Source organism: Mycobacterium sp. MS1601, from assembly GCF_001984215.1.
In the GTDB taxonomy this organism is placed as follows: Bacteria; Actinomycetota; Actinomycetes; order Mycobacteriales; family Mycobacteriaceae; genus Mycobacterium.
Map to the genome: position 1 here is coordinate 4,440,758 of NZ_CP019420.1, position 226,667 is coordinate 4,667,424.

Genomic DNA, 226,667 nt, shown 5'->3' on the forward strand with positions numbered 1-226,667 from the left:
GTCTCCGAAGAGGAACTGATCAGCGTCGCCCGCTTCGCCATCGGCAGGATGAACGTCAATCCCGGTGCCGAGCTGTCGATGGTGCTGCTGGACACCGCCGCCATGGCCGATCTTCACATGCGATGGATGGACCTGCCCGGGCCCACCGACGTGATGAGCTTCCCCATGGACGAGCTCGAACCGGGGGGCCGTCCGGATGCAGCAGAGCCGGGGCCGTCAATGCTCGGAGACATCGTGTTGTGCCCGCAGTTCGCCGCCGATCAGGCCAAGAAGGCCGGCCACGATCTCGAACACGAACTCGCTCTGCTCACCGTCCACGGTGTGCTGCACCTGTTGGGCTTCGACCATGCCGAGCCCGACGAGGAGAAGGAGATGTTCGCGTTGCAGCGCCAGCTGCTCGAGGACTGGTACGCCGAGCAGGAGGAGCTCTACCTCCGCAATGTGCAGGCGGAGAAAGACCGCAGGCTGCTGGACAAGTCGAGGGCCTACGACCAACCGTGAGTGGTGTAGCTCCATTACTGATCGCTATCGCACTGATCCTGCTCGGCGGTCTCTTCGCGGCCATCGACGCCGCCATCAGCACTGTGTCTTTGGCTCGCGTCGAAGAGTTGGTCCGTGACGAGCGTCCCGGCGCGGTCCGGCTGAACAAGCTCATCGCCGAGCGGCCCAAGTACATCAACCTGATCGTCTTGCTGCGCATTGCGTGCGAGGTCACCGCCACCGCATTGCTGGTGGCGTTTCTCGAGGACTTCTGGGGATTGGACTGGGGCCTACTGGCGGCCGCCGCGATCATGATAGTGGTCAGCTTCGTCGCCATCGGGGTAGGCCCGCGCACGGTGGGCAGGCAGAACGCCTACTCGATTGCGCTGGGCGCAGCCGTTCCGCTGCAAGCCATTTCCGTTCTGCTGGCCCCGTTGAGCCGACTGCTTGTCCTGCTGGGCAATGCCCTGACGCCGGGCCGCGGATTCCGCAATGGTCCCTTCGCCTCCGAGATCGAACTGCGTGAAGTCGTCGACATGGCTCAGCAAAGTGGTGTGGTGGCCGACGACGAGCGCCGGATGATCCAATCGGTGTTCGAACTCGGCGACACCCCCGCGCGCGAGGTCATGGTGCCGCGCACCGAGATGGTGTGGATCGAATCGGACAAAACGGCCGGTCAAGCCACCTCTTTGGCCGTGCGCAGCGGGCACTCCCGTATCCCGGTGATCGGCGAGAACGTCGACGACCTGGTGGGCGTGGTGTACCTCAAGGATCTGATCGAGCGCACCTACTACTCGAGCAACGGCGGCCGCGACACCAAGGTCTCCGATGTCATGCGGACCCCGGTGTTCGTCCCGGACTCCAAGCCGCTGGACGAACTGCTGCGGGAGATGCAACGCGACCGCAAGCACATGGCGCTGCTGGTCGACGAGTACGGCGCCATCGCCGGTCTGGTCACCATCGAGGACGTGCTGGAGGAGATCGTCGGTGAGATCGCCGACGAGTACGACACCGACGAGGTTGCTCCCATCGAGGACCTGGGGGACAAGAACTACCGCTTGTCGACGCGGTTGCCCATCGAGGATCTCGGTGAGCTCTACGATGTCGAATTCGACGACGACCTGGACGTCGACACTGTGGGTGGCCTACTGGCGCTCGAGCTGGGCCGCGTACCGTTGCCCGGCGCCGAGGTGGTGTCGCACGGACTGCGCCTGCAGGCCGAAGGTGGGCATGACCATCGAGGCCGGGTACGGGTCGGTACGGTGCTCGTCAGCCCTGTCGAGCCCGAACCTGAATCCGAGGAGTCCCGAGAAGATGACTGAGTTGGGCGCCGAAGACGCGAAACTGGTGACGCTGGCCCGCGGTGCGATGGGCCGGGCCGAAGCCGGCTCCGGTGCTGCGGTGCGTGATCTCGACGGGCGCACCTACGCCGGGGCGCCGGTTGTCTTGGCGGCGCTGGAGTTGACGGCTCTGCAAGCGGCGGTCGCTGCTGCCGTGTCCAGCGGTGCGGCGGGTTTCGAAGCGGCGGTGCTGCTGGCGGGTTCTCGAGATGACCCCGGTGTCGCTGCGGTCGAAGAACTTTCACCCGAGGCGGCCATCATCGTCACCGACCGGGCCGGAACACCGCAATGAGTGAATTCCGTTCCGGCTTCGTGTGTTTTGTCGGCCGCCCCAACACCGGCAAGTCGACGCTGACCAACGCGCTCGTCGGCGCCAAGGTGGCCATCACCTCCAACCGGCCACAGACCACCCGCCACACCATCCGCGGCATCGTGCACCGCGAGAACTTCCAGATCGTCCTGGTGGACACCCCAGGCCTGCATCGGCCCCGGACGCTGCTGGGGCAACGGCTCAACGAGCTGGTGAAGGACACCTACGCGCAAGTCGACGTCATCGGTTTCTGCATCCCCGCCGACGAGGGCATCGGCCCCGGCGACCGCTGGATCTTCGACCAGATCTGCGCGGTCGCACCCAGGACCAAGCTGATCGTCGTCGTCACCAAGATCGACAAGGTCTCGAAGGAGAAGGTGGCCACCCAGCTGCTCGCGGTTCAGCAAGCCTTCGGCGAGAAGGCCGCCGAGATCGTCCCCGTCTCGGCCACCAAGGGTGAGCAGGTCGACGTCCTGACCGACGTGCTCGTGTCGCATCTCGACGAGGGCCCGGCGTTCTACCCCGACGGTGAGCTCACCGACGAGCCCGAGGAAGTGCTGATGGCCGAACTCATCCGGGAAGCCGCCCTCGAAGGCGTGCGCGACGAGTTGCCTCATTCACTGGCCGTTGTCATCGACGAAGTCGAACAGCGCGAGGGACGTGACGATCTGATCGACGTACGCGCCATCCTCTACGTCGAACGCGACAGCCAGAAAGGCATCGTGATCGGCAAAGGCGGTGCCAGACTCCGCGAAGTCGGGACCGCCGCCCGCACCCAGATCGAGAAGCTGCTTGGCACCAAGGTGTTCCTCGACCTACGGGTCAAGGTCGCCAAGAACTGGCAGCGCGACCCCAAACAGCTTGGCCGGTTGGGCTTTTAGCGCGCATAGATGCAGTGGCCGCTGCCGCCCGGCGGCTGAGATGCGACGGTCACGCCGTCCACCTGGATCTGGCAACTGACGTTGTCTCCGCCGACGGCTACGATCTGGAGCAGGTCGGGAACCGTGTCCAGTCGCAGCGTCTGAGTGAACGGCAGATCGACGTCGTACAGACGTTCAGATGCCGGATCGGTGTCGATGGTCATGACCTTGCCGGTTCCGGCCAACGACAACACCACCTCGTGTTTCTCCGCCGGTGCTGCCGGCGCCTGGTTGCGCTGATAATTGGATTGCGCAGCGGCATTGGCGTCCCACATCTGCTGCCGGAACGCCGATGGAACACATATGGTGTCGCCGTCGAAGGCCTCGCGCCAGACGAAGCCCTGTGAGCAGGACAGGGGACCGGACCCGGCCAGCGGATCCTTGTTGGATCCCGGGTTTGCGTTCTGCGTGGCCACCTGGTCGCGGACGGCGGGGGTGACGCACACGGTGTCGCCGGGGCGCGCTTCTCGCCAGACCAGTCCCTGGATGCACGTGTCGGGTCCGTAGGGCAGTGGTTCGGCCGACGCCGGGCTGATGCTCGAGACCACGGCCAGTGCCGTCATGGCAAGTGCCGGGACGGCGAATGCGAGCGGTTGGTGTCTTCTCCTCGACGCGGTGCGCTGTGGGCTGGCCGCCGGCGCCGTCCTGGGTGTCGAGAAATCGGGTGTCGCGCTGCGATTTTGTCGATCGGCTGCGGCCATGGTGTCCTCCAGTTGCTGTTGCCGCGACATCCGCGGCCTGCACAGCAAACTAAGAAGGATTCAATGGCCGAACCAGCGTAGTGGGCTACCTGTGCTGAATTCAGGGGGTCCAACCCGGCACGTTGCCGAACTCGCGGCCGGGGGCTGGGGCCGGCGCGCCGCCATCACCCTTGCCGTACACCGCCACCACCACGGTGCGGTCGATCAGGTTCTCCGACCACACACCGATGTCGACATTGGAACAGTCGTGCATGATCGCGTGATAGTCCGGGCGGTACCACCACTGGTTGAGGATCTCGACACCCGTGATGCTCAGTGCGGGGTTGATCGCGACGGTCTCGGCGACCTCACCGGCGTAGCCGGCGTTGCGGGCACGGTCGGCCACCGTCGACCCGTCAGAGCCGATGTCGCCGCCGAGGCCGCGGTTGTGCAGTACGTCGTTGGTGTGCCACTGTGCGGCCAGCCGCAGCTTCGGGTTGATCTTGATGTTGGTGCTGCAGCCCGCCTGATGCTGAGCTGTGTAGACGTTGGCCACCACACCGTCGTTGAGGCGACGGTTGTCGGCCTGCGCGCTGGGAGCTGTCACGAACCCGAACGTCGTCGCAGCCAACACGGCCGGGACGAGGGCAGCACGCACCACGGTCATGGCAGCTGACCTTACGTGACAGCGCTGCCGCTCAGGTGGGATTGCACCACGACCCGACGGCGCGCATCCACGATTCGTCTCACCCGGATGCGAAACTGGCCCGATGCGGTTGTATCGGGATCGAGCGGTGGTGCTGCGCCAGCACAAGCTCGGCGAAGCTGACCGCATCGTCACTCTGCTCACCTGTGATCACGGTCTGGTTCGCGCCGTGGCCAAGGGCGTGCGGCGCACCCGCAGCAAGTTCGGCGCCAAGCTGGAACCGTTCTCCCACATCGACGTGCAGTTGCACCCCGGCCGCAACCTCGACATCGTCACCCAGGTTGTCGCTCTCGATGCTTTCGCCACCGACATCGTGGGCGACTACGGCCGCTACACCACCGCCTGCGCCATCCTCGAGACCGCCGAACGCCTGGCCGGCGAGGAACGAGCCCCGATGCCGTCGCTGCAGAAGCTGACGGTCGGTGCGCTGCGTGCGGTGGCCGACGGCACGCGCTCACGGGAGTTGCTGCTCGACGCCTATCTGTTGCGGGCCATGGGCATCGCCGGGTGGGCGCCCGCGCTCACCGAATGCGCCCGCTGCGCGGCTCCGGGGCCACACCGCGCCTTCCACGTCGCCGCCGGAGGCAGCGTGTGTCTGCACTGCCGGCCCGCCGGGTCCAGCACCCCACCGCAGGGTGTGGTGGACCTCATGATCGCGTTGCACGACGGCGACTGGGGCCACGCCGAGTTGTCCTCGGCGTCACACCGCAGCCAGGTCAGCGGCCTGGTGGCGGCACATCTTCAGTGGCATCTGGAGCGTCAGCTGCGCACACTGCCGCTGGTGGAACGTGCCTACCGGCCTGATCGCACACTCGCCGACAGCCGGGTTCTGCTGGTCGGGCAGGATATCCCCCATGGCTTTGAAACGGGAGAAGACCAGCTACCCCCAGCTGCCTCCGGCTCCTGACGACTATCCGATGTTCCCGGACACCTCGACGTGGCCGGTGATCTTCCCTGAGCTCCCGCCGAAGACCAACGGCAAGTTCTCGCGCCCGCCTCAGCACACGTCCAAGGCGTCGGCGCCGCAGATTCCCGCCGACCAGGTACCCAACCACGTTGCCGTGGTGATGGACGGCAACGGTCGGTGGGCCAAGCAGCGCGGGTTGGGGCGCACCGAGGGCCACAAGATGGGCGAGGCGGTGCTGATCGACATCACCTGCGGCGCCATCGAAATGGGGATCAAGCACCTCACGGTGTACGCGTTCTCCACCGAGAACTGGAAGCGCAGCACCGAAGAGGTGCGATTCCTGATGGGCTTCAACCGTGAGGTGGTGCGCCGGCGTCGGGAGAACCTGGATGCCATGGGCGTCAACATGCGCTGGGTCGGTTCGCGGCCGCGGATGTGGAGCAGTGTCATCAAGGAGTTCGACATCGCCGAGCAGATGACGGTCGACAACGACGTCATCACCGTCAACTACTGCGTGAACTACGGCGGCCGCACCGAGATCGTGGAGGCTGCGCGACAACTCGCGCAGGAGGCCGTCGAGGGCAAGATCAATCCGGCGCGCATCAGCGAGGCGGCCTTCGCCAAGCACCTGCACCGTGCCGACATCCCCGATGTGGACCTGTTCATCCGGACCTCCGGAGAGCAGCGGGCCTCGAACTTCCTGCTGTGGCAGGCCGCCTACGCCGAGTACGTCTTCCAGGACAAGTTGTGGCCGGACTATGACCGCCGCGATCTGTGGGCGGCGTGTGAGGAATACGTGTCGCGCAACCGGCGGTTCGGTAGGGCCTGATGCCCACATTGCTGCAGCGGCTCTCGAGTGCTCTGTCGGAGGTTCTCACCGTCGTCGAGGAGTCCGACGGTGCTCTGACCGTCAGCCAGCCGGGGGTGGTGGCGTCGCTGCGGGTAGTCACCATCGCCGAGGGCCTGGACATGGTGTCGCTGACGCAGCCGCTGGCGTGGGATCTGCCGCTGAACGCCAAGGTGCGGGAGAAGGTGGCGCGCCAAGCTGCCAAGACGCTGCTGGGGACCGTCGCTCTGGTGGAGAAGACGCCCGACCCGGCGGCCAATGGCTCGTCGTCGAAGAAGTCCGCAGATGTGTTGCTGCGCTACAACTTTCCGGGCGCAGGATTGACCGACGACGCGTTGCGGACCCTGATCCTGATGGTGCTGGCGGCGGGGGCGGACGTGCGCGCGGCGCTCAGTTAGCGCAGCCGCTGCAGGTACCGAAGATCTCGACGGTGTGGCTGACCTCGGTGAAGCCGTGCTTGGCGGCCACCGCGGCGGCCCAGGTCTCCACCTCCGGGCCCTCCACTTCGACGGTGGCGCCGCAGTGGCGGCACACCAGGTGATGGTGGTGGTGGGTCGAACAGCGGCGATACACCGACTCTCCGGTGTCGGTGCGCAGAGTGTCCACCTGGTTGGCGGTCGACATGGCCTGCAGGGTGCGGTAGACGGTGGTCAGCCCGATGTTCTCGCCGCGTCGGCGCAGTTCGTCATGCAGTTCCTGGGCGGACTTGAACTCCTCGAGGGTGTCCAGCAGTTCGGTGATGGCTGCGCGCTGCTTGGTGGCGCGGGTGCGCACTTCGGTTCCGGTCATCGATCGCCCTCCCCGGCGTGTGTCACCGCGTCCAGCACGATGTGGGCCAGATGGTGATCGACGAGGCGGTACATCACCTCGCGGCCGGCTCGTTCACCCGCGACCACGCCCGCGGCCTTGAGGATGCGTAGATGCTGACTGACCAGCGGCTGCGGCACCCCGAGAGCGTCGACGAGTTCGTGGACGCAGCGCTGCGACTCGTTGAGCTGCAGGACGATCGCGATGCGGACGGGGGCGGCGAGGGCGCGCAGGATCTCACCGGCCCCGTCGAGGATCTCCCGCGGTGGCAGCGCGACGGTGCCGCTGCCGTGCTGGTGTTCCAGCTCGTCGTGTGTCTCGTCGTGTGTTGCGGTGGACACGGCTGCAGCACCTCCCATAATGGAAATCGTTTCCACTACCACTCTTACATGCATGATCGTGCATGTCAAAGCCTTCGTGGGTGTTCGTGGCTCCGAGGTCCTCGACTACTCTGGTCGGGTTGCTTCCCCACCAACTCAGGAGTACTCGAGCATCGTGGCGTCCGTCATCGACACCATCGCCAACCTGGCCAAGCGTCGTGGGCTGGTCTACCAGTCCGGCGAGATCTATGGCGGCACCAAGTCCGCCTGGGATTACGGTCCGCTGGGCGTCGAGCTCAAGGAGAACATCAAGAAGCAGTGGTGGCGTTCGGTGGTCACCAGCCGCGATGACGTCGTGGGCCTGGACAGTGCGATCATCCTGCCGCGCCAGGTGTGGGTGGCCTCCGGCCACGTCGCCGTCTTCAACGACCCCCTGGTGGAGTGCCTGAACTGCCACAAGCGGCACCGGCAGGACCACATGCAGGAGGCCTACGCGTTGAAGAAGGGGCTCGACGACCCCGACGCGGTGTCGATGGACGAGATTGTCTGCCCGGACTGCGGCACCAAGGGCCAGTGGACCGAGCCCCGCGACTTCAACATGATGCTCAAGACCTACCTGGGGCCCATCGAGTCCGAGGAAGGTCTGCACTACCTGAGGCCGGAGACCGCCCAGGGCATCTTCGTCAACTTCGCCAACGTGGTGACCACCTCGCGCAAGAAGCCGCCGTTCGGCATCGGCCAGATCGGCAAGAGCTTCCGCAACGAGATCACCCCAGGCAACTTCATCTTCCGCACCCGCGAGTTCGAACAGATGGAGATGGAGTTCTTCGTCGAGCCGTCCACCGCGGGGGAGTGGCACAAGTACTGGATCGAGACGCGCCTGCAGTGGTACGTCGACCTCGGCATCAACCGCGACAATCTGCGGCTCTACGAGCACCCCAAGGAAAAGTTGTCGCATTACAGCGACGGCACCACCGACATCGAGTACAAGTTCGGTTTCGCCGGCAACCCGTGGGGTGAGCTGGAAGGCATCGCCAACCGCACCAATTTCGACTTGTCCACGCACTCCGAGCATTCCGGCGTCGACCTGTCGTTCTACGACCAGGCAGCAGACACCCGGTTCGTGCCCTACGTCATCGAGCCCGCAGCCGGTCTCACCAGGTCACTGATGGCGTTCCTGGTGGACTCGTACACCGAGGACGAGGCGCCGAACGCCAAGGGTGGCGTGGACAAGCGGGTGGTGCTGAAGCTGGATCCGCGGCTGGCGCCGGTCAAAGCTGCCGTGTTGCCGCTGTCGCGCCACGCCGACCTCTCGCCCAAGGCCCGAGACCTGGCTGCCGAGCTGCGGCAGTCCTGGAACATCGAGTTCGACGACGCCGGCGCCATCGGCCGCCGGTACCGCCGTCAGGACGAGATCGGTACTCCGTTCTGCGTGACGCTGGACTTCGACTCGCTCGAGGATCAGGCCGTCACCATCCGTGAGCGCGACGCCATGACCCAGGAGCGGGTGGCCATCGACAAGGTCGGTGACTACCTGGCGGTGCGGCTCAAGGGCTGCTGAGCCAGCAGCCCTTCCATCACCGCATCGGAGATGCCCGCGGACTGACCGCAGTCCACGGTGAGTTGTTGTCCGTTGATGCCCTTGCCCGCATCAGAGGCCAGGAACTCGATCACCGAGGCCACCTCGTCGGGCAGCGCCATGCGGCCCAGCGGCGACATGAGCAGGGTCAGGGTGATCTCCTCGTCGGCGTTGTCCTGCGCGCGCAGCATCGGAGTGTCCACACTGCTGGGCGCCACCTCGTTGATGCGGATCCCGCGCGAGCCGAGCTCCAGAGCAGCCGTGCGCACCAACGCCGACGTGGCCGCCTTCGACGCCGCGTACGCGGCGTAGCCGGCGATCGTCATGCGCGCCGCCAGCGAGGTGACGACGACGAACGACCCGCCCGACGGCATGTGGGGGACAGCGTGTTTGATCGCGTACATCACCGCCAGGGTGTTGACGTGATAGCACTGCAGCATCGCCTCGGTAGTGAGTTCTGTTGTGTGCGTGGGGGAGACGAAGGTGCCCGCGCTACACACCACCGCGTCGATGCGGCCGTACTCGGCGACCACTTCTGCCATGCAGTTGGCCACGTCGGCTTCCCGGCTGACGTCGGTCTGGATCGAGCGGGCGCCGATCGTCGCGGCAGTGGCCGAACTGTCGCGCCTGCTGGCGATCACGACGCGGGCGCCGGCGGCGGCGAAGCGTTGGGCGGTAGCCAGGCCGATCCCACTGGATCCGCCGGTGACGATGACGACCTTGCCGGACATCGATGACATGCAGTGATGGTCGTAGAAAGTTGTTTCCAGCACGTTTCAGTCGAATGATATGCAGGAAATTGCTGTGAAGATGGATAATCTGCAGACTCCACGATGGGAGAACAATATGCAGCTCGATGACCTGGACGAACAGATTCTGTGGGAACTCGCCCGCGACGCGCGAATACCGAACAACGAACTGGCCAAGAAGCTGCACGTCTCGCCGTCCACCACCATCAATCGGGTGCGGGCCTTGAAGGAGAAGGGGGTGCTGCAGTCCGCTCACGCCACCTTCGACCTCACGGCTGTTGGCCTGCCGGTACAGGCGGTGGTGTCGGTGCGCATCCACCCGCAGGCCCGCCGCGCGCTGAAAGAGTATGCGCAGCGGGTGATTCTGCTGCCCCCGGTGATGAACCTCTTCTGGATGGGCGGCCCCGACGACTTCCTGATCCATGTGCACTGCGCGTCGACGGCGCACCTGCGCGACTTCGTCGCCACCGACCTCAGCGCCGATCCCGCGGTGGCGTCCGCGCAAACCAACGTCGTGTTCGAGCATCTCCTCGGGGTGCAACACATGGACCACGTGTCGGGATTCGACGAGATCCGGGCCGGTTATCGGGACTGAACAAAATGTGTCCTCGATGCCGATTGTGCGTCTGATGCGAAATATTCTGCACGGATTAGTCAAAACTGGTGCATGTGATGCAGCCGAAACAACGCTGAAATCCAGGCTGTGCAATCTTCGTCGGTGCGGACGTCGCCGTCTCGCAGCACGTTCCCTCTGCACTCCTGAGGACGCCACACATGACCATCAAGTCCCCTTCGCCGTTCGAGCCGGTTGACGCAGGCCCGCACACTGCGCTCGAAGCCACCCACTCGCCGCTGCACCGCAACCTGGGCGTCGGCTCCATCGCGTTCATGGCACTGGCCGGCGCCGCCCCGCTCGGAGCGGTGATCGCCGCCTTCCCGATTGTGGTCGGGGTCAGCCAAAGCCCGGCCATCCCACTGTTTTTCGTGCTCGCCACGGCGATTCTTGCGATCTTCACCGCGGGATTCGTCCGGATGGCCAAGTACGTCACCAACGCCGGCGCTTTCTACTCCTACATCCAGGCGGGGCTGGGTCGCATCCCGGGCACCGGCGCGGCCACCTTCGCCGTGGGCACCTACGTCATGCTCGCTGTGGCACTGGCCGCCTACATCGGTGTCGCCACCAGCGACGCCATCGCCCACTTCGGTGGGCCTGTCACCCCCTGGTTCCTGTGGACGGTTGTGTGGGTGCTCATCACCGGCGTTCTGGGCTACCGCGACATCGAACTCAGTGCCAAGGTCCTCGGCGTTGTGCTGGTGATCGAGATCCTGGTGGTGGTCGTCATCGACGTCGCGATCCTGGCCCGCGGCGGCGAGGCGGGCGTCACCGCAACCGCACTCAATCCCGTTCTGCTGACCGAGGGTTTCCCGTCGCTGGGCCTGATGTTCGCGTTTTTCAGCTTCGTCGGATTCGAGGCGACGGCGGTGTTTCGCACCGAGGCACGCGACCCGGAACGGACCATCCCGCGCGCCACCTACCTCGCCGTGGTGGGCGTCGGATCGTTCTACGCCTTCTCCGCCTGGGCGATGGCTGTCGGTGTGGGAACCGACGCCCTGGTGGCAGCCGCCACCGCTGACCCCACCGGCATGGTGCTGGGTCTGGCACAGACCTACGTCTCACCGATCATGGCCGACGTGGTGCAGGTGCTGCTGCTCACCAGCATCTTCGCCTGCATGCTGACCTTCCACAACGTACTGACCCGATACACATTCACCATGGGCGGCAAGGGAATTTTGCCTGCACCACTGGGCGCGGTGAACGCCAAGCACCGCGCCCCGTCACGCGCCTCGCTGGTCGTTTCGGCCGTAACCGGTGCGCTGCTTGTCGGTGTCTTCGCCGCCGGACTGGATCCCATCGCCGAGATCTACACCTGGCTCTCCGGCGCGGCCACCCTCGGTGTCATCGTGCTGATGGCGCTGACCTCGCTCGCGGTGCTGGTGTTCTTCCGGACCCGTCCCGAAGCCCGCGCCGGAATATGGTCCTCGACGATAGCCCCGGCCGTCGCTCTGATGTGCCTGGGTGCGGTGACGTACCTGGTGATCAAGAACTTCTCGGTCCTGGTGCCGACACCCGTGGTGGCCGATGTGCTGCTGGTGGTGCTGGCGGCCACCTTCGCCGTCGGCGTGACAGTGGCCCTGATCTTCCGTTCCCGACGCCCCCAGTCCTACGCCGCACTCGACGCCTGACAGGAGAGACGATGATATCCACACCCGCTTACCAGAAGACCTCGGATCTGAACAACTGGCGGCATTTCGCCGAAATGGGCGCTGCGGCAGACACGCCGCCCAAGGTGATCGTCAAAGGTGAAGGCTGCTATCTGATCGACTCCGACGGCAACCGCTACCTCGACGGGCTGTCCAACCTGTTCTGCGTCAACCTCGGCTATTCCTACGGTGAGGAACTCGGCGAGGCTGCACTGGCCCAGTACAAAGAGCTCGGCTACCACAGCAACTGGGGCAGCACGCACCCCCGTGCCATCGAATTGGCCGCCGCCGTAGCCGAATTGGCGCCCGGCGACCTCAGCCACGTCTACTTCACCCCGTCCGGCGGCGAGTCGGTGGAGGCCGCGTGGAAGATCGCCCGGCAGTATTACCGGCTGCGCGGTGAGAATCGCTGGAAGGCGATCTCGCGTCAAACCGCCTATCACGGAACCACTCTCGGTGCGCTGTCGCTGATCGGCATCCCGGAGTTCCGCTCCGACTTCGAGCCGTTGGTGCCCACCGCAGGCAAAATCCGCAACACCCGGCGGGTGGGCCGCCCCGCCGGCGAGACCGAGGAGCAGTTCACCGCGTTCCTGCTCGACGAACTCGAGTTCCGCATCCAGGCCGAGGGCCCGGACACTGTGGCGATGATCCTGATGGAACCCGTGCAGAACCATGGCGGCATGCTGGTGCCGCCCGCCGGCTATTCCCGAGGCGTCCGCGAGATCGCCGACAGATACGGCATCCTGCTGGTGGCCGACGAGACCATCACCGCCTTCGGCCGCGTCGGTGCGTGGTTCGCCTCCGAACGTTACGAGGTGCAGCCGGACATCATCACCTGCGCCAAGGGACTGTCGTCGGCGCACGCGGTGATCGGCGCGGTGATCGTGGGGGAGAAAGTGTATGAACCGTTCACCGGTGCCGGTACCTCGCTGTTGCACGGCAACACCTTCGGCGGACATCCGGTGATGGCCGCGGTGGCGCTGAAGAACATCGAGATCATGAAACGCCTCGACATTCCGAACACCGTCTTGGCCAACGAGGAAACCCTGCGCGCCAAACTGGACACGCTTGCGCAGCTGCCCGTGGTGATCGACGTCCGCGGCGCAGGGCATTTCTACGCCGTCGAGCTCACCCAGAACACCCCGTCGGGCCGCGCGATGACCGTCGAGGAGAAGAAGTTCCTCTACGGCGACGCACTACTGGCACATGCTCTCGAGGAGCGGGGGGTGATGCTGCGGATCTCGCTGGACGCCGGCGACCCGGTGGTGTGCGTGGCGCCGCCGCTGGTGGCGGGTGACGCTGAATTCAGCCAGCTCACCGACGCTCTGCGGGCGGTACTTGGCCACATCAGCACCGTCCACGCCGACATGTAGAGCTCACCTGTCCGCGGTGTCCTCGGCACTTCTCAGAACCGGCCGCCACCGGAGTAGCGGCGGCTCGACGAACGTGACGAGCCGCCGAACGACGACGGCCTGCCGGCCTGGCGGCCACCGCTGTAACCGCCGCCCCAGCTGCTGCCGCGGCGCGAGCCGTAGCCGCCGGAGAAGCCACCGTTGAACACGCTGCCGATGAGGATGCCGCCGAGCACCGCGCCCAGATCGTTGCTGTTGTTGCCGTACTGCCCGGAGTAATGCGACTGGGCGCTCTGCACGTCGTTATTGGCCAGCGACTGCGCTTGTGCGGCAAGGGTTGCCGCACCATTGGCGTGTGCGATGGCCTCGGCCGGCGCCGAGCTCTGCTTGGCTTCGGCGGCCTCGAGTTGGCGGCTGGCCTCCGACAGCCGGGTCCTGGCCTCAGGGCCCACGCTGCCGCGACGCGTGTCGATGAAATCGGACACCGCCTTGACCCGCGACCGCGCGGTGAACAACGACTGCTCCAGCAGTCTGGCCTGATGCTCGGCCTCCTGACGTTGCTCCACGACGGCCGCCAGGATGGCATCGAGGTCGGCATCGGCTCGTGTCACCGCGGTGAACACCCCCAGCGGGTCGTCGACGCCGTCGGTGCCGGCCCTCTCCACGGCTTTGACAGCGGCATCACGGGCAGCGGCCAACTCTGCTGCCCGTGGGGTGTCGTCGCGCCCCAGCTGGGCGGCGGCCTGGTCGATCCCGGACTGGATGTCGGCGACGGCGGCGGGTAGCCCGCTGATAGCCCGGTTGATGTCATTGCCCGCGGTGTCGATGGCATCCAGCAGCGTCTGCGCCTGCGCCAAGGCCGACTCGGCGCCGTGGATGTCGTCGATCAGCCCGTCCTGATTGCCGGCCGGTCGCGCGACCAAGCCCCGGGCACTGGTGATGTGGTCGTCGGCGAAGCCCAGGCGCTGTCGTGCCCCGTCGACATTTCCCGCCACCGATGCCAGCGCCGGCGCCGAGAATTTCTGGCCCAACCGCGTCAACGTCGCGGCGGCGGGTTCCAGTCGAGCGGTCAGCGCCACCATCTGCTGAGTCAGGGCATCCAGCCGGGTCGGGGCGTTGATCACCAGATCACGCAGCTTCTCGAACGCGTCGCTCTGTGTCTCGAGCTCGCGGTCGGCCTTCGCAGCTGCCACCACCACCCGGGTCAGCAGGTCGCGACGTTGCAGCGGTGACTCGGGAATTGCGTCATCGAGCGTCTGGCGGACATTGAACGCCTGCGCCAGAGTGGTTTTCGCGTTCTCCAAGGCCTTGCGGAACGGCTCGGTCTCCTCCGCGCCGAATTCCTCGACGGCCAACGCCAATTCGCCCTCGCTGGTGCGCACCGCATTGTCGACGTCCACCACAATCGCTTTGGACAATTCATCGAGCGCGTCGATCGGCACCGACGCCAGGGCATTCGGATCGGTGGGGTCCACCTGTTGGGCGGCGGCGAACTCGGCTTCCAGGCGCTTGCTCTTACGTCGTCGACTCCACACCCACAGCGCCAGCCCCAGTGCCACGATCACGCCGAACACCACAGCGAAGCCCAGCCAGGACGTCCCGCCGCTGCTGCCGCCCGGTGACGCCGGCGCGGCCTGCCCACCGAGGCCCTCGGCTGCACCGATCGCAGCCTGCGCCCAGTCACTGTCTCGCAGAGCCGGTTCGATCAGGTTGCGCTGAACGTCGGCTGCTCGGGACTGGGCCGCGCCGTCCACGTCGAACGAGAACTCGCGGTCCACGGTGGCCACCGCCAGTAGTGCGTCGTCGTCGCCGAGGCCGCTGAGTCGCCACGTGTTGTCCGCCCAGGTGCGGCTGTTCTGCCCGTCGAAGGACTCGACGAACACCACGAACAGTTGAACCCGCTTCTCGTCGTAGAGGGTGTCCAACGCCTCCTGCACGTCAGCTCGTTCCGAATCCGTCAGCGCCGCGGCGTTGTCGGTGATCTGGGAGGGCACCCGCAACGGCGGCTCGGCCGCCGACACCGGGGCGCTGAGCAGGCCGGCGACCACTGTCATCAGGACCACGCTGAGCAGACGGACAATGCGCATGCCCGCCAATCTAGTGCGACGGCGAGTGGCTGTCCGTCACCGCGACCTCGGGCTGGCAGACTATGCCCTGGTGAGTACGTCAGAGCAGGACCATTACAGCGAGTTCGACCGGGAACGGCGGGTGCCCGAGGCACCCAAGAGTGCCGCGATGCCGGGCACCAACACCGAGCATCGCGGAGACTTCGCGCGTGACCGCGCCCGCGTGCTGCACTCTGTCGCCTTCCGCAGGCTTGCCGACAAGACCCAGGTGGTGGGGCCGCGGGAGAGCGAGACGCCGCGCACCCGTCTGACTCACTCGCTGGAGGTTGCCCAGATCGGCCGGGGGATGGCGATCGGGCTGGGCTGCGACCCGGACCTGGTGGACCTGGCCGGGCTGGCGCACGACATCGGCCATCCGCCCTACGGGCACAACGGCGAGCGGGCGCTCGACGAGATCGCCAAGATCTTCGGCGGGTTCGAAGGCAACGCCCAGAACTTCCGGATCCTCACCCGGCTGGAACCCAAAGTCCTTGATGCCGAAGGTCGTTCCGCTGGACTGAACCTGACTCGCGCCGCATTGGACGCGGTGGCCAAGTATCCGTGGCGGCGCGGTGACCGCAAGAAGTTCGGTTTCTACGACGACGACGGCGAGGGCGCGGACTGGGTGCGCAAGGGTGCCCCGGTCGACCGTCCCTGCCTGGAAGCTCAGGTGATGGACTGGGCCGACGACGTGGCCTACTCCGTCCATGACGTCGAAGACGGCGTGATCTCCGGCCGGATCGACCTGAGGGTGCTGGCTGATCCCGATGCCGCCGCATCGCTGGCGCGCCTGGGCGCCCAGTCGTTCCACGCCGTGCCCGAGGACCTGCTCGAAGCCGCTGCGCGTCTCTCGGAGCTGCCGGTGGTGGCCGACGTCGGCAAATACGACGGCACGCTGGCCGCGTCGGTGGCGCTGAAACGACTCACCAGCGAATTGGTGGGCCGATTCGCCAACGCGGCCATCACCGAGACCAGAGCCGTTGCCGGCGGCGGACCGCTGGGCCGCTTTCAGGCCGATCTACACGTCCCGGCGCTGGTGCGCGCCGAGGTGGCGGTGCTCAAGATCTTGGCGCTGCAGTTCATCATGTCCGACCACCGGCACCTGGGAATCCAGACCGAGCAGCGCAACCGCATCCACGAGGTGGCGCTGGCGCTGTGGGCACAGGCTCCAGGCAGCCTCGACCCCCAGTTCGCACCCGAGTTCGTTGCCGCCGCCGACGACGGGGCCCGGCTGCGGGTGGTGATCGACCAGATTGCGTCGTACACCGAGTCCCGGTTGGAACGAGTGCACGAGGCGCGCTCGCCCCGACCCCTAGACTGATCAGATGGCCGGCCGGATTTCTGATCGCGATATCGCGGCCATTCGTGAGAAAACCCGCATCGAGGACGTCGTCGGCGACTACGTGCAACTACGCCGGGCGGGAGCGGACTCCCTCAAAGGGCTGTGCCCGTTCCACGACGAGAAGTCACCGTCGTTTCACGTACGGCCCAACCACGGTCACTTCCACTGCTTCGGCTGCGGCGAGGGCGGTGACGTCTACGCCTTCCTGCAGAAGATGGAGCACATCAGTTTCGTCGAGGCCGTCGAACTGCTGGCCGACAAGATCAATTACACCGTCACCTACACCGGCGCCTCGACCACCAATGTGCAGCGCGACCGGGGCAGCCGCAGCCGGTTGATCGCCGCCAACGCCGCCGCCGCCGAGTTCTATGCCGAACAGTTGGAGAGCCCCGACGCCGCCACCGCCAGGCAGTACCTGACCGAGCGTAACTTCGACGCCGCCGCGGCCAGGATGTTCGGCTGCGGGTACGCGCCCGCGGGTTGGGACACCCTGACAAAACACCTGCTGCGCAAAGGTTTCGAGTTCAAGGAGCTCGAGGCTGCCGGCCTGTCGCGGGAGGGCAAACGCGGCCCCATGGATCGGTTCCACCGCAGGCTGCTGTGGCCCATCCGCGGGTCATCGGGTGAGGTCATCGGTTTTGGTGCCCGACGATTGTTCGACGACGACCAGAACCAGGCCAAGTACGTCAACACCCCCGAGACCACGCTGTACAAGAAGTCCAACGTGCTGTTCGGCATCGACCAGGCCAAGCGGGACATCGCCCGCGGTCACCAGGCTGTCGTCGTCGAGGGGTACACCGACGTCATGGCGATGCACCTGGCCGGCGTCACCACCGCGGTGGCCTCGTGCGGCACCGCGTTCGGCGACGAGCACCTGTCGATGCTGCGGCGACTCATGATGGACGACAAGTTCTTTCGCGGCGAGCTCATCTATGTGTTCGACGGTGACGCGGCCGGACGGGCCGCGGCGCTCAAGGCTTTCGAGGGGGAGCAGAACCTGGCCGGGCAGTCGTTCGTGGCCGTCGCCGCCGACGGAATGGACCCGTGCGATCTGCGCCTCAAGAGCGGCGACACCGCGCTGCGTGATCTGGTGGCCCGGCGAACCCCGTTGTTCGAGTTCGCGGTTCGCGCCACCCTGGCCGAGATCGACCTCGACACCGCCGAGGGGAGGGTGACGGCGTTGCGGCGCTGCGTCCCAACGGTGGCGAAGATCAAGGATCCGACGCTTCGCGACGAGTACGCCCGCCAGCTGGCCGGATGGGTTGGCTGGGATGACGTGGCTCAAGTGATCCGGCGGGTGCGTGAGGAAGCCAAGGACCCCAGGGCGAGGGCCGACGGGAAACGGGCGGCACCGGCACGGAAGGCGCCGGTGGTGGGCCGGCCCGACCCTCGTGACCCGACACTGCGGCCGCAACGCGAAGCACTCAAATCGGCGCTGCAGTACCCGGTGTTGGCAGGTCCGGTGTTCGACTCCCTGGCGCCCGAGAGCTTCACCCACCCCGCGTATGCGGCGGTGCGCGCCGCTCTCGACGCGGCCGGCGGCACCGCCTCCAGCGTCGGCGGCGCGCAGTGGATCGACCAGGTGCGCCAGCAGACCACCGCGCCTGCCGTCGCCGCACTGATCAACGAACTCAGCGTCGAAGCCGTCACCGCCACCACAGATGAAGAGAAGTTGCCGCGCTACATCTCCAGCGTGTTGGCCCGCCTGCAGGAAGTGTGGATCGGGCGCCAGATCGCCGAGGTGAAGTCCAAGTTGCAGCGCATGTCGCCGGTAGAGCAGGGCGATGAGTATCACGCTCTGTTCGGCGATCTGGTGGCCATGGAGGCCTACCGGCGCAGCTTGCTGCAACAGGCCAGCGGGGACGATCTCACCGCGTGAGAGGTTGTCGCGGCGGCAAAGGAGTTAGGCTCTCGGGTAGGCCGGGGGGCCGCAGGTCCGAGTGAAAGGCAGACTGATGGGATCCACGCGACGCATGGTGGCCGTCGGCGCATTTGCTGCTGCCGCAGTTGCAGCGCCTCTCTACGCTGCGCTGAGCACCCCCGAACCCGTCAGCACCCAGGCAGAGTGCCTGGCCTGGCTCGGCTCGAAGGCTGACGGCGTGTGCATCGGCAATTCGCTGGGCAGCCAGGGTCCCACCCTCAACGGCACCGGAGTCGGGCCAAGCAGCCCCGGACCCGGCATGGGTGGCATCGGCGTCGGCACCCCCGGTGTCGGTATCGGCAACGGTGGTTTTTACACCTCGCCGCTGATGCCCGGCACGTCGGTCAACATCCCGCTCGCCTAAATCCTGCGTTTTTCGGGTCCGATCACCGAGGTCTTGTTGTCGATGTCGGTGAGCTTGACCATGGCCGGATCCGGCGACACCTGGTCGGCGATCTTACGGCGACCCGCGTCCAGTACTGCCTTGGCTGCGGGGTGCCCGGTCACCGCCTTGTAGGTGCCGGCGATCTGTTCGTAGCGACGACGGCCGGCCTTTGCACCCAGCACATAGCCGACTCCCAGTACGACGACAAAGCGGATCACTGCGTGGCCTCCCAGACGTTGACGTTGCCGTCCATCCTGCCTCATTTCGATCGGTCTGGATCCGGGCACGCCTGCAGCTCGCATCGACGTGGTTGCAGGGGCCGTTCAGCGGGATCCGATAATGCCGCTGCCGTCCTGGTGAACGGTTCGAGGATGTCCCAGGGGACTGTTGCTGGATCTTCGGCCGATGTGGCCGGGAAAGAAAAGCTCCCCCGCTTGGACTCGAACCAAGAACCGTCCGATTAACAGTCGGAAGCTCTGCCAATTGAGCTACAGGGGAATGCGCTCGATGACTTTAGCGTACGAGGCACGTCCACTGAAAATCGCCAGCGTGCAGCCACCTGTGCCGTCCATCCAGCCCTGTTCGGGATCAGGTGTCGTGTCATCGGGCCGGCGCCGGTAGCAGGTGCCTTCATCCCGGCAAGAACAGGAACAGCCCCGACAGCACCGCCCACAGCGCCACGCAGTAGGCCTCGAAGAGCACGCGTAGCGGGATCGGTGCATGGCGCAGTTCCATGAAGTCCAGGCCCACCAGCCGGACCTTGGCGGCCGCGATGGCCAGCACCGCCACCGCGACCAGAGATCCGGCACCGTGGTCCGCGCCGACCAGCCAGGAAGCCACGGTCGCGGCCACCAAGATGAGCCAGCTGAGCCCGGCCCGGTTCTGCACGTAACGCAGCATCAGCTCACCAGATACAGCAGCGGGAACAAGACGATCCAGAGCAGGTCCACCAGATGCCAGAAGCATCCTCCGCCTTCGATCAGCGCCATCCGGGTGTCGCTGAGCTGGATCACTGTTGGGCCGGCCCGCTGTCGCCCTCGTGCCTCGGGCTCGGCGACCGGCCCGGTTGTTGTTGGGCCGGCCCGCTGTCGCCCTCGTGCCTCGGGGTCGGCGACCGGCCCGGGTTTGTTTGGGCCGGCCCGCTGTCGCCCTCGTGCCTCGGGCTCGGCGACCGGCCCGGTCAGTCGCGCCTGGGTCGCCAGCAGCACCAGAACCGCCATGCCCACACAGACGTGGAACAGATGCAGCCCGGTGAGGATGAAGTAGTACAGATAGAAGTCGCTGGCGCCGGGTCCGTGTCCGGCCCCGGCCAGCGAGGTGTACTCGTAGAGCTTCAGCCCCACGAACAGCGCGCCACAACCGATGGCCGCTACCACAGCCCGGAACGCAACCGCCGAGTCTCGAGCGCGCAGGGCCGCGAGGTACACCACCACGCACAGTGAACTGGACAACAAGACCAGGGTGTTGACCAGCCCGACATCCAGATGCAGGGTCCGCCGGCCGGCGTCGAAAACCTCAGGAGCGGAGGCTCTTTCGACCAGGAAGGTACTGAATATCACCGCGAACACCAGCATGTCACCGAATAGGAACACCCAGGTGCCCTGTTCGCCCGGCACTCGCCGGGTTGCCAGCGAAGTCACGCGGCGGCGGCCGACAACTGTTCTGCGCGTTGTTGCGCGGAAACCGCTCGCAGCAGCACGTATGTGGTGGTGAACATCCACAGCGTCAGCGCCACCCCTGGGATGTAGAACGCGAACACCCCGTGCCACGCCAGCGGCCCGTCGTTGAACACCACGACCACGCAGCCGGGCAGCGACAGCAGTGCCACCCAGAGGTTGAAGTAGCCGTACCAACGCGGGAAATCGCTGCCGGGCATGAAGGACGCGATGGCCAGCGTGACGTTCTGCACCACAATGGTCCCGACGATCCCGATGAACATCAGCCAGAACACATCGTTGAGGGCAAGAGTGATCTCGGCGGGCCGGGTCTCCGGACGGAACGCGGCCGCGGCCATGATGAGGAACGGAAACAGCAGCGCCGGAACAAAGATGGTGGCCGCGAACAACTGCGTCATCGACAGCATGCCCCACTGGCCCTCGATGCGGCGAATGCGCAGCACGATGGTTGCCAGGAACGGCAGCGCGAGCACCGCCGTGAGGATGCACCCGGCCACGCCGAGACGCACCAGGATCTTGTTGTCGACGTAGAACTCGGCGATCTCGTCGGCTGACGCCACCGGTGACAGCGGCGGGAACATGCCTGCCAGGCCGGAGAAGCAGGTGCCGTAGAGCACCAGCATGACGGTTCCGCACCATGCTCCGACGCGCTGCAGCCTCAGCTCCACGGCCCAAAGCTACTGCGCTGAACCTCTAGTTATGACAATTTTGTCAAAACTAGTGCAGCATCTCCGCGTCCCGCAGTTGAGCCGGAATGCCGAAACCGTCAACCAGCAATTCGGCATGTGGGCGCAGCTTGCGGCAGCGGTCGTTGATGGCACGGGTCACCGCCTTGGCCCGCTCGGTGGACAGGAATCGGTGCTCGACGAACCAGGCCTTGTCGCTGTTGATCACGTCGAGTGCGTACAGGTCACACACCAGGTTCAGGACCTCACGGGCGCCGTCGTCCTCGCAGGTGTTGATGCCCGCGACGAAGGCTTCCAGGATGATCCGGTCGATATGGGCTTGTGCGGCATGGAGCACGTGGTCCTGCACGGAGTTGAAGGCATCGAAGGCCGACATCTCCTTTGCCTTGGCCTGCAGGCGCCGAGCCACCGACGCCAGCATGTACTGCTCGCGGTCCTCGAACATCTTCACCTGGGTGCCGCGGTTGAAGAGGCTGCCCTCTTCCTCGTTGTCCTGACGGGTGTCCAGGATGGTCTGCATGATCGTCTCAGCCGCGGTGCGCTTGAGCACCCGCTCGCCTGCGAAGTTGGCCGCGAACCGCACCCACTCCACCGGGCTCATGGTCTTGATGTCGTCGGCGTAGGCCGTCAGCAGTTCCTTGGCCACCAGCTGGGTCAACACGTGGTTGTCGCCCTCGAACGTGGTGAACACGTCGGTGTCGGCCTTGAGGGCGATCAGCCGGTTGTCGGCCAGATAGCCTGCGCCGCCGCATGCTTCGCGCGCCTCCTGAATGGCTTTGGTGGCATGCCAGGTGTTGGCGGCTTTGAGCCCTGCGGCGCGTGATTCCAGTTCGCGCTGTTCCTCGGCATCGGGGTTGTCGGCCGTCTGCAGCTCGTGACATTTGGCCACCAGCTCGTTCTGCGCGAACTGCAGCGCATACGATTTCGCGATCAGCGGGAACAGCCTGCGCTGGTGCACCAGATAGTCCATGATCAGCACCTCGTTACCGTCGGGTGCTTCGAACTGCTTACGCTGCAACGCATAGCGGGTGGCGATATCGAGAGCCACCCGGGCCGCGGCACCTGCGCTGCCGCCGACGGTGACCCGCCCTCGAATCAGGGTGCCCAGCATGGTGAAGAAGCGGCGGTTCGGGTTGTCGATCGCCGAGGAGTAGGTACCGTCGGCGGCGACGTCGGCGTACTTGTTCAGCAGGTTCTCCCGCGGAACACGGACGTGATCGAACATGATGCGACCGTTGTCCACACCGGGCAGTCCGCCCTTGTAGTGGCAATCCGAGGTGGTGACGCCCGGCAGGTCGTTGCCGGCGTCATCGCGGATGGGGACCACGAGGCAGTGCACGCCGTGGTTGGTGCCGCCGGTGATCAACTGCGCGAAAACCGCTGCCACCCTGGCTGTCTGAGCGGCACCGCCGATGTAGTCCTTGCGTGACGACGGAGTGGGGGAGTTGATCACGAACTCCTCGGTCCCAGGGTCGTAGCTGGCGGTGGTCTCGATGGACTGCACGTCGCTGCCGTGTCCGGTTTCTGTCATCGCGAAGCATCCCAGTACTTCGAGGTCGATGAGCTTGCGGACGTAGGCTTTGTGGTGCCGTTCGGTGCCCAGGTTCTCGATGGCCCCGCCGAACAGCCCCCACTGAACTCCGGCCTTCACCATCAGTGACAGGTCGCTCATCGCCAGCATCTCGATCCGGGTGACGGCCGCACCGACGTCGCCGGTGCCGCCGTGCTCCTTCTTGAACCCGTCTTCGGCGGCACCGTGCGCCGCCATGATCCGCATCTGTTCGCCCACCTTGGTCCGGGCGATCACCGTGTTGGGCGTGTAATGCGGCTTGAAGACTTCGCCCGACAGCTCCTTGCGCATGGCGTTCTTGCAGTCACGCCAGCGGCCGTCGAGGGCATTCCGGAGATGCTCCGCAGTGGTGGTCATACTCGACGGTAACCCGTCGCGGTCCCGAGAAAACTGTGATGTCGCAAACCACCGGGCAAATGGCGTTAGATGACCTCATGTCCGAGCAGATCAGGCTCCCTCACGAGCACGACCACAAGCACTCCGATGTCAGCGGCGGTTGGTTGCGGGCAGCGACGTTCGGAGCGATGGATGGTCTGGTGTCCAACACCGCGCTGATCGCAGGTGTGGCCGCTGCGGCTGCTGCGGATGCCGTTGTGCTGGCCGGCGTTGCCGGGCTGTTGGCGGGGTCGTTCTCGATGGCGCTCGGCGAGTACACGTCCGTGACGACGGCCAATGAGCAGATCGATTCCGAAGTGAAGGTGGAACGCCGGGCTATTCAGGCAAACCCGCACGGCGAGAAGGCCGAGTTGGTGCAGATGCTCATGCAGATGGGGCTGAGCGAGCCGACCGCCGCCCAGGCCACCGAGGAACTGCATCGCGACGAGAACAAGGCCACCAACTTCCATCTGGTGCAGGAACTCGGCGTCGATCCCACCGAGAAACCGTCGCCATGGGTGGCTGCGGGGTCGTCGTTCGTGATGTTCGCAATCGGCGCCATCATTCCGCTGATCCCGTTCCTGCTCGGCTTCGAATCCCTGTGGGCGGGGCTGGCGTGCGGCGGGCTGGGCTTGCTCGTAGCAGGAGGTCTGGCGGCCCGCTTCACTGGCAAACCGTGGTACTTCGCCAGCCTGCGGCAGCTGGCTTTCGGCGGATTGGCCATCGCGGCCACCTATGTCGTCGGCCATCTGATCGGTGCTGTCGTCGCCTGATGTTCACCTGCCGCATCTAAGTTGCCCCCATGCATCGCCGAATCGTGCTGGTCGCTTCCGCCGTCGCTCTGTTGAGCCCGCCTGTCGCCCATGCCGAGGAGCCGGTGCTGACCTATCTGGGCAAGGTCGAGTTCCCCGCGGACACGAGGTATGACGGCACCCTGGTGGGCGGGCTGTCCGGGATCAGCTACAACCCGGTCGACCAGCTGTATTACATCGTCAGCGACGATCGCTCCGAGCACAATCCGGCCCGTTTTTACACTGCGCGGATCACGCTGTCCGACAACCGGATCAGTGACGTCCAGTTCGTCGGCACCACTGCCTTCCAAGGTTTGGCCGCCGACGCTCCACCGGACGCCGAAGGCATCGCCGTCGACCCCGGCCGGCACCGGCTGTACTGGTCCAGCGAAGGTGCCCGTGATGTCGACGGCGGACTGCTGCTACACCCGCGGGTCCGGATTGCCGGCTTCGACGGCGCCCCGCTCGGGGAGTTCGACTTACTGCCCGGTCTGCGTGTCTCGCCGGATGAGCAGGGCCCCCGCGAGAACCGCGCGCTGGAGGGTTTGACGCTGACTCCTGGTGGTGCCTCGGTGTTCGCCGCGATGGAGGGGCCGGTTTACGCCGACGGCCCGCTCCCCGACGAGAATGCGGGCGCCCTGACCCGAGTGACCCGGTACGACGCTCAGACCGGCATGGCGACAGGGCAATTCGCCTATCCACTGGATGCGGTGACAGCCGGGCCCGGTGGCGACAACGGCCTCAGTGACCTGCTGGCTCTCGACGACGGGACCTTCCTGGTGCTGGAGCGCGGCTTCGGCACCCACTCGGAGGTACGGATCTACCGTGCGAGCATCGCCGACGCCGAGGATGTGCTGCACCGGCCGAGCCTGATCGGGGCACCGGTGGGTGCCATGACCAAGACGCTGCTGGCCGATTTGGCGACCATTCCGGGGCTGGATCCCGATAACGTCGAAGGCTTGACGCTCGGGCCGCTGCTTCCGGACGGTCGTCAGTCGATGGTGCTGGTCAGCGACGACAACTTCAGCGACAGTCAGGTCACCCAGTTCCTGTTGTTCGCCATGTGACGTGCAGTTTCTGCCACCTCGCGATCAATCACTGCCAACGGAAATCATCGGTCTCCTGGTCTGGTTGTGAGAAGTAGAACCGCGACTCACCGAGAGCCACGATTCCCAGGCACTCGAAGAGAGAAGCAGGATCATGAAGAAATTCACCGTCGCCACAATCGTCGGAACAGCCCTCACCGCAGCTACTTTGGGCTTGGCCGCCCCGGCGCTGGCCGCCCCCACGGGAGTGGGCAACGCCCAGGACACCATTTCCTCGCTGGAGGCGCAGGGGTACAAGGTGATCGTCAACCGGCTGGGCAACGCCCCGCTGAACGAGGCCAACGTCGTTTCGGTGGGGGAGGGCCCCAGCTTCAACCATCCGGCATCGGGTCTGCGGTTGCGCGACAACTACACCGGTCATGACCGCAACTTCGGTACACAGCAAGTGCAGTCGGTGTATGTCACCATTCGCTAGACATCACAGCCGACACGGCACCCCACATGGGGTGCCGTGTCGGTGTCTAACTCGTTGACGCCAGAGTCTCGTCTTCGGCGAACTCCACTTCCGTCTCGGGTTCGTCGATCCCGGTCAGCCAGCGTCGCGTGACGAACAGCACCGCCGCGCCGATCAGCACAGCACCCGCACCCACCCAGTACGGCAGGTGTGCGCTGACCTGCTCGCCCAGCGCACCGGCCAGCCACGGCGCCAACGCCGCGCCGGCGAAGCGCACGAAACTATATGCCGCAGAGGCAACTCCGCGCTCCACCGGAGCGGCCTTCATCACCGTTTCGGTGATCAGCGTGTTGTTCACACCGATCCACAGACCGGCGATGATCACGCACACCGCCAGTACGGCCTTGGAGTCGGTGAGCACCGCCATCACTGCCAGGGTGGCCGTCATCAGCAGCAGGTTCGCCACCAAGGTGGGCACGGTGCCGAATTGGCGTTGCAATCGCGGTGCCACCACAACCGAGGTGAACGCCAGTGCCAGACCCCAGCCGAAGAAGATCAGCCCGATGCCATGGGCGTCCATGTCCAGTGGGAAGGGCGTGAACGCCAGCAGGGTGAAGAAGCCGAAGTTGTACAGCAGCGCGGTGATGGCCACACCCAGCAGTCCGCGGTGTCGCAGCGCGCGGAACGGGTCAAGCAGCGACGTCGAACGGGCGGCGGGGGGAGTGGCGGGTAGCAGCAGCGCCGTCACCAGCACCGCCACCGCCATCAGCGCCGACACCCCGAAGAACGGCCCGCGCCAGGAGATCGACCCCAGCACGCCACCCACCAGCGGGCCGACCGCGATGCCCAGCCCCAACGCCGCCTCGTAGAGAATGACCGCCTGAGCCACCGATCCGCGGGCAGAGTTGACGATGGTGGCCAGTGCGGTCGCCACGAACAGCGCGTTGCCCAGCCCCCACAGGGCGCGCCAGCCGACGATTTCGAGCACTGTGTCCGACAGTCCGGCCAGTCCGGCGCCGGCGATGATGATCACCAGACCCAGAATCAGGGTGCGCTTCGGCCCGATGCGTGAGGACACCACTCCGGTGATGAGCATCGCCACTCCCATCACGGCCATGTAGCTGGTGAACAGAAGTGAGACCTGTGACGGCGTGGCGTCGAGGTTGTCGGCAATCGGTTTGAGGATGGGATCGACGAGTCCGATGCCCATGAATGCCACGACGGAGGCGAACGCCACCGCCCACACCGCCTTTGGTTGGCGCCACATATAGTTTTCCTATCTATTTGGGCAAAAAAAGGGCTCAGCGGGGAGGCCCGCTGAGCCCGGCCTGTCTAACTGTTCTGTGCTGTCCGCAGCATCTGCCGCATCACGTCGACCGCGGTGCTCAGGGCGGATCGCTCGGCGTCGGTCAACTGCTCCAGCAGGGGATCGATGACGGCTGCGCGATCCACCCGCGCCCGGGCCAGTACCTCGATTCCGGTCTCGGTGATCCTGATCAGGACGGCGCGCGCATCACCGGGGTCGGGGGTGCGTGTCACCAGGCCGGCGTCCTCGAGGCGGCGCACCTGGGTGGTCATGGTCGGCTGGGAGCAGTGGTCCAGCTCGGCGAGATCGGAGATCCGGGCTTCGCCCCGGTCTTCGATGGTCGAGAGCAGCCGCGCCTGCGCCCAGGGCAGGGGGAGTTGGGTGCGCTGTGTCGCGAATCGGTTGAGTCGAGCCACAACGCTGAGTAAGTCGGCGCCCAGGCCGGTAGTGTCTGGGGCGCTGGCAGTCGTCATGAATCATAGGTTACATAGAAACCCTATGCATTTCAATCTGTGGAGTCACTGGCAGAATCGAAGAATGACCTCGAGCCCCGCGGCCGCTGTGCCCAGATCGGCCAGGTCACTCCGTCCGGCAGAAATCGCGCAGGCCGCCGTCATGGCCGCGTTGTGCGCCGCCACCGCCATCATCGCCGTCGTCGTTCCCTTCGCCGCCGCACTCTCGCTGTTGGGCACTGTTCCCATGGCGCTGCTGGCGTACCGATATCGGGTCCGGGTGCTGCTCTCCGCCGCCGTCGCAGCCGGGATCATCGCTTTTTTGATCGCGGGGCTGGGTGGCTTCATGACGGTCGCGAACTGCGCCTACATCGGCGGCCTCGCCGGCGTGGTGCGTCGCCGCGGTCGCGGGACCCCGACCGTGGTGGCTGCCTCGTTCGTGGCGGGCGTGCTGTTCGGTCTCTTTGTCGTCGGTGCCCTGGCAGTGCTCTCCCGCCTGCGAAATCTGATCTTTGCCTCCATGACGGCCAACGTCGACGGCACCGCCGCGATACTGGCGCGCATTCCTGCGCTCGAGCAGACCTCGCAGGATCTCAAGGACTTCTTCCAAGTCGCGCTGAGCTACTGGCCGTGGCTGATGATGGGCTACGCCATCTTCGCGATCATGAGCGTCACGCTGATGGGGTGGTGGGCGCTGTCGAAGGTGCTGCACCGGCTGCGCGGACTTCCCGACGTCCACAAACTGGACCTGGTCGACGTCGCCGAAACTCCCGCGCCGGTTCCGGTACGACTGCGCGACGTGTCGTTCCGCTACCCGAACGCCGACCACGACGCTCTGGCGCCGGTCAGCCTGGATATCGGCACGGGCGAGCATGTCGCGATCACCGGCGCCAACGGTTCCGGAAAGACCACGCTCATGTTGTTGCTCGCCGGGCGTCAACCAAGCTCGGGCGTCATCGAGCGCGACGGCGGGGTCGGACTGGGTGCCCTCGGTGGTACCGCGGTGATCATGCAACACCCCGAGAGCCAGGTGCTGGGCACTCGGGTCGCCGACGACGTGGTGTGGGGTCTGCCGCCCGGGACACACACCGACGTCGAGGCGTTGTTGTCCGAGGTGGGGCTGGCCGGGATGGGTGAGCGTGACACCGGCGGGCTCTCCGGCGGCGAATTGCAGCGGCTGGCAGTGGCCGCGGCGCTGGCCCGCCGGCCGGCCATGCTGATCGCCGACGAGGTGACCTCGATGGTCGACCAGGCCGGACGCGACGCACTGCTCGATGTGCTCTCGGGACTGTCCCAGCGCCACGACATGTCGCTGGTGCACATCACCCACTACAACAACGAGGCTGACAGCGCCGACCGCGCCGTAAACCTCAGCGCCTCGGCTGACAACACCTCCATGGTCGCCACCGCCGCGGCCCCGGCCGCCACCGTCGCCAACGGCAGCCAGCCGAAGGGCACGCCCGTCCTCGAACTCGACCGCGTGAGCCACGAGTACGGCACCGGCACCCCGTGGGCCAAGCCCGCACTGCAGAACATCAGCTTTGCCGTGCACGAAGGAGACGGCGTGCTGATCCACGGCGGAAACGGGTCGGGCAAATCAACGCTGGCTTGGATCATGGCCGGCCTGGCCGTGCCCACCTTCGGTACCGCACTGGTGGATGGCCAACCCGCTCACGAGCGGGTGGGATCGGTGGCACTGGCCTTCCAAGCGGCGCGGCTGCAGCTGATGCGTGCCCGCGTCGACCTCGAGGTGGCCTCGGCTGCGGGGTTCGAGCCTGGTGACAAGAAACGGGTGTACGCGGCGCTCAATTCCGTCGGCCTGGACTCGTCGCTGGCGCGGCGGCGCACCGACCAGCTCTCCGGCGGCCAGATGCGTCGCGTGGTGCTGGCCGGACTGCTGGCTCGTGAACCCAAGGCGCTCATCCTCGACGAACCGCTGGCCGGTCTGGACGCCGAGAGCCAGGCCGGGTTGCTGCGCCTGCTGGAAGACCTGCGCAAGAACAGAGGCCTGACCGTCGTGGTGATCTCGCACGATTTCGTGGGGCTCGAAGAGCTGTGCCCACGGATCCTGCATCTGCGCGACGGCGTGATGGAGCCGGTGTCGACGACGTCGGCGGGAGGCATGTCATGACCACTTCTGAGTCCGCGCCGCCGCGGAACCCGACACCGCGTTCGGTGGTGTTGCTGCGGCCGGTGCCCGGCGACTCCGTGATCCACCGGTTGTGGGCGGGCACCAAATTGCTCGTGGTGTTCGTCCTCGGGGTGCTGATGACGTTCTATCCGGGCTGGGTGCCCATCGGGCTGGTCGCGGTGTTGGTCGCCGTGGCGGCTTACCTGGCTCGCATCCCGCGTGGGGTGTTGCCGTCGATTCCGTTGTGGCTGTGGATCTTCCTGTTCATCGGCGGGTTGACGGCCTCGTTTGCCGGCGGGGCCCCGGAGTTCGTGGTGGGTTCGGTCACGGTGGGATTGGGTGGCCTGCTGAACTTCCTGCGCATCACCGCGCTGTCCATCGTGCTGCTGGCGCTGGGCGCCATGGTGTCGTGGACGACGAACGTCTCCGACGTGGCACCTGCCGTGGCCACACTTGGCCGACCCTTCCGGCGGCTGGGGATCCCCGTCGACGATTGGGCTGTGACACTGGCGCTGGCGCTGCGGTCCTTCCCGATGCTGATCGACGAATTCCGCGTGTTGTTCGCCGCCCGCAAACTGCGTCCGCGGCCGCCGCTGACCACGCGGAAGGACAAGCGCCGCCGCTGGGGTATCGAGCTGGTCGATCTGCTGGCCGCCGCCATCACCGTCTCGCTGCGTCGCGGCGACGAGATGGGTGACGCCATCACCGCCCGCGGCGGCACCGGGCAGATCTCCGCGGCCGAATCCAAACCGGCGCGCCGAGACTGGATCACCATGGCCATCGTCGTCGTGGTCTGCGCGCTGGCGCTGGTGGCAGAGCTGACCGTCCTGGGCACCAGCTCGGCCCGCTGAACAATCGCACGACAGCGCTCTCGCGCGCTTGTTGGCTCCTTGCTCCGGCAGTCGTACCGGCCGGGCGCCTGACCTGGGGCGCCACCGATGTCGGCGCCCGCGTTGACGTTCGGGGCAATAACCGACGTCGGCGACAGGCTGACTAATCCGACTCACGGTGGGAGGGTGGGCTGATGGCGATTCACCAACAAGACACGTCGCGGACACTGTTCGGCCATCCCATCGGGTTGACCAACCTCTTCGGCGTCGAGCTGTGGGAGCGCTTCTCCTTCTACGGCATGCTCACCATCCTGGGCTATTACCTGTACTACTCAGCCACCGACGGCGGGCTGGGGTTGCCGCAGGCCACGGCGACGGGCATCGTCGGCGCCTACGGCGGATTGGTCTATCTGGCAACCATTCTCGGCGGTTGGATCGCCGACCGGGTGCTCGGCATGGAACGAACCGTGTTCTACGGCGGCATCGTGGTGATGGCGGGGCACATCGCACTGGCGGTCCTGCCCGGTATGGCCGGTGTCGGGGTGGGGTTGGTGCTGGTGGCGCTGGGTTCCGGAGCCTTGAAGGCCAACGCGTCCTCGCTGCTGGGCACCCTGTACGCCAAGGGCGATCCCCGCGCCGACGGCGGGTTCACCCTCTTCTACCTGGGCATCAACCTGGGCGCCTTCGTGGGCCCGCTGCTCACCGGGCTGCTGCAGACCAGAATCGGCTTCCACGTCGGGTTCGGCGCCGCAGCTGTCGGCATGGCTCTCGGTCTGGCGCAGTACGTGGTGTTCCGCCGCAACCTCGGCGCCCACGGTCGCGATGTGCCGAACCCGCTGCCGCGCAGTGCCATCGGCAAGGCCGTCGGGACCTTCGCAGCCGCGGTGGTGATGGTCGCTGTGGTGATCGTCGTGGGCTGGGTGACGCTGGACAACCTGTCGCAATTCACCACCGGCGTCATCATCGTCGCCGCAGTCGCCTACTTCGTGATCATGCTCCGTAGTCAGCGGGTGACCGCCCCGGAGCGCACGCGGGTGCGCGCGTTCATCCCGCTGTTCATCGCCAACGCGGTGTTCTGGTCGCTGTTCCAGCAGATCTTCACGGTGTTGGCGGTGTACTCCGATGAGCGGATGGACTGGTCGATCTTCGGCTGGACGGCGCCCTCGAGCTGGATCGGTTCCATCGAACCGGTGTGGGTCATCGCACTCTCGCCACTGTTGGCCGTGCTGTGGACCCGCTGGGGTGAGCGCGCCCCCACCACACCCCGCAAGTTCGCCTACGGTGTCATCGGGATGGGTCTGGCGTTTCTGTGCTTCGTGCCGCTGGCCGGTGTGGCCAAAGTGCCCGGCCTGATTGTTTTTGTCATCCTCGGCGTGTTCGCGGTCTCCGAACTGCTGCTGTCGCCGATCGGATTGTCCGTCACCACAAAGCTTGCGCCAGAGGCGTTCCGGGCCCAGATGATGGCACTGTACTTCCTGTCGGTGGGACTGGGCACGTCGATGTCCGGGGTGCTCTCCGGGTACTACGATCCGGACCACGAGGTGGCCTACTTCGGCATCCTCGGCGTCATCACCGTCGTCGTCGGCGTCATCACCTTCACCATCGCTCCGTGGATCAGCAGGCACATGGAAGGAGTGCACTGATCAGTCAGGACCGGCACCGGCAGCACGCGTCGAGCAGCGGGTCCGATTGGCGCTCAGTCACTTCAGCGGTCGCGAAGTACGTCGTGATGTCGTCACGCAGCTTCGGTTCCTTCCAGTACTCACCGTGACCCAGCGTTTGGCTGTCCATCTTCTCGGTGACATCGACGTTGTTGCTCTCTGGTTCCAGCGGTAGCGGCGGCGTGCACGTGAACTACCTGTGTTGAGAGCTACTGCATGATGACGGTGTTGTGGTCCAACTCCGCCGTCGCCGACACCAGCGCCTGTGCGTCGTCCGCGGGCCCGGTGGCACGCACCTTCAACACATAGGTGCCGCCGGCGCTCTTGAGTAGCAACGTCTTCTGTGCGATGAGGGTGGTCACGCCGTTGTTGTCGAACTGTCCGCCGATCTGGTAGGCCTCCACGCCGCCGAGCTGGCCTCGGCCGCCCTGGCCCAGCGCCTGGTAGCCGGGAAGGTTCTGCAATTCGCCTGCGGCGTAGGTGAACATGGTGTCGACGGAGATGTCCTGGCTGAGCTTGCTCAGCACCGCCTGGATGATGCCGGGGTTGTTCGGGTCGCGCGGCGTGGTCGAGATGATGGCCCAGAACGAGTCGCCGGGAACGTCGATGGCCTGTTCCCAGCCGGCGGGCATCGGCAGTTCGATCTGCGGCGCACCGTCCTCGCCGGGGCGTGCGGGTGTCTCGGTGATGCCGACGGTCTGCAGGTAGCCGCTCAGCGTCATCGAGCCACCCGTGGCGGGGGGTGCGCTGGGCTGCGGTGTGGGGATCGTCGAACCGGGGGAGCCAGGTGCTGCCGATGACGCGCTCGAGGCGGCGGTCGATTCTTCACCTGCGCTGTCCGACCCGCAACCGGCGAGCCCCACGGCAGCGGCGGCGGCCGCGGCCACGGCGATCGTCTTCAGTTTCACGGGCCCCAGCTTAGGCGGCGGTGGTCACCGGCCGACGCCGATGGCCCGCTTGGCAGGCGTGAACCGGCGCGTCGGTGGCAGCTCGCAGGGTCCCTCACCGGCGCGTTTCACCGGCTCCATGTACTCAACCGGTGTGGTGGCCGGCGAAGACATCGACCTCAGGATGTTCGGTGTGCGGGCGGTAGGTGCGCCAAATCGGGTTGTGCGCGAACGTCTTCGGACGGTGGCAGGCCCAGGGTGGGCGGGGGTAGAGGTGGGTGAGCTCCCAGCCCGGCCGCGAAGTCACGTCCTGGTGGTCCGCGCTGCTGCGCCCGGTGTCCTCCAGCACCGGGCCCGCATCGGAGTTCCAGCAGCACGTGGCACACCAGCTGCTGCCCGGGTGGTGAGATGCGCGCACCGCCGCCGGTTACGACAGCGGACTGGCCACCGTGGTTCAGTAGCAGTCACCGGCGTGCACGGTGAAACACTGTGGGCACATCTTGTCCCGCGTCGGCTCCGGAACAGCAGTGCGCGTGGGTTTGGTCGTCGACTTCGGCTTGGTGACGCGAGCGCGCACCGGTGCGGCCGCCACCCGGGTGGCGTCGGGGTTGATGGCCAGCAGTCGTTGCAGTCGCTCCTCGGCGTAACTGCGCAACTCCAGGGAAAGCTCGCGGGCCAGCAACTCCCGGTACGCAGCCGCATTGGTGCGTGCCGCAGATCGACTGGCAGGGATGGTGCCCACCAGCAGATGCTGCAGGCTCTTCATGTACGCCTCGACGTCGGCGGCGGTCCTGCGGTGCTTGGCCGCGATCTGCTCGACTGTCGCGCCTGCTTCGATGTTGCGCAGCACCTCGCCGTGGTTGAAAGCGGGATCGCTGGTGTGCAGCAGTCGGTCGATTTCCTCGCGCAGGGCAGGTGTCAGCGCGCTCATCACGGGTGCCCGGTCTTTTTCCATCGTGGTCCAGTATCCGCGTCGATGGGGTGCGGAGGCTAACGTGGGGACCCGTGAGCGCCCGTCCGGTCGACCCCGATTTCCTGGCCCTGCCCCGCCGCGTATTGGCCGACGCCGCGTTGACGGCGGCTGTCGAAGCCGGCGCCAGTTACGCCGACCTGCGGATTCACCGGATCACCAGCGAGAACATCCAGATGCGCGACGGCGAACTCGAAAGTGCGGTGGAATCCCGTGAGATCGGGCTGGCGGTGCGGGTGATCGTCAACGGCACCTGGGGTTTCGCCTCACACGCCGAACTGTCCGCAGATGTCGCCGCTGAGACGGCGCGCCGGGCCGTGGCGGTGGCGACAGCCCTGGAACCGCTGAATGCCGAGCACATCGAGTTGGCCGCCGAGCCGGTCTACCGCGACGCCACGTGGGTGTCGAACTACGAGATCGACCCGTTCGACGTGCCGACACCGGACAAGATCGCACTGCTCGGCGAGTACGCCGGACGCCTGCTCGCTGCCGACGGCATCGACCATGTATCGGCCGGGATGAACGCCGTCAAAGAGCAGACCTTCTACGCCGATACCTTCGGTTCGTCGATCACCCAGCAGCGGGTGCGGGTGATGCCGATGCTCGACGCGGTGGCGGTGGACGCTGCCGCCGGCTCGTTCGAGTCGATGAGCACCCTGGCCCCGCCGTACGGGCGTGGCTGGGAAGTGCTCGCCGGCGACGAGGTGTGGAACTGGTCCGACGAGCTGGCCCAGCTGCCGAGCTTGTTGGCCGAGAAGGTCAAGGCGCCATCGGTGACGGCCGGGCCGACGGATCTGGTGATCGACCCATCCAACCTGTGGCTCACCATCCATGAATCCATAGGCCATGCAACCGAATACGACCGCGCCATCGGCTATGAAGCAGCCTACGCCGGGACGTCGTTCGCCACCCCCGACAAGCTGGGCACCATGCGCTACGGCTCACCGGTGATGAACGTGACGGCCGATCGCACCGTCGAACACGGTCTGGCCTCCATCGGATACGACGACGAAGGAGTGCAGTCACAGAGCTGGGATTTGGTGCGTGACGGGATCTTCGTCGGTTACCAGCTTGACCGTGTGTTCGCCCCGAGACTGGGCCAGTCGCGTTCCAACGGCTGCTCCTATGCTGATTCGCCGCACCACGTACCGATCCAGCGGATGGCCAATGTGTCGTTGCAACCGGCGGCCGAGGATGTCTCGACCGAGGACTTGATCTCCCGGGTGTCCGACGGCATCTACGTTGTCGGCGACAAGAGCTGGTCAATCGACATGCAGCGCTACAACTTCCAGTTCACCGGGCAGCGGTTCTACCGGATCCGTGACGGCCGGCTGGACGGCCAGTTGCGTGACGTCGCCTATCAGGCCACCACCACAGATTTCTGGAATTCGATGGAGGCCGTCGGCGGACCGAAGACCTGGGTGCTCGGTGGTGCGTTCAACTGCGGCAAAGCCCAACCCGGTCAGGTGGCCGCCGTCAGCCACGGGTGCCCGTCGGCCTTGTTCCGCGGCGTCAACGTGCTCAACACCCGCATCGAAGGAGGCCGCGGATGAAGGTCGAGGCGCGCGAAGTGGACGTCCGAAGGATCGCGCCGCGTAGCGCGAGAAGTCCTGAGTCCCTCGAGAGGTGTCGTTCATGATTCCCGCGCCATTGGTTGTCGAGATCGCCTTGGCCGCGGCCAGTCAGGGCAGCGGGTCGGACGAGACCATCGTCCTGGTCACCGACACCACCGACGCGTCACTGCGCTGGGCGGGCAACTCCATGACCACCAACGGTGTGTCGGTCAGCCGTAACACGACCATCATTTCGATTGTGCGCCAAGGTGATACCGCACACGTCGGATCTGTGCAGTCCTCCGACGTTGACCCTGACGCCATCCCGGTTCTGGTCACGGCGGCACAGCTGGCGGCACGCTCGGCCCCAGAAGCCGGCGATGGTTTCCCACTGCTGGTGGACAGCGCCATCCCGGACGACTGGGACAGCCCCAACCCCGGCACGGGTGCCGAGGTGTTCGGCTCGGTGGCAGGTTCGCTGGCCCGTGGATTCGCCGGCGCCGACCAGCTGTACGGATTCGCCCACCACGTCGTGGAAACCACCTGGCTGGCCACCTCCACCGGTGTGCGGCGGCGGTTCACCCAGCCCACCGGCACCGTGGAGATCAACGCCAAGCGCAACGGGGCCAGCGCCTGGGCCGGCGTCAGCACGCCGTGGTTCATCGATGTCCCCACCGAAGTGTTGCTCGAAGATCTCAACCTCCGGCTCGGGTGGGCTGCTCGCACAGTCGAGTTGCCCGCCGGCCGGTATGAGACCCTGATGCCGCCGTCCACAGTGGCCGACATGATGATCTACCTGGGCTGGACGATGGACGGCCGCGGCGCCCAGGAAGGCCGCAGCGCACTGTCGGCGCCCGGTGGCGGCACCAGGGTGGGGGAGCGACTCACCGACCTGCCGTTGACCCTGTACTCCGATCCGGTGGAACCTGGCCAGGAGTGCGCGCCGTTCGTGCATGTCGGCAGTTCCACCGAACGGCTGTCGGTCTTCGACAACGGCCTGGTGATCCCACGGGTGGACTGGATCCGCGACGGCGTGATCAACTCACTGGCCTACCCGAGGGCCGCGGCTGCCGAATTCGACGCTCCTGTGGCTGTGGGTGCCTCCAACATGTTGATGACCGGTGGCACCGCCGACCTCGCCGACATGGTGGCAGGCACCGAGCGTGGGCTGTTACTGACCACGCTCTGGTACATCCGCGAGGTGGACCCCACCACGCTGCTGCTCACCGGCCTCACCCGCGACGGGGTGTACCTCATCGAGGACGGCGAGGTCACCGCAGCGGTGAACAACTTCCGCTTCAACGAGAGCCCCCTGGATCTGCTGCGCCGCGCCACCGAGGCCGGGGTGGCCGAACCCACGCTGCCGCGCGAGTGGGGCGACTGGGCCACCCGCGCCACCATGCCGACGCTGCGCATTCCCGACTTCCACATGTCCTCGGTCAGCAAAGCGCAGTAGCGCCACGTTTCTTCGCCGCGGTGTCGGGTATTCGCGGACGATGAGCACATCAGCACGTACGGTATTCGCCCTGTTCACCGGTGCGGCAGCGATGACGCTGCTGGTTGGCTGTGGAGGCAGCAACAGTACCGAGGAAACGTCCACCACCTCGGAGACCACGACCGAAACCACCGAAACCACCATGACGACCACCACCACCCCGGCACCCGCCGAGACCACCGCCGAGGCTCCCGGGGGCACCGGCGGTACCGAAGGTGGCGGTGGTTCCATCCCGGGTGGACCCACGGGTGGCGGCGGTCCTGAAGGCGGTGGCGGCGGAGTGCCCGGCGGACCGACCGGCGGTGGTGGACCCGAGGGCGGCGGTGGTTCCATTCCAGGCGTCGGCGGCGGCAGCGGTGGCCCGGAAGGCGGCGGAGGCTGTGTCGGCGGCGTCTGCGTGACGGTCCCGGCTCCCTGACCACAACACCAACACGACGAGTCTGCCGGCGGCAGTCTGCGAGGCGTGATCTCCAGCTCACCAACCTCGCGGATTGTCGTCGGCACGGTCTGGACGCCTAGAAATCAAGCTCTCGATAGACCAGTCGCAACACCGACGGCAGCAGCGCGTTTGCCGTCGTCCTACCGTCAGGCGAGAGAGTCAGATTGGTCCAGATCACCAGCGACACATCATTGTCCGGGTCGTAGCCCATGAACGAATTGAATCCAGGTAGCTCGCCGCCGTGGTAGTACATCGCCGCCTGTGGACCGAACCGCTGGTGGCTGATGCCATATCCGTACTTCTGCCCGTCCGGAGCCGCGGGATCTTCGGGTACCAGACTGTTGCGCCAGCGCTGTTGCCACTCGGCGTTGAACACTCTGCCGGACACCAGCTCTCGGATCCAGACTCCCAGATCGGCTGCGGTGGAGACGGCGCCGCCAGCCGCGCTGGCATAGGACGGGTTCTGGAAGCTGTAGTCGTCAGGCAGCAGTGTTCCGGCGTGGGCCGCGTTCTGCATGTCCACGGGATATTCCGAATCGACCAGTGCGTACGACGTCCCGCCATACATGTATCCGTGTGAAAACGGTGTCGGCATGTCGGTACCCGCGGGCAGCAGTGTCTGCGTCAACCCCAACGGGCCGTACAACCGCTCCCGGAACAGCACCGCGAGAGGTTGACCCCCGACCTTTTCGGACACCAGCCCCAGCAGTGCGTAATTGGTATTGCTGTAGTCGTATTCGGCTCCGGGATCGAACAACGGCGCACGCGCGAAAGCCAACGCCAGCACCTCCGCGGGCGTCCAGGTGCGGTCCGGGTCGGCATCCAGCGCCGACGAGAGTTCGGGGGCGTCGGTGTAGCCGTACAGTCCGCTGCGCATCGTCAGCAGTTGGGCGAGCGTGATGTTCTCGCCGTTGGGTACATCTGGCACATACGCCGACACCGGATCATCCAGTGCCAGTGCGCCGTCCTGCGCCAGCAGCACTATCAGCGCTGCTGTCATGGTTTTGGTGTTCGACGCGATGCGGAAATGGGTCTCGGGCCGGGGCAGAATCGACGTTCCCAGTTCTGTGGAGCCGGCGGCGGCCGTGTAGGTCCCCTCGGGCGTCTGCACCGACACGAAGACGCCGGGAATCAGCATCTCCTGCGAAGCTGTGTCGACGACAGCCTGTAATCGGCCGGGCTCAATCGCCCGTAACGCGGACGGCTGTGCCTCTGCTACTGGTGCACACACAAGGACCGCGGTGCACACAGCCGCCGCCACCGTAGTGAGCTGGGATTGCGGCATCGTTGCGCCTTCCCCGTAGGCGGAGCAGTTGCCGAAGTGTATCGCCGGGTGGCTCTCGGTAACGCCGAATCGGCAGTCGACGATAGGAAGTTTGCTGAAAGTTCAGCACGATCCTGTCGTCGGTGTCATCCTGATGCCACTCTCTTCGGCAAGCCCGGGGTGTTCGTCCGAGAGTCTTACGGTCGGGGCGTTCCTTGGAGGGGGAGTCATGCGCGCAGCGGAACATATCGGTGGAGTGGGCGGTCTTGCGGTTGCCCTCGGGGTGGGATTCGCTGTGGTGGCGGGCGCGGGGGCAGCTGCTGCCGACACCGCCGACACCGGCACGGGCACCTCGGAACAGTCGAAAAAGAAGTCCGAGACCGCCAAGGTCGACAACTCCACGGCAGACAAAGACGACAAGCCAGACAAAGACGACACTGCCACGGCAGACAAAGACGACACTGCCAAGGCAGACAAAAACGACAGCAAACCCACCCGCCGTTCAGCGTTGCGCTCCGAGAAGAAGGACAGCTCCGAGAAGAAGGACAGCGCCAAGGCGGACGCGGCAGCCGACGACGAACCCGACGACGAACCCGACGACAAACCCGCCAAGACGCCGAAGGCGGTCCAGCAGATCCGCACGGTCGCAGCCGAAACCCTCTCAGCACCAACACGTCTGGTGACTCAGGCGCTGGACGGCGTCAGACTCGAGGCGCCGAAGGACCTCCGCCCGTCGGCCCCGCAGCAGTCGTCGCTGCTGGTCTCACTGCTGACCTTGGGCACGCGCCGAGAAACTGAGACCCAGGCCCGCACGCTCAGCACTGCCTCAGCTCCGATCGCCCAGGCTGCTGTCACCACCCCGGTGACCACTCGCATCGGTTGGCTCACCGGAGCCAACAGCATCAACGACACGGTCAAGCGCTTCGGTATCGCCGGCACCGACGTCGGCGTCATGTGGGACAACGGCATCACCAAGGACAACCCGGCCACCGCGATCGTGGAGCAACGCCAAGTGCTCATCGCCTTCGGCGACACCTTCTCCAAGCCCGGGATGACGGGCGACTGGCGCAACAACGTCCTGCTGCGCAGCGCCGACAACGTGCTGTCCAACGGCCTGTACGTGCCCAATGGCATCATCCATGACCCTGGTGCCTACAGCGGTTCACCGATGACCAACCCGAACTTCTCCCGGGAGATCATCGGTAAGTACGGCTACGCCGTGGGCTCCGAGGTGACCATCATCCCGACCGCGGCGATCTCCGTCCCGGGTGCGGGCGCCAACGGGGCGACGCGGCAATACGTCAACTTCATGTCGGTGCGGTCCTGGGATACACCGGGCCGGTGGACCACGAACTATTCGGGCATCATCTGGTCCGACGACAACGGCCAGAACTGGACGGTGGTGCCGGCGTCGAGCATCAGGGCCGCTGCCGCGGGACGGTCCACAAAGCCCTTCGTCAACGGCAACCAGAACTTCCAGCAGGGCGCCTATGTCAAAGCGGCGGACGGTTCGGCCTGGGTGTACTCCTATGGCACCCCGGCGGGCCGCGGCGGCACGATCTACCTTTCGCGGGTCAACGACCAGCAGATCCTGGACCAGACCAAGTACGAGTACTGGAACGGCACCAGCTGGGTCAAGAACAACCCGGCGGCGGCCAAACCGATCCTGCCGGGCAAGACGACCACCAGTTTTTTCGGCCTGGTCAAGAACACCACGTACCCCTCGGCGGGCGAGATGTCGGTGCAGTACAACCCGTATCTGAAGAAGTACGTGATGCTCTACACCGACAGCGGCAACAACGTGGTGATGCGGACGTCGTCGACGCCGCAGGGCACCTGGTCGACACCGACAACGCTGGCGACGTCCTCGCAGTACCCGGGCCTGTACGCGCCGATGATCCACCCGTGGTCGGGGTCGACGCTGTTGAAGAAAGCGGACGGTTCAGCCGAGGATCCGCAGATGCTGTACTGGAACCTGTCGCAGTGGAACGAGTACAACGTGGCGTTGATGCGCACCGACCTGAGTCGCGTGTAGCACCCGGCCGCTTGGTGGCGATAGGACCGTTATGAAGTACGTGGTGGCAGCGGTGGTCGCAGCGGTGACGCTGGCTCCGGTGGCGTCAGCGTCACCGCAGCTCGGTGGTCAGTGCCCGGCGGGTGCGTTGACAAAACAGGCGGACGCCACGGTGCTCACCTGTTCGGGTGGCACCTGGGCGCCGTTCGACGACCCCTACCCGAACAGCGGCATCTGGGTCAGCGATTCCGCCGGGATCACGCTGCACGGCCAGGGTTTGCGCAACCCGGAGATCATGTCGGGCCCGTGGACTGCCACGCCCCTGGATCCATCGGCGGTGTGCAGTGCCGAGCAGGCTGCGGTGGTGTCCGCCGGTGAGGTGGGCCCCGCCCAGACCACAACCGGCCAGCCTGGCCAGCCGCTCGATCTCGAGGTGCTGCCAGTGGTCTTCAACATCACCCTCAGCGGTGACTGTCTGTGGCAGAAGCATTGAGGGTCACGGTCACCTCATCGGCGACGCGAAGTGAGCCCATCATCATCGAGTAAGGCTTGATGCCGAAGTCGGATTGCCGGACTCCGCTGCGCGCCGTCACGGTGGCGCCGGCGACCGTCACGTCGGCGACATGCTCGCGCCGTTGTCCTCGGATCTCCAGTTGGCCTGTGAGTCGATACCCGTTGTCGATGGACTCGATGGTCGACGATTCGAAGGTGATGTGTGGAAACCGTTTTGAGGACATCGTTTTCAGTGCGTTCGTTCGTGCCACCACCCGCTCGGGCGGGGACAGCGGCGTGACGCCGCCCTCGCCGCCTTCGACCGAGAACGAGTTGACGTCCGCAGTCAGGGTGAGTGTGGCCGGTTCGTCGCCGTCCCAGGTCAATTCGGCACTCCAGGACTGCACCAGAATGGTCAGTCGATGACCCATCCGGGCGGCCACCCCGTCGACGCCGGTCAGCACTTCAAGTCTGCCCGTCGACGCGTCGAACTTCACCGGGTGACTATCCCACGCCGGTCGCCAGATCACGCAGCCCCCAGGGCGCGGTGTCGCCGTCATCGTGGCCGGGATCACCGGCCGGGGATGTACTCCAGCGCTACCTCGCCGTGATATCCCAAGTTGCTCAACAGCGTCAGATAGCCGTCGATGTCCAGGGTTCCGGTACCCAATTCGTGGCGGCCGGGGAAGTCCGCAACCTGCACATGCACGATCTTCTGAATGTGCGTCCGGAGCACGGCGTCGATGTCTTCACCGTTGGCAGCGAAGTGGTACAGATCGGCCAGCAATCCCACCGGGACGCCCACCTGCTCTATGACGGCTACGGCCTGCGCCGCGGTGGTCAGGGGAAAATCGGGGATGCCGCTCATCGGCTCCAGCATCGGCATCGCACCCAGGGGTTGCAGATGTGACGACGCCAGGACCAGGTTCGCCAGCGCGGTGTCGGCGTCGCTACCGTCACGCAGTCCGTAGGGAGCGTTGCAAAACCGGATGCCCAGGGTGTTGACGATCCCGGCCACCACGTCACAGTGCTCGCCGAACTCCGCAGCGCGTGCCGGGTGCGAGAGGATGCCACGCTCGCCGTCGTCGCCCAAGGTGAAGTTCATCGCGTGCAGTCGCACGCCGGACTGCTGCACAGCTTCGACCCAGCGGGCCACCTGCGCGTCTGCGGGCACCGAAACCGGGAAAGGCCACCAGGTTTCGATGGTCTGGTAGCCGTCGGCCGCCGCAGCTGCTGGACGCTCCAGCACCGGCTGGTCGCCGTACAGCATCGACACATTCGCGACGAACACGTGTGTCCTTCCTGACTGTCGAGCGTCACCGCCAGTGTGAAGCGAAGAAGTTACCCGCGTCCACCGAGGCGTCGAAGGCGTGGGTGGTGGGCCCGACCTGTTGCACTGACAGCACAGTGGGGGCGCCGGGCCAGGTATGGCCGCCGCCGTCGACCCGGGTGAAGACCACCGCGGTCTCGTCGGCACAGTCCGAGCTGGAGCGGAAGGATCGCATGCCGTCGCCGGTGTCGGGCAGCGGCACCTCGGTGGGCGGGGCGCAGCCATTGAGATTGCGCCACACGTCGGCCATCGCGGGGGCGGGCACGATGGTGCTGCCGCCGCCACGGCCCAGCATCGGGCCGCCGTTGAACGGCACCACAGGATCAGCGGTGCCGTGGGTGGCCATCACCGCAACAGGCTCCGACGGTGCGCACGCATAGTTCGTGCCCAGCGTGCCGTCGACGGGTGCGATGGCCGCGAACAGATCGGCCCGCTCACACGCCAGCCGGTTGGCCATGAAAGCGCCCGCTGACAGTCCGGTGGCGTACACCCGGTCGGGGTCGATGCCGAACTGGGCAACCAGCTGGTTCACCAGGGCCGAGATGAAGCCCACGTCGTCGACGCCCTGGCGGTCGGGGATCGAGGCGCCGCGGCCGTCGGCCCAGCTGAAGTCGATGCCGTCGGGGTAGGCAACCACGAACCCGTGTGCATCGGCGATGGCGTCGAAATGTGTCAGCGCCTGGTGTGATGCTCCGGTGTTGCCGCCGGAATGCAGGTTGATCACCAAGCCGTCGATCGCTCCAGGCGGCACGTGCAGCACGTAGGTACGAGGCAGGCCGCCGAAGTCGATGTGCGCCCCGGGGAAGGGTTCGGCGACCGCCGGCGCGGCAAAGATGCAGAGCGCAGCGGCCAACGCGCTTGCACTGCTGGTGAATGAGAAGAATCCCAAAGCGTTCCCTCACGCTGCGCTGGCCTGCGTCCCGTGACGCTAGTTGCTGATGCCGCCCTCGGGAGGGGTTTCGGACGAACTGGTGGCGGTGTTACCCGAGCAGGTCGAGCAGGGCGTCGACCTCGGCGGTTGTGGTCGCCCAGGAGCAGACGAACCGGTACACCGGCCGTGCAGGGTCGGGTGCGTGGACGGCGAACCGGGCCGACAGCTTGGTGTGTAGATCGGGGTCGAGGACGACGAACACCTCGTTGGCTTCGGTCAGTGAGTCCAGGGTCAGGCCGTGTTTGCGGAAACCGGTGCTCAACCGCGCCGCCATGGTGTTGGCGTGGGTGGCCAGGTCCAACCAGCGATGGTCGGTGAACAGGGCTTCGAACTGCGCCGAGACGAAGCGATGCTTGCTCGGCAGATGGCCGATCTGCTTCTGCACGAAGCGGATTCCGTCGAACAGTTCGGGTCTGCGCACCAGGATGGCGTCACCGAACAGCAGTCCGTTCTTGGTGCCGCCAACCGTCACGATGTCAGCGTCGCCTACCGCTTCTAGCGGTGATACATCCAGTGCGGCAACAGCATTGGCTATGCGCGCACCGTCGACGTGGACAAGCAGGCCCTGTGCGTGCGCCTGGTCGACGAATTGCTTGATGGCCTGCGGTGTCCACAGTCGTCCGTTCTCGGTGGACTGGGTGATGGTGACGATGCTGGGCTGCGAGTGGTGTACCGAACCTCGGCGAGTGCCGTGCGCGGCCAGCGATGCCGGATCGATCAATCCGTCGTCGCTGGGCAGCACCGTCAGCATGGCCCCGGACAGCCGGGTCGGGCCGCCTGCCTCATCCAGCAGCGAGTGGGCGACATCGCTGCACAAAATGGCGTGCCAGGGCCGGGTGGCTGCTGCCAATGCGATGACGTTGGCGCCGGTGCCGGTGAGAGCGAACAGCACGTCGGCGTCCGGGGAGTCGAAGGTCTCTCGGATGAGCCCTGCGGCGCGGGCGGTGACGGCGTCGTCGCCGTAGGACATCGCGGCGTTCTGATTGGCCGCGACCACCGCGTCCAGGACCGCCGGGTGGGCGGGAGCGGCGTTGTCGGAGGCGAAGGCGGCGGAGACACTCACCTCCGCCATGATGTCAGTCGCCCTTCTTGCCTTGACCGTGCCCCTGTTTGCCGTTGTTGCCGTTGCCGGGCTTTTTGCCGCCGGCGGGCCCCTCGACGACGGGCAGCGGGGCCGGTTCGCTGACGGGTGTCACCGTGGCCGGGGGAACCACGGCCGCGGGAGCGGGCAACGTAGTGCTGGTACTCACCGGTTCGGGAGCGGGAGTGCTGTCGCCGGTGTCCAGCGCGAAGGCCAGGGCGGAGACCACTGCCGCGGTCGTGATACCAGCTGCGGCAAGTGTTTTGCGGGTCCTCGAGGTCAACCGCGGGCGCGGTTGTTGTACCAGTTGGGTGGCCATGTCAGGTAACGGTTGGTCGAGCACTCGGGTGGCGGGCCGTGCACCGGCCAGGGCGGCCTGCATCTGCGCGGCCGAGGTGAAGTTGCCGGCGATCGCGCCGTCGATCACCGCGGCCAGCCCCGGGTCAGCGCCCAGCGACATGGCCGACGGCAACCGGTCGTCCATGATGGCGCGGGCCAGCGCGGCCGGATTGTCGTGTGGGAACGCAGACCGGCCGGCCAGCGCCTCGAACCCCATGAGGCCCACGGCGTACAGGTCGTCGGCCACCGACGCCGGCGCGCCGGAGATCCTGGCCGGACTCATGTAGGCCATGGTGCCGATGATCTGTCCAGTCATGGTGTGTGCGGCACCGCCGGTCTTGGCGATGCCGAAGTCGGCGACTTTGAGGCTGCCGCCGTCGCGGGACAGCAGAATGTTGGCAGGTTTGATGTCGCGATGCAGGATGCCCGCCGTATGCGCGGTGCCCAACGCTGACAGCACCTCATCGAGCATTCGTCGCACCAGGTCAGGCGGCATCGAACCGCGGTCCATGACGTCGGCAAGCGTCTGACCGGGCAGGCGCTCCATCACGATGAAGGGTGCTCCGTCATGCTCGCCGTAGTCGTAGATCGCCACGATGTTCGGATGTGCCAGCGGGGCAGCCGCCCGGGCCTCGCTCTCGAAGCGCGCGCGGACATCGGACTGGGCAGCCATCCCGGGGCGCAGCAGCTTGACCGCCACAGCCCGGCCCAACCGGTTGTCCCAGCCGTCATAGACCTCAGCCATGCCGCCGCAACCCAGCAGACCATGCAGCTGGTAGCGGTCGGCGAGCAGTTCCTGCTCTTTCACAGGGCTGTGATTGCCAACTCGGCGACCGTGTAAACGCAGGTCATCCTCAACTCAGCCATTTCCAGGGCTTGTCCCAATGACCAGGCGGGACGCCCACCACCTGGCCGATGTGCCCTGGAGGTACGCCTATCCGTGTGGCGACCTCACCCGGTGCGGGCGGCTGGGGGATCCAGGGGTTGGGGTGCGCCTGCGCGGAGCCGGCAAATCCCATGCCTCCCAGTGCCAGTGCGCCGACGAGAGCGGTCGTGGCGGCTGTCTTCTCCAGCATCAGGGTCTCCTCCTGTTGGCAAACCGGCCTCGTGGGCCAGTCACACACATGTTGACCTGTCTAGTGGTTCATCGGTCCGCACGCGGCGGGTGTTAGCGCTGTGGGTTTCGGCGCACCCGCACCGCACATCCGTGAAGATCAATCTGGCCGACGCCAAACGCAGACGGTTCCTACAGCGCTGACGTCAGTTCGGTGAGGATGGTCGCGGTTGGCGCGTTGCGGGCCTGCCGGTAGCCGGTGCCTGCCCACAGGTGTACGTCATCGGCCACCCCGGCGGCGGCTGCGGCTTTGCGCAGCGGGCTGGTCAGGTAGTGAATCGCCGGATACCCCAGCGGCGCTTGGCTTTCGAAGGTGTTGATGAAGTTGTTGCGTAGCCCGCGGGCGGGCCGGCCAGTGAAGGACTTGGTCAGAACGGTCTCGGTGAAAGCCGGATCCTGCAGTGCTGCTTGGTGAGTGGCTGAGATGCCGCTCTCGTCGGCCAACAGCAGCAGCGTGCCCACTGCGGCGGCCGACGCCCCGGCCTGTAGCACGGCTGCGACGGCGTCCGACGTCACGAGCCCACCTGCCGCGATCACCGGGAGGTTCACCGCGTGGGTGATCTGGGTGATCAGATCGACGATCGGGACGTCGGCGATGGGTTGGGATGGAGTCAGTGTGCCGGAATGCCCGCCCGCGACGCTGGCCTGCACGGCCAGCCAGTCGACGCCCGCCGCCGCGGCCAGTCGGGCTTCCTCGGCGTTGGTGACGGTCTGTATGACGACCGTGCCCTGCTTCTGCAGCTTGGCGATGACATCACGACCGGGCAGGCCGAAGGTGAAGCTGACCGCCGGCACCGGGTCGGCCACCAGCAGGTCGATCTTGGCGGCCCAGGCATCGTCGTCGTCTTTGGGTTCGACGGGCAGGGTGAGGCCGAAGCGGTCGGCCTCCTTTTGCACCTGCGCGGCATAGGCCTGGTAGTCGGCGAGACTGATGGGTATCGGATTAGGCGCAAAGACGTTGACGCCGAAAGGAACTGACGCCTGCCGCACGGTGGCGATGTCGGACTGCAGTGCCTCGGCTGATTTGTAGCCGGCGGGCACAAAGCCGACGCTGCCCGCGCCGGCGGCGGCGATCACCATGGCCGGGGTGGTGGCCCCACCTGCCATCGGGGCGGCGATCACGGGGATATCCAACCCGAGGTTGGCCAGAAGTGAGATCACGGGTCGACGGTACCGCTCGGTCGCCGAGCCGCGTCGGGTTCTCTGGCGATGCGCTCACCGATCTGCATGACGCTTGGTCCGGCTGTTGCTCGAAAGAATGTCGCAAAGTTGTGCGCCGGTGTCGAGAGCGAGGGACACTTGGGCCGAGGGTTGCACGAGGGGGGCTCGCATGACATCCGATTCGGGGGACGGCGTCGATCCGGCGCATGCGCCGGCGCATCGCAACTCAGATATCCCATCTGTGTCATGCCCGAACGGGCATCCGAACGCGTGGGATTACAAATTCTGTGGTCGCTGTGGTGCTCCGATCGGCGTAGTCGCTTGGCCGGCCGAACATGAGGAAGAACCCGAGGCGTAGGCTTCATCAACCCCAGGTAGAGCTTGCCTCCGTCGGTGCGGTGCTCGGTGATGTCGGCCAGCCAGATCTGGCCGGCAGCCTGGGTGCTGAACTGGTGTTGGACGAGTCGCGAACCTAGTTTGGCGGAAAGCGGTTGTCAGCTAACGAATACGGACGGTTGGCGAGTATTCCGCCGTGGCGCAACCAGTCGCATCGAGCCCAGCGCAACTCACCGCTGTCTGGCCTCTTCACTGCTGGAACGAATGACTTCTGTAGTGCGCTCCAGGTGCAGATCTTGGCGTTTCTCCGCGCAGGGGTTGGTCACCCGCGGAAAGTTGGCCGCTGATGTTCGTCTCGGAATACGTCATATGCTGCAGCGATCATCTCGGTGGATACGTCGGGATGGCTCTTTGCCACTTGCGCGATCGCCTCTTTCGTGTTCGAGCCGATGCTTGAGGTAGCTAGAGGCGCATCGGCCCCCACTAGTGCCGCGTTGAGCAGAGTCCGAAACTGCTCCAGGACGGAACCCTCAGCCCGTTCTTTACTCATAGATCCCTCCCATGGGTCGTTTGTGCTCGCCTGTGAGTGAAGACGGCCCGCTCCGCCGCGGTTGACGGCGGTGCGGTTGCCTTGGCGGATGGCCAGTCCGCGCCGTCACTTGGTGAGGTTGACGCCGTGTTCGATCACGCTGCGCATCCTGGATTTCGCCAAGCAACGTCGATGGTGGACGTGCTCGTGGTCCGCGATGCTTTCGGCTGACAGCGTGGTGGCAGGGTTTGGCAGTAGTCACCTCCAGTACGCCGGCGGGACCGCACCAAGTTCGACATTCGGGCGTTTTTAACTTGGTAGCTCGAAGGGTGGCAGAGCGTTGCAGTTGGGTGTGGTGGGCACACCGTTGAATCTGTCGGTGATCCACTGGATTCCGCGCTCGCCGTCGACGTAGTAGGTGAGCAGATTGTTGATGTGGGTTTTGTTGAGGAACGGGGGTTGTTCGTTGGTCCAGAATTGGACGTCGGCGCCTTGGCCGCACCAGTCGGCGGCGAGTTGGCGGGCTCCGACCCAGGGAACAGCGGGATCAAACCTGTTGATATCTATGAAGACTGGAGCGTTGGGTTTCAGAGAGCCCAGCTTTTCCGCGGCGAACGCCGATTTGATGGGTTCAGATCCGAACAGCTGCAGTAGATCCTGGTTGAAGTAGGGTTGTAGGTGACGGAACATGAACTTCATGAGCACCTCATCTGTGCAGCTGTAGCGGGTCTTTGCCAGGAAGTCGGCGCCGCGGGGCGTGAGTGTGGCCCTGAGCCCCTGGTCGGCTTCAGGAAAGGCTGCGATGAAGGCATTCAGTGCAAAACCCATGGTTCCGACGAACATTGATCCATCCAAGTGTGGTCCCGACAGAGCTGGGTTGGCGATGGGGGCTCCTACAAACGATCCGACGACTTTCAATTCGGGGGCGTAGCTAGCCACCATTTCTGCAGCAGCGCCGGATGCTGCGCCACCAGGGCTGTAGCCCCAGAAGGCCACGGGGCCGTTCGGATCCAGCGAGGTGTTCGGCAGTCGCTGGGCAGCTCGGGCTGAGTCGATCACCGCTCGTGCGGTGGGTATGCGGATGCCAGCGGTCGGGGGTCCGTAGGTTCCCACGCCCTGGTAGTCGGAGAGGACCACGGCGAATCCACGGTCCAGCATGGTTGCCCAGAAGCCTTGTTCGAACAGTACGTTGAAGTCGAGGTAGCCGCCGTAGTGCATGCCTCCCTCCCCGATCAAGCGAGACAGAGCACACTGGTCTCCCAAGCCGGCCGCCCACGGTGCGAAGGCGATCAGTGGTCGCGGACCCTGTCCCGGCCAGGGCCGTTCCGGTTCGAAGTAGGTCCCGGTGACTGCAACCGGCTCACCTCTCAAGTTGGTGCTTTGGTACATGATGCGGGTGGCGGTCGCCGAGTAGTTGCCGTGTCCGGCGGGGTCGAGTACGGCGCGCATCGGTTCGGTGCGGATGATGTCTCCGGGAACACCCGGGGGAGTGGCGCCGGTGGGGTGTAGAACGGTCGGTACTGACACTCGGGCTGATAGCCGATGTTTGGCGGGCAATCATCGGCATTCGCGGTTTGCGTGTGTGAGACCGCGACCATCGCGAGCGCAAGAATCGCGGTCGTGGCCATCACTGCGACGCTGCGGGTCAAGGTGCGCAGGGCGCCCCAGCTGGCAGCGAACCTTCTCGGGTTGGTGCAACGCGGGGAGGCATTCTTGTCGCACTTGGGCTTAGGCGCTGGGCTCATCTGCGTCCTCTGGGTCGGGAACGATCGGGAAAGCGCGAAGAGGGTTGGTTCTCAATGCGCGTCTCGGACTGGCGGCCAAACGTGCTAGCCGACACATCACGGCGGTTCTGCGGTGAAAATCACGTCCGTTGAACGTATCGATTGGGGCATTTCGGTTGACTCGTCGAGGGTTCTTCGGTAAAGCCGCCGCGCTCATCTAAAGTGCGCGTTGGGGGAAGAAAACGCGGCGAACCCGAATCGTTGTAGGCGGTTACAACCGACACCGGAATGACCGAGCCCAACCCCGGTCCAGTTCATAGCGTCAACGCTGAGCGAGACCGTCCATGGTCGTCGCAGTGAGGAGACAAGGGGCGATGGGCCGAGTCGGCGGCACGTGTCAGGACGCTTTTAGCGGTGTTCAGACCGTTTTTGAAGAGTTGTTCGATGCCGGCGAGGTCGGAGCCTCGGTTGCCGTGTTCGTCGATGGGACACCGGTTGTCGATTTATGGGGCGGCCTGGCGGACCGCGATGCAGGGACACCGTGGACGGCGGACACCATAGTCTCCACCATGTCTACGACCAAGACGATGACGGCGCTGTGCGCATTGGTGTTGGCTGATGACAAAGAGCTGGATTTGGATGCCCCGGTGGCGCGCTACTGGCCGGAGTTCGCAGCCGCTGGTAAGGATGCGATCGCGGTGCGGCACTTGCTCAGTCATACCTCAGGCTTGGCTGGATGGGACTTACCGATGAGTGAGGACGATCTGTACAACTGGGATCTCGCGTGCTCGCGGCTCGCGGCGCAGGAGCCGTGGTGGAAGCCGGGTACCGCATCGGGCTACCACGGGCTCACCTTCGGGTATCTGGTCGGCGAGGTGATTCGGCGGATCACGGGAACTTCAGTTGGGCGCTTCTTTGACGCCCGCATCGCGAAGCCGTTGCAGGCTGACTTTCAGATCGGAATTGACTCTTCAGACGATGTGCGCGTTGCGCGACTGGTTGCACCTGAGCCCGTCGAGTACGAGCTCGATCCGAATTCCATTATGTTCCGAACTACAACCAATCCGGCGCCGACCGTCGAGTGGATGACACACGATGGGTGGCTGCACTCCGAAGTTCCTGGAGCTAATGGGCACGGTAATGCTCGGTCTGTAGCCAAGATTCAATCGGTGATGTCGCTGGGGGGCGAGGTCAACGGCGTCCGAATCTTGTCGGAGGAAGGTTGCCGCCAAGCTTGGCGGCAACTGTCTTCGGGGGTCGATCACGTGCTCGGGATTCCGGTTCAGTTTGGGCTCGGATACGCAGTAAGCACGGAGGGGATGCCTTTCACGGCGGGACACCGGGCGATCTTCTGGGGCGGTTGGGGCGGATCTCTGGTGGTCAACGACCCCGAAGCTCGGATGACCTTCGCGTACGCGATGAACCGCCTCGGGCAGGGAACTGTTGGCGACGGGCGGACGGCCAAGCTCTTGGCCGAGGTGTACCGCAGCCTCGGAAGGGCGTAGGTCCATCGGTCGCAGTTCGCGCCGGCGGGGCTGTGCTTGTCATGTCCGGTGTACGCGTGGGGGCGATTGTCGATGGTGCGGCTGGGTAGCGGCTTCTGCCCGGTCCACACCAACCGTTGTCGGTAGTTGTTGACTGTGACCTCGGGTGGGTTCTGGCTATGGCGAGAGGGCAACGTTGCCAGTCACCGTGCTGCGGATACGGCCAGGGACCGCACCACTTGATCATTTGGTATACGGCTGCCGCTCCGGCGTCCGTCGGGTTGCGCCGCTTGGGGTTTGGGCCGAGGCCTCCGAGCGCTGATGCAGTCTTGAACACGAAACCCCTTGCTACCCAGTGCCTGTGTTGATTGAGGCAGGTGTCAGTGCTGTGCACTGGTCGCATCGTCGGCACGGCGCGGGCGTTCGATAGCCTGAGGAGGCGACAGTATGCAGGCTGTGGTGATGGGCGAGTACGGGAGGGCAGATGTCCTTCGCCTCGGCCAGTTTCCGGATCCAGATCCGCGTCCTGGTTGGGTTGAGGTCGACCTGGCGGCGAGTGCGTTGAATTGGCATGACGTCTTGGTTCGTCAGGGGGTGTACAGCTCGCCGCTGCCGCACGTGCCTGGTGCCGATGGATGCGGGTACCGGCGCGACACCAACGAGCGGGTAATGATCGTTCCGTCGCTGTTCTGGGGATCCAGCCAGAGTGCGCCAGCCCGGGACTGGGAGATTCTCGGTGACTGCCGTCCTGGTACCTACGCAGAGCGCGTCAGCGTGCCGGAGAACTGCGTGGTTCCGGCCCCGGCCAAGTGGAGCGTCGAGCAGTGCGCGGCACTGCCGCTGGTGGGTATCACGACGTATCGAGCGCTGTTCGACCGCGCACGCTTGCGGGCGGGTGAGTCGCTGCTGGTCCTTGGCGCCAGCGGGGGCGTGGCAACAATGGCTGTCAGTCTCGCCACTGCTATCGGGGCCAGGGTGGTGGTCACGTCCGACAGCCCCGGCAAGATCGCTTCGGCACTCGAAATCGGTGCGAAAGAAGGGATCTCACACACTGGGGCAGACTGGGTGGCCAATGCCCGAGACCTGACCGACGGCCAGCAAGGCTTCGACGTGGTGCTCGACCCGGTGGGACGGTGGTCGGAATCGGTTGCGTGCCTTCGGCCGGGCGGTCGTTGCGTCGTGCTGGGATCGTCTGCGGCGCTGAACGCCACCTTGGAGATCCGCCCCTTTTACTTCGGCCAGTATCAGCTGATCGGGACGACGATGGGAAGCACCGCGGATATGCGCGGGTTACTGGATCTGATCAGCGGACATGGTGTGAGGCCGCCGGTCATCGACAGAACGTTCCCACTTGGGGAGGCCGCCGAGGCCCATCGCTACCTGGAAACAGGGATGGCCTTCGGCAAGGTTGTCCTCAAGCACGGCTGACGGCCATCGGGGATGCGTTGGGAGATCGGCATGACTTGGGTGTTCCTCGGTCGGTGTGGTCGAGGCAAACAGTAGCGAGTAGGTCGCTACTGTGTTCCTCGACCACAGCTCAGGCTTTCGGCCCTACCAGCCGTTCCAATGCAGGACATCCTGCACCGGCCCGCGGCGTGCGGGCTTGAAGCTGGTGCCTTTTGTGTAGGCGACGGGGAAAAGCCCGACCTGGGTGTTGTCGGGGGCAGACCGAGAAGGTCGGTCATGTCTTTGTCGCACCACAGGTGGCCGGTGGTCCAGGTACTACCCAAGCCGCGTGACCGCAGTGCGAGCATGAAGTTCCACGCGGCGGGAAGCACCGAGCCCCAGGCCGACGCAGCTTCGAACAGCCTGAACGTGTCGAAGCGCGCTTTCAGGAGGGGTACTACCAGAACCGGGGCCTCTTGGATGTGGTGATAGAGGTGCAACGAGGATTCCCACACCTTGCTTGTCCCAGCGGCATCGGTGACTTCCATACCCATACGCGCGACGGGTCCTTCATCTTTGGCCTGGGACTGATCGTAACTCTCGACCAGGTCCTTGACGTCGATATCGTCGGCTGCTTGCGTGGATTCCTTGACGAAGGTGTCCACGCCGGCGCGGTAGATATCGCCCATCTGGGCGCGGATTTTGGGGTCGTCGACGGCTACCCAGCCCCAGGCTTGCAGGTTCTCTCCGCTCGGGGCTTGGAAACCGATTTGCAGACACCTTTCGATGGTTTGTCGGCTGACCGGACGGTCGAAGTCGAGCCGCTTGCGCACCGCGCGGGTGGTGGTGAGCAGCTCATCGAGTGAGAGGTCGAGAACATCGTCCATGATGTATTCCTTACGGTTGTCGGTCGTCGTTAGTCGCCGGTGCTGTGTGATCCTGGGCAGTGATGGGCTGCACGCGGATCCCTTGCGCCCGCCGTCAGGCGGTCACGAAGGCGTTGAGGCCGGTCTGCGCTTCGAGAGCGAGGGTCCGGTAGTTGGCGAATCCGCCGCTGTAGGCCAAGCCCTGGCGGGGCTTGCCAGGAATGTTGGAGCCTAGCCACCAGCTGTCGGTCTTCCAGATCAACGTGCCCGCGTACAGAGCGGTAACGTGCTCCGTCCACTCGACCTCAGCCTCCTCGCGCGCCTCGATCTCGGTCAGCCCCTTGTCGGCCATGGTCTGGAGCACCTCGTCCACGTAGGTGCTCTGGAAGTCGGCCAGTGTCGGCGGGGAGAAATGGAAGGCTGGCGACTGAGGGCCGAGCAGCATGAAGAGATTCGGGAATTTCGAGGTCATCATGCCCAGCACGGTGCGAACGCCGTCCTTCCAGTGCTCGCGCAGCTGAACGCCGTCGCGGCCGCGGATGTCGATACGCAGCGCCGCTCCCGAGCCGCCGTCGAATCCGGTGGCGAAGATGAGGACGTCCAGTTGGTGCAAGGCCCCTCTCTGCAGCCGCACACCTTCAGCCACGATCTCGGCGATGGGGTCGTCAGCAATATCGACGAGTTCCACGTCTGCTCGGTTGAAGGCCTCGTAATAGCCTCCCTCACCAGGGGGGCGACGCGACAGAGGCGGGTGCTTGGGTATGAGTTTCTCGGCGATCTCTTGGTCGTGAACCATTTCTCGAATTTTCCTCTCGAGGAATGCTCGCAGTTCGTTGTTGGCAGCTTCGTCACGAACGAGATCAACGAAGCTGCGCCCGAGATGGACGCCGCCTGCCTGCCATCTCCACTCAAAGTCCGAGATACGTTCACCGCGACCGATATCCATGGCATTGCGCGTCTCGGGGCGCGCTATCCGGCCATCCATCAGTACCATTCCGGGACCGCGGCACTCCTGCTCGAGGGCACGGATCTCGGCGTAGTTGTCCTTGACGAACCGTTCATAATCAGGGTCCATAGGTTTGTTACGCAGTGGGAAGCACCAATTGGCTGACCGCTGGAAGACTGCCAGGTGTCGGGCTTTGCCGGCACAGGACTGGACAACCTGGACTCCGCTGGCGCCGGTGCCGACGACACCTACTCGTTGACCATCGATCTGAGGTCCGGGCTCCGGCCACTGGCCGGTGTGGACGAGAGTACCCCCGAAGCTGTCGAGGCCCGGGATGGTGGGGAAGGTCGGAACCGAGAGGAAACCGGTCGCCAACACGACGTTCGGCGATTCGTACACTTCTGTGCCGCCGCCGCTAACCTCGGCCACAGACCGCCACAGCTTGGTGGTCTCGTCGTACTCCATCGATGTAACGCGTCGCCCGAAACGGATGTCCGGCCGAAGATCGAGCCTATCGGCGATCCAGTTCAGGTAACGCTCAACCTCCGGTTGGCCGGCGTACTTCTCCGACCAGCTCCAGTCCTGCTGCAAGTCATCTCGGAACGAGTACGAGTACTCCAGGGACTCGACATCGACGCGAGCTCCGGGGTATCGGTTCCAATACCACGTTCCACCAACGCCTTCTCCCGCCTCGAGGAGAACGCTCGAACGTCCGCGTTGCCGCATGACATCCAGCGCCCGGAGGCCCCCGAAGCCGGCGCCGACGATCAGGACCTGAACTGCTGTAGGTGTTTCGCTAGAACTCATGAAATCTCCTGTTTGGCGCACGAACTGGCGAGCTAGACGACATTTCAAGGCCGGGTGCGCAACCGGCGGACCAGCGGGCAAGTATCTCGACGGCCGTCAGACGGCTACGGTAGCCAGCTCAGGCGAGCGACCAGCGGCGTATTTTGGGCGGCTTGTGCGGATCTCCATTCCGCGTACGGGTGAGAGGGCAGTGCGGGTCCGGAAATCTGTTCCAGAGCCTGGGCGCCACCGATGACGAATGCACATGCGGGGATGAGGGGAAGCATTGGACGTGTCCGCCGTGCAGGGCGTGCGGCCTCTACTGTCGCGGGCTGGCCCGCCACGGGCAGAGTCAAGCTTTGTGCAAGGCCACAACGTCCAGCCGCCGGCTGGTGCGGCATTTCAATCACCTGCGGCATCGGCTGCGCCGTACGAGGCCGCGAAGCCGGATCGGTCGCAAGCATCAACCGGAGGTCAGTGTCCCGGGGACGGATCGGCCGGTATTCCGAGTCGGGAGGGCGAGATGGTCAGCGGGCGTTGGTAGCTCACATCCTGAAGATCTCTACGACTGAGTTCTTTTGTACGGGCGAGAGCCTGTTGGCGGGGCGGCAGGCTGTCGATGTTCGGGGAACCGCTTGCTCGAACGCGTCGCCGGCCAGCGGTAGCTGCCAGTCCGTGAGTACCACCCGTTTGGTGATCGCCCATCCACCGTTGTGACGAATGAGCTGGTCGATGTAACGGCCACCCGTCATCCCGAACGGCTTTCCCTGTTTGTTCACGCTGCTGTTGATGAAGTAAGTCTCCACATGTGCGATGTCGCCATCGATGTCCACGTTGTGATTGGCCAGCAGGTGCTGTGTGCTGTGCCGCTGCTCGATGAGCATTTTCTGCATCCATTCGTAGAACTCGTCACGCCCGCCGAGGAAGAACCCGTAGTCGAGTACAACATCGGGATGACAGGCGGACTCGTACAGTTCGCGGTCGAGTCGGTCAGCGCCGCGCGCGAAGGAGTTGATGGTGTCGTAAATTTGTTGGCGGTCGCTGAAACGCCGAATTTCTTTCTGCAACGAATCAGACATCGGGTCGCTCCTTCTTCGGCAGCCTCCGGCAGGCCGCAGTATGGGTTACAGGTGAATCCGCTGAGCCTAGGAACCGCGACTCTGTTTTGGCGCCCCCGCTGCGAACAGATTGTGACGATGTACAGCGAGGCTGGGATCAACCAGTTCGAGGTGTCGGCAGCCGGCTTGTCGATCCGAGGCGGAGGCTTCGACCCTGGTGGTGTAAGTGCATGAGTCTGGAACGATTGCCACCGCACGGGCGACGCTTCGACCTCGCCTCGAAACCTGTTGTTCGTTCCTGGCCCGGAGCTGGCAGACCCGGCGGTATGCTCTGCGAGGTCGGGCCCACGTTCGGGTGTTCGCACTGAGTCCACGGGGTTGAGCGAGTAGCGCTTGGACTGTTGGTTTGTCCGGCCGCGTTGCCGGTAAGCATCGATTCTCACAGCGGAGGGATATGGCACAGCCCGCGTTGCGCTCGCCGGTTCTCGATCCGGCACGAGTTTCTGCACATGAAATGGCTGACTACATAGATACGGTGTTAGTCAACCGTGACCCAGATCTCGACAGCGACGCACTGAGGTTATCGACCAATCTGAAGCGGGCTTTGACATTGCTCGGACATCGGGAATCTGAGGCGGTGCACCAACAGATCGACTGTCCGACCGCTGGGTTCCGTGTCTTGGCCATGCTGTGGATTTTTGGTGACATGTCCACCCGAGATATCTGCAAGCTCTCCGGGGTATCCCGCCAGGCTCTCGCCGGTGTGTTGAAGACTCTGGAGAAGCGGCGTCTTATCGAGCGCGACAGGTCCACCGGTTCTGATCGCCGACAGTACGAAGTCGGTATCACTGCTGATGGAGCGAGGTTGATAGAACCGGGCCTGCAGATGCAAAACGATGTGCACAGTCGGTTCTTCGCCGTGCTTGAACCTGAGGAGCAGCGACAGCTGTCCTCGCTGCTGACCAAGCTGGTGGCTGAACAGAGCCACCCCGTTGCGGGCCTCTAACGGGGGTTGAACCGCCCCAGCGACGGGGTTCAAGAGTCGACGTGACTGCGGTCGAGCCGGTAACCCAGTAGCGCTCTAAAGCACGCGACTGTTGTCTCAGCTGCCCTTCGAAGTAATGCGCCGTTGTAGCGGGCCACAACTCGCCGCGGACGCGGGCTAGGGCCGGCTGCGCGAGCGAAATAGCGTCGCTTGCACACGCCGCGGCTGTGCCGCACCAGTGCTGCTGTGAAGGAGCGTCTTCTGATGATCACCAAACTTCCCGTTTCCGGCCTCCCCATTGAGGTCGACTTCGACCCGGATCTGGTCCGCCAGAAGTACGCAGAGGAACGGGCCAAGCGGCTACGTCCGGATGGCGCAAACCAGTGGCTGGGACTCGGCGACACCGTGGAGATCGACTCGTCTGACCCGTGGTCAGAGCCGATCGACCGGGAACCGCAACATTTGCATCTCGACGCTGTGGTTCTGGGGGGAGGTTTTGGCGGTCTGCTGGCAGCAGCCGAGCTCACCAAGCTCGGGGTGACCAGTTTCCGAATTGTGGAGCAGGGCGGTGACTTCGGCGGAACCTGGTACTGGAACCGGTATCCGGGCTTGCAATGCGACATCGAGTCCTACCTCTACCTGCCGCTGTTGGAGGAGACGGGCTACATACCGACATCACGTTGGGTGTTCGGCCCCGAGATCCTCGAGCACGCCCGTCGCATCGGCCGGCACTTCGAGCTCTACGAACGGGCACTCTTCCAAACCACCGTCAGTGGAGCCGAGTGGAACGGTGCCGACAGTGTGTGGGTCGTGCGTACCAATCGTGGGGACGTCATCGAGGCACGCCACTTGCTGCGCGCCAACGGACCGCTCAACAAGCCGCAAATACCGCGTGTGCCCGGCATCGCCGACTTCGCCGGCAAGATCATGCACACCGCTCGCTGGGATTACGAGTACACCGGAGGTAATCCCGATGGTGGCCTCGACAAGTTGGCCGACAAGCGGGTTGCCATCGTCGGTACGGGTGCCACAGGCATTCAGGCGGTGGCCCCGGTTGCCACCTCCGCGGACAAGCTCTATGTGGTGCAGCGCACGCCCACCAATGTCGGCCCGCGGCACAATGAGCCGACCGATCCTCAATGGGCGGCGTCGCTGCGGCCGAACTGGCGCGCTGAGCGGATGCACAACCACATCCAGATCCTCAATGGCTATCCGCAGGAGGAAAATCTCGTCGCAGATGCCTGGACCTGGATCTTCGGTGAGGCCAACGGCCAACACCTCGTTGACGTTCCAGTCTCCACACTGGCTTTGGAAGATCAGATCGCCGTTGCCGAGCTGGCCGACATGATTCGAGTGCAGCAGGCGCACAGGCGGATCGAGGAAGAGATCGACGACCCGCAGCTGGCTGAACTCCTCAAGCCGTGGTACGGCGTCATGTGCAAGCGGCCGTGTTTCAATGACGACTTCTATCCGGCGCTCAACCGCGACAATGTGGAGCTGGTGGCTTCCCCGCAAGGGCTTGAGCGCATTACCGCGGACGGGTTCGTCGTCGATGGTGTTCATCACGAGGTGGACCTGATCATCTTCGCCACCGGCTTCGAAACCGGCACCTCGCACGCCAGCCGCTACGGCTACGACCTCATCGGTCGCGACGGGATCTCGCTTCGTGAGTACTACGCGGACGGGAACATAACTCTGCACGGTTTCTTGACTCCGAACTTTCCGAACTATCTCGAGCTGGGAGTCAGTCAGAACGGATTCACCGTCAACGTGGTGTACATGCTCGAGCAAAAGGCTCGTCACGCCGCCCGCCTGGTCGCTCACGCGGTGGAGCACGGCATCGCCCAGATGGAGGCAACAGAGGATGCAGCCCTGCAGTGGCGGTCGGTGTGCATGGAGGTCTACAACATTCGCTCGGGTTACTGGAGCATGTGCACCCCCGGTTACTACAACGGACAAGGAGACGCCGATCACGCGTTCTTCCTCAACATGTACTTGGGCAACGAGGCCGACTACTGGGTGATGATCGACAACTGGTGGGACCAAGGCACTTTCGCCGGTGTCACACTCACGGCAGCTCAGCAAGACACCGCGGCGGCCCGATCGTGAAACTCGAGGGCCAGATCGCACTCGTCACCGGGGGTGCCGCGGGACTCGGGCGGGCCGCTGCGCTGCAGCTAGCACAGGTTGCTGCACACGTTGTGGTGGTTGATCTGCCAGGACACAGTGGTGATGAGGTTGCAGCACAGGCGGACAACGTCACCTTCGTAGCGGGCGACGTCACCAGTGCCGAGGACATGAACAAAGCCTTCGGTGTGGCCGACGAGTTGGGAGCGTTGCGGGCTGTGGTCCACGGCGCCGGAGTGGCAATGCCCATCTCCGTGCACGGTGAGCAGCCAGTGGAGGCACTGGCGAGTTTTCGTCGGATTGTCGACATCAACATCACCGGAACGTTCAACGTGATGCAGTACGCCGCCCGATCGATGTCCAGGCTCGAACCTCGAGACGGCGATCGAGGCGTTATCGTCACAACCTCGTCGATTGCGGCGTATGACGGTACCAATCCGGCGTATGCGGCCACCAAGGGTGCGGTCGTATCCCTGACTTTGCCCGCGGCCCGCCGCCTGGCATCCTCGGCGATTCGGGTGGTCAGTGTGGCTCCCGGCGCCTTCGACACTGCCATGCTTCGCGGTGCCGGGGCCACGCAGGTGGTGGAGCAGGTGCCCCATCCACGCCGCCTCGGTGACCCGGTGGAGTTCGCCACCTTCGTGCACCACATCATCGAGAACCCCTATCTCAACGGTGTGACACTGCGCATCGACGGCGCTGCGCGACCGCATCCTTACTGAGCGCGCCTCCAGACGGGTGGGGCGCGTGTGCGCCGGTTCAATCGACCAACAAGCCAAGGAGAGCCACAAACCAGTGAGTGTGCATGGGGCTGACGAGCCGAGCTGGGAGCCTGATAAATCTGGGATCGACGACGCCGCGATCACCGATTTCGCAAAATGGGTCGGGTCGCGTACCGGCCGTGACGTTTCTGAGTACGCGGATCTGTGGGCGTGGTCGACGGAGGACGTCGCTGTCTTCTGGGCCGCGGTCTGGGACTACTTCCGTGTCGAAGCTTCGGTGCCGGCCCTCGCGGCCATGGGTTCTCGAGCCATGCCGGGTGCCGAATGGTTCCCGGGTGCGCAGTTGAGCTACGCCCGCCACGTCTTTCGCGACCGCGCTGACGACGCCATCGCGCTGCAACACGCCTCGGAGCTGCGGCCACTCGATGCCTGGACTTGGGGACGACTCAAAACCGAAACCGCTGGAATAGCGCACACGCTGACGTCATTGGGTGTCGGGCCCGGCGACGTCGTTGCGGCCTACCTGCCCAACCTCCCCGAGACCGTCGCCGCGTTCCTGGCATGCGCGTCTATCGGCGCGGTGTGGTCCAGTGCGGCACCAGAATTCGGTGTTCGCGCGGTGCTTGACCGCTTCACTCAAATCAGGCCCAAAGTTCTGCTCACCGTGGATGGCTACCGCTACGGGGGCAAGGACTTTGACAGACGAGATGCCCTGCGAGAGTTGATGGGTGGGCTGCCCACGGTGCAGGCGGTATTCGGACTGCCGTATCTCGATGACGCCCCCATCCCGGGGACGCGACCCTGGTCGACGCTGGTGGCGCCGGCCTCACCTGAACAGCTCGAGTTCGCCGAGTTGCCGTTCGAGCACCCGTTGTGGGTCCTGTACAGCAGTGGTACAACCGGATTGCCGAAAGCGATAGTGCACAGTCAAGGCGGCATTCTTCTCGAGCATCTCAAGATGATGAGCCTGCACGTCGACGCTCGCAGCGGAGACCGAATCCTGTGGTTCACGACCACGGGTTGGACCATGTGGAACTTCCTCGTGGGGTGCTTGCTGACTCCGGCGTCGATTGTGTTGTACGACGGTAGCCCAACCCACCCCGGACCCGACGTTCTCTGGGGCTTGGCCGAGCACGCCGGCGTCACCATCTTCGGTGCCAGTGCGAGCTTTCTGTCAGCATGTGCGAAAGCTGATCTGGCCCCCGCGAGCAATTCGACCTGTCCAGTGTCCGTGCCATCGGCTCCACCGGCTCGCCGTTGACACCCGAAGGTTTCGACTGGGTGTACCAGCGTGTAGGACAACATATTTGGCTGTTCTCCACCAGCGGTGGTACCGACGTCTGTACCTCCTTCCTGGGCGGGGTTCCCAGCCTTCCTGTGCGTCGCGGAGAGCTGCAAGCCCCCGCACTGGGCGCTGCGGTCGCGGCCTGGGACGTACGCGGGCTGCCGGTGCGGGGGGAGGTGGGCGAGTTGGTCATCACTGAACCGATGCCCTCGATGCCAATCCGGTTGTGGGGCGACGACTCGGGCGAGCGTCTGCGTGACGCGTACTTCGAGACCTACCCGGGAGTGTGGCGGCACGGAGATTGGGTCGAGATGACCCCAAGCGGCGGTGCGATCATTCACGGTCGCTCTGACTCCACAATCAACCGTGGCGGTGTCAGAATCGGCACGGCGGAGGTCTACCGGGCTGTTCTCGGCCTGGACGAGGTGGTCGATGCGCTGGTGGTGGATGTTCCGCGCGAAGGCACTCAAGGGTGGGTCATGCTGTTCGTGGTGCTGCGGGATGCCGTAGTGCTCGACGATTCGTTGACTGCGGCGATCCAAGCGCTGATCCGACGGGAATGTTCACCTCGGCATGTGCCCGATGAGGTACACGCTGTTGCTGATGTGCCGCGCACACTCTCCGGAAAACTACTCGAGGTTCCGGTCAAACGTATCCTCATGGGCGCACGAACCGACGCCGTGGTCAGCGCCGACGCCCTGGCTAACCCGGGCGCTCTGACCTACTTCGAGGAGCTCGCCCGTGCCACGATGGACGCCGGTGCACAGCGCGTAGCGGGCAATGCGCATGCCTAGCGCGGTGGAAGTGGGGCCGCTGCAGGGCCTGCGTGTAATCGAACTGGGGACAATCCTTGCAGCGTCCACGGCCACGCGGATGCTGGCTGATCTCGGCGCCGAGGTCATCAAAGTGGAGGCACCGGATCGGCCGGACCCGATGCGCTTCTGGGGGCGCGGCACCTACGAAGGTCGTGCGTTGTGGTGGGCGGTGCAGTCCCGCAACAAAAAGTTGGTGACAGCCAATCTACGCACCGCCGAGGGTGTCGACATCTTCACCCGACTGTGCGACACCTGCGACGTCGTCGTGGAGAATTTCCGGCCCGGCACGTTGGAAAAATGGGGGCTCGGCTATGGCCGCCTGTCCAGCTCGAATCCAGGACTGATTCTGGCCCGCATCTCTGGCTACGGTCAGACAGGTCCCTACGCTGCTCGGCCGGGATACGCTGCGGTGGGCGAGGCGATGGGTGGCATGCGCTACATCAACGGCTACCCCGACATGCCCCCACCGCGCACCGGTCTGTCATTGGGGGACACCCTGGCGGGAATGTTCGCGTCCCAAGGCGTGTTGGCGGCGCTGCACGAGCGGACTCATAGCGGCCGCGGTCAGGTCATCGACGTCTCCTTGGCCGAATCAGCCATGGCGATGATGGAGAGTGCCTTCGCCGAATTCGACAAGCTGGGTCAGATCCGGGGGCCGTCCGGCACCGGGTTACCCGGGGTCTCACCGTCGAACCTGTTCGCGTCGCGCGACGGCAAATGGATTGTGATCGCGGCGAATCAGGATCAGATCTTCACGCGATTGTGTGAGGCGATGGGCCGCCCCGACCTGGCGACCGACCCTCGCTACGACACCCACGTCGGCCGTGCAGCCCATCAGCAGGAACTGGAACAACTTGTTGCCGAATGGGTTGCCGCCCACGATGCAGCCGAGCTTGATCAGATCCTCACCCGACACGAAGTCGTTGCGGGTCCGGTCTACTCGGTCGCCGACATCGTGGCCGACCCGCACTTCCGCGATCGCGAGTCATTGGTCGTCCACCACGACGTACATTTCGGTGATTTCTTGTCCCAGAACGTAGTTCCGCGCTTAGACCGCACGCCGGGGCGGGTGCGGTGGACAGGTCCTTGGGAGTTGGGGGCGCACAACACCGAGATCTACGGCGCGCTCGGTATCGGCGACGAGGAGTTGAAGTCGTTGCGCGCGGGCGGTCATGTATGACCGCCGGGGTTCTGACCACCCAGCGGCTGCGACGTACGGGCCCGGCGCACCGGCAATCTGCAAAGGAGTGACAGTGGCAGGCAACCTCGAGGTGAGTCCAATGATGACGCCCACACAGGGACTTCTCGCGTACATGTCGGCATTTGAAGAGCTCGACCTCAACGGTCTGTTTGCGATGTTCGACGACCATCTGACAATGAGGTTTCCCTACATCGTCGACGGCTATCCCAAAGAGCTGCAGGGTCGTTCGCAATGCGAGGGGTTCTTGTCCTCCGTTGCAGCAATCTTCCGACAGGTTCGCTGGGTCAAACGCGACGTGTATTCCACGAGTGATCCCGAGCTCGCGATGGCGATCGCGGAGTCTTCTGTGATCTTGTCCGGCGGCGGCACATACACCAACGATTACGTGCTGCTGCTGCGGATGCGCGAAGGAAAAATCATCGAGTACACGGAGTACTTCGACCCGAACCGCGCGCACTCGGTGTTCAGCGCCGCAGCCGGCTGAGCGGATTTCACTGCAGACTCTCCGCAGACGCGAATCTGGCATCAACGTCGCGACAACGACGCCCGCTCAGCGGATGGCCAGCGGTGTGACGGGCGAGCCGACTGCTCCGGTGATGTTCAATGGCGGGGCCACAACCAGGAACTCGTAGGTGTTGTCTGCAGCGCAGTCCGCGGCCAAGGCTTCCATATCCCACATCTCGCCCAGATGTATCCCGGCATTGACCATCAGCAGGACGTGGACTGGATTGACCAATCCTCCTTCAGAGGGACGTACTTCCAAACCCCAGGTATCGGCGGCCACGGCTGCGACGTCGCGGGAGCACAGGAAGCGCGTGGCGTCGACGGATAATCCCGGGGCGTCTCCACCGGCGTAATCAGCCCACGATCCGCGGTCGCGCACCTGGGCGAGCTGCCCGGTACGGACAAGCAGGAAGTCGCCCGCGCCGACTTCGACGCCTTGTCGATCGGCGCAGCGTTGGAGGTCACCGCTGTCGATCCCTGTACCCGGCTCCAACCACTGCACACCCTCGTCGCGTGCTACATCGAGCAGCACGCCGCGCCCCACCGCCCGGTCAGCCAAGCCTGTCACGGCGTTGCGTGCGGCCCCGGCGCTGGTTACGTCGGTGGTGGGGCGGCCGTTGTACATCTGGTTGTCATAGAAGGCGTGCGCCAAGGCATCCCATTGAGTGCCGGCCTGTAGGTAGAGCTGCACCACATCGTCGGTGCCGTCGAAGCGTGGCTCCAGGCCGGCTGCGGCCGCGATGTCACCGCCGTCGCGCGCCATGTAGTGCTGGATGTTGGATCGGCCCGTCAAGCCTTGCCCAGTTTGAGGGCCGTTGCGGTCCAGAGGCAGTGCCAGCGGGTAGACCTGTCCGGTACGGACCAGGCTCGCGGCCCGCAGGACAGTGCCAGGCTCGATCAGGTTGGCGGTGCCGATCTCGTCGTCGGGCCCCCAGCGGCCCCAGTTACGGCAGTGCAGCTGTAGTTCGTGGTATTGCTCCGAGGTCAGGTCATGTCGCATCGTCGTCGCCGTTCGGGTGCTCGTCGCGGCTGATCTCGAAGGACGTTACCGTGATGCCACCCACTTGTTCGGGGCGCAGTATCACGGGTGCATCCATGGTCGGTTGCCGTCCGGTGAGCGTGCTGATGAGGCGAGGTCCTTCGTCGAGTTCGATGATCGCCACGGTGTACGGAACGCGTTCGCGGAAGAACTCGTGGGGCGCGTGGTGGTAGACCACCCAGCTGATCAGGCGGCCGGTGCCGGCGGAGGCTTCCCACTTCACGTTTGGCTCTCCGACCAAACACCGTGGGCATTCTTCCCGCGCGGGCAGCCAGGCATGCTCGCACTGTGAACAGCGCTGAAAAAGCAGGCGTCCCTCGGCCAGACCGGTCCAGTAGGGCTCGGTCAGGGGTGTGATCTCCGGAAGTGGTGCCTCGATCACCGGTCACCCAGAATGAGGGTCGAATGGGTCGTCATGATTCCTCCCTGATTACTGATGATGCAGGTCGAGGCGTCTGAGACCTGTGCGGTGGAGGTGGCCCTCAGCTGGCGGACGCCTTCGATGACAAGTTGCATTCCCGGCATTCCTGTTTCGGAAAGCAGGCCGCCGCTGGTGTTGATCGGTAGTGTCCCACCGCGCTCGATGGCGCCGTCGCGCACGAACTTGCCGCCCTCACCTTTGGCACAGAATCCGTAGTCCTCCAGGGTCATCAGCGGCGCGATCGTGAAACAGTCGTAGAGCTGGGCGACGTCGATGTCGGCGGGCGTCATACGTGCCATCTCGAACGCCGTGCGCGCTGATATGGCCGCAGCGGTTGTCGTCAGGTCGGGTCGCTGCGCGACATCCCATGACGTCTGACCTTGGCCGAATCCAAGGATGGGTACGCCGTGGGCGCCGAGTGCTGTTGCGCGTGTGCTGCTCATCAGCACGACCGCCGCGCCTCCGTCGGAAATGAGGCAACAATCGTCGCGGCGCAGCGGATCGACGACGAGTCGGGACTGCTCGTATTCCGCGAGTGAGAGCGGTTTACGCAATTGGGCATGCGGGTTGAGCGCCCCATGCGCACGGGATGCGACAGCGATGGCACCCAGATCCAAATCGCTTGTCCCGTACTGCTCCATATGCCTGCGTGCAATCATGGCGTAGCCGGCGGGCGTCCCGAACCAGCCGTACACGGCGTCGTCTCCCCAGCCTTTCTCATAGGCTTGGCGTGTCCCGGTGCGGGGATTGTCGGCGATGGTGACCAGCGCCACCTCGCATTGCCCGTGCTCAATAGCCATTGCGGCGTAAGAGATCATCGAAATGTTGGTGGCACCGCCCTGGTCCCACACACCACCGATGCGCGGGTGCAACCCGAGCGCCTCAGCGATTGTCTGTCCGTACATCATGCGGTACTGGGATGTCGGATACTTGACGAAAACAGCGTCCACGGCCTCCTTTTCGATACCCGCATCCGCCATGGCCTTTCTCGAGGCTTCGACGTTCAGCGACGTCGTTGAGCGGCCTGGAAGCTTGCCGTAGGCGGTGTGCCCGATACCGGCGATGACGATGTTGCCGCGCATGGAATCCTCAGCGACCGGTGAAGTTGGGGGAGCGCTTCTCGGCGAAGGCTCTCGGGCCTTCGAGCGCATCCTCGGTATAGCGGAGCAGTTTGAGCATGGCTTCTTCCATCCGCAGGCCGGTGGCCCGATCCACGTCGCGGGACCGCAGCGCCAGCTCTTTGGTGGCCTGAACCGCCAGGGGGGCATTGGTGCTGATTTGTTCGGCGATGGCGAGCGCTTCATCGAGGAGGTTGGGCGGATCGACAACTTTGTTGATCACGCCCCATCGCAACGCGGTATCGGCATCGAAGGTGTTCCCGGTGAGCAGCAACTCCATTGCCACCGCGTGGGGCATCTGCTCGATGAGGCGCTGCGTGCCACCGTTGGCAGCCAGCACGCCGCGCTTGACCTCGCCCAGACCGAACGACGCCGAATGGGTGGCGATACGAATATCGGTGGCCAGCATCAGAGTCAGCCCGCCGCCGAGGCAGTGACCGTTGACGGCGGCGATCACGGGCTTCCACATCTCGATGCCCCGGTTAAGCAGCTGCCCCTGCTGGGTGAGCCAGAAATCTGACAGGTCAGTGGTGGTGCCGAGGAAACTCTTCAGATCGGCACCGGTACTGAAGGCTCGGTCCCCGGCGCCGGTGACGATGGCAACCCGGATCTTCGGGTTGTCACGGATGTCCGCCCACGCGTCGGAGAGTCCTTGATAGTCGGCTGCATCCATGGCGTTGAGCCGATGCGGACTGTTGAGGGTGACCAGCGCGATGTGGTCAGTGACCTCGAGATCGATTGCCATATCCTCCAACTCCAGCTCGGTTGGCGCCGACGGTACGGAGAACTTCTCGCGAAGGCGCAGCGCGTCACTACGGGTGTTGTGGGAATCTCCACCCAGCTCCGTCAGAGTGACTAGCGGAAACCACCGGTGAGCGGCCCGCCGGATCACACGTCCACTGGTGTGTACGTCAACTCATTGACGCTTTAATGTGTCGTGGGTCATACTCTGGGCCTCGTACCGCTGTAGACCGAAGGATCTGTGTAGATGACTGTGGTCGTACCCGTGTACCGCACCAGCGAACGGGCCGATGTTCTCCCTTCTGTCATCGAAGGCGTGAACTCCATCGCCGAGGCCGCGCACGAGGCCGCTGATTTCGCTACGGTGCTCCGCAGGGTGGCGCAGGTATTTGCAGCGTCTACGGGTGTGAGCCGGTGCTCACTGCGGCTTCCGGATCCCTCGTCATCGGGCTATCGGCTTGCCCTCTCGCTGGGTAAGTCGGATTACACCGCGCAAGGGCAGCGAATGTTGGATGGCTCGGACCCCTTCTCTGCGGAGGTTCTCGCCCGCCGAGCCCCAGTTGTTGTGGAAGACACCCGCGGTGATCCACGGATGTCTCCTATCGCCCGCGCTTCCACGGCGCTCGGCGTCTACTCGATGATCGGCGTTCCGATCATGTTCGGCGAGAAAACCGTCGCTTTGGCCTTCCTCGACAATGAGTTCGAACAGGTGACCTATTCGCAGTGGCAGATAGAGGCCGCGCGCCAGCTGGGAGCGCTGTGCGGTTCGGCATTGGTGTCGGCATCGGTGCTGATCGAACGCAAGGACGCGCTGCAGTGCGCGCGTAAGGAGAACGAGGCACTGCGGCGGCTGGCTCGCCTGGAATCTCTTCTAGAGGGAGTGACGTCGGAGGGGTTGGCGCCGCCACTGTGTGCGCGTAATGCCGCTCGACTCCTCGGTCGCCCCGTCTCGTTGTACAACTGGGCGTGGAGGACGGTCGGGACAGCAGGCGTCAAGGGTGTGCCACTGGATCTCGGCAGCAAGGCTGTCCGTTCGCACCCAAAGATCGCCGCTGAGCTGGAGCACGTGCGCCGCGGTCAGACCCGCATCGTTGGTCCGCTACCCGCGATCGGCGTGCACTCAAAGAGCATCATCGCCCCAGTGGGCCTGGGCGCCGAGAACTGGGGCGTTCTGGTCGTTCATGAGGCCGGCAAGACGTTCCAGCCCTTCGAAACCGAGGTATCAGCACGCGTTGCGACGCGGTACGGCGGAAGCCTGGCAATCGCTGGCCACGGCGCAACCACGGTGGCGGCGCTGCGCTCAGCTGTCGCCCAGGACATCGTGGGCGGAGACACCGACGACGCCGGACTGGAGGGTCGCGCCCAGGCGGCGGGTTTCGATCCTGATACGGCGCGCATCCTGGTCCTGTTCGAACCGCTGTCGGCGGAGCTGCGACCGGCGGCGGTGGAATGCCTTACTGACTCAATGAGCACGGTGTTGGGTCCCGTTGTCGCCGTTCCGTGCGTGAACAGAGCTGGTCTGGCTGTCCTTGCCACGGCGCCGTCGGCGTCGCGCGACCTCGCCGCTGCCCTCAGCGACATCTTGGAGAGTCAGCCAATGCTTGCCGACGTGTCGGCAGTGATTTCGGGGCCCTTCACGGCACTGGGTGCGACTATGGAAGCCAATGCAGAGTGCCAACAGGCGATGCGTTGTGTTCATCGCTTCCGGCACCTTAAATTTCCCCGAGTAGCCAGGGTGTCCGACTTCGGGCCGGCTCTGCCCTTCATGGCGTCAGCAGACGTCCACGAAGTCCGCGCGTTTGCCCGTAAACAGATACAGGGCCTCGACGGAGCTGCGGGTGAAGACGACCTTCTGGTGACCCTGCAGGTATTCGTGGAGTCCTTCAACGTACGACGGTGCGCGCGCGCGTTGAGCGTGCACGAAAACACCGTGCGCTACAGGCTCGCCCGCATCGAAAAATTAACGGGACTCGATCTCCTCAACGACCCCGGGGGACAGCTGCGCGCCGAGCTCACCGTTTCGGCCATGCGTCTCGTAGGCGACCTGCCCTGGACGTCTCCCTGCGCGGGGTGAGACCGCGCCTGGCGCGAGGGAACGCGGTTTGGAGTTTTCCACAGCGCGTCTGGTAATCCGCGCCGGTTGTCGCGCCCGCTACGTAGCGTTGGCGGTGAGCACTCGCGCCGGGACTGTGAGGCGACGGTGCCGCTCACCTCCTTCGACCCGAAAGAACCGATGAGTGCAGCGTCCGAATTGCCCTCAGCAGCCATGGATCCTGACGCCGAAGCCGTTGTCGCCGCACGTGCGAAGATGCCTGCGGCGAATCTCGAACAGTTGAGGCTGAAGTACGCGACCGCCGGACGACTATTCGCACCACCGGTGCCAGCACGCATGACGACCGACGACATCCACATCGACATGCAGTCCCGCGGATTCGTGAGAGCTCGGCTCTACACGCCTGCAGACGTGAGCACAGCCGGTCTACTTGTGTGGGCGCACGGTGGAGGATGGATCTCCGGGTCCGTCGCGGGATTCGACGGAACGGCGGCAGCCCTTGCCACCGCCAGTCACACCAGAACACTGTCGATCGACTACTCACTGGCGCCGGAAGCCCCTTTCCCGCGTGCAGTCGACGAAGTTCGCGCCGTCATCGACTGGACGCAAACCACAGCGGGTACAACCGCTCTCGGGCATCGCCTTGACCGCGTCGTGGTCGGCGGCGACAGTGCCGGCGGCAACCTGGTCACCCTGGCGGCCGCATCCGCCAGCGGGCCCATGCCGCTGGCAGGACAGGTGCTGGCGTACCCGGTGACGAATCACTCGGTACCGGACGTCACGCCGAATGTCTACTCACCTACATTGACTGCCGAGGCGCTGTCCACCTGTTGGCGGCTTTACCTCGGGAATGCTGAAACGGCAGCGCCCCAGCTCTTCTCACCGCTGCACCAAGAGCTGAGCCGTCTGCCCCCCACGCTGATCGTGTTGGCCGGTCTGGACATACTCCACCGCGACGGAGTGTCGTACGGGAACGCGCTGAACGCTTCGGGCGTCAGTACCCGGCTCGCCACGTACCCGACCATGCCACACGGCTTCCTGGAATGGGCCGACAAGGTGCGTGCCAGCCGGCACGCTCTTGCGCATATTGGGAAGTTCGTACTCAGCCGCGCGACATGAGCCCGAGGTGGTCAGCTCACACCTCACAGCGCCAGTAACGCCGATCTGGTCATTGGAATGCCCCACAAGCGCGGCCGCGGTGGTGAGCGGGATCCGACGCGCAGCGCCCTAGCGTTGGTGGGGCACACCGACTTCTGGAGGAACCACTATGGCCGCGCTCGTCGCTGACAGGCCAACACCGAAGGTGTTGCACGGACGAAGGAACTCTGGAGTGATGGGATGACCGTTACGCCGGAAAGCCTGCCGCTGTACGAGTTGTTCATCGATGGAGAATTCACCGCGTCATCGACCGGAGCCATCTATGAGTCTGAGGATCCGTACGCGTGCCGCAGTTGGGCGCGAGTCGCCGATGCCAGCAGCGCGGATGTCGACCGTGCGGTGGCGGCGGCGCGCATGTCGCTGGCCGGGGAATGGGGACGGACACCGGGTCACGAGCGCGCCCGCCTGATGCTGCGTCTGGCCGATATCGTCGAGCGCGACGCTCACGACCTGGCCGAGATCGAAACCCGTGACAATGGCAAGCCCTACCGGGACGCGAACGCACAATCGGCCTACGTTGCCACCTGGCTGCGGTACTTCGCCGGCCATGCCGACAAGATCGAAGGTCGGTCCTTCCAGGAGGCGCATCCCAACTTTCACGTCTACTCCCTGCGACAACCGGTCGGAGTGGTCGCCGCAGTCCTGCCGTGGAACGCGCCCCTGATCCTGCTGGCTTTCAAGCTGGCGCCGGCGCTTGCGGCGGGGTGCACGTTCGTGGCCAAGCCGTCGGAGTTCACGCCCGCATCAACACTCGCTTTCGCCGCCCGAGTTCAGGAAGCGGGCTTTCCCCCGGGCGTATTCAACGTCCTGACCGGGCAGTCGCGGGACGTAGGTGCACGTCTTGTGTCCCATCCCGATGTCGACAAGGTGGCATTCACCGGCTCCACACGGACCGGCGTAGCCGTCGCGCAGGCCGCCTTGGGTCATCTGGCCGCAGTGACTCTCGAATTAGGTGGCAAGTCACCCCAGGTCGTCTTCGCCGACGCCGATCTGGACCAGGCCACCAACGGCGTGGTGGCGGGCGTGTTCGCAGCCTCTGGCCAGTTCTGCACTGCGGGATCACGAGTACTCGTACATCGCAGGATCTATGACGAGTTCGCTCACCGCCTGGCCGCCAGGGCCGCGACGATCACTATCGGCGATCCCAGCGATCCCGCCACCGATATCGGTCCCATATCCACCGCTCCCCAGTTCGCGCGGGTATCGCAGATCCTGTCTGCAGCCGTCGACGATGGTGCGCAGATCTCGCCCGGCGGGGGCCTGGACCCGACTGTGGGCAAGTACTTCGTCCGTCCGGCCGTCTTGACCGGAGTCACGCCGACGATGGCGGTGATGCAGGAAGAGGTCTTCGGTCCGGTGGTGGGCTTGCTTCCGTTCGACACCGAAGAAGAGGCGATCCGGCTTGCCAACGACACGCCTTACGGTTTGGCGGCCGGTGTATGGACCAGCGACGTTCGCCGGGCTCATCGGTGCGCCGCTGCACTCAAGGCCGGAACGGTGTGGGTAAATGCCTACCGCACCAACGCCCCCGGGGTGCCATTCGGTGGAATGAAGGCCAGTGGACTCGGACGCGAGAACGGGCAGGAGGCGCTCGATTCCTACCTCGAAACGAAATCGGTGTGGATCGAACTCGCCGGCGAAACCCGTGACCCCTTCCGTATCGGCTGATCTGCCCATCGAGCGAGGAGAAGACCTGTGGATTTAGGTATTTCGGATGCCGCGGGGCAGCTGCGCTCCGAGGTTCGCGCCTTCATCGGCGCCCATGTCGGTGCCGACTGGGCCGGCGAGGGCGCGCTCGACCCAGCGGCGGCGCAGGAGTTCAGGACCGCGTGGCGGGCGGCGCTGGTTGAGCACAACTTTCTGGCTCCGCACTGGCCCACCGCCTATGGCGGTCGGGGCTTGGGTCCTGTCGAGTATTCGATTGTGATCGAAGAGTTCGTCGGCGCTGGCGTGCCGCAGTACCCGGCCACCAACGACGGGATCGGGATCACCCTCCTCGGGCCCGCGGTGCTGGCCTGGGGGACCGAGGAGCAGAAGCAACGTTTCCTGCCGGCGACATTGAGCGGTGAGATTCGCTGGGCGCAGGGCTATTCCGAACCGGAGGCGGGATCTGATCTGTTCGGGCTCAGGACTCGTGCGGAGCCGACCGAGGGCGGTTTTACGCTCACCGGTCAGAAAATTTGGCAGACGGCTGGTTTGACCGCCAACTGGATCTTCCTTCTGGCCCGTACGAGCGTAGAAGAACGTAAGTCGCGTGGGCTGTCGTTCCTGGTGGCAGAGCTCGATCAGCCTGGGATTGAGGTGCGGGGCATCCGAAACCTCAATGGCGAGAGTGAATTTTGTGAGGTCTTCTTCAACGGTGCCTTCGCATCGGCCGATGACGTCATCGGCGGCGTGGGAAACGGTGCCAAAGTTGCCCTGACTCTGCTCGGGCATGAGCGGGGCGCCAATGGGCTGTCGCTGGCGCTGGCCAGCCGTATCGAGATCGAGAGGCTGGGCAAGCTCATCACTGCGTGCGGACTCGGCGGTGACGACGAGATTCGTCGCAGGCTGGGTAAGCTGGCGGCCGACGTCGAACTCCAGCGGGCATTCGGTCTGTGGTTGTTGGGTGAAACTGCCAGTAGCACTGAGGTCGGTCCCGTCTCGTCGATCGTGAAACTGCGTGTGTCGCAGCATCGTCAGCGCGTTCATGAACTGGCGATCGATGTGCTGGGCGCTACGGCCAACAATTTGACTGGCCACCCGGGACTGGAGAATCTGCGCGCGCAGCCTCTGGGGACAGATCCGCTGTCCACCACGACGTGGGCAAGAGATTTCCTGTTCACCCGCGCGGCAACGATCTACGGCGGTTCTGAACAAATCCAGAAGAACACAATCGGTGAGCAGCTGCTGGGGCTTCCCCGCGAGCCGGTCGCCGCGAAAGGCTGACCGAACGCGATGAACCTCGATCCGAACGATGAACAGCGGGCTCTCAGCGGTGCGCTCCGTCAGTTCCTCGATGCCGCAGACCCTCTCGCAACAGTCCGCGAAAGTGGCTCGACGGAGGGCCCGTTCGATGCCAAGATCTGGCGTCGCCTGGCTACGGAGATCGGCCTGCACGGAATGCTGCTACCCGATGCGGTCGGCGGTTCCGACGGCGACCTTCTCGACACGGTGGCCACTTTCGAAGAACTTGGCCGGTACCTTCTCGCGGGGCCCTACCTCGCATCTCTGGTGCAGGCGCCGATCTTGCTGGCAGCCTCCGCAGACGATGAAGGTGCGAACATTTCGGCCCGTCTCGCAAGCGGGGAGCTCGTTGTGTCGGTCTCGGCGAACAAGGCTGACGGTGTAGAGCTAGGTACGCACTCGCCGGGACCGACAACCGTGAGCGGAGCCGTAGGTCCCATTCCCTACGCTGAAGACGCTCAGCTCTTACTGCTGGTCACCGGCGCCGATGAACTTGTTGCGGTGCAACTGGGTTCGCAGTTGTCCCTGCACACTCACGAATCGATCGATCCGACCCAGAGGTTCGGTGACGTGATCTTCGACAGAGCCCCCGGATACCTACTGGCGCGTGGGTCTGCAGTGTCTGATGCATACGATCGCTGCGTGGCCTACGCTGCAACTGCTTTGGCCGCCGAGCAGATCGGTGCGGCCCAGAAATGCCTCGAAATGGCGGTGTCCTATGCAAACGGCCGCGTGCAATTCGGGCGGCCGATCGGATCTTTCCAAGCTATCAAGCACCTGCTGTCCGATGTGTTCGTTGAGGTGACGCTGGCTCGACGGGCCACGTGGCTTGCCGCGTGGGAACTCAGCGGCGGAACGGCGTCTCGCGCACCACGCGCTGCGTGGAGCCAGGCTGCCGCTGCGCTGCAGCTGGCCGCAACCACCAGTGTGCAGGTGCACGGCGGCATCGCGATCACCTGGGAGCACGACGCTCATTGGTACCTCAAGAGAGCGGTGGCGACCAAAGCACTGTTCGGGGCGCCGTCGGAGCATTACGACGCATTAGGAGCCGAGCTTGTCCAGTCCTGACCTTCACACCCCGGCGCGGAGGCATCACGCGCACGGCGGACAAGCGGCAGAGTTTCATTTCGCCGATGTGCTCGAAACGATCGCGTGCGACCGTCCGGCCCTGCCGGCATTGATTTCGGGGGAGGTCGTGCGCAGCTGGGGAGAGTTCGACGACCGTGCGTCACGCCTTGCCGGCGTTTTGCACCAGGCCCAGCTCTCGCGGCACGGTGCGGTAGGAATCTGTCTGCGCAACTGCAACGAGTACCTCGAAAGCTACTTCGCCACCTTAAAAGTCAGAGGTGTGCCGATCAGCATCAACTACCGGTACGCAGAGGAGGAGCTGGCGAGCCTCCTGCAAGGTAGCGACTGTGAAGTGCTGGTGTTCGGCGCAGCATTCGCAGAACGGATTCTCGCGATCATAGATCGCATCCCGAGTCTGTCGCTGCTACTGATGGTGCAGGACGGCACCGAGGGAGGGATATCGTCTTTGCCACCAGGGGTTCTCGACTACGAAGACGCCCTCGCGGCTGTGGCTCCGATGACGCCGGTCGAACGCTCCGGCGACGACCCCCTTGTCGTCTACACCGGGGGCACCACCGGGCTGCCCAAAGCGTTGACCTACCCGATGCGTTCCCGCGTGCAGGGAAGGGTCGGCGAGTTTGCCCGGCTGGTCGGGTTGGACGACCCCGGTGCTTCGAGTTTCGCCGCTGCCGCTGAGGCACTGGCCGTGCGAGGGGCAAGCCCGGTCGGGTTACCTGCCTCCCCGCTCATGCACAATGCGGCCCTGGTCACCTGTGCGCTGCCTACCCTGTTGCTCGGCGGCACGGTCGTCACGGTGCCGACCCCCGGATTTGAGGCTGCGGCCATATGGAACGCCGTGGTACATCGGAGCGCCACGTCGATGACCATCGTGGGTGACGCCATGGGCCGCCCACTGCTGCAGGCCCTCGAAGACCGAATCCGACGCGGCGAACAGTCACCGACAAGCTTAAAGACGATCACTTCGACTGGTATGGCCTGGAATTCCGCAACCAAGGCGGGCCTGCTCGCCCATTCCCCGCAGCTGCGGTTGGTGGAGGTGTTCGGGGCAACCGAGGGCCTCATGGGAATGAACATCTGTACCGCCCAGACCGCCAACCCATCAAGCCCCCGATTCACCCCCGTGGCCGGGCTCAGAACTCTGGACGACGACTTCACCGACACCGCACCGGGGGAGCCCGGGCGCATAGCCTTTCCGGTCGCCGATGACGTGTGCTACCGCGATGATCCTCAGAAGACAGCTGAAACTTTCCGCGTGATCGACGGCCGGCGCTATGCGGTGCTGGGTGACCTGGGCCGGCTGCTGACCGACGGGAGGTTGGAACCATTGGGGCGCGGTGGCCAAGTGGTCAATACCGGTGGGGAGAAAGTCTTTCCGGCAGAAGTCGAGGATGTCATACGGAGCCTGGATGCAATCACCGACTGTCTGGTGGTCGGGGTGCCGGACCCCCGCTGGGGTCAACGCCTGGTCGCCGTTGTGTCCCGCAAAGATGACACCCTCAGCGGTGACGACATTCGGACGGCGATCCGATCGCGGCTGGCCGGGTTCAAGGTACCCAAAGACGTGCTGTTCATCCCCGTGGTACCGCGGTTTCCGAACGGAAAGCCCGACCTGCTGCAGGCAACGCACATCGCACAGGCCGCCACCGTCAACGGCGGCCCGACAGACTCAGAATCCCTCCCGATCAGGAGAATTGACCATGAATGACCTGGTGCTCATCGACAACCCGAGGGCTCGCGTGCGGCGCCTCACGCTCAACCGACCGGCCAAGCGCAACGCGATGTCCAACTCCTTGCGCAGCCGAATACTCGAAGAGCTCAGGGCTGCCGACCTCGATGATGACGTTTCTGTCATCGTCATCCGAGGAGCGGGAAAGTGTTGGTCCGCAGGATACGACTTGGCTCAGGATCACTCCGAGCCGCTTTCGCGCCACTCGAATCGCCGTCATGGCCATTGGCCACGACACATCGTCGACGGTTGGATCGATGTGTGGGATTTCGACACTCCCGTCATCGGTCAAGTGCATGGCTACTGCCTTGCCGGCGGCACGGAACTGGCGATGGCGTGCGATCTGGTTTACGTCGCCGACGATGCCATCATCGGCTACCCGCCCGTGCGCGACATCAGCCCTCCCGATATGTGTTGGCAGCCCTGGATCTACGGGTTGCGAAGGGCTATGGAGGCTGTGCTGACCGGAGATTCGGTCTCCGGTACGGAAGCCGCTCAGATGGGGTTCGCCAATCGATCGTTTCCGATCGACGAACTCGAAGAAGCGGTACTGGCGGTGGCCGAGCGGATCAGTTCGGTACCACCGGAGGTCCTGGCGCTTAACAAGCGTGCAGTGCACCGCGCGATGGACGTCATGGGAATCAGAACGTCGCTGCGCGTCACCACGGACTCACAGACAATCGGCGGCATGCTGCCATCGTCGTCGTCGCGCAAGGAAGCCTACCGCGCGGGCGTGACGTCGGCGCTTACCGCCCGTGACGCAGGTTTCGGTGACTACCGTGTGAGTGGAAGTGCCGATAAGGCGCCCTGAACACATGAATCAATCGCAAGCAGGCCAACTGAACTCGGACGCTGCATCACTACGTCGTGCGTTGCGTAGAGCCCGCGACGGAGCAACGCTCGATGCTACCGAGGCTTCGGTTCTCATGGGTGCGCGGGGAAACCAGCTGGAGATGCTGCTCGAGGCCGCATCCGGTGTGCGAGATGCCGGCCTACTCGATGCAGGCCGACCCGGGGTGGTCACCTACTCGCGAAAGGTGTTCATCCCGCTGACCCGGTTGTGCCGCGACCGTTGTCATTACTGCACTTTCGCCACTGTCCCGCATCGCCTACCCGCACCGTTCTTGGAACGAGACGAAGTGCTCGAGATCGCGCGCGTCGGTGCGGCCCATGGCTGCAAAGAGGCGCTGTTCACACTCGGGGACAGGCCGGAAGAGCGATGGCCCGCTGCCCGGACCTGGTTGCGTGACAGGGGTTTCGATACGACACTCGATTACCTCCGGGCATGCGCGATCGCGGTTCTGGAAGGTACGGGGTTACTTCCACACCTCAATCCCGGTGTGTTGAGCTGGGAAGAGCTGTCCCGGCTGAAACCCGTTGCGCCGTCGATGGGGATGATGCTGGAGACGACCGCGACACGATTGTGGTCAACCAAGGGCGGGCCACACTATGGCAGCCCGGACAAGAATCCTGTGGTGCGGTTACGCACGCTCACAGACGCAGGACGGGTCGGAGTTCCCTTCACCACCGGCATTCTGATCGGCATTGGCGAGACTCGAACCGAGCGCGCCGAGTCGCTCTTTGCGATTCGCTCCGCGGCGCGCGCACACGGGCACATTCAAGAAGTGATTGTGCAGAACTTCCGGGCTAAGCCCGACACTGCGATGGCGAACGAACCGGACGCTGCCCTCGAGGAGCTCGCGGCAACGATCGCGGTCGCCAGACTGATACTCGGTCCGAAGATGCGCCTACAGGCACCGCCCAACCTGGTCGGCGACCAGTTTGCGTTGTTGCTGCGCGCAGGAATCGACGACTGGGGTGGTGTCTCGCCTGTCACGTCCGATCACGTAAATCCGGAGAGGCCTTGGCCGGCGATCGACGAACTAGGGGCGCGTTCAGCCGACATGGGCTTCTCGCTGCGGGAGAGGTTGGCCGCGTACCCAGCCTATGTTCTTCAAGGATCGCCATGGATCGATCCGCGCCTGCATCCCCACGTGCAGGCTCTGGCAGATCCCCAGACCGGGCTTGCAGATGAGGCTGCCGTGGTCGCCGGACGTCCCTGGCAGGAACCTGACAACCAGGTCGAATCCAGCGGCCGCATCGACCTGCACCTGAGCATCGACACCAGTGGCCGTAACTCGGATCGGCGAGCGGACTTCTCATCGGTCTATGGCGACTGGGGGAACTGCGCAAGGAGATCAACGCTGCGCAGCACCGAGGGGCACCGCAAACGGTGTCGCCGCAGCGCATGAGCCAGGACGTTCGCGCAGGACTTGCCGTGGCGGAATCCAATCCGGCTGCGCTGCTGGAGGACTCCAACCAGGCGGCAGCGCTGGCGCTGCTGACCGCCGAAGGCCCGGCTCTCGACGAACTCGCTCACCTGGCTGACCAACTTCGGCGCGACGTCGTTGGAGAGGACGTTACCTATGTCGTCAACCGAAACATCAACTTCTCGAATGTGTGTTACGTCGGTTGCCGGTTCTGCGCCTTCGCCCAGCGCGATCGCGACGCCGATGCCTACCGACTCTCACTGCCCGAGATTGCAGCGCGAGCGGTCGAGGCGGCTGCTGACGGGGCTACGGAGGTCTGTATCCAAGGCGGCATCGACCCCCAGTTGCCGGTCACTTTCTACGCGGACATCGTTCGCGCCGTGCGCAACGCGGCGCCAGGTATGCACGTGCATGCGTTCTCCCCGATGGAGATTGTCTCAGCGGCCTCAAAGGCCGCTGTGCCGGTCCGCGAGTGGCTCGCCGAACTCAAGGAGGCTGGCCTCGGGTCGATACCCGGAACGGCGGCCGAGATCCTCGACGACGAGATCCGCTGGATTCTAACGAAGGGGAAACTACCTGCCGCACAATGGATTGACGTGGTATCGACCGCGCACGAGCTAGGGATTCCATCCTCCTCAACGATGATGTACGGCCACGTCGACCGGCCGCAGCATTGGCTCGGGCACCTGCGTGTGCTGGCGCAGGTGCAAGACCGGTCCAGAGAAGCCGGGGCGGCATGGTTCACCGAATTCGTCCCGCTGCCTTTCGTGCATCACAACGCCCCGATCTATCTGGCGGGGATAGCACGTCCGGGACCTTCGGTGCGCGACAATCGTGCGATACATGCCTTCGCGCGACTCGCTCTGCATGGTCGCATCGACCACATTCAGTGCTCATGGGTCAAACTCGGCAACGAGCAGGCTGTCGACATCCTGCGCGGCGGGGCCGACGACATGGGTGGAACCCTGATGGAAGAGACGATCTCGCGGATGGCCGGTTCAGAACACGGTTCGTCGCGCTCTGTTGCCGATCTGACGGCGCTCGCCGCGGCGGCGGGTCGCCCGGTTCGGCAGCGCAACACAACGTATGCGATGGGCCACGAAGTCATCAGTCATGCCCACCACTCATAACGAACCGACGCCGGTGGTTCTCTTGATCCCCGCAAAACCCCTGCACCAAGCAAAGACTCGCCTTCGGACAAGCCTGCATCTACCCGTCGAGGTAGAGAGCCTAGTCGCCGCAATGTTCAACGACACGCTGACCGCGGCCCTCCAGTGTCCCACCGTGGAAAACGTTGTCGTCCTCACCACCGATCCGCGCCTACACGAGAACGCGCGCGACAGCGGCGCGCAAGTATGGGGTAAAGAGAATCCCCAGGCTGGCCTCAACGCCACACTCCGGCGCGCATCATCTGAGTTGCACCGCAGGGGTTCACGAATTGCCGTCATTCCTGCTGATCTACCGGCTCTGCGATCCAACGACCTCGAAGCTGCACTTGTCGCCGCAGGTTCGCACCGTTCTTTCTGTGCTGATCGCCGCCAGGAAGGCACCACGTTGCTGGTCACAGGTGGACGCCAGCTTCATCCGGAGTTCGGGCGGGGCTCCGCGCTCGCGCACGCGCTCTCAGGCGCCAGGGGGCTGGCAGTGGCCGGAGAGTCGTTGCGCACCGATGTCGACACTGCGGAGGACTTGTTAGCGGCCGGAGTGTTGGGACTGGGAGAGCACACCGCAGCGTTGCTCCGAAGTCGGCTTGCGCTCGCCAGCTTCGACCCTTCCGCTGCTCCCTGGCTGGCGCCGTAGCGGAGTCCCAGGGAGCCGCCGCCGAACGTCGATCCAGCCATCCATGTTGGATGCCGGTATCTGACGGTGTGGGCCAGCTAGGCGAGTGCGCCACGCTTCGAGGAGTGCACGTACTCCAGTGCGAGATCGAGCCGCGGGTGCATCGGCATCAACTCGTGTAACCCAACGAGTTTCATCGGACGGCTGGTGGTCGGTCCGTCTGCGACCACGGAGAACGGCAGACGCGGTGATACTCGGTCATGGGTGGCGATGAGGATGGCCATTCCGTGCGATGCGAGGAAGTCGATGTCGGTCAAGTCGACGATCACCGCCGCTGGGTTGTCAGCAAGGGTGTGGGCCAGATGGCGCTCAAGCACAGGTGCCGTCAGTATGTCGAGTACGCCTCGGCAATGGACCACCGCTGTGTTGTCGTACCAGCGGTCTTCGATGACGCAGTGCCTTGGTTCGGATGTGGATGTGATTTGCGAGAACATGAAACGACCTGCTTGCCGTTGTAGTCGACGCTGATCTCGCGGGGCTTGTGCTGAACCAGGCAAGCGATGCGCGTGTTGTACGGCAAGCCTACGCGTCGATGACGCCGCAAACCAGTTTCGGAGGACTTCTAGGCCGTGGCCGGCAATCGGGTGTCGGTGGACAGCTCGGCGTACTGACGCATCAAACGCAAGGCGTCGGCCCGGTTGATCTGCGGATCTCGGGCGACGATTCGGTAACCGAAGTAGTCCTCCATCGACATCAGCGTCATCGCGATGTCGCGTGCGGGCTGGCGCAGGGCGAACGCGCCGGCTTCGGCGCCGGCGGTCAGCAGGTTGGTGTAGAGATCGACCTGGCGGTGGTAGATGCCCTGCACGTCGCGACGCTGGTCCAGTTCGAAACCGGCAGCCAATACCGCTCGCCAGATGGCGCGCCACTCGGCGTCCTCCGGCCCGGTCGGGAGGCCGGCGGCGATGGTCAGTGCTAACTGGGTCGCCACGTCGTCGGTCTGGGTGCCCAGTTCCAGGCGCGCGTCGTAGAAGCGGACATCGGAGCGCAGTGCGAGCTCGGACAGCAGCTCGGCCATGTCTTTGAAGTAGTAGCGCAGTGCGTTGGTGGTCAGGCCCAGTTCGGTGGCGACGTCGGCGAGCTTGAGGGTGGCCAGGTCATGACGCTCGATCAGGGCGATGGCGGCATCGAGGATCTCGCCGCGTCGCTCCACCTGGCGGTTGGGCCGTGCCACGCCTGCTCCTCTCGCTTTCGCACTGATTTTGCCGTTCCTGTTGCGTCCCCGCTCACTCGGGCGCATAGTTCTTTTCCAATTAGGAAAATAACTCCTGAACGAGAAGAAACCAATGCGTGCCAGAGATCTCGGCGTGGTCATCGGGGAGCACCCCACCGGACCGCACAACGCCATCACCGACGTACCCGGCGTCCGCGTCGGCCATACCACCCTGCATGACGACGGCATCAACACCGGAGTCACCGTCGTGGTCCCGCACGACGACATCTGGACCGAGCCATTGTTCGCCGGTTCGCACGTCCTCAACGGCAGCGGTGAACTCACCGGCCTCGAATGGATCCGCGAATCCGGTGAACTCACCACCGCGATCGGCCTCACGAACACCCACAGCGTCGGCGTGGTACGTGATGCGCTGGTAGCCGAACAGGTCCGAGTGCGCGGCGACGGTGCGTACTGGTCGCTGCCGGTGGTAGGGGAGACCTACGACGGATTCCTCAACGACATCAACGGCTTTCACGTCCGTCCCGAACATGTCCGGGCTGCGCTGATGTCGGCTTCCGACGGGCCGGTAGCAGAAGGCAATGTCGGCGGCGGCACCGGGATGATCTGCCATCAGTTCAAAGGCGGCATCGGCACGGCATCGCGGGTGCTCGGTTACACCGTCGGCGTGCTGGTTCAGGCCAATCACGGTCGCCGCGAACGACTTCGGATCAACGGACAACCCGTCACCCAACCGGCTGTCCCGCTGCCGGCACATCCGCCGGGCTTCCAGCCGGGCTCGGGGTCAATCATCGTGGTGGTTGCGACCAACGCCCCACTGTTGCCGCACCAGTGCCAACGACTGGCGCAGCGCACGGCGCTGGCGGTGGGACGTCTGGGCGGCACCGGTGAGCAGTACAGCGGCGACCTGATGCTGGCCTTCTCCACGGGAAACCGCGGAATCCCACCCTACGGCATCGTTTCCGACGTCACCTCGATCCAACCCGAGATCCCGGTGCGCATGGTCGGCCCCGCGCTGATGGATCTGCTGTTCGACCTCACCATCGAGGCCACCGAAGAGGCGATCGTCAACGCCATGGTGGCCGCCAAAACCGTCACCGGCTACCGCGGCTACACCGTGCACGCCATCGACCACCACCAATTGACCGCTCAATTCCAGGAGAACGCATGACAACTCAGACCGAAGGGCGGCGCCTTACCGGGCAGCTGGGCCCCATCGGCATCGTCTTCATGGTGGTGGCCGCGGCCGCCCCGCTGACCGTGATCGGCGGCAACATGCCGCTGGCCATGGGACTGGGCAACGGCGCCGGTGCGCCGGTCGGATTCGTGATCGCCGCGCTGGTACTACTGGTCTTCAGTGTCGGCTTCGTGACGATGACGCCGTATGTGCCCGAGGCTGGGGCGTTCTTCTCCTACGTAACCCTTGGTCTGGGCGACCGGCTGGGCAAGGGCGTGGCGGTGGTGGCGCTGATCGCCTACACCGCCATCCAGATCGGCATCTACGGCTACATCGGCTGGGCCATCGACGACACCGTGCGCTTCTACGGTGGACCAGAATTGCCTTGGCCGCTCTACGCTTTCGCGATCTTGGCGATCGTCGCGGTACTCGGCTACCGACACATCGACCTCAGTGCCAAGGTGCTCGGCATCGCGCTGGCCCTGGAGATCGGCATCGTCGTCGTACTGGATCTGGTGATGGTGGCCAACCCCAGCCCGGCCGGCGTCACGTTCACCTCCTTCACCCCGTCCGTATTCACCCAGGGCACCATCGGCATCGCAATCCTGTTTGCGCTCACCGGATTCATCGGATTCGAAGCCACGGCGGTGTTCCGCGACGAAGCCCGCGATCCCGAGCGCACCATCCCCATCGCCACGTACGCCGCAGTGATCATCATCGGCGCCTTTTACGCCATCACGGTGTGGGCGTTCGTCGTTGCCATCGGTCCCGACAACGTCACGGCCGTGGCCAACCAAACTCTCGACGGTGAGGGCAACATGCTGCTGGACACCACCGAGTCCATGCTGGGCACCATCGGCCGCGACATCGTGAACGTGCTGCTGTTGACCAGCCTGTTCGCCTGCGTGCTGTCATTCCACAACGTGATCGCGCGGTATCAGTTCGTGTTGTCCCGCAAGGGGCTGCTGCCGGCTCGGCTGGGCGCTGTGCATGGCGGGCATCACTCGCCGGCGTTTTCCTCGGTGGCGCAGACGGTGACTGCCGCTCTGATTGTCGGTGTGCTCGCGGTACTCGGGATCGATCCGCTGGTCGGGGTGTTCGGCTCGATGGCCGGCGTAGCCACCGTAGGCATGGTCATCCTCATGCTCACGACGTCCATCGCCGTGCTGGTGTTCTTCCTGCGCAACCGGGACCGGGTGTCGGGTGTGTGGCAGACGAGGATCGCGCCCACCGTGGCCGTGCTGGGGCTGCTGGGCTGTCTGTGGCTGGTGCTGTCCAACTTCACGCTGGTCACCGGCGGTAGCGTCGGGTTGAGCGCGGTGCTGGCGGCCATCCCGTTCCTCGGGTTGGTGGTCGGTGCGCTGGCGTGGAAGCCTTCGACGTCGATCTCGTCCTGAGTGCTTTGGCGCGCGTGCGCGGTCGCATGCGAAGATAGCGGCCGCGCATACGCGCTTGGGGGCGGTAGCTCAGTTGGTTAGAGCCGGGGACTCATAATCCCTTGGTCGCGGGTTCGAGCCCCGCCCGCCCTACAACGCACTACCTGGATGACGGCGTATCGGAGCTTGTGCCGAGGGGTTCTAATTGAAATTTATCGGCGTGAACCCGTTCGCATCGGTGTAGATGGGTGGTAGCCATCCGGGCTCGCCTGGAACCACGGTCGTGGGTGTAACCGGGTATTTCACCTTCTCGAAAATCTGCTCGTCCTGCCAGTATCCGCCGCGGGTGGAACAGCTGTAACTGCCGCAGCTCGTGCTGACCGGCACCTGATGTGCAGGTATCCAGACCATGCGGAAACGCACCCAGCTGCCATCTGGTTGCATCGGTCCGTCGCAGATGCTGCGAGTTTGGGTGCCGAGGAAACCCCAGGGGACGCTTTCACAGCCCGGCTGCACATCTGCGTTTGCAGGCGGACTGCAAAAAGTACCCGCACCACTCAAGATTGCCACAGCGATAGCTAAGTTTCGTTTCACTGATTCGCCTCCCCATCTGGGAATATAAACCTGTGCAACGAGTTTGGCAACGATTTGAGAACAAATAATTGACGTTGGTGAAGAAGTTGCTAGTGGTACTGCTGTGGCGACGGAACCTACTCGCCACTGGACTTCCGGGTGACTTCGGACTGGTGGCGCGCAAGTCAGAACTCCGAGCTAATCATCGCTGGAGAGTGGGGTAGGCCAAGCATCTGGCCGAACTATCGAACTCTCAAAGATGGCACCGATCGACTACCTCCGCGCGGCGGCCGGCCGCCCGATGTATGCGCGTTGTCGAACTGACCCATGAGACGGCCAGTAGGTGGCAGTGGGGTGACCTTGCGCGACTTGTTCTGGTATGCCGCCGAATTGATCGTCGCCAGTTGGTGCGAATCGGATTTTGCCTCTCAGTCCAGGTGGGCCAGCGCCTGTTTGGCGGCGGCAAGTTCGGCCTCCAGCGCAGCAACCTTGGCGGCCTGCTGTGACCGGGCCTCGTCGATGATCTCGTCGATAGGGGTGGATAGATCCTCGTGCAGTTCCTTGGCAGCGCGGGAGACGGCGGCCGCGGCGACGGCGATGTTCCTGGCGAGATAGGTACTGCCCTGCTTGAGGTCGGCGTGCCACTCACCGTCGGCGGTACCGGTGACGGTGAGGGTGAGCTCCAGTGTCTTGGTCTTGCGGGTGGCCCGCTTCTTGGGTTTCTCCTCGGCGACAGATGTGTCCACCGTCGGCGAGGTGTTCTCGGGCTGGGCAGGTGCGACTGCGGTGGCCGGATTGTCGACGGTGATGGTCACAGCGGACTCCTTCTCTAAACTGCCGGTAGATGCCGGATCGATGAGCAGCCGTCATTAGAACAAATGTTCGACGCAGAGGAAAGCTGACGCGCCGACGCTCAGCCGGGTCGTGCTCATGGGCTGCGCGAGCTGCCGCGATCAACAAGCCCAGCGGCGCAGTTCTTCACCACATCGTGGCGTAGTGATATCCGAACATCGGCGCGCAGTGCGGTGCGGGACGGCCGTTGAGCTGATGTCACGGTCGACGTTCCCGGCTTCGAAGAGACCGGCATTCTGAAGTGACAAGTACTCCATCACAACACCATTGAAGTGAGCACGGAGTTGACCAGTGGCCCTACCGCGGGCTGGTCGGGGCGGGCGCCGACGCGGCTCCACCAGATGAATTCGTCTGGCTGATCGAGCGATTCAGCGTGATGGGGACTTTCTTCTCTAGTCCTGGCGGAGCCGTGATCCAAAGATGGTGTCTGACGTTGGAAAGGATGCTCGATGACGGTCAGTGCACGAACCATCGGTATGCCAGGTTGTCTCGAGGCCGCTGCCTGGAGGTTCCTCGAATCCGACTACATCGGTCCCGCGTACGCCGGCTGGCCGATCGAGCGGCGTGTCGAGGTGTTCCTGGCCCGGATGGGTCCGCGCGCGTTGCTCGACGACGGATCGGCCTACGAGGCACTCATCGACCGTGTCCTCGCCAATGTCGGGCGCGCTCGACGTAGGGCAGTTGTGGCTCCCGCCGGCACTGATGCTCCGGCGCCGGGGTGATCTAACCGAAGGCGCACAGCGGTGATAAACCAGCAGCTCCGACAGCGCGAATCGCCTGGCGCATCACCAGACAGGGCAATGGCTTTCGGCCGACGGCCGCAGCGGCACGCGCGACATTTTCCCCTGGCGGTGCGCTGCATCCGGGTTCACTATGGAAGTAGCTCATCGCGGAGGCGCAGCCATGGACACCGTCGATCTCAACGTCAAGAGCATCTGGTTGGTGCGCGCCCTCGGACACAATCAACTGGTACGCCGCAGCGACCGGATCGAGGCCACATGCAGAGTACTGGCGGCGCTCGTGCTGGTGTTGTTCATCCCCGTTGCCTGCGCGGTGGGCACTGCGGTACATGAGACGCAGACCCGGTACCTGGCCGAGGCCGTAGCCACCCGCCACCAGGTTGACGCCGAGGTTGTCGAGGACAGTGTGCATCTGCGGGACATGTACTCGTGGGGTGCTGTAACCCGAGTGCGGTGGACAGTAGACGGGCGCACCCGCTCCGATGTGGTGGTGTCGCGGGAATCGCGCAAAGCAGGAGAATCGCTGCCGATCTGGGTGGATCGCAGCGGCGCCAGAACCCAGGCCCCCGAAGGTTCGCTGCTTCCATCCGTCACCGCCGTGCTCGCGGCACTCACGGTGTGGGCGGCCACGGCGACGGTGGTGGGTGGTCTGTTGGCCGTGCAGCATGCGCGGCTCACCCGGCGGCGATATGCCGTGTGGGAGCGGGAATACCAGCTCTTGACTGGTAGCGGCAGCCAGCACTGAGTAGCATCTGGCGCCAACCTCCACTTCGATCGTTGGAACGCATTGACACTCGACGACCTCGCGCTGTTGCTGGAGACGGCCGGCGCGACGACAGTGCTGGTCGACGGGCGTTCTGGGGCAGGCAAGACGACGCTGGCAGACAGCTTGCAAAGACGTTGGACCGGCAGCGCCGTCGTGCGACTCGAGGATATCTACCCAGGTTGGGACGGATTGGCCGCGGCCGTCGACCACCTGCACGGCGAGCTCCTGCTCCCACGCTCGCAGAATCGGCCGGCGCGTTGGCGACGCTGGGACTGGGTCGCTGATCGCCCCGCTGAGTGGCACGCCGTTGATGCGGACCGTCTGATCGTCGAAGGTGTCGGCGCGCTCTGCGCAGGCAACCACGAGCTGGCTGATGTGGGCATCTGGATCGAGATGGACGACGAGATGCGCAAATATCGGGCACTGCAGCGTGACGGGGACACCTTCCGGCCGCACTGGGACCGCTGGGCCCGCCAGGAAGACGACCTCATCGCTCGCTTCGAGCCGCGAGATCAGGCCGACTTCATCGTGACCGAAGGCGCCGACGGACGGGTCTGGATCGACCCGGCGTAGCGAGCATGAACCGACCTGGGTTACGTTAGGGGACGGAAAACCACACGGGAGTGCACCGAAGTGCGCTGAGAGGACGGCTGGCCGGCCGTCGACCGTACGAACCTGACCGGGTAATGCCGGCGTAGGGAGATGAAGGAGTCCTCATGGACCAACAGATCACTCACCCATCACCGCTGCGGTGGCGCGTCGTCGACATCGTGGTGGCCAGCGTGCTTGCCGTCGCCTCCGGCCTGGTGTTCGTCTTCTGGAACGTCGCCTACAACCCGGTGTTCGAACCGCTGAGTGCGGTGCTTCCCGGGCTTCAAGGGTTGGCCGGGGGTGGCTGGCTGTTCGCCGGCGTGCTGACCGCACTGGTGATCCGCAAACCTGGCGCCGCACTGTACGGCGAACTGGTCGCGGCCACCGTTTCCGCCCTGGTCGGAAACCAGTGGGGTGTCATGACCATCGAATCGGGACTGGTGCAAGGGCTTGCCGCTGAGCTGGTGTTCGCAGTGTTCCTGTACAAACGTTGGAACCTGCCGATCGCCGTGTTGGCCGGTGCCGGTGCAGGTTTCGCGCTGGCCGTCAACGAGTTGATCATCTACTACCCCGGATCCACGATGGCGTTCTCGGCCATCTACACCGCTTCGGCGGTGGTGTCTGGCGCGCTGATCGCCGGTGTGCTGTCGTGGTTCGTGGTTCGCGGGCTCGCCAAAACCGGCGCACTCAGCCGATTTGCCTCCGGCCGGACTGTCGCCGCGCAGTGACGCAGGCTTCGGGCGGAGCCGAAGTCACAGCGCGACAGTGGGGTTGGCAACACGCCGGTCAACAACGTTGGGCCCTCAGCGATCTGGACCTGACCATCGAGGCCGGCCAGCGGGTACTGCTGCTGGGCCCGTCCGGCTCGGGTAAATCGACGCTGCTGCACGGTTTGGCTGGTGTGCTTGGCGGCGCTGAGGAAGGCCATGCTTCCGGCTCACTGTTGGTGGACGGTGCACCACCCGCGCAGCAGCGCTCCCGCATCGGAATGGTGCTGCAGGACCCGGATTCTCAGGTAATCCTGTCCCGCGTCGGTGACGATGTGGCGTTCGGGATGGAGAACTTCGGCGTTCCCCGTGACGAGATCTGGCCACGCGTCGAGATCGCTCTGAGTTCGGTCGGACTGAATCTGCCGCTGCAGCATGACACCGCCCAACTCTCCGGCGGACAGAAACAGCGCCTGGCCCTGGCTGGGGTACTGGCCATGCGGCCCGGCCTGATCCTTCTGGACGAGCCGACAGCCAACCTCGACCCCGCCGGAGTCCTGGAGGTTCGCGACGCGGTGACGGCCGCGGCCGAACTGACCGGCGCCACCGTCGTGGTAGTCGAGCACCGCACCGAGGTCTGGTTGCCGGTGGTGGACCGGGTGGTCGTTCTGGGCGCCGGGGGAGAGGTGATCGCCGACGGCTCCCCTGAGGAGACCATCCAACGGGAGCACACACATCTCGTGGAATCGGGGATCTGGGTGCCGGGAGCGCCCGCGCCTGCGGTGTCCAGGATTCGTGGTGGTGCCGAACCATTGCTGACGGCAACCGATCTGACGGTGGGATACCGCTCAGATCTGCTGACACTTGATCTGTCGATCACGGCGGGCCGGGTGCTGGCGGTGACGGGGCCCAACGGGTCCGGGAAGTCGACGCTGGCCCTGACACTGGGTGGCCTGCTGCCGGCGCGCGGCGGATCTCTTGAATCGGCTTCCGACTTCGCGCCCACACCCCAACGTCGCAACCCGATTCGCTGGAAGTCCAAGGAGTTGCTGACTCGGATCACCAGTGTGTTCCAGGATCCCGAGCATCAGTTCCTGGCGCCGACTGTGCGAGACGAGATCTCGCTGGGGCCGCGGGCACTGAAGATGCCCGAAGCGGAGATCGTCACGCGGGCTGATGCTCTGTTGGAGCGACTGCGCCTGACCGGAGTCGCGAACCGCAGCCCTTACACGCTCTCCGGCGGGGAGAAGCGACGGCTGTCGGTGGCGACGGTGTTGATGACGCGGCCCGCCATGGTGGTGCTCGACGAACCGACGTTTGGGCAGGACCGCCGCACGTGGGCCGAGTTGATTCTGTTGCTCGCCGAGATCGCCAATGAAGGAACGGCGGTCGTCACCGTCACCCACGACACCGAGTTCGTGGACCTGCTGGCCGACGAGCGTGTTGATGTCTAGGTCGGTGAATCCTGTCGCCAAGCTGTTGGCGGCGGCGGTGATCGCGGTGGCACTGGTGCTCAGCGTCGACTGGGTGTCGGCGCTGACGGCGTTGCTACTCGAGATCCCGCTGTTCCTAGCACTCGGTGTTCGGCTGCGTCCCTTTCTGATTCGCGCGGCGCTCATTGCGGTGGCCGCGGGGCTGACTGCGGTGACCAACCTGCTCTACGGCGAGCCCAGCGGCACTGTGTACTGGCAGTTTCTGCTGATCACCGTCAGCGACGGCTCGATCGAGCTGGCGGCGGCGATGTTCCTGCGCGTCCTGGCGATTGCATTGCCGTCGGTGTTTCTCTTTCTCGACGTACAACCGACGGAACTGGCTGACGGGCTGGGGCAGATCCTGAAGTTGCCTGCCCGCTTCGTGATTGGCGCATTGGCCGGGCTGCGGATGGTCGGGCTGTTGCGGCAGGATTGGCAGTACCTCGGTTATGCGCGGCGGGCCCGCGGCGTCGCCGACCACGCTCGGTTGAGGCGCTTCCTCGGCCAGGCATTCGCACTGTTGGTCTTCGCCCTGCGCCGCGGGTCTAAGTTGGCGACGGCGATGGAAGCGCGAGGGTTCGGTGCGTACCCGACGAGGACGTGGGCACGCCCGTCAACCTTCGGCTGGCCGGAGTGGCTTCTGATCGGCTACGGACTGGTGATCGCCGGCGGTGCCATCGCGGTGGCCGTGCTGGCTGGGACGTGGGACTTCGTGGGCAGCTGAATCAGGAATCGCAGCCGATGCCGTCGCCGTCACGATCGAGGCCGTAGATGTCGGAGCCGACCACTCTCACCGGTCCCTGCACGTACGACGGACCGTTACCGCTGCCGCCGGCGCAGTCGACGTCACTGTCGATCGGCACGCACGGCCCCGAGTAGTTCGGGTCGCACGGTTCGGCGTTCGCTACCGGACTGAGTATGAGACCCCCGGCGAACACAATTATCAAGGCTGTCAATTTACCCACGGGCGGAGATGCTAGGTCACGGAGTGACCTTTCGGGAGTGGATGAGCGAATTACGTCTGTCCGTTACTTCTGGGGGCGGGCGAGTTGTGTTGCCGTGACAGCGGCGTTGTCGAAGACGGCACTAAATTCACAAATTGACACACGTGCCAGTTCTGCTGGGTATCGTGAGCGCACCTGAGAGGTCATGTCTAGGGGACGAGGGTGGGGACAACTGCGGGTTGGTATGACGATCCATGGAATCAAGCGGATCTGCGTTGGTGGGATGGCCAGCAGTGGTCGGGCAGGACTGCGACCACACGACCTGAAGTCGATAGTCGGGATGCCGTGACCGCTATTGAGAGCGGCGGGATCGAGCACCTGATCGGACGCGATGGAAGGATCGCCGTCGTCGACCTCGAAACGACGGGCCTGTATCCCACCGATCGGGTAGTCGAGATCGCGGTCCTCACCCTTGATTGTGACGGTCGGGTGCACGACGAGTTTGAAACACTCATTCAGCCGATGCGGGACGTCGGACCGACCTGGATCCACGGTGTGGACGCCGCCATGGTGCGCGATGCACCCACCTTTGCTGATGTCGCGCACCATGTGGCGTCGCGACTCGATGGTGCGGTGGTGGTAGGGCACAACGTCTTGTTCGACATACGCATGCTTGGCAGCGAGCTGTCCCGTACCGGAATCGAGATCGATTGGGGTACAAGCCTCGATACGCTCCGCGCGACTCGATGCAAGCTGGGCCAAGCCTGCGAGGAGCTTGGCATCGCCCTGGATGATGCGCATCGTGCGATTGCCGACGCACGGGCTACCGCACGACTGCTGTTCGCGACGCGCCATTTCTACCGCGATCCGTGTGTGCCCGCGGCAGCTCGTCCGCTACAGGTGACGCCGTTGCGGGTGCGCGCGCGAGAAGGGCATGTCGATGTGCTGCCACCAGCGCCGTACTTGGCGCAACTCGCGCGCGGCATGCACACCAGCGTTGACGTTGCACCGTACGTCCAATTGCTCGACGTGGCCATGGCAGACCTCAAACTCACTCCAGATGAGCGAGGGCAACTTCGCAGTCTCGCCGCTGAACTCGGTCTTGATAGGCCAGCGGTGGCTCGTGCTCATCGTGAGTTTGTCAATGGCCTGATAGACGCCGCGCTCGAGGACGGTGTGGTGACGGATGAGGAGTTCGATCAACTCAGCAGGGCCGCTGCACTTCTCGAAGTGGACCGAGAGGCAGTGTTGAGCCGCATCGAACCTCTTCGCGCGTCCGTGGAGGGGATGGCTCTTTCTCCTGGATTGACTGTCTGTTTCACGGGGCAGGGACAATTGAACGGTTCACTTGTCGACCGGGCGGATCAAGAGGCGATGGCGCTGCGGCACGGACTGTTTGTAGCCAAGTCGGTAACCAAGAAGGGGCCCGACCTGGTGGTGGCCGCTGACGGTGAGTCGCGCTCGGCGAAGGCCCGTAGAGCTCGGCAGCAGGGTGTCGCGATCTGTTCGTTCACCGACTTTGCCGAGGCGCTCGAGACAGGTGGTTTGGTCACCGCCATGCGTGCGGCACCAGCGGATACCGCGATGGTATGTGTGACGTGTGGGACTTCGTGGATGGCACGGCGCCAGACTGCAGGATCAGTCTGTAGTGACTGTTCGCGGTCGACGTTGCTGCAGAAGACGCCGTCGATGTCGCTTACCGCCGGGGTGGAGCTCGTCTGCGGTCAATGTGGAAATTCTTGGGAGCGTGCGCAGGTCAGAGGTCGGCGGCCCAAGATCTGTCCGGACTGTGCATCGGGAGCTGGGGTTTGAGCGTGAAGTACCAGTCCGTTGCGGTCGTCGACAAGCATGGCAGCGACTCGGTCGTCTGGCATGTCGATGTAAGCCCGAATGATTCGGACCTGAGCCGGCTATCCGGGGCGTGGGTGATCTCCGGGCTGGACTCGGGGAGGCTGTCGTCGCTGGTGCAGAGCCGCAAGCTTGTTGTGACGCACGCAGCGGCGCAGCTTCGACTTGATGGTCACGCTGGAGTGCTCGACCTCGACGCGGTGGTCGACGGTATTGAAGGCGAGATCGCTCGACTCCAGAGTCACTTCGACACGAAGATGGCATCCGAGCCGAAGTCCACGCGAGTCGCCCCGACGTGGCCACATGTTCCCGAACGTGTCGATCTGGCCGATCCCCCTCGGGACAGTGACGCACCCGATCGGGTTTCCGTCGTGCTAGGGATCGCGCGGTGGCTCGAGTCGGCTGCACTGGCGTGGGTTGCGATTGAACGCCAACGGCTCGATCGTGACTTTCTGCGCCAGGAAGAACCCGATCTGCGTCGCTTTCCCGGTTGGGCGCGCTGAATGGTCACTACCGGTGCTTTCGGGCACCGTTAAATCTGGGGGGCACCATATCCCAGGTCTGGGCCGCTGTGTGGACGATAGATCCGTTGGACACGTTTTCCGAGAAACTTGTTGTGCCAAAGCATCCGGTCGACCTCCGAACCAATGATGGCCTCGATATCTATGTCGCCGATGCCGGGCGCCATCGCTTCACGTCCTATGCGGCTGGGAACTGAGCTTCGATAAGTTCGGCGATCGAGACGACGTATCGCAAGAGCATCGTGAAAAGCAGAGCCGCAGGCGAGGTAGGTGACCGCAATCCGCGCTTCACGCACAAGTACGAAGTCCCCAGCAGTTTCAATCCCAAGTGGGCAAAGAGGCTCGTGCTGACGAGTCGCTCGCCCGCCTACAACCGCTGAAACTGCAAGTACGCCCCGCCAACGACCACCACCACCGACACCAACAACGCGGCCACCGCCGCACCCCGCATCGCCACTGAGCTGTTCATCCGGCGTGCCCGCAGGTACAGCTCGGCGATCGCCAGGTTCGGCAGGTAGAAGAAGAAGTCCATGGTGTAGTCGAACCAGCCCCGGAAATCGCCTGTGCGGCCGTCGAATTCGACAAGTGTCGACAGCCCGTACTGCATCCGGTAGAGCCAGGAGGCGATCACCAACGCGAACAGCCGCACCGCCCAGGCGCGGTGGCGGTCGAAGTCTCGGGCGCGGGCATACCGGATGGCCTGCACCGCCGAGAGAATCATCAACAACCCGTACAGGCCGAAGCCGATGTCCATCACGATGCCGCCCACCGTGCGCTGCAACACGATGAAGCCCAGACCCCCGACCGCCGTCAGAACCGCGGTGGCCACGTACAGCCGTCCGATCCACCGGTGCACCACCGGCCAGCGGGTGCGGATCACCGGGATCAGCTGCACACAGCCCAGCACCATCACCACCGCGCCGGTCACGAAGTGCAGTCCGATCGACCCGCTGGCACCGGGGTTCTCCGGCGAGTACAGCCCGGGCAGAAAGCCACCGTTCCACCGCTGCAGGTCGCCGTCGAACAGGCGGGCGATGTAGGTCAATGCGATGTAGAGGACGAACTGTAGGCCACTGACACACAGCAGTGTCACCAGCACGACGCCCAACCACCGGTTGGCCGCACCGAGAGCACCGCCGCCGCGCGCGACAGCGGACTCGTCTGAAGTCCTAAGCGTTGTCAACACAACACCTTTCAGAGCAGCAGATCTTCGGGATGGATAGGCAGATCATGGATGCGGATGCCGGTGGCATTGAACACCGCGTTGCCGATGGCAGCCGCGGAGCCGACGGTGCCCAGCTCGCCGACGCCGCGGGCGCCGACCTCGCTGAAGTCGGGATCATCGCCGTCGAGACACACCGCGTCGATGAACGGCACGTCCGCATTGACCGGAACCACGTAGTCGGCCAGGTTGGCCGCCGCCATACGTCCATCCGGTTCGATCGGATTGGCTTCCAGCAGCGCATGGCCGATCCCGAAGATCACCCCGCCCACCACCTGACTGCGGGCCGTTTTTGCGTTGATCACCCGGCCGATGTCCACCACGCTGGTGAACCGGCTGACCCGGGTCTCACCGGTGAACGTGTTGACCCGCACTTCGCAGAAGTGCGCGCCGAAGCCATGGGCGGCATAAGGGATCATGATGTTCTCGTCGGCATGGGTGGCCTCGATCTCCGTGCGGCCCAACCCGCGCAGCAGATCGGCGAACGGGAGTTCGGCAGTGGCGGAGCGCAACACGCCGGCCTCATAGGTCACCGGCGTGCCTGATTCGGCCAGTGGCGAATTGGGGTCGGTGCCGGCCGCCTCGACCAACTGGGCGGCGGCCGCGCGGGCCGCGGTGCGAGCGGTCGGAGCAAGGCTGCCGGTGGCGCGTGAACCGACGGCGCCGGCCCCCGGCGGCAGGGCGGTGTCACCCACTTCCACCACCACACGGTCCATGGGCAGGCCCAGCGCATCGGCGACGACGATGGCCAGCGCGGTGGCCGACCCGGTGCCGATGTCCATGGTGCCCGACTGCACCAGCACGGTGCCGTCATCGCGGAACCGGACTCGCACCGCGTTCTCGGCACGACCGGCGGCCGGGTAAATCGCGGTGGCCATGCCCATGCCGACCAACCACTGGCCGTCCCGGTTGGTCGCGGGCGCGGCGGAGCGACGATTCCAACCGAATCGGGCGGCGCCCACGCGGTAACACTCGTCGAGCCTCTTGCTGGTCCACCGACGGTCGGTGCCGGGCACCACCGTCGCATAGTTGCGCAGCCGCAGTTCCACCGGATCCACACCGGTGGCGACGGCCAGTTCGTCCATCGCCGTTTCGATGGCGAACGCGCCTGGCGCCTCGTTGGGTGCGCGCATCGCCCAGGTGGGCGGGATGTCCAAGGTGACCTGACGTTGGTCGACGTGAAGATTGGGTGTGCGGTACAGCACGGCGCTGGTCTCGGAAGCCGTGCGCATGGGCCAACCACCCACCGCTGGATGTGCGGAGTCCGACTCGTGGCTGACAGCGTTGAGCGTGCCGTCGGCATTGGCGCCCAACCGTATGCGTTGACGGACGGCCGACCGGTGCCCGACAACGCTGAACACCTGAGTTCGACTGAGCAGCAACCTGACCGGGCGGTTGAGTTCACGCGCGGCCGCGGCGGCCAGCGTGGCGTCCGACCACGGCAGCACGCGGCTACCGAATCCGCCTCCGACATAGGTGGAGATCACTCGCAGCTGATCCGGTTGGATCCCGAGTGCGCCCGTCAGGCCGACCACCGCGCGGCCGGGGAACTGGGTGCCGGTGTAGATGGTCAGCTGATCACCGTCCCAGAACGCCAGCGAGGCATGGGGTTCCATGGCTGCCGCGTGCTGGGCCTGCTGGCTGACGGTGATGTCGATGGTCACGGCACTGTCCTGCAGCGCGGTGTCGATGGTCCCGACTCCTGGGGCCAGCACCGTGGTTGTGCCGGAGACCTCGGCCGGCATGGTGACACCGGGACCGGCATCGGCCAGTGACGTTCTGGGCGTGCGTTCCTCGTAGGAAGTGGTGATCATGGCTGCCGCGTCCCGGGCATGTTCGAAGGTGTCTGCCACCACCACGCCGATGGCCTGGCCGCGGAAGCGAACCTCCTGATCCTGCAGCGGGCGGTAGTTCTCACCCAGCCCGCTCGGGTCGGCGGGTTCCAACCGCAGGGGCGCGAAGGGGGTGTACACCGCCACGACACCGGGCGCCGCAGCGGCGGCGTCGGTGTCCATGGCGGTGATGCGACCCAGACCGATGGTGGAGGTCACCAGAACCGCGTGTGCCATGCCAGGTTCTTGGTAGTCCGCGGGGTAGCGGGCCACGCCGGTGGTCTTGACCCGGCCGTCAACCCGGGAGATGTTGGCGCCCAACGGGGTCGTCATGAGGTCTCCGTGATATCGGTGAGGGCGCGGGCGATGGCGCGGCGCAGCAGAGCTGGTTTGAACGCGTTGTTGGTCAACGGCCGGGCATCGGTGGCGGCTGCAGCGGCAGCCGCGGTGAAGGTGTCCAGTGTCGCGGGCCGATTCACCAACAGGTTTTCCACCTCGGGAAGTCGCCACGGCACCGTGGCCACCCCGCCGGCCGCCACCCGTGCCCGCGTGATCGTGCGTCCGCGCAGGGTGACCGCGGCGGCCACCGAAGTCAGTGCGAACTCGTAGGACTGCCGGTCGCGGACCTTGAGATAGCCGCTGCGGGTGCCTGCGGGCAGCGGGGGAACGGTGATGGCGGTGATGAGTTCTCCAGGGGCCAGGTCGTTCTCGACGTCCGGGGTGCTCTGCGGCTGCCGGTAGAACTGCTCGAGGGCCACGGTGCGTTCACCCTCGGCGTTGCTCACCTGCACCGAGGCCTCCGCAGCGACCAACGCCACGGCCACATCACTGGCGTGGGTGGCCACGCAGGCATCGCTGGTGCCCAGCACCGCGTGCATGCGGTTGTACCCGGTGATCGCCGAGCAGCCGGTGCCGGGATTGCGCTTGTTGCACGGCATCGACAGGTCGCGAAAGTAACTGCATCGAGTGCGCTGCAACAGGTTTCCACCCATGGAGGCCATGTTGCGCAGCTGCGGTGAGGCGCTCAGCTCCAAGGCCCGGCTGATCAGGGTGTAGTCGCTGCGTACCGCGGGGTGCTCGGCCACGTCGGTCATCCGCTCGAGCGCGCCGATACGCAGGCCGGTGCCGTCGACGGTGATGCCGGTCAACGGCAGGCCGTTGATGTCGACCACCTGCTCAGGCGTAAGCACTTCGAGCTTCATCAGATCCACCAGGGTGGTGCCGCCGGCGAGGAAGCTGGCGCCGGTGAGGGCGGTGGCTGCGGACACCGAGTCGGCTACGGCGTAGGTGTAGGGGCGCATGTCAGGCCATCCGATCGCGTGCGGTTTTGACGGCTTCGACGATGAACGGGTAGGCGCTGCAGCGACAGATGTTGCCTGACATGTGTTCCCGGATCTGTTCGTCGGACTCGGTGCGTCCGTCCTCGATCACCGCTACGGCGGACATGATCTGGCCTGGGGTGCAGAACCCGCATTGCATGGCGTCGTTGTCGATGAATGCTTGCTGGACGGGGTGCAGGTCGTCGCCATCAGCGAGGCCCTCGATGGTGGTGACCGCGCGGGTGTGCACGGTGGGCGCCAGCGTCAGACAGGACAGCACCCGGCGTCCGTCGACGTGCACGGTGCAGGCGCCGCACTGACCGTGGTCACAGCCCTTCTTGGTGCCGGTCAGCCCGATCTGGTCGCGAAGCGCGTCGAGCAGCGTGGCGCGGGGATCGAGGGCGAGGGTGTGCTCGGTGCCGTTGACCACCAGCACGGTCGAGATGAGGTCGGGGTCGACATCGGTGCCTGCGGCGTCGTCACCCAGGCGGGAGACCACCACGGCGACGCCGGCCGTCGCCGCGACAGCGGTGCCGGAGTAGGCGATGAAGCGGCGGCGTGATACCCCGAAGGGCAGCACCGACATTCGAGGTGGTGGGTCGGCCTCGGTGGTGGTGTCAGAGCCGTCGTCTGGCATCGTTTCTCCGTCGTCCTCGCAAGTCGGTAGGGGGTTGACACCACAGTGGCAGTGCATTTCGGGGCTATTCAGGGATTGGTTATCCGGGTATCGGCAGTCCCGCCCTGAGCCGCCGGGAGAATCGGTGACGGGTCGATCTGCACAGTAGGGCCCGAGAACGTCTGGAGACAATGACCGAAAAGCCTTGGTGCTCGGTGCCGATAAACTGACCACACCGATAGGGAGGTACATCGATGGCCACCGCGTACTGGATTGCGATCTACAGATCGATCTCCGACCCGCAGCGGCACAAGAAGTACGCTGAGATCGCCGGTCCCGCGATTGCCGCCGCCGGTGGCGAATTCCTGGCTCGCAGTGGTGAATTCACGTCGCTCTATCCCGATTCCGCGGTCCGGATCGTGCTCATCCAGTTCCCGAGCCATGAGGCCGCGTTGGACTGCTACAACAGCGACGAGTATCAGCGGGCCTGTGCGGTGCTCGGGGACGCAGTAGAGCGGGAAGTGCGCATCGTCGACGCCTTGGGCTGAGGGCGGCTACCTGCGGGACGCCGTGTCATCCTCCGGCTCGTCGTCGTCCCAGTCGACCCATTCGGGCAGGGGAGTAGGTGGAACCACCGCCCACGTGGTGGATGGGCCCAGATCCGGATTCGAACGTAGGCGTTGCGCCTTGAACTTGCCTACGTTGCGCAGGTACACCACCACAAAGATGGTCACGCCGACGGCGAGGAAGGCCAGTAGCGCCCACTTGGCCAGAGTCAGCCACATACTGGGTCCCCGGTTCGGAGCGGCAGACTAACCATTGTTCTGAGAGTAGACCCGGGCGGGTACTTCTACAGAGTGACTGGCCGACTATGCCGCTTTGCTGCTATGCATGGATCCGGAGATCTGTGGCCAGCTGAGTTCCGATGGAACACGACCCGGGGAAGGCGGACGTATGGGCAAGAACCTGAACGCAGGAATTGAACAGCTATATGCCACTGCGGTCGAGGTCGACGGCCATGCCGAAGCCGTACTGACCGGCCATTCCCAGGCCGACGGGCGCATCGAATCCGCCGAAACAGGACTCAAAGGCGTTTCGGCGCGGGCACTGGGCCTCAAGACGGCGGCTTGGCGGCAGCGCACCGCGGTGCTCGGTGGAGCCGTTGCTGGGCACGCCGAGGCGCTGCGGGGCAGCGGGCAAGGTTTCGCCGACATGGAGGAGCGGCACGCAGCTGCCCTCGACCGGCTCCGGCCCCAGGGACCCACACCATGACTGTGACAGTTGCCGACATCGACGAATGGAGCGTGGAGTCCATCCGGGAGGTTCATCGCGCGGCGGTGGCACGGTCACGCGCATCCAGGGATGCGGCACAGGGCCTGAACGCCCTGTCGATCTTCGAGACATGGCAGGGCGAGACCGCGGACGCGGCCCGCGACGCAGTAGCGAGCACCGGCAAGAACCTCGAGATGGACGCCGTCGAGGCGCATGTTGTGGCAGTCGCTGCTGGTCAGGCCGCAGACGACCTGGCAGCGGTCAAGAACCGTCTGCAGGTGTTGCGTCAGAAGGCGGCGTCGATGGACATGCAGATCGATGCCACCACCAACACCATCGTGCCTGCAGCGGGAGTGTCCATGCCGCTGATGGAGGCCGAGCTGAAGGCGATGGAACTGCAGCCCGAGTTGACCTCGATCGTCGCCGCCGCGAACACCGTGGATGCCGCGTTCGCCAATGCCATCGAGATCGCCAGCGGTGACGGCCCACCGGTGCCGCCGATCCCGGGTACCGTCCCGCCCGAAACCGCCGACCTCAAGCCTCCGCCCGACTCGGCGCGGGGCGGTGGGTACTGGTCGGTGGACCGGTCGCAGGGCGGGTTCGACAAGCCCGTGCAGGGACCCGTCGCGCCCTGGCAACGGGCCATCGACCCGTCAGACATGAAGCAACTGACCGGGCCGTCGTCCGGCATGCAGGAGGTTGTCGAACCCAACTGGCCCGGAATGGAGGCCGAGCCGATAGCTCACCTCCAAGAGGCGTATCGGCTGCGGATCACCGGTCAGAGCTTCGACGGCTCTGCCGAGCACGTGCGCTGGATACACGAAGACGGCCGGTGGTATCAGGCGAAGTGGGTCGATTATCAGTTCGAAGCCGAGCACCTGACCAAGGTCGTCACCGAGCAAGACCTCGGCGGGCTCTCGATTCCGGCTGTCGGGCTCGGGGAATGGGAGCCGATCACCATTCAGGAGATTTACAACGCCGCCGCTCACAACCCGCGTCTGACGATGTACATCCCCGATATTTGTGGGCCCGTCATCGCCATCGGTGCCGATGAATCGCCCATCACCCCGGGACTCCCTACCGCCTCGGTGCCCAGATGACCTCTCGGACAACGGTGGTGTGGGTCGCAGCAGCGGTGACGGTCGTGGTGGTTGCCGTCGCCGCGGTACTGATCGTGATGCGGGGCGACGACTCCGAACCGACCACAGATTGCGGCGTCGTCAGCTCGTTGTTCGCTCAATGGAACGACACCGTGGGGACGGCGGAGGCGGCGATCGCCAGCGGCGAAGAAGGTCGGGAGGGCACTCTCGACCTCGCGGACGCCGAATCCTCGATGGCCACCGCCATCCGGGATTCACAAGGTGATGTCGACTCGACGGATATTACCGGCTACCTCGACCAATGGGCCTCCGGCGCAGAACAAATCGCGCAGAGCCGCCGAGATCAGGTGAATAACCCCGACCGGAGCGTCACCGATCCCGCGCCCCGTGGATACGTCGAAGGCTCGCTGTCGACGCAGACAGCGATCGCGGGCTTGGTGTCGGCCTGCCCGGAGGCCAGGCCGCCGAGCAACAACGCCTGACGGACGGTGTTGTGCCCGCCTCTGCGCGACTTTTGCGCGACTTTGATAATGCGTCGCTGAAAAGTCGCGTAAAGGCGGGCGCTTCGGGCCCGTATGCTGACGCCTGAAGGCCGTCTGATCGGCAAGGAGTCGAGATGACAGACGATGACCCCCGCGCCAAGTACCGGCAGCTACCTCCACCCATCGACCCCGAGGACATGGTCGAGACCGTCGACGCATCCGAGGACAACGAAACGCCTCGGGATCCGAACGAGGGCGCCGGCCCGTATCTACGGATCACATGGGGTCCGTCAGTCGGTTGACGGACCGGACTGCACCGCCCAGGGCTGCGCGGCCTGCGCACCGGCCTTGCGGATACTGACCTTCTCGAACCGATTGAGGTAGGGCCGGGACTCACCGGCGGTCACTGCGGCCAGCAGGTTGACGGCATCGCGCCCGAACGTCCAAGGCGCCAGATCCACCGCGGTGATCCGCTGATTGCTCAATTCCGTTGTGGGATCACTACTCAACGAGGCCAGGCCGAACTCGGGGCCGACGTGCCTGCCCATCGACTGCAGGATGCCGATGGACCGGCCGGCGAAACCCTGCGGCGCGCACACCAGGGCATCGACATCTGACGGGGCGGCGGCTGAGCGCACCGCCGCGCTCAGCTCCTCTAGCGTTGCACCCAGCGGGCAGTCGAAGGCGGACGGCTCCACCGACTGCGTTGCGCACCAGTCCAGATAGCTCTGTCGCACATCGTCGGCCCAGGACGAGTAGAACTGCCGGTCCGATCCGACGAAAGCCGGCCTGCCGTAACCGCTTTGGCGCAGGTGGTCGAGGACCAGCCGGGTTAGGTCGCTGTGCGGCGCTTCGATCACCGCGGACACCGCATCGGCCAGGGCCTCCGGTGGCCGGCCGGCCGTCACCATCGGGATTCCGGCGTCGACCAGACGCTCGAGCATGGGATCGCCCGGCAGGGGATCGACCGCCAGCACGCCGTCGACCTGGAAGTGCCGCGGACCCACGTCGGCGTCACGGGCGAAGAGCGTCAGATCGGCGTCGTGCTCGGCCGACCCGTGCGCCGCGCCGAACGCGAACTCCATGTAGAAGTTGAAGTTCCTCGCGATCGGCGGGATGTAGATCCCGAAGGCGCCGACGCTGCGGCCGCGCAACTGGCGGGCCGCCCGGTTGGTCACGTAGCCGAGTTCGCTGGCGGCGGCGGCCACCTTCGCCGCGGTGGCCGGCGACACCCGGCCGCCGCCGTGCAACGCGTCGGAGACCGTCGTCTTCGACAGCCCGACATGCTGGGCGATCTCCACGATCGTCACCCGTCGCGCTGCCATGCGGTCATCGTAACCAGCTCGTAAATTGCCGCTCACCCCTTGACAAGGCCCCGGGTGTGGCACGAGTCTCAGACGTGCCGGAACGTTCCGGCACGAGTGGAGACGCTGATGCCCGCCGAGGCCCCACGCCCAGCGAAACGCCGCAACGCGACCATCGTGGTTGCGCTCGCCGTGCTGAACTTCGTGATCCTGCTGTTCCCGCCGCTGACGTGGTACCTCGGTCAGAACGGGGTGTGGTTCTTCCTCATCACCGGCGTGATCGGCGTGGTCTCACTGCTGATCATGTACCGCGCCGACAGTTCGGTCGGGGAGGACTGACATGGAGATCCTCATCGGCTACGGCGGCGTCGCCGTCTTCCTCATCGTGCTGTTGGTCGTCCTGCAACGCACCAAAGGCAGCGCCGATTTCAGCGAATATGCCACGGCCGGGCGGTCTTTCGGCCCGATGTTCTCGGCGATGGCGTTTGTCAACACCTGGCTGCCCGGCACGATCTTCATCGCCTTCGCCGGCTACGCTGCCAGCGCCGGGGCCATCGGGTTCTATTTCGTGGCCTACTCGATCCTGGCGGTCGTGCTCATGTTCCTGCTGGCCAAACCCGTGCACGAGTGGGGCAGACGATTCGACCTACGCACCCAGGCCGACCTGCTGGGCCTGCGCTACGGCTCCACGGCGGTCCGGGTGATCGCCGCCCTCATCGGTGTCATCGCCTCGTTCCCGTGGATCGTGCTCGGCATGCAGTCGCTGACCCTGGTCTTCGAGTACCTGTCTTTCGGCGCCGTGCCCGCGGCGGGGGCGGCTTTCATCGGCATCGGAGTCCTGGTCGCGCGCCAGTGGTGGACGGTGCGCCTGGGCGCCCGCGGCCTGGTGATCAGCGATTTCGTGCAGGGCATCGTCGCGTATCTGGTCGGCACCGTGCTGATCCTCGGCCTGCTCACCTGGTTGCTGACCCACGGCCACGGTTTCGGCGAGGTCGACCCCACGTTCTTCACCCTGCCCGGGCCTGGCAGCGTCGACGGCCCGCTGTATCTGTTCTCGTTGATCGCCACCGGTGCGCTCGGCGGCTGGTGCTGGCCGGACATCTTCGTACGGCTGTTCGCCTCCAACAGCACCCACACCATCAAACGCGCTGCCGTGATGGCCTCACCGCTACTGCTGATCTTCGGCTCCTCGCTGTGCCTGCTGGCCCTGGCGGCCTCGACCTACCCCGGCGTGGCCGAGGCCCCCGACGAGGTGTGGTTCCTGACGGCCTCCATCGGCGGACCGGCGATCCTGACGCTGGCCGGGGTGTGCGTGCTGGCCGCCACCATGGGCAACGTCGGGGCCAACCTGCAGGCCCTGGGTGCGCAGATCGCCAACGACGTGGTGGGCGTGGCCCGCGGAACCCGCGTCGAAGATCCCCGCTGGGGCAAGATCTCGGTCGGCGTGCTGACGCTGCTGGCCGGTGCGGTCGCGGTGGCGACGACGGACGCGCTGTCCTCCGGCATGGTGACGCTGGCGCAGGTGTCCTATCAGGGCATCGTGCAGCTTGCGCCCACGGTGTTCCTCGGAATCTTCTGGCGCCGCGGCAATGCCACCGCCGCGGTGGCCGCGATGGTCCTCGGTTTCGGCACGGCCTGTGTGCTGCAGGTGCTCTACCCGATCGCCATCCCGGCGCTCGGCGGCCTGACCTCCGGGGTGGCCGCCCTGGCCGTCAACTTCGCCGTATACATCGTCGTGGCGTACGCCATGCCGTCGAACGCTGACGAAAAGCGGCGCGTGGACGAGCTTTTCGATTCCCTGCAGGCTCCCGAGAAGGTGGGTACCACATGAGCGCGCAACGACGCACCGGCTACATCTGGCACGAACGCTACGCCTGGCATGACACCGGCACCCACGTCGGCATCTTCCCGGCCGGCGGTTTCAACCAGCCGCACATGACCTTCGAGAGCGCCGAGTCGAAATCCCGCATGGCCGGGCTGGTCGAGGTCTCCGGGATGATCGACGAGCTGACCCGGATCGCACCACGGACGGCCACACGCGAGGACCTGCTGCGGGTGCACGACGCCGCGTACATCGATCGCATCGAACGCGAGAGCGCCGACCGCGGCGGCGACGGGGGAGACGGCTTCACCCCGTTCGGACCCGGGTCCTACGACATCGCCCGGCTGGCCGCCGGCGGCACCATCGCCGCCGCCGAGGCCGTCCTCACCGGCGCCGCCGACAACGCCTACGCGTTGGTGCGCCCACCCGGCCACCACGCCCGCCGCGACACGGGCATGGGCTTCTGCATCTTCTCCAACGTCTGTGTCGCCATCGAATACGCCCGTGCCCACCTCGGTGTACGGCGGGTCGCGATCGTCGACTACGACGTCCACCACGGCAACGGCGCCGAATCCATCTACTGGGACGACCCCGATGTGCTCACCATCTCCCTGCACCAGGACCGGCTCTTCCCTCAGGACACCGGCGCCGTCACCGACACCGGAGCCAGCGGCACCAACATCAACGTGCCCCTGCACGCCGGCTCGGGCAACGGGGCGTACCTCGCGGCGATCGAACGGGTCGCCGTCCCGGCCGTGACGGCGTTCCGGCCCGACATCATCTTCGTCTCCAGCGGATTCGATCCCAGTCCCGTCGACCCGCTCGGCTGCATGACCGTCACCTCGGGTGGCTTCAAGGACATGGCCGCCCTCCTGGTCACCCTGGCCGAGGACGTGTGCGGCGGCAAGATCGTCTTCTCCACGAAGGCGGCTATTCGCCGGTGCACGTACCGTTCTGCGGGCTGGCGGTGCTGGAAGCGTTGACCGGTCACGAAACCGGTGCGGTCGACCCGTTCGGGCAGAGCTTCGATGCCTCGCCGGCGCATCTGCTGCAACCGTGGCAGGACGCGGTGATCGCCCAGGCGGCGTTGATCGCCGAGGCGCTGCGGCTCTAGAGACTGGTCAGGGCATACCGCGACTGACGTTACCGGGCCGGGGGAGCCCCGGCGATGAGGTCGGTTGCCGGAGTCGCGCAAGCAGCGGCGCGAAGTCATCCTCGCGCCGGCAGACACGGCACCACACCTGCAGTTCGTCGAGAATCGAGGCTGAAAGCCCAACCTGGGCGCGCAGAGCCACATGCAGGAGGCGACGAATGGCCGCTGAATGGTGCGCGCTGCCCAGGTTCATGTACACCACGGCGCGGTCCTCGACGGTCAGATGCTGGTTCAGGGCGTCGGCGAGTTCCCACGCGATCTGATGTTCTGTTGTTGCGCTTATGCCGCACCACCTCTACGCATCATTGAACGCGCTTGCCCTGACCTTGCCAGGCGCGCTCGCGCAGCAGATACTTCTGCGTCTTGCCGGTAGACGTCTTCGGCAGCTCGCCGAAGATGACGTGCTTGGGCGCCTTGAAACGTGCAATCGTGGCTTTGACGTGATCGATGATCTCATCGGCGGTGGCTTCACAGCCGGGTTTGAGTGCGACGTGGGCAGCCGGAACTTCGCCCCACTGCGCATCAGGAAACGCGATCACCGCGACTTCGAGGACGGCGGGGTGCTCCATGATCGCCTGCTCGACTTCCACCGAGGCAATGTTCTCTCCGCCTGAGATGATGACGTCTTTACTGCGATCACGCAGTTCGATGTACCCGTCGGGATGGCGTACGCCCAGATCGCCGGTGCGGAACCAGCCGTCGGGGGCCGCCGCCTCGGTGGCGGCTGGGTCATGCAGATACCCGACCATCACGTTGTTGCCCCGCAACGCGATCTCGCCGGTGGTCGCGCCATCGGAGGGCACATCTGTGCCGTCGTCGGCGAGCACACGGATCTCGCAGGAGATCATGTTCGCCACACCCTGACGGGCTTTGATCTTTGCGCGCGCTTCCAGATCCAGTTCGTCCCACTCGGGTCTCCAATCGCAGATGGCCGCGGGCCCGTAGGTTTCGGTCAGTCCATACAGATGGGTGACGTCGAATCCGAGTGCCGACATCCGGCGCAGGATGGCCGGCGACGGCGGCGCACCGCCGGTGGCGATCCGCACCGGTGTGCCGTCGATGGTGTCTGCCTCGGGCGCGTGGGCGATCATGGACAGCACGGTGGGGGCGCCGTTGAGGTGAGTGACGCCCTGTCGCCTGATCAGTCGCCAGATCTCTGAGGGCTCGACCTTGCGCAAGCACACATGGGTGGCGGCCGCGGCGGTGACTGCCCACGGGAAACACCAGCCGTTGCAATGGAACATCGGCAGGGTCCACAGGTAGACCGCAGAGGGGGACAGACCCGTGTGTCCGACCATCGCCAATGCCTGAAGATAGGCGCCGCGGTGAGAGTACATCACTCCCTTCGGTTTTCCCGTGGTTCCCGAGGTGTAGTTGACAGACAGCAATGCCAGCTCGTCGACCGGGGCGCGTTGCAGCGGGGAAGCTGCCGACAACATCTGCTCGTAGTCACTTTGCTGATCATCACCGGCCTGTACCAGTAGCGGTGAAGCGCTCATCTGCCCTCGCACCTGCTCGACAACCTCAGCGAAGACCGGATCGTAGATCAGTACGGAGGCCTCGGAATGGCCCAACATGTACGCAATTTCGGGTGCCGAGAGCCGGGTGTTGAGCGCGATCAGGGGCGAACCGGACCACGGCACACCGAAATGCGCTTCGAGCAGAACATGCGAGTTGGGCGCCAGAACGGCGACCGGACGTCCAGTCGACAGCTGCGCCAGCCCGCCCGCCAGTTGCGCCGACCGCTGGTGCAGCTGTTCGTAGGTCCAGCTGAGTTCACCGTCCACCACGGCCACACGGTCCCCATGACAGGCGGCCGCGCGATCGAGGTATGCGGTGGGAGTCAGTGGTTCGTAACTCATCGACGTGTGTTGCGCTGATTGCTTGTTGGCGCTCATCGCGGCGTCCCTCCTCGGGGCTGAATCTTTCGAATCCTCGTCGTCCCCTGATGGCAGGTGCCCACACCAGGGAGAGGGGTGTAACCCAGTCAACACGGTTGTGGCCCTGTCGCACAATGGGTGTGGATGCCGTCGCGCATTCTGCCCAGTGCAAGCGCGCATTCCGGCGTGCCGGTGGGCAGATCGCTCAGCCCTGGGTACGGGGACACCGGCGTCCGGCACCCTGTCTTGTTGATCGTCGCTTCGAGCGCGTTGATGCGCCGTCCGTTGGTCACAATGCACAGTCTGATCGGCGTCGCGCGTTTGAAGATGAGCAGATTGCATTGACGGACGAGCATGCCTTGCGCATACGTGACGTCGGTGGTCCACTATCGATGGTCTTTTGCACACGCGGACCGTGACTCGGGTGGCGGTACACCACCACCGCGCTGGGCCTCTCTCACCCAGGGAACCCGCGCGACTACGCGGTCGCAGACTCATGACCTGAGTCCAGTGCAGCAACTCCTGTCACACCCCACGCTCACCGACGAGGACCCTTGATGCCCGGCAACACCGCAGTGCTGCGCACTGCACACCATGTTGACAGCCCCCATACCACGCTGCGCGAGATCGAACAGCGAGTGTTGTGGTTGTCCACCGCGATCATTCACCACGCCAACCGAATTCGCCCCAACACCAGCGGACTGAAGGTAGGTGGGCATCAGGCATCCAGTGCGTCGATGGCGACGATCATGACGTCGCTGTGGTTCGAGCAGCTGCAACCAGGCGACCGGGTGTCGGTCAAACCGCATGCCTCACCAGTGCTGCACGGAATCAACTACCTCCTGGGTGAACTCGATGTGTCGTATTTGCCGCGGCTTCGTGAGTTCGGCGGACTGCAGTCCTATCCGAGCCGCACCAAAGACCCGGACCCGGTCGACTACTCGACCGGCTCGGTGGGAATCGGTGCCACGGCGCCGATCTGGGGCGCGATCGCGCGCCGATACGTCGACTCCCAGATCGGCGCAGTTGGTAAGGGCAGGCAGTATTCGCTCGTCGGCGATGCCGAACTGGATGAAGGTGCGGTCTGGGAGGCCGTCCTCGACCCTACGGTGGCTGATCTCGGCGAGATTGTCTGGATCATCGACCTGAATCGTCAGTCGTTGGACCGGGTGGTGCCCAATATCGCTGCCGGGCGGCTGGAGACAATGTTCACCGCGGCGGGCTGGCAGGTGATCACGGTGAAGTTCGGTGCCTTGCTGGAGTCGCTGTTCACCCGTTCCGGCGGTTCCGCCCTGCGCACCCGAATCCTCGACATGCCCAATCCCGAGTATCAGCGCCTCTTGCGGTGTGCCGCAGAGGAACTCCGCCAGCGGCTACCGGGAACGGGCCCGGACGCGCCGGCCATCGCCGCACTGGTGGCCGAGCTCGAGGATGCGGAACTACTCGAGGCGATACGCAATCTCGGCGGCCACGATCTCGTTGCGCTGCGCGAAGCGTACGCGCGAATCGACGACACTCGGCCGACGGCCATCATTGCCTACACCATCAAAGGCCGTGGGCTTCCCACTCAGGGGCACCCGCAGAATCACTCCTCATTGCTCACGACGGAGCAGTATGAGCAGCTGGCCGTGGACTTGGGCATCGACGTCGGCAATCCCTGGCCTCGATTCGATCCCGAGACCGCCGCGGGTCGCCTCTGCATGCAAACGGCGCACCGTCTCAAACGTGAACCGGTGCAGCTGATGACGCCACCGCCCATACCGGGAGACTTGGGACGCACTCCGTCGGGGACGGCGACCACCCAGGCCGCGCTGGGCCGGGTGCTGCTCGACTTGAGCCGCCAGTCTCCGGAAGCTGCCAAACGGGTCGTGACCGTCAGCCCCGATGTCAGTTCGACGACCAACCTGGCCGGCTGGCTGAACAAGGTCGGTGTCTGGTCCCCGAGTGAGCGTCGCAACTGGTTCGACGATGACCCGGAGACGATCATGCACTGGCGGGAGAAACCGACCGGGCAACACATGGAACTCGGCATCGCCGAAACCAATCTCGTCGGACTCATGAGCGAACTCGGCGCAACGTGGAGCCGGTGGGGACAGCCGCTGCTGCCCATCGGCGTGCTTTACGACCCGTTTGTCGAGCGCGCGCTGGAACCCTGGTCGTACGGGATTTATGCAGGGGGGCAGTCCATTCTGGTTGGTACCCCGTCCGGCGTCACGTTGGCCGCCGAGGGCGGAGCCCACCAATCGATCAAGACGCCCTCCATCGGTCTGGAGCAACCGGGCTGTGTCAGTTATGAGCCGGCTTTCGCCATCGATGTCGAATGGACGCTGTTGTCGTGCATCGGACGCATCGGCCGTCCCGACGGCACATCGGCTTACATCCGGTTGTCCACCCGCCCGGTGGACCAGTTGCTGGCCGCAGTACCCGTCGACCCCGCCGGACGGCAGCGCCGACGCCGCCACGTGCTGGCCGGAGGTTACGTGCTGCGCAAGGCCGCCAGCCCCGGGTTGACGCTGGTCGGTATGGGCGCGGTGATGACCGAGACCTTGGCCGCCGCCGAGCGCCGGGCGCAGCACGGTGTTGATGCCGATGTCGTGTGTGTCACCAGCCCGGGCCTTCTGTACGAGGCGCTGCAGGCCCGGCAGGGGCGCGGCGACGGACCCACCTGGATTCTGGATCAGCTTTTCCCGGCTGGCCGAGCTGCACCGATGCTCAGCGTCCTCGACGGTCACCCACACACGTTGGCGTTCCTGCCCGCCATCAACGGTGTACCGGGAGTTCAGCTGGGCGTCAGTCGATTCGGTCAGGTCGGCTCCCTGCAAGAGGTGTACCGATATCACGGAATCGATACCGACAGCATTGTGGGCGCCGCATTCGATCTCGTCGGGACGGTCTGACATGACTGCAGCGGAAAATGCCATCGCCGTGCCACTGCCCAGCCTGGGTGAGGCTGTCACCGAGGCGACGATCACACGCTGGCTCAAAGCCGTGGGTGACTACGTGGAGGTCGACGAACCACTGCTCGAAGTGTCGACCGACAAGGTGGACACCGAGATCACGGCTCCGGCGGCCGGCGTCCTGATGGAGGTCATCGAACCCGAGGACGCTGTTGTGGCCGTGGGTGCCATCGTCGCCACTCTCGGGGTCTCCGCACCGTCGACTCCGAATCCGCAGACGACGACTCCTCCCGTCGCAACTCAGCCCCCGCCTGTGCCCGAAGCAGCGGACTCGGTGATGCCCGCGCCCACGGAGTCGTCGACATCGGAGATCGACGCCGGCGGTGAAGGCAACCGGGTGGAAAAGCTGCCGCGGATTCGCCGGACGATCGCACGTCGGATGGTCGAATCACTGCAGACCGCAGCCCAATTGACCACCGTTGTGGAGGCGGACCTGACGGTGATCGCGGCCCGCCGCGCGCAGATGAAACAGGAGTTCTTCGAACGCACCGGCTCCCGGCTGTCCTATCTGCCCTTCATCGTGGTGGCCGCGGTGGACGCTCTTGTCGAGCACCCCATCATCAATGCCACGGTCGACGCCGACTGTTCTGAGGTGACCTATCACGGCTCCGTGCACCTGGGGGTGGCAGTGGACAGCCCCAAGGGGCTGATGGTGCCGGTCATCTGCGATGCCCAGCACAAGGATGTCGTGGAGATGGGTGCAGCTATCGCGACTGCAGCCGCAGCCGTGCGCGACGGCTCCATACGGCCCGACGAGTTGAGCGGTGGCACCTTCACGATCACCAACACCGGCAGCCGCGGGGCACTGTTCGACACTCCCATCATCAACCAGCCCCAGTCGGCAATCCTCGGCATCGGTGCTGCCACTCAACGCCTGGTACCCGAGCATGACGCCGACGGTGCACTCCTGATCCGAGCTCGGACCATGGCGTATCTGTCACTGACATACGACCACCGGCTCATCGACGGTGCCGATGCGGCGCGGTATCTGACCGCGGTCCGGGCACGGCTGGAGCAATGACCGTGCGCCGGCCGCGCCGTGCTCACGTAGCTTCGGTTGGCCTCGGCGGCTGGTCGGACGCTGTGAGCGCGTTGTACGCCGCGGTGGACATCGTGGTGAGGATCGTGTTGTGGTCCAGGCCCTTGTGCAGTGTCGCAGCGGCATTGAGCATGGAGAAGACGCTCTGGGTCAGAAGTCGTACCGCTGGCTCGGACAAGTCCGGGCGAAGCCGTGTCACCACCGAGATCCATTCCTCGGCATAGAGATTCATGGAGCGGCGAATGCGACGACGGTCGGCTTCGGGAAACGAGTGCTCGTTCTTGAGGAAAATGAGCGGAGTCGGCGGTCCCTCCAAGACGCTGTGGATATGGAAGTCCACCATGGCCGTCAGGGTCGTATGCGGGTCGGTATCCGCCTCGGCGGCCTTTCGCGCGAACTCGTGAAGCGCACCGATCGGGTCTTCCACGACGGCGATGAGCAGAGCTTGTTTGTTCCGGAAGTGGCGATAGAGACCGGGTGCGGAGATTCCTGCTTTCGCACACAGCATTTCGACGGTGACCGAGTCGTAGGGGTGCTCGATGAATAGGTCCGCAGCCACCTTCAGCAACAGCTCTCGACGAGAACCGTTCGCGCGGGGCGACTTGGCTGGGGGGCGGTCTGCAGTCATGGCAATCACGATATCGAGTAATGGTTGTTAAATTCTGCGATCACGATCCGCAGCGGGAAAGAGGCGCCTGCGCGTGCGGTCACTGGGTCACGATTGCTGCCTGAGCAGCCCCTATTTTCTTCCAAACTTGCACTGATCCTGTTTCGAGACTGATGATTGACAAAGCGCATCCGGCCACTCTACGTTAATATGTGTTCACATCGCAGGCTTCTGCCCGCCGGAGTCCGCTGATGTCCGGCGATACCCGCCGCGAACAAGTCCGTGACCCCCGAAATTCGGAATGCCTGTGCGATGTGGCCGGCATTCTGGGCCCATCGGACGAAGATACGCAATGAAGCGAATGCCCTGAACCGTGAAAAGCCGGCGGATGACGACAGACGACTGTGCGGTTCTCCGGCGGTGAATTGAACAACTCTGACTGAGGAACTGGACTGATGGGTAATGATGTCACGGCCATGCCGTCGGATGCCGATATCAGTGACGGGAGGCCGGTGCTGTCGACCTTGGCCGGTTTCGAGGCCGTCGATCGGACTTTTCCGCAGATGCTGTGCGAACGCGCCAGATTCGAGCCGGAAACCGTCGCGTTCCAGAGCTGGTCGGCCGGCGTGGTTCGGCAGACCACCTGGGGCGACTATCTCAACGAAGTTCGCGAGGTGGCACTGGGCCTGCACCGGCGGGGCATCGCAGCGGGTGACCGTGTGGCGATCCTGTCCGGAACCCGCCGCGAATGGGTGATAGCGGCCCAAGCGATCCTCAGTGTTGGCGCCATCCCGGTCGGTGTGCACCAGACCAGTTCCCTCTCGGAAGTCCGGCACGTGCTGGAGAACAGCAAGGCCACGGCAATGATCGTCGAAACCACCGACGATGCCGAGAAGCTGGCGGCGTTGGCTCCTGAGCTTGCTCATCTGCGGGTGGCCATCGGGCTCGACGTGCGCCCAGCCGCCCTGGCAGGGGAGGGCACGGTGCAGACGTGGGAGGAACTACGGGCCGGTGGCCGCGAGCAGGCTGCCGCGGAACCGACGCTCTTCGACAACATGGTGAACGCCGGTGACATCGATCAACCCGCGGGCCTGTTCTACACCTCCGGCTCAACAGGTGCGCCGAAGGGTGTCACGCACACCCACCGCACCCTCCAGTACTCGGTCCTCGGCTTCGCCATGTCTTACCCCGACCTCGGACGCACCCGCCACGATCTCGTGGGCTTTCTCGGATTGTCGCATGTCGCACCGGCTCTCATCGCCATCCACGTACCCATCATGACGCGACTGGTCATCACCCACTGCAGCATCGACGAACGCCTCGACGCCCTCATCGGTGTGCGGCCGACGGCCGTGCTCTGGCCGCCGCGAATGCACGAGAAGCTCGCCGCTGAGGCGCTGCAGGCACTCTCCGAGTCGGGACGGACGTTCCAGCTGAGTTACCGCGCGGCCATGGGAGTAGCACGTGCGGTCAGTGTTCGGCGCTGGCAGGGGCGCACGCTACCGTGGTACCTGGCGGCAGCGAACGCGCTGGCCCGCAAGACCGTGTTCACCCCACTGCTGGCCAAGGTGGGCATGGATCGCATCCGGGTGACCTGGACCGCATCGGGGAGCATGACCCCGGACGTAGCCGCACTCTGGCACATGTGGGGGCTTGACCTCCGAGAGCTCTTCGGCACCACCGAAACCTGCGGTTCGGTTCTGGCGCAATGGGATCGGTCGTTTCCCGAACCGGGCACCATCGGCAAGTGCCTCCCGGATCCTCGTTGGGCACTGAGGGTGTCCGAGCAGGGCGAGCTGCAACTGCGCACCCCCTCGCTGTTCGTGGGGTACTGGGAGAATCCCGAGGCATCCTCGGCGGCCATGTCGGACGGCTGGTACTGCACCGGCGATTTGGTCGAGCTGGACCCCGACGGCGAGGTGAAGATCCTCGGCCGGCTCAAGGATGTCTTGAAGACCAGTGGGGGCAAGATGGTCAACCCACAGCCGATCGAGGTGCGACTCAAAGCCAGCCCGCTCGTCGACGAGGCCGTGGTGGTTGGCGACGGACGAAAATACCTCTCGGTACTGCTGGGTCTGAGCTCAGACGCCGCCCAGCTTTCGGCCGGGGACCGCGACGCCGCGCTGACCGCGTGGCTCGATGAAGTGAACGCCGAGTTCTCACGGCCCTATCAGCTGAAGAAGTATCGTGTTCTGCCGCGCGAGCTGTCGGTCACCGCCGGCGAGCTCACCGCCAAGGGCACCATACGGCGGGCGGCCATCCTCGAAGCGTTCCGCGAGCTCATCGACGAGATGTACGACGCGGGGGAGCTTGAAGCGATTGCTCGCGAGGCGCGCTACGCCGCCAAGCCGAACCGGAGGCGAAGTCGCCTCGGTGGTGCGGATTGAGCTGCCGGCCGGGCTGCGGGGGAGTCAGCCCGGCCCTCGTGGGGCCAGCGATCGGATGGCTACCGGAAAACACCGTAGGTGGTGGGAGCTTCGTCCAGGATTCGACTGTCCACCAGTGGGTTCAGCATTCCCAGTGAACCTCGCTTGAGATCGTTCAGGCATGTCACGACGTCCAGAAAACGCTGCTGCTCGCGCCTGTCGATGACCCCCTCGGCGAGTTCGGTGAACTTCGCCACGTAGTCCTTGCGTTCGAATGGATGCACACCCGCCGGGTGTGCATCCGCTACTGCGAGCTCATCAACGATCACCTCGCCACTGGCCATGGTGACTTCGGCCCGGACGCCGAAGGGCGTTTTCACGGAATCGGTCGACGGCAGGTCGGCCGTGGCGATCTTTTGCCACAGCTCGACGGTGTCGGGGCGCTGGGCACGCTCTGCCGCGTACGACCGCTCGTGATGCCAGACGCCGTCCTGCAGCGCGACGGCGAACAAGTACACCACCGATTGGCTCAACGCATTTCGTGATACATCGGGCTCGAACTTGTGTGGATCAGCCGAGCCGGTGCCGACCACGAGATGAGCGTGATGACCGATGCGCAGCACAATGGACTCGATGTCGCCGAGGCGGCTGATCCGATCCCGCATCCGAAGAGCCAGATCGATCGGAGCCTGCCCGAGGTAGCCGGCGGAATGCTGGCGCGGGTAACTATCCAAGATGGCCCGCTTGGGTTCTCCCATCGCCGGCAGGGACACGTGCTCCGCAGGCCACAATGTGGAGTCGAGCTCGTCTTGGGCATCGTCTGCAGACAGGGTTGACGAGCCACCACGCATCGCGCGGTCGACGGCTTCGATCGCCAGTTTGCCGGTGTGGGCGGGTGTGTGACGGTGCCAGCCGGACCGGGATCGGCCGGGCAGCGCAGTCAGATGCGCGGCGTGGCCGATGGCGGCACGGATTGTCGGCGCGGGTAACCGCAGCAGGGTGCCCAGACCTGCAGCCACGGAGACACCCAGGTGTGCGTCGTGATCGAAAGTGCTGTGACGCTGTGACAATCCCCTGGCCAGGCTGATGTGCACTTCGTACGCGGTGGCGATACCGCGAATCACATCCGTGCCACGAAGTCCGGTGTGCTGGGCCACGGCCACAAGGGCGGGGATGGTGCCACTGGGATGTGCGTGGTGGCCGGCCAGGAAGGCGTCGTGAAACTCGAGATCGTGAGCGGCCACACCGTTGGCGAAGGCCGCCCACTCGGGCGAGAAGGTTCCGTCGATGCCGAAAATCGCTGCCCCCGGGGTGTTCCGGTGTGCGCGGGCCTGAGCGCGCGCGACCCCCACAAGGCGCCGGCCCACGGAGACGGCCGACACCGCGGCGTTGTCGATGAGGCGGTTGATCACCATGGCCTGGGTTTCGGCCGGAACCGCGACGGGGTCGGCGGCCACTTCGGCGATCCTCCAGCCCAGGTCGAGCTGGGTCACGTCGGCGGCGTCGGTGCGAGCGCGCACGCTCCGGTCACTTGTGGTGGTCATCAGCGAGCATGGTTCGGAATCGGCTGTCGTGGAAGATCAGTGGCGAGACAGTGGCGTCATCGGCAGCGCTGATCACTTCCAGTAGCACTACCTCGTGATCACCTGCTGTGATCGATGAGCTGATCCGGCAGTCGAGCCAGGCCGCCGCATCCGCGAGGAACACTCCCGAGGACTCGCTGGCAAACCAGGTGAGCCCGGCGAAACGATCACCGGTCTTTGCCGCCAGCTGTCGCGACAACTCGGCATGTCCTTCGGCGAGCACGGAGATTCCGACATGACCCCCTCGGGACAGTTGCGGCCATGTTGTCGAGGTGTGTTGCACGCAGATCGACACCAGGGCTGGTTCCATCGAGACAGGGGTGAATGACGTGGCGACGATGCCCACTGGTTGTCCGTCGCGCAGCGCACAGATCGCGGCCACGCCTGTCGGGTAGCGACCGTAGAGCCTGCGCAGTCGTGACATGTCGTGGCTGAGGTCACCGGAACTGATCCGGTTGAGGGTGTTCATCTGGCTTGCTCCTGAGAATGAACGCAGGGTGGTTGGGTTTGTTGAGGTAACTCCGCGACAACGCTATGGGTGTCGGCTCCGGACGTAATCGACGATCAGATCGGTGACCAACTCGAGGCAGGTAGTGCCGATCGCGGTATTGGCTCCATGAGGGTCGCCGAGAATTCCGTTGGGGGACAGTGCTTTGAGACCTTCGTCGAACACGCGCGCCAGGAATGCATCGTCGGTGTCGACGGAGAGCCCGGAGGCCAGCCGGTCCGGCCGCACCCGGTCGGGATGCAGCACGAGCATGACCGACGTCTCTGCAATGTCCGCGTGGCCACCGACGTGGTCGCGCAGTCCAGACGCCCCTGCGGCGTCGCGCCACGCGTCGAGGATCGCTTCACTACTGGGAAAGACGATCACCGACAGCGGTGCCAATATGGTGCTCAGGCGGTCCTCGAACTCACGCATCACGGAGTAGTTGCCGATGTGACCGGAGAACAGGACGAGTGTGTCGAAGCCCGAATCCACCAGGTGGGCACCGTAGTCCTCGCACAGTGCTTCCAGGGTCGAGGGTCGTAATGACAGTGTGCCCGCGAAGCCGAGATGGTGAGGGGAGTATCCGACTCGGATCGTCGGTAGAACCAGAGCATCCCCGAGTGCGTGGGCGATGCGGACGGCCAGTGCGTCGGCATGATCGGCGTCCATCGACAGGGGCAGATGGGGGCCGTGTTGTTCGACGGCGCCCAGCGGCAGGATCGCGGTGCGGGAACCACCGGCGACGGCCGCCGCCACCTCGTCGCTGGTCATCCGCTCGATCCGGACCTCACCGGCTGAGGCGCCCGCCGTACCTGCCTCACTCACGGTGGTACCGGGGCAGACGAGCTTGGCTCGAGACCTGATTCTGTTCGCGACTTTCGTACATCTGATCAACGACTGTCATCGCCACCGTCGTCTGCTTTCGTCCTCAGCGTTATTGATGTTGCCGGCCATCTGCCGGTCAGTGGCCACCCGAGACCCTTTCCCGTTTCCAGCCGGCCCGCAGCGCGGCGGCGACGGGATCTTCGAAGTAGTCCTGCGCGGCGCTGATGGTGGTGGCCAGTGACCGCTCGTCTCGGCCGCTGTCGGAATCGTTGACGCTTCGTTTCAGTGCCCGGTAGAGCACGGGCGCCTTGGCGCCTGCGGATCGGGCGGTCTCGATGGCGGACTCGAGCAAGGAGGTGGGGTTCTCGAGTCGTTCCACCAACCCGATGCCGACGGCTTTCTCGGCGGAGAAGAGGTCGCCGGACAACACCATGGATCGCACGGCGGGTGCGCCGAGCAGGCGCACCGCACGTTGTAGTCCCTTGTCCGCGGGCAGCAGACCGTGGTTGATCTCCGGGAATCCGAATGTGGCGTGCGGGGTCGCCAAGACCGTGTCGGCGAACAGCGCCAGTTCGAGTCCGCCACCGACACAGTGCCCGTTCACCGCGGCGATCAACGGCCGGGGGAAACGATCCAGAGCCACCAGCAGTGCGTGGAAGTCACGCATCCGTCCCTCGATCTCGGCGGTGCCCGTGCCCTCGAGCTCCTTGATGTCGCCACCGGCGGTGAAGAAGCGGGCTCCTGCACCGGTGAGAACCACCGGTGCAGGAGCATCATGGGCTGCCAGTTCGGTGAAGAACCTGCACAGACCGACGATCAGGCCGCGGTTGAGTGCATTCGCCGGCGGCCGGTCCATCGTGAGGACGAGGACGCCGTCCCGGTCGACCCAATTCGCCCCGGGGACCTCCGACAGAGACACCTCGGTCATGGTTGGCCGGCGGGTTCCGGGGCCGGCGCCGAAAGGTGGCCGTGAGCCGACGGGAAGCGGGTCGGGCGCTTCTCCCGGAACGCCTGGCGCGCCTCGAGATAGTCTGCGCCGGCGAAATTCAGCGTCTCCAGCGCGGCCGAGAGTTCCTGCTGGGGAAGATTGTTGGTGAGCCACCCGGTGTTCAGCGACCGTTTGGTCCACTGGATCGCCCGCTGCGAGCCCATCGCCAGATCGTCGGCGATCGACAACGCGCGCTCGAGCACCTTCTCCCTGGGCTCCACGAGGCTCACCAGCCCGATGCGTTCGGCTTCGATCCCGGTCAACCGAGCCGAGGTGAGCTGGTAGTACTTGGCTTTGGCCATGCCGACCAGCAGCGGCCAGATCAACGACGAGTGGTCGCCGGCAACCACACCGACGCGGGTGTGCCCGTCCATGAGCACCGCGTCCTCGGCGGCGATGCTGATGTCGGCCAGCAGGCCCAGTGACAGACCCCACCCGACTGCGGGGCCGTTGATCGCCGAGATCAGTGGTTTGTCCATGCTCAGCGTGGCCATGATGCGCCGGCGTTCGGTCTCCATGAGGACAATGGCGTCCTCGAGTGACGGATCGGGTTGAGCGACATCCATACCCGTGCAGAAACCGCGGCCGGCGCCGGTGACCACCACGACGCGGGTCTGCGGGTCGCGGTCGGCGTCGATCAGCAGGTCGCCCATCTGCTCGAACATCGGCATGGTGAGTGCGTTGAGGTGCTCGGGCCGGTTGAGGGTGATCAGCAGGACCCCGTTGGGTTTGCGTTCGATCAGGAACTCCCGGGGATACCGCGCGAAGACGTCGTCGCCGTTGCGGGCGCTCACCGGCCCTCACCCGCTCCGACACCGCTGATGGCCGGCTGCTTCTGGTTCATGTTCTCCTCGAATGCCTCTCGTTCGGCGTAATGGGCGGGGCGCGCGGCGCGGATGTCGGCCAGGATGGCCTCGGGGTACGCGCTATGCCGCGCGGGTTCTTGAACTTGGGGATCACGTACTTGCCGAAGAGTTCGATCGACTTCATCAGCTCCTTGTGCGGCAGACCGTCGATTCGCATCACCAGGGAGTCGACGCCGAGATCGGCGAATCGCTGAACCTGGGCGATGCAGTCATCCGGGTCGCCGACGATGAACCCGGACGACTCCTCGAACATGTACTGCTCGTCGCTGAAGTCGAGATGCTTCACCGCGCCCATGTACTGGTAATCGCTGGACAGCTTCGACAGTCGCTCGTAGGCGTCGGTGGACAACCCGACCGTCTCTTTGAGGCCGCGCGCCCAGCTGCGGGCTTCCTCTCGGGTTTCTGCGCAGTGCATGCCTCCGCCGATCGCCACCAGACGTTCGGCTTGGAGTGGATAGGTGTGCGTCGCCGAAGCCAGCGCCTCGTCGTAGATACGGATCATGTTCTCGACGAAATCGAAGCCCAAGTAGAAGCCACCCACGATCGCACCGACGCCGAGTTCGGCTGCAGCCCTGACGGATTCGGGACTGCCCGTCGCCATGTGGATGGGTGGATAGGGCGTCTGGATGCTTCTGGGCACAAGGCTGCGGGGCGGGATCTTGTAGTGTTCGCCGACGAAGGAAAACACCTCGTTGTGCAGCGCTCGGCGGATCACTTCGATGCCTTCGAGCTGCTGCGACTTGTTCTCGGCGGGCGAGACCTCGAACGCGCGCAGGGAGAGCGTTGTGTTTCCGCGCCCCACTCCCAGCTCGACACGACCATGAGACAGCAGGTCCTCGGTGGCGAGCCGCTCGGCGACACGAATGGCGTGGTTGATCCGCGTGGGAAGCAGGGTCACCAGGTGCACGAACCGGATCCGGCTGGTCAGCGCCATCAGATACGGATACAGAACCTCGGGTGCCGAGGTGGTGGCGGTGCCGATGGCCAGGTGCTGTTCGGAGGTGCCGAATGCGTCGAAGCCCACCTCCTCTGCCAGCAGTACTTCGTCGATCAATTCGCGGTAACGGTGCTCGTACGAAGCCCCAGGCGCTGTCTCGCCCTCACTCATGAATATGAATCGCATGGTCTTTGACCTCTCCTCACGGTGTGAATGCTCATTAACGTATGTCTGCCCAGACGAGCTGTCAAGGCGAGTCCGGAGACGTGACATAAAGGGCACTTGAAGGGTATGAACTAGCTCGTGAAACGGATGTGCGCCGAGTTGTCTCGGCCTCGGCAATAGTTAATGAAATAGCGATATTATTACCTTCCGCGAAGCGGATTCGAGAGCAGCAGGCGGCACCCCCATCGCAGTCGACACCGGGCTTGACCGTCATCTGACATGGAGCGTCGGCCCTGGGCGTGATCCAGGGCCGACGCAGCGGAGCTGCTACCGGGTTGAGGGTCGCGGGGTTCGGACTGCCAGGACGAGGGCCAAGGCAATGACGGCGAGTACACCGGAAAGCCCCCACGCAATCGCAAACCCACTCCACGGTGGAGGGGTGCCGACGGCAGCGCCGTCGACGGTGAGGACTGCGCCGGATACCTGGGCACCCACCGTCCCGGCTACCGCCTGGATGGCGAAGTTGAGGCCGTTGAACTCGGTCACCTTATCGGCGGGGACACCGGTGACCACGAGGTTCAGTGACTGGGTCATCGACACAGAGATGCCGAAGTTGATGAGCAGGGAGACGACGACGATGATCACGATGCTGCCCCGGTTCCCGGCCACGAGCATCAGAGCAGCACCGGCCAGGATCGAGATGGGAGCCAGTGCTGACGCGATGCGCGAGCCGAGCCTCCGGTCGAGTACGGAGATCAAGGGGGCGGACAACCCGATCATCATCGCGGAGACCAGGATGACGGAGGTGACGGTCGCCGTCTGGCCCAGACCGTAACCGGTGGACGCGGGCAGCTGTATCTGGATGGGCACGCTGATCAGAAACGCATTGATGCAGTAGCCGGCCAGAAACATCAGACCCGTTGCGGCCACCACGGTGAAGCTGCGCATGAGCCGCAGATCGATCAGCGGATCGACGACGGTGAGTTCGGTACGGACGAAGAGTGCGAACGCTGCCAGTCCAGCGGCGAAGAGCAGCAGCAGTTTCGGTGACAGCCAGCCCCAGCTGGGGGCGAAGGTCAGTGCCAGGAGTACGCATGCCAGTCCGAGCGCCAGCAGGACGCTGCCGACGGCATCGATGCGGGGTCGTGGTCCACCGGATTTCAGCGAACGCGGAACGAAGTGCCACACCGCGACCATGCACGCGGTGAGCGCGATGAAGGGCACCCAGAACAGCCAGCGGTAGGAGAGGTGGTCGGCGATCGGTCCGGCAATCATGGTTCCGACTGCTGTGCTGCCGAAGATCGCCCCGACAAGAAGGCCGTTCGCGGACTTCGTACGTACCTCGTTCTGAGTATCGCGGATGATCCCGATGGCCAGCGGGACAGTACTGAGGCCGACACCCTGCAACAGTTGACCGACGATGAGCATCTCGATGGACATCGACAGGGCGGACATCAGCGTCCCGATCGACACGATGGCCAGCACTGCGAGTAGTGCCCGGCGTTTGTCCCAGACTTCGCCGAGTCGGCTCACTATCGGCGTCGCGATGGTCCCGGTCAACAGCACGCCGGTGATCACCCAGGAGATCGTCGATCCGGGGACTTGGAATTGTTCCTGCAGGATGGGCAATGCCGGCGGTGTCACCGACTCGTTGAGGCCCTTGAACGCGGCGACGCATCCGATTACCGCAGCGAGGATTGCGCCTGCGCGTGCGCGTTGGTCAGCCGAGGTTGAAGGCGAGTCATGGGAGTTGCGCAGTGACATGGTGCTGCTCCGTTCTCAATCATGGGCGGATTGGCCAGGTCCGGGCTGTCGAGACGACCTGGTATAGGTGGTTCTTGGCGAACTGTTGAGGGTTGTCGATCCTGCGGTTTCGGGCCGATCCCGCTGCGACACCAACAGGCGGATTCGTCACGTCGAAGTGGGTCGGCCGCTCGAGGTGTCTGCGTCCTTGGCCTCCTGTGTCCACGGATCCGTTGTTGGGCTTGGTTGTCCGCTCGTGTCGCCCGCACCGTGACTCCTGGCCAACGCAGAGGTGCGCGCTGCGAAGCCGCGGCACGTCACCAAGAGTGCTGATCGACCGATCGGCTGCCACGGCTGATCCGGTTTGGAGTGTGACTGAGCATTAACGTAAGACTCGGGTGTGATGTTGTCAACAGTATGGTCACGGCCAGCTGGCCGCCGGGGTCCAGATCGATATTTCTGCCTGTGCAACAGCTTGTTTTGGGTTTCTACGTACCTGCGCACGCCCAATATCTCAATCCAGCCGCAAGTCGTTCTCGTTCCTAGTGTGTTAATAGCTGTTAACGTTGACTATCAACGGTCTCCGCATCCACTGCTGAGTTGTCGAGCCGGGCTGCTCACGCGGCGGCGGTGGGGTTCTCGGAGTTGGTGACGGCGCTGAGCAGCAGTGTGGCCACACCCGTCGGGCAGATCGGTGTCACACGGATTGCCGTTGCGGCGTAACGATATTCGCGCTCGACCCGGCTTCTCGGGGTTGTATCAGTAGATGTTGGCGGCCACGTGCAGAGCGCGACCGGCCTTGCGGGTGGTGGGCTCTGGCCAACGGTCAGGCACGTGCAGGACCAGCGCGTACCGGGTGCCCGCCACCGAACAGGCCAGCTGGTGCCCCATCGGGGACGTGGACTCGTAGACGTTGCGCCGCCGCGGTGCTCGCAGCTCCAGACAGCGCTGGATGTCCTCGTCGGTCAGTCCGAGGTGACCGGCAGCGGCCGAAACCGCCTCCGATGCTTCATCGGCGGACATCGAGGACAGTATGGCGGCGGCGCCGGCGCACATGCCGGCGCCGAATCGCTGGCCGGGGCGCGGCGTGAGCGGCAGCGGCAGCCGACCCAGATGCACGTCGACAAAGATCACCTGATTGCCGAACAGTCGAACCAGCGAGATGGTGTGTCCGTCGAGATCCGGTGCGGCGCAGGCACGAAACAGGTTGTGCGCTACAGCATCAGGATCGGACAGCTGTGACCACCGCGCGCCCGTGAGCAGACCGCCGTCGGTTCCGCGGGTGAGGAAGCCGACGTCCTCCAGGGTGCCGAGAAGGTCGGACACCGAACTCTTGGGCAAGCCGAGCATGCCGATCAGCGCAGTGGGGGTGCGGGCGGTCCCAGCCGAGACCGCATCGAGGACGCGGGCACCGCGGTGCACGGCCGGGGTGCGTGGTCCGGTCACCCCCACGGTTCGTACTTCGCGGCGTTGTTGACGTCGATCAACTGTGGAGTGATGTACCGCGACGGCCTCGTGACGCGTGCACCGCTGTGCAAGGCGATGCCGATGTCGATGGCCGCCCGCACCAGCGCCGGTGGGTCCTGGGTTGCGGTGGCGATGATGGGTCCGCCGGTGCGGATCTGCTCGACGGCGTTTCTGGCGCCGTCGACGCCGACGATCGGGACGTGGAGCTCACGATCACGCAGGACCTGCGAAATGCCCATGGCGATCTGGTCATTGGCGGCGAAGAAGCCGTCGATGCCGGCGTCGGAAGCCAAGATCTCCTCGGCGGCGCGCTGCCCCGACGCGGCGTCCAGTTCGCCCCGACTGGTGGCGGCCACCTCGATGGCGGGGTGCGCGGCGATCGCCGCGAGACAGCCGGCGATGCGGTCGGAGTTCGCGGTGATGGGAATGCCGCCGACGACAGCGATGCGGCCCCGCCCGCCCAACGCGCCGGCCAGTGCGGAGCCGGCAAGGAAGCCGGCCTTGGTGTTGTCGGTCGCCACTACCGCGTTGGCGCCGCTGACAGCCGAACCGATGGCCACCACCGGAATGCGGGCTGCGCCGGCTCGGGCGCAGGCCTCCTCCAGGCCCTCGGAGGCCACCGGTTCGATCAGGATCAGATCCAATCCGGCGTCGACGAAGTCGAGGATCTGCCGGGATTGGCGTGTTCTGTCCTCCTTGGCGGTATGGACGTGCAGGCGGGCGTCGAGGCGGTCGGCCTCGGCGTGCAGCGCCCCGATCTCGGAGAGGAAGAAGCTCTCGTCGATGGGGTAGCTGAACCCGATGTCGTGGATCGGCCAGCTCTGGGCGCGTGCGGTCGAGGCCAGCTCGAACACGCGCGAGCCCAACACGTAGGTGCCGTCCACGCCGCGGGCGAGTAACAGCTCGTCAGCCAGTGCGTGGCAGATGCCCATCACGCTGCTCTTCGGAAAGCCGGTCAGCTCGGTCAGTTCGGCGAGCGTCATCGGTCGGCCGGCGTCGGTGACCGTTTGCAGGACGGCGGCGGCGCGCGTCAGTGCGGGAACGCGTCCACCGCCCGACGACCAGTCGTGTACCACCGCCATTCGAGGAAGCGTAGTGGATTTGTTGCGTTCGACCACTGCAACTTTGGCGGGCGAGAACGGCGACCGAGGTTGTTGACAAGCCGGTGACGGCGTGCCTAGTGTGTGTTTCATCACTCGACGCGGAGTTCGATATATGAAACGGCGCGTTGAGTGTTCGCCTGCCCGGGGAGGTCTCGGGCGAGGTGCACGTAGTCGGCGTCGATGCGGCGCGGACACGTGATTCTCACCCCGGGCCGAAGGAAGAATCGATGGCGATTTCCCAGCGTGTCGTCGGAGTGATCAGCGTGGCGTTGGCCGCAGCGATGATCACCGGCGGGTGTACAAAGAAGAACGAAGAGGCCGCTCCGGCCACCACGGGAGGCGGCAGCGCCGAGCAGAGCCAGGGTGCGTCCGGCGAGGCGATCAAGGTCGCGTTCGTGCCGAAGCTGCAGGGCTCGCCCTACTTCGAGGCCATGGACTCCGGCGCCAAGAAGGCCGCCGCCGATCTCGGCAACATCGAATGGCTTTACCAGGGACCCACGTCCGCCGATGCCGCCGCACAGGCGCAGATCGTGCGTTCCTTCATCCAGCAGAACGTCGACGTCCTCGTGGTCGCCCCCAACGATCCCGACTCCATGGCGCCGCTGATGAAAGAGGCGCAGGACGCCGGCATCAACGTGCTGACCGCCGACACCGACGCGCCGAACTCGGTGCGCGAGGCGTTTGTCAACCAGGCCACCGCTGAAGGTATCGGCACCACCACCGCCGAGACGCTGATGCAGGCGATGGGCGGAACGGGCAAGTGGGCCATTGTGTCCTGCGGTGAGACCGCCGAGAACCTGAACTCCTGGATCGAGGTCGAAAAGGCCTACGTCGCGGAAAAGTACCCCGAGGCTGAACTCGTGGACGTGGTGTACTCCGGTGAAGACCAAGCCCGCGGCACGCAGATGTCCACCGACCTGATGAGCGCACATCCCGACCTCAAGGGCCTGATCGGGCAGTGCACCACCTCGGCTGTCGGTGTCGCCCAGGCGGTCAAGGACGCCGGCAAGATCGGGCAGGTGTTCACCGTCGGCGTCGGTACCCCGAAGTCGATGGCGCCGTACCTGGAAGACGGGTCCTCCTCGGGCTCGATCCTGTGGAACGTGGAGAACCTTGGCTACCTGACTGTGTGGGCCGGCCAGCAGGTGGCCTCCGGCACCCCGTTCGAGGCCGACAACAAGGTCAGCGACGACCTGCCCGACGTGAAGTGGGACGAGGCCAGCAAGACGTTGATCCTCGGTGACCCCCTGCTGATCACCACCGAGAACGTCGGCGAGTTCGACTACTGATCCGCCTTCGGTTGGGCGGCGCGCGGAAACGCGCGTCGCCCAATTGATCTCAATCTTTGGAGAGTTCATGGCGCAGCAGCCTCGACTGACCCTCACCGGTGTCGTCAAGAGCTACGGCGCGGTCAAGGCCATCAGGCATGCCGACTTCGAGGTCCAGCCCGGGCAAGTGCACGCGCTGGTGGGGGAGAACGGTGCCGGCAAGTCCACGCTCATCAAGATCATCTCCGGTGCCACCACACCTGATGCCGGAGCGGTGACCTACAACGGTGAATCGGTGACCATCACCTCGACCGTCGACGCCATCAACCTCGGCATCGCCACGGTGTACCAGGAGCCCCAGCTGTTCAGCGAGCTCACCGTCGCCGAGAACATCTTCATGGGCCGCGAGATCGTCACCCGCGGTCGTGTCGATTGGGCTGCGCAGAACGAACAGGTGGTCACGCTCCTCGAATCCCTGGACCTGCCGGCCAAACTCGCCACTGCCGTCGTCGGCAGCCTGTCGGTGGCCACGCAGCAGCAGGTGTCGATCGCCAAGGCGCTGGCCGGGGACGCCGGGGTCCTGATCCTCGATGAGCCGTCGGCCATCCTGACCGACGCCGAGATCGAGGTGCTGTTCGGCATCATCGCCCGGCTGGCCAAGGACGGCGTGGCCATCATCTACATCTCCCACCGCCTCGACGAGGTGGTCAAGATCGCCGACCAGGTGACCGTCATGCGTGACGGCGCCACCATCGGCACCTATCCGATGGCCGACATGACGGTGCGTCGTATCGCCGAACTCATGGTAGGTGAAGCGCTTTCGGAGCAGGCCGGACCACGTACCACACCGAAAGGTGAGCCGGTGCTGGAACTGAAGTCACTGGCCCGCGCCGGATCTTTCCAGGATGTCTCGTTGGTGCTGCGCTCCGGTGAGATCCTGGGGCTCTACGGCCTGGTGGGTTCCGGCGTCGCCGAGATCGCCGAGTGCATCTACGGATTGGCGAAGACCAGCGGCGGCGAGATCGTGGTCGAAGGACGCCCGGTGGCTCCGCGCTCACCGCGGGAAGCCGCGCGAACGGGCATCGCGCTGTTGCCGGCGAACCGCAAAACCGAGGGCATGTTCTCCTTCCAGTCCATCGCGTTCAACGTCTCGATCGGCCACCTGCAAAGGCTCTCGCTAGGACGGGCATTCGTCGACCGGAGCAAGGAGCGCAGCGTGGTCAAGGATCTGATGAAACGGCTCGCCGTCCGCGCCTCCGACGAAAACCAAGCTGTCGGAACACTATCCGGCGGCAATGCGCAGAAGGTGATGCTGGCCCGCCAGCTTGTCGAGCGGCCCAAACTGCTGCTGCTGGCCGAGCCCACCCAGGGTGTGGACATCGGCGCCAAGGAAGAGATACACCGCATCATCACCGAACTCGCCGACAATGGCACCGCGGTCCTGGTGGTCACCTCCGACCTGCAGGAGGCACTGCGCATCGCCGATCGGCTGCTGGTGGTGCGGGCCGGCACCATCACCGCGGAGTTCGGCCCCGACGCCCGGCAGGCCGACGTGCTGGCGGCAGCCGCGGGGGACCGGGAAGGGTCGGCGACTGCATGAGCACCACACTCGACCCCAACGCCGCCCCCACCGCGGCGCCCGTCAAGACCCGAGGGCGGGTGCTGCCGTCACCGGTGACACCGGCCGAGATCGCGCTGATCGCCGTCCTGGTGGCGCTGTGGATTGCACTGGCCTTCGCGACGCCGGCCTTCCTGAGCGCAGGCTCGATCATCCCGCTGCTGGTCGAAGTCGCACCGGTCGCGTTGATCGGCATCGGCATGACGTTTGTGATCATCACCGGCGGCATCGACGTCTCCGTCGCCGGAGCCATCATGGTGTGCTCGGTGATCACCGCCAAACTGATGCGCGACGCGGCGCTACCGGTGTGGTGGTGTCTGGTCGTGGCGCTCGGGACCGGCGCGGTGCTGGGCCTGGTCAACGGCGCACTCATCGCCTACGGACGAGTGCACGCCATCATCATCACCTTCGGCACCGCCAACCTGTTCCTGTTCGTGGGGCTGCAGATCTTCGGCTCCACTCCCGTCGCCGGCATGCCGAACACGTTGGCGTGGTTCGGTCGTGGGATCGACGGCCGCACACTGGGAGTGCCCAACAGCTTCGCCATCACCGTGATCCTGACCGCCATTGCGTGGTGGTATCTGCGGCACACACCCGGCGGACGGCACTTCTTCGCCGTCGGCGGTGATCCGGTGGCCGCGCGGTTGGCCGGCATCAGAGTGCAGCGCCGTATCCTCATGGCCTACGTGATCACCGGTCTGCTCGTCGGCCTCGCGTCGATCTTCACCCTGGCCAAGGGCACCTCCAATCTGGATCAGTCGGTGGGATCGGGTCAGGAACTCGCGGTGATTGCTGCGGTGGTCATCGGCGGCACGTCGATCATGGGTGGACGTGGCTCGGTACTCGGTACCCTGCTGGGGGCACTGCTGGTACAGACCGTCAAATCCGGTGTCACACAGCTTGGTTGGCCTTCACAGCTGTCCGACCTGTTCGTCGGCATCTTCATCGTCATCGCCGTCGGAACCGACTTGCTCCGTCGACGTGCCAGGAGGGAATCGTGACCGCCGACACCGCGGCGCCGCCCGCTGCTGAAAAACCGGCCGGGCGCAGCCGGGCCGACCGGATTCTCGAGGCTGTCCTGACCCAGCGCATCGTGTTGTTGGGTATCCTCATCGTGATCGTCGTCGGCTGGCTGATGTATCTGAGCGCCAACGGTTATCTCAGCGGTGACTACGACTTCGACTACATGTCGGCGGTGTTGATCGACGCCGTACCTCTGGCGATGCTGGCCTTCGCACAGCTGGTGGTCATTGTGTCCGGCCGAGGCGGAATCGACCTGTCCGTCGGTGCCATGGTGTCTCTGGTGGGCATGATCTTCGGATTCGCCTACGGCCAGTGGGGATGGCCACTGCCGATCGCGGTGCTGCTCGCCATCGCCGTCGGTGCGCTGCTGGGTGCCGTCAACGGATTCCTGGTGGCCCGCATCGGTTTTCCCGCACTGATTGCGACACTGGCCACCTATTACGCGTACAAGTCCATCGCCATGGTGATCAACGGGCAGAAGCCGATAAACAGCCCGCAGATCCAGGATCTGTACTCCCTCACCAGTTCGGTCGAGGTCCCGGTGATCGGGGCGTACATCCCCGACGTGCCGTTGGGCGTGTTCACCTTCCTGATCCCGGTACTGCTGGTGCTGTGGCTGGCGCTGGGACGGGGGACCTACGGGCGGCGGCTCTACGCCGTTGGCACCAACGACGTCGCGGCGCGCTGGGCCGGGGTCGACGTGGCGGCCACGCGGATGCGGGCCTACGTGACATCCGGGGTGCTGTCCGGACTGGTCGCGGTATACATCACCGCGCAATTCGCCTCCGCGCGACCCGATGCCGGCACCGCGGGCAACGGGCTGGCACTGCCCGCAATCACCATCGCCGTGCTCGGCGGTGTCGCGATCACCGGCGGTATCGGGCGCATTGCCGGTGTGCTGCTGGCCACACTGCTGATCGTGTGGCTGAACGCGGGCATCATCTTGTACTTCTCGGGCAACACCGGAACCCAGTTCCAACTGCTCGCGCTGGGTGTGGTCCTGATCTTGGCCGCCCTGCTCAACGGATTGACCACTCGAAGGTTCCGCGGTGGCGACTGAGCCGCCTGTTCGAAACGGAGAAATAGTGACTGTTCTTGATGCCTTCTCGCTGGCCGGGAAGCGCGCCCTGGTGACCGGTGGTAACCGCGGCCTCGGATTTGCCTTCGTGCGGGGCCTGGCCGAGGCCGGCGCCGACGTCGTCTTCGTCTCCCGCGACGTCGACCGCAACGCCGCCGCCATCGCCGAGTTGGCCGACGAGGGGCTGAAAGTCCAAGCGTTCGAGGTGGACGTCACCGCCGACGAGGGGCCGGCCGCGGCCATCGAGGGTGCGGTGGAACGGCTCGGTGGGCTGGACCTGTTGCTCAACAACGCGGGTCTGGCCATCCACCAGCCCGCTCTTGACATCTCCGACGACGACTGGGACCTGGTGTTCAACGTCAACACCCGGTCGTTGTGGCGGCTCAGCAAGCGCGCCGGTGCCTACATGATGGAGCACGGCGGCGGCAACATCCTCAACATCGGATCGATCAGCTCGATCATCGTCAACCGCCCGCAGTGGCAAGCGTCCTACAACGCTTCCAAGGCGGCGGTGCACCAGCTGACGAAATCACTGGCTGCCGAGTGGGCGCCGTACAACATCCGCGTCAACGCGCTGGCCCCCGGCTACGTGAAAACCGAGATGGCCCCGGTGGACCGGCCGGAGTTCCGTCAGCACTGGATCGAGGACGCCCCGATGAAGCGCTACGCGATGCCCGACGAGATCGCACCGACGGTGGTGTACATGGCCTCCGACGCGTCGGCGTTCATGACGGGATCGGTCGTGGTGATCGACGGGGGTTACACCGTCTACTGAGACGCGGCAAGCGCTGTGTCGATGACGGAACGTTGCACGACGGCACGGGTGTGCCTGACCTGAGCAACGACCTGCCCGCCGGCGTCGACGACCTCGACGGTGAACGACGCTTTCCTGCCGCGGCGGTCCTCCAGTGTCGCGCGTGCGGTGAGCATGGCACCCACGGGTGATGGCCGGTCGTGGCTGAGCTCGACCCCGGCGCCCACGGTGATCTCGTCGCGGGCCAACTGCGGCGCCAGAACACTGTGGCAGACCAACTCGGCCATCGACAGGATGAACGGCGTGGAAGCTGCCGCCGGGAACTCGGGCCCCCACGCAGCGGCGGTATCCTGATGGCCGACTGTGCGGCTCAATTCCGCTGTCTTCTTGGACAAATCGTGTTCCTTTCGTGGGGTGTGTACACGTCAGCCGATCAGCTGAAGTGGGCCGGGTTCGGCGGCTGAGGGATCAACACCGTTGGCTTTGAGGATCTCGGCGATGGTGCCGTTGTCGCGCAGCGTGACAATGTTGTCCGAGACTGCGGTGAAGAGTTCCGGGTTGTCTTTCGACATCGGAAAGCACACCTGGCCCGGGGCCTCACTGGAAGCCACCCGTGGATCCGGCGCCGGTCGCTCGATGTCCCAGTCGGTGCTCTTCTGCTCCTTGGCGAAGGATGCAGTGCCGATGGAATCGATCGCGGAGTCCAGTCGTCCTGATTCGAGATCGTTGTACACCGCGGTGGGATTGGGATAGATCTTCAGATTCGGCCCGAAGACCCCTTGCAGTTCTTCATTCCACATGTAGCCGTCGACCGTGCCGACGGTTCGCCCCTGCAACTCGTCGAACGTGGTGGCCCCGTCGTTGGAGACGATGACGATCTGATCACTGAACACCGGACCCGCCAGGGACAGCACCTCCGCGCGCGCCGCGGTGCAGTACCAGTCGCCGGCAGAAATGTCGGTGCGCCCGTTCTGCGTTGCCGGAATGACCGATGCGGTGTCCAGTGGTTGCGATGACAGGCGCAGGCACTCCATGTCGGCGACGTTGTGCAGGATCTCACCCTCGATCCCGGAAATCGAGGTGCCTTCGACGACGAGGAAGGGAGGGAAATTGTAGGTGGCCACCGTGAGAGTTCCGGGGGTGACGGTGCGAATGCCGGGATGCGCCGGGGTGCATTCGGAAGCGGATCCGGTGTCATCGGTGGACGATCCGCACGCTGTGAGCGCTGCGAGTAGGGACACCGTTGCCGCCGTGATGAGAAGTTGGGAGCGCATGGACGGAATGCCTTTCGTGGTAGTGGGTCGATGGGTCAAGCGTGTTGGCGATGCAGCACCTTCTCGAGCCTTTCCGTGGCCAGGCTCGCCGAGATGGTGACCAAGGCGTAGAGCGCGCCGGCGATGATGAAGAGATTGAAGTAGTGGAAGGTGTTGTTGGCGATGGACTTTGCTTGAGACGTCAGCTCGGGCACGGCAATGACGAACGCCAGCGACGTGGCTTGGAACATCAGGATGCAGAAGCCGAGAAGCGGTGGCAGGGAGATCCGGATGCCTTGCGGGATCACGACGTCACGTAGGACGTGGACGCTGCTCATTCCCAGAGCCTGACCGGCCTCGACCTCCCCGCGCGGGACTGCCTGCAGGCCGGCACGCATGATCTCACTGGTGTATGCCGCGGTCGTGAGCGCCAACGCGATGGTGGCGCACACGAACGCTGTCAGAGTCACCGGAATGCCGTTGTAGACGATCTGCAGTAGTACCAGAACTGGAGTGCCGCGGCCGATTTCGATGACAGTGATCACCAGCGAGCGCACTGCCTTTCGTTGTGACGATGCGCCCACCGCCAGTGACAATCCTCCTGGCAGACCCAGAAGCAGAGCCATGAACGTCAAACGCAGACTGGTCCACAGACCGGCCAACAGCTGGTCGTGGTGGGTCACCCAGTCATTCCAGATGTCAGTCATCACGCCACCCTTTCCATCATGCGGGACTCGAGCCGGCGGGCCGCCCACGCCGAGGGGAAAGTCAGTGCTACGTAATAGACACCGGCCACGAAGAACGGTGTGACCGAGCTGGTGTTGCTGGAGACGGTGGTGGCGTAGTAGGTGATCTCGAAGACACCGATGGTGGACGCCAGGGAGGAGTCCTTCAACAGACCGATGGCGTACGACGCGGACGCCGGAATGGCGACGCGGACCATCTGTGGCGCGACGATCCGCGAGGCCGTGTCAACCTGGGACATGCCCAGCGCTCGGCTTGCTTCGAACTGACCGTGGTTCACCGCACGCAGAGCGCCCCGGTAGATCTCGGCCATGTAGGCCGCCGACACCAACCCGATGGCCAGCACGGCGGAGCGCCACGACGTGAACACCGAACCGAGTGCGGGATTGAACTGGGTCGGGCCGTTGTAGATCAGGAACAACCATATGATCAACGGGACGCCTCGGGCCAACTCGATGAAGACCCGCGCCGCGGAACGCAGGACCCAGAAGCGGGTGATGCGCAGCACCATCAGGGGTAGTCCGAGAATGGCGCCGATCGCAAAGCCCACCACCGTGAGCTGAAGCGTGGCCACCACGCCCTGCGCGACGATCAACCAGGTATCGATGTTCACCGTCGGTCCAGGACGGCCCGTAGGAACTCGCGGGTGCGAGGACGACTCGGTGATGCGAAGATGTCGTGCGGTGTGCCCTCTTCGAGGATTCCGCCCTCGGCCATCACCACCAGGTGGTCACTGACATCGCGGGCGAACTGCATCTCATGGGTCACCACCACCATCGTCATTCCGTCGGCGGCGAGTTCTCGCATGACGTGAAGCACCTCCAGACCTACCTCGGGGTCCAGCGCCGAGGTCGGCTCGTCGAACAACATGACCTTGGGATCCAGTGCCAACGCGCGGGCGATCGCGATCCGTTGTTGCTGTCCGCCGGAGCATCGTCCCGGATACTGAGTTGCCTTGTCGGCCAGTCCCACTCGCTTCAGCAGGACATTGGCCCGCTCCTCGGCTTCCTCGCGGCTGCGGCCGAGGACCCGCTGCTGGGGGAGTGTGACATTGCGCAACACGGTCATGTGGGGGAAGAGATTGAACGACTGGAACACCATCCCAACGCGGGATCGCAAGGCCGCCAACTCTTTTGCCCTGATAGTGTGGTCGACATGGATGGTGACCCCGTCCACCGTGACAGTGCCCGAGGAGGGACGCTCCAGGAGGTTGATGCAGCGCAGCAGGGTGCTCTTTCCCGCTCCACTCGGACCGATCAAGGCAACCACCTGGCCGGTGTCGACCGACAGCGAGACGTTGTTCAACACGATGTGGTCCCCGAATCGCTTCTCGACGGTGTCCAGGACGATCGCGGTTGGCGACTGCTCGCTGGCCATCTCACTCACCTTCGTAGCGCGGCGACCAGCGAAGCGGTGCGGGATGGACATCGCTACAGCCCGCGCACGGTGGCCGGCAGGGCGGCGAGGTCGGCGATGGTAGCCGTCACGCTGCTCTGTCCGCTGTTGCTCAGGTGGATCCACTCGTTGTCCTGGGGATCGGCGGAACGGTGCACGAAGATGGTGCGGAATCCGCGGCGGTGTGCGGGTTCGCAGTCGTGCCACACGCTGTTGCCGATGTGAATCCAGTCGGCGGGCGCGGGGTTGTGCCGGGTCAGGAATTCGTCGAACAGCCCGTCACCGGGTTTGTAGCTCTGCACTTCCTCGGCGGTGATGACTTCGTCGAAGACCACCGGAAGTGGCCCGGCGACGGTTTGCGCGAACATGTCCACATCGGTGTTGGTCAGGATGCCGAGCTTGTATCCGTCGTCCTGTAACTGCTGGAGCGCGGGAACTGAGTCCGCGAACGCCGGCCAGGTCGGTAGGGTATCGGCGAGGATGCTGAAACGATTGTTGGCCAACGCGATTCCGGTCTTCTCGCTGGCGCGGCGCAATCCCTCGGTCAGGATGGTGCGGTAGTTTCGAAACGGTGGTTCGGCTTCGATCTCCGGTTCGCACGCGTAGTACGCGTCGATCAGTTCGGCTGATCTGCCAGGTGCGACGCTCTCCAGCGCCGCGGTCATCCCGGTTCTCCAGTCGATGATGGTGCCATAGCAGTCGAATGTCAGCCAGCGGTCGGCCATGGTGGTGTTCCTTCCTGGTGGTGTGGGGCTGAGGTCATGCCGGTTCGGAGCCGGCGGAGCGATCCCTGAATGCGTTCATGAGGGCCACCGACTCGGGATGGAAGTGCGCGACTCGAACTTCCTCCAGTTCGGACTCCAGGGATTTGGTGAACGACTGGTCGAGTCCGCGCCGCAGCGCCTCCTTCACGGTGGCGATGGCATGTGGAGGACGGGAGGCCAGTTTGGCGGCGAGCTCTTGGACTGCGATGTCGAGCTGCTCGGGTTCGACGACGCGGCTGACCATCCCCATCGAATGTGCCTGGGAAGCCGAGATCTGCTCGCCGAGCAACACGAATTCCGAAGCTTTGATGCGACCGATGGTGCGTGCCAACAGAAACGAGGTGCCACCCCCCATGCCTGTACCGATCAGCACCTCGGGAAGGCTGAACCGGGCCTCACTGCTGGCCACGATGAAATCGCAGGCCAGCGCAATTTCGCAACCGGCGCCCACCGCGAGTCCATTGATGGCCGCAATCACAGGGATCGGTAGCGAGGTGAGGGTGGCGGCGAGGCGTTGCTGTGCCTGGATCTGACGTAGGCCACCGTCGTCGCGAACTTCCTTGAGGTCGAAACCGGCGCAGAACGCACGTCCGGTGCCGGTGAGGATCGCAGCTCGCCGACCGTCGGAGTGTGCACGCGTCAGCGCGGATATCAGTGCGTCCACCAGGGTTTCAGACAGTGCGTTGAGGCGGTGCGGCCGGTTGAGCCGCAGAATGGCGACGGTGTCTTGCACTGCGGTGGTGACGACCAGTTCCTCGTCGTTGTTCGGGTGGCTCATGGTTCTCCTAGAGGCTGGGTGCCGCGGCGATGTTCTTCAGGGCGCGTTTGTCCACCTTGCCGATGGCAAGCCGGGGGAGTTCCGAGCAGAGCTCGAACCGCTTCGGGATCTTGTAGTTGGCGAGGCGGCCGCGCAGGAAACTGCGGAGAGCGTCAACGTCGAGTTCGGACTTGTTGTGCGGGATCACAAAGGCGACACCGACTTCGGAGTACAGGTCGTCGGCGACGCTCACGACTGCCGCCGATGAGACCTGGGGATGCGCCTCGAGTGCGATCTCGATTTCGCGTGGGTAGACGTTGTACCCACCCGACTTGAACATATCGGTGAGTCTGCCGGCCAACCGGATGCGACCGTCGCGGTCCATGCGGCCGACATCGCCGGTGTGTAACCAGCCGTCGGCGTCGATGGCCTCTGCGGTGGCGTCAGGTCGATTCAGATAGCCCAACATGACGAACGGTCCACGAGTCTGGATCTCGCCCTCCTCGTCGACACCGCACTGCTCACCATCGGATCGCGCGATGCGCACCTCATATCGTGCGTCGGGCCGGCCGACCGTGTCGGCCAGTGCGTCGATGTCATCGTCGTCGTCGGTGTAGATGATCGATCCGACGGTCTCGGTCATGCCGTAGCTTGTGCACACCACGGGGACGCGCTTTTGCAACTCGAGGATGAGCTCACGAGATGCGGCGGCTCCACCCCAGATGACGCGCTTGAGGCTGGACAGATCTGCTGTTGCCCATTCGGGTGCTCCGATCACCAGAAGGAACATCGTGGGGATGGCCAACCAGTACTCGATGCGTTCGCGGGCGATGACGTCCAAGACCCCCGAACGATCGAATCTCTCCATGTAATGCACTGTGCCCCCGGCAACGACCACGGAACTGCTGATGTCCCCGAGACAGCCGATGTGATTGATGGGGAGGTCGCACAGCATCCGCGGCCGTTCCTGATACCAGCGCTCGGCCTGGATGACTGAACACTGCACCAGGCCACGGTGAGGCAGGAGCGCGCCTTTGGGGCGCCCTGATGTGCCGGACGTGTAGACGAGGACAGCGGGGTCTTCACTGGCCACGGCGGCTTCGGCACGCTGAAGCGCCTCAGCCTCCAGGGTCTGGCCCGCCTGAAGAAATGATGTCCAGCTGTGGCCCGGGGTGATGACCGGACTGGTCGAATGAACCCGCTCGCGTAGCGATTCCAGGGTTTGGCGATAGCCCTCGGTGAGCCCCATGAGAACTTTCGGCCGAGAGTCGCCCACCACGTGGTCCAACTCGGCGGGGGTGTACTTCGGGTTCAGCCCCTGCCACACAGCTCCTATCCTGGCCGCGGCCAGGAAGGTCACGTAGAACTCGGGCCGGGGGTTGCCCAGGACGGCGACTCGATCGCCACGCTGCACCCCTGCGGCGAGAAAGGCACGCGCCAGCGCCGCGGACTGTTCTTGAACCTGGATACGGGTGAGTCGGATCTCGGCGTGGGTCAGCATTTCGTGATCCGGATGCAGCTGCGCCCAGTAGTGGCAATAGTCGCTGATGCGCGCCAGATCAGGCATGCGCAGGGGCGTGGGTGACAAATCAGCTCGCGAGAATGTTGACACAATATCAATGTGACATGGAATACTGTGGCGGTCAAGCGGTGGCGGAAAGTTGTCCCGAGGCGGGCTTCATTACCAAGAGTGGGGAAGGGAAGGAGCGAAAGACTCTGGTAGAAAATATTTTTCGATGCGGGCCTCCTTGGGTTCAGGGACGGAATCTCGGGGCGGCGTTCCTCGGTGGCAGGGGGCGCCCTTGCCCGATGTTGATACAATTCTCGACGGTCTGTTGCCTGTGCAGATCGGCGATCGACTGAAGGAGTCGGCGAGTGTCAGATCCTTTGGGCCGTGTTTCGACGGTGGATGCGCTGGTGACATCGATCCGACAGCGTGTTCTCTCCGGAGACTTCGGTCCGGGTAGCAAGCTGCAAGAAGTGCCGCTGGCGCAGAGCTACGGCGTCGGGCGTTACTCGCTTCGGGGCGCGCTGCGGGTACTCACCGACGAAGGACTGCTGAGGTACGAGCAGAATCGCGGTGTCTTCGTGCCGTCACTGGCTCGCGATGACGTCGCAGATCTGTTCAAGTTCCGGGCCGCCCTGGAGATCGAGGCTGCGCGACTGGCCATCCGTGCCGGGGCGTCGTTGGCGGATGCGGAGAAGATGGTCGAGCAACTCGAAGCGATGACCGGTGACGAGTCATGGGCGGAGACCATCGCCGTCGACCTGGGTTTCCACCGCGAAGTTGTTCGCGCAGGGGGGAGTTCGCGACTGTTGAGGGCGTACGTAGCCATGTCCTCGGAGTTACAGCTGATCCTTGCCCGCAGCAGGCAGCACTACGAAGACCCCAAACGAATCGGCCGCGAACACCGCGAGATTCTCAATGCTTTGGCCAGTGGCGACCTCATGGTCGCCGAGAAGGCGCTGCGATACCATCTCGAGGTGGCAGTAGCCGAACTGTTGACACTGTTCGACTGACAGCCACCCATACTTCCTGTGGCTCTTGGCTATTCGGTCACGCGAGGAGGCGGGGTGGACCGTCCCCAGCCGGCGTCCTGGGTGAAATGGTCGAGTAGCGGCAGGATGCGGTAGGCCAGCGGTACGGTCAGCGACAGTGACGTGTTCGAGTGTGCCACACCAGAAATAGACACCACTCGCTCGATCAGTCGTTGGAGTTCGGAGTGTGTGCGCGTGGCGACGCGGATCAGCAGGTCCGCTTGGCCGGTGGTTGCGTGAATCTCCATCACCTCCGGTATGGCAGTCAAAGACCGTACCACCGACTGCAGTTCGCCCTGGACCAGCTCCAAGGTGATGAACGCCTGAACCGCGACTCCTGCCGCCGCGAGATCGACCTCCGGACGGAAACCGGCCACCAGTCCGCTCTCGCGAAGGCGCGTGAGGCGGGTCTGGACGGTGTTCCGCGCGACGCCCAGTTCGTTCGACAACTCCATCACACCCAGGCGCGCATCACGGCTCAGTAGCCGAATCAACTGGACGTCGAGCCGATCCAAGGTGAGCATGGTGTTGACCTCCGCCAATCTGTGCGACGCGCAGCTGACCACAGTGATCAGTTGTTGTCAGCTCTGTTGACTGATGTGACGAGCTTGGGCAGCGTGAGCCTTACACGAGGGTATCGCGATCAGCCTCGAGATGCTTTCAGCCTCCTGTGAATTCAGTGAAGGGACCACAACCACATGACAGGCACCAGCCAGTTGCGCGCGCCCCACGTAGCCCAGTCGACTTTGGCGCAACGGTATCGAACTGATTCTGGGCCGGTGTTGATGACCGGTGTGCAGGCCTTGGTCCGTCAGCTTGTCGAACAACATGACCGCGACCAGCGCGAGGGGAGTCGGACAGCCACCTTTGTATCGGGGTATCAAGGGAGCCCGTTGGCCGGCTTCGACCGGCTACTCGCGTCGTCCCCCGAGGTGCTGGCGCGGCATGAGGTCCGGCTGGTTCCGGGTATGAACGAGGAGTTGGCTGCCACCTCGGTGTGGGGCAGCCAACTCGAGCTTCCCAGCGCAGCACGACGGTACGACGGAGTGGTCGGCGTCTGGTACGGCAAGGGTCCGGGTTTGGATCGTGCCAGCGACGCCATGCGGCACGGGGCGATGTACGGGGCGCATCCCCGTGGTGGGGTACTGGTGCTGGTAGGAGACGATCCTGCGGCCAAATCATCGAGCGTTCCCTGTGCCAGTGAGCGATCCCTGGCTGCGCTGTCGATGCCAATCCTGTTCCCCCGCAACGCCGAAGAGATCGTGGCGTTCGGTCTTTACGGGGTGGCATTGTCCCGGGCGTCGGGATGCTGGGTGTCTATGAAGCTGATCGCAGACGTTGCCGATGGATTGTGGACTCTGGAGCGAGACTTCGCCGACCTCGAAATCAACGTGCCGGCCCTGGAATGGGACGGTCGACCGTGGGAGTATCGGCAGCGGGTGCTCGCAGCCCCTCCGGACAGCCTGCTTGCCGAGGCAGACCTGTACGGGCCCCGCTGGGCGATGGTGGAAGCGTTCGCCACCGCCAACAGTATTGATTGCATCGAGATCGATCCTGCTGCAGCATGGCTGGGAATCGTGGCAGTGGGCTCAGCCTACGACAGCGTCCGCGAAGCCCTTCACCTTCTGGGATTCGACGAAGAAGCACTGTTGTCCAATGGTATTCGAATACTCAGAGTGGGCATGCCCTACCCGCTGTGTGTGGACAGAGTTCGGACACTCGCGCGTGGGGTGCAGAAGGTGCTGGTGGTCGAAGACAAATCGTCATTTGTCGAAGGCCAGGTCAAAGAGGCATTGTTCGCCCTCGATGCCCGCCCAGAGGTTCTGGGTAAGCGGGATACGCATGGCCGCCGACTGGTTCCACCGGACGGCGAACTCACCGCCGCGCGTTTGGAGGCGTCACTCCGCACCGTTCTTGGTCATCGAGTTCCACCTGCCTCGGTGGTGCGCCAGTCGATTTCTCTGACGGCCCTGCCCACCAAGCGAACGGCCTACTTCTGTTCCGGCTGCCCCCACAACCGCTCGACCGCAGTCCCGGAGGGGTCGTTGGCAGCAGGTGGTATCGGATGCCACACGCTCGTCACGATGTCTGCGCGCACGGACAGTCAGGTCACCGGGCTGACCCAGATGGGCGGTGAAGGTGCCCAATGGATCGGACAGGCGCCGTTCACCGATGTCGACCACATTTTCCAGAACGTCGGAGACGGAACATATTTTCACTCCGGCCAGTTGGCGGTTCAGGCTTGTGTGGCTGCAGGCGTGAACATCACCTACAAGATCCTCTACAACGACGTGGTTGCGATGACCGGAGCGCAAGAAGCCGAGGCGGGTTTGAGTGTTCCCGCACTGACGCACAAACTGGCCGCGGAGGGGGTTGCCGAGATCATTGTGTGCGCGGACGAGCCGGATCGACACCGGCACAGCAGTTTTGCCAGTGGAGTCAAACTGTGGGATCGCAGTCGCCTCGACGAGGCGCAGCGCCGGCTGCGTTCGACCAAGGGGGTGACGGTCTTGATCTACGACCAGCACTGTGCCGCAGATGCCAGGCGTCAGCGTAAACGCGGCAGCCTGCCGCGACGCCCCACCCGGGTGTTCATCAATGAGGCGGTTTGCGAAGGGTGCGGTGATTGCGGCGTCAAGAGCAACTGTTTGTCGGTTCAACCCGTGGACACCGAGTTCGGTCGCAAGACCAGGATCGACCAAACTACCTGCAACACCGACTATTCGTGTCTCGACGGGCAGTGCCCGTCATTCGTCACCATCGACGAGCCCGCAGAGGCCCGATCATCGAAGACAACGTGGCCCGTGGCGCCCGAGGCGCCGTCGCCGCTGCTGCCGAGGATCGCTCGCTCACACGACATCTTTCTGGCGGGAATCGGCGGCACTGGCATCGTCACGGTCAACCAGATCCTCGGTATGGCGGCACTGCGGGCCGGACTGCAGGTCGAGGGCCTCGATCAGACGGGGTTGAGCCAGAAGGCCGGACCTGTGACGTCCCATCTGCGGATCAGTAGCGAACCATTAAAATCCACCAACAGGGTGACTCCCGGTACCGCCGATGTGGTGCTGGCCTTTGATCTGCTGACTGCTGCCGATTCGAAGTACGTGGGCGTTGGTGATCCGTCCACCACGGTGACCATCGCATCCGTCAGCAGAACCCCGACCGGGGACATGGTGTACGACCCGGCCGTTGCCTACCCGACAGATGAGTCTCTCCTCGAACGGTTGAGCCAGGGGTGCAGGTCGATGGTGACTCTCGACGCTCTCGCTGCCGCTCAGACATTGTTCGGGAACACCAGTTGCGCCAACCTTCTGGTCGTCGGCGCTGCTTTCCAGGCCGGCGCGCTCCCGATGTCCGCAGCGTCCATCGAAGAAGCCATCGAGATCAACGGCATCGCAGTCGAGGCCAACAAGGCGGCCTTCCGATGGGGCCGCGCCGCTGTCGCGGACCCACAGTCCTACCGCAGCGCCACCACGGTGCAACGTAGGCAATGGCGCAGCGACATCCATGTACCCGACGCAGTGCTGTCAGGAATCACCGTGAACGGAGAAACCGGAGACTTGTTACGCCGCCGCGCCGCTCAATTGACGGCGTACCAGAGTTCGGACCACGCCCGGGCTTACGCGATTGCCATCCAGAAAGTCTGGGACGCTGAACGGGCACTCGGATCGCGCACGGAGTTCAGCTCTGCCGCCGCGCGGGGCCTTCATCGGTTACTTGCCTACAAAGATGAGTACGAAGTCGCACGGATGCTGACGGATCCGGCGTTCATCGACGCGGTCCGCGCCGAAGTGCCCGGGGGTGCCAAGATGACCTATCGCCTACACCCGCCGCTGCTGCAAGCGCTGGGGCGACGCCGAAAGATCGGGTTCACACCCAGGACGCACTTCGTACTCCGTCTGCTGGCGCAGGGAAAGGCATTGCGGGGTACACGCCTCGACGTATTTGGTTACACCAAAATGCGTAAGCTGGAGCGTGCCCTGGCAGCGCACTACTCGGAATTGCTGGTAGAACTCACGGAGAATCTTTCGGAGCGTACCTACGGCCGAGCAGTCGACGTGGCCGGTGCCGCGGATCTGGTGCGCGGGTACGAAGAGGTCAAGCTGCGCACTGTGATGACCTACGTCAGCCGACTCGACGACTTGGGCGTGGATACCGCAGCCTTGCGGGCCTTCCTCCCGGAAACTGCAGGACAAGCACACGACTGATTGAAAAACGATTGTCGGTCAGCGAACCAGCTTCTGCCCCAGCTCCTTTCCCTTGGCGCTCAGGTACAGCTCGATGCATTCCTCCCAGCCGCCCCGTTCGGCGAACCTGTCGACGTAGACGGACGTGATCTCCGCGATGGCCTCATCGAGCGGCATCAGCCACTGGTGGTAGCCGAAGGATGCGGGGCTACCTATCTGAAACAGCTGCTGACCCACCAGAAACCGGATCATCTCCAGTGTGCGCTGTTGTGCCTCGTCGTTGTCCAGCAGATCGTATTCGAAGAACGCATGCAGATAGCCGAGGCTGACAGGCTGACGCAGACCCTCGACCACCAGCTCTTCGTGTTGGGTTCGGTACCTCATGCTTGGCGACGCTACGCTCGGACCCCGACAAATCCGCGGGGCTGATCAGGATGCCCGGACCACCACCACCGGCACCGACGCGCCGTTGACCACCGCGGCACTGACCGAGCCCAACAGCATGCCCGCGAACCCACCGCGGCCGTGGCTGCCGACCACCACCAGTTGTGCCTGTTCGGCCTGCTCCAGCAGTGCATGGGCAGGGCGGTCCCAGGCCACCACCCGCTCGACCTTCACATCGGGGTGGCGCTCTTGCCAACCCGCCAACCGTTCGGCCAGCACTTCGCGCGCCGCCTGTTGGTATTCGGCGTGATCGAAGGCCGGGAAGTCCAGCACGCCGGCATCGCTCCAGGCGTGCACGGCTACCAGCCCGACACCGCGCAGCGAGGCCTCATCGAAGGCCAGGGCCAACGCCTTCTCCGAGACCTCGGAACCGTCGACACCCACGACCACCTGAGCCGTTGCCGGCGTGACGGCGGTGATCTCCTCGTCGTGGATCACTACCACCGGGCAGTGCGCGTGATGCACCAGCGCAGCGCTCACCGAGCCCAGCAACGTGCGCCCCACCGCGCCCAATCCCGCGAACCCACTACCAGCATCCGCGCTTCCTTGGAACGATCCAGCAAGGCGGAAACGGCAGAACCGGTGAGCATTTCGGTGCTGATGTCGAGTTCGGGGGCGGCCTCGTCGGCGATGCGTACCGCGTCAAGAAGCACGTCCCGTCCGCGAGTTTCCATCCATTCCGACAGCCCGACGATCACCAGCGGCTCCACCACCGTCATCATCGTCGGCGGTTGGGCGATGTGCACCAACCGCAGTGGCAGCTTGTGCAGCGCCGCCTCGCGGGCAGCCCAATCGATCGCCACCTTCGATGCGGGCGATCCGTCGACTCCGACGATGACACCTTGATGCTGCTGGATGGCAGTCATCTCAATCCCTTCCCTGCGCTTGACCGGACTCCTTCAGGGTAGGAAGGGCGGGTGCCGGCCGGCAGGAGGCTTAAGTCCCTGCATCGTGGCCCTGGTGCCCTGATTTGAGCCGGGCATGACCTTGCGTAAATGAACAGTCTGTATATAGTGATAAATGGACGAACTGTTCACATCGGGTGTGCAATCACGCTTTCGAATGCCGGACCAGGTTGGACAGGCTGTGCCACAAGACTTTTCGCAGACAACGACGCGAGCGATCGATGAGACTGACAAGTCAGGACCCTTGACCATGACCTTCTCGACGGCCAAACCCGCGGTACGCCGCCTACACCCGTTCGTGCTGGGCGTTGGCTTCCTCAGTACCTACTACGTGGCCCTGCTGGGTCCGATACTCCCCGCAGTGGCCGGACCGATGGGAGGCGACGCGCTCGCCATCGGGCTGCTGTTCTCCAGTTACTCTCTGGCCCAGTTTCTCACCGCGCCGATCCTCGGTGCGCTGGGAGACCGTTACGGTCGCCGAATCGTGCTGGTCTGCAGCTTCATCGGCGCAATCACCGGGTTCGGTGTCTTCACCGTCGGGGCGGCAACAGGAGCCGGCTTGTGGATGTTGTTCCTCGGCTGGATCATTGTCGGCGCTTCCGACTGCTGGATTGCCACCGCATACTCCTATGTCGCGGACACCACCGCACCGGCCGTCCGTACCCGTTACTTTGCCTTTCTCACCGCAGCCATCGGGTCGGCCTTCATCATCGGACCTGCCACCAGTGGGCTGTTCTCGGCAACCAACCCCGTCACTCCACTGTTCGTTCTGCTGGCCCTGCTCTCGGTCGCCCTGGTGTGGGGCTGTCTGTCGATGCCGGAGAGTTTGCCCCGTGGGCGGAGGACGGCGAGTTTGCCTCTGGCGCAGATGAACCCGCTGGCGCAACTGCGTGACATTCTGGGATTCCCGCAGCTACGGCTGCTTTTGCTGAGCTATCTGTTGTTCTGGCCGGCAGTCATCGCCTTGACAGCCAACATGCCCACTCTGCTGACCGACCTGGGTGGCTGGAACACCGGGCGCATTGCTTCTGTGCTGATGATCTACGGCGTCCTGGTGGTGACGGTCCAGTTGATCTTCATACCGCTGTTGGTGCGTCGCTTCCATGAGATCCACCTGGCCATGGCCGGTGCGGCCCTGTCCGTGGTGGCCTTTGTGCTGGTCGCACTCTTTGCCGAGGCTGGATCCGCGTCGCTGATCTACCTCGCGGTGGCGCTGTTCGGTGTCGGCCAGCCGCTGGTTCAGACGAGTCTCACGTCGGCGATGTCGAAGTCGATGGACGCTCACATTCAGGGCCGAGTGCAGGGGGCAATTGCCGCGACCATGGCGATGGCTCAGGTATTGGGTCCGCTGGCGGTCGGTTGGCTGTACGGGGCCTTCGCTCCGGCAGCACCCTACTGGGTGGTCGCCTTCCAGATGGTGGTCGCGGTCGTCCTGATGATGTTGGCCAAGGCCAGGATTCCGTCGCTCACACAGGCTGCCACCGCAACCGCACCTCTGAGCACCAACCATCACGAGAGGAACTCATGATCACTGTCACCGCCCCCACCGGTACGATCGGCGCACAGGTCGTCGACCTCCTCCTCGACCGAGGCCGGCAGGTTCGTGTCGTGGTCCGCAACCCGGCGCGCCTGACGCCACGGGTGCGAGATAACGTCGACATCGTCGAGGGGTCACACAGCGACGCGGACGTCATCGCGGCGGCATTCGACGGCGCCGACACGTTGTTCTGGCTTGTTCCGCCTGATCCCCGTGCGCCCAGTGTCGAAGCTGCCTACGTCGACTTCGCCAAACCTGCGTGTGCGGCGCTGCCCGCGTCCGGCATCCAGCGGGTGGTTGGTGTCTCCGCGCTGGGACGCGGCACCCCGATGGCGGATCGTGCCGGCTACGTCACCGCCTCGCTGGCGACCGACAACCTGATCGCTTCCACCGGCGTGGCCTATCGTGCGCTGACGATGCCGTCGTTCATGGACAACCTGGTGCGGCAGGCTGAACTGATCAGCAACCGTGGAGTGTTCTTCTCGCCCATCGCCGGAGACCGCGCGATGCCCAGCTGCGCCAGCTGCGATATCGCCTCCACCGCAGTAACGTTGCTCACCGACGCTTCCTGGAACGGGGTGGCAGACGTGCCTGTGCTCGGGCCGGCTGATCTGTCCTTCGACGACATGGCTGCCGTGATGTCGCAGGTCCTGGGCCGGCCGGTGAGGTACCAGCAGATCGAGGGACCAGCATTCAAGGAGACGATGCTCGGCCACGGCATGTCCGACGCCATGGCCCAGGGAATGCTCGATATGGCCATGGCCAAGAATGCCGGCCTGGACAACGTCGAACCCCGCACTCCGGAGAACTCCACGCCGACTACCTTCCGGCAGTGGTGTATCGATGTTCTCAAACCCGCGGTGGCGCGGATCGAGGAGAATCGACCGTGAACCTCGGTATCCATCTGCCCATCTTCGAGATAGCAGGTGGCGTCGGAGCCATCGGAGGCGAGCTGGCCCGAGTGGGAACCGCCGCCGAAAGTTCCGGTATCACGTGGATATCGGTGATGGATCACTACTTTCAAATCGAGCCCATGGGCCTGCCGGCCGAATCCAACATGCTAGAGGCCTACACCACCCTCGGGTTCCTTGCGGCGCACACCACCACGGTGGAACTCGGTGCGCTGGTATCCGGAGTGACGTATCGCCACCCCGGCTTGCTGGCCAAGATCGTCTCGACACTGGATGTCCTTTCCAGCGGCAGGGCCGCGCTGGGATTGGGTGCGGCCTGGTTCGAGCGTGAACACCACGCGCTGGGCGTCCCGTTCCCGCCACTTGCGCAACGGTTCGAACAACTGGAGGAGACGCTGCACATCTGCGCCCAGATGTGGGACCCCGACAACGATGGCCCCTATGTCGGCCGGCACTACCGTCTGGCTGAGACGTTGTGCCGACCGCAACCGATCAAGCGCCCCCGGGTGCTCATCGGCGGCGGTGGTGAACGAAAAACGTTGAAACTGGTTGCGCAGTATGGCGACGCCTGCAATCTGTTCACCACCTCTGTCGATGACGTTGCGCACAAGATCGAGGTGCTGGGCAGGCACTGCGAGGAGGTGGGACGCGACTTCGCTGACATCGAAGTGACAGTGACAGCGGCGTTTCCGCGACCCGAGCCTTCAGGCAGAGACGAATTCGTCTCGCGGATGGCTGAGTACGCGAAGCTGGGCGTCGGGACGGTGATCGTCACACCCACCACCGGCAGGCCGGCGGCCTGGGTCGACGCCATGGCGCCCGCTGTGCGGCAGCTCGCCGAATTGGGTTGAGCCTCAAAACTCGCCAGGGAACAGATTGCCGATGAGCGCGTCGACGTAGGCGGTGTCCAGAGGCTCGCCGAACAGCATCACCTTGTGGTAGCACGCACCCCACAGCTGATCGGCCAGCCCTGGCAGGTCCATTTCCGGGGGTATCTGGCCGCGCTCGCGGGCCAGCCGGAACATGCGCTGCGTCAGTTCGCGTCGGGGACTTGTGTAGTTGTCGTGGAAGGCGGCGGCCAGAGACTCATCGCCATGCATCGCCCCGACGATCTCGGCGATCACCTGCCCGCGGGTGCGGGCGCCGGAACCAGGCCGCTCCATCAGTGTGTGCACGAAGGCATGCAACTGAGTCCGCAGGTCTGCCAGGAACTCGCCTGTGTCGGGAAACGCCAGAACCGGCATCACGTCGGCGTGGTAGGCCTCGAAAGCCAGAACTGCCGGGCTGGGCCACCATTTGTACAACGTCACCTTGCTGGCACCCGCCGCAGCGGCGACACGTTCGAAGGTGACCGACTTCAGGCCCTCGTCATACAGGAGTTGTGCGGCGGCGTCGAGCACCGTCTGCCGCACTTCTGACGCCGGTCTGCGGCCCCTGCCCGGGCGGTGGGCATTCTCGGCAGTCAAACGCCGCGCCACGATGTTGCTGCTCCTTCAGTCGAAGATATGAACGATTAGTATACATTCCGGTCCTGGGATAGCCGACCCGCGGATGAACTGCCGCAGTGTCACGAAAAGGCCGCCGGACAGTGGGGGACCGACCATCCCTGGATGACAGCGTCCTGGCAGGACGGCTGAGCGGACGTCATGGTGGGCAGAGGGAACGAAAGGGAACCACCAGATGCGCGAACCTGCCGACGGCCTAGTGAATGTGCGAGCGGTTTTGTCGCCCGCTTCAACCAACGTGAAACCTGCCGAGCGGCAGCCACAGTGACTGCAGAGCCGACTGGTGTCCTGCCGAATCGGCGGTGCGACAGTGACATGTCGGCCTTCATCCGTGCCGTTGTGCGAAACCCTCAACGCGTCGGCGCGGTGACGCCGAGTTCGGCGCACCTGGCTGCCCAACTCGCCTCCGTCGTCCCCGACGGCGGCACTCCGGTGGTGGTCGAGCTCGGTCCCGGCACCGGCGCGGTGAGTTCGGCCATCGCTGAAAGACTGCCCAGTGGCGGCCGACATCTCGCCGTGGAACTCGATCCATCATTGGCTTGGTATGTCGCCCGTCGGCACCCGAGTGTCGAAGTCGTCAACGGTGACGCCCGTGAGCTGACCGGACTGCTGGCATCCCGCGGTGTCGCCACAGCGGCGTCGGTGGTCAGCGGGCTGCCATGGTCGCTGTTCGACCCCGCGACACAACGCCTGATCCTGCAGCAGATCGCGCACGTTCTCGGTGAGGACGGTGTGTTCACCACATTTGCCTACGTCCACGCGGCGCCGTTGCGCGGAGCGCGCGAGTTCCGTCGCATCTTGACTGAGATGTTCGGCGACGTTCGGATCGGCCGGGTGGTGTGGCGCAACATCCCCCCGGCGTACACCTACCGCTGCAGCACCGGAACGCCGCACAGCGCTTCGAGTTTGGCGTAGCCGAGGGGGGTGGCCGATTCGGCGGTGCACACCGTCGGGGCGGATGTTCGTCCGATGGTGCAGGATTTGACACTGAAGCTCCACTTCGCGTCGCAACCCCGAGTGCGCCTGCGCTTTCCGCAGAGAGGTTCGGTGGCGGCCAGTCAGTACCGCCGGCAGAAAACCTGTGGTCGACAACACGCGATTGGTATTGGCTTCACGGGTCCGATCAAGTGTGGAGGAAGGTCAAGTGTGGAGGAAGGCGTAGTGGTGACGAGGGCACATGACGAAGTACTGGTTGTGATCGGTGTAGGCGGAATGGGAGACGCCATCTGCCGTCGGGTCGGGGCAGGCCGGACGATCCTGCTCGCCGACGTCGACGTCGAGTTGCTGAACCGCGTTTCTCGGTCACTGACCGATGACGGCTTCGCCGTGACGGCAGAGCGGGTCGACGTGTCCTCTCGTGATTCGGTGGCCAGTCTCGCCAGGCGGGCATCCACGTTGGGGGAGGTGCGCGCGGTGGTGCACACCGCGGGGGTGTCGCCGGTCCAGGCATCGGTGAAGACGATCCTCGGCGTCGACCTCGCCGGCGTGGCCTACTCACTCGATGAATTCGGCGCAGTCATCGCCCGTGGCGGAGCGGGTGTCTTCATCGCCAGCATGGCAGGCAGCTTCACCTCCAGGAATTTGTCGCCAGAAGTCGAGTTAGCCCTGGCAGCTACACCGTCGGACCGCCTTCTGGATCTGCCTTTCCTGCAGCCCGGTGCCCTCGATAGTTCCCAGGCGGCTTACGGTATTGCCAAGCGTTGCAACCAACTACGAGTTCAAGCAGCCAGCGCGGCCTGGGGCGGTCGAGGTGCACGCGTCAACAGTGTCAGCCCCGGTGTGATCGCCACGTCGATGGGCCGGCAGGAACTGGCTGGGGCGGCAGAGGCGGTGATGCGTCAGCTGATCGAGAACTCGGCGACCGGCCGGGTGGGAACATCGGCAGACATCGCCGCGGCGGTCGCGTTTCTGCTCAGTTCGGAGGCGAGCTTCATCGCAGGCACAGACCTACTGGTCGACGGGGGCGCTGTTGCCGGAATGTCGGAAGCCATGGGCAAACCAGCAGCCAGCGGATGACCACCTCCGGCACCTCCGATGTGTGCTTTCGTGGCCGATCACACCAACTCGGGCACTCGTAGATGGGCGATCACCACCTCGAAGTCGTGCTCGTCGAGCACGTCAGCAGCCGAATCCTGTGTTGCTTGGGATTTGATCTGCTCGATCTCGTGCCAGTTGCGCTTGATCGCGTCCGCGCTGTCGTAGACCACCGAAGAGACAGCGCGTCCGGAGCTCCGGTCGACCATGACGCTGACGCTGCACAGCCCGTCGAGTTCTTCGAGAGCGGGCAGTGTGGACGTCCGGAACGTCTCCAGACCGGTGTCGATGTCGGCGGGATCCACCTGCACCCAGGTGACGCGTGCGCAGGCGCCGTGATCGGTTTCGTGTTCGCGGTGCACGATGGCGACTTCCCAGTGGTCGAGCTGAGGGCGGCGTCCGTGCAGGATCTCCACAGCGCGGTCACGCAGCCGCTGCACGCTGTCGGTGCTGGACCGCATCGCGTCCTCGGATTCCCAGGCCGAAGCCACGATGCAGCGGCCGGTGTTCCGGTCGGCCAGCATGGAGAGCCCGACAAATCCGTCGTACTGTTCCAGTGCGGGCATCACCGTGTCACGGACGTGTCGGATGCCGGCATCCAACGACGCTCGTTCGGCTTGGGTTGCTGTTGTGCGGGTGAACATGATCCGCCTCCTTGGAACCGGGCGGCGTCCCGACGGCGCCGCCGTCGGGATTCCATGCTCCTCCGTCACAGGCGCCAGGACAATGGGCTATCCACGGTCTATCCGCGCACCACCATCACCGGCCGCTGCGCCGCCTGTACCAGCGCTGAGCTCACCGAACCCAGCAACGCCCCGGCCACCGCCCCATAGCCGCGGCTTCCGACCACCACCAGCTGCGCGTCGTGGGAATGCTCCAGTAACCGGTGCGCGGGCTGATCCCGCACCACCACCCGTCGCACAGTCACGTCAGGGTGTTGCTCGACGAACGGAGCCAGCTGAGCGGCCAGCTCCTGGTCGGTCTGCGTCTGGACAGACTCCCAGTCCAGTCCCGGCAACTCGTAGGCACCGGGTGACCACCATGCGTGCAATACGACGAGTTCGACACCGCGGCGTGCGGCCTCGTCGAACGCCAACCCCGTGGCGGCCGTCGACCCGTCGAATCCCAGCAACACCGGGCCCTTGGCGGGGAAGTCCTGCTCGCGCACCACCACCACCGGAGCCTGCGATTGATGCAGCAGCGCCGTGCTCACCGAGCCGAGCACCGCGCGGGCGAGTGCGCCGCGCCCGTTGCTGCCGACCACCACCAACGCGGCGTCACGCGACCGCTCGATCAACGCAGGGCCCGGCGCTCCGGCCACGAACTCGGTGTTGACCTGCACGTCCGAGCCAGCCAGCGCTTCGGCGTCGTGCAGAATCCTCTGGCCCGCGTCGCGCTGCAGACCGGCGAAAGCGGTGGGTAGCGCAGCCGATGACACCCAGGTGGCCACGGCCGGCGGGACGGCCGCGTAAACAATCCGCAGCGGTGCCTGCCGTAACAGCGCCTCCGCTGCCGCCCACTGCACCGCGGCCGTGGAACAGGCCGAGCCGTCAACGCCGACAACGATTTCGGTTCCCATGCTCAAGGAACCTACCGGCTGGCCATGTGTAGCTCGGCCCTGCGCCCCCTTGCTCCGCTGGGGGTACCCCCACCCCGGCTCCTTCGTCGCCGCATCGGTGACCGCGCTACGAGTAACGAGCCACGAGCACCGGCACCGTCGCCGCGTTGACCACCGCCGAGCTGACCGAGCCCAGCAGCATGCCGGCAAATCCGCCGCGGCCGTGGCTGCCGACCACCACCAGCTGTGCGCCCCGAGCCTGTAACAGCAGTTGCGCGGCCGGGCGGTCGAAGGCCACCACTCGCTCCACCCGGACGTCGGGATACCGCTCCTGCCAGCCGGCCAACCGCTCTGCGAGCACCTCCTGGGCGTCCTGCTGCAGCGGCGTGAAGTCGAACCCGGGGAAGTCCATCACCCCGGCGTCACTCCACGCGTGCACCGCGATCAGATCGACACCGCGTCGTGAGGCCTCGTCGAACGCAACGGCCACCGCGCGCTCGGAGACCGGCGACCCGTCGACTCCGACGACCACGGGCCCGTCCGTGGGCACCTGCTGGTCGTGGATCACTGCCACCGGGCAGTGCGCGTGGTGTACCAGCGCCCGGCTCACCGACCCCAGTAGAGCACGCCCGATGGCACCGAGCCCGCGGCAGCCGACGACGATCGTCTCCGCGTCCTTGGACAGGTCGATGAGCGTGGAAATAGACGGCCCCGCAATGGATTCAGTGCTGATCTGTATCCCCGGAGCGGCCTGCTGTGCCAACTGCGCTGCCTCATCGAGGATCTCGCGGGCACGAGTCTGCTGCCATTCGCCGTAGCCGGTCATGGCGATCGGTTCCTGCCAGGCCATCATGTTCGGCGGCACGACGACGTGCACCAAGGTAAGTGCTGTCCGGTGCAGTTCGGCGGTCCGGGCGGCCCACGTGACGGCCGCCTTCGAAGGAGGTGAGCCGTCCACACCGACGACGAGTCCCAACGACATGATCGTGATCCTTTCTCACAGCGCCCGCGACGACGGGCAAACGAGTACCGAGCGCATGTCCCGGGTGAACCGTCGGTTGGTGACCAGCAGTTCAACCGAGCGTGCGTGACCTTCGAGGTGTTCCGACGAGATGCCCACCTGGATATCCAAATCCGGATGCATGTTTCGATACTGGGCGACGATCCGGTCCAGCCTGGCTTGCCTGAAGTCGGGGTTGGCGGCAACCACGAGCAGGGGGAGCCCACGAAGCTGGGCTTCGGCCACCGCGTTCGTGAGAAGGACTGTAGCGCCTACGAGTTCGTCGATCTCGGCGACAATGAAGCGTGGGTCGACAGCAGGTTCGCCGATGATCGCGACGGGGCAATGGGCCGAGCCGGCCACCGCGGCCGCGGTGGAACCGACGTGCAGGCCGCAGGACTGGCCGATGCCACGAATGCCGAGGACCACCATCTCCGCTGAACACGACAGTTCGCGTAGTACCGTGGCCGGCCGCCCATGGGCGACTTCGACGTCGATCTTGACCGGCCGGTCGGTTGCTTCGACCGCGGCCACCGCGGTGCGCAGCACCCGCTCTGCGGAGTAGTGGGACTGGAATACCGCTACCAGTCGAAGCGGGATGTCGCGGGTGACGGCTTCGTCGATCGCCCACAGCGCGGCGTTGACGGCGACCCGTGAGCCGTCGATGCCGACGACAATCGCTCGCGACGGTTCCAGTGCTGACCCCATGATGACCTCCTGGCAACAGCCCTTACGCTACGAGCCTGGTCATCGCCGCGACAGGGCCGAAGGGCCCTGAGGTCAGGGCACCAGGACAGCAGCACCGGAGAGCCGGCCGGCACTGAGGTCCTGGAGTGCTTCGTCAGCGCGGTCCAGGTGATACCGCGGGTGGGTGACCTCGAGATGGTGCTCCGCGGCGAAGGCCAAGAAGGCGCGGGCATCGGCGCGGGTGTTGGAGGTAACCGACCGCAGTTGGCGCTCTTGGAACAGGTGGCGCTGGTAGTTCAGGACCGGGATGTCAGTGAGGTGGATACCGGCCACGGCGAGGGTGCCGCCGCGGTCCAGGGCCTCGAGTGCGACGGGCACCAGGTCACCGACGGGGGCGAAGAGTACCGCCGAGTCCAGCGGCACCGGGGGCCGCGCGTAGGCGCCCTGCACCGAGGCCGCGCCCAATGCGCGGGCCAGTTCCTGGGCCTGCTCACCGCGGGTCATCACGTGGACCTCGGCACCCTGTGCCAGGGCCACCTGGGCGGTGAGGTGCGCACTGCCGCCGAAGCCGTAGATACCGAGACGGCCACCCTGGGGTACATCGGCGCGCTGCAGTGAGCGGTAGCCGATGATGCCTGCGCACAGCAGTGGGGCCAGCTCGGCGTCGGAATACCCTGCCGGCAACTTGTGCACGTAAGCCGCTGGAGCAGTGACGAATTCGGCGTATCCGCCGTCGGCGTCCCAGCCGGTGTACTGCGAGTACGGACACAAGTTCTCGTCACCGCGCAGGCAGTAGCGACACTGCCCGCAGGTGTGGCGCAGCCACGCCACGCCGACGCGATCGCCAATGCTCACGCCCTCGACGTTCGGTCCGAGCGCGACCACCTCTCCGACCACCTCGTGCCCGGGGACGACGTGGGCGCGATGCACCAGTAGGTCCCCCTCGCTGACATGCAGGTCGGTGCGGCACACCCCGCACGCCAGCACGGCGATCTGGACTTCGCCGTCGCCGGCTTCGGGTACATCGGTGCTGACCCACTCCAGTGGGTGGCCGCTGATCGGGCCGGGCGTGCGTACGCGCCAGGCCTGCATAGTCTGCGTGGTCACCCCTCCAGTGTGTCCCAAGCCGTCATCGTGCGAGAACCGGTGAGCAGGACGTCCATGTCACTGCCCACCGGCACGCAGTCGTCAGGAAATGAAATCTCCCCACACCCAACCGGATCCGCCGGGGACACCGGCCCCGCTGACACGAACCCAGTTGTCACCCCTGCGTTCCAGAACCTCAACGGACTGCCCACCGCGCAGAATGCCCACGGGTTGACCGACTCCGCCGGGCTGGGCGTAGACGTCGACGTCACCGGAGACCGTCGAGGTGGGCAGGGCGGGCTCGTCCGGCGGCGGAGGGGGAGGAGGCGGCGGAGCCTGTTGGGCCGGCTCCGGCGGAATGCAGCGGTACTTGCTCAAGGAGAACCACGAGTTCGAGGCGCCCTTGTTGTTGATCGTGGTGCCGCGCGCCACCAGGTCAGCGCCGATCTTGCCGGTATAGGTGTTCTCGAAACCGTTGTCCCACTTGATGGTGAAGATGAGATTGTCGCCGATGCGCGATCCCGACGAGGTACCCATCACCTGCGGGGAGCCGTTGCCGTGCACCGAGGCGCCAGGACCGTCGAAACTGGAACCCTGGTGGTAAAGGTTGACGATGAGCCCATTGTCCTGCTGCAGCGTCATGACCGACGGATAGACGTAATCGGCGCACTCCGGTGCAGCATTGGCCGGTGTGGCGCCACTGATGAGACCGGCCGCGGCCAGACCCGCCAGCGCGCCGCCGACAAGTTTGTATGACATGTGTTCCTCTCTGGACTCCGCCGCAGGACGGTGAAGTCGTTGGCGTTTTGTATGCATGAAAATGATCGGTTGACAGGTATTGCCGGTCGTGCGTAGTCGACTACCTGCTTTTCATGCATCACGCCGAGAGGATGAGGCCTACAGCGAGGCGATCTCGTATCCCCCGAGTTGGTCGACGAGCACGTGCAGCTGATCGTCGGCAGACCCGAGGGTGTGGTTGATGGCTGTCAGTCGCGCGGCGTAGTGCGCCACAGGGTATTCGGCGGTGACGCCGATACCGCCGTGCAGCTGGATGGCCTCTTGACTGATGTGCCGACCCGAGCGGGCGACCTGCAGCTTGGCTCGAGCGGCGATCACCGGGTCCAGCACGCCGTCGGAGATCGACATTGCCGCGTACAGGTTCATGCTGCGGGCCAACTCCAGCGAGACGTACATGTCTGCGGCGCGTTGTGTGAGCGTCTGGAACGTGTTGAGAGTGACGCCGAACTGCTTGCGGCTCTTCAGGTATTCCGATGTCAGTCGTAACGACTCTTCCATCGCGCCGAGCGCTTCGGCGCACAGAGCGGACTGGATCCGCACCAGGGCCCGCTGCACGGTGGCCGAGGCATCCGCTGCGGAACCGAGCGCCACGGCGGGAGAGCCGTTCAGGTCGATCTGGGCGCCGCGCTGACCGTCAAACGTGCGGTAACCCGTTTTGGTGACCGTGTCGCCATCGACGAGGAACAGCCCGGTGCCACCCTCGGGCAGGGACGCGGTGACCACCAGTTTGTCCGCGGTGTCCCCGGCGAGCACGGGATTCTTCTGCCCGCTGAGCGCCCAGGCGTCGCCGTCGGGCCGCGCCGTTGTCGTCACCGTCACGCCTGCGCCGCGCATGCCGGGTTCGAAGTGTGCGAACGCCAACAACAGTCGGCCTTCGGCCACCTCGTCGAGAAGTTGCTTCTGCTCGTCGGTGCCGGCTTCGGCGATTACCAAGCCGGGACCGAGCGCCGCAGTGAGCACCGGTTCCGGAGCCAACCGTCTGCCGAGTTCGGTGAGCACGAGCATGATCTCGATCTGCCCGGACTCCTCGGGATCGAAGCCGAGGCCGAGGATGCCGGTGTCGGCCAGTTGGCTCCACACTTCGCGGCTCCAGCCCAGATCGGTGTCGATCACCTTGTTGCGGCGCTCGGCGTCATAGCTGTGCGACAGGATGTCACGCGTGGTGTCGCGCAGCATCTCCTGCTCATCGCTGAGTTGAAAGTCCATGGCTTAGCTCACAATCCGAGGATGGTGGAGGCGATGATGGTGCGCTGCACCTCATTGCTGCCGCCGTAGATGGATGTCTTGCGGTAGTTCAGGTAGTGCGGGGCGCTGGCCTGCGCCCACTCGGGCGAGAGGATGGCGGCGGTTTCGAACGGCAGGATGTCAGGTCCGGCGACCTCCATCATCAGCTCGGAGGTGAGCTGCTGCAGCTGGCTGCCGCGCAGCTTCAGCACCGACGACGCCGGATTCGGCTGTCCGTCCTTGGAGCCCGAGGCCACCCGCATCTGCGTGAGTTCCAGTGCCAGCAAATCGTTTTCGGCTTCGGCCAGCCGGACGGCGAACAGTGGATCTTCGATGAGGCCGGTCTTGGTTGCGTGCTTCTTCACCTCGGCAAGGGCGACCTTGGTGGCGCCGATGCGGGCGATGCCGGTGCGCTCGTTGCCCAGCAGGAACTTCGCGTATGTCCAACCCTGGTTCTCTTCGCCCACCAGGTTCTCGGCAGGCACCCGGACGTCTTCGAAGAAGACTTCGTTGACCTCGAAGCTGCCGTCGATCAGTTTGATCGGGCGCATGGTGATGCCGGGAGTGTCCAGATCGATCAGCAGGAAGGAGATGCCGGCCTGCCGCTTGGGCGCCTGGGGATCGGTACGCACCAGGCAGAAGATCCAGTCGGCGTACTGCCCCAGAGTCGTCCAGGTCTTCTGGCCGTTGACCACGTAGGTGTCGCCGTCACGGATCGCGGTGGTGCGCAGCGACGCCAGATCAGAGCCCGCCTCGGGCTCGGAGAACCCCTGGCACCAGAAGATGTCCAGTGCGGCTGTGGGGGGTAGGAAACGTTCCTTGATCTCCTGGCTGCCGAACTCGGCGATGACAGGGCCCACCATCTTGGCGTTGAACGTCAGCGGCTCGGGCACCGACGCCAGCTGCATCTCGTCGAGCCAGATCTGGTGCTGGGTGGGCGTCCAGTCCTTGCCGCCCCACTCGACGGGCCAGTTGGGCACGGCGATGCCGTGCTCATGCAGGATCTTGTGGCTGTTGACGATGTCGTCTTTGTTGAGGTGCGTGGCTGTGCGGGTGCGTTCCCGCATGTCCTCGGGGAACTTGGTGGTGTAGATGGTGCGGAGCTCGTCGCGAAACGCGGCTTCCTCCGGTGTCAAAGCCAGCTGCACGGCTGCCTCCTGGTCGGTGTCGGGGATCTTAGACCGATGTTGAATACAGGCTAGCCGACCAGTTGGTTGGGTCAAAGTTGCGATTCCGGCGTGATCACCGTCGGTGAGCGACCGGAATCACGCCGAAATCACCGGGTGGAGGCCACGAAGCCGGCCATCAGTTTCCGGGAGTCCAGGGACCACTCCCAGTTGACCTCGGGATGCCACTGCACCGCGGTGACGGGCAGAGTGGTGGATTCGAAGCCCTCGACCAAGCCGTCGGGGGCCAGCGCAGTGATGACGTAGCCGGGGGCCAAATCGCGCACCCCCTGATGGTGCTGACCGTTGACGCCCAGGTGTCCGGCGACGCCCATCCACTGCGCCACCCGTGACTCCGGCTCGACGGCGACGTCGTGACTGATGCTGATCAACTGCTCATCCCCGGGCTCGTGGTTGATTCCCGATCCCCAGTCGCGCTTCAGGTCGCCGTACAGCGTGCCGCCCTCCAGGACATTGACCAGCTGAGAGCCGCGGCAGATTGCGAGCACCGGGATGCCGCGCTGCTTGGCCACCTCGAAGGCGACGGCCTCGTTGGCATCGCGCACCGGATCCACCCAGCCGAGTGTGGGGTCGTCGGGGTCGCCACCGTAGCGGCGAGGGTCGACGTCACCGCCTCCGCTGAGTAGCAGCCCGTCGACGTGCTCCATCATCGGTGTGATGTCCGTCTGCACGGCGCAGTCAATGGACAGAGTGACGGCGCCGGCCTGCTGCAGGCCGAGAAACATCCGTCGCCAGTGGCTCATCCGGCTCAGTTCCCACGAACTCATGGTGACGGCAATGACGGGCGGTTGGGTCATGTCAGCCTCACGGCGATGCGACGGGCCAGCTTGGTGGCCAGAATGTACGGGGTGGCGCCGAGCGGCCACTGCGAGACGATCTTGCCGGTGCCTGCGCGGAAGTAGCTCGACGTGGTGTTCCACACCGTCTTGGCCAGCTGTTCCTGCAGCCACTCGTTGTAGATCAGGAACGCCGAGCGACGGACCTCGATGACCTCTGCCCCCTGACGTGCGGCCCGGGAGATCAGTCCGGCAGCGAACGCGGCTTGCGCCTCGTAGAACGAGACCAGCGGCGAGGCATTGGTGTTGGGCCCGTACATCATGAAGAAGTTCGGGAAGCCGGGCACCAGCATGCCCAAAAACGCCTCCGGCTCGCCTTTCCACACGTCGTGCAGCTCCAGTCCGTCACGGCCGCGTACCCGATAGTTGCCCAGATAGTTGGCGGCGTCGAAACCTGTTGCCAGCACCAGGATGTCGAGGGCATGTTCGTCGCCGTTGGCGTCCACGGCTCCGGTGCGGGTCAATCCTTTCACCCCGTGCGGCACCAGCGAGACGTGGGGGAGTTGCAGGTCGGCATAGTAGGTGTCCGACAGGACGGTGCGCCGCGCCTCATAGCGAAACTGCGGGGTGAGCAGTTCCAGCAGATCGGGGCGAGCGGCCAGTTCACGGTGCAGGAAGGCCAGCGACTTTGCGGAGCGGATCTTGTGGTCGCGACCGCCGGCGCGGGCATGCCCGGAGAACAGCTGGCGTCGGTCGTATCCGAAGAACAGCCGGGCCCGCCGCCACTTGTACACCGGGGCCCACCGATTGGCCCGTCGCTCCCGCGGGGTGAACGTGCGACTTCCCTTGGGCACCATCCAGTTCGGCTGTCGCTGGAACACCGTCACCGACGAGGCGACGCGGGCAGCGGCACTCACCACCTGCACAGCCGAGGATCCGGTGCCCACCACTCCCACTGCCTTGTCGGTCATGTCGAGGCCGTCGATCCAGCGCGCCGTGTGGCACATCGCACCCTGGAAGTCGTTGTCACCTTGGGCGAAGGACGGGATCTGCGGGATGTTGAGGAAGCCGACGGCGCTGATGACTGCGGTGAACGCGCCGTGATCATCGCCGGAGGAGGTGCTGACGGCGTAGGTGTGCTCAGAATCGGACCACACCACGTCGTTCACGGCTTCGTTGAACCGGGTACGCCGCGGCAGATCCCACTTGTGGGCGACTTTCACCAGGTAGCCCAGCAGTTCCTGCCAGTCTGCATAGATGCCGGTCCAGTCGTGGCGCTCGAACGAGAAGGAGTAGATGTGGGTTTCGAGATCCACCTCGGCGCCGGGGTACCGGTTGTGATGCCAGGTGCCGCCGAAGCCGTCGGACTGCTCGAAGATCACGAAGTCGTGAATACCTTTGCGCTGCAATGCGACAGCTGCAGCGATGCCGCTGAAGCCGGCGCCGATGATCGCCACCCGGGGAGTCATTTGATCTGCGCCGTCCAGCCGCCGTCCACCACGAGGTCGGTGGCGGTGATGAACGAGGCACGTTCGGAGAGCAGGAAGGCGATGGCCTCGGCGATGTCTTCGGGCATTCCGAGCCGTCGCAGCGGGGTGCGCTGTTCCATGTTGGCGCGCCTGGCCGGGCTCTCGATGTAGAGCGGTTCGATCATCGGGGTGAGGACGGCGCCGGGGCAGACGGTGTTGCAGCGGATGCCTTCTGGGCCCAGTTGAACTGCCATCGCCTGGCTCAGCGACACCACCGCGGCCTTGCTCACTTGATAGGCGTCCAGCGGGGAATCCATGCCGCGCAATCCGGCGGTGCTGGCCACGTGGACGATGGACTTGCCGGTGCCACGGCGCAGATACGGCAGGGCCGCCACCGTCAGTTTACGCAGCCCGTGCAGGTTCACCCCCAGTGTGACCTCCCAGATGGACTCGTCGATGTCGAACGCCGATCCGTCGTGGTCGAACAGCGCCACCCCGGCGGCGTTCACCAGGTAGTCCAAACTGTCTAGCCGGCCCAGGATTTCAGCCGGGTCGTCGTTGATCAGGTCGTGTTTGACGTAGGTGATGCCCTCGGGCAGCTCCGCCGGGGCAGGTTTGACGTCGGCGGCCAACACCTCGACACCGTCGGCGGCCAGCCGTTGCGCGGTGGCCAGACCGATACCGCCGCCGGCACCGGTCACCAACGCTTTCATTCGGTCCCCAGAGCGTCAGCCAGCCGCGCGCCGGCGAAAGCCATGGCGCCTTCGGCGGTGGGGAAGATCTCGCTGAGGCCGAAGAAACCGTGCACCATGCCCGGCGTTTCGTGCGTCTGCACCGAAACGCCAGCGGCGGCGAGCGCTTTGGCGAACAGTTCGCCCTGCGGGCGGATGGGATCACATTCGGCGAGAATCACAGTGGCCTCGGGCAGTCCGCTGAGATCTGCCGACAGGACGCTGACCAGGGGATCGGTGGCGTAGTCGGAGTCCGGCAGATAGTTGTCTTGGTGCCACTGCAGTTCGTCGCGCTCCAGCATCACGCCGTCGTAGTCTGGGTCCATGCCGATGCTCAAATCGGTGGTGGTCACCGGGTACACGAGCAGCTGATGCTTCAACGCCGGGCCCGAATCGCGAACCGAGAGTGCCACGGCCGCAGCCAGATTGCCGCCCGCGCTGTCACCGGCCACCGCAACGCGGGAGGCGTCTACTCCGAGGTCGGCGCTCACTGCCCACGCCAGAGCGTCAACGGCGTCATGCACGGCGGTGGGGAACCTCGCCTCGGGCCCGCGTCGGTATCCGACCGACAGCACCGCGCTGCCGGAGGCGTTGGCGAGCAGGCGGGCCACCACGTCGTAGGAGTCGATGCTGCCCAGCAACCAACCTCCGCCGTGGTAGTAGACCGTCAGTGGCAACGCGGTCCCGACCACCGGCAGGTACAGCCGCCCGGGGATTCCCACGCCGTCGCGCGTCGGGATCGTCACATCCTGCACCGCGGCGATCGGCGGTTTGGCCAGTGCGCCGAATGTCGCTTCGAAGTTCTCCCGCGCGGTCTCGACGGGCAGTAGGTGGGCGTTGGGTCGCCCGGATGCTTTGGTGTCGTCGAGCATCTTCTGGGCGATCGGGTCGATCGGCATGTCCTTCTCAGATCCGTTCGTAGTAGCGGCGCGTCTCCCAGTCGGTGACGCAATGAGAGTCGAAAGCGGTCAGTTCGGCGGCGCTGGAAGCCACCAGGTGGTCGAACACCTGCGCGCCGAATGCATCCTTGGCCAGTGCACAGGTGCCGAACAGCTCCAGCGAGCGGTGCAGCGAGGTGGGTACACCGGCGAAACCTTCATGGGTCCAGGCATTTCCATCAAAAATGCCCGGGGTGGGCAGCTGACGGTCGATGCCGTCGATGCCTGCAGCGATGGTGGCGGCGTAGGCGTAGTAAGGGTTGACGTCCGCACCTGGGATGCGATTCTCCACCCGGAACGATGCACCGTGCCCCACCAACCGGAACGCACACGAGCGGTTGTCATGACCCAGTGCAATGGCGGTACCGGCGAACTGGTCGGGTTGGAAGCGCTTGTAAGAGTTGACGGTCGGGGCGAACATCAGTGTCAGGTCTGAAGCATGCGCCAGTTGACCCGCCACGAACGACCCGAAGACCGGCGACATCCCGTCCTGCCAGCAGAGCGGCTCGCCGTCGGTGGACCACAGACTGACGTGCAGGTGGCACGACGAGCCCACCTCGTCGATCTTCGGTTTGGCCATGAACGTGACGGTGAGGTCCGCATTGTGGGCCAGTTGTTTGATGCCGTACTTGAACAGGACATGGCGGTCGGCCATCTCGAGGGCGGTGCAGTAGTCGAGGGTGACCTCCTGCTGACCCAGGCCCCACTCCGGTTTGGACGATTCCACGGGCACGCCGAACTCCGGCATCTGGTTGCGGATCCGCTCGATGAACCATTCATCGCGGGCGGCCTGGACCATCTGGTAGTCCGAGCGGTAATCGGCCAGCATCCGCAGGTTCTGGTAGCCCTGCTCCCACGCCTGCTTCGGTGCCACTTCCGCCAGGTAGAACTCCAGCTCCGAGGCGAACTGCAGCTCGAAGCCTTTCGCCCGGGCCCGCTGCACCTGACGCCGCAGGATGGTGCGCGGCGCCACCGCCAGCAGTTCATCGGTGTCGGCGCCGTAGGCATCACAGATCACCAGCGCGGCATGCGGCTCCCATGGCACCCGCCGCAACGTCGCCAGGTCCGGCACCAGCCGGATGTCGGCCCACCCGTTCTCGGCGCTGGACACCGGCAGCTCCAGCGGGTTCATCTCGAGGTCCACCGCGAACACGAAACTGCTGGCGTTGATCCCGTCACCGCTGAGTCCCAACGACCGGAACGCCGGGATGGTGAGGCGCTTGCCGACCAGCCTGCCGAACGGGTCGGGGGTGGCGCAGATGACGGTGTTGATCACTCCGTCGGTGACCAGTTGCTCGAACTCCTCGGTGGTCATTGATGCTCCCGGTGTCGCGTGAGTTCCCAGTCGGTGATGGTGGTCTTCAGCCACGTGCGGTAGCGCTCCAGTTCGGCACGGCGGGTGATGACATACGACAGGCAGAAGTCCTCGCCCAGCGCCTCCCTGAGCCACACCGCGGACTCGAACCGATCCAACGCAGCGCCCAGATCACCCGGCAGGGGCACCGGCTCGGGCAGGTCCAGCTTCTCGGTGAGACCGCGCAGCCCGCCGGCCAACAGTGCCACGGCACTGAGATACGGGCTGGCGTCGGCGCCAGGACGGCGGTGCTCGATCCGTGACGACGGCAGATCACCGAGGATCACCCGGCAGGCCGCGCCACGGTCGTCGTCGCCCCAGTTGGACTGGTGCGGGGTGAACATCTCAGGGTCGATGCGCTTGTAGGAGTTGACATACGGGTTGAACAAGAGCGTCACATCGGACATCGTCGCCAACACACCCGCCAGGTAGTGCTTGCCTTCTGCGGACAGTGACCGGGGGCCGGTGGCGAGGATGTTGACACCATCGCGCACCAGGCTGGAGTGCACATGGCCGCCTGCGCCGGACTTGTCGGGGTAGGGCTTGGCCATGAAGCTGGCGTGCAGTCCCTTCTCCGCGCACAGGTCGCGCAGGTACTGCCGGGCTCTGGCGGCGCTGTCACAGGCCTGTAGCGCAGGGACGGGAGACAGGGTGAACTCGAACAGCCCTGGCCCAAGTTCGCTGTGCACCATCTCGATCTCGACGCCGATCTGCTGCATACGGAAGACGAATTCGCCGAACAGGTCCTCGGTTTCGGTGCAACGGGTCAGGCTGTAGGCATTCTCGGTGCGGCCCAGAGGTGTCCGGTCATCGTGGTAGAGCCAGACTTCGAATTCGAAGCCGAGCACAGGTGTCAGGCCTTGCCGGTGGTATCGCTTGATCAAGGAGTTCAGCACCGTGCGCGGTGACAGACCGCAGTCCAGGTCGGCGATCACCGCGTCCACCCCGGATCGCCAGGGCAGTTCGACCCGGGTGCCCTCGTCGACCACCAACAGCGCGTCGGGATAGCCGTTGGCGGCGCTGCTGAACGGGGTGTCGGCCACGTCGTCGACCAGCGACAGCCCGTAGACGATGGTGCAGAACGCCAGGCCGGGCTTGCGGCTCTTCTCGGTGCGGATCATCTTGCCGCGCAGTCCGTGGTCGTAGTCGGGTACCTCGATCTGCGTCATCGGCACGCGGCGGCTCATGGGGTGCCCCTCGTGCGACCCACCCGCTGATACACCGCATCGGGGATCAGGGACGGATCGCGGTACACCCACCAGGTACAGGTCGTCACCGGCTTCTCGGGTGTCCACACCGGTGCGTCGATCACCCGGGTGGGAAAACCCAAACGGTCGATCGGCATGACCTCGTTGAGTTGGCAGCAGTGCACGCAGTAGGAGCAGATGCCGACGGTGTTCCACGCAAAGTCGTGCTTCTCGGTGGTGATGGCGAAGTTGAATGGCGCTGCGGCGCGCGGTGTTCCGCCGGTGATCCGCTCATCGAGGGAGCGTCCGCCGGAACCGCAGGGGGCGAAGCGGAACCCGACCCGGTCGTCTTCGGTGAGGATCTCGATGTCACCGGCGCGGGCGGTGCCGGTGAGATGGGCGTGGAAGCCGTCGACGATGGCCACCATCAGCTGATGCGCGGAGGTGGTCCATGGTTGCGCGGACAGGTCGTATTTGCGCGTGTGCACGTCGTACCAGTCGGCCATCAGGAAATCCCACAGCGCACCCAGCTGGTCTTCGCCGACCAGGCGTACCGCCAGGTCGATCAGGCCGGACACTCGGTCGACAGCGTGGTCGTGGATGCGCTGCCAGATGTGGTGGGCGGCGGTGATGGCGGCACCGGCCGAAGGATCCCCACTGCGACAAGCGTAGGCGGCTCGTTCGACTGCCGAAGTGAATTCGGGCCAGTGCGAGGCGATTCCGGCCATGGCGTCAGTGCCGATGAGTGAAGTGAGGCGATCCATCCCCTGCTGTAGTGCCTGCGGGGCGACGCCGTGGTCCAGGATCCAGTCCGCGGTCGCGGCGGGCCAGCGTTCGTAGACGTCGAGGAGTTCCTCGGCTTCCAGTACCGCGACTTCGACCAGTGCGGCGGCAGTCTCACCGTCATCGAGATGGTCCAGCGCCGCGGCGAAGGTGCCTTTGGCCAGTTCGGTCCACGTGCCACTGCGTGCGTTGCGCCCCAGTGAGGGTTCGAAGTCGACCGTCATGTCAGCTGGAACCCCCCGTCCACGCGCAATTCGCTGCCGGTGATGTAGGACGCCTGATCGCTGAGTAGGAACGCGACGGTGTTCGCGATCTCCTCTGGTGCGGCGAACCGCCCGGCCGGCACCCGGTCCGCCAATTGTGCTGGGAAAGTGGAGGTATCGCCGTGGGTGGCGGCCATGGGCGTGGCGACGAAACCGGGCGCGACGCTGTTGACCCGGATAGGAGCCAGCGCGCGCGCCGACGACTGGGTGAGCATGTGCAGTCCCGCCTTCGACGCGGCGTAGTGCGGGGTGGGGTCCGGGTTGGACAGGGCGATCACGCGGCCTGCTTCGATGGAGGTGATGTTGACGACCGCGGCCGGCGAGCGTTGCCGCAAGACGGTGGTGAAGGTGTTGATGACGTTGTAGGCGCCCATCAGATTGATGTCCAGGCACCGCAGCCAGGTGTTGCGGTCGACATCGCTGAATCCGGTATCGTCAAGAATTCCAGCACAATTCACTACATAGGCCACGTCGTTGACCGGTGCGCCCTGATGCCTCAGCGTGCCCAGCAGGTCGACATCGCGGACGTCGGCGGCGCAGCAGAACTGGTGTTGACGGTCTGGTTCGGGATGGGGCAGTCGTACGTCGACCCGGATGGTGGCAATGCCCGCACCCATCAGGGTGCGGGCGATGGCTGCGCCGATCCCCGAGGCGGCTCCCGTCACCAACGCCGCCCCGCCACTGAACGTGAGAGGTAGCGAAGGCAATTGGGCTCCAAACCGGTATGGGTCGATTTTTTAGTACTTTAACCGAAGGTGGCCGAACGCGTGCGGTAAGCTCATCCGCCATGGCTTTGAGCCCGGTCCGGCAGATCCCCGCCCACGAACTGGTGGTGGACCAGATGCGACGCGCGCTCGAACTCGGTCAGTTTCGCCCCGGTGATCGGCTGCCGTCGGAACGCGAGCTCGCCGAGATGCTGGATGTCTCGCGTACCACGGTGCGTTCAGGCGTCGCGGTACTGGAAGGTGAGGGTCTGATCGCGGTGCGGCGCGGCCGCGGCGGCGGCTTCATCGTGCAGGCTCCGCAATACGACCCCGTGGCGATGCGTCGTGAGATGCGCAAGAACAAGCTCGAGATCCGCGATGCCTTCGACTACCGCGTCATCGTCGAGACCGGAGCCACACGGCTGGCCGCCGAACGCCGGCGGGCCACCGAACTCCGCCAGTTGCGCACCTTGCTGACCGGGATGGACCAGGCCTTGCAGACGGCGCTCGGTGATCAGTCAGCACAGCACACCACCGAGTTCCAGACGCTGGATACGGCGTTTCACATGGGCATCGCCGCCGCGGCTCAGAACGAACGGTTACTCGATGCCGTGGCCGATGCCCGGCGACGGATGTGGCTGCCGGTCGGGGCGATCTTCGGCCGGTTGGAACCGAACGCCAACGACTTCCACGAGCAGATCCTCGACGCCATCGAGGCCCGTGATCCAGACCTGGCCGCGCAGCAGATGGCCGCACACATCGACGACACCCGCTGCACCATCGAGGCCTGGCTGCAACGCTGACTTCTTCGCGATTCGGGCGTGAATTCGGTCGCTGAGCGGTCGAAATCACGCCGAAATCCCTGAAGATGGTGGCCGAGCATCGGGCCTGAAGTCTGACTTCGCTGACGGTGATGTAGTCCGTTCGTATGAATTCTCAGAGTCGAGCCATGACCGAGCTGCAACATCGGTGGAGCTTGATCATGCGACGGGTTGAAAGCAGTACGGGGAAATTGTCCCCGGTGTTAATCTCTGGCAAAACGCGGTGTGAAGCCAGGGGCAGGCTTCTAGAGCTGACACCGAGACGATTGCAAACAATCAATGGGGGCGGAGCGCAACGATGGCAAACTCGCGGTGACAGCGACGATAGCCTCTGGCCGAGATGGTCGGGAGGTTGGCAGCGGCAGCCGCGACATGGCTTTCCTGCGCCGGCTGGCGTCTACAGGGCGCGAAGCAGTTGGGTTTGCTGTCGGAGGTCGGCCGCATGTCTTGTTGAACAGCCCGGATCTTGTGAAACACGTGCTTGTGCATGGGTCGAGGTACTCAAAGGACACTCCTCCGAATCGCTTTTTTGCCGAGCACATTGCTGACGGCTTGCTCACCTCGGATGGTGAAGCCTGGAAGTGTCAACGGCGCAGCCTGTTACCCGCATTTCGCGACACAGCGGCCATGCGTCAGGTAACCGGGGAATGCATAGCGTGGGCGAGCGACACTCTTGACCAGTACACCAAAAGCGGTCAATGGTTCAGCATCGTAGATTTCATGTCTGATCTGACGCTCTCGATGACGACGAGGTACCTACTGGGGTTGGACCACACCAGCTTCGTTGCTCCTCTGCGAGATTTGGGGAAGCTTCTGGATGCCTCGTCGTCGCTGTTGGCTGACAGCGACCACGACGTTGCGCCTGTGCGCGCCAGGCTGCGGTCGGCTATCGAAACTTCGCTTGCTGCTGCGGAGCCCGATCAGGGATGGTGCCGCCGGGAGGTGATCGCCAACGCGGGCGACAGCAACCGGGAGGTCTACGAGCAGATCGCGGCGCTGTTGTTGGCTGGCTACGAGACGACGGCGAATGCGCTGTCGTGGGCCTGGATCCTGCTGACGCAACACCCGAAGGTGTATCGGAAATGGCAGCGGAGTCTGGACGTCGACGAGTTCACCGACGATACCGATCACCTCTTCGCCGAGACACTTCGCCTGTATCCGCCCGCGTGGCTCATGGGGCGCCGGGCGGTAGTCGACGACACGATTGGTAGGTTGTCCATCCGGGGAGGCAGCATCATCGCCATCAGCCCGTACCTGTTGCACCGCAACGAAACCCATTGGCCACAACCGCATCGGTTCGATCCTGGGAGATTCGCTGTGCAGGGGTCTGCGCGTAGCCATTCGTACGCCTATCTCCCGTTCGGTGCGGGCGCACGCCACTGCATCGGAGCAGCCTTCGCCAGGATCGAAGCCAGTGCCATCCTGCGATCCCTCGGCCGTAACTACAGTTTCGAGCCTCGTGATCCGACCCTGCCGAGCCCTGCCTTCAAGTTCGTGTTACGTGCGCCGACCTCTTACCAGGTCAGAGTGCATGCACGTACCCCCCGTCAGGACTGAGGGGACGGTCTTCCGTTGGACGCAGATGCCATAGTCGTCGGAGCCGGACTCGCTGGCCTCATCGCGACCCATGAGCTGACCCGCCAGGGCAAGAAGGTGGCCGTGCTCGACCAGGAAAACCGAGGGAACCTCGGAGGCCAGGCCTTCTGGTCAGGTGGAGGTCTGTTTCTGGTGAACAGTCCAGAACAGCGCCGGTTGGGCATCAAAGACTCCGTCGAACTGGCCTGGAGTGATTGGTGCGGAAGCGCCTCCTTCGACCGACTGGACGGTGAAGACCAATGGGCGGCCCAATGGGCCCGATGCTATGTCGAGTTCGCCGCAGGAGAGAAGCGAAGCTGGCTACGTGAGCACGGGGTCAAACTGCTGCCGGTGGTGGGCTGGGCTGAGCGAGGTGACCTGCGTGCCGACGGGCACGGCAATTCCGTCCCGCGCTTTCACCTCACCTGGGGTGCCGGGAATGGAGTGCTCGAGCCGTTTGTGAACTCGGCACTGGACGCTGCGGCTCGCGGGTTGGTCACGTTTCATCACCGACACCGGGTTGACGAACTGGCGTTGTCCGCAGGAGCGGTATGCGGGGTTCGTGGGGCTGTACTGGCGCCCGACGATTCGCGGCGGGGAGAGCCTTCGAATCGAGATATACTGCGCCAGTTCGATTTCAGTGCTCGCTGTGTCATTCTGACCACTGGTGGCATTGGAGGCAATCCGACTTCGGTGCGACAGCACTGGTCTCCGCGGATGGGTGTCGCACCCAGGTCGATGATCACCGGCGCGCCCGCCTACGTCGACGGCAGGATGCTCGATATCGTTGCCGCCTTGGGCGTGCGCGTGGTCAACAGAGATCGGATGTGGCACTACGCCGAGGGTGTGCAGAACTGGGACCCGGTCTGGCGGGGGCATGCGATCCGAGTACTGGCAGGCCCATCGTCCATGTGGTTCGATGCGCTCGGGCGGCGACTACCACAGCCCTTCTTACCCGGTTACGACAACCTTGGCACGCTGCGCTACTTACGTACCACTCCCGAGATCGCTGAATTCGACCACAGCTGGTTTATCCAGACCCAGAAAGCAGTTGCGAGAGAGTTCGCATTGTCCGGTTCCGATCAGAATCCAGATATCGCCAACAGAAGCCTTACTGCGTTCGCGCGTGAGCGGTTGCTGCGACGTGGCGCGCCCACCCCGGTAGAGGCATTCAAGAAGCATGGCGCCGATTTCATTGTCGCTGACACCCTGGAGGATCTCGTTGCGAGGATGAACGGGCTGACAGAACGACCGCTGCTGGATGTTCGCGCGATGCGCAGTCAGATAGAGGCGCGTGACCGTCAGATGGCCAATCCCTACTCCAAAGATTCTCAGGTACAGGGTTATTGGAATGCTCGGCGGTTCATCGCTGACCGGATAGGCCGGACCGCGGCGCCACACCGCATACTCGATCCGACGGCGGGGCCGTTGATCGCGACCAAGCTGCACGTTATGACCCGTAAGACTCTGGGCGGTATTCAGACGGACCTGTCATCGCGGGCATTGGGTCACGACGGCACTCCGGTCGAGGGCCTGTTTGCCGCCGGGGAGGCCGCCGGATTCGGTGGGGGTGGCGTGCACGGTTACAACGCGCTGGAGGGGACATTCCTGGGGGGTTGCGTGTACTCGGGACGTATCGCAGGCAGGGCCGCGGCCGATGCATTGTAAGTGTCAGCAACTTAGATTCTGCGTGCTGCAGGCAGTTTGCCACTGGCAAATTCAACGACCACATGGACATACCGGAGGGACTTGATCCGATGATCTTGCATTTTGTCGCGCATGTGACATGTGGGACGCAGAATCGAGTGAGTTCACTTTGCCAGAGTTGCGAATGTCGGAACACCGGGGAGGCTCGCATGGGGAAAGCGTCGCGACATGGATGAGTCAACGGGCGCAGGAACATCGCTGCCTATTGACTTCTACGAGCCCTCAAGGCGGTCGCGCACCCCAGTGTTTCTGTTGCCGGGCCTGGCCGGTGGCAGTTGGATGTGGGAGCCCGTCGCCGTTGAAATGTCAAAACAAGGCCATCCCGTGGCGGTTCTCTCAAACGCGCTGGGGCTACACCCACAGGTGCAACACCACGAGCGACTTGTTGACGAGGTCACCGCCGTGGTCCGTGACACGTTCTCCGAACCGCTGGTGCTGGCAGGTAACTCGTTGGGCGGTCTGGTTGCGACTCAGATTGCTGCGGCACAACCTCAAATGGTTTGCGCTCTGGTCTTGACTGGGTCCGCGGGGTTGGGCGAGCAGCCACTGCCATTGTCCTCATCGCAGCTTCACACGGTGTCGAAGAGCTTTGCTGCCGAACAGGCCAAGCGATTCTTCTTCCACAACTCCGCTTTGGTTACCCCGGAGCTCACAGACAAGGCCTACGAGCCGTTCATAAACGCCTCGAGCAGACAGAAGCTGGCGATGCTGCGATCGGTGCGACTGACCCGTGACTATGACGCCCGCCATCACTTCGCGGTCATCGCGGCGCCCACGCTGCTGGTGTGGGGCAGCGACGACCACCTCACTCCCGCGGAACCCTGGCGAGCCGCGCCGTCATATTTCCGCCGGTGCCGCTACACCGAGATTCCCGCAGTCGGCCATTCGCCGATGTTCGAGAAGCCTGGCGAGTTCGTCGCTTTGGTAGCCGAGTTTCTCGACGAGATCGCCCATGAACAACCTGAATTGACTTCTGTCGTCACGGAGAGGGACAAATGACCGACCAAGAACGAGGGCAGGGATATGCGGCTATCCGCTCCGCGATCCTGCGATGCACTCCTCAACCTCCAGAACATCTCGATGAAGGGACGGCTCTTACCGATCTCGGACTGGATTCCCTCGGAGTGCTGGAGTTGATGCTCACATGTGAGGCCGAACTGGGTGTGGAACTCTTGTCCGAGGAGGCGCCGGAGATGCGTACAGTCGGGGACGCGGGCGACTTCATCGATCGTCGCCTGGACGCACTGCGAGCGTCCTGAGTCATCGTGAGCCGATTCACCGACGACCTTCATCGGTCTGCCGCGTCCTCACCGCGAGGTCTGTTGTCTGTCGTCGGCGACACGCCGCGGCACCAAACCTGGGGCCAGGTTGCAGACCGGGCTCGACGTATGGCGGGTGCACTGTCGGCGTGTCGGGTGAAGCCGGGAGATTCGGTGTTGATCCTGGCGGGGCACGCCTGGGATGTTGCCCCGTTGGCTCAAGCCACGTGGATGTGTGGTGCCGCCGTCACAGTTCTCCAACAACCCACGGGCCGAACTGATCTCGGCCAATGGTTGCAAGACACCCTGCGTGCAGCACGCATGCTGAACGCGTCCCGCATCTTTGTGGGGGAGCCATGCGCTGATTTTGGCCCGCCACTTGAAGCCGAGGGCCTCGAAGTGGTTCCGCTCTCGATGCTCGAGCACGGAAAGCCGATCTCGCCGACCCCGACCGCGGACTCAGACATTGCATTGAGGCAACTCACGTCAGGGTCAACCGGTGCACCGAAAGCGGTTGAGATCAGCTTCCAGAACCTGACCGCCACCAGTGCGGCCATGCAGACTGTGCTGGAGTGCGATCCCGCCGAAGACGTATTGGTGAGTTGGCTTCCGCTGTTTCACGACATGGGCATGATTCTGTTCGTGGTGTGGCCAATGCACATGGGCCTTGAAGTCATCTCGACCACTCCAGATCACTTCATCCGGAACCCGCGCGTGTGGCCCGACCTGATCGGGCGGTACCGAGGCACGATCACGGCTGGGCCGGACTTTTCGTACGCGGTACTGAACCGCATTCTCGACCGTGCAGCCCCAGGAACATTCGACATGAGCAGCCTTCGGGTTGCGGTCAATGGTGGCGAGTCGGTCAACTTCGCCGAGACGCACCGACTGGCGGCGCTCGGTGCGTCGTTCCACCTTGGGCCCCACGTGCCGGCGCCATCGTATGGGATGGCGGAGGCCACGCTCGCCGTGACCACGACGCCGTGGCGAGAGAAGCCCCATGGCGACCGAATCGAACTGGAATCCTTGATCTCTGAGAAGCGAGCGGTGTCCACCGACATTGACGAGGGATCGATCACCGTCACCTCTGTGGGTACGGCATTGCCCGGCGTCGAGATTCGGATCAGAGGACAGTCCGGTGAGCTCGAGACCCGCCAGGTCGGTGCCATCGAGATCCGAGGGGAGTTCATTGCGCAGCGGTATGTCACCGAGGCTGGGGAAGTTTCCCTGGCCAGTCCAGACGGTTGGTTCGACACCGGCGATGTCGGATACTTCGATCAGGAGATGCGGCTGTACATATGTGGTCGAAGTAAGGACATCATCATCATCGGCGGCAACAACATTCACCCGACGGAGATCGAGCGTGTCGCGGCCACCGTGCCGGGAGTTCGCAAGGGCAACGTTGCTGCAGTGGCAATTGCAGCGTCGGAGTCCGCACGCGAGGGGTTCGCAGTGCTGGCCGAGTCGACGTTGCACCACGACGGCGACCATTGCCGGCGGATGATGTCCGAGGTGATCCAGGCCGTTACCCGGACAGTGGGATACAGTCCCCGGACAGTCCGGATCCTTCCACCGGGCACTCTGCCCAAGACGACATCGGGCAAACTGCGCCGGACGCAGGCCGCAAGACTTGTTGACCTCAGCGGGTGAGATACGCGCGTAAAGGTATCGCGGGCCGGCGCATCGAGTTCGTGTCGATGTCTGCACTCCGGGTACGCGAATGACCAACTATGTTGATCGAGCCTCAAGAATCTGTCGATTGCATCCGTTCCTGGTACTCGCTGTTTGGATTGCCCTGGCCCTGTTGGGCAATCTGCTGGTGCCGCACATCGGTTGGGTCGTTCGCCAGCAGGCCATCCCCATCCTGCCATCGGACTCACCCTCGGCGGTCGCGCTACAGAACATGGGCAGAGATTTCGCCGACTCCGCCTCGAACAACCTCACGTACGTGGTCCTCGAGCGGGACACCGAACTTGGTGAATACGACCGCGACTTCTACGACCGATTCTTGGACCGGCTGGACGTCGACACCACTCACGTAGACTCGGTTGTCGATCTGTGGAGCGATCCCATCTCGCGCTCGGCCAGCCAGAGCGAAGATGGTTGTGCGATGTACGTATTGCTCCGGCTGCGCGGACAGCTTGGTACAACTGAAGCAGCGGAATCGGTGGCTGCGGTGCGCGATTCGGTCGCCGATGTCGGTCCGCCTGCCGGTCTGGGCGTCTTCGTCAGCGGACCGGGGCCGACGGTCGCTGACGAGCTCACTTCCGTAGGCAACGAGGCGATTGTCAACACAGCGGCGACCGCTCTTGTCATTGCGTTGTTGCTCGTCGTGATGTACCGCTCGGTGGTGACCTCGCTGATCCCACTCATTCCCGTCGCGGTTGCACTCGCGGTGGCCCGTCCGGCGGTGGCTTTCTTGGGTGACCGCCAGATTATCGAGCTGTCGTTGTTCTCCGAGAATCTGCTTGCCTCGATCACACTCGGGGCGGTGGCGAACTATGGGATCTTTCTCATCGGGCGCTACCAGGAGTTCAGAAGGGCAGGGGTGGCTGCCGACGAAGCGTTGGACAAGGCGTACCGCAGTGTCGCTCCAGTGGTGGCTGCGTCGGCGTTGACGGTGGCACTGGCGCTGGCCTCCCTCGACTTCGCCCAGGTGGGGCTACTTCGAAGTGCCGGATTGCCGTGCGCCATAAGCCTTCTCATAGGTCTGATGTCGGCACTCACGGTGGCGCCTGCTCTGCTTGCACTCGCTGCGCGCCGCGGGTTGGCAGAACCCCGTGCCACTGCCGAACGTCGACGCTGGCGACGGCTCGGTGTCGGGGTGGCACGGTGGCCTGGGCCCGTCATGATTGCCGCAGCCGGAGCGTTGCTGATCCTGGCACTGCCTGCATTGGCCACCCGCATCAGCTTCAACGAAGCCCGAGCGCAACCACCAACGACTGAATCCAACCTGGGTTATGCCGCAATGGACCGGCACTTCCCAGCCAACCGGATCCTGCCCGAGATCGTCTCGATCAAGGCCGACATGGATCTGCGCACCCCGTCAGGCATGATTGCGATCGAGACCGTGACTCGAAAGATCTTGGAGATCGCCGACGTTCGACTTGTGCAGTCTGCGAGTCGTCCTGCGGGTTCGATCCTGCCGGAAAGCCAGATCACGACACAGGTCGGTCAGATCGCGGACCAGTTGAGCGCCAGTGCCGACGACCTATCGAATCGCCTGGCAGACAGCGATGACGCTCTGGCGGATCTGGCCGAGATCGATGCGGCGCTGGGTCGGCTGGAGGACGGCTTGACACAGGGCGAGACACGAATGGCCGACGTCTCTGACGTCGCCGCTGACATCTCCCAGTGGCTTGACGGGCCCGAGGCGTACACGACGGCGATGACCGGCTATCTGCAGCCTTTGCGTCAGTACACACGTTCGACGTCTGACTGCGCGCAGACAGCGCTGTGCGCCGTAGTCGAGAAGCTCCTGATGCCTGTCGATATCGCGGCGGCCACCACGACTAAGCTCAACGACCGAGTCGACCGGCTCGAGGCAGGCTTGCGCGACGCAGGCAACTCGATCTCTGCTGCCACGGTTGTGGTCGCCGATGTGCGGCAAGCTCTTCGAAAAACTGAGGCCTCGATCTCGGAGGCATCTGCAGCGTTACGCTCACTCAAACCACAACTGGATGAGTTCATCGACTATGCCCGAGGTCTTTCGGACAGTTTCAAGGGCTCTGCCGAAGGCGGGTTCTACCTTCCGGAGCACGCGTTGACGGACCCGAGATTCGATCGAGTGCGTGAGTTGCTGTTCGCCGCCGACGGTCGAGCGACTCGAATTCTGGTGGTCAGCGACGGGGAGGTCTTCGGGGCGGACGGCGCCCAGCTGTCGCAGGAGTTGGAATCCGTTGCTGTGCAGGCGACCAAGGATGGGGTGTTGCGCGACGCCACAGTCCAGGTGGCCGGAGTGGGCTCGGTGGTACGTGACCTCGAAGGCTCGGTTTGGCATGACTTCACAAATCTTGCTGTGGTCGCGCTGGTATTGGTTCTGCTCGTCGTCACGGTGCTGTTGAGGTCGCCTGTAGCGGGGCTGGCGGTGGTGGTGACAGTAGCTGTGTCTTATCTGTCGGCCATCGCGGTGAGCGCTCTCTTCTGGCGTACGGTCTTCGGCTACGACCTGCACTGGTCGGTGCCACCGATCAGTTTCATCGCGTTGGTCGCAGTGGGCGCCGACTACAACTTGCTGTTCAGCTCTCGGTTGAAGGAGGAGAGCGTTGTCGGTATCCGCACCGGGTTGATCCGCACATTCCACGGTACGGGAAGCGTTGTGACGGCGGCAGGACTGATCTTTGCGCTCACGATGTTCGCCTTGATACGCAGCGAAATCATCAGTGTCGCCCAGATGGGAACCACCATCGGCTTCGGACTCTTGATCGACACCTTCATTGTGCGCACTTTCGTGGTACCCAGCATTGCCGGCCTCACCGGGCGATGGTTCTGGTGGCCGTTTCGCTTGCGGGATGCCAGAACCGGCATATCGGTGAGACCCTCGTCGTTGTGAAGGCTTGCAGCAGTCGGGACTCAGAGCAATCGCCGACCCGGACGCGATCGCGATCACGGCCGGCCCCACGGCGACGAAAGCTGTTACTGGTGGTCTGCCTGAGGTGTCTCGCCACCGGGCACGTGCGTGTACAACGGGCCTTCGTTGACCCCAGGAACCGATTGTCCTCCGCCTCTCATGCGGCTTCGGTACCGGCATCCGACGTGGACTCCGTATCTGCGTCCGTGTAGGTCTCGTTCGCGGGGGTGGAGTCGTCAGGTGCGATCGCCGCAGCAGTGTCGCTGGGTTCGTTTTCGTTCTCGGTGCTTTCGGTGTGTTGACCCTCGTCTTCGGCGGCCAGTACCTCCTCCGCCTCCACTGGATCGGTTTCGTCCACGATCTCGTCGACAGCGTCGGCGGGCTCGTCCCGTGGTGCCTCGGTGACCACTGCTTCGGTTGTCGTCGTTTCAATGTCGGTCTGAACGGCGATGTCCTCGGATGTCTCGGCCTCGATCAGTGGTGCGGGTTCGGTGAGTGGTTCGGTGGTGGGTTCGACCGGTGTCTTCTCTGCAGTGAGCTCCGGCGCAGTGAAGACTTCCGGTGTTGCGTCGCTGGTCGTTCTCGCCGAGACGAGCTCGGTGTCCAGCGTGACACCAGGTGCCGCTTCCTTGGTAGCCACCGCAGTGTCTAGTGTCACCGGAGAGCTGTTCAGCCACTGCCAGAATCCACCCTCGAGGAAGTACCAGCGCTGCGCATTGACAAAGGCAGTCAGGCATGTGGCGATGCCCTCGACGATCTCCACCAGGTACACCGGGTTCTGTGTGGCGACGAACCAGGCGGTCCGTTCGACCGGGTACATCACAATCGGTTCGACCAGGTAGTAGAAGAAATACCTGATCTGCGGGGCCAGAACTCGCACCACCGGAACAAGTTCCGTGATCTGTGCCGCTGTTTCGACGACGGCGGTGGCAAGCCCGTCGACCGCATACGCCGCGTCGACGACAGCCCAGGCGATGTCGCTGATCACCGGGATGTAGGCCATCAGGTCGACGTCGTGGTATGACGCCCGCGGCGAAGGTGCGATCACAGCGGCAGGCGACTGTGCCGCAACGGATGGCAACGGCCCGCTGGGAAGGGTGGTCGCGACGCTGAGTGCGGCGATACCAGCGATCACCGTCGAACGCATTGACATGGTGCGTGTGCGCCGTCGAGGTGGTGCGAGGTTTATGGCCATTCCGTTCCTCTTTGCTCAGTGCGCGTGTCGTCGTGCACCACGCCATCCAGGGTCCGGGTCAACGTAGCAACGGAGGCGTTTGGGCTGGCGTCCCCCGAACGTATGAAAATGGCCGGAATGGATGGGGCAAGCGGTCGTTTCGTCCGGATCGAGTCCAGCCATGTCGCAGTGAGGCGTTTGCGCTCGGGCTTACGGCCGTTCGTGCGCCGAGGTGTTCTGGCTGATCACGTTGCAGCGTCAGGGAAAGGAGACTGCCCGAGGTCGCGGTCGGGTTTGCCGGTGGCGCAGGAGAGTCCGGTCGAGAGTGCAGGAGATGGGCATCTCCGCGGGATTCGTACGAACGGATTACATCCTGCTCCGCGCGGTGAATACATAATCGGCCGATGATTCGCATGCCGCGGGGGAGCCGCACTGTCTCTTTCGCCTTGATCGGTGTACTAGCCCTGATTGCAACACCTTTGGTTCCCGTGGCCGGCGCAGAGCCGCCTCAGAACGCTCATATCACAGGAATCGAGCACGTCAACCAACGCTGGGACAAGGTGTCGGTGTTCTCGCCGTCGATGAACAAGGTAGTGGTCAACGACGTGTACAAGGCGCCCGATGCCGGTGCGCCGACCTTCTATCTGCTACCCGGTATCGACGGCGGTGACAACCTGGATCCGGGTGGCCATTGGCTGCCCGGGACCAAGAGCTGGTTCGGAATGACGGATGTGCAGGGCTTCTTTGCCGACAAGAACGTCAACGTCGTCTCGCCTCTGGGAGGTCAGTTCAGCTGGTTCACGAATTGGGTTGCGGATCCCAGTAAGCAGTACCAGACCTACATGACGCAGGAATTGCCGCCGCTGATAGACGCGGAGTACAACACCAATGGCAAGAACGCGGTCGGCGGTCTGTCGAGTACGGGCGGAACTGCGGTGGACTATGCGATTCAGATGCCCGGGCTCTACCAAGCCGTCGGCTCTTACAGTGGTCTGCTCAACCCCTCTGATAATCCGCAGAACGTCTCGATGTCGCTGATCGGCGGAGGCGCCGGTGCCGACGCCATGTGGGGTCCCGCCGGTGGTCCGCTGTGGACCGCCCATGACCCGTCCAAGAACGTCGCGAAGCTAGCTGGTGTGGCAGTGTTCGTCACAGCCTCGGGATCGGGCGGAGTGGGTGAAGTTGACCGGCTACCAGTCGGTTTCGGTCCGAACATCACCGGCGGCTTCATCGAACGCATGGTTGCGGACAGCACCAGGGTGTTCGCTGACGCGGCCAACGCGGCAGGCATTCCGATCACCTACGTGGTCCGCCCTGACGGTTCACACACCTGGGGTCTGTTCGAAGCCGAGATGAAGGAGTCGTGGGACACCACCATCGGCCCGGCGCTCACGGCGTAGAGGCAACAGGGAAGGGGTCACCGCGGTGACGAGAATCGGGCGTTATCAGCTGCTCGGGTTGCTGGGCCGCGGTGGCATGGGGGAGGTGTGGCGGGCTCACGACTCGTCCACCGACCGGGTGGTGGCGCTGAAGCTGCTACTGCCCCAGTTGACCCACGACGGCGAATTTCAGCGACGGTTCCGGCACGAGGCGCAGGCCGCCGCGGCGCTGACCGAACCCCACATCGTGCCGATCCACAGCTTCGGCGAGATCGAAGGGCGACTCTACGTGGATATGCGCCTTGTCGAGGGGCGCGATCTGAAATCCATTCTCGATCTGGGGCCGCTGGAGCCGACGCTGGCCGTTTCGGTGATCGAGCAGGTCGCTTCGGCATTGCGGGCGGCGCACCAGGTGGGCCTCGTCCATCGGGACGTCAAACCGTCCAACATCCTGGTGGCCGAGGACAACTTCGCCTACCTGATCGACTTCGGCATCGCACGATCGGTGGACGGGACCCGGGTGACCAGCGCCGGTGCGGTGATGGGGACGTGGACTTACATGGCGCCGGAACGCTTCGAGGACGCCGACTCCGATCCGCGCTCCGACGGGTACGCTCTCGCGTGTGTTTTGTACGAATGCCTCACGGGTGTAAAGCCTTTCCCGGGTAGTAGCCTGGAAAGCCAGTACTCCGGACATCGCTCCGCCACCCCGCCGTGCCCGTCGCATTTCGGGCTGTCAACCTCGTTCGACGGCGTCATCGCCAGGGGAATGGCGAAGGAGCCCGGTCAGCGCTATCAGACCGTCGCCGAGCTCGCCGGCGCTGCCCGCGCGGCGTGCACCGGTGATGTCACGGGTGGGCGAACCTCGGTAGCGGATCGTGGGCCGGACTGGAGTCAGCCCACTCGGATGGCTCCGAGACAGGCGCGGAACCGGCGACCCAAAATGCTTGGTGTCGTGGTGACGGTGACGGCGACGGTGTTGGTGGGGTCCCTGATCGTGATGAACGTCGACACATCGGAGGGCTCGACACCCCCGGCGTCCACTGCGACTGCACCGCCTGCCGCGGAGCCTGAACCCGCTCAGACAGTGCTGCCCTTCACCGGATTGGTGCGGCCGATGTCTGTCGCTGTGGACCTCGCCGGGAACGCCTACACCGTGTCTCGCGACCCGAATCGAGTGCTGAAACTCACCGTCGGTGCCACCGCGCCAACGGAATTGGCAGTGACCGACCTGGTTAATGGCGGCGGAGTCGCGGTTGACAGTGTGGGTGACGTCTACGTGTCCGACATAACCGGTAACCGCGTGGTGAAACTGTCGGCGAAGTCCAATCTGCAGACCGTGCTGCCCTTCACCGATCTCAGCGCACCTACGGGTGTCTCGGTGGACGCGGCCGGAAACGTCTATGTAGCAGACTGGTTGAATGATCGGGTTCTGATGCTGCCGGTGGGGTCCAACGTACAGACGGTACTTCCCCTCCAGGGTGTGGAGCGGCCGTCATGTGTCGCGTCTGACTCCGCGGGAAACATCTATGTCACCACGACGCTGAACGAGGCCAAGGTCTACGTGCTCCGTGTTGGCACCAGCTCGCCCACCGTGCTGCCATTCGTCCATTTGGAGAAACCGCGCTGTGTTGCAGTCGACTTCGCCGGCAACGTCTATGTCACCGAACGGGACGCAGGCAAGGTGCTGAAGCTGGATGCCGGGACCGATACCGTCACCGAGCTTCCGTTCAGTGGCCTGCGTCATGCCTGGGGCGTAGCTGTGGACGGCGCCGGCGCTGTCTATGTCGTGGACATCGAGTCTTTCCGCGTGTTGCGGCTCCGGGTACCGTGAGGAGGGACGCACACCATTGGATCTCGGTCGTTACCGGTTGGTTGAAGTGCTCGGCACAGGCGCAACGGGTGAGGTGTGGCGTGCGCGTGACTCGGCAGCCGGGCGCATGGTGGCACTGAAACTGTTGCGGCAGGAGTGCAGCGCCGACGACGAGTTCGTCCGGCGTTTTCGCCATGAGGTCCGCACCGCCGCGGCTGTCGACAGCCCACACCTGGTACCGATACACGACTTTGGAGTGTGCGAGGGCCGATTGTTCATCGACATGCGACTGATCGACGGGCGTGATCTGAGAGCGATTCTGCAGCAGGGGCCGTTGGCCCCGGAACAGGCAGTTGCCGTTGTCGACCAGGTAGCTTCGGCGTTGAATGCCGCACATCGGCACGAATTGGTCCATCGTGACGTCAAACCAGCCAACATCCTTGTTGCGGAGCATGGTTTTGTCTACCTCACCGATTTCGGGCTCGCCCGAGCCGGTGATGGAACCGCGGTGACGTCGACCGGCCTGATGCTGGGGACGTGGGCCTACCGGTCGCCAGAGCAGTTCGGACCTGGGGAGGCCGACTCACGGGTCGACGTCTATGCACTTTCCTGCGTGCTCTACGAATGCCTGACCGGTTTGCAGCCGTTTACCGGCGAGACGATGGCGGCGCAGTTTGTTGCGCACCGGTCAGCACCGCCGCCGCGCCCCTCGCAGCTCAATCGTTCGGTGCCGCAACGCTTCGATCCCGTGATCGCACGCGGCATGGCCAAGGACCCTGCCGCTCGGTTCTCGACCGTTATGGATCTGGCGGCAGCCGCTCGCTTCGCCTTGGGCGAGGCAACACCGACTCGGGACGGGCGCCGTTTCGGGGTCAGAACACTCATGGCTGCGGGTGTCATATCCGTCGCGGTGATTGCCGCAAGCACGGTGGTGGCGCCCCAAGACAACAGAGATGAGCCTACCGATGACGTGGCCGCGCTTTTCGGAGTGGATGTCGAACCCGCCACGTCGATCGTTGCCGCACCGGCACCGCACATCAGCTACGGCCCGCAGATCGTCTTGCCATTCGCGGGCCTGGCCAGTCCGCGAGGCACCATGGTGACGCCGGCTGGGGACGTCTACATAGCCGACATGCTCAACGCGCGGATTCTGTTTCTTCCGGCAGGTGCATCAGAACAGGTGGTGCTCCCGTTCGCAGGACTCGACCAGCCAGTCGATGTTGCTGTCAACGACGGGGGTGACGTCTACGTCGTGGACTTCGGTGCCGGGCAGCTGCTCGAACTTGCGGCCGGGTCCACCTCCCCGACGGTGTTGCCGCTGGTTAACGTCATCCATCCCGGTACCGTGGCTGTCGACAGCACCGGTGAGGTGTATACGGACGGATTCGACGTGGCCGATGCAGTCAGAGTGGCTGCTGGTGAACGTCCGCAAATTCGTGTGCCGTTCAACAACATTCTGGTCAACGGGCTTGGGTTCGACATCGATGGCGCCATGTACGCAGTGGACATTACGGCGAAACAGGTGGTCCGGCTCTCCCCGGACTGGTCCACCCAAACGACGGTGCTACGCGAAGACGCCGTCGACCCAGATGCGATTGCATTGGACGCTTCGGACAATCTCTACGTCGGCGATTTCACCAACGCGCAGGTGCTGCGGGTGCACTTGACGACGGGAACCTATTCGGTGTTGCCATTCAAGGGGCTGCGTAAGCCGATTGGCGTGGGCGTGGACTCTGCGGGCAACGTCTATGTCGCCGATGCGGAGACCAATCAGGTGCTCAAGCTGCCAGTCCGCTAAAAGCTGGGATCACCCGCATTGTGGGCCGGGGCAGGCGCCGACGATCTCGGGTTCACACACGATCTGTCCATTAACGTTGCCAGAGTGGATCGTTGGTTGAGGCAGGTTGATGAGGCGGGCACTGAACCATCCGGGTTCACCCAGTCAGCCCATGGATTCCTCGAATTGGTGGAGAGGGAGTCCTGGTCCCGCTTGAGCCTCAGATCTGGTGCACGGTGGCGGCGGGGTCGGCTTGCGCTTGCGGCGCTCACGGGACCGTTGCCGCAACGTCGGTCAGAAAACAAGAGTGTCTGTCTACTCACGAAGCCCAGCTCCGCTGAGTCGACTGTCCCGTGACGATGCGAAAAGTCTGCAGAACAAGCGATTTGGCAGGCCGCAAGCCTTATGTCTGGCATTGAAGCAGATAGCGTTACCCCCCTTACGGGTTGGAACGACGTCGACCGGTTCAGAGTTCGTTGAGGCTGAGTATGCCGTCCTCGACTGCGCGTGCCAGTAACGCAGACTTGGTGGGCGCTGGTCGCCCCACGGCGGCGTACTTGGCGCGAGCACGCTGTAGGTGTGTGCGGACGGTGGTGGGTGCGATGTAGAGCTGCTTGCCGACCAGTTCCTTGCTCTCGGTCTGGAACCATGCCCGCAGCACTTCGATCTCGCGTTCCGACAGCTTGATGCGGCCCGAGGTGCGGTCATTGGCGAGTGCCTTCGCCATCCTGGGACCGGTGTACGGGGTGCCGGAGGCTGCGGCGTGAATGGCCTCGATGAGGTGCAGTCGCCCCTCGGATTTGACAAGGTAGGTGACCGCCCCGAACTCGAGGCTGCTCAGGATTATTTCGTCCGCGGTCAGGTGGGAGTAGACGATGACTCGCTGACCGGCCGCGCTGAGCTTGCGCAGCGTCTCGAAGTCGGGCCGGTTGCCGTCGATCTGCAGGTCCAAGAGAACCACATCAACCTGGTTGGGTATGTCGGGGAACGCGACCAGGAACTCCTTCGGGTGCAAGAAGTTGCCGACGAGCTCCACGGGGGATCAGCTCTGGCGCACCATGCTTCCACCCCGGCGTGGACCACGTCGTGGTCATCGATGATTGCGGCCGTGACGGGCCGCATTGTGCGCTCGATAGGCATCAACACACTTCCCCCAACCAGCGATGCAGATTCCGCAAACCCAGTGCCCCAAGAGGGACAACATTAATGGCAAGACTGCGATATCGCGAGAAATAGGCCGTATTATCCGGTTCCGCGGGGTCTTTCCGGTCGGTCATTCGAACGACACAGGCCAGCCGGGATTCGTAGTCAGCTACGGTCTTGTGCCGGTACGATGCGCCATCGGCGCAGTTGCAGCGCCTCAACGAGTCGTTTGCAGCCGATGTTATTCCCTCATGAATAATTGCGTGGGGAAATATCACGAGATAGGCTCCAGCGATCTGGATCCTTTCGTTGTATCAGCACAATCGATCCGATGAAGATTGGTACACAATTCGACCGAAATGGCGATGCCGTACCAACGCAGCAAATCCTGATGGTCCGACAAATGTCGTCGGGTGCGGCGGGGCAATCTGCGGCGATCAGCCTTTGGTGCATGACGATGCTCGAATCCGGGCCCGTGTCGCCGCTGCGGGCGGCAACGGAGGACGCTTCCGGTCGGCAGCTGATGCGCCGCGCCTCCACGGTGGGACTGTTGACGCGCCACACAGTGAGAACTGCTGGTCGCGATTACTACACTGCTGGAACCGAATTCGGAGGCCACCACGCAGGCCCGATCGCTGCTGGTCGCCCTCGGTGGCTGGGCGGTACACCGGTTGGCCACCCGGTCTCACAGTCCGATCTTCACCGCAGTCGACGCATTCAGCGTTGTGGCCGTATGGGTGTCCATCCTGCAGCTGGTGCAGGATCCGTTGTTCCCTTCGTACAACACTGCCCCCAAGCCATCGCAGGAACGGCGGTGGTGAGCTTCTCGGTGTCACTGCCTGCCCGGGTCAGCCTGCCGCTGTCGGTCGCCATTGCCGGTACTTGCGCGACTTTTGGGGCGATGGGAAGACCCGTGGGTGCCACCGCCACAGTGGGTCGAACTGGTTTCGGCGCTGTCAGCAGAAACCGAGTATCTCCTCACCCCGGCTGTCTTCACCGGCTTCCCCGAGGTCTGGCTTTCTGATGAGCTGGCGAAAACCGTGGCGGCCGCCTCCCGGGAGGCGACGGACAACGTCGATCGGCACTCATAGGCGACGCGGATAACCATCACCCCCGATACGGTGACTATCGCCGATGACGGCCTCGGCTTTGACATCGACAGTTCTCGGACCGGCCGCGGCGTCAACGATTCGATCACGGGGCGGATGAAGCAGGTCGGCCGCAGTGCCGGCCTCAGCTTGCGGTGAGCGAGCGGGTTCAGCGCCAGGCGCGGATTGAATCGCGGCGTTTGCGTGTTGCTCGACCAGGCGGCGACCTTCCACCATCCGATCATGGCCGCGTCGAGACTAATGATCGACGGTGCCGAAGCGCGCCACATCGACCTCGTCGCCGAGGTTGCAGGACGAGCTGTCGGACCTGGAAGACGCCGACATCACCCCGGCGAGCGCCGTGCGGACCTACTTGCAACGGTCGCCCGCGCCATTGAGGACGGGATCATCAGCGTCGAGGAGTTGTGAAGGCTCACAGCATGATCCACCCGACCCCGCACACCGTCACCAGCGATACCAGCGTCAGGGGGATTCCGAAGCGGAAGAAGGTCGCTGTGGTGTAGCCACCCGGTTTCATCACCATCAGGTTGGACTGGTGGCTGAACGGGTTGAGGAACGTGAACGAGATGCACGTGCCGATCAAGGTCAGCAACACCACCGGATCCAGCCCTGCCGCGGCGGCCACGGTGAGCGCCACCGGGGTCAGGATGGCGGCTGCCGCGGCATTGGTGACGATGTTGGTGAGCAGCGTGGTGCCCAGTGCAATCACCAGAATCACCAGAGCGGTACTGCCGCTGGACAGTTGCAGGATCGCCTCGGCGACGTGTGCGCCGAGGCCGCTCTGCACCACGATGGTGCCCAGTCCGATCGATCCGGCGATGATGGCCAGGATGTTCCAGTTCAGCGCCCGCACCGCGGACCGCGGTGTCAGCACCTGGGTGACCACCATGAGCGCGGCACCGGTGACGGCGATGAGTTCGATGGGGGCCACTCCCAACGACCCTGCCATGATGACGGCAGCCAGGATGGCCAGCGCAATCCACGTCTTGCTGGTCTGCGGCGCCTTGCCGGCGACCTTCTGCCACAACCCCACCAGCGGGTGGTCGGTCAACACATCGCTGGATCGTGTTGTCACCAGGCACATCTCGCCGGCATGGGCGGTGGTGTCGCGCAGCAACTGGGTGGTTTGCGCGGCAACCACATGGATGTCGTCGTTCTCCTCCAGATCGCGGATGGTGGCGTGTTCCTCGGTCGCGATGGACACCGCGAACAGATCCTGGCGGGTCTGGCCGAAGCGCGGGCTGTTCCACAGCATCCGCACTCCCGATTCGGTGGCCCGGTAGATCAGGACGTCGCCGTCTTCGATGGGGGAGTCGGCATCGATCGGGGCACCCCAGCGCTGGATCTCGAGCAAGTCGAAGTCCGGTGTCGACCGCACCCCGACTGCCGCGGCGGTGTTGCCGAGGATGTTGGCCCGGCTGGTCACCGGAATCTCGGCGCGCCAAGATAATTCGCGCTCGGTAGGCTCGGTGCGTCCGCGCAGCATCAGCGGTGCGGTGATCAGCAGTACCACCCACCCGACGATCGCTACGGGCACCGCCACCGGAACCCAGGAGAACATCGACAGTTCGATCCCGGCGGGTGCGGCCAGTCCGGCGATCAACAGATTGGAGCTGGTGCCGATCAGCGTCGCCGACCCCGCCAAGGTGGTGGCGTGCGCGATGGGCAACAGCACGCTGCGCGAGGGTACGCCGGACTGTTGTTCCAGTTCCTTGGCCGCCGGAATCAGCATGGCCACGATCGGTGTGGTGTTGATGAGAGCGGAGATGAAGCCGACGGGGGGGATCAGCCGAGCCAGCGCCTGGGTCGAGGAGGTGACGCCGTTGAGCAGCCGGTACATCACGCGCGACACCACGCCGGTGTAGAGCACCCCCTTGGCGATCACCAGCATGGCGGCGATGGTGATGACGCCGCCGTTGCTCAGGCCGGCGAAGAGTTCGGCGGGCGTGGCGATCCCGACGAGCCCGGCCACCACCAGCGCGCAGAGCAGCGCCAGTACCGCCGGAACTGTACCGGTGGTCATCAGCACAAGGGTGATGACCACGATCACTGCCGCAACAATCGCCATGCCGAGCATTATCGAGGGTCGCGGTCGCCGCACCCCCGATGCACTACAGGTGACGGCGCAGCAGCGCGGCCTGGCGGCGTAGGCGCTCGGCGGCCTCGGCCTGGCCCACAGCGTCGTAGCCGTCCGCTTCGGCGCCGTAGTCGTGCACGTGCTGGGCCAGGATGGCCTGCACCTCGGTGTCCGACAGTTCCCGGCGTGGCACTTCGGTGGCGGTGATGCCCTCGATGTCAACGCTTTCGGCGTTGTCGATGGCGGCGATCGCCGTGCGGACCGCGGCGACGTGCACAGCGTCGCGGGCCTTCATGGCGCCTACGAGATCGGCGCGCAGGGCTGCGCGCACCTCGTCGACGGTCATGATGCTGCGTCCTGAACCAGCGCGCTGACCATCGTCAACAGGGCCGCGGCATCGTCGGCGTCACCCACCGCGAACACCGTGAGGCGGCGATGAGCCGGCTCGTAGGTGGTATGAACCTGCAGGCTGGTGGACGCGGCGGTGGCGCCGGCCACCGCCAACGTGGACACCCGGTCCATGAGCGCGCGGGTGGCGTCGGAGATCCGCAGGACGGCGGTGGTGTCGACACGCGGTGCAGCGTCGGCGCCGTCGCCGGTGAAGGCCCGCAGATCGGCCTCGGAAATGCGGTACTGCTTGCCGATCCGGACGGCGGGCAGTCGGCCGTCGCGCACATAGCCGCGGACCGTGCGGACGTGCAGGCCCAGCAGGTCAGCCACCTCGTCGGGTGAGTACAGGGTCGCGGTCACGACGTCGAACATACCCTAAACCTCCCTATTGGTTTCTAAATAGGGATGTTTAGGGAATTGGTAGGGCTAGCCGGTACTCGGGATTCGGGATAGCACGGGCGACCGCGGGGGGTTGCGCGACGAACATTGTGCCCACAGCGAATACGGAACCAGGCAGGGGAGCGCAACGATGGCACCACATCTCGACTCGGCAGATCACCAACTGGTTCCGGTGACGCTCCACGGCGACAACGCCACGGACCGGACGCGATTCGAGCGTGAGGCGTTGCCCATGCTCGATCAGCTCTACGGCGGTGCAATGCGGATGACCCGCAACCGCAGCGACTGCGAAGATCTGCTGCAGGAGACCATGATCAACGCCTACATCGGCTTCCACCGTTTTCGTGAAGGCACCAACCTGCTGGCATGGCTCTACCGAATCATGACCAACACCTACATCAGCGGTTACCGCAAGAAACGAGTGCGCCCAGCGGAGTACCCCACAGACCAGATCACCGACTGGCAGCTGGCCGAGGAGGCCGGACATTCGTCGACAGGATTGCGTTCTGCCGAAGCCGAGGCGCTGGAGGCCATGCCGGACACGCAGATCGCCGCTGCGCTGCTGGCCCTACCCGATGACTTCCGCATGGTGGTGTACTACGCCGACGTCGAGGGCTTCGCCTACCGCGAGATCGCCGAGATCATGGGGACGCCGATGGGCACGGTGATGTCCCGGCTGCACCGCGGACGACGGCAGCTACGCGTACTGCTGGCCGACCTCGCCCGCGACCGTGGTTACTTGCGCTCCGAATCGTCCTTGGTGGCTTGACTCGACACGGAGCCAGAGCAGTGGCGCCGCGGTGTTTGCTGCAGTATCTTCCTGAGCGTCAATACGTGAATTCATGTAGTGGTTGCGAGCGGCCGGCGCCGCTGGGGAGGTTCGTTCGTGGTGCGTCCATTCTGGGTGCCGTTGTTTGCGACAACGCTGCTGATTGTCGGCTGCGGCGGCTCCGAGCAGGCGGCCGCGCCGTCGACCGAGTCCGAAACGGCGATCGCCGAAGCCGCCGAGGTCGACGAGGTCCCAGACAGCGGCAAGATGATCATCAGCTACGAGGACGCCACCAGCCCCGAAGCGATCAACGGCAAGCGGATCCTGCAGGACAACGAAGTGCTCGAAGGCTTGGCCGAAGGCACCAACGAGATGCTCAAGCTGCCCTTCGACATCCCCTTGATCGGCGGCCAGTGTGATACCGAAAATGCCTTCTGGGACCCCGAAGACAAGCAGATGGTGCTCTGCTACGAGTACGCGGACTTCGCCGAGACCCTGTTCACCGAGGCAGGCGACCCCGAGCCGGTGGACGCCGCGCTGAGCGAGATCATCGCCACCTTCTATCACGAGATGGGGCACATGGTCATCGACCTCTACGAGTTGCCCACCACCGGACGTGAAGAGGACGTGGCCGACCAGCTTGCCGCGTTCATGCTCCTGATCCCCGACGACAACGGTCAGCCCGACCCGGAGACCGTGGATATCCTGCTGGACGACGCCCGGATGTTCGCGTTGATGTCCGAGGGCGGCGAACTCGATGAATCTGCCTTCGCGGACGAGCATTCGCTCAACGAGACCCGGATGTTCAACATGTTGTGCTGGGCCTACGGCGCGGCTCCCGACATGAACGCCCATCTAGTGGACGACGAACTGCTGCCCGAAGAGCGCGCCGGGCGGTGCGAGGACGAATACACCAAGTTGAACAATGCCTGGCTGACCTTGTTGACGCCCTACATCAAGGAGTGAATCTCATCGAGCTGTGAGTGTGGTGTTCGCTACCTCGGCGAGCGCGCGGACCCGGCAGGAGGAATCCTGGATCTGAAGCCGCAGCGCGAAAGGAGCGGCCATGCAGGGATCAGAATGCCTCAAGTGCGGCGCCCGACGTCCGTCGTGGTTGGGTGAACCTCACCGATGTGTCGGTGACGCCGACTTGTCCTGGCTGATGTACCACCAGCTCACGGCGCACGCAGCCATGGCGTGGCGGCGCAGTGTGCTCCCGGCCCAGCCCTGATCACACCACTGCGGGCACCTTGGACGCCGCCGTCATCTCCTGGCGCAGCGCGGTGAAATCGGAGATGGTCTTGGTGGCCACCGTCGCGACGGGCCTGGCATTACGACCGGTGGCCTCCTTCTTGGACACCATCACCACACTGTCGATGTAGGGCTGGATGGTGGTGGCGTTCTGCACCGTGGCCACGATGACGAGCTGGAAGCCGAATTTCCGGAACGCCTGCAGTGCTTGCTGGGCGAACTGTGGGTCGGATTTGCTGAATGCCTCGTCGAGCATCAGCTGTGCGAACACCGGCTTGTTGTCGGCCTCGGCGCCCGCCGTCGACGGGTTCTGCGCGGGGCTGGCCAGGTTGAAGCTCAGTGCGCCTGCCAGGCAGAACGCCATCAGCTTCTCCTGCTCGCCGCCGGAGTTGTCGCCGGCATTGCTGTGCGTGCGGATCAATTCCTCACTGCGAACATCCCATTCGGCGCAGTCGAAGGTGAACCGGTTCCGCACATCGAGCGCGTCACGGGTCCACGCCCTGTCCTCTGGCGCCGTGGATGCCAGTCGATTGCGCAGCCGAAGGATGTCGGCGTACTGATCCAAGATGGCCTGCTTGTCTCCCAGGCCCACCTCGGCGATACGCCGCGAGATGGCCTTCACGATCTCGGTGAGCTCGGCGACAGCGGTCAGATGCCGCGGGGTGGCCCGTAGCGTCAGACGGGTGCCGCGATTGAACTCCACCGCGCCGAGACCGGTGTTCACACGGGTGATCTGCTCGCTGATGCGGCGGGTCTCCTGCTCGGCTACCCGGTGCAACGTCAGGATGGCATCCGGCGCCTGCTCGGTGACCAGACGCATCATCCGCTCGTAGGCCTCGGGCAGCTCGCGTTCATCGATGTGCCGGCAGAGCGCCACGTAGTCGTGGACTCGCTCGTCGAACACGTCGCTGTCGTTGGGGATGGCATCGGGGAACGCGGTGTCGAAGGTGTTGAGAATGCGGGCCAGCTCATCGTAGGAACGCCTGCGGCTCTCACGCAGCTGCTCGCGTTCGCGACGAATGGTGGTGAACACGGCCTCGCGGTGCGGCTCCGGGTTGAGCAGCTCGAGTGCCACCGGCACGTCGTCGGCGTAGCGGTGCAACAGTTCGGTCAGTGGCTCGGAGACGAAGGCAGGCTGCAGCCGTTCGGAGAGCTCCAGCAGCCGGGTGCGGCGGCTGTCGAGCTCATCGCGCCGAGTCTGTATGGCGCCGCGGCGGGTCATCAGTGTCTGGATCTCGGCCCAGCACTCCTCCGAGCGCGCCGACAGCGCCTCGATGTCCGGATGGTCGGCCAACAGGATCTCGAACTGCTCTCGCAGCCGGTCGTGGTGCTTGTCGGCGGTCTCGGTGTCGATGTGGTTCCACTGCGGAAACTGTTCACAGATGGCTTTGTTGGCCGCGGCTCGGTCGCGCATCTGCTGGCGTTCGGCGGCGATGTCGTCGGCGGCGCGGCGCGCCTTCTGGTACGCCTCCTCGGCCGCGGCCAGGTCGACGGTGAGTGCGTCGATCTTGGCGCGGACGTCACCCTGGTAGATGTAGTCGGCTTGCTTGAGTGGGCGGCGGTCGTCCTTGACGGCCAACCGGTCGGAGTCCTTGTACAGGCCGGTGTCGGTAACCGCACGCCGGAAGCGGGGGAACACATCGGGAGTGTCGACACAGATGTGGTCGCCGGCGGCGGCCACGACCTCGGCTGCCTCGGCCGCGCACGGGTGAGTGGGGTCAACGACAAAGAGCTTGCCGGCCAACGTGTTCGGCTCAGCCTCCTCTGGTGTCTTGCCGACCAAACTGGCCCGGACATGGTGCAGCTGCAGCCGTCCGCGCATGTTGGTCTCGTTGACGAAACGCAGCACCGCGCCGTAGTGGCGGTCGGGCACCAGCAGCCTCAGGCCGACGCCTCTCAGCACCTTCTCCACCGCGACCCGCCAGCGACTGTGCTCGGGTCGCAGATCCATCAGCTCGGCGATGTACGGAAGCTCGGAAGCATCGAGACCGACTGCGGCGCAGATGAGTTCACGCATGTCGATCGCAGATTCGGGCAGCGCGGAACCAACGTGCTCGACGCGCTTGAGTTCCTTGGCCGCGTCATCGCGGGCCATCCGTGCCACCTTTTGGCTGTACTCGGCGTCGGTGGAGGCCTCCCGGCTGCGATCCAGCTTGGCCATCAGTTCGGTGGCCGCAGTGGTGAGTTCCTCACGCAGGTTCCAGAAGTCGTCGGCGTGCTCGGGCGGACGGATGCCCTGCACTTCCAGCAGTGACTCATAGGCGTTGCGGCGCCGCGAGATCTCCTCGGCCTGGGCCTCGGCGGCCTGCACCTGTGACTGCAGCGGGCCGATGCTGGCGCTGGATCCGCTGATCTGTGCGTTGAGTGAATCCGCTTCGGCCTTGGCCAGGTTCAGGGATCGGGTGACGTCCTCGTACTCGTTGCCCAGCTGATCGATGGTGTTGTCCAGCGACTCGATCTGGGCCGGGCACTGTTGCAGCCGCACATGGTCGGTGTATGCGCGCACCATCGGCGCGTCCACCAGGTCGATGATGCCCAGGTCGGAGGATTCCGAGGCGTAGCGCTGCTGGATCTTCTCGATGTCGCCGAGGATCTTGCGTTTGCGTTGTGCGACGGCCAGCAGTTCGCGGGCTTCGACCAGGGGGTCGATCTGCTTGAGCGCCTCGGGCAGGCGAGCCAGGCTGTCGGGCTCGTCGAGCATGAACTCGCGCACGAACTGTTCCAGCCCACCAACACTTTTCAGCGACTTTGCCTTGCCGAGCAGCTGCTGGGCGGCGTCGGAGGCGCGAATGCCGATGGTGGCGTACAGCTGGGCCAGGTATTGCGACTCCACCTTGGTGGAGAACCGCCAGCTGTCTTCTTTGAAGACGCCGCTGTCGAAGCGCCCCGAGGCCCAGCGGTTGCAGACGTCCTCGATGTCGCGGTCACCGTCAGCCAACACGAATCGGCTGGAAGAATCCGAGCGTGATTCACCGGTCAGCCATTTGAGCACAAGTCCGGTGACGGTCCGACCGGTGTTGCTGGTGTAGGTGACGGCGATGGCCGACCACGCGGTGCCGTCCCCGCGTAGGTACATCACCTTTGATGTGCCACCGTCGCTGCGCTGACCCCAGGCCCCGCGCACGTACTTGTCGACGGTGCGGCGGCCCGCGCTGGAGCCGGCGGCAGAGTTGTCACCCGAGGCGTTGAAGTTACGCCGGTTGAACGGCAGGAAGCCCAGCGAGATCGCATCCAGCAGAGAGGATTTGCCGCTACCTGAGGCGCCGGCGATCAACGCTCCCCCCGCGCTGAACGGAATGGAGTGGTAGCCGTCGAACACGCCCCAGTTGATGACCTGCAGGCGGGACAGATGGAACTGCTCAGGCATCGAGTTCAACCTCTACTTCTGGGCTGCCGCCTCGCAGCAGCAGTTCGAACTGCTGCTGCAGTTCGGCGATCACCGAGGCGGTCATGACCGCGGTGATGACGGGGCTGACGGTGTAGCTGTCCTCGTCGTCGCGGCTGCGGCGCAGGATGTCCAGACCAGCCAGCCGGGCGATCGCGGCGTCGATGCGAGCGGTGAACGTCACCGTGTCGCGGTCGATGTCATTGAGCACCCCGGAGAACAGGCCGTGGACCTCGTCACGGCTGATCAGCACGGTGCTGTCGCCGGAGGCGCGCATCATCTGCGCCAGGTGCAGCGCCAGGATCGAGTCGTAGGTGCCCAGCGGCTCGCGACGCAAAAGCTTGGCACCCCTTGCGGATTCGTAGCGAGCCTGCTCGACGAACGCCACTCCGTCACCTCCGCCGACGCCTTCTACGAGGCGCAGCAGCAGGTCCAGTTCCGACAGCCGCACGGTGAGGTCTTTGCGATATTCCAGTACCCAGCTGTAGAGGTCGCGGTCGGCCTCGGCGCTGATGTAGCGCCGGGTCAACAGCTGCTGCAGTGCCCAGCACGCGCGGTCGGGCAACTCGCTGACATCGCCCTCGAATCGGGGACGCTTCTGGTGCGGGGTACGGGTGTTCTGGTCGACCTGGGGCAGCGACGAGAAATCGATGTCAGTTTCGGTCACTGGGTGACTCCCTGGAGGCTGGAGATGGGCTCGGTGAACATCAGGCGCGGAACCTCCATCTCGCGGTCACGGCCGTCGAGTGATCGGAACCGTACTTTCTCGACCACGTGAGTCAACTCGGATTCGGAGTCGTGCGGTTGTTTGAGTGCCCACGACCACAGCACGATGACGTGGCCCAAATAGGCCGAGTCCAGCAGATCCACCGCGTCGGGCAGCGACAGCGGGGAGGTCTTGATGGCGTTGTTGATCATGTCCGACATCGCGGGGGCGTCGACCTGGGTGGTGAGCGCGGCGAAGCTGGACAGGTCCAGCTCGCTGCCCGCGGTATGGGCGGGCTTCGGGTTGGACAGGTCGCCGATCCGGAAGCTCAGTGCGCCAATGGAACTGATGGCGTGCCGCGCCAGGGGCAGCTCGATTTCCAGGCGCGAGTCGGTCAGAGAGGCCTTGAGCAGGTTGCGGGCAGCACCGATGGCCTCGTTGAGTTGACGTGCCACGCCGCGGCTCTGCTCCAGTGTGCCGAATGCGGTGAAACGCTTGACACGCTGGGCGCAGCGCTGCTGGATGCGCTCCACCTCGTCGATCTGATGGCCGACCAGTTCGAAGAAGCCGGCCATCACCTTGCGCAGCTGCGGGTCGAGGGCCGGCAGAGCCTCCGCGACTGCGGTCACGTCGGCTTCGAACTCGGCGCGCTGCTCGGGATCGTTGACCATCCGCAGGAAGGCACGGTGGGAGTCGCGGCCCTGCGAGTCCCAGGCGGCCTGGTAATCGGCGTACATCTGGCGCTGCCGGTCGCGGTATTCGACATTGCTGTCGATGGGCTCGTCGAGTGCGGCGGTGGCCTGTTCGATCATGGTGCCGTACTGGCCGATGTCGGTGATCAGGCGCTCCATCTGCAGCGCAATGGCGCGGGCCTCGTCGTAGGAATCCGTCAGGTCGGGTTCGCTACGTTCGATCTCACCTGATTGGAGCCCGTCGAGCTCACGGTGCAGCGCCTCGATCTCGGCCTCGATGCTCCTGCGAATGCGCTCCGGGTTGGTGTCCACCCGCAGGGCGACCTGCTTGAGCCGGGAGGCGATGCCGTTGATGGAGCCGCCGGTGGCGATGGTGTCCTGGCGGCGCATGCCTCGTATGAAGTCCAGCGCCCGCCGCGCCTCCTGGGTGAGGTAGCAGAGGTTGCGCTCGTAACCGGATCGGGTGTCGGCGACCCGGTGCAGCCAGCCCTGGCTGGCCCAGGACTTGATCAGCCCGAGCCCGGACTGCGCGTCGTTGTCGTGCACCGCGCCGAGGTCGCGTTCCAGGGCGACCACCAACTCCGTTTCCGGGACGACGCCGCCGCTGAGGTGACGTTCCATCAGCGTGGCGTACACACCGAGGTTGGTGGTGGCCAGCAGGCGCAGGGTCGGGGAGCTCTGGATTCCGCGGTTGAGGTCGAGCAGGTCTGTGGCAGACAGTGTCGTGTTGTCGTCCAACTACCCGTCCCTCCCGCCGTTCCGCGCTGCCGTGGAACCGTCCAAGATAGGCGACCCACGCCGTCCGGTGCCGCCCCGGGGCGGCGTGTTGGGGACGGATCGCGGTGTGTGGGTGATGTGACATGGAACAGGCGTTACTCGGGTTTACTGGCGTCTCTCGCGCCGCTTGTGCCCCACGGAAGGTCGGTTGGGGGTGGCCCGTCGCCACCAACCGACAGACTGTCTTTTATGTGTTTGCCATGAGCTGATTTCGGCTGGGAATAATTCACCGGATCGGTGACAGTGCACATGCGTCAGGGGTGGGTACAGATCAATTACTGCCAACCGGCAACAATTTTCTGCCAACGGAAATGTATCGGCCTGAGCTGCTGGTTTCAACGATCAGATCGGAATCAGAACCCCCTCCTGAACCGACTGGAACCGCACCTCGCAGAGTCGCGGTTGGAACGAAACTACATGACGAGAGAAGACTGATCATGAAGAATCTGGGATTTGCCACCATCGCTGCCACCGCGCTGACCGCAGGCGCCCTGGGCCTGGCCGCTCCGGCTCTTGCCGCCCCCAGTGGCAGTGGCGATGCTCAGGCCACCATCTCCTCGCTGCAGGACCAGGGCTACAAGGTGATCGTGAACCGGCTGTCCGCAGCCCCACTGGCCGACGCGAACGTCGTGTCGATGGGCAAGGGCCCGGCCTTCAGCCACAACGTCGCCGCCGACGCCAGCAGCAGTGATTACTCGGTGCCTGTGACCACACAGACCATCTACGTCACCGTGAAGTAGTCGATCGACCCGAGAAAGGGGCGCTCCCGCGAGGGGGCGCCTCTTTTTGCACTCTCGCCGGTACCGTCGCGGTGGCAACGACGGGAAGGTTCGGCACACGATGACAGTGCTCACGGCGGACGTGATCGTCGTCGGTCACGGATTGGCCGGACTGGTGGCCACCCACGAGCTCAGCGCATCGGGCAGAACCGTGCTGCTGATCGACCAGGAGGGGCCTCAGGATTTCGGCGGTCAGGCCTACTGGTCGTTCGGCGGACTGTTCATGGTTGGCACACCTGAGCAGCGGCTCTGCGGTATCCGCGACTCACGTGAGCTGGCTTGGCAGGACTGGCTGGGCTCGGCGCAGTTCACCGACGACGACCACTGGCCACGACAGTGGGCTGGTGCCTACGTCGACTTCGCCGCCGGTGAGAAGCGTCGGTGGCTGCGCAGTCTCGGCTGGCGCGCGTTTCCGATCCCCGGCTGGCCGGAACGCGGCGGGCGTGGCGCACTCGGCTCTGGCAACAGTGTGCCGCGCTTCCACATCACCTGGGGTACCGGCCCCGGGTTGGTCGACGTGTTCGCCACGCGGGTGCTCGACGCCGAGTCGCGCGGGTTGGTGCGACGCCTGTTTCGGCACCGAGTCGACGAGCTCGACCTCACCGACGGCACGGTCACCGGTGTCCACGGCACGGTGCTGGGCGCCTCGGCGCACCCCCGCGGAGCGCCGTCCACGAACACCGAGGTGGGGTACTTCAGTGCGCAGGCGTCGGCCGTCGTGCTGGCCACCGGCGGCGTCGGAGGCAATCCGACCCTGGTCAAGGAGTTGTTCACGCAGAGCTTCGGGCGCTACCCCGACGGAATGCTGTGCGGCAACCCGGCTTACGTCGACGGCGCGATGATCGCCATCGCACGCAAGGCCGGCGCCAAGGTCGCCAACGAGAACCGACTCTGGTTCTACCCCGACGGCGTTGCCAACATCGACCCGCTCTGGCCTGACCACGGAATCCACGTCACGGCAGGACCTTCCGCGCTGTGGCTCGACGGTGCGGGCAGGAGACTGCCTGCCCCGCTGTTCCCCAACTTCGACACCGTGGGCGCCGTCCGGTACGTCATGGACTCCGGACACTCGCACTCATGGCTGGTGATGAACGCCGCGATCTTCCGCCGGGAGTTCGCGATGTCCGGCCAAGAACTCAACCCGGCAATCACCGGACGCCACGCGTGGGCGGCGATAACAGGATTGGTGCGACCCAGGATCGGCGCCGCCAACCGACAGTTCCTGGAGCGCGGCAAGGACTTCGTGTCCGCGCCGACGGTCGGGCAACTAGCTGCGGCCATGTCCGTGGACGCCGCCGCGCTGGAGCGGGAAATCAAAGCGCGAGACTCCCAGGTACACAACCGGTACAGCAAGGACCCGCAGTTCGCCGCGATCCACAACGCCAGGCGCTACTGGCCGGACCGGTTCAAGGTCGCCAAACCCGGTCCCATCCTCGATCCTCAGGCAGGTCCCCTGATCGCCGTCAAACTACACATCACCACCCGAAAGACGTTGGGCGGGTTACAGACCGATCTACAGGGCCGTGTGCTCGGGGAAACCGGAGAACCGCTGTCCGGGCTCTATGCCGCCGGCGAAGTCTCGGGCTTCGGCGGCGGGGGCATCCACGGGAACCGTTCCCTGGAAGGCACGTTCGTCGGAGGTTGTCTGTTCACCGGCCGCACCGCGGGCCGCAACATCGCAAGGAGTGTCGGGTGAAAATCGGTGATTTCCTGCTGCGCCGGCTGGCCGAGATCGGAACCACCCACGTCTTCGGCGTCCCGGGTGACTACAACATGGCCTTCCTCGAGCAACTCGAGGCCCATCCCGGTATCCACTGGGTGGGCAACTGCAACGAGTTGAACGCGGCCTACGCCGCTGACGGGTACGCCCGCTCCGGCAAGCCCGGGGTGCTGGTCACCACCTACGGCGTGGGCTGCCTGAGTGCACTCAACGGCATTGCCGGTGCTTACTGCGAGCACATCCCGCTGATCCACATCTCCGGCTCACCACCGGAACACGCTGTGCTCGGCAGGGTTTCGCTGCACCACAGTCTGCTCGACGGCGGCTACCGCAACGTGCACCGAGCATTCGCGGAGTTCACCGAATACTCGGCCACCATATCGCCCGCCAACGCCGTCGAGGTGATCGACCACGCGCTGCTGACGGCGTTGCGGTCGCGGCGGCCGGTGCGCCTGGAACTGCCCTCGGACTTGGCTCACGTCGAGATCGCAGTGCCCGACGACGTGCTGTCGCTGCAGGATCCGATGCCGGCGGGTCCGCAGCGCGCCGATGCTGTCGCCGCGGTTGCGCAGGCGCTGGCGCAGGCGCGACGGCCCCTGCTGCTGTTCGACGCGCCGGCTGTGCGTTTCGGTGCACTGGCAGCGATCGAGGAGTTCTGCGCCGCTGCCGGTCTGCCGTACTTCTGCACCCTGCCCGCGGTGCACTACGCCGACAGCGCACGCCCGCAGTTCCAGGGCATGCTGCCCGGTGGGGACCGCCGGCATGTGTTCGAGGACGCCGATCTGATGATCGCCTGCGGGCTGACCGTCTCCGACGTCACCACCGGCGGATTTTCGCTGGACTTCGACGAAGTACCGATGGTGCGGTTGCAACCCACCTTCACTCAGGTGGGAACCGACGTCTTCTACGGCACCGGTATCGCGGAAATTCTTGTGGCTCTTCGAGAGGCGATCTCGCCGCGAGAGCCGTGGTGGAGTACCACGCCGGCTGTCGACACCCCGGTGGACGGCACCGCACTGACCCAGGCGCTGTTCTTCTCCCGACTGCAGGACTTCCTGCGCTCGGGCGATGTGCTGGTTGCCGAGACGGGCACGTCGGCGCAGAACACCGTCGGGATGACGTTGCCGCCTGGCACCGGCTACATCAATCAATCAAGCTGGGGCTCAATCGGATACGCGCTGCCTGCGCTGCTCGGATCCATGGTGGCCGAACCCGAGCGGCGTCACGTCCTGTGCACCGGCGACGGCTCGTTCCAGGTCACCGCTCAGGAGTTGTCCACCATTATCCGTGGTGGCCATCACCCGGTGATCTTTCTGCTCAACAACCGCGGGTACACCATCGAGCGAGCTATCCTCGGTGCCCACTCGCCCTACAACGACGTCGCCAACTGGGCCTACCATGACGTTCCCCGGGTCTTCGGCATCGACGAGGACCGACTGCTCAGCCGCGTCTGCACCACCGTCGCCGAGTTGGATGCGGCGATGGGCGAGGCCGCCGGCACTGGCCGGCTGTGCTTCATCGAGGTGGCCCTGCAGCCGTTGGACATGACACCGGCAACAAGGTTCGTCGGTGACGGCACCCGCGTCTACGACTACGGCGTGTACGGTCCGGGAAACCCGCTCACACCATGATGGCGTTTTGCTGAACGTCTGCCCGCGAAGTTCTGGGCGACAGCAGAGTTCGAGGTCACCTATAAAGTATTCAGATGGCCAGCGTCAGCCCCGTGAGCTCTGAGCGCCGCACGCGGCCGAAAGACCGCAAGGAGCAGATCGCTCGTGCGTCGGCCGAGGCGTTCAGTGAACTCGGCTACCACGGCGTCAGCATGGAGGACATCGCCCGCCGGGTCGGCGTGACGGCGGCGTCGCTGTACCGCCACTACGCCGGCAAGTACGACCTCTTCCGCGCAGCGGTGCTGGGCATGGGGGAGCATCTCCTCGAGCTCACCGCCTACCTGGAGGATGCTCCCGAGGAGGCCGCCGCCCAGAACTGGGATCTGGCTGTCGCGTCGTTGACGGACTCGGCGCTGAAGAATCGCGCCAGCGGTGGCATGTACCGCTGGGAAGGCCGCTTTCTGGAGCCCGAGCACCAGCAGGTGCTCGACGGCCAAATGGCTCTGGTGAACAAGCGACTGCAGAAGCCCATGTCGGCGCTGCGGCCGAACCTGACCTGCAAGCAGCGCACCATCCTGACATCAGCGGTGCTCAGCGTCATCGGCAGCATCACCGACCACCACGCCCGGCTGTCCACCGAGCGCGTTCAGGCGACCATGAACCGCATCGCTCGAGATATTCGCGACACCGACCTGCCCACCGTCGCAGCCACGGAGGCCGCACCACGTCGTCGTGTTGTGGGCGCGGCAGCAGGGGAGTACGAACAGATCCTGCACGCGGCGCTGGTGCTGATCAACGAACGGGGATACCGCGACACCGGGGTCGACGACATCGCCTCTGCCGTCGACATGTCGCCACCGACCATCTACCGGTTCTTCCACAGCAAAGGCGCCATCCTGACGGCACTGTTTCTGCGCGGCGCCGACCGGGTTTCCGGCGACGCCGTCGACGTTCTGTCGGTCGCGGCCGGCCCGCGCGAAGCGGTCACCGGACTGGTGGACGCCTATGTGCAGCGATCCATAGCCAGCCGCGAACTGGCCTACGTGTACTACGCCGAGCGGCCCAACGTGCCTGCCGAGGACCGCGCGGTGATCCACAACATCCAGCGCGCCACCGTGGAGGCCTGGTCCAGTCAGGTGGCCGCGGCCCGCCCCGGCTGCACCCCCGACGAAGCGCGGTTCGCCGTCCACGCCGCCTTCGCACTCGCCGTCGACATGGGGCGGCTGTTCGACGACGACCCCGTGCGGGCGCGGGCGATCCTGCGGCACCTGATGCTCACGGTCCTGCTGGGCTGAGCATCGGTGGTCTATGAATGACCCATGTCTGTCGACAATGCAGCCACCGGCGTGGTCCTGCTGCACGCTGCGGCGCCTGAGCAGCTGACATCCTGGTGCGACGAGGTCACCGCCTCGGCTGCCGCCATGCCCGGATTCCGAGCGGTGCGGTTGTCACAAGAGGGTGGTGAGCTGGCCCGCGCGGTCGCAGTCACCTTCGACACCGGCGAGCGCCTGAACAACTGGCTGGATTCGCCGGCCTACCGCGCGGCGTTCACCGGTGCCGCCGGGGTGCTGGGGAAGTCGTCGGTGTTGTTGTTCGGCGACGGTCACCGGTTGCCACCGGGCACCGCGGTGTTCCGCCACGATGTGATCCCTGGACGCACCGCAGGATTCGTGGCCGCCGAAGAGGCGATCGCGGCGGCCACCGCAAACTATCCCGGATTCGATTCGCTGGTCTTGTTGCCGCCGCTACCCGGGCACGACCAGTGGGTGTCGATTCTGAGCTTCCACACCGATGACCAGTTGTCGGCGTGGCTGGCCTCCGACGAACGCGCCGACCGCGTGCCCCACCTGCGGGCGAACCTGACGAAGGACTTCACCGTCGACGCGCCGTTCGGTTCGATCCTGCGTTTCCAGGACGGGCGGCCGCGCGTGACGCCGAAGTGGCGAACCGCGATGCTGATCGTGCTGGTGCTCTATCCCACCGCGATGACGGTGAGCCGCTTCGCCGCCCCGGTGTGGGTGCAGTGGGGTGCACATCCGTGGCTGTCGACGTGGCTCACACAGTCGGTGTGCGTGGCCGCGATGACCTACTGGTTGATGCCGTTCGCCACACGTCTGTTCGCGCGATGGCTGGATCCGGTGGCCGGAGCATCGATGCGGGTGTCTCTGGGCGGGGCGGCGATCGTGGCCGCGGTGTACGCCCTGTGGCTGCTGATCTTCGCGACCGTGCCGTGGCTTCAGTACTGGAACCACCCCTGATGTGTTGTCGCTCACACGAATCCGTGTCACGGGGTTTTGTGCATTCGGAATTAATCACGTGAACACGAGGTTAATTAGGGCGACTGGGATGCCGTTGGCACCGACCGGTCGACGAAGTGATTGAACAGAGAGAAGTGCGACAAATGAAGAAGTTCGGAATCGCTGCCGCCACCGCGTCGGCATTGACGGTAGGTTTGCTGGGCCTGGCAGCCCCGGCTCTGGCCGCCCCGAGTGGCAACACCAACGCGCAGGCGACCATCTCCTCGCTGCAAGAGCAGGGCTACGACGTAGTGGTCAACCGCCTGTCCGAGCGGCCGTTGACCGAAGCCAACGTGGTGTCCGTCGGCGAAGGAGCCTCCTTCACCCACACCGTGAGCGGCGCCAACCACGACGACGACAAGCAGTTCGGTCCGGTCACCACCACCACGGTCTACGTGAACGTCCGCTGACCCAGACCACAAACCGAGGGGCGCCCTGTGGCAGGGCGCCCCTCGGTGTTTCGGGTCAGAACTGGACGCCGCGGGTCAACGCGCCGTCGACCAGGAGATTGGTCCCGGTGATGAAGCTGGCTGCCGGGCTGGACAGGAACACCACGGCATTGGCCACCTCCTCTGCAGTGGCCATACGCCCCGTCGGATTGAGCCCCAGTGCGGTGGCGAACAATTCAGGGTTGTTCTGCTCGATCGACGGCCACACTCCGCCGGGAAAGTAGGTGTTGCCCGGGCTCACGGTGTTGGCCCGAACGCCCTTGCCCGCCAACTGATAGGCCAGACCCTGGGTGTAGTGGATGATGGCTGCCTTGAACGTGCCGTAGGGGCCGGCGGCGAAATCGATCTCACGTCCCGACACACTCGAGATGGTCACGATGGAGCCCTTGCTTTCCAACAGGTGCGGCAGCGCGGCGTCCACCAGTGCGACAGTGCCCATCATGTCGACCTCGAAGCTGGCCTTCCAGTTGTCGGGGTTCTCCGGGATGGCCAGGGCGCTGACGTTGGCCACCACGCCGTCGATGCCGCCGAGCGCTTCGGCGCTGGCGGTGACCCATGCGGAAAGGGCGGTGCTGTCAGCCACATCCACCGACGTGCCCACTGCTCCCGGGACTGTGTGCTCGTCGTCGACGGTGCGCGCGCAATAGGCCACCGTCGCACCCTCTGCCTGCAGCCCCTCGACGATGGCGCGGCCGATACCGCGAGTGCCGCCGGTGACCAAGAAGCGCTTGCCTGCCAAGCCGAGATCCATGTAGTTGTCTCCTAGTAGTTGATAGAACCGAGAGCATCTGCCGCAGTGCGGAATTCGGCATGGATACCGCTGAATGCCGCCACGGGCGGAAGAAGTCGCTTGTCGATCTTGGTCACCGCGCTGTAATTGGTGTCCACCACGTTGGCGATCGGCACCTGCGAGATCTGGGTCAGCAACTGGTAGGCATCGAGGCGATCCAGGCCGTAGAGCTCCCCGAGCCACGTGATCATCTCGACCTGACCGGCCCGCCACGCCTCCTCCAGCGGACGGCCGGAGCCGACGGCCATCAGGTGGGTGTCGGTCTCCAGTCGCGGCCACGCCGGTGCACCGCCCTTGATCAGGTCGACGATCGCGGTGACGTGCATGGCACCCTCGACCGCGGTGCCGCACGACTCGCCCTCGCCCTGGCGGTAATGGCCATCGCCGAGGGAGAAGAGCGCGCCAGGCACGTTGACGCCCAGATAGCAGGTGGCGCCCGCCGCCATCTCGGGGGTGTCCATGTTGCCACCGAACGAATCGGGCACCAGCGAGCTGCGTACCTCGCGGCGTCCCGGTGCCACGCCGACGGTGCCGAGCATCGGGTTGGCAGGCAGAGCCACCTCGAAATCGCTGCGCTGCGCGGAGAACGTCACGGTGTGGCGCGTGGAGTCGTAGTCGTAGATCCAGGTCTGCTCGGGAAGGGCGGGTTGCAGGGTGGGGCTGGCAGGGACGCTGGTCAATCCGCCGAAGAACGGGATCAGCGTCGACGCGCCCCAGGCTCGGGCCGGCGTGAGGTCCACCAGGTGCACGGCCAGGGTGTCACCCGGTTCGGCGCCCTCGATGTAGAACGGGCCGGTCTGCGGATTGAGGTCCTCGGTGTCCAGTGCCACGCTGGCCACGTCGTCTCGACTGGTGATCCGCCCGCCGTACGCGTCCTCGGTCCACAACGTGAGCACGGTGCCCGGTTTGATCCGCATCACTGGCGCGGCGCCACCGAAGGTGTAGTTGAGCTGATCGACGGTCGGGATGAAGGTGACGTGCTCCATGGCCACCATCCTGGTGGCTGGGCTAGCGGATGGCCAGTCCAGTGAGTGCCCGGGAGATGACCACACGCTGGATCTCGCTGGTGCCCTCGAAGATGGTGAAGATCTTGGCGTCGCGGTGCATGCGCTCCACCGGGTAGTCACGGGTGTAGCCGTTGCCGCCGAGAATCTGGATGGCTTCGTCGGTGACGTACACCGCGGTTTCGCTGGCCACCAGCTTGGCCATCGACCCCTCGGCGGCATCGAAGGCAACGTTGTTGCGAGCCATCCAGCCGGCTCGCCACACCAGCAGTCGCGCCGCGTCGATACGGCTTTTCATATCCGCGAGCTTGAACGCCACGGCCTGGAATTCGCCGATCTTGCGACCGAACTGCTCACGCTGGCAGGCATATTCGAGTGCGTACTCGTACGCGGCCCGCGCGACACCGATGGCCATGGCGCCCACGGTGGGGCGGGTGCGTTCGAACGTCTTCATGGCGGCCTGGCCGCCCGTCGACGCACCCGACTTCACCCGGGCGATGCGCTCTTCGAACTTGTCCCGGCCACCGAGGATCAGGTCTTCGGAAAGGCGCACGTTGTCGAGCACCACCTCGGCGGTGTGCGAGGCACGGATACCGTGTTTCTTGAACTTCTGGCCCTGGCTGAGTCCGTGCGTCCCGGGCGGGACGATGAACGTGGCCTGCCCGCGTGAACCCAGTTCCGGGTACACCGAGGCGACCACGATGTGGACGTCGGCGATACCGCCGTTGGTGGCCCAGGTCTTGGTGCCGTTGAGCACCCACTCCCTGGTGGCCTGGTCGAAGCGGGCACGGGTGCGGATGGCCCCGACGTCAGAACCCGCGTCGGGTTCGGATGAACAGAACGCGCCCAGCTTCGGCTCCTCGGGAGTGCCGAACATCGGCAACAGCCACTGGCCCAACTGTTCGGGAGTTCCGTTGCCCGCCAACGCTGCCGCGGCCAGTCCGGTCCCGAGGATGGACAGTGCGATACCGGCGTCGCCCCAGAACAGTTCCTCGAACACCGTCAACATGCCCAGGCCGGACTCCTCGACGGCTTGTTGGGCAAACAGATCAGGGGAGTAGAGCCCGATCTTGGCGGCCTCCTGGATGATGGGCCACGGTGTCTCCTCCCGCTCGTCCCATTCGGCGGCAGCGGGGCGGACCACCTCGGCAGCGAACTCGTGCACCCAATCGCGGACGGCGACCACGTCGTCGCTGAGCTGGAGTGAAAACGACATGGGGTGAGCCTACTCACCCAGAAACGCCAGGGCGGCGCGCACGGTGTCCAGTGTGGGGACGTGCGCGGGAGCCGGCTGTTCGTGCAGGACAGCCCCGGGAATCGTGTCGCGCATCCGTTCGGCGGTGGCGAACGGCACCATGGTGTCCTCGCGGGCGTGCCACAGCGCCACGGGGACTCCGATGCCCGCGAGGTCGAAACCCCAGGGGCGCTGCTGCAGGATGGCCTCGCGGCCGGCGTCGTGAGTGACGCCGCCCCCGAGGGCGTCGTTCCAGTAACGGCGGACTTCGTCGGGATGTCCGGTGCGGAAGAAGTCGAACGCCTGCTGGGAGGTTTGGTTGTACAGGGCCCGGACTCCGGCATCGGCGACGTGCCCGAGCCCGCTGGTGGCGGCCACCCTGGTGACCCGGGGGTCCTGCGCCGCCAGGGCATAGGCGTAGGGAGCACCCGCCGAAACACCCCACACCGCGTACGCGTCCACGGTGTCCAGGACGGGTGCGACGAGGGTGAACCAGTCTGCGATGCAGGACATCTCAACCGGTGGTGACTGCCCGTAGCCGGGTCGTGCCACCGCGATCAGGTGGATGCCGGCATCGGCGGAGGCCTGCGCCCAGTCATCACCGACGTGCGCCGAGCCGACCAGTCCGTGGTGCAGAACGACGGGGAATCCTGCTGTCGCACCGAAGTGTCGGTGCTCGAGTGTCACGCCACGCGGCCGGCGCGCACCATGTCCTCGCGGGGGACTACCTTGACGCGCTCACGGCCGGACGGCTCACCCAGCGACATCTCGTGGGCGTCGAGGCGTTCCCACTCCTGCCACGTGGTGAAGTCGACGCCCGACTTGGTGAGGTGCTCGAAAATGGCGTCCGGATCGGAGATCTCCGGCGGACGGATGCCGGGCAGGTCGATCAACAGGTTCGAGACGGTTTCGGCGGCATCAGATTTGGTGTGGCCGATCAGTCCGATGGGTCCTCGCTTGATCCAGCCGGTGACGTAGGTGGCGTTCATCTCCACCCCGTCCATCTCCAGTACCCGGCCACCGGCGTTGGGCACCACACCTTCGAAGTGGTCGAACGGCAGATCGGCGAGATGTGAGGACAGATAGCCGACCGCACGGTAGACCGCGTCCACCGGCCAGTCGACGTATTCGCCGGTGCCGCGGACGGTTCCGTCGCCGATGAGTTCTGTACGCTCGGTGCGCAGGCCCTCTACCCGGTCGATACCCAGGATTGCCACCGGTGCCTGGCACAGGTGGATGTGGATGCGGTGCGGGGCACCCGTCGGCTCACGCTCCATGTACTTGAGCATGGTGTCCACCACCAGGCGAGTGGACTTGGAGGTGTTGATGGCCTCTTGGCTGGCTTCGTCGATCTCGAAACCCTCGGGATGGACGATGACGTCGACGCTGGGGGAGTGCGACAGCTCGCGGAATTCCATGGGGGTGAACTTGATCTGTGCTGGACCCCGCCGCGCAAACACGTGAATGTCGGTGGCCTGGTTGCGTTTCAAGCCCTGGTACACGTTGTCGGGAATCTCGGTGGTGAGCTGCTCATCGGCCGGTTTGGCCAGCACCCGTGCGATGTCGAGTGCGACATTGCCTGCGCCGAGCACGGCGACCTGCTTGGCCTCCAGCGGCCAGTCCCGCGGTACGTCGGGGTGGCCGTCGTACCAGGAGACGAAATCGGCGGCACCGTAGCTGCCGGGCAACTCGACGCCGGGGATGTCGAGCACGCGGTCAGCGCGTGCCCCGGTGGAGAAGATCACCGCGTCGTAATGCCTGCGCAGGTCGGCCAGTTTGATGTCGGTGCCGTAGTGCACATTGCCGATGAACCGGATCTCGTCACGGGAGAGCACCCGGCGCAGTGCCTTGATGATCTCCTTGATGCGGGGGTGGTCGGGGGCCACGCCGTAGCGCACCAGACCGTAGGGTGCGGGCAGCCGGTCGAAGATGTCGACTTGAGCGGCTTCGTACTCCTTGGTCAGGATGTCCGAGGCATAGATTCCCGCCGGACCTGCACCGATGACGGCCACACGGATCTTCCGCATACACCTTCCTTCCTTAGGTAAGCCAAGCCTAAGTAGATCTGCGGAGGTTTCAAGCCCTACGTGCGAGATTCGGGTCACACCGAGGCGGCTGCGTCTCGCGGGAGAAGGGCCTTGGATCGAACCCTCCGGTGTGCCTGAAGCGCCCGTTCTCCAGCCATCCCGGGCGCGCGTGATGTCGATGACGTTGCCTGCGGCAATTAGAATCTCGGCGATCGTTTGGCTGGCTCGATGGTCGACCGGTGTCGACGTCGTCGTGGCCGACAAGGGCTACACCGGCAGCAGCGGCGCCACCGCCTCGGCGGGCACCGGGGTCTGGTACGTCGAACCGGAGGCTCGAGACGCCGCGATTGCCAGCCGCGAGAAGCTGGGTGCAGGGCTGACCGGGCGTAGCTGGATGGAGCGGGCCCTCGATCACACTCCGGCGCTGCAGTTGCTCGTCGACGACTCCGGCGTCGTGTCGGGAGCTGTTGCGGTGCAGCGTAAATCGGGACAGGTAGTGCAGATCGAGGCGGCCGCGGTGGTGCTGGCCACCGGGGCGTGCGCTTTCCAGTCCAAGACACTGGGTTGTGACTTCGACACCGGCGACGGTGCCCTGATGGCTGTGGAGGTTGGGTGCAGGTGCCGGACGAGACGACCGCGCTGGTGAACCTGGCTCGTCAGGGCCTGGTGGTGGCGGCAGGGTCGACGTCTTTTGTCACCCCTCCCGGCGGGTTGCTGCGAGTGTCGGTGCTGCAGCTGCCCGAGCTGTCACGAGGCTTAATCTATTGCGACGTGCATCGGCGTGTCGTCGCAGCAGATTATGTGTCGTTCAGTTCAAGGATTCCCGAGACGCCATGGTGCAGCTCAGCCCGAAGCTACTCGGACTCGTGTGCCGTGTCGGGTTGGGCCTTCTTGTGGCCGCGCCAGGCACGCCAGCCGCGGTGCGCGGCGAACGCCCCGATGACGGCCGTCACGCACCAGACGGCGATCGCGGTGTAGGCCAGGGGAGCGGAGAACTCGCCGATGGACGCACCCAGCGCGGTGTAGACGAATGCCCGCGGCGCCGACCCGATGAAGGCGCCGACGGCCATTTGCCACAACGGAACTCCCAATGCGCCGAACACGTATGCGGCCAGGGCATCGGAGATCCCCGGTACAAAACGCTGACCCACCACCGCCCACAGCCCGCGGCCGGCGATCTGCGCGTCGAGCCGGTCGGCACGCTGCGCGCCGAGCAGACCGCGGGCACTCTCGCGGCCGGCGCGGCGGCCGATCAGGCTGGTGATGCTTGCCGTACCGACGGTGGCGCCAAGGGTCGCGAACGTTCCGACCACGGGCCCGAACAGAAAGCCGCTGGCCGCGGCGAGCAATGGACCCGGCACCAGGATCGCGCCCAGCACCGCCGACACCACCACGTAGACCAGCGGGGCGGCCGGTCCGGCGGAGCTGATGAAACCCCGGACCGCGTCGACATCGATCACTTGCGCGACGGTCACGAGATAGAACATCACCGCCAGAACCCCGGCGAAGACCGCGAGGCGCAGCAGGTGTGTCCGGCGGTTGGGTTCGGCAGGCCCCTCGATGTCGGTCATGCTGACCGCCATCCTGCCTGATTACAGTCGGGTTGTGCCCTCCGACCCGATTGCCGCCTGGCTGCTGGATTCCGATCCGGCTCTGCGCTGGCAGGTCCAGCGCGATCTACTGAACGAGCCCGCCGAGGTATGGGAGGCCACCCGAGCACGGGTGCCAGTCGAGGGCTACGGCGCGCACTTGTTGGCACGGCAGGACCCCGACGGCCAGTGGGCCGGCGGCGCATTCTTTCCCGCCGACTTCGACGAAGCCGTCGAAGAACAGCCCTGGACCGCCACGACGTGGGTGCTCAAGGACCTGCGGGAGTGGGGTGTCGACGCCGAGGTGCTGGGCGATACCGCTGACCGACTGGCCGCCAACAGCCGGTGGGAGTACGACAACCTGCCGTATTGGGGTGGCGAGGTGGACTGTTGCATCAATGCCTGGACACTGGCCAACGGGGTGTGGCTGGGTGCGGATGTGGCGGGCATCGCCCAGTGGTTCGTCGAGCACCAGCTGCCGGATGGCGGCTGGAACTGTGAGTGGGAGCACGGGTCGACGCGTTCGTCGTATCACTCCACGCTCAACTCACTGATCGGGCTACTGGCCTTCGACACCGCGAGCGGTGGGACCGAGTCAACCCGCGCTGCGCGGCAGGCGGGCGAGGAGTACCTGTTGCGGCGCAATCTGTTCCAGCGTTTGTCCACGGGTGAGCCCGTGGCCGATTGGGTGGACCAGTTCACCTATCCGTTCCGATGGCGCTACAGCGTGCTGCGTGCCGTTGACTACTTCAGGGCTGCCAACCGGTCGGACACCAGGATGGCGGCGGCTGCGGTGATGATCCGGAACTCACGCCGTCCGGATGGCACCTGGCTGCAAACCAGGGGCCATCCGGGTCGGGTGTGGGTGGATGTCGATGTTCCTGACGGTCAGCCCTCGAAATGGCTGACATTCCACGCGATTCGAGCTCTGCGCTTCCTAGACGGCGAGTAACCGGTCGAAGAAGTCACGGTAGCGCTGCAGCGCGACTCGCAGGTCCTCGGTCGAGGCTTCCTCGCCGCGCTGCCAATGGTCTTCGAGTCGCGCCCTGGTCTGGGAGAAGCCCGCGGTCAGTTGCTCCACCGCCGTGGACACCAGGCCGTCGGCCTGCTGCACAGACGAGCGGGGGTCATCGACGAACGATGCCTGGACATCGCTCCACCGCGACCGAAGATCACCGAGATCCCGTTCGCTGAACAGAGATTCGTGGGAGTTCTGCGATACCGGGGCGCTCTCCGCGCGAGGCGCGTCAGTGGGTGCCGGGTGGGCCAGAGCGGGATCAAACTCCGTGGTCTGCTCCGGCTGCCGGAACGCCGGGTCGACTTGCCGGTCGGACGGGCCGACTGCTTCGGGGTGGTTTTCATTGGTGTACTGCGGTGTGGTCATGCTCGGGCCTCCTTTGCCGTGTCCTGCTCGGTTCCCAACAACTTCTGAAACAGTGCGCGATAATGCACCAGCGCCTCGCGTTGCATCTCTGTCCCGGTTCGGCCACCCTGTTGGGACAGATAGATACCGTGAGCGGCGCGGTAGTCCTCGACAACGCCGGGGTGGTCCACCGAGATGTCGGCCGCGCGTTGATCGAAATCATCGACAGGATAACCGCGTTCACGCATCACCTGGTTGACCAGGATGTCGGCTTCTTTGACCGCGGTCGTCGGGTTGTCGACGAATCCCGTCTGCACCGCTCTCCACTGTTCGGAGTACATCTGCTGTGCATCCGCCGACAGCGGCACGATGTCGAGCTTCTTGACCTTGCGCTCGCGTGCCAGGAGTTCGGCTTCGGCCGCGTGGTGGTCGCCCGTCTGTGCCACCACCCGCTCGTACTCCGGACCGTAGTGTCGTTTGAGTCGTTCGCTGTGTTTGGAGCTGCGGGTGCGGGCCGCCACCAGTGCGACCCCGACGAGCACCACCACCAACACCGCCAGAGCAATCCATCCCCACGTGGGCATTGTCGTGACCTCCTGATGCGTTGCGGTCGGCCCTCTCTCCCCTCATGCCTCGGGCTCGTCGACCGACCGGGCCGAGCTTTGTGTCTGGGGGCATACCCGAGCGTCGTCTTCGAAAACGTCAATTCGGGACGACGTCGTCCGCCCGGGTGACGACATGCGTTGTCACCCGGGCGTACGTGAGAGCGGGTTTCTAGTTTGCGAAGTTCGCGTTGATACGTTGCTGCAGATAGTCTTTCGCGCTGATCGGCGGGTACTTGCCTTGCGGGCCCGCGATGGTGACCTCACTGTTGGCCTGGGCGAAGAAGGCAATGCTGTAACGCGCCCCACGGTGATCGGCTGGACCAGGACTGCGGACTCGGTGGAAGTTCGACGGCAACAGGTCGTCACTCCAGCGCATCAGCATGTCGCCGATGTTGCACGTAATGGCGTCCTCGGACGGATGGACCGACGTCCACTGCTGGGCGTCACGTTCCTTGCCGGGGCACACCTGCAGTCCGCCCTGCCCGTCGCGCTGGAACAGCAGTGTCAGGCAGTCGAAGTCGGTGTGTGCCCCAGCACGCCACACGCCCGTCAGGTCAGCCTCCACGGGGAGTGCGAAGTAGTGCAACAGACGCAGGGTGCTCTGATAGGTGCTCGACGACGGATCGTGAGCGCGGGTGAAGAAGTCCCGGTCGAAGCCCAGCTTCGCGGCGAACAACGACAGCAACTCCATGGCCAGCGTCCAGCATCGGTGCTCGAAATCGAGCATCGTGGCGCGGAAGCCGGCCAGCTCGTGCTCATCTGGCCAGAGCCCCTCCATGTTGGACAGGGTGACCTGGTAGGACTCCTTCTGATCCGGAACCCCGACCGAAGGGCGGATCTGGGTGAGTTGCTCCCATCCTGAGTTGAAGCGCTTGGGGCGGCGAGCCTTCACCTCTTCCGGCAGGGCAAAGAACTTCTCGGCCATCGCGAAGGCGGAGCGCACCTTACCGAGGTCGATCCCGTGGTCGACAACCTGGAAGAAGCCGATATCAGTTGCTGCACTCCACAACTCGTCGGCGATCTCATCGCGGCGGCCCGCCAGGTCCACCAGCGATATGCGCCGTACCTCGCGGTCGCTCTCGGCACCCACTGCCCCCATCGCTCGTTCGCGCTGCAGTTCGGTCATTTCTGTCATGGTGGGTGTCCTTCTAGTTGGTGGCGATCGACGGATCGCTGAAGCGGTTGGTGAACAGGTCGTCGCCGGTCATTCCGGCGGGCACCACGTTGCCGGTGGCGGCCAGCACGCCGCGCAGGTCCTCGACGTTGCGGGCGGTGCGGGCGGAGTCGTACACACCGAACGAACCGTCTTGTTCGGCTGCCAGCAGCCCTTTGTCGACCAGCAGGTCGGCGCTGAAAGCGGCTTCTCCTTCGGAGTAGGGGGAGTAGGTGCTGTCCTGGGAGACCACGTCGACGATCACCTTGTTGACTGCCTCGGGCGCCGCGGCATAGTCCACACCGGACTGCTGGATGATGGGAACCAGCTTCTCCAGGCACGGCGCGAGCTCGTCGAGCTTGTCGGCGCGCACCGACATGTTGGAGGCGTAGATGTCATAGCCCACGTCCTTGATCAGGCTGTAGCCCACGGGTTTGTCCCAAGACGGGGTGTCGTTTTCGTAGGTGTAGGGCTCGGAGTTGGCGAAGCCCTGCTGGGCGATGGCCGGATCGCCGACGAAGCGGGCAGGCGCACCGTCATAGCTGGTGTCGATCTGTGACTGCTGCAGCATTCCCTTGCCCACCATCCACTGCGGGAAGATCTGGTCCTTGGATACCACAACCGTGGCGTCGGACTTGCCGATATCGGCGACGGTCTGCCAGTCGGGATGGCTGGCCGGGTCCCACATCAGGATGGCCGGGCTGTACTTCAATAGGGGAGTGACGCCGATGACGGGCTGGTCTGCAGCAGCGGCGATCAGCTGATCCCCGTGCACGATGCCCATCACCAGGGAGTCATCCACATAGAGCTGCGAGGGCACCGACTGGAAGCCGATGGCGGGTCCACCGGACTTCAGCGTCAGGTCGACGCCGGTGTCCTTGCCGGCAGCCACCAGCGGGCCGGTCACCGACTTCTCCTCGGTGTCCACCCGGTAGCCGGGCCCGAGCATGCCGAATACCGCGCCCATGTCGGACTGCGGCTGCCATTGCAGTTGGATGCCGACGTTCGCCGGGCAGACGCCGGCCAGCGACTGCGCGTCGGAGGCGGCCTCGACGCTGGTCTCCTCAGGGGTTTCGTCGCTGCCGTAGGCGCAGGCGGACAGGCCGAGGGTGACGCAGGCGGCGACGGCCCCTGCGGTGAGACGGGATCGGGACATGGCTACTCCTCCGGGGGCGTGTGCGACGGGTGTGCGATCCCGGTCGTGGACGCGACCGTGATCGAATAATTACATGCAATCATGGGCTGTGTTGCGTGCGGGTTAAAGGTTTCGTATATCGCCAGATAACGCCAGCCGTACTGGATGTTTGACGGAAATGATTACGCACGCTTCACCTAGGGAAACATGCACGTAATACATGTAATCAAGTCTGAAAGTTGTCAATAGACGTAGAACTGCATGTAAACGTGAGGAGTCTCAGTGGAGTCAGCCCCCTCCCCGAGAGCGTCCATGCTCGAATCGCCACCCGGTGCCCGGCCCAGGATCGAATTCACCGGCGTGACAAAACGATTCGACACCGGCACCGTCGCCGTCGAGCATGCTGAGCTAGCCGTCTGCGACGGTGAGTTCGTCGCCGTGGTCGGACCCTCCGGCTGCGGCAAGTCGACGCTGCTGCGGATGGCAGCCGGCCTGGAATCGCCCAGCTCCGGACAGGTCCGGCTGGACACCGCATCCGTCGGCTTCATCTTCCAGGAACCCACACTGTTGCCGTGGCGATCGGTACGAGCCAACGTCGAATTGTGCGCCGAACTCGGCAAGTCCGAGCGACGCCAGGCCAAACGGCGCGCCGCAGAGGCAATCTCGGCAGTCGGACTACAGCAGTTCGCCGACCATCTGCCCAACACGTTGTCCGGAGGCATGAAGATGCGGGTGTCGCTGGCGCGCGCACTCACGTTGTCGCCACAGGTGCTCCTGCTCGACGAGCCGTTCGGCGCGCTGGATGAGATGACCAGGCTGGACATGCAGGTGGAGTTGCAGCGGCTCCACACGCAGCGCGGATTCACGGCGATGTTCGTCACGCATTCGGTGTCCGAGGCGGTGTACCTGGCCAGCCGCGTGGTGGTCATGACACCGCGACCGGGGCGCATCGCCGGCGTCGTCGACATCGACTTCGCCTACCCGCGATCAGAAGAGCTCCGCTTCGAGACCAGGTTCACCGACTACACCGCCGAGGTATCGGCGCTGCTGCACGGGAGGCCCGCATGACCGCTCTCGATGTGCCCGCGCGTCTGTTCGCCCGGGTGACAGCCACGTCGACAACACCAGAAGTCAAGCGCGTCAAGAGGGTCCGTTCCGCGGTGCTCTACCCGGTGCTGTCGCTCGGGGTCGGTTTGGTGGTGTGGTCAGCGGTCAGCTACCTGGTGCTGGAACCGCACCGGCGGTTCATGCTGCCGCCGCCCGTCGACGTCCTGCGCAACTCACTCTTGGACTGGACCCACCTGCAGTCCATGCTGGCCGCTTTGTCGGTCACCGCCCAGGTGACAGCCGTCGGATTCGCGGTCGCGGTGATCGCCGGTGTGGCCACCGGCGTGCTGATGTGTCAGGCCCGCTGGCTGGAAAAGCTCATCTACCCGTACGCCGTGGTGATCCAGGTGATCCCGATCCTGGCCATCGTCCCCCTGATCGGTTTGTGGCTCGGGTACGGAATGGCCGCGCGCACGCTGGTGTGCGTCCTGATCGCGGTGTTTCCGATCATCACCAACACCCACTTCGGCATCCGCTCGGTGGATCGCGGCATGCACGAGTTGTTCACCATCTCCGGCGCATCACGCTGGGACCGGCTGGTGAAACTCGAATTGCGCGCGGCACTTCCGGCCATCCTGACCGGTGTGCGCACCGCTGCCGGACTGGTTGTCGTCGGGGCCATCATCGGTGACATGTTCTTCGCCAAAGGCCAGCCCGGCATTGGCACCCTGCTCGACGTCTACCGCGGGCGGCTGCAATCCGAGGACTTGATCGCAGCGATCGTCCTGGCCTCGGTGTTCGGGGTGCTGGTGTTCGCCGCGATGGGACTGGTGATCCGGCTGGCCGTCGGCCGCTGGCACGAATCAGGTCGTCAACTGTGAAGGGAGAGAATGTGTTCAACGTGCCGGTGCTAGACGTCAGCTCTTACGTGGCAGGTGGCGACGCCAGGACGGATTCGGCGTGTGCCGAGGTGGCCGCTGCGCTTGACCAGGCTTGCCGGGAGGTCGGCTTCATCCAAATCGTCGGGCACGGCCTCAGCAGTGGCGCCCTGGCCGGACTGCCTGAAGCTCTCGACGAGTTCTTCGCGCTGCCCTTGAGCGTGAAGAAGCAGTATCGACGTGACCCGTCGACCAATCGCGGTTACTCACCACCCAAAAGCGAATCCTTGAGTATGAGCCTCGGCATCTCCGCCAACCAGATGAACGACTATTACGAGGCGTTCACCATCGGGACCCAGGCAGGCGACTTCGCCGGCCTGGATCTGCCCGAGGCCAGCTATGCGCCCAACAACTGGCCCGCTGCTGCACCGGGCTTCCAGCCCAGGATCGAGGAGTACTTCGCCGAAGCCCAGCGGCTGGCGCGAGTGTTGATGGTGGCCTTCACCGACGCGCTGGGCCTGCCCGCGGGCTACTTCGCGCCGATGATCGACCACTCGATCGAAGTGCTGAAGATGAACAATTTCGCGCTACCCGAGGGTGATGCCGAGATCAGCGCAGACCTGCAGGGGATGGGAGCGCACACCGACTTCGGCATCCTGACCATCCTGTGGGCCGACCAGGTGCCCGGTCTGCAGGTACTCGACCGCGACGGGGTGTGGCATGACGTACAGCCCGCCGACGGAGCGCTGCTGATCAACCTCGGCGACGCGATGGCGCGCTGGACCAACGACCGGTGGATGTCTACGGTGCACCGGGTGAACCCGCCCGTGCGTGACGGTCGCATCCAGCGCCGTCGGTCGGCGGCGTTCTTCTTCGACGGCAACCACGACGCGGTGCTCGAAGCCCTGCCCGGGACTCTCGCCGACGGCGAGATCGGCTACCCACCGATTACCGTTGCCGAGAACATCGCGATGAAAGTCGCCGGGCTGCGCACCGGCGCGGCCCCCGCGGCGGTGTTGCGGGAGGCGGCGCGGGTATCCGCCGCCGGGAACTAGGAGGAACGGCATGACGGCGTCGGACGGCGCGCTACTCACCGAGTCGGTGCACGACTCGTTGCAGGAGATGATCTTCAACGGTGAGCTGTCCCCGGGCAGCCCGCTGTCGGTGCCCGCCCTGGCCGCCCGGTTGAACGTCAGCCGCACCCCGGTGCGTGAGGCCGTGCAGCAGCTGATCTACGAAGGGCTGGCCACCCACACTCGCAATGCGGGTGCGCGGGTGACGCTGTTGGACAACGAAGCGGTCAAGGCCGTCTTCGATGTCCGCGAGGTACTCGATGGGCTGGCAGCGCACACCGCCACACTGATCGCCAGCAGCGCGGTGGTGGATCAGCTGCGCAAGATGGTGCAGCTGCAGCGCGAGATGCTCGACGAAGCCGCGGACCGGCAGCGCGACGCCAAGCTGGACCTGGAGTTCCACACCCTGATCCGTGACACCGCGCGCAACCGTCCGCTCTCGGATGCGCTGGCTCGCCTCGATGGCCAGTCGCACCTGTACCGCTCGGACATGTGGAGTACCGAGCTGAACAGGCGGCTGGCCGTCGGTGAGCACGAGCGCATTGTGGCGGCCATCGAAGCCGGCGACGCCGACGGCGCACGCTCGGCGGCCTGTGCCCACGTGGCGGGGTTGTACATCCGGACTCGGCGGAGCTGACCTGTGACCGCACAACCACTTTCACTGTTGCAGGGCGCCACTCTGCCAGACGGCTCCGTGGTGGACGTCCGCATCGCCAACGGTCTCGTCACCTCCGTAACCCCTGCGGATCCCACGTTGCGAGACGGCCTGGATCTGCACGGCTATCTGCTGTTCACCGCGCCCGCCGAACCCCATGCCCACTTGGACAAGGCGTTGTCCTGGGATGCGCTGCAACCCGACCTCGGTGATCTGCACGACGCGATCGCCACCTGGAAAGCGGGGTCGCTGCACTTCGATCAGGAGTCTTTCCGGGTGCGGGCCCGTGCCGCTGCCCTGGCGCTGCTGCAAAACGGCACCACGGCCGTGCGCACCCACGTCGACGTCCTTGCCGGCGACGATCCATTGCGGGGTATCCGAGCGGTCGATGCCGTGCGTCGTGAACTCGCCGGTCTGATGGACATCGAGATCGTCGCTCTCATCAAGGCGTACTCCGGCGACGAACTGCTTCACGCCGCATTGGATGCCGGCGCCGACCTGGTGGGTGGCTCACCGCACAACGCACCCGATCCCGTCGCGGAGCTGGACCGCCTGCTCGGTGTCGCCGAAAACCGCGGTGTGGGAACGGATCTGCACACCGACGAGTTCCTGTTCGGCGATCACCACACCGTCGGCGATTATGCCAAGCGTGCCGGACTTTGGCCGCAGGGACGCAACCGGACCGCCAGCCATTGCACCCGGCTGGGCACCATGTCCGCCGACGAACTCGCAGCGCTGTTGCCGCAGATCGCCGCTTCCGGCATGGGCGTGGTGGCCAACCCGATCACCAACCTGTACCTGCAGGGCCGCGACACCCCGGTGGCGACGCCTCGTGGCATCACCGCGATCGCGGCGTTGCGTGCTGCTGGTGTGCCGGTGGCCGCCGGCGCCGACAACGTCCGTGATCCGTTCAATCCGCTGGGCCGCAGTGATGCGTTGGAGACCGCGATGCTGGCGGTGGTTGCAGGGCATGTGCACCCCGACGTCGCCCTGGACCTGGTGACCGACCAGTCGCGACGGGTACTCGGACTGCCTGAGGCCGGGCCCAGAGTGGGTGCCCGCGCCGAGCTGCTGGCCGTGCGGGGGAAAAGCGTGCCCGACGTCATCGCCAACGCCCCCGCCGATCGGGTGGTGATTCACCACGGCTCGCTGGTGGCCCGCAGCCAGACGTCGCACTGGATGGCCTGAACCGCACGCGTCAGCGGGCTTGCGAGATCTCGAGAGCAGACGGAGTTCGCTGACGGGTGTGTCGTTCTCCGGGGCGGCTGGACAAATCGGCTGAATCCCATGTTTCGAGACGAATTCAACTCCGCCGTCGTATCGGACCGTTGACTACTTGCCGGGCCACCAGGAACCTTGCGGTTCACCCAGTTGCGCGCCGCGATGACGACGACCTGAGGTTTTGCGTCGTCGGTGGCGCCGCTGCGCAAAACAAGTGAGATGTATGCAACATCTGACCTGCATCGGGCGCTCACGGCTCACGTGTGTCACCATCGATAGATGGGTTTGTCAGCTCATCTAACTCGTGTTTGCAGCGCTGCCCTCCTGATGCCCGCATTGGCGCTCGGGATCGGGTTGCCGTCGGCCTCCGCGGAGCCCGCCCCCGCACCCGCACCGCCAGTGCCGGTGCCGGTGCCTCTGGGGCCTGCCCCCGGCCCGGCACCAGAGGTGGTTCCGGTCCCCGTGCCGCAGGCAGCACCACCGGCACCGTTGCCTGTCGATCCGGCACTGCCGCCGCCCGCAATGCCCGTAGCGGCACCTGTGCCGCCTGGCTGTCCCGACGTCCAGGTGGTGTTCGCCCGCGGCACCACCGAACCACCCGGAGTGGGCGCCATGGGGCAGGCCTTCGTTGATGACCTGCGGGCCCGGGTCGGTGGCAAGTCGGTCGGGGTGTATCCCGTCGACTACCCGGCCAGCCCGGATTTCCCCACCGGCGTCCAGGGAGTCGTCGACGCCAGTACCCATGTGCAGGAGATCGCGACAAACTGCCCAGACACCCAGATGGTGCTCGGGGGGTTCTCCCAGGGTGCGGCCGTGATGGGCTTCGTCACCAATGAGATTGTGCCGGAAGGTGTCACGGCTTCCGAGGTGCCTGCGCCGATGCCCGCCGACGTGGCCGAACACGTGGTGGCCGTGGCCCTGCTGGGCACGCCGTCGGACCGCTTCATGAGCATGATCCAGCAGCCGACTGTCAGCATCGGCCCGCTGTACCAGCAGAAGACCATCGAGTTGTGTGTGCCCAACGACTTCGTGTGCTCCGAAGGTGGCGACATCGGCGCTCACGGCCGCTACATCTCCGACGGCATGGTGGTGCAGGCGGCCGACTTCGCCGCTGCCAAGCTGGCCGAAACCGCCGAATGAGACAGCCCGCCTCCCTGACAGACCGCGGCGAGTAGGGAAAACCCCCGCAAAGCTGTCGGGACAGCACCGCAGACCCGACGTCTCCGGATCACCGATATTGGGTGACATCACACGGAGACGGAGGTCGGGATGACACAGCTCAACGGATTTGACGACGACATCGAACTGGCGGCGAGGTTCGAACGTGACGCGCTGCCCCTGTTGGATCAGCTCTATGGCGGCGCCCTGCGGATGACCCGTAACCCCGGCGACGCCGAGGACCTGGTGCAAGACACGATGCTGAAGGCGTACACCGGGTTTCGCACGTTCGAGGCCGGCACCAACCTGAAGGCCTGGCTCTATCGGATCCTGACCAACACCTACATCAACGGCTATCGCAAGAAGCAGCGCCGCGTCGCCGAGTACGGATTCGACTTCTCCGAGTGGGAGGACCGGGCGGTACCAACGTCGACGAGGTTGCGCTCTGCGGAGGTGGAGGCGCTGGAGAAGTTGCCCAGCACCGAGATCGCCGACGCGATGCAGGCACTGCCCGAGGACTACCGAATGGCGGTGTACTACGCCGACGTCGAGGGATTCTCGTACAAGACGATCGCCGAGATCATGGGTACCCCGCTGGGCACGGTGATGTCGCGGCTGCACCGCGGCCGGCGGCAGTTGCGTGAACTGCTCGCCGGCGTCGCGATGAGCCGTGGGTTCGCCGTCGCCGTCTGAGAGTCTCTAGGCCGTCTGTAGCCGGGCCCTCCCGCCCCCTCGCTCCGCTGGGGGTACCCCCACCCGGCTCCTTCGTCGCCGCCTCGTCGACCCGGCTAGGCCGTCTGTAGCCGGGCCCTCCCGCCCCCTCGCTCCGCTGGGGGTACCCCCACCCGGCTCCTTCGTCGCCGCCTCGTCGACCCGGCTAGATGTCGACGTTCATGGGTGTCACGTTCCAGATGTCGTCGCAGTACTGCTCGATGGCCCGGTCCGACGAGAACTTGCCGCTGCGTGCGGAGTTCAGGATCGACATCCGAGACCAGGCGTCGCCGTCGAGCCATGCGGCGCTCACCGTGTCCTGGCAGTCGATGTAGGAGCGGTAGTCGGCCAGCACCAAGAACGGATCGTCGTAGATCAGGTTGTCCAACACCGGCTTCAGCACCTCGGTGTCGCCGTGGGTGAACTTCCCCTCGCGGATCAGTTCGAGCACCGCCGCCAGCTCCGGGTCCTTGTCGACGTAGTCCAGCGGCCGATACCCGCCCGCCTTGACTCCTTCGACCTCGTCCTCGGTCAGACCGAACAGGAAGAAATTCTCTGCCCCGGCCTCTTCGCGGATCTCGACATTGGCGCCGTCGAGGGTGCCGATGGTGAGCGCACCGTTGATCATGAACTTCATGTTGCCGGTGCCGGAGGCCTCCTTACCGGCGGTGGAGATCTGCTCGGAGAGGTTGGCCGCCGGGTAGATCAGGTGAGCATTCTGCACATTGAAGTTCGGCAGGAACACCACCTTCATGAAGCGATTGACGTCCGGGTCGGAGTTCACCACGTCACCGATTGCGGTGATCAGTTTGATGATCCGCTTCGCCAGGTAGTACCCCGGTGCAGCCTTGCCGCCGAAGATGAACGCCCGCGGCGGCATGGTGTAACCGGGAATGGTCTTGAGCCGGTGATACTGCGTGATGATGTGCAGCGCGTTGAGGTGCTGGCGCTTGTACTCGTGGATGCGTTTGACCTGGACGTCGAACATCCAGGTGGGATCCAGCTCGATCCCGGTGGACGAGTGCACGTACTCGGCCAGACGGGCCTTGTTGTCGCGCTTGACTTCTCGCCACCGCTCCCGGAACGCCGGATCATCGACGAAGCCCTCGAGCCCGCGCAGCTTGTACAGATCGGTGAGCCAGCCGTCGCCGATCTTCTCGTCGAGCAGCTGGCGCAGCCCGGGGTTGGACAGCGCCAGGAAGCGCCGCGGCGTCACACCATTGGTGACGTTGCCGAACCGCTCCGGCCACATCTCGTAGAAGTCCTTGAGCACACTGTCTTTGAGCAACTGCGAATGCAGAGCGGCCACGCCGTTGATATAGTGGCTGCCGACAGTGGCCAGGTGCGCCATGCGCACCGTCTTGCCGCCCTCCTCGCCGATCAGCGACATCCGTCGTATCCGGTCGTCGTCGTCACCGAACTTGGCCCGCACCTCGTCGAGGAAGCGTTCGTTGATCTCGTAGATCAATTCCAGGTGTCGCGGCAGGCAATCGCCGAACAATCCCAGCGACCACTTCTCCAGCGCTTCGGGCAGCAGGGTGTGGTTGGTGTAGCCGAACGTGGCAACGGTGATCCGCCAGGCCTCGTCCCAGTCCATGTGGTGCTCGTCGATGAGTAGCCGCATCAACTCGGCCACCGCGATCGAAGGGTGGGTGTCGTTGAGCTGGATGGCCCACTTGTCCGGCAGCGCACTCAACGGCAACCCGACACGCTCGGTGTGGATGCGAATGATGTCCTGCAGCGAGCACGTGACGAAGAAGTACTGCTGCTGCAGACGCAGCCGCTTGCCCGCCTCCGGCTCATCATTGGGGTAGAGGACCTTCGACACCTTTTCGGACAGCACCTCGTCCTCGACGGCTTTGTAGAAGTCGCCGGTGTTGAAGGCGTCGAGGGCGAACTGGGTGACCGACCGGGCGCTCCACAACGTCAGGGTGTTGCAGGTGTTGACTCCATACCCTTGGACCGGGGTGTCATAGGAGATGCCCTGCAGGACGCGGCGGGGGATCCAGCGCACCCGCAGGTTGCCCGCGATGTCGGTGTACTGCTCGGTCTTGCCGCCCCAGCACACGAAGTAGCTGGCGTCGGGCTTGCCGATCTCCCACGGATTGCCGCCCACCAACCAGTTGTCCGTCTTTTCGGCCTGCCACCCGTCGTGGATCTCCTGATCGAAGATGCCGAACTCGTAGCGGATGCCGTAGCCGATCGATGGGCGCTCCAAGGTGGCCATCGAGTCCAGATAACACGCCGCCAGCCGGCCCAGGCCGCCGTTGCCCAACCCGGGCTCCTCCTCGCACGCGATGATCTCGTCGAGGTCCTGGCCCAGCTCGGCCAGCGCTGCGCGGGCCTCCTTCTCCAGGCCGAGGTTCAGCAGGTTGTTGCCCAGCTGCGGGCCCATCAGGAACTCGGCCGAGAGATAGCAGGTCACCTTGTTCGACAGGTCCAGCCAGTCCTGAGTGGTTGCCATCCAGCGTTGCTGCATCCGATCGCGGATGGCCAGCGACAGTGCCTTGTAGTAATGCTGGGAGGTGACGGCCGCCGCGGGGCGGCCGATCGAATACATGAGGTGGTCGGAGATCGCGCGGCGCAGAGCATCAGCAGACATGCCGGTACGGGAATGCTCGTGCCGGACCGGCTGGCCATCGATGGCGGAAAACTCTGACGGTGTCTGCGCTGTGTCGGTCACTACCTACCTCCTGAGTACCTGGGGTGAGGACGGGTCAGTCTGACACTTCTGTGTTACATCAAGTGCACGCCGGGCGTCACGTGGGTGAACAGCGACGGGCTGGCAGCATGGTGGCCGTGATCGATCTGCCGGCCGGTGTCTGCGCGATGGCGGCGCGCGGTCCGCAATGGGAGCGTTGGGTCGACGAACTGCCTGGCCTCCTGGACCGTGAGATGGACCGGTGGAACCTTACGCCCGACGGTCAGCCCATGCACGGATGGGCGTCGTTGGTGCTGCCCGTCCGCAGCGATGACGGTGCCTCCGCGGTGCTCAAGATGGGTTTCCCCGACCCCGAGACTCAGCACGAACACCTGGCTCTGCGCCGCTGGGCGGGCGACGGGGCGGTTCGCCTGCTGAGCGCGGACCCGCACCACCGCGCACTGTTGCTGGAGCGGCTGCACCGGCGCGATCTCAACGAGCTGTGGGACATCGAAGCATGCGAGATCGCCGTCGGGTTGTACCGCCGACTGCATGTCCCGGCCCTCCCGCAACTGGCGCGGCTGTCGGATGCCATCAGGAAGTACAGCGCCGATCTGGACACCCTGCCCCGCAGTGCGCCGCTGCCGCGCCGACTCGTGGAGCAGGCGCAGTCGCTCAGCCGCGATCTGATCGAAGACCCATCGACTACCGGGGTCCTGATACACACCGATCTGCACTACGACAACGTGCTGGCCGCCGACCGGGAGCCGTGGCTGGCGATCGACCCGATTCCGCTCAACGGCGATCCGCACTACGAGGTGGCGCCGTTGCTGTGGAACAGGTGGGACGAGCTAGCCGGTGATGTTCGCGACGGAGTGCGTAGGCGGTTCTACGCCGTGGTGGAGGCCGCCGGGTTCGACGAGGATCGGGCCCGCGCCTGGGTGGTGATACGCATGGTGCACAACGCCATGTGGGCGCTGACGGACACCGGCCCGCTGGATCGAGAGTGGCTGACGACATGCATTGCGGTGGCCAAGGCGGTTCAGGATTAGCCGCGCCGCCATGCCGGCGGGGACTCTTCGGCAATGCTCCACCCGCGGCAAGCAGGGAATCAAGAATGTGTGAACCCATGGCGAGAACCGTTGGAGCTCAGTGGCATCGACGACGACAGCCAGTGGTGCACGGCGATCTCTCGCACCGTCCCAGTGAGGGATTTCGGCGTGATTCCAGTCGGTGAGCGGTTGGAATCACGCCCGAATCGCTATTCTGCGGAGATGCTTGATCGCCGCAGCCTGCTGATGATGACCGGACTGGGCCTGCTGGCCGGCACCACCCAGCTGCCGCGTGCGGGTGCTGAACCGCCTTTTCCCGGCGCCGAGATCATGGCGCCGCCGGTGTTCGCCGACGAGTTCGACGGGCCACTGGGTGCTCCACCGGATTACAACAAGTGGTTCGTCGTGCCGGCTCGGGAGACCATCCGCAACCCCGCGTTCTGGGACCGCCCGGAGAACATGGGCCAGTACCGCGACGACCGGCAGAACCTGTACCTCGACGGCATGGGCAATCTGGTGATCCGCGCCACCCGCGAAGGGGACAAGTACTTCGGCGCCAAGATCCAGGGCAGGCAGTGGATCGGCATCGGTCACACCTGGGAGGCCCGAATCAAACTGGAATGCCTCACCCCCGGGGCGTGGCCGGCGTTCTGGATGCTCAACGACGTGGGCGGTCAGGGCGGCGAGATCGACGTGCTGGAGTGGTTCGGCAACGGCGGCTGGGGTCCGGGATCCACCGTGCACACCCGGCTGGACGGCACCACCGCCGCCAACCATCCCATTGTCGTCGACCCGGAATGGCATGTGTGGCGCTGCCAGTGGGACACCGCGGGCATCCGGTTCTGGAAGGACCCGGTGCCGGGGATGCCGCCGTACTTCGAGGTGCCCGCCGGGTCGATGGCCAACTGGCGGTTCAACGACGCTGGCTTCCAGATGTTCCCGGTGCTCAACCTCGCGGTCAGCGGCTCCGGCGGTGGCGACCCGAGCGCCGGTGTCTACCCCGCGCAGATGTTGGTCGACTACATCAGAGTGTGGTAGTCCCCGCAGACGTCACTGAGAGTCACTCCCGGGCGGGATGTCAGTCGAATTCTCACCACAGGGTGACTCGCGGTCGGAACGGGGTGCCTCGCCGGGGGAGTCGTCAGACCCCGATCAGGCCGTCGATCCACCCGCGCGCGAAGTACAGCAGGAAGCCGGCGGCCACCACCCACAGCAGCGGGCTGATCTCTTTGGCCTTGCCCGAGGCGCTGCGCAGCACCACCCAGGAGATGAAGCCGACGCCGATGCCGTTGGCGATCGAATAGCTCAGCGGCATCACTGTCACTGTCAGCACCACCGGCAGCGTCACCGAGAAGTCGGTGTAGTCGATTTCCTTGAGATTGGATGCCATCATGGCGCCGACGATCACCAGTGCCGCAGCCGCCACCTCGGTGGGGACGATGGCCGCCAGGGGTGTCAAAAACATTGCGGCCAAGAACAATCCGCCGGTTACCAGGCTGGCCAGACCGGTACGGGCGCCTTCGCCGATGCCGGCGCCGGATTCGATGAACACGGTGTTGGACGACGCCGAAACCGAGCCGCCGACCACCGCGCCCGCTCCCTCGACCACAAGTGCGGACTGCAACCGCGGAAAGTTACCGTGCTCGTCGGCCAGGCCGGCCTGCTTGGACAGACCGGTGAAGGTGCCCATCGCGTCGAAGAAGTTGGTGAACACCAGCGTGAAGACGAGCATGATGGCGGCCAGGATGCCGATACGGCCGAAACTGTCCAGACTGAACGCGCCCACCAGTGACAGATCGGGTACCGCGAACGGCGACCCCGACAGGGTGGGCACCGACAGACCCCATCCTCCGGGGTTTTCGGTACCTGGCCCCAGATGCCAGATGGCTTCCACGATCACCGCGACAACGGTGCCGGTGATGAGTCCGATCAGGATGCCGCCCCGGACTTTTCGCGCCACCAGGATTCCCGTCACCAACAACGTGAACACGAAGATGACGGTGGGAATGGTCGTGATGGACCCACCGCCGTCCTTGCCTAGGCCCAGCGGCGGCGAGGGAAATCCGGTGGAGCCGACAAAACCGGAATCGACCAGCCCGATGAAGAGAATGAACAGGCCGATACCCGCGGTGATGGCCAGCTTCAGCGGCATCGGCACCGCGTCGAAGATCAACCGGCGCAGGCCGGTGACGGCCAGGGCCACGATGATCAGTCCGTTGATCACCACCAGGCCCATGGCCTCGGCCCAGGTGAGGTCACCCACGATGGAGCTGGCCAGGAACGAGTTGATGCCCAGGCCCGCGGCAAAGGCGAACGGCAGCCGCGCCACCACCCCGAACACGATGGTCATCACCCCGGCGGCCAGCGACGTGACTGCTGACACCTGAGCGAAGCCGAGTTCGGCACCGTCGACGTCGGGTGTGCCCGACAGGATGATGGGGTTCAGCACGATGATGTAGGCCATCGCGATGAAGGTGACGACTCCGCCCCGTAGTTCGGTGGCGATGTTGGAGCCGCGCGCTGAGATCTCGAAGAAGCGGTCGAGGCGAGTCACCGTTTGACCCTAAGTGGAGATGCCGTCGGGTGTGATGCGGGTCCGGCGTATACAAGTCCTATCATTTGCATTCATGTGTGCTAGCGGCGGTTTCTGGTGACAAATCCGGTCGGACGAGCGGTGACCGCGGTCACGCCGGCGTTGCTGGTGCTGTTCTCGCCGCTGACCCAGCTGTCGTTCATCCCCGTCGCTGTGGGCATCGGCGCCGACATCGGGATGTCGGAAGCCCAGATCGGTATCGCGATCGGCGCGCATCCCCTGGCTACCGGTGCCGCCAGCCTGCTGGCCGGACCACTGCTCGATCTGGTGCCGGTGCGTCGGGTACTGGTGCCGTCGGTGTTGGTGAGTGCGCTGGTGTCACTGTGGATGTGTTTCCACGTGACGTTCGAGTCGCTGACCCTTGGACGTGCGCTGAGTGGATTGTCCACCGGGGTGGCCACGTTGTGCGCTTTCGCCTTGGTGACCGATCTGGCCCGCGGCGACGACGGACTGCGTGACCGCAGGTTCTCGCTGCTGCAGACGTTCATGGCCACCGGCGCCGCGACGGCGTTGGGTCTGGGGGCTGTGGCAGCCCACCTGGACATCCCGGCCTTGGTGTTCATCGCCAGCGGTGCCTACGGCGTGCTGCTCCTGCTGTTGGTCACGTTCATGCCCGCACCGCCGGCGCCGGTGGTGGCCGTCGACAGTGCCACCCACGCCTGGGCCAGCCGGCTCGGTGCGGTGCTGCGCGGTGTGGGCACCATGTTGACCCAGGCCAGGATGGTGTGGCTGTTGGTCTGTGCCTTCATCCTCGGCCTGGTGATCCAAGGTGCGCACTACGGTGTCAGCGTGCTGCTGGAGAACAACGCCGACCAACTCGAGCTGTGGCAGCGGGTGGCATTGTCGATCCTGATCCCGTGCGGCGTGTTCACCGGAAGTTCGATCAACCGGCGGGTTCTGCGCCGCGTCGGTCGCGAACGGCTCTACACCGTGTTCTATCTGATGCTGCCCGTGGCCGTGATCGCCTACGCGACGCTGACCGCTGTGGGCGCCCCGCTGGCGGTGCTGGCAATCGGATTGCTGTGCGCCGGAACCTGTCTGGGGGCGATGATGCCGTTGTCGGCGGCGATCGCGGTGGGCTGGTTCGTGGAACTGCGCGGCAGCGCCACCGCCTCCGAGGCCCTGGCCCGCAGCGTGGGGCAGACCGCGGGGCCGGTGCTGGTGGGCATCGTGGTGGCGTTCGCATCGGTGGAGTCGGCGGTGTTCGTGGTGGCCGCGGCCGCCGTGGTGGGCGCCGTCGGTGCCCTGGTCATGAGCCGCGCGAGCCGCGGGCACCACAAGGCCATGGTCGACACCGCGGCAAGCTGAATCAGGGAGCGCCTTTGCGACTGTGCTTGTGCGCCTTGGCCAATTCCTCGATGTTGTCCGCCTGGTCGCGGATGGATTCCGCGCCTTCTCGCATGCCGCGTGCGTCCTCAAGCCTTTCGGAGGCGTCAGCGACGGCTGCGCGTTCTGCCTTGCCGATGGTGGCCTGCTTGGCGCGGCGGGAGTCCTGGGCGGAGCGCACTCGTTGGTCGGCCGTCGTGTCGATCTGTCTCTCGGCACTGGCCTTGGATTTCTGAGCTGCCTTGTCGGCATCGCGCTTGCGTTGTGCGGCTCCGGATTTGGCCGTGGCGACCTCCTGCTCGCGAGTCTGCTTGGCCTCCTGCTGGTCATCGACGGCCTGACGGTGCCGACGGTTTCGCGTCGCGTCGGCTCGCGCCTGCTTCTCGGTGGCTTCAGCGTCCAGCCGCGCCGCTTCCCCCAAAGTCGCGCTGCGTTCGATGCGCACCGCGCCGCGCTCCATCAAGGCCTCATCGCCCAGCAATCTCCCCACGGTGGCATCAAGAGTCCCCAGCGACCGTTCGTAGAACAGGCGCCCGGGAGCCTCCGGGTCGACTCGCGCAGCGACCTGCTGCTCGATCATTTGGAGCGGGAATCGGGCTAGTTGATATTGCAGTCGCAGCAGCGCAACCGGAACGTCGGTGATCTTCATCGAGACTCCTCTATGGTCCGTCGATCAGGGTTGGTCGGGATCGGGCAGTGCAGCGGCCTGCTGACGCAGGCTCTTGGCAGCGGCCCGGTCGGACTCAGCCTCCAGTGCGGCGTCTTTGTGCTCTTCAACCGCATCGGTGAGCTCATCGGTGGCCTCGGAAAGCTCGGCACGTTCCACGGCTTTGGCCTGTTGGGTTTCCCGATGGGCCTCGATGTCGGCCTGCGCCTTGGTGACGGCCGCCTGGCTTTCGGCTGCCCGTTCTGCGGACCGCTTGGCTGCCGCCTGCTGGGCGCGCACAGCGGTTTCCGCCACCGCGGACTCGGCCTGCACCTCGCGCCGCTGTGCGGACGCCTCGGCGGCGGCTTCAACGACCTCCTGGCGCGCCCGGTGTGCTTCGGCGTCCGCGACGGCGTCTACCGCGGTGGCTTCCCGGCGCTGTTTGGCCTGCACCTGATCCAGCTGGCCCTCAGCGGTCAGGGAATCATTGCCGGTCACGGCGCCGGCGATCTCTTTGGCTTTTCCCTTGACTGAGTCGAACAGTCCTTTACGTGCCTCGTCGGCTTTGTCATGTTCGGTCATGCT

210 protein-coding genes, 2 tRNA genes, 7 pseudogenes and 1 riboswitch (1 of these 220 cut by a window edge) are annotated in these 226,667 nt (G+C 64.9%); of the genes and pseudogenes, 113 read left to right on the forward strand and 106 right to left on the reverse strand.

From position 1 onward, the window contains the following. The 4 genes in view from ybeY to era are tightly spaced (each overlapping or abutting the next) and all read left to right on the forward strand, a layout consistent with a single transcriptional unit that may run on beyond the window. On the forward strand, positions 1 to 501 hold the 3' portion of the coding sequence (gene ybeY / locus BVC93_RS21455; protein ID WP_083739236.1) for an rRNA maturation RNase YbeY. Its footprint begins 36 nt before the window's first position; 501 of the gene's 537 nt are visible here — the last part of the coding sequence; its start codon lies off the left edge, out of view; its stop codon occupies positions 499 to 501. Further along, positions 498 to 1,802 (forward strand): hemolysin family protein, encoded by a 1,305-nt coding sequence (locus BVC93_RS21460; protein ID WP_083739237.1) that lies wholly within the window; start codon positions 498 to 500, stop codon positions 1,800 to 1,802. The genes ybeY and BVC93_RS21460 overlap by 4 nt, the downstream gene beginning before the upstream one ends. Continuing rightward, positions 1,795 to 2,112: a cytidine deaminase gene (locus BVC93_RS21465; RefSeq protein ID WP_083739238.1), complete on the forward strand. Its 318-nt coding sequence runs from the start codon at positions 1,795 to 1,797 to the stop codon at positions 2,110 to 2,112. The genes BVC93_RS21460 and BVC93_RS21465 overlap by 8 nt, the downstream gene beginning before the upstream one ends. Beyond that, positions 2,109 to 3,011, forward strand: coding sequence for a GTPase Era (era, locus tag BVC93_RS21470; RefSeq protein WP_083739239.1), 903 nt, complete (start codon positions 2,109 to 2,111; stop codon positions 3,009 to 3,011). The genes BVC93_RS21465 and era overlap by 4 nt, the downstream gene beginning before the upstream one ends. Here the strand turns inward: era and BVC93_RS21475 are convergent. Beyond that, a complete protein-coding gene (locus BVC93_RS21475; RefSeq protein WP_236950053.1) occupies positions 3,008 to 3,613 on the reverse strand; it encodes a hypothetical protein in 606 nt (201 codons plus the stop codon). The genes era and BVC93_RS21475 overlap by 4 nt on opposite strands. A gap of 238 nt (positions 3,614 to 3,851) precedes the next feature. Beyond that, positions 3,852 to 4,397, reverse strand: a complete 546-nt coding sequence (locus tag BVC93_RS21480; RefSeq protein ID WP_236950054.1) for a CAP domain-containing protein — start codon at positions 4,395 to 4,397, stop codon at positions 3,852 to 3,854. A gap of 103 nt (positions 4,398 to 4,500) precedes the next feature. Here BVC93_RS21480 and recO point away from each other — a divergent pair, with 103 nt between their 5' ends. Genes recO through BVC93_RS21495 form a run of 3 tightly spaced genes read left to right on the forward strand, consistent with a single transcriptional unit; the run spans position 4,501 to position 6,588 of the window. Further along, positions 4,501 to 5,343, forward strand: coding sequence for a DNA repair protein RecO (gene recO, locus BVC93_RS21485; protein ID WP_083739240.1), 843 nt, complete (start codon positions 4,501 to 4,503; stop codon positions 5,341 to 5,343). Next, on the forward strand, positions 5,291 to 6,172 hold the full coding sequence (locus BVC93_RS21490) for a decaprenyl diphosphate synthase (RefSeq protein ID WP_083739241.1): 882 nt from the start codon (positions 5,291 to 5,293) through the stop codon (positions 6,170 to 6,172). The genes recO and BVC93_RS21490 overlap by 53 nt, the downstream gene beginning before the upstream one ends. Continuing rightward, the gene (locus tag BVC93_RS21495; protein ID WP_083739242.1) at positions 6,172 to 6,588 is read left to right on the forward strand and encodes a hypothetical protein; all 417 of its coding nucleotides are present in this window, start codon (positions 6,172 to 6,174) and stop codon (positions 6,586 to 6,588) included. The genes BVC93_RS21490 and BVC93_RS21495 overlap by 1 nt, the downstream gene beginning before the upstream one ends. Here the strand turns inward: BVC93_RS21495 and BVC93_RS21500 are convergent. Both BVC93_RS21500 and BVC93_RS21505 read right to left on the reverse strand, forming a co-directional pair. Next, the gene (locus tag BVC93_RS21500; RefSeq protein WP_083739243.1) at positions 6,581 to 6,979 is read right to left on the reverse strand and encodes a Fur family transcriptional regulator; all 399 of its coding nucleotides are present in this window, start codon (positions 6,977 to 6,979) and stop codon (positions 6,581 to 6,583) included. The genes BVC93_RS21495 and BVC93_RS21500 overlap by 8 nt on opposite strands. Next, positions 6,976 to 7,356 (reverse strand): ArsR/SmtB family transcription factor, encoded by a 381-nt coding sequence (locus BVC93_RS21505; RefSeq protein WP_083739244.1) that lies wholly within the window; start codon positions 7,354 to 7,356, stop codon positions 6,976 to 6,978. The genes BVC93_RS21500 and BVC93_RS21505 overlap by 4 nt, the downstream gene beginning before the upstream one ends. A gap of 136 nt (positions 7,357 to 7,492) precedes the next feature. On the opposite strand from BVC93_RS21505, the gene BVC93_RS21510 reads away from it, so the two are divergent. Next, the gene (locus BVC93_RS21510) at positions 7,493 to 8,878 is read left to right on the forward strand and encodes a glycine--tRNA ligase (RefSeq protein ID WP_083741216.1); all 1,386 of its coding nucleotides are present in this window, start codon (positions 7,493 to 7,495) and stop codon (positions 8,876 to 8,878) included. On the opposite strand, the gene BVC93_RS21515 is transcribed toward BVC93_RS21510, so the two are convergent. Then, entirely contained in the window at positions 8,848 to 9,636 is a 789-nt protein-coding gene (locus BVC93_RS21515; RefSeq protein ID WP_157517019.1) for an SDR family NAD(P)-dependent oxidoreductase, read from the reverse strand. The two genes, BVC93_RS21510 and BVC93_RS21515, sit on opposite strands and share 31 nt — an antisense overlap. A 106-nt stretch (positions 9,637 to 9,742) precedes the next feature. On the opposite strand from BVC93_RS21515, the gene BVC93_RS21520 reads away from it, so the two are divergent. From BVC93_RS21520 to BVC93_RS21530, 3 genes are all read left to right on the forward strand, one after another. Further along, positions 9,743 to 10,240 carry an Lrp/AsnC family transcriptional regulator gene (locus BVC93_RS21520; RefSeq protein WP_236950055.1) on the forward strand — a complete coding sequence of 166 codons (498 nt, stop codon included), beginning with the start codon at positions 9,743 to 9,745 and terminating at the stop codon, positions 10,238 to 10,240. Between the two features lie 179 nt (positions 10,241 to 10,419). Further along, positions 10,420 to 11,889, forward strand: a complete 1,470-nt coding sequence (locus tag BVC93_RS21525; RefSeq protein ID WP_083739247.1) for an APC family permease — start codon at positions 10,420 to 10,422, stop codon at positions 11,887 to 11,889. An 11-nt stretch (positions 11,890 to 11,900) separates the two neighbouring features. Continuing rightward, positions 11,901 to 13,280 carry an aminotransferase class III-fold pyridoxal phosphate-dependent enzyme gene (locus tag BVC93_RS21530; RefSeq protein ID WP_083739248.1) on the forward strand — a complete coding sequence of 460 codons (1,380 nt, stop codon included), beginning with the start codon at positions 11,901 to 11,903 and terminating at the stop codon, positions 13,278 to 13,280. A gap of 32 nt (positions 13,281 to 13,312) precedes the next feature. On the opposite strand, the gene BVC93_RS21535 is transcribed toward BVC93_RS21530, so the two are convergent. Beyond that, positions 13,313 to 15,346 carry a TPM domain-containing protein gene (locus BVC93_RS21535; RefSeq protein ID WP_083739249.1) on the reverse strand — a complete coding sequence of 678 codons (2,034 nt, stop codon included), beginning with the start codon at positions 15,344 to 15,346 and terminating at the stop codon, positions 13,313 to 13,315. 70 nt (positions 15,347 to 15,416) lie between these two features. Between BVC93_RS21535 and BVC93_RS21540 the strand changes: the two genes are divergently transcribed. From BVC93_RS21540 to BVC93_RS21550, 3 genes are all read left to right on the forward strand, one after another. Next, positions 15,417 to 16,685, forward strand: a complete 1,269-nt coding sequence (locus BVC93_RS21540) for a deoxyguanosinetriphosphate triphosphohydrolase (protein WP_083741217.1) — start codon at positions 15,417 to 15,419, stop codon at positions 16,683 to 16,685. Positions 16,686 to 16,689: 4 nt separating this feature from the next. After that, entirely contained in the window at positions 16,690 to 18,585 is a 1,896-nt protein-coding gene (gene dnaG / locus BVC93_RS21545) for a DNA primase (RefSeq protein WP_083739250.1), read from the forward strand. Between the two features lie 76 nt (positions 18,586 to 18,661). Next, the gene (locus tag BVC93_RS21550; protein WP_083739251.1) at positions 18,662 to 18,991 is read left to right on the forward strand and encodes a DUF7155 family protein; all 330 of its coding nucleotides are present in this window, start codon (positions 18,662 to 18,664) and stop codon (positions 18,989 to 18,991) included. On the opposite strand, the gene BVC93_RS21555 is transcribed toward BVC93_RS21550, so the two are convergent. The 6 genes from BVC93_RS21555 to BVC93_RS21580 all read right to left on the reverse strand — a co-directional run bounded on the left by BVC93_RS21555 (position 18,988) and on the right by BVC93_RS21580 (position 23,301). After that, positions 18,988 to 19,230: a hypothetical protein gene (locus BVC93_RS21555; RefSeq protein WP_083741218.1), complete on the reverse strand. Its 243-nt coding sequence runs from the start codon at positions 19,228 to 19,230 to the stop codon at positions 18,988 to 18,990. The genes BVC93_RS21550 and BVC93_RS21555 overlap by 4 nt on opposite strands. Positions 19,231 to 19,437: 207 nt before the next feature. After that, a tRNA-Asn gene (locus BVC93_RS21560) sits at positions 19,438 to 19,510 on the reverse strand. Between the two features lie 132 nt (positions 19,511 to 19,642). Beyond that, a complete protein-coding gene (locus BVC93_RS21565) occupies positions 19,643 to 19,912 on the reverse strand; it encodes a cytochrome C oxidase subunit IV family protein (RefSeq protein WP_083739252.1) in 270 nt (89 codons plus the stop codon). Continuing rightward, positions 19,912 to 20,652: a cytochrome c oxidase subunit 3 gene (locus tag BVC93_RS21570; protein WP_083739253.1), complete on the reverse strand. Its 741-nt coding sequence runs from the start codon at positions 20,650 to 20,652 to the stop codon at positions 19,912 to 19,914. The genes BVC93_RS21565 and BVC93_RS21570 overlap by 1 nt, the downstream gene beginning before the upstream one ends. Further along, the gene (locus BVC93_RS21575; protein ID WP_083741219.1) at positions 20,649 to 21,311 is read right to left on the reverse strand and encodes a hypothetical protein; all 663 of its coding nucleotides are present in this window, start codon (positions 21,309 to 21,311) and stop codon (positions 20,649 to 20,651) included. Before BVC93_RS21575 ends, BVC93_RS21570 begins: the two co-directional genes overlap by 4 nt. A gap of 94 nt (positions 21,312 to 21,405) precedes the next feature. After that, positions 21,406 to 23,301, reverse strand: coding sequence for an acyl-CoA dehydrogenase family protein (locus BVC93_RS21580; RefSeq protein WP_083739254.1), 1,896 nt, complete (start codon positions 23,299 to 23,301; stop codon positions 21,406 to 21,408). Between the two features lie 77 nt (positions 23,302 to 23,378). Here BVC93_RS21580 and BVC93_RS21585 point away from each other — a divergent pair, with 77 nt between their 5' ends. The 3 genes from BVC93_RS21585 to BVC93_RS21595 all read left to right on the forward strand — a co-directional run bounded on the left by BVC93_RS21585 (position 23,379) and on the right by BVC93_RS21595 (position 25,631). After that, positions 23,379 to 24,092 (forward strand): VIT1/CCC1 transporter family protein, encoded by a 714-nt coding sequence (locus BVC93_RS21585; RefSeq protein ID WP_083741220.1) that lies wholly within the window; start codon positions 23,379 to 23,381, stop codon positions 24,090 to 24,092. 29 nt (positions 24,093 to 24,121) lie between these two features. After that, a complete protein-coding gene (locus BVC93_RS21590; protein ID WP_083739255.1) occupies positions 24,122 to 25,177 on the forward strand; it encodes an esterase-like activity of phytase family protein in 1,056 nt (351 codons plus the stop codon). Between the two features lie 133 nt (positions 25,178 to 25,310). Further along, on the forward strand, positions 25,311 to 25,631 hold the full coding sequence (locus tag BVC93_RS21595; RefSeq protein ID WP_083739256.1) for a hypothetical protein: 321 nt from the start codon (positions 25,311 to 25,313) through the stop codon (positions 25,629 to 25,631). Positions 25,632 to 25,677: 46 nt separating this feature from the next. Here BVC93_RS21595 and BVC93_RS21600 read toward each other — a convergent pair whose 3' ends face one another. After that, the gene (locus BVC93_RS21600; RefSeq protein ID WP_083739257.1) at positions 25,678 to 26,877 is read right to left on the reverse strand and encodes an MFS transporter; all 1,200 of its coding nucleotides are present in this window, start codon (positions 26,875 to 26,877) and stop codon (positions 25,678 to 25,680) included. A gap of 65 nt (positions 26,878 to 26,942) precedes the next feature. Continuing rightward, a complete protein-coding gene (locus BVC93_RS21605) occupies positions 26,943 to 27,389 on the reverse strand; it encodes a MarR family winged helix-turn-helix transcriptional regulator (RefSeq protein WP_083739258.1) in 447 nt (148 codons plus the stop codon). A 64-nt stretch (positions 27,390 to 27,453) separates the two neighbouring features. On the opposite strand from BVC93_RS21605, the gene BVC93_RS21610 reads away from it, so the two are divergent. From BVC93_RS21610 to BVC93_RS21620, 3 genes are all read left to right on the forward strand, one after another. After that, the gene (locus tag BVC93_RS21610) at positions 27,454 to 29,499 is read left to right on the forward strand and encodes an ABC transporter ATP-binding protein (protein WP_083739259.1); all 2,046 of its coding nucleotides are present in this window, start codon (positions 27,454 to 27,456) and stop codon (positions 29,497 to 29,499) included. After that, entirely contained in the window at positions 29,496 to 30,350 is an 855-nt protein-coding gene (locus tag BVC93_RS21615) for an energy-coupling factor transporter transmembrane component T family protein (RefSeq protein WP_083739260.1), read from the forward strand. Before BVC93_RS21610 ends, BVC93_RS21615 begins: the two co-directional genes overlap by 4 nt. 173 nt (positions 30,351 to 30,523) lie before the next feature. Continuing rightward, positions 30,524 to 31,972: a peptide MFS transporter gene (locus BVC93_RS21620; RefSeq protein ID WP_083739261.1), complete on the forward strand. Its 1,449-nt coding sequence runs from the start codon at positions 30,524 to 30,526 to the stop codon at positions 31,970 to 31,972. A gap of 227 nt (positions 31,973 to 32,199) precedes the next feature. Here the strand turns inward: BVC93_RS21620 and BVC93_RS21625 are convergent, their stop codons facing one another. The 3 genes from BVC93_RS21625 to BVC93_RS21635 form a co-directional block, all read right to left on the reverse strand. Further along, entirely contained in the window at positions 32,200 to 32,898 is a 699-nt protein-coding gene (locus BVC93_RS21625; protein WP_083739262.1) for an LpqN/LpqT family lipoprotein, read from the reverse strand. A gap of 124 nt (positions 32,899 to 33,022) precedes the next feature. Beyond that, positions 33,023 to 33,295: a hypothetical protein gene (locus BVC93_RS21630; protein ID WP_157517021.1), complete on the reverse strand. Its 273-nt coding sequence runs from the start codon at positions 33,293 to 33,295 to the stop codon at positions 33,023 to 33,025. A gap of 36 nt (positions 33,296 to 33,331) precedes the next feature. After that, positions 33,332 to 33,832: a hypothetical protein gene (locus BVC93_RS21635; protein ID WP_083739264.1), complete on the reverse strand. Its 501-nt coding sequence runs from the start codon at positions 33,830 to 33,832 to the stop codon at positions 33,332 to 33,334. Positions 33,833 to 33,882: 50 nt separating this feature from the next. Between BVC93_RS21635 and BVC93_RS21640 the strand changes: the two genes are divergently transcribed. The 3 genes from BVC93_RS21640 (at position 33,883) to BVC93_RS33215 (ending at position 37,313) form a co-directional block, all read left to right on the forward strand. Continuing rightward, positions 33,883 to 35,400, forward strand: coding sequence for a TldD/PmbA family protein (locus BVC93_RS21640; RefSeq protein ID WP_083739265.1), 1,518 nt, complete (start codon positions 33,883 to 33,885; stop codon positions 35,398 to 35,400). An 82-nt stretch (positions 35,401 to 35,482) separates the two neighbouring features. Beyond that, complete coding sequence (locus tag BVC93_RS21645) at positions 35,483 to 36,856, forward strand: metallopeptidase TldD-related protein (protein ID WP_083739266.1); 1,374 nt, start codon at positions 35,483 to 35,485, stop codon at positions 36,854 to 36,856. A gap of 40 nt (positions 36,857 to 36,896) precedes the next feature. Then, the gene (locus BVC93_RS33215) at positions 36,897 to 37,313 is read left to right on the forward strand and encodes a hypothetical protein (RefSeq protein WP_157517022.1); all 417 of its coding nucleotides are present in this window, start codon (positions 36,897 to 36,899) and stop codon (positions 37,311 to 37,313) included. A gap of 97 nt (positions 37,314 to 37,410) precedes the next feature. On the opposite strand, the gene BVC93_RS21655 is transcribed toward BVC93_RS33215, so the two are convergent. After that, complete coding sequence (locus BVC93_RS21655) at positions 37,411 to 38,472, reverse strand: serine hydrolase domain-containing protein (RefSeq protein WP_442928969.1); 1,062 nt, start codon at positions 38,470 to 38,472, stop codon at positions 37,411 to 37,413. Positions 38,473 to 38,827: 355 nt separating this feature from the next. Here BVC93_RS21655 and BVC93_RS21660 point away from each other — a divergent pair, with 355 nt between their 5' ends. Both BVC93_RS21660 and BVC93_RS21665 read left to right on the forward strand, forming a co-directional pair. Then, the gene (locus BVC93_RS21660) at positions 38,828 to 40,633 is read left to right on the forward strand and encodes a DUF4185 domain-containing protein (protein ID WP_157517023.1); all 1,806 of its coding nucleotides are present in this window, start codon (positions 38,828 to 38,830) and stop codon (positions 40,631 to 40,633) included. A gap of 31 nt (positions 40,634 to 40,664) precedes the next feature. Continuing rightward, positions 40,665 to 41,105: a hypothetical protein gene (locus BVC93_RS21665; RefSeq protein ID WP_083739268.1), complete on the forward strand. Its 441-nt coding sequence runs from the start codon at positions 40,665 to 40,667 to the stop codon at positions 41,103 to 41,105. Here BVC93_RS21665 and BVC93_RS21670 read toward each other — a convergent pair. From BVC93_RS21670 to BVC93_RS21710, 8 genes and pseudogenes are all read right to left on the reverse strand, one after another. Continuing rightward, entirely contained in the window at positions 41,074 to 41,601 is a 528-nt protein-coding gene (locus BVC93_RS21670) for a YceI family protein (protein WP_236950056.1), read from the reverse strand. The two genes, BVC93_RS21665 and BVC93_RS21670, sit on opposite strands and share 32 nt — an antisense overlap. Before the next feature lie 74 nt (positions 41,602 to 41,675). Further along, complete coding sequence (locus BVC93_RS21675; protein ID WP_236950057.1) at positions 41,676 to 42,395, reverse strand: TIM barrel protein; 720 nt, start codon at positions 42,393 to 42,395, stop codon at positions 41,676 to 41,678. A 25-nt stretch (positions 42,396 to 42,420) separates the two neighbouring features. Continuing rightward, positions 42,421 to 43,323 (reverse strand): extracellular catalytic domain type 1 short-chain-length polyhydroxyalkanoate depolymerase, encoded by a 903-nt coding sequence (locus BVC93_RS21680; protein ID WP_192860055.1) that lies wholly within the window; start codon positions 43,321 to 43,323, stop codon positions 42,421 to 42,423. A gap of 91 nt (positions 43,324 to 43,414) precedes the next feature. Beyond that, positions 43,415 to 44,437 carry a threonine aldolase family protein gene (locus BVC93_RS21685; RefSeq protein WP_083739269.1) on the reverse strand — a complete coding sequence of 341 codons (1,023 nt, stop codon included), beginning with the start codon at positions 44,435 to 44,437 and terminating at the stop codon, positions 43,415 to 43,417. Positions 44,438 to 44,441: 4 nt separating this feature from the next. Next, positions 44,442 to 45,593 carry a serine/threonine-protein kinase gene (locus BVC93_RS21690; protein ID WP_083739270.1) on the reverse strand — a complete coding sequence of 384 codons (1,152 nt, stop codon included), beginning with the start codon at positions 45,591 to 45,593 and terminating at the stop codon, positions 44,442 to 44,444. 46 nt (positions 45,594 to 45,639) lie between these two features. Then, positions 45,640 to 45,861, reverse strand: coding sequence for a hypothetical protein (locus BVC93_RS21695; protein WP_083741225.1), 222 nt, complete (start codon positions 45,859 to 45,861; stop codon positions 45,640 to 45,642). 170 nt (positions 45,862 to 46,031) lie between these two features. Next, positions 46,032 to 47,006, reverse strand: coding sequence for a nitronate monooxygenase (locus BVC93_RS21700; RefSeq protein WP_236950475.1), 975 nt, complete (start codon positions 47,004 to 47,006; stop codon positions 46,032 to 46,034). Positions 47,007 to 48,234: 1,228 nt separating this feature from the next. Continuing rightward, positions 48,235 to 49,553: pseudogene (locus BVC93_RS21710) on the reverse strand (lipase family protein). A gap of 470 nt (positions 49,554 to 50,023) precedes the next feature. Here BVC93_RS21710 and BVC93_RS21715 point away from each other — a divergent pair. Then, positions 50,024 to 51,154, forward strand: a complete 1,131-nt coding sequence (locus BVC93_RS21715; RefSeq protein ID WP_083739273.1) for a serine hydrolase domain-containing protein — start codon at positions 50,024 to 50,026, stop codon at positions 51,152 to 51,154. A gap of 426 nt (positions 51,155 to 51,580) precedes the next feature. After that, entirely contained in the window at positions 51,581 to 52,561 is a 981-nt protein-coding gene (locus BVC93_RS21720; RefSeq protein ID WP_083739274.1) for a quinone oxidoreductase family protein, read from the forward strand. Positions 52,562 to 52,647: 86 nt separating this feature from the next. Here the strand turns inward: BVC93_RS21720 and BVC93_RS21725 are convergent, their stop codons facing one another. The 3 genes from BVC93_RS21725 to BVC93_RS21735 form a co-directional block, all read right to left on the reverse strand. Beyond that, on the reverse strand, positions 52,648 to 53,406 hold the full coding sequence (locus BVC93_RS21725; protein WP_442928970.1) for a nitroreductase family protein: 759 nt from the start codon (positions 53,404 to 53,406) through the stop codon (positions 52,648 to 52,650). Between the two features lie 94 nt (positions 53,407 to 53,500). Further along, positions 53,501 to 55,138, reverse strand: a complete 1,638-nt coding sequence (locus BVC93_RS21730) for a flavin-containing monooxygenase (RefSeq protein ID WP_157517024.1) — start codon at positions 55,136 to 55,138, stop codon at positions 53,501 to 53,503. Positions 55,139 to 55,662: 524 nt separating this feature from the next. Further along, positions 55,663 to 56,196: a nuclear transport factor 2 family protein gene (locus BVC93_RS21735; protein ID WP_083739276.1), complete on the reverse strand. Its 534-nt coding sequence runs from the start codon at positions 56,194 to 56,196 to the stop codon at positions 55,663 to 55,665. 433 nt (positions 56,197 to 56,629) lie between these two features. On the opposite strand from BVC93_RS21735, the gene BVC93_RS21740 reads away from it, so the two are divergent. From BVC93_RS21740 to BVC93_RS21765, 7 genes are all read left to right on the forward strand, one after another. Continuing rightward, positions 56,630 to 57,181 (forward strand): MarR family winged helix-turn-helix transcriptional regulator, encoded by a 552-nt coding sequence (locus BVC93_RS21740; RefSeq protein WP_083739277.1) that lies wholly within the window; start codon positions 56,630 to 56,632, stop codon positions 57,179 to 57,181. 243 nt (positions 57,182 to 57,424) lie between these two features. Continuing rightward, on the forward strand, positions 57,425 to 59,269 hold the full coding sequence (locus tag BVC93_RS21745; protein WP_083739278.1) for a flavin-containing monooxygenase: 1,845 nt from the start codon (positions 57,425 to 57,427) through the stop codon (positions 59,267 to 59,269). Next, the gene (locus tag BVC93_RS21750) at positions 59,266 to 60,009 is read left to right on the forward strand and encodes an SDR family NAD(P)-dependent oxidoreductase (RefSeq protein ID WP_083739279.1); all 744 of its coding nucleotides are present in this window, start codon (positions 59,266 to 59,268) and stop codon (positions 60,007 to 60,009) included. Before BVC93_RS21745 ends, BVC93_RS21750 begins: the two co-directional genes overlap by 4 nt. A 73-nt stretch (positions 60,010 to 60,082) precedes the next feature. Beyond that, positions 60,083 to 61,270: an AMP-binding protein gene (locus BVC93_RS21755; protein ID WP_250638130.1), complete on the forward strand. Its 1,188-nt coding sequence runs from the start codon at positions 60,083 to 60,085 to the stop codon at positions 61,268 to 61,270. 20 nt (positions 61,271 to 61,290) lie between these two features. Next, on the forward strand, positions 61,291 to 62,088 hold the full coding sequence (locus BVC93_RS34435) for an AMP-binding enzyme (protein ID WP_335583100.1): 798 nt from the start codon (positions 61,291 to 61,293) through the stop codon (positions 62,086 to 62,088). Next, positions 62,081 to 63,289, forward strand: a complete 1,209-nt coding sequence (locus tag BVC93_RS21760; RefSeq protein WP_083741226.1) for a CaiB/BaiF CoA transferase family protein — start codon at positions 62,081 to 62,083, stop codon at positions 63,287 to 63,289. The genes BVC93_RS34435 and BVC93_RS21760 overlap by 8 nt, the downstream gene beginning before the upstream one ends. A 73-nt stretch (positions 63,290 to 63,362) precedes the next feature. Then, positions 63,363 to 63,794 (forward strand): nuclear transport factor 2 family protein, encoded by a 432-nt coding sequence (locus BVC93_RS21765; RefSeq protein ID WP_192860056.1) that lies wholly within the window; start codon positions 63,363 to 63,365, stop codon positions 63,792 to 63,794. A gap of 66 nt (positions 63,795 to 63,860) precedes the next feature. Here BVC93_RS21765 and BVC93_RS21770 read toward each other — a convergent pair whose 3' ends face one another. From BVC93_RS21770 to BVC93_RS21785, 5 genes and pseudogenes are all read right to left on the reverse strand, one after another. Continuing rightward, the gene (locus BVC93_RS21770; protein WP_083739281.1) at positions 63,861 to 64,814 is read right to left on the reverse strand and encodes a cyclase family protein; all 954 of its coding nucleotides are present in this window, start codon (positions 64,812 to 64,814) and stop codon (positions 63,861 to 63,863) included. Continuing rightward, positions 64,804 to 65,076: a Zn-ribbon domain-containing OB-fold protein gene (locus BVC93_RS34125; protein ID WP_236950059.1), complete on the reverse strand. Its 273-nt coding sequence runs from the start codon at positions 65,074 to 65,076 to the stop codon at positions 64,804 to 64,806. Before BVC93_RS34125 ends, BVC93_RS21770 begins: the two co-directional genes overlap by 11 nt. Positions 65,077 to 65,130: 54 nt before the next feature. Next, a pseudogene (locus BVC93_RS34795) lies at positions 65,131 to 65,235 on the reverse strand (zinc ribbon domain-containing protein); the annotation flags it as partial. Beyond that, positions 65,232 to 66,356 carry a thiolase C-terminal domain-containing protein gene (locus BVC93_RS21780; RefSeq protein WP_083739282.1) on the reverse strand — a complete coding sequence of 375 codons (1,125 nt, stop codon included), beginning with the start codon at positions 66,354 to 66,356 and terminating at the stop codon, positions 65,232 to 65,234. The gene BVC93_RS21780 and the pseudogene BVC93_RS34795, both read right to left, overlap by 4 nt. 7 nt (positions 66,357 to 66,363) lie before the next feature. Beyond that, positions 66,364 to 67,137 (reverse strand): enoyl-CoA hydratase/isomerase family protein, encoded by a 774-nt coding sequence (locus tag BVC93_RS21785; RefSeq protein WP_083741228.1) that lies wholly within the window; start codon positions 67,135 to 67,137, stop codon positions 66,364 to 66,366. 243 nt (positions 67,138 to 67,380) lie between these two features. On the opposite strand from BVC93_RS21785, the gene BVC93_RS21790 reads away from it, so the two are divergent. The 9 genes and pseudogenes from BVC93_RS21790 to cofC all read left to right on the forward strand — a co-directional run bounded on the left by BVC93_RS21790 (position 67,381) and on the right by cofC (position 80,175). Continuing rightward, positions 67,381 to 69,207, forward strand: a complete 1,827-nt coding sequence (locus BVC93_RS21790) for a GAF domain-containing protein (RefSeq protein WP_083739283.1) — start codon at positions 67,381 to 67,383, stop codon at positions 69,205 to 69,207. A 159-nt stretch (positions 69,208 to 69,366) separates the two neighbouring features. After that, entirely contained in the window at positions 69,367 to 70,305 is a 939-nt protein-coding gene (locus BVC93_RS21795; RefSeq protein WP_083739284.1) for an alpha/beta hydrolase, read from the forward strand. 219 nt (positions 70,306 to 70,524) lie between these two features. Further along, complete coding sequence (locus BVC93_RS21800; protein WP_083739285.1) at positions 70,525 to 72,012, forward strand: aldehyde dehydrogenase; 1,488 nt, start codon at positions 70,525 to 70,527, stop codon at positions 72,010 to 72,012. A 27-nt stretch (positions 72,013 to 72,039) separates the two neighbouring features. Next, complete coding sequence (locus BVC93_RS21805; RefSeq protein ID WP_083739286.1) at positions 72,040 to 73,272, forward strand: acyl-CoA dehydrogenase family protein; 1,233 nt, start codon at positions 72,040 to 72,042, stop codon at positions 73,270 to 73,272. Between the two features lie 9 nt (positions 73,273 to 73,281). Further along, complete coding sequence (locus tag BVC93_RS21810; RefSeq protein ID WP_083739287.1) at positions 73,282 to 74,358, forward strand: acyl-CoA dehydrogenase family protein; 1,077 nt, start codon at positions 73,282 to 73,284, stop codon at positions 74,356 to 74,358. Positions 74,359 to 74,485: 127 nt separating this feature from the next. Beyond that, entirely contained in the window at positions 74,486 to 76,084 is a 1,599-nt protein-coding gene (locus BVC93_RS21815) for an AMP-binding protein (protein WP_192860057.1), read from the forward strand. Next, positions 76,077 to 76,916 (forward strand): enoyl-CoA hydratase-related protein, encoded by an 840-nt coding sequence (locus BVC93_RS21820; RefSeq protein WP_083739289.1) that lies wholly within the window; start codon positions 76,077 to 76,079, stop codon positions 76,914 to 76,916. The genes BVC93_RS21815 and BVC93_RS21820 overlap by 8 nt, the downstream gene beginning before the upstream one ends. 4 nt (positions 76,917 to 76,920) lie before the next feature. Beyond that, positions 76,921 to 79,505, forward strand: a pseudogene (locus BVC93_RS21825) (bifunctional FO biosynthesis protein CofGH). Continuing rightward, a complete protein-coding gene (gene cofC, locus BVC93_RS21830; protein ID WP_083739290.1) occupies positions 79,489 to 80,175 on the forward strand; it encodes a 2-phospho-L-lactate guanylyltransferase in 687 nt (228 codons plus the stop codon). The pseudogene BVC93_RS21825 and the gene cofC overlap by 17 nt, the downstream one beginning before the upstream one ends. Before the next feature lie 77 nt (positions 80,176 to 80,252). On the opposite strand, the gene BVC93_RS21835 is transcribed toward cofC, so the two are convergent. Continuing rightward, entirely contained in the window at positions 80,253 to 80,531 is a 279-nt protein-coding gene (locus BVC93_RS21835; protein WP_236950060.1) for an STAS domain-containing protein, read from the reverse strand. 245 nt (positions 80,532 to 80,776) lie between these two features. Next, positions 80,777 to 81,388 carry a TetR family transcriptional regulator gene (locus tag BVC93_RS21840; protein ID WP_236950061.1) on the reverse strand — a complete coding sequence of 204 codons (612 nt, stop codon included), beginning with the start codon at positions 81,386 to 81,388 and terminating at the stop codon, positions 80,777 to 80,779. 112 nt (positions 81,389 to 81,500) lie between these two features. Here BVC93_RS21840 and BVC93_RS21845 point away from each other — a divergent pair, with 112 nt between their 5' ends. From BVC93_RS21845 to BVC93_RS21855, 3 genes are all read left to right on the forward strand, one after another. After that, a complete protein-coding gene (locus tag BVC93_RS21845) occupies positions 81,501 to 82,559 on the forward strand; it encodes a DmpA family aminopeptidase (protein WP_083739293.1) in 1,059 nt (352 codons plus the stop codon). Then, entirely contained in the window at positions 82,556 to 83,962 is a 1,407-nt protein-coding gene (locus tag BVC93_RS21850) for an APC family permease (RefSeq protein WP_083739294.1), read from the forward strand. The genes BVC93_RS21845 and BVC93_RS21850 overlap by 4 nt, the downstream gene beginning before the upstream one ends. A gap of 58 nt (positions 83,963 to 84,020) precedes the next feature. After that, positions 84,021 to 84,094: transfer RNA gene (locus tag BVC93_RS21855), tRNA-Ile, on the forward strand. Positions 84,095 to 84,142: 48 nt separating this feature from the next. Here the strand turns inward: BVC93_RS21855 and BVC93_RS33810 are convergent. Both BVC93_RS33810 and BVC93_RS21865 read right to left on the reverse strand, forming a co-directional pair. Further along, positions 84,143 to 84,511, reverse strand: a complete 369-nt coding sequence (locus tag BVC93_RS33810; RefSeq protein ID WP_236950062.1) for a CDGP domain-containing protein — start codon at positions 84,509 to 84,511, stop codon at positions 84,143 to 84,145. Positions 84,512 to 84,942: 431 nt separating this feature from the next. Further along, positions 84,943 to 85,260: a DUF6319 family protein gene (locus BVC93_RS21865; protein WP_157517267.1), complete on the reverse strand. Its 318-nt coding sequence runs from the start codon at positions 85,258 to 85,260 to the stop codon at positions 84,943 to 84,945. Between the two features lie 555 nt (positions 85,261 to 85,815). Here BVC93_RS21865 and BVC93_RS21870 point away from each other — a divergent pair. The 6 genes from BVC93_RS21870 to BVC93_RS21895 all read left to right on the forward strand — a co-directional run bounded on the left by BVC93_RS21870 (position 85,816) and on the right by BVC93_RS21895 (position 90,366). After that, positions 85,816 to 86,088 carry a hypothetical protein gene (locus BVC93_RS21870; RefSeq protein WP_083739296.1) on the forward strand — a complete coding sequence of 91 codons (273 nt, stop codon included), beginning with the start codon at positions 85,816 to 85,818 and terminating at the stop codon, positions 86,086 to 86,088. Between the two features lie 181 nt (positions 86,089 to 86,269). Further along, positions 86,270 to 86,851, forward strand: a complete 582-nt coding sequence (locus BVC93_RS21875) for an Rv1733c family protein (protein WP_083739297.1) — start codon at positions 86,270 to 86,272, stop codon at positions 86,849 to 86,851. Between the two features lie 42 nt (positions 86,852 to 86,893). Beyond that, positions 86,894 to 87,445 carry a hypothetical protein gene (locus BVC93_RS21880; protein ID WP_083739298.1) on the forward strand — a complete coding sequence of 184 codons (552 nt, stop codon included), beginning with the start codon at positions 86,894 to 86,896 and terminating at the stop codon, positions 87,443 to 87,445. Positions 87,446 to 87,479: 34 nt separating this feature from the next. Further along, positions 87,480 to 87,590: riboswitch (TPP riboswitch) on the forward strand. Then, positions 87,589 to 88,191, forward strand: coding sequence for an ECF transporter S component (locus tag BVC93_RS21885; protein WP_083739299.1), 603 nt, complete (start codon positions 87,589 to 87,591; stop codon positions 88,189 to 88,191). (Overlaps the previous riboswitch by 2 nt.) Then, entirely contained in the window at positions 88,188 to 89,624 is a 1,437-nt protein-coding gene (locus BVC93_RS21890) for an ABC transporter ATP-binding protein (protein WP_083739300.1), read from the forward strand. Before BVC93_RS21885 ends, BVC93_RS21890 begins: the two co-directional genes overlap by 4 nt. Then, positions 89,617 to 90,366 (forward strand): energy-coupling factor transporter transmembrane component T family protein, encoded by a 750-nt coding sequence (locus tag BVC93_RS21895; protein WP_083739301.1) that lies wholly within the window; start codon positions 89,617 to 89,619, stop codon positions 90,364 to 90,366. The genes BVC93_RS21890 and BVC93_RS21895 overlap by 8 nt, the downstream gene beginning before the upstream one ends. Before the next feature lies 1 nt (position 90,367). Here the strand turns inward: BVC93_RS21895 and BVC93_RS34800 are convergent, their stop codons facing one another. Continuing rightward, positions 90,368 to 90,505 carry a hypothetical protein gene (locus BVC93_RS34800; RefSeq protein WP_442928971.1) on the reverse strand — a complete coding sequence of 46 codons (138 nt, stop codon included), beginning with the start codon at positions 90,503 to 90,505 and terminating at the stop codon, positions 90,368 to 90,370. A 303-nt stretch (positions 90,506 to 90,808) separates the two neighbouring features. Between BVC93_RS34800 and BVC93_RS34805 the strand changes: the two are divergent. The 4 genes and pseudogenes from BVC93_RS34805 to BVC93_RS34810 all read left to right on the forward strand — a co-directional run. After that, positions 90,809 to 90,868, forward strand: a pseudogene (locus tag BVC93_RS34805) (hypothetical protein); the annotation flags it as partial. Positions 90,869 to 90,931: 63 nt separating this feature from the next. After that, positions 90,932 to 92,398 carry an exonuclease domain-containing protein gene (locus tag BVC93_RS21905; protein ID WP_236950063.1) on the forward strand — a complete coding sequence of 489 codons (1,467 nt, stop codon included), beginning with the start codon at positions 90,932 to 90,934 and terminating at the stop codon, positions 92,396 to 92,398. A gap of 2 nt (positions 92,399 to 92,400) precedes the next feature. Beyond that, on the forward strand, positions 92,401 to 92,937 hold the full coding sequence (locus BVC93_RS21910) for a hypothetical protein (protein ID WP_083739303.1): 537 nt from the start codon (positions 92,401 to 92,403) through the stop codon (positions 92,935 to 92,937). A gap of 113 nt (positions 92,938 to 93,050) precedes the next feature. Further along, positions 93,051 to 93,152 carry a hypothetical protein gene (locus tag BVC93_RS34810; protein ID WP_442929100.1) on the forward strand — a complete coding sequence of 34 codons (102 nt, stop codon included), beginning with the start codon at positions 93,051 to 93,053 and terminating at the stop codon, positions 93,150 to 93,152. A gap of 170 nt (positions 93,153 to 93,322) precedes the next feature. Here BVC93_RS34810 and BVC93_RS21915 read toward each other — a convergent pair whose 3' ends face one another. The 4 genes from BVC93_RS21915 to BVC93_RS21930 are packed head-to-tail and all read right to left on the reverse strand — an operon-like array spanning position 93,323 to position 97,965. Then, on the reverse strand, positions 93,323 to 94,141 hold the full coding sequence (locus tag BVC93_RS21915; RefSeq protein WP_197687514.1) for a DUF2306 domain-containing protein: 819 nt from the start codon (positions 94,139 to 94,141) through the stop codon (positions 93,323 to 93,325). An 8-nt stretch (positions 94,142 to 94,149) separates the two neighbouring features. Beyond that, positions 94,150 to 96,342: a xanthine dehydrogenase family protein molybdopterin-binding subunit gene (locus tag BVC93_RS21920; protein ID WP_083739305.1), complete on the reverse strand. Its 2,193-nt coding sequence runs from the start codon at positions 96,340 to 96,342 to the stop codon at positions 94,150 to 94,152. Continuing rightward, positions 96,339 to 97,310, reverse strand: coding sequence for an FAD binding domain-containing protein (locus tag BVC93_RS21925; RefSeq protein ID WP_083739306.1), 972 nt, complete (start codon positions 97,308 to 97,310; stop codon positions 96,339 to 96,341). Before BVC93_RS21925 ends, BVC93_RS21920 begins: the two co-directional genes overlap by 4 nt. 1 nt (position 97,311) lies before the next feature. Then, positions 97,312 to 97,965, reverse strand: a complete 654-nt coding sequence (locus BVC93_RS21930) for a (2Fe-2S)-binding protein (RefSeq protein WP_236950064.1) — start codon at positions 97,963 to 97,965, stop codon at positions 97,312 to 97,314. Positions 97,966 to 98,198: 233 nt separating this feature from the next. Between BVC93_RS21930 and BVC93_RS21935 the strand changes: the two genes are divergently transcribed. Further along, complete coding sequence (locus tag BVC93_RS21935) at positions 98,199 to 98,492, forward strand: DUF1330 domain-containing protein (protein WP_083739307.1); 294 nt, start codon at positions 98,199 to 98,201, stop codon at positions 98,490 to 98,492. 6 nt (positions 98,493 to 98,498) lie between these two features. Here the strand turns inward: BVC93_RS21935 and BVC93_RS21940 are convergent, their stop codons facing one another. Beyond that, positions 98,499 to 98,729: a hypothetical protein gene (locus BVC93_RS21940; protein WP_083739308.1), complete on the reverse strand. Its 231-nt coding sequence runs from the start codon at positions 98,727 to 98,729 to the stop codon at positions 98,499 to 98,501. A gap of 169 nt (positions 98,730 to 98,898) precedes the next feature. Between BVC93_RS21940 and BVC93_RS21945 the strand changes: the two genes are divergently transcribed. The 4 genes from BVC93_RS21945 (at position 98,899) to BVC93_RS33225 (ending at position 101,100) form a co-directional block, all read left to right on the forward strand. After that, the gene (locus BVC93_RS21945) at positions 98,899 to 99,216 is read left to right on the forward strand and encodes a hypothetical protein (RefSeq protein WP_083739309.1); all 318 of its coding nucleotides are present in this window, start codon (positions 98,899 to 98,901) and stop codon (positions 99,214 to 99,216) included. Further along, positions 99,213 to 100,316: a hypothetical protein gene (locus tag BVC93_RS21950; protein WP_157517026.1), complete on the forward strand. Its 1,104-nt coding sequence runs from the start codon at positions 99,213 to 99,215 to the stop codon at positions 100,314 to 100,316. Before BVC93_RS21945 ends, BVC93_RS21950 begins: the two co-directional genes overlap by 4 nt. Continuing rightward, on the forward strand, positions 100,313 to 100,798 hold the full coding sequence (locus BVC93_RS21955) for a hypothetical protein (protein WP_157517027.1): 486 nt from the start codon (positions 100,313 to 100,315) through the stop codon (positions 100,796 to 100,798). Before BVC93_RS21950 ends, BVC93_RS21955 begins: the two co-directional genes overlap by 4 nt. Positions 100,799 to 100,932: 134 nt before the next feature. Continuing rightward, the gene (locus tag BVC93_RS33225; protein WP_157517028.1) at positions 100,933 to 101,100 is read left to right on the forward strand and encodes a hypothetical protein; all 168 of its coding nucleotides are present in this window, start codon (positions 100,933 to 100,935) and stop codon (positions 101,098 to 101,100) included. Here the strand turns inward: BVC93_RS33225 and BVC93_RS21960 are convergent. Further along, complete coding sequence (locus tag BVC93_RS21960) at positions 101,089 to 102,123, reverse strand: LacI family DNA-binding transcriptional regulator (protein ID WP_083739312.1); 1,035 nt, start codon at positions 102,121 to 102,123, stop codon at positions 101,089 to 101,091. The two genes, BVC93_RS33225 and BVC93_RS21960, sit on opposite strands and share 12 nt — an antisense overlap. 108 nt (positions 102,124 to 102,231) lie before the next feature. Between BVC93_RS21960 and BVC93_RS21965 the strand changes: the two genes are divergently transcribed. The 4 genes from BVC93_RS21965 to BVC93_RS34130 are packed head-to-tail and all read left to right on the forward strand — an operon-like array spanning position 102,232 to position 105,038. Continuing rightward, positions 102,232 to 102,441: a hypothetical protein gene (locus BVC93_RS21965; protein WP_083741232.1), complete on the forward strand. Its 210-nt coding sequence runs from the start codon at positions 102,232 to 102,234 to the stop codon at positions 102,439 to 102,441. A gap of 1 nt (position 102,442) precedes the next feature. Beyond that, positions 102,443 to 103,933 carry a sodium:solute symporter family protein gene (locus tag BVC93_RS21970; protein WP_083739313.1) on the forward strand — a complete coding sequence of 497 codons (1,491 nt, stop codon included), beginning with the start codon at positions 102,443 to 102,445 and terminating at the stop codon, positions 103,931 to 103,933. Beyond that, positions 103,930 to 104,907 carry a class II histone deacetylase gene (locus tag BVC93_RS21975; protein ID WP_236950065.1) on the forward strand — a complete coding sequence of 326 codons (978 nt, stop codon included), beginning with the start codon at positions 103,930 to 103,932 and terminating at the stop codon, positions 104,905 to 104,907. The genes BVC93_RS21970 and BVC93_RS21975 overlap by 4 nt, the downstream gene beginning before the upstream one ends. After that, a complete protein-coding gene (locus tag BVC93_RS34130) occupies positions 104,865 to 105,038 on the forward strand; it encodes a hypothetical protein (protein ID WP_236950066.1) in 174 nt (57 codons plus the stop codon). The genes BVC93_RS21975 and BVC93_RS34130 overlap by 43 nt, the downstream gene beginning before the upstream one ends. A gap of 341 nt (positions 105,039 to 105,379) precedes the next feature. Here BVC93_RS34130 and BVC93_RS21980 read toward each other — a convergent pair whose 3' ends face one another. Next, entirely contained in the window at positions 105,380 to 106,975 is a 1,596-nt protein-coding gene (locus BVC93_RS21980; RefSeq protein ID WP_083739314.1) for an AMP-binding protein, read from the reverse strand. Between the two features lie 539 nt (positions 106,976 to 107,514). Here BVC93_RS21980 and BVC93_RS21990 point away from each other — a divergent pair. Beyond that, the gene (locus BVC93_RS21990; RefSeq protein WP_083739316.1) at positions 107,515 to 109,854 is read left to right on the forward strand and encodes a transketolase-like TK C-terminal-containing protein; all 2,340 of its coding nucleotides are present in this window, start codon (positions 107,515 to 107,517) and stop codon (positions 109,852 to 109,854) included. 1 nt (position 109,855) lies between these two features. After that, entirely contained in the window at positions 109,856 to 110,935 is a 1,080-nt protein-coding gene (locus tag BVC93_RS21995; RefSeq protein ID WP_083739317.1) for a 2-oxo acid dehydrogenase subunit E2, read from the forward strand. A gap of 22 nt (positions 110,936 to 110,957) precedes the next feature. Here the strand turns inward: BVC93_RS21995 and BVC93_RS22000 are convergent, their stop codons facing one another. Then, positions 110,958 to 111,581: a TetR/AcrR family transcriptional regulator gene (locus BVC93_RS22000; protein WP_236950067.1), complete on the reverse strand. Its 624-nt coding sequence runs from the start codon at positions 111,579 to 111,581 to the stop codon at positions 110,958 to 110,960. A gap of 434 nt (positions 111,582 to 112,015) precedes the next feature. Between BVC93_RS22000 and BVC93_RS22005 the strand changes: the two genes are divergently transcribed. After that, positions 112,016 to 113,947 (forward strand): AMP-dependent synthetase/ligase, encoded by a 1,932-nt coding sequence (locus BVC93_RS22005; protein WP_083739318.1) that lies wholly within the window; start codon positions 112,016 to 112,018, stop codon positions 113,945 to 113,947. 59 nt (positions 113,948 to 114,006) lie between these two features. Here the strand turns inward: BVC93_RS22005 and BVC93_RS22010 are convergent, their stop codons facing one another. The 9 genes from BVC93_RS22010 to BVC93_RS22050 all read right to left on the reverse strand — a co-directional run bounded on the left by BVC93_RS22010 (position 114,007) and on the right by BVC93_RS22050 (position 124,072). Then, the gene (locus BVC93_RS22010; RefSeq protein WP_083739319.1) at positions 114,007 to 115,470 is read right to left on the reverse strand and encodes an MmgE/PrpD family protein; all 1,464 of its coding nucleotides are present in this window, start codon (positions 115,468 to 115,470) and stop codon (positions 114,007 to 114,009) included. After that, the gene (locus BVC93_RS22015; protein ID WP_083739320.1) at positions 115,454 to 115,978 is read right to left on the reverse strand and encodes a flavin reductase family protein; all 525 of its coding nucleotides are present in this window, start codon (positions 115,976 to 115,978) and stop codon (positions 115,454 to 115,456) included. Before BVC93_RS22015 ends, BVC93_RS22010 begins: the two co-directional genes overlap by 17 nt. A 63-nt stretch (positions 115,979 to 116,041) precedes the next feature. After that, positions 116,042 to 116,824: a creatininase family protein gene (locus tag BVC93_RS22020; protein WP_236950068.1), complete on the reverse strand. Its 783-nt coding sequence runs from the start codon at positions 116,822 to 116,824 to the stop codon at positions 116,042 to 116,044. Positions 116,825 to 116,960: 136 nt separating this feature from the next. Beyond that, entirely contained in the window at positions 116,961 to 117,752 is a 792-nt protein-coding gene (locus BVC93_RS22025) for an enoyl-CoA hydratase/isomerase family protein (protein ID WP_083739321.1), read from the reverse strand. Next, entirely contained in the window at positions 117,749 to 118,606 is an 858-nt protein-coding gene (locus tag BVC93_RS22030; protein ID WP_083739322.1) for an enoyl-CoA hydratase-related protein, read from the reverse strand. The genes BVC93_RS22025 and BVC93_RS22030 overlap by 4 nt, the downstream gene beginning before the upstream one ends. A 46-nt stretch (positions 118,607 to 118,652) precedes the next feature. After that, positions 118,653 to 119,801 (reverse strand): LLM class flavin-dependent oxidoreductase, encoded by a 1,149-nt coding sequence (locus BVC93_RS22035; RefSeq protein WP_236950069.1) that lies wholly within the window; start codon positions 119,799 to 119,801, stop codon positions 118,653 to 118,655. A gap of 306 nt (positions 119,802 to 120,107) precedes the next feature. After that, on the reverse strand, positions 120,108 to 121,544 hold the full coding sequence (locus BVC93_RS22040) for an MFS transporter (RefSeq protein ID WP_083739323.1): 1,437 nt from the start codon (positions 121,542 to 121,544) through the stop codon (positions 120,108 to 120,110). A 738-nt stretch (positions 121,545 to 122,282) separates the two neighbouring features. Next, positions 122,283 to 122,969, reverse strand: coding sequence for a helix-turn-helix domain-containing protein (locus BVC93_RS22045; RefSeq protein ID WP_192860061.1), 687 nt, complete (start codon positions 122,967 to 122,969; stop codon positions 122,283 to 122,285). Then, the gene (locus BVC93_RS22050; RefSeq protein ID WP_192860062.1) at positions 122,966 to 124,072 is read right to left on the reverse strand and encodes a substrate-binding domain-containing protein; all 1,107 of its coding nucleotides are present in this window, start codon (positions 124,070 to 124,072) and stop codon (positions 122,966 to 122,968) included. The genes BVC93_RS22045 and BVC93_RS22050 overlap by 4 nt, the downstream gene beginning before the upstream one ends. Before the next feature lie 248 nt (positions 124,073 to 124,320). On the opposite strand from BVC93_RS22050, the gene BVC93_RS22055 reads away from it, so the two are divergent. The 5 genes from BVC93_RS22055 (at position 124,321) to BVC93_RS22075 (ending at position 129,855) form a co-directional block, all read left to right on the forward strand. Next, complete coding sequence (locus BVC93_RS22055) at positions 124,321 to 125,382, forward strand: autoinducer 2 ABC transporter substrate-binding protein (protein WP_083739326.1); 1,062 nt, start codon at positions 124,321 to 124,323, stop codon at positions 125,380 to 125,382. A gap of 67 nt (positions 125,383 to 125,449) precedes the next feature. Further along, on the forward strand, positions 125,450 to 126,961 hold the full coding sequence (locus tag BVC93_RS22060; protein ID WP_083739327.1) for a sugar ABC transporter ATP-binding protein: 1,512 nt from the start codon (positions 125,450 to 125,452) through the stop codon (positions 126,959 to 126,961). Then, the gene (locus BVC93_RS22065; protein ID WP_083739328.1) at positions 126,958 to 127,980 is read left to right on the forward strand and encodes an ABC transporter permease; all 1,023 of its coding nucleotides are present in this window, start codon (positions 126,958 to 126,960) and stop codon (positions 127,978 to 127,980) included. Before BVC93_RS22060 ends, BVC93_RS22065 begins: the two co-directional genes overlap by 4 nt. Next, positions 127,977 to 129,062 (forward strand): ABC transporter permease, encoded by a 1,086-nt coding sequence (locus BVC93_RS22070; protein WP_197687515.1) that lies wholly within the window; start codon positions 127,977 to 127,979, stop codon positions 129,060 to 129,062. Before BVC93_RS22065 ends, BVC93_RS22070 begins: the two co-directional genes overlap by 4 nt. 25 nt (positions 129,063 to 129,087) lie before the next feature. After that, positions 129,088 to 129,855 (forward strand): SDR family NAD(P)-dependent oxidoreductase, encoded by a 768-nt coding sequence (locus BVC93_RS22075; RefSeq protein WP_083739329.1) that lies wholly within the window; start codon positions 129,088 to 129,090, stop codon positions 129,853 to 129,855. On the opposite strand, the gene BVC93_RS22080 is transcribed toward BVC93_RS22075, so the two are convergent. From BVC93_RS22080 to BVC93_RS22115, 8 genes are read right to left on the reverse strand one after another with little or no spacing between them, the layout of a single operon-like run. After that, a complete protein-coding gene (locus BVC93_RS22080) occupies positions 129,849 to 130,229 on the reverse strand; it encodes a thioesterase family protein (protein ID WP_236950070.1) in 381 nt (126 codons plus the stop codon). The two genes, BVC93_RS22075 and BVC93_RS22080, sit on opposite strands and share 7 nt — an antisense overlap. Before the next feature lie 30 nt (positions 130,230 to 130,259). Next, a complete protein-coding gene (locus tag BVC93_RS22085) occupies positions 130,260 to 131,108 on the reverse strand; it encodes a substrate-binding periplasmic protein (RefSeq protein WP_083739330.1) in 849 nt (282 codons plus the stop codon). 35 nt (positions 131,109 to 131,143) lie between these two features. Continuing rightward, complete coding sequence (locus BVC93_RS22090) at positions 131,144 to 131,794, reverse strand: amino acid ABC transporter permease (protein WP_083739331.1); 651 nt, start codon at positions 131,792 to 131,794, stop codon at positions 131,144 to 131,146. Next, positions 131,794 to 132,444, reverse strand: coding sequence for an amino acid ABC transporter permease (locus BVC93_RS22095; RefSeq protein WP_192860063.1), 651 nt, complete (start codon positions 132,442 to 132,444; stop codon positions 131,794 to 131,796). The genes BVC93_RS22090 and BVC93_RS22095 overlap by 1 nt, the downstream gene beginning before the upstream one ends. After that, positions 132,441 to 133,208, reverse strand: coding sequence for an amino acid ABC transporter ATP-binding protein (locus BVC93_RS22100; RefSeq protein ID WP_083741237.1), 768 nt, complete (start codon positions 133,206 to 133,208; stop codon positions 132,441 to 132,443). The genes BVC93_RS22095 and BVC93_RS22100 overlap by 4 nt, the downstream gene beginning before the upstream one ends. 53 nt (positions 133,209 to 133,261) lie before the next feature. Further along, a complete protein-coding gene (locus BVC93_RS22105) occupies positions 133,262 to 133,951 on the reverse strand; it encodes an HAD family hydrolase (RefSeq protein ID WP_083739333.1) in 690 nt (229 codons plus the stop codon). A 34-nt stretch (positions 133,952 to 133,985) separates the two neighbouring features. Continuing rightward, complete coding sequence (locus BVC93_RS22110) at positions 133,986 to 134,768, reverse strand: enoyl-CoA hydratase/isomerase family protein (RefSeq protein WP_083739334.1); 783 nt, start codon at positions 134,766 to 134,768, stop codon at positions 133,986 to 133,988. 7 nt (positions 134,769 to 134,775) lie between these two features. Continuing rightward, positions 134,776 to 136,314, reverse strand: a complete 1,539-nt coding sequence (locus tag BVC93_RS22115; protein ID WP_083739335.1) for a class I adenylate-forming enzyme family protein — start codon at positions 136,312 to 136,314, stop codon at positions 134,776 to 134,778. A 308-nt stretch (positions 136,315 to 136,622) separates the two neighbouring features. Here BVC93_RS22115 and BVC93_RS22120 point away from each other — a divergent pair, with 308 nt between their 5' ends. Continuing rightward, positions 136,623 to 137,267, forward strand: coding sequence for a GntR family transcriptional regulator (locus tag BVC93_RS22120; RefSeq protein ID WP_083739336.1), 645 nt, complete (start codon positions 136,623 to 136,625; stop codon positions 137,265 to 137,267). 29 nt (positions 137,268 to 137,296) lie between these two features. Here the strand turns inward: BVC93_RS22120 and BVC93_RS22125 are convergent, their stop codons facing one another. Continuing rightward, a complete protein-coding gene (locus BVC93_RS22125) occupies positions 137,297 to 137,809 on the reverse strand; it encodes an Lrp/AsnC family transcriptional regulator (protein WP_083741238.1) in 513 nt (170 codons plus the stop codon). Positions 137,810 to 137,983: 174 nt separating this feature from the next. Here BVC93_RS22125 and BVC93_RS22130 point away from each other — a divergent pair, with 174 nt between their 5' ends. Beyond that, complete coding sequence (locus tag BVC93_RS22130; RefSeq protein ID WP_083739337.1) at positions 137,984 to 141,493, forward strand: indolepyruvate ferredoxin oxidoreductase family protein; 3,510 nt, start codon at positions 137,984 to 137,986, stop codon at positions 141,491 to 141,493. Between the two features lie 18 nt (positions 141,494 to 141,511). Here BVC93_RS22130 and BVC93_RS22135 read toward each other — a convergent pair whose 3' ends face one another. Beyond that, entirely contained in the window at positions 141,512 to 141,856 is a 345-nt protein-coding gene (locus tag BVC93_RS22135) for a hypothetical protein (RefSeq protein WP_083739338.1), read from the reverse strand. Between the two features lie 45 nt (positions 141,857 to 141,901). Next, positions 141,902 to 142,782 (reverse strand): annotated as a pseudogene (locus BVC93_RS22140) (universal stress protein). A 289-nt stretch (positions 142,783 to 143,071) separates the two neighbouring features. Between BVC93_RS22140 and BVC93_RS22145 the strand changes: the two are divergent. From BVC93_RS22145 to BVC93_RS22155, 3 genes are read left to right on the forward strand one after another with little or no spacing between them, the layout of a single operon-like run. Continuing rightward, positions 143,072 to 144,349 carry an MFS transporter gene (locus BVC93_RS22145; RefSeq protein ID WP_192860064.1) on the forward strand — a complete coding sequence of 426 codons (1,278 nt, stop codon included), beginning with the start codon at positions 143,072 to 143,074 and terminating at the stop codon, positions 144,347 to 144,349. Next, the gene (locus BVC93_RS22150; RefSeq protein ID WP_083739340.1) at positions 144,346 to 145,248 is read left to right on the forward strand and encodes an NmrA family NAD(P)-binding protein; all 903 of its coding nucleotides are present in this window, start codon (positions 144,346 to 144,348) and stop codon (positions 145,246 to 145,248) included. Before BVC93_RS22145 ends, BVC93_RS22150 begins: the two co-directional genes overlap by 4 nt. Then, positions 145,245 to 146,120: an LLM class F420-dependent oxidoreductase gene (locus BVC93_RS22155; protein WP_083739341.1), complete on the forward strand. Its 876-nt coding sequence runs from the start codon at positions 145,245 to 145,247 to the stop codon at positions 146,118 to 146,120. Before BVC93_RS22150 ends, BVC93_RS22155 begins: the two co-directional genes overlap by 4 nt. Positions 146,121 to 146,123: 3 nt before the next feature. Here the strand turns inward: BVC93_RS22155 and BVC93_RS22160 are convergent, their stop codons facing one another. After that, positions 146,124 to 146,747 (reverse strand): TetR/AcrR family transcriptional regulator, encoded by a 624-nt coding sequence (locus tag BVC93_RS22160; protein ID WP_236950071.1) that lies wholly within the window; start codon positions 146,745 to 146,747, stop codon positions 146,124 to 146,126. 342 nt (positions 146,748 to 147,089) lie between these two features. On the opposite strand from BVC93_RS22160, the gene BVC93_RS22165 reads away from it, so the two are divergent. After that, the gene (locus tag BVC93_RS22165) at positions 147,090 to 147,689 is read left to right on the forward strand and encodes a class I SAM-dependent methyltransferase (protein ID WP_083739342.1); all 600 of its coding nucleotides are present in this window, start codon (positions 147,090 to 147,092) and stop codon (positions 147,687 to 147,689) included. A 297-nt stretch (positions 147,690 to 147,986) separates the two neighbouring features. Further along, complete coding sequence (locus tag BVC93_RS22170) at positions 147,987 to 148,790, forward strand: SDR family oxidoreductase (RefSeq protein ID WP_236950477.1); 804 nt, start codon at positions 147,987 to 147,989, stop codon at positions 148,788 to 148,790. A 38-nt stretch (positions 148,791 to 148,828) separates the two neighbouring features. On the opposite strand, the gene BVC93_RS22175 is transcribed toward BVC93_RS22170, so the two are convergent. The 16 genes from BVC93_RS22175 to BVC93_RS22250 all read right to left on the reverse strand — a co-directional run bounded on the left by BVC93_RS22175 (position 148,829) and on the right by BVC93_RS22250 (position 164,556). Then, the gene (locus BVC93_RS22175; protein WP_083739343.1) at positions 148,829 to 149,452 is read right to left on the reverse strand and encodes a hypothetical protein; all 624 of its coding nucleotides are present in this window, start codon (positions 149,450 to 149,452) and stop codon (positions 148,829 to 148,831) included. A 98-nt stretch (positions 149,453 to 149,550) separates the two neighbouring features. Beyond that, positions 149,551 to 150,387, reverse strand: a complete 837-nt coding sequence (locus BVC93_RS22180; RefSeq protein ID WP_083739344.1) for a universal stress protein — start codon at positions 150,385 to 150,387, stop codon at positions 149,551 to 149,553. Between the two features lie 106 nt (positions 150,388 to 150,493). After that, positions 150,494 to 151,348 carry a universal stress protein gene (locus tag BVC93_RS22185; RefSeq protein WP_083739345.1) on the reverse strand — a complete coding sequence of 285 codons (855 nt, stop codon included), beginning with the start codon at positions 151,346 to 151,348 and terminating at the stop codon, positions 150,494 to 150,496. Between the two features lie 15 nt (positions 151,349 to 151,363). Then, positions 151,364 to 152,074: a universal stress protein gene (locus tag BVC93_RS22190; RefSeq protein WP_083739346.1), complete on the reverse strand. Its 711-nt coding sequence runs from the start codon at positions 152,072 to 152,074 to the stop codon at positions 151,364 to 151,366. A 72-nt stretch (positions 152,075 to 152,146) separates the two neighbouring features. Continuing rightward, positions 152,147 to 153,145, reverse strand: coding sequence for a zinc-binding alcohol dehydrogenase family protein (locus BVC93_RS22195; RefSeq protein WP_083739347.1), 999 nt, complete (start codon positions 153,143 to 153,145; stop codon positions 152,147 to 152,149). Between the two features lie 96 nt (positions 153,146 to 153,241). Next, positions 153,242 to 153,898 carry an SH3 domain-containing protein gene (locus BVC93_RS22200; RefSeq protein ID WP_192860065.1) on the reverse strand — a complete coding sequence of 219 codons (657 nt, stop codon included), beginning with the start codon at positions 153,896 to 153,898 and terminating at the stop codon, positions 153,242 to 153,244. 138 nt (positions 153,899 to 154,036) lie between these two features. Next, the gene (locus tag BVC93_RS22205) at positions 154,037 to 155,143 is read right to left on the reverse strand and encodes an acyl-CoA dehydrogenase family protein (RefSeq protein ID WP_083739349.1); all 1,107 of its coding nucleotides are present in this window, start codon (positions 155,141 to 155,143) and stop codon (positions 154,037 to 154,039) included. 8 nt (positions 155,144 to 155,151) lie between these two features. Beyond that, the gene (locus tag BVC93_RS22210) at positions 155,152 to 156,309 is read right to left on the reverse strand and encodes an acyl-CoA dehydrogenase family protein (protein ID WP_083739350.1); all 1,158 of its coding nucleotides are present in this window, start codon (positions 156,307 to 156,309) and stop codon (positions 155,152 to 155,154) included. Positions 156,310 to 156,437: 128 nt separating this feature from the next. Then, the gene (locus tag BVC93_RS22215) at positions 156,438 to 157,145 is read right to left on the reverse strand and encodes a gamma-glutamyl-gamma-aminobutyrate hydrolase family protein (protein WP_083739351.1); all 708 of its coding nucleotides are present in this window, start codon (positions 157,143 to 157,145) and stop codon (positions 156,438 to 156,440) included. Next, entirely contained in the window at positions 157,142 to 158,593 is a 1,452-nt protein-coding gene (locus BVC93_RS22220; protein WP_083739352.1) for a flavin-containing monooxygenase, read from the reverse strand. The genes BVC93_RS22215 and BVC93_RS22220 overlap by 4 nt, the downstream gene beginning before the upstream one ends. Then, positions 158,590 to 159,306, reverse strand: a complete 717-nt coding sequence (locus BVC93_RS22225; protein ID WP_083739353.1) for an SDR family NAD(P)-dependent oxidoreductase — start codon at positions 159,304 to 159,306, stop codon at positions 158,590 to 158,592. Before BVC93_RS22225 ends, BVC93_RS22220 begins: the two co-directional genes overlap by 4 nt. Continuing rightward, the gene (locus BVC93_RS22230; RefSeq protein ID WP_083739354.1) at positions 159,303 to 160,223 is read right to left on the reverse strand and encodes an alpha/beta hydrolase; all 921 of its coding nucleotides are present in this window, start codon (positions 160,221 to 160,223) and stop codon (positions 159,303 to 159,305) included. The genes BVC93_RS22225 and BVC93_RS22230 overlap by 4 nt, the downstream gene beginning before the upstream one ends. 7 nt (positions 160,224 to 160,230) lie before the next feature. Beyond that, positions 160,231 to 161,577 carry a glutamine synthetase family protein gene (locus tag BVC93_RS22235; RefSeq protein ID WP_083739355.1) on the reverse strand — a complete coding sequence of 449 codons (1,347 nt, stop codon included), beginning with the start codon at positions 161,575 to 161,577 and terminating at the stop codon, positions 160,231 to 160,233. Next, positions 161,574 to 162,803, reverse strand: coding sequence for a glutamine synthetase family protein (locus BVC93_RS22240; protein WP_083739356.1), 1,230 nt, complete (start codon positions 162,801 to 162,803; stop codon positions 161,574 to 161,576). The genes BVC93_RS22235 and BVC93_RS22240 overlap by 4 nt, the downstream gene beginning before the upstream one ends. Continuing rightward, the gene (locus tag BVC93_RS22245; protein WP_083739357.1) at positions 162,800 to 163,810 is read right to left on the reverse strand and encodes a hypothetical protein; all 1,011 of its coding nucleotides are present in this window, start codon (positions 163,808 to 163,810) and stop codon (positions 162,800 to 162,802) included. The genes BVC93_RS22240 and BVC93_RS22245 overlap by 4 nt, the downstream gene beginning before the upstream one ends. Continuing rightward, positions 163,807 to 164,556, reverse strand: a complete 750-nt coding sequence (locus tag BVC93_RS22250; protein WP_236950072.1) for an SDR family NAD(P)-dependent oxidoreductase — start codon at positions 164,554 to 164,556, stop codon at positions 163,807 to 163,809. The genes BVC93_RS22245 and BVC93_RS22250 overlap by 4 nt, the downstream gene beginning before the upstream one ends. An 80-nt stretch (positions 164,557 to 164,636) precedes the next feature. On the opposite strand from BVC93_RS22250, the gene BVC93_RS22255 reads away from it, so the two are divergent. From BVC93_RS22255 to BVC93_RS22285, 7 genes are all read left to right on the forward strand, one after another. Then, entirely contained in the window at positions 164,637 to 165,356 is a 720-nt protein-coding gene (locus BVC93_RS22255) for a FadR/GntR family transcriptional regulator (RefSeq protein WP_236950073.1), read from the forward strand. 297 nt (positions 165,357 to 165,653) lie between these two features. Further along, positions 165,654 to 166,931: a cytochrome P450 gene (locus BVC93_RS22260; RefSeq protein WP_083739360.1), complete on the forward strand. Its 1,278-nt coding sequence runs from the start codon at positions 165,654 to 165,656 to the stop codon at positions 166,929 to 166,931. A 15-nt stretch (positions 166,932 to 166,946) separates the two neighbouring features. Then, positions 166,947 to 168,617 carry an FAD-binding dehydrogenase gene (locus BVC93_RS22265; protein ID WP_083739361.1) on the forward strand — a complete coding sequence of 557 codons (1,671 nt, stop codon included), beginning with the start codon at positions 166,947 to 166,949 and terminating at the stop codon, positions 168,615 to 168,617. 318 nt (positions 168,618 to 168,935) lie between these two features. Next, positions 168,936 to 169,655 carry an alpha/beta fold hydrolase gene (locus BVC93_RS22270; RefSeq protein ID WP_192860066.1) on the forward strand — a complete coding sequence of 240 codons (720 nt, stop codon included), beginning with the start codon at positions 168,936 to 168,938 and terminating at the stop codon, positions 169,653 to 169,655. Then, entirely contained in the window at positions 169,652 to 169,915 is a 264-nt protein-coding gene (locus BVC93_RS22275; RefSeq protein ID WP_083739363.1) for a phosphopantetheine-binding protein, read from the forward strand. Before BVC93_RS22270 ends, BVC93_RS22275 begins: the two co-directional genes overlap by 4 nt. Before the next feature lie 6 nt (positions 169,916 to 169,921). Then, on the forward strand, positions 169,922 to 171,565 hold the full coding sequence (locus tag BVC93_RS22280) for a long-chain-fatty-acid--CoA ligase (protein ID WP_192860067.1): 1,644 nt from the start codon (positions 169,922 to 169,924) through the stop codon (positions 171,563 to 171,565). A 109-nt stretch (positions 171,566 to 171,674) separates the two neighbouring features. Beyond that, positions 171,675 to 174,467: an MMPL/RND family transporter gene (locus BVC93_RS22285; RefSeq protein WP_192860068.1), complete on the forward strand. Its 2,793-nt coding sequence runs from the start codon at positions 171,675 to 171,677 to the stop codon at positions 174,465 to 174,467. Positions 174,468 to 174,642: 175 nt separating this feature from the next. Here BVC93_RS22285 and BVC93_RS22290 read toward each other — a convergent pair whose 3' ends face one another. Then, positions 174,643 to 175,638 (reverse strand): hypothetical protein, encoded by a 996-nt coding sequence (locus BVC93_RS22290; RefSeq protein WP_157517029.1) that lies wholly within the window; start codon positions 175,636 to 175,638, stop codon positions 174,643 to 174,645. A gap of 509 nt (positions 175,639 to 176,147) precedes the next feature. Here BVC93_RS22290 and BVC93_RS22295 point away from each other — a divergent pair. The 3 genes from BVC93_RS22295 to BVC93_RS22305 are packed head-to-tail and all read left to right on the forward strand — an operon-like array spanning position 176,148 to position 180,649. After that, positions 176,148 to 177,059 (forward strand): alpha/beta hydrolase, encoded by a 912-nt coding sequence (locus tag BVC93_RS22295; RefSeq protein WP_236950074.1) that lies wholly within the window; start codon positions 176,148 to 176,150, stop codon positions 177,057 to 177,059. 25 nt (positions 177,060 to 177,084) lie between these two features. Then, positions 177,085 to 178,872, forward strand: a complete 1,788-nt coding sequence (locus BVC93_RS22300; RefSeq protein ID WP_236950075.1) for a serine/threonine-protein kinase PknD — start codon at positions 177,085 to 177,087, stop codon at positions 178,870 to 178,872. Then, entirely contained in the window at positions 178,823 to 180,649 is a 1,827-nt protein-coding gene (locus BVC93_RS22305) for a serine/threonine-protein kinase (protein WP_083739369.1), read from the forward strand. The genes BVC93_RS22300 and BVC93_RS22305 overlap by 50 nt, the downstream gene beginning before the upstream one ends. A gap of 445 nt (positions 180,650 to 181,094) precedes the next feature. Here BVC93_RS22305 and BVC93_RS22310 read toward each other — a convergent pair. Then, positions 181,095 to 181,768, reverse strand: a pseudogene (locus tag BVC93_RS22310) (LuxR C-terminal-related transcriptional regulator). 920 nt (positions 181,769 to 182,688) lie between these two features. Between BVC93_RS22310 and BVC93_RS33230 the strand changes: the two are divergent. From BVC93_RS33230 to BVC93_RS22315, 3 genes are read left to right on the forward strand one after another with little or no spacing between them, the layout of a single operon-like run. Beyond that, positions 182,689 to 182,862, forward strand: coding sequence for a hypothetical protein (locus BVC93_RS33230; RefSeq protein ID WP_157517030.1), 174 nt, complete (start codon positions 182,689 to 182,691; stop codon positions 182,860 to 182,862). Between the two features lie 30 nt (positions 182,863 to 182,892). After that, positions 182,893 to 183,018, forward strand: coding sequence for a hypothetical protein (locus BVC93_RS34510; RefSeq protein WP_257788981.1), 126 nt, complete (start codon positions 182,893 to 182,895; stop codon positions 183,016 to 183,018). Positions 183,019 to 183,063: 45 nt separating this feature from the next. Then, the gene (locus BVC93_RS22315) at positions 183,064 to 183,288 is read left to right on the forward strand and encodes a hypothetical protein (protein ID WP_083739370.1); all 225 of its coding nucleotides are present in this window, start codon (positions 183,064 to 183,066) and stop codon (positions 183,286 to 183,288) included. A 4-nt stretch (positions 183,289 to 183,292) separates the two neighbouring features. Here the strand turns inward: BVC93_RS22315 and BVC93_RS22320 are convergent, their stop codons facing one another. The 3 genes from BVC93_RS22320 to BVC93_RS22330 are packed head-to-tail and all read right to left on the reverse strand — an operon-like array spanning position 183,293 to position 185,707. Next, the gene (locus BVC93_RS22320; RefSeq protein ID WP_083741241.1) at positions 183,293 to 184,948 is read right to left on the reverse strand and encodes an SLC13 family permease; all 1,656 of its coding nucleotides are present in this window, start codon (positions 184,946 to 184,948) and stop codon (positions 183,293 to 183,295) included. A 43-nt stretch (positions 184,949 to 184,991) separates the two neighbouring features. Continuing rightward, positions 184,992 to 185,303: a GatB/YqeY domain-containing protein gene (locus tag BVC93_RS22325; protein WP_083739371.1), complete on the reverse strand. Its 312-nt coding sequence runs from the start codon at positions 185,301 to 185,303 to the stop codon at positions 184,992 to 184,994. Further along, a complete protein-coding gene (locus tag BVC93_RS22330) occupies positions 185,300 to 185,707 on the reverse strand; it encodes a helix-turn-helix domain-containing protein (RefSeq protein ID WP_083741242.1) in 408 nt (135 codons plus the stop codon). The genes BVC93_RS22325 and BVC93_RS22330 overlap by 4 nt, the downstream gene beginning before the upstream one ends. 169 nt (positions 185,708 to 185,876) lie before the next feature. Here BVC93_RS22330 and BVC93_RS22335 point away from each other — a divergent pair, with 169 nt between their 5' ends. Further along, positions 185,877 to 186,515 (forward strand): sigma-70 family RNA polymerase sigma factor, encoded by a 639-nt coding sequence (locus BVC93_RS22335; RefSeq protein ID WP_083739372.1) that lies wholly within the window; start codon positions 185,877 to 185,879, stop codon positions 186,513 to 186,515. Positions 186,516 to 186,635: 120 nt separating this feature from the next. Further along, the gene (locus BVC93_RS22340) at positions 186,636 to 187,481 is read left to right on the forward strand and encodes a DUF4344 domain-containing metallopeptidase (RefSeq protein WP_083741243.1); all 846 of its coding nucleotides are present in this window, start codon (positions 186,636 to 186,638) and stop codon (positions 187,479 to 187,481) included. A 265-nt stretch (positions 187,482 to 187,746) separates the two neighbouring features. Here BVC93_RS22340 and BVC93_RS22345 read toward each other — a convergent pair whose 3' ends face one another. From BVC93_RS22345 to BVC93_RS22355, 3 genes are read right to left on the reverse strand one after another with little or no spacing between them, the layout of a single operon-like run. Next, positions 187,747 to 191,133 carry an ATP-binding protein gene (locus BVC93_RS22345; RefSeq protein ID WP_083739373.1) on the reverse strand — a complete coding sequence of 1,129 codons (3,387 nt, stop codon included), beginning with the start codon at positions 191,131 to 191,133 and terminating at the stop codon, positions 187,747 to 187,749. Continuing rightward, complete coding sequence (locus BVC93_RS22350; RefSeq protein WP_083739374.1) at positions 191,126 to 191,818, reverse strand: DUF4194 domain-containing protein; 693 nt, start codon at positions 191,816 to 191,818, stop codon at positions 191,126 to 191,128. The genes BVC93_RS22345 and BVC93_RS22350 overlap by 8 nt, the downstream gene beginning before the upstream one ends. Further along, positions 191,815 to 193,287, reverse strand: coding sequence for a DUF3375 domain-containing protein (locus tag BVC93_RS22355; RefSeq protein WP_083739375.1), 1,473 nt, complete (start codon positions 193,285 to 193,287; stop codon positions 191,815 to 191,817). The genes BVC93_RS22350 and BVC93_RS22355 overlap by 4 nt, the downstream gene beginning before the upstream one ends. 476 nt (positions 193,288 to 193,763) lie before the next feature. Between BVC93_RS22355 and BVC93_RS22360 the strand changes: the two genes are divergently transcribed. The 6 genes from BVC93_RS22360 (at position 193,764) to BVC93_RS22385 (ending at position 200,142) form a co-directional block, all read left to right on the forward strand. Continuing rightward, entirely contained in the window at positions 193,764 to 194,066 is a 303-nt protein-coding gene (locus BVC93_RS22360) for a hypothetical protein (RefSeq protein WP_083739376.1), read from the forward strand. 100 nt (positions 194,067 to 194,166) lie between these two features. After that, entirely contained in the window at positions 194,167 to 195,801 is a 1,635-nt protein-coding gene (locus tag BVC93_RS22365; protein ID WP_083739377.1) for an FAD-binding dehydrogenase, read from the forward strand. Continuing rightward, complete coding sequence (locus BVC93_RS22370) at positions 195,798 to 197,456, forward strand: alpha-keto acid decarboxylase family protein (protein ID WP_192860070.1); 1,659 nt, start codon at positions 195,798 to 195,800, stop codon at positions 197,454 to 197,456. Before BVC93_RS22365 ends, BVC93_RS22370 begins: the two co-directional genes overlap by 4 nt. 74 nt (positions 197,457 to 197,530) lie before the next feature. Next, positions 197,531 to 198,730 carry a TetR/AcrR family transcriptional regulator gene (locus BVC93_RS22375; protein WP_083739379.1) on the forward strand — a complete coding sequence of 400 codons (1,200 nt, stop codon included), beginning with the start codon at positions 197,531 to 197,533 and terminating at the stop codon, positions 198,728 to 198,730. A 24-nt stretch (positions 198,731 to 198,754) separates the two neighbouring features. Further along, a complete protein-coding gene (locus tag BVC93_RS22380) occupies positions 198,755 to 199,693 on the forward strand; it encodes an antibiotic biosynthesis monooxygenase (RefSeq protein WP_083739380.1) in 939 nt (312 codons plus the stop codon). 143 nt (positions 199,694 to 199,836) lie between these two features. Further along, positions 199,837 to 200,142, forward strand: a complete 306-nt coding sequence (locus BVC93_RS22385) for a hypothetical protein (protein ID WP_083739381.1) — start codon at positions 199,837 to 199,839, stop codon at positions 200,140 to 200,142. 55 nt (positions 200,143 to 200,197) lie between these two features. Here BVC93_RS22385 and BVC93_RS22390 read toward each other — a convergent pair whose 3' ends face one another. Genes BVC93_RS22390 through BVC93_RS22410 form a run of 5 tightly spaced genes read right to left on the reverse strand, consistent with a single transcriptional unit; the run spans position 200,198 to position 205,236 of the window. Next, entirely contained in the window at positions 200,198 to 200,932 is a 735-nt protein-coding gene (locus tag BVC93_RS22390) for an SDR family NAD(P)-dependent oxidoreductase (RefSeq protein WP_083739382.1), read from the reverse strand. An 11-nt stretch (positions 200,933 to 200,943) separates the two neighbouring features. Then, positions 200,944 to 201,957 (reverse strand): acetamidase/formamidase family protein, encoded by a 1,014-nt coding sequence (locus tag BVC93_RS22395; RefSeq protein WP_083741244.1) that lies wholly within the window; start codon positions 201,955 to 201,957, stop codon positions 200,944 to 200,946. A 22-nt stretch (positions 201,958 to 201,979) separates the two neighbouring features. Next, complete coding sequence (locus tag BVC93_RS22400) at positions 201,980 to 203,191, reverse strand: acyl-CoA dehydrogenase family protein (RefSeq protein WP_083739383.1); 1,212 nt, start codon at positions 203,189 to 203,191, stop codon at positions 201,980 to 201,982. 9 nt (positions 203,192 to 203,200) lie between these two features. Then, positions 203,201 to 203,896 (reverse strand): alpha/beta fold hydrolase, encoded by a 696-nt coding sequence (locus tag BVC93_RS22405; protein WP_083739384.1) that lies wholly within the window; start codon positions 203,894 to 203,896, stop codon positions 203,201 to 203,203. Next, complete coding sequence (locus BVC93_RS22410) at positions 203,893 to 205,236, reverse strand: FAD-dependent oxidoreductase (protein ID WP_083739385.1); 1,344 nt, start codon at positions 205,234 to 205,236, stop codon at positions 203,893 to 203,895. The genes BVC93_RS22405 and BVC93_RS22410 overlap by 4 nt, the downstream gene beginning before the upstream one ends. Before the next feature lie 178 nt (positions 205,237 to 205,414). Here BVC93_RS22410 and BVC93_RS22415 point away from each other — a divergent pair. Further along, a pseudogene (locus tag BVC93_RS22415) lies at positions 205,415 to 205,849 on the forward strand (FAD-binding protein); the annotation flags it as partial. 241 nt (positions 205,850 to 206,090) lie between these two features. On the opposite strand, the gene BVC93_RS22420 reads toward BVC93_RS22415, so the two are convergent. Next, positions 206,091 to 206,807: a TVP38/TMEM64 family protein gene (locus BVC93_RS22420; RefSeq protein WP_083739387.1), complete on the reverse strand. Its 717-nt coding sequence runs from the start codon at positions 206,805 to 206,807 to the stop codon at positions 206,091 to 206,093. Positions 206,808 to 206,841: 34 nt separating this feature from the next. Here BVC93_RS22420 and BVC93_RS22425 point away from each other — a divergent pair, with 34 nt between their 5' ends. Next, positions 206,842 to 207,777, forward strand: a complete 936-nt coding sequence (locus BVC93_RS22425) for a squalene cyclase (RefSeq protein WP_236950077.1) — start codon at positions 206,842 to 206,844, stop codon at positions 207,775 to 207,777. Here BVC93_RS22425 and BVC93_RS22430 read toward each other — a convergent pair. The 4 genes from BVC93_RS22430 to BVC93_RS22445 form a co-directional block, all read right to left on the reverse strand. Next, the gene (locus tag BVC93_RS22430; RefSeq protein ID WP_083739389.1) at positions 207,763 to 208,209 is read right to left on the reverse strand and encodes a hypothetical protein; all 447 of its coding nucleotides are present in this window, start codon (positions 208,207 to 208,209) and stop codon (positions 207,763 to 207,765) included. The two genes, BVC93_RS22425 and BVC93_RS22430, sit on opposite strands and share 15 nt — an antisense overlap. Beyond that, positions 208,206 to 208,772, reverse strand: a complete 567-nt coding sequence (locus tag BVC93_RS22435) for a hypothetical protein (protein ID WP_083739390.1) — start codon at positions 208,770 to 208,772, stop codon at positions 208,206 to 208,208. Before BVC93_RS22435 ends, BVC93_RS22430 begins: the two co-directional genes overlap by 4 nt. Positions 208,773 to 208,962: 190 nt before the next feature. Further along, positions 208,963 to 209,928: an isopenicillin N synthase family dioxygenase gene (locus BVC93_RS22440; protein WP_083739391.1), complete on the reverse strand. Its 966-nt coding sequence runs from the start codon at positions 209,926 to 209,928 to the stop codon at positions 208,963 to 208,965. Between the two features lie 13 nt (positions 209,929 to 209,941). After that, a complete protein-coding gene (locus tag BVC93_RS22445; RefSeq protein ID WP_083739392.1) occupies positions 209,942 to 211,102 on the reverse strand; it encodes a nitrate ABC transporter substrate-binding protein in 1,161 nt (386 codons plus the stop codon). Positions 211,103 to 211,393: 291 nt separating this feature from the next. Between BVC93_RS22445 and BVC93_RS22450 the strand changes: the two genes are divergently transcribed. The 7 genes from BVC93_RS22450 (at position 211,394) to BVC93_RS22480 (ending at position 217,806) form a co-directional block, all read left to right on the forward strand. Beyond that, positions 211,394 to 212,149, forward strand: a complete 756-nt coding sequence (locus BVC93_RS22450) for an ABC transporter ATP-binding protein (RefSeq protein ID WP_083739393.1) — start codon at positions 211,394 to 211,396, stop codon at positions 212,147 to 212,149. Beyond that, positions 212,146 to 213,009, forward strand: a complete 864-nt coding sequence (locus BVC93_RS22455) for an ABC transporter permease (protein WP_083739394.1) — start codon at positions 212,146 to 212,148, stop codon at positions 213,007 to 213,009. The genes BVC93_RS22450 and BVC93_RS22455 overlap by 4 nt, the downstream gene beginning before the upstream one ends. A gap of 11 nt (positions 213,010 to 213,020) precedes the next feature. Then, positions 213,021 to 214,061 carry an isopenicillin N synthase family dioxygenase gene (locus BVC93_RS22460; protein WP_083741245.1) on the forward strand — a complete coding sequence of 347 codons (1,041 nt, stop codon included), beginning with the start codon at positions 213,021 to 213,023 and terminating at the stop codon, positions 214,059 to 214,061. A 10-nt stretch (positions 214,062 to 214,071) separates the two neighbouring features. Beyond that, a complete protein-coding gene (locus tag BVC93_RS22465) occupies positions 214,072 to 214,716 on the forward strand; it encodes a GntR family transcriptional regulator (protein WP_083739395.1) in 645 nt (214 codons plus the stop codon). A gap of 3 nt (positions 214,717 to 214,719) precedes the next feature. Next, positions 214,720 to 215,922, forward strand: coding sequence for an amidohydrolase family protein (locus BVC93_RS22470; RefSeq protein WP_083739396.1), 1,203 nt, complete (start codon positions 214,720 to 214,722; stop codon positions 215,920 to 215,922). Between the two features lie 555 nt (positions 215,923 to 216,477). Next, positions 216,478 to 217,095: a cutinase family protein gene (locus tag BVC93_RS22475; RefSeq protein WP_236950478.1), complete on the forward strand. Its 618-nt coding sequence runs from the start codon at positions 216,478 to 216,480 to the stop codon at positions 217,093 to 217,095. 129 nt (positions 217,096 to 217,224) lie between these two features. Continuing rightward, positions 217,225 to 217,806, forward strand: coding sequence for a sigma-70 family RNA polymerase sigma factor (locus BVC93_RS22480; protein ID WP_083739398.1), 582 nt, complete (start codon positions 217,225 to 217,227; stop codon positions 217,804 to 217,806). A gap of 184 nt (positions 217,807 to 217,990) precedes the next feature. Here BVC93_RS22480 and BVC93_RS22485 read toward each other — a convergent pair whose 3' ends face one another. Next, positions 217,991 to 220,426 carry a glycogen/starch/alpha-glucan phosphorylase gene (locus BVC93_RS22485; protein WP_083741246.1) on the reverse strand — a complete coding sequence of 812 codons (2,436 nt, stop codon included), beginning with the start codon at positions 220,424 to 220,426 and terminating at the stop codon, positions 217,991 to 217,993. Between the two features lie 197 nt (positions 220,427 to 220,623). On the opposite strand from BVC93_RS22485, the gene BVC93_RS22490 reads away from it, so the two are divergent. Both BVC93_RS22490 and BVC93_RS22495 read left to right on the forward strand, forming a co-directional pair. Further along, a complete protein-coding gene (locus tag BVC93_RS22490; protein ID WP_083741247.1) occupies positions 220,624 to 221,517 on the forward strand; it encodes an aminoglycoside phosphotransferase family protein in 894 nt (297 codons plus the stop codon). Between the two features lie 222 nt (positions 221,518 to 221,739). Beyond that, positions 221,740 to 222,555 carry a glycoside hydrolase family 16 protein gene (locus tag BVC93_RS22495; protein ID WP_083741248.1) on the forward strand — a complete coding sequence of 272 codons (816 nt, stop codon included), beginning with the start codon at positions 221,740 to 221,742 and terminating at the stop codon, positions 222,553 to 222,555. A 103-nt stretch (positions 222,556 to 222,658) separates the two neighbouring features. Here BVC93_RS22495 and BVC93_RS22500 read toward each other — a convergent pair whose 3' ends face one another. Continuing rightward, positions 222,659 to 224,071 carry an NCS2 family permease gene (locus tag BVC93_RS22500; RefSeq protein ID WP_083739399.1) on the reverse strand — a complete coding sequence of 471 codons (1,413 nt, stop codon included), beginning with the start codon at positions 224,069 to 224,071 and terminating at the stop codon, positions 222,659 to 222,661. A 120-nt stretch (positions 224,072 to 224,191) separates the two neighbouring features. Here BVC93_RS22500 and BVC93_RS22505 point away from each other — a divergent pair, with 120 nt between their 5' ends. Next, positions 224,192 to 225,418 (forward strand): MFS transporter, encoded by a 1,227-nt coding sequence (locus BVC93_RS22505; RefSeq protein ID WP_083739400.1) that lies wholly within the window; start codon positions 224,192 to 224,194, stop codon positions 225,416 to 225,418. A 1-nt stretch (position 225,419) separates the two neighbouring features. On the opposite strand, the gene BVC93_RS22510 is transcribed toward BVC93_RS22505, so the two are convergent. After that, the gene (locus BVC93_RS22510) at positions 225,420 to 226,085 is read right to left on the reverse strand and encodes a hypothetical protein (RefSeq protein WP_083739401.1); all 666 of its coding nucleotides are present in this window, start codon (positions 226,083 to 226,085) and stop codon (positions 225,420 to 225,422) included. 24 nt (positions 226,086 to 226,109) lie between these two features. After that, entirely contained in the window at positions 226,110 to 226,664 is a 555-nt protein-coding gene (locus BVC93_RS22515; RefSeq protein ID WP_083739402.1) for a CsbD family protein, read from the reverse strand. Positions 226,665 to 226,667 lie beyond the last annotated feature (3 nt).

What these genes read in the sequence shown, in the direction of transcription:
- BVC93_RS21535 (WP_083739249.1), bottom strand. Translation starts at nt 15,346, where the DNA reads ATGCGCATTGTCCGTCTGCTCAGCGTGGTCCTGATGACAGTGGTCGCC.
- BVC93_RS21975 (WP_236950065.1), top strand. Translation starts at nt 103,930, where the DNA reads ATGAGCGCGCAACGACGCACCGGCTACATCTGGCACGAACGCTACGCC.
- BVC93_RS22290 (WP_157517029.1), bottom strand. Translation starts at nt 175,638, where the DNA reads ATGTCAATGCGTTCGACGGTGATCGCTGGTATCGCCGCACTCAGCGTC.
- BVC93_RS21780 (WP_083739282.1), bottom strand. Translation starts at nt 66,356, where the DNA reads ATGCGCGGCAACATCGTCATCGCCGGTATCGGGCACACCGCCTACGGC.
- BVC93_RS22000 (WP_236950067.1), bottom strand. Translation starts at nt 111,581, where the DNA reads ATGACTGCAGACCGCCCCCCAGCCAAGTCGCCCCGCGCGAACGGTTCT.
- BVC93_RS22105 (WP_083739333.1), bottom strand. Translation starts at nt 133,951, where the DNA reads ATGGCCGACCGCTGGCTGACATTCGACTGCTATGGCACCATCATCGAC.
- BVC93_RS21620 (WP_083739261.1), top strand. Translation starts at nt 30,524, where the DNA reads ATGGCGATTCACCAACAAGACACGTCGCGGACACTGTTCGGCCATCCC.
- BVC93_RS21735 (WP_083739276.1), bottom strand. Translation starts at nt 56,196, where the DNA reads ATGTCTGATTCGTTGCAGAAAGAAATTCGGCGTTTCAGCGACCGCCAA.
- BVC93_RS22365 (WP_083739377.1), top strand. Translation starts at nt 194,167, where the DNA reads ATGACAGTGCTCACGGCGGACGTGATCGTCGTCGGTCACGGATTGGCC.
- BVC93_RS21885 (WP_083739299.1), top strand. Translation starts at nt 87,589, where the DNA reads ATGGACCAACAGATCACTCACCCATCACCGCTGCGGTGGCGCGTCGTC.
- BVC93_RS21995 (WP_083739317.1), top strand. Translation starts at nt 109,856, where the DNA reads ATGACTGCAGCGGAAAATGCCATCGCCGTGCCACTGCCCAGCCTGGGT.
- BVC93_RS21790 (WP_083739283.1), top strand. Translation starts at nt 67,381, where the DNA reads ATGACTGTGGTCGTACCCGTGTACCGCACCAGCGAACGGGCCGATGTT.
- BVC93_RS22040 (WP_083739323.1), bottom strand. Translation starts at nt 121,544, where the DNA reads ATGTCACTGCGCAACTCCCATGACTCGCCTTCAACCTCGGCTGACCAA.
- BVC93_RS22190 (WP_083739346.1), bottom strand. Translation starts at nt 152,074, where the DNA reads ATGGGGTCAGCACTGGAACCGTCGCGAGCGATTGTCGTCGGCATCGAC.
- BVC93_RS22150 (WP_083739340.1), top strand. Translation starts at nt 144,346, where the DNA reads ATGATCACTGTCACCGCCCCCACCGGTACGATCGGCGCACAGGTCGTC.
- BVC93_RS22025 (WP_083739321.1), bottom strand. Translation starts at nt 117,752, where the DNA reads ATGACCGAGGTGTCTCTGTCGGAGGTCCCCGGGGCGAATTGGGTCGAC.
- BVC93_RS22435 (WP_083739390.1), bottom strand. Translation starts at nt 208,772, where the DNA reads ATGCCCACGTGGGGATGGATTGCTCTGGCGGTGTTGGTGGTGGTGCTC.
- BVC93_RS21745 (WP_083739278.1), top strand. Translation starts at nt 57,425, where the DNA reads ATGATCACCAAACTTCCCGTTTCCGGCCTCCCCATTGAGGTCGACTTC.
- BVC93_RS21515 (WP_157517019.1), bottom strand. Translation starts at nt 9,636, where the DNA reads ATGTCATCGATGTCCGGCAAGGTCGTCATCGTCACCGGCGGATCCAGT.
- BVC93_RS22375 (WP_083739379.1), top strand. Translation starts at nt 197,531, where the DNA reads ATGGCCAGCGTCAGCCCCGTGAGCTCTGAGCGCCGCACGCGGCCGAAA.
- BVC93_RS22445 (WP_083739392.1), bottom strand. Translation starts at nt 211,102, where the DNA reads ATGTCCCGATCCCGTCTCACCGCAGGGGCCGTCGCCGCCTGCGTCACC.
- BVC93_RS21655 (WP_442928969.1), bottom strand. Translation starts at nt 38,472, where the DNA reads ATGCTGATTCCCGGCGTCTTCGTGTCGGTGCAGACGCCCGAGGGGACC.
- recO (WP_083739240.1), top strand. Translation starts at nt 4,501, where the DNA reads ATGCGGTTGTATCGGGATCGAGCGGTGGTGCTGCGCCAGCACAAGCTC.
- BVC93_RS22270 (WP_192860066.1), top strand. Translation starts at nt 168,936, where the DNA reads ATGTGGGAGCCCGTCGCCGTTGAAATGTCAAAACAAGGCCATCCCGTG.
- BVC93_RS21695 (WP_083741225.1), bottom strand. Translation starts at nt 45,861, where the DNA reads ATGCTGGAGAAGACAGCCGCCACGACCGCTCTCGTCGGCGCACTGGCA.
- BVC93_RS21615 (WP_083739260.1), top strand. Translation starts at nt 29,496, where the DNA reads ATGACCACTTCTGAGTCCGCGCCGCCGCGGAACCCGACACCGCGTTCG.
- BVC93_RS21720 (WP_083739274.1), top strand. Translation starts at nt 51,581, where the DNA reads ATGCAGGCTGTGGTGATGGGCGAGTACGGGAGGGCAGATGTCCTTCGC.
- BVC93_RS21875 (WP_083739297.1), top strand. Translation starts at nt 86,270, where the DNA reads ATGGACACCGTCGATCTCAACGTCAAGAGCATCTGGTTGGTGCGCGCC.
- BVC93_RS22050 (WP_192860062.1), bottom strand. Translation starts at nt 124,072, where the DNA reads ATGGCGGTGGTACACGACTGGTCGTCGGGCGGTGGACGCGTTCCCGCA.
- BVC93_RS21505 (WP_083739244.1), bottom strand. Translation starts at nt 7,356, where the DNA reads ATGGGAGGTGCTGCAGCCGTGTCCACCGCAACACACGACGAGACACAC.
- BVC93_RS22450 (WP_083739393.1), top strand. Translation starts at nt 211,394, where the DNA reads ATGCTCGAATCGCCACCCGGTGCCCGGCCCAGGATCGAATTCACCGGC.
- BVC93_RS22410 (WP_083739385.1), bottom strand. Translation starts at nt 205,236, where the DNA reads ATGCGGAAGATCCGTGTGGCCGTCATCGGTGCAGGTCCGGCGGGAATC.
- BVC93_RS22085 (WP_083739330.1), bottom strand. Translation starts at nt 131,108, where the DNA reads ATGCGCTCCCAACTTCTCATCACGGCGGCAACGGTGTCCCTACTCGCA.
- BVC93_RS21500 (WP_083739243.1), bottom strand. Translation starts at nt 6,979, where the DNA reads ATGACCGGAACCGAAGTGCGCACCCGCGCCACCAAGCAGCGCGCAGCC.
- BVC93_RS21810 (WP_083739287.1), top strand. Translation starts at nt 73,282, where the DNA reads ATGAACCTCGATCCGAACGATGAACAGCGGGCTCTCAGCGGTGCGCTC.
- BVC93_RS21590 (WP_083739255.1), top strand. Translation starts at nt 24,122, where the DNA reads ATGCATCGCCGAATCGTGCTGGTCGCTTCCGCCGTCGCTCTGTTGAGC.
- BVC93_RS21685 (WP_083739269.1), bottom strand. Translation starts at nt 44,437, where the DNA reads ATGGCGGAGGTGAGTGTCTCCGCCGCCTTCGCCTCCGACAACGCCGCT.
- BVC93_RS22090 (WP_083739331.1), bottom strand. Translation starts at nt 131,794, where the DNA reads ATGACTGACATCTGGAATGACTGGGTGACCCACCACGACCAGCTGTTG.
- BVC93_RS21925 (WP_083739306.1), bottom strand. Translation starts at nt 97,310, where the DNA reads ATGCGCCCCTACACCTACGCCGTAGCCGACTCGGTGTCCGCAGCCACC.
- BVC93_RS21800 (WP_083739285.1), top strand. Translation starts at nt 70,525, where the DNA reads ATGACCGTTACGCCGGAAAGCCTGCCGCTGTACGAGTTGTTCATCGAT.
- BVC93_RS22135 (WP_083739338.1), bottom strand. Translation starts at nt 141,856, where the DNA reads ATGAGGTACCGAACCCAACACGAAGAGCTGGTGGTCGAGGGTCTGCGT.
- BVC93_RS22510 (WP_083739401.1), bottom strand. Translation starts at nt 226,085, where the DNA reads ATGAAGATCACCGACGTTCCGGTTGCGCTGCTGCGACTGCAATATCAA.
- BVC93_RS21660 (WP_157517023.1), top strand. Translation starts at nt 38,828, where the DNA reads ATGCGCGCAGCGGAACATATCGGTGGAGTGGGCGGTCTTGCGGTTGCC.
- BVC93_RS22145 (WP_192860064.1), top strand. Translation starts at nt 143,072, where the DNA reads ATGACCTTCTCGACGGCCAAACCCGCGGTACGCCGCCTACACCCGTTC.
- BVC93_RS22245 (WP_083739357.1), bottom strand. Translation starts at nt 163,810, where the DNA reads ATGACGGTCGACTTCGAACCCTCACTGGGGCGCAACGCACGCAGTGGC.
- BVC93_RS22205 (WP_083739349.1), bottom strand. Translation starts at nt 155,143, where the DNA reads ATGGACTTTCAACTCAGCGATGAGCAGGAGATGCTGCGCGACACCACG.
- BVC93_RS22480 (WP_083739398.1), top strand. Translation starts at nt 217,225, where the DNA reads ATGACACAGCTCAACGGATTTGACGACGACATCGAACTGGCGGCGAGG.
- BVC93_RS22400 (WP_083739383.1), bottom strand. Translation starts at nt 203,191, where the DNA reads ATGTCGTTTTCACTCCAGCTCAGCGACGACGTGGTCGCCGTCCGCGAT.
- BVC93_RS22125 (WP_083741238.1), bottom strand. Translation starts at nt 137,809, where the DNA reads ATGCTCACCTTGGATCGGCTCGACGTCCAGTTGATTCGGCTACTGAGC.
- BVC93_RS21770 (WP_083739281.1), bottom strand. Translation starts at nt 64,814, where the DNA reads ATGCGACATGACCTGACCTCGGAGCAATACCACGAACTACAGCTGCAC.
- BVC93_RS21935 (WP_083739307.1), top strand. Translation starts at nt 98,199, where the DNA reads ATGGCCACCGCGTACTGGATTGCGATCTACAGATCGATCTCCGACCCG.
- BVC93_RS22195 (WP_083739347.1), bottom strand. Translation starts at nt 153,145, where the DNA reads ATGCAGGCCTGGCGCGTACGCACGCCCGGCCCGATCAGCGGCCACCCA.
- BVC93_RS22175 (WP_083739343.1), bottom strand. Translation starts at nt 149,452, where the DNA reads ATGTTCACCCGCACAACAGCAACCCAAGCCGAACGAGCGTCGTTGGAT.
- BVC93_RS21480 (WP_236950054.1), bottom strand. Translation starts at nt 4,397, where the DNA reads ATGACCGTGGTGCGTGCTGCCCTCGTCCCGGCCGTGTTGGCTGCGACG.
- BVC93_RS21945 (WP_083739309.1), top strand. Translation starts at nt 98,899, where the DNA reads ATGGGCAAGAACCTGAACGCAGGAATTGAACAGCTATATGCCACTGCG.
- BVC93_RS22115 (WP_083739335.1), bottom strand. Translation starts at nt 136,314, where the DNA reads ATGCCTGATCTGGCGCGCATCAGCGACTATTGCCACTACTGGGCGCAG.
- dnaG (WP_083739250.1), top strand. Translation starts at nt 16,690, where the DNA reads ATGGCCGGCCGGATTTCTGATCGCGATATCGCGGCCATTCGTGAGAAA.
- BVC93_RS22215 (WP_083739351.1), bottom strand. Translation starts at nt 157,145, where the DNA reads ATGACCCAACCGCCCGTCATTGCCGTCACCATGAGTTCGTGGGAACTG.
- BVC93_RS22060 (WP_083739327.1), top strand. Translation starts at nt 125,450, where the DNA reads ATGGCGCAGCAGCCTCGACTGACCCTCACCGGTGTCGTCAAGAGCTAC.
- BVC93_RS21895 (WP_083739301.1), top strand. Translation starts at nt 89,617, where the DNA reads ATGTCTAGGTCGGTGAATCCTGTCGCCAAGCTGTTGGCGGCGGCGGTG.
- BVC93_RS21600 (WP_083739257.1), bottom strand. Translation starts at nt 26,877, where the DNA reads ATGTGGCGCCAACCAAAGGCGGTGTGGGCGGTGGCGTTCGCCTCCGTC.
- BVC93_RS22130 (WP_083739337.1), top strand. Translation starts at nt 137,984, where the DNA reads ATGACAGGCACCAGCCAGTTGCGCGCGCCCCACGTAGCCCAGTCGACT.
- BVC93_RS22420 (WP_083739387.1), bottom strand. Translation starts at nt 206,807, where the DNA reads ATGACCGACATCGAGGGGCCTGCCGAACCCAACCGCCGGACACACCTG.
- BVC93_RS22465 (WP_083739395.1), top strand. Translation starts at nt 214,072, where the DNA reads ATGACGGCGTCGGACGGCGCGCTACTCACCGAGTCGGTGCACGACTCG.
- BVC93_RS21595 (WP_083739256.1), top strand. Translation starts at nt 25,311, where the DNA reads ATGAAGAAATTCACCGTCGCCACAATCGTCGGAACAGCCCTCACCGCA.
- BVC93_RS21715 (WP_083739273.1), top strand. Translation starts at nt 50,024, where the DNA reads ATGGGCCGAGTCGGCGGCACGTGTCAGGACGCTTTTAGCGGTGTTCAG.
- BVC93_RS22100 (WP_083741237.1), bottom strand. Translation starts at nt 133,208, where the DNA reads ATGGCCAGCGAGCAGTCGCCAACCGCGATCGTCCTGGACACCGTCGAG.
- BVC93_RS21820 (WP_083739289.1), top strand. Translation starts at nt 76,077, where the DNA reads ATGAATGACCTGGTGCTCATCGACAACCCGAGGGCTCGCGTGCGGCGC.
- BVC93_RS22240 (WP_083739356.1), bottom strand. Translation starts at nt 162,803, where the DNA reads ATGAGCCGCCGCGTGCCGATGACGCAGATCGAGGTACCCGACTACGAC.
- BVC93_RS22335 (WP_083739372.1), top strand. Translation starts at nt 185,877, where the DNA reads ATGGCACCACATCTCGACTCGGCAGATCACCAACTGGTTCCGGTGACG.
- BVC93_RS22325 (WP_083739371.1), bottom strand. Translation starts at nt 185,303, where the DNA reads ATGACCGTCGACGAGGTGCGCGCAGCCCTGCGCGCCGATCTCGTAGGC.
- BVC93_RS22495 (WP_083741248.1), top strand. Translation starts at nt 221,740, where the DNA reads ATGCTTGATCGCCGCAGCCTGCTGATGATGACCGGACTGGGCCTGCTG.
- BVC93_RS21700 (WP_236950475.1), bottom strand. Translation starts at nt 47,006, where the DNA reads ATGGCAGGTGGGGCCACCACCCCGGCCATGGTGATCGCCGCCGCCGGC.
- BVC93_RS22235 (WP_083739355.1), bottom strand. Translation starts at nt 161,577, where the DNA reads ATGACCACCGAGGAGTTCGAGCAACTGGTCACCGACGGAGTGATCAAC.
- BVC93_RS21665 (WP_083739268.1), top strand. Translation starts at nt 40,665, where the DNA reads ATGAAGTACGTGGTGGCAGCGGTGGTCGCAGCGGTGACGCTGGCTCCG.
- BVC93_RS22275 (WP_083739363.1), top strand. Translation starts at nt 169,652, where the DNA reads ATGACCGACCAAGAACGAGGGCAGGGATATGCGGCTATCCGCTCCGCG.
- BVC93_RS21740 (WP_083739277.1), top strand. Translation starts at nt 56,630, where the DNA reads ATGGCACAGCCCGCGTTGCGCTCGCCGGTTCTCGATCCGGCACGAGTT.
- BVC93_RS21490 (WP_083739241.1), top strand. Translation starts at nt 5,291, where the DNA reads ATGGCTTTGAAACGGGAGAAGACCAGCTACCCCCAGCTGCCTCCGGCT.
- BVC93_RS22320 (WP_083741241.1), bottom strand. Translation starts at nt 184,948, where the DNA reads ATGGCGATTGTTGCGGCAGTGATCGTGGTCATCACCCTTGTGCTGATG.
- BVC93_RS22055 (WP_083739326.1), top strand. Translation starts at nt 124,321, where the DNA reads ATGGCGATTTCCCAGCGTGTCGTCGGAGTGATCAGCGTGGCGTTGGCC.
- BVC93_RS21845 (WP_083739293.1), top strand. Translation starts at nt 81,501, where the DNA reads ATGCGTGCCAGAGATCTCGGCGTGGTCATCGGGGAGCACCCCACCGGA.
- BVC93_RS22305 (WP_083739369.1), top strand. Translation starts at nt 178,823, where the DNA reads ATGTCGTGGACATCGAGTCTTTCCGCGTGTTGCGGCTCCGGGTACCGT.
- BVC93_RS21645 (WP_083739266.1), top strand. Translation starts at nt 35,483, where the DNA reads ATGATTCCCGCGCCATTGGTTGTCGAGATCGCCTTGGCCGCGGCCAGT.
- BVC93_RS22360 (WP_083739376.1), top strand. Translation starts at nt 193,764, where the DNA reads ATGAAGAATCTGGGATTTGCCACCATCGCTGCCACCGCGCTGACCGCA.
- BVC93_RS22180 (WP_083739344.1), bottom strand. Translation starts at nt 150,387, where the DNA reads ATGGGAACCGAAATCGTTGTCGGCGTTGACGGCTCGGCCTGTTCCACG.
- BVC93_RS22170 (WP_236950477.1), top strand. Translation starts at nt 147,987, where the DNA reads ATGGGAGACGCCATCTGCCGTCGGGTCGGGGCAGGCCGGACGATCCTG.
- BVC93_RS21585 (WP_083741220.1), top strand. Translation starts at nt 23,379, where the DNA reads ATGTCCGAGCAGATCAGGCTCCCTCACGAGCACGACCACAAGCACTCC.
- BVC93_RS22395 (WP_083741244.1), bottom strand. Translation starts at nt 201,957, where the DNA reads ATGGAGCACGTCACCTTCATCCCGACCGTCGATCAGCTCAACTACACC.
- BVC93_RS22015 (WP_083739320.1), bottom strand. Translation starts at nt 115,978, where the DNA reads ATGAACACCCTCAACCGGATCAGTTCCGGTGACCTCAGCCACGACATG.
- BVC93_RS22255 (WP_236950073.1), top strand. Translation starts at nt 164,637, where the DNA reads ATGGCTTTGAGCCCGGTCCGGCAGATCCCCGCCCACGAACTGGTGGTG.
- BVC93_RS21520 (WP_236950055.1), top strand. Translation starts at nt 9,743, where the DNA reads ATGCAGCTCGATGACCTGGACGAACAGATTCTGTGGGAACTCGCCCGC.
- BVC93_RS21525 (WP_083739247.1), top strand. Translation starts at nt 10,420, where the DNA reads ATGACCATCAAGTCCCCTTCGCCGTTCGAGCCGGTTGACGCAGGCCCG.
- BVC93_RS22165 (WP_083739342.1), top strand. Translation starts at nt 147,090, where the DNA reads ATGTCGGCCTTCATCCGTGCCGTTGTGCGAAACCCTCAACGCGTCGGC.
- BVC93_RS21960 (WP_083739312.1), bottom strand. Translation starts at nt 102,123, where the DNA reads ATGGCAGCGCGACGGGTGACGATCGTGGAGATCGCCCAGCATGTCGGG.
- BVC93_RS21465 (WP_083739238.1), top strand. Translation starts at nt 1,795, where the DNA reads ATGACTGAGTTGGGCGCCGAAGACGCGAAACTGGTGACGCTGGCCCGC.
- BVC93_RS21610 (WP_083739259.1), top strand. Translation starts at nt 27,454, where the DNA reads ATGACCTCGAGCCCCGCGGCCGCTGTGCCCAGATCGGCCAGGTCACTC.
- BVC93_RS22110 (WP_083739334.1), bottom strand. Translation starts at nt 134,768, where the DNA reads ATGAGCCACCCGAACAACGACGAGGAACTGGTCGTCACCACCGCAGTG.
- BVC93_RS21565 (WP_083739252.1), bottom strand. Translation starts at nt 19,912, where the DNA reads ATGCTGCGTTACGTGCAGAACCGGGCCGGGCTCAGCTGGCTCATCTTG.
- BVC93_RS22380 (WP_083739380.1), top strand. Translation starts at nt 198,755, where the DNA reads ATGTCTGTCGACAATGCAGCCACCGGCGTGGTCCTGCTGCACGCTGCG.
- BVC93_RS21990 (WP_083739316.1), top strand. Translation starts at nt 107,515, where the DNA reads ATGCCCGGCAACACCGCAGTGCTGCGCACTGCACACCATGTTGACAGC.
- BVC93_RS33225 (WP_157517028.1), top strand. Translation starts at nt 100,933, where the DNA reads ATGACAGACGATGACCCCCGCGCCAAGTACCGGCAGCTACCTCCACCC.
- BVC93_RS21760 (WP_083741226.1), top strand. Translation starts at nt 62,081, where the DNA reads ATGCCTAGCGCGGTGGAAGTGGGGCCGCTGCAGGGCCTGCGTGTAATC.
- BVC93_RS21580 (WP_083739254.1), bottom strand. Translation starts at nt 23,301, where the DNA reads ATGACCACCACTGCGGAGCATCTCCGGAATGCCCTCGACGGCCGCTGG.
- BVC93_RS22200 (WP_192860065.1), bottom strand. Translation starts at nt 153,898, where the DNA reads ATGTCATACAAACTTGTCGGCGGCGCGCTGGCGGGTCTGGCCGCGGCC.
- BVC93_RS21635 (WP_083739264.1), bottom strand. Translation starts at nt 33,832, where the DNA reads ATGGAAAAAGACCGGGCACCCGTGATGAGCGCGCTGACACCTGCCCTG.
- BVC93_RS21475 (WP_236950053.1), bottom strand. Translation starts at nt 3,613, where the DNA reads ATGACGGCACTGGCCGTGGTCTCGAGCATCAGCCCGGCGTCGGCCGAA.
- BVC93_RS22225 (WP_083739353.1), bottom strand. Translation starts at nt 159,306, where the DNA reads ATGAAAGCGTTGGTGACCGGTGCCGGCGGCGGTATCGGTCTGGCCACC.
- BVC93_RS21795 (WP_083739284.1), top strand. Translation starts at nt 69,367, where the DNA reads ATGAGTGCAGCGTCCGAATTGCCCTCAGCAGCCATGGATCCTGACGCC.
- BVC93_RS22220 (WP_083739352.1), bottom strand. Translation starts at nt 158,593, where the DNA reads ATGACTCCCCGGGTGGCGATCATCGGCGCCGGCTTCAGCGGCATCGCT.
- BVC93_RS21930 (WP_236950064.1), bottom strand. Translation starts at nt 97,965, where the DNA reads ATGCCAGACGACGGCTCTGACACCACCACCGAGGCCGACCCACCACCT.
- BVC93_RS21495 (WP_083739242.1), top strand. Translation starts at nt 6,172, where the DNA reads ATGCCCACATTGCTGCAGCGGCTCTCGAGTGCTCTGTCGGAGGTTCTC.
- BVC93_RS21550 (WP_083739251.1), top strand. Translation starts at nt 18,662, where the DNA reads ATGGGATCCACGCGACGCATGGTGGCCGTCGGCGCATTTGCTGCTGCC.
- BVC93_RS33215 (WP_157517022.1), top strand. Translation starts at nt 36,897, where the DNA reads ATGAGCACATCAGCACGTACGGTATTCGCCCTGTTCACCGGTGCGGCA.
- BVC93_RS21965 (WP_083741232.1), top strand. Translation starts at nt 102,232, where the DNA reads ATGCCCGCCGAGGCCCCACGCCCAGCGAAACGCCGCAACGCGACCATC.
- BVC93_RS21950 (WP_157517026.1), top strand. Translation starts at nt 99,213, where the DNA reads ATGACTGTGACAGTTGCCGACATCGACGAATGGAGCGTGGAGTCCATC.
- BVC93_RS22440 (WP_083739391.1), bottom strand. Translation starts at nt 209,928, where the DNA reads ATGACAGAAATGACCGAACTGCAGCGCGAACGAGCGATGGGGGCAGTG.
- BVC93_RS21605 (WP_083739258.1), bottom strand. Translation starts at nt 27,389, where the DNA reads ATGACGACTGCCAGCGCCCCAGACACTACCGGCCTGGGCGCCGACTTA.
- BVC93_RS21725 (WP_442928970.1), bottom strand. Translation starts at nt 53,406, where the DNA reads ATGGACGATGTTCTCGACCTCTCACTCGATGAGCTGCTCACCACCACC.
- BVC93_RS22035 (WP_236950069.1), bottom strand. Translation starts at nt 119,801, where the DNA reads ATGCGATTCATATTCATGAGTGAGGGCGAGACAGCGCCTGGGGCTTCG.
- BVC93_RS21970 (WP_083739313.1), top strand. Translation starts at nt 102,443, where the DNA reads ATGGAGATCCTCATCGGCTACGGCGGCGTCGCCGTCTTCCTCATCGTG.
- BVC93_RS22345 (WP_083739373.1), bottom strand. Translation starts at nt 191,133, where the DNA reads ATGCCTGAGCAGTTCCATCTGTCCCGCCTGCAGGTCATCAACTGGGGC.
- BVC93_RS22005 (WP_083739318.1), top strand. Translation starts at nt 112,016, where the DNA reads ATGGGTAATGATGTCACGGCCATGCCGTCGGATGCCGATATCAGTGAC.
- BVC93_RS22475 (WP_236950478.1), top strand. Translation starts at nt 216,478, where the DNA reads ATGCCCGTAGCGGCACCTGTGCCGCCTGGCTGTCCCGACGTCCAGGTG.
- BVC93_RS22515 (WP_083739402.1), bottom strand. Translation starts at nt 226,664, where the DNA reads ATGACCGAACATGACAAAGCCGACGAGGCACGTAAAGGACTGTTCGAC.
- BVC93_RS21940 (WP_083739308.1), bottom strand. Translation starts at nt 98,729, where the DNA reads ATGTGGCTGACTCTGGCCAAGTGGGCGCTACTGGCCTTCCTCGCCGTC.
- BVC93_RS21850 (WP_083739294.1), top strand. Translation starts at nt 82,556, where the DNA reads ATGACAACTCAGACCGAAGGGCGGCGCCTTACCGGGCAGCTGGGCCCC.
- BVC93_RS22230 (WP_083739354.1), bottom strand. Translation starts at nt 160,223, where the DNA reads ATGCCGATCGACCCGATCGCCCAGAAGATGCTCGACGACACCAAAGCA.
- era (WP_083739239.1), top strand. Translation starts at nt 2,109, where the DNA reads ATGAGTGAATTCCGTTCCGGCTTCGTGTGTTTTGTCGGCCGCCCCAAC.
- BVC93_RS22430 (WP_083739389.1), bottom strand. Translation starts at nt 208,209, where the DNA reads ATGACCACACCGCAGTACACCAATGAAAACCACCCCGAAGCAGTCGGC.
- cofC (WP_083739290.1), top strand. Translation starts at nt 79,489, where the DNA reads ATGCCCACCACTCATAACGAACCGACGCCGGTGGTTCTCTTGATCCCC.
- BVC93_RS21955 (WP_157517027.1), top strand. Translation starts at nt 100,313, where the DNA reads ATGACCTCTCGGACAACGGTGGTGTGGGTCGCAGCAGCGGTGACGGTC.
- BVC93_RS22385 (WP_083739381.1), top strand. Translation starts at nt 199,837, where the DNA reads ATGAAGAAGTTCGGAATCGCTGCCGCCACCGCGTCGGCATTGACGGTA.
- BVC93_RS22010 (WP_083739319.1), bottom strand. Translation starts at nt 115,470, where the DNA reads ATGACCACCACAAGTGACCGGAGCGTGCGCGCTCGCACCGACGCCGCC.
- BVC93_RS22065 (WP_083739328.1), top strand. Translation starts at nt 126,958, where the DNA reads ATGAGCACCACACTCGACCCCAACGCCGCCCCCACCGCGGCGCCCGTC.
- BVC93_RS21785 (WP_083741228.1), bottom strand. Translation starts at nt 67,137, where the DNA reads ATGGCAATCGATCTCGAGGTCACTGACCACATCGCGCTGGTCACCCTC.
- BVC93_RS21920 (WP_083739305.1), bottom strand. Translation starts at nt 96,342, where the DNA reads ATGACGACCCCGTTGGGCGCCAACATCTCCCGGGTTGACGGCCGGGTC.
- BVC93_RS22260 (WP_083739360.1), top strand. Translation starts at nt 165,654, where the DNA reads ATGGGGGCGGAGCGCAACGATGGCAAACTCGCGGTGACAGCGACGATA.
- BVC93_RS21730 (WP_157517024.1), bottom strand. Translation starts at nt 55,138, where the DNA reads ATGAGTTCTAGCGAAACACCTACAGCAGTTCAGGTCCTGATCGTCGGC.
- BVC93_RS22185 (WP_083739345.1), bottom strand. Translation starts at nt 151,348, where the DNA reads ATGTCGTTGGGACTCGTCGTCGGTGTGGACGGCTCACCTCCTTCGAAG.
- BVC93_RS22390 (WP_083739382.1), bottom strand. Translation starts at nt 200,932, where the DNA reads ATGGATCTCGGCTTGGCAGGCAAGCGCTTCTTGGTCACCGGCGGCACT.
- BVC93_RS21530 (WP_083739248.1), top strand. Translation starts at nt 11,901, where the DNA reads ATGATATCCACACCCGCTTACCAGAAGACCTCGGATCTGAACAACTGG.
- BVC93_RS21980 (WP_083739314.1), bottom strand. Translation starts at nt 106,975, where the DNA reads ATGAGCGCCAACAAGCAATCAGCGCAACACACGTCGATGAGTTACGAA.
- BVC93_RS22455 (WP_083739394.1), top strand. Translation starts at nt 212,146, where the DNA reads ATGACCGCTCTCGATGTGCCCGCGCGTCTGTTCGCCCGGGTGACAGCC.
- BVC93_RS21870 (WP_083739296.1), top strand. Translation starts at nt 85,816, where the DNA reads ATGACGGTCAGTGCACGAACCATCGGTATGCCAGGTTGTCTCGAGGCC.
- BVC93_RS22485 (WP_083741246.1), bottom strand. Translation starts at nt 220,426, where the DNA reads ATGTCTGCTGATGCTCTGCGCCGCGCGATCTCCGACCACCTCATGTAT.
- BVC93_RS21575 (WP_083741219.1), bottom strand. Translation starts at nt 21,311, where the DNA reads ATGCTGGTGCTCTACGGCACCTGCTTCTCCGGCCTGGCAGGCATGTTC.